A 230,686-nucleotide genomic window follows, 5' to 3' on the forward strand; every position below is an offset into this window, starting at 1 on the left:
CCTCGCCCGACTCCGCGATCCTGTCCGCGGTCATCTTCAACGCGCTGATCATCGTCGCGCTCGTGCCGCTGTCTCTGAGGGGCGTGCAGTACAAGCCGGTGAGCGCGGACCGGATGCTCCGCCGCAATCTCACGATCTACGGCATCGGCGGACTGATCGCCCCGTTCATCGGCATCAAGATCATCGACATGCTCATCTCCCTCATTCCCGGGATCGGCTGAACGCCATGAACAACTCCGTAAGCAACACCGCCCGGTTGCTTTGGGCGGGCCTGCGAGCCCTCCTCGTGCTCACCCTGGTGACGGGCGTCATCTACCCACTGGCCGTCACCGGCATCGCCCAGGGACTGTTCAACGACAAGGCGAACGGCTCCGAGATCAAGGCGGACGGCAAGGTCGTCGGCTCCTCGCTCATCGGCCAGGCCTACAACCTGCCGCTGAAGAAGGGCCAGGAGACCCCGGAACCGGACCTCAAGTGGTTCCAGGGCCGCCCGGCCAACGGCCTCGGCGCCAACAGCGTCAACACCCAGTACAAGCTGATCCTGTCCGGTGCCACCAACCTCTCGGCAGACAACAAGGACCTGATCAAGCAGGTCGAGGATGCCAAGGCCGCGGTCGTCAAGGACAACTCGGTGCCCGGCTACGCGGTCAAACCGTCCCAGGTCCCCGCCGACGCTGTCACCTCCTCCGGTTCCGGCCTGGACCCGGCCATCTCCCCGGCCTACGCCGAACTCCAGGTCCACCGGATCGCCGTGAAGAACGGCCTGTCCGTCTCCGCGGTGGAGAACCTGGTGAAGGACCACACAGAGGGCCGCACCCTGGGCTTCATGGGCGAACCCCGAGTGAACGTCCTCGAACTCAACATTGCGCTCAAGGCCCTTGTGGCGAAGCACTGATGGGATTACGCGACACGCGCGGGAGTTGGCGGCCGGGAGACAGCCTGGTTCCGTCAACTCCCGCAGTCGTGACCTCGGTTGCCTCGTGTCCGACGCCCCTGGCCCGACGTACGACAGGAAAGGCGCACACCCATGACCCGGGTGCTCGTGGTGGAGGACGACCCGCAGCTCGTACGGGCCCTCGTGATCAACCTGCAGGCCCGCCAGTACGGCGTCGACGCGGCCCCCGACGGTGCCACCGCGCTCCGCCTGGCGGCCGCGCGCCAGCCGGACGTGGTGATGCTGGACCTCGGGCTCCCCGACATGGACGGCGTCGACGTCATCCGGGCCCTGCGCGGCTGGTCCCGCGTACCGATCATGGTCCTGTCGGCCCGGCAGTCCTCCGACGAGAAGGTCGCGGCCCTCGATGCCGGTGCCGACGACTACATCACCAAGCCCTTCAGCATGGACGAGCTGCTCGCCCGGCTGCGGGCCGCCGTGCGCCGGACCGAGGACGTGCCCCTGGCCCCCGAGACGAAACTCGTGAAGACAGATGACTTCACCATCGACCTGCTCGCGAAGAAAGTCGTACGGGACGGGCGGGACGTCCGCCTCACCCCAACCGAATGGCACCTGCTGGAGATCCTGGTCACCAACCCCGGCCGCCTGATCACCCAGAAGCACCTGCTGCAGGAGGTGTGGGGGGTCTCGCAGAGCAACAAGACCAACTACCTGCGCGTCTACATGGCTCAACTACGGCGCAAACTGGAAACAGATCCCTCCCATCCCCGCTATCTCATTACCGAGCCCGGCATGGGCTACCGCTTCGAAGGGTGAACATGGCACGCGGCAAGCTCCGGATCTACCTCGGCGCGGCACCCGGCGTCGGCAAGACCTACGCCATGCTCTCCGAGGCCCACCGCCGGGTGGAGCGGGGCACCGACTGTGTCGTGGCCTTCGTCGAGCACCACAGCCGGCCGCGCACCGAGGTGATGCTGCACGGCCTGGAGCAGGTGCCACGCAGGGAGATCGAGTACCGGGACAGCATCTTCACCGAGATGGACGTCGATGCGGTCCTCGCCCGTCGCCCCCAGGTGGCTCTCGTCGACGAACTGGCCCATACCAACGTCCCCGGCTCCCGGAACACCAAGCGCTGGCAGGACGTCGAGGAACTGCTCGCGGCCGGCATCGACGTGATTTCCACCGTCAACATCCAGCACCTCGAATCGCTGGGGGACGTCGTGGAGTCGATCACGAGCGTACGGCAACGCGAAACCGTCCCCGACGAGGTCGTACGACGCGCCGACCAGATCGAGCTGGTCGACATGTCCCCGCAGGCCCTGCGCCGCCGCATGGCGCACGGCAACATCTACAAGCCGGACAAGGTCGACGCAGCGCTCTCCAACTACTTCCGCCCCGGCAACCTCACCGCCCTGCGCGAGCTGGCGCTGCTGTGGGTGGCCGATCGGGTCGACGCGTACCTGACCGAGTACCGCAGCGAGCACCGCGTCTCCACCATCTGGGGTTCGCGAGAGCGGATCGTGGTGGGCCTGACGGGCGGCCCGGAGGGGCGGACGTTGATACGGCGTGCCGCACGGCTGGCGGAGAAGGGCGCCGGCGGCGAGGTGCTTGCCGTCTACATCTCCCGCAGCGACGGCCTGACCGCCGCCTCCCCGAAGGAACTGGCCGTCCAGCGCACCCTGGTCGAGGACCTCGGTGGCACCTTCCACCAAGTCGTCGGCGACGACATATCCGCCGCCCTGCTCGACTTCGCCCGCGGCGTCAACGCCACCCAGATCGTCCTCGGCGTCTCCCGCCGCAAGGGCTGGCAGTACGTCTTCGGACCCGGCGTCGGCGCCACCGTCGCCCGGGAATCCGGGCCCGACCTCGACGTCCACCTCATCACCCACGACGAGGTGGGCAAGGGCCGCGGTCTGCCGGTCGCCGCCCGAGGCGCGCGGCTCGGCCGGGCCAGGCTCATCTGGGGCTGGCTGGTCGGCATCGGTGGACCGCTGCTGCTGACCTGGCTTCTGAGCAGCTTCGTCCCCGACGTGGGGCTCGCCAACGACATGCTGCTGTTCCTGACCATGACGGTGGCGGCGGCCCTGCTGGGCGGGCTGATGCCCGCCCTCGCCTCGGCGGTGGCCGGATCCCTTCTCCTGAACTGGTACTTCACCCCGCCGGTCCACACCTGGACGATCGCCGACCCGAAGAACATCGTCGCCATCGCGGTGTTCTTCGGGGTCGCGGTGTCCGTGGCGTCCGTGGTGGACCTGGCCGCCCGCCGCACCCACCAGGCGGCCCGGCTCCGCGCAGAGTCGGAGATCCTCTCCTTCCTGGCGGGCAACGTCCTGCGGGGCGAAACCACCCTGGAGGCGCTCCTGGACCGAGTCCGCGAGACCTTCGGCATGGAGTCGGCGGCCCTGCTGGAACGCGAGAACGACGTCGCCCCCTGGACCTGCGCCGGCAGCATCGGCCCCCGCCCCTGCGCCAGGCCCGACGACGCGGATGTCGACGTCCCGGTCGGCGACCACATGTCCCTTGCCCTCTCCGGCCGCGTGCTGCCGGCCGAGGACCGCCGCGTGCTGGCCGCCTTCGCCGCCCAGGCCGCCGTCGTCCTGGACCGCCAGCGCCTCCAACAGAAGGCGGACGAGGCGAAGGAACTGGCCGAGGGCAACCGCATCCGCACGGCGCTGCTGGCCGCCGTCAGCCACGACCTGCGCACCCCGCTGGCCGGGATCAAGGCGGCGGTCACGTCCCTGCGCTCGGACGACGTTGAATGGTCGCCGCAGGACCAGGCCGAACTCTTGGAGGCTATCGAGCAGGGCGCCGACCGCCTCGACCATCTCGTAGGCAACCTGCTCGACATGTCCCGCCTGCAGACCGGCACCGTCACGCCGATCATCCGCGAGACCGACCTGGACGAGGTGATCCCGATGGCGCTGGGCGGAGTCCCGGAGGACAGCGTCGAGCTGGACATCCCGGAAACCCTGCCGATGGTCGACGTCGACCGCGGCCTGTTGGAACGCTCGGTCGCCAACGTCGTGGAGAACGCCGTCAAGTACAGCTCGCCGGCAGAGCGGGTCCTGGTCTCGGCCAGCGCCATCGCCGACCGGGTCGAGGTCCGTGTCGTCGACCGCGGCCCCGGCGTACCGGACGAGGCCAAGTCCCGCATCTTCGAACCCTTCCAGCGCTACGGCGACTCACCGCGCGGCGCCGGAGTCGGCCTCGGCCTGGCGGTGGCCCGCGGCTTCGCGGAGGCGATCGGCGGCACGCTCAACGCCGAGGACACTCCCGGCGGCGGCTTGACCATGGTGCTCAGCCTTCCGACTGCACCCCAACGCCGCCCGGAGCAGCCCGATCGCGCGCCCGCGGTCACGACGTGAGCGGCCGAGCCCCGGGAGCCTCAGGCAACGGGCGGTACTGTCTCGAACTCCTTCCGTACCCGCCGCATGTCCAGCCGCAGTCCCAGGACGTTCCGACGGTGCACGGCCCTGAGCCCCGCCTCCAGCGGCGAGGGCGGCACTGCCAGGACCGGGCAGGTGGCGTGGGCGAGGCAGTACCGGCTCACCGAAGGCCGCAGCGCACGGCGCAGCCGCCCGCGTCGCCCGGCACCGATGACCAGGACGTCCCCCTCCCCATCGGCGATCTCCACCAGCGCCCATCCTGGAGCGCCACGAGCGACCAGGGCCCGCATGGGAAGGTCCGGCCCGTCGACACCGAACACCTCCCCGAGGGCGGTGACCAGCTTCTCCCGGGCCCGGCGCTGCAACTCGTCGACCATGAATGACGCGTACGGGGACCGGCGTGCGGGGAGGTCCCCCTCGGGCGGTTCCCAGGCCAGCACCGGCCACAGCTCGGCTCCCCGCCGACGGGCCTCCTCGACGGCCCGGCACAGGGCGGTCAGACTCCCCGGCGAACCGCTGACTCCCACCACGACACGAGGGGCTGAGATCGCGCCGGACTCGGACATCACTTCACCGTTCTGCACACACGGCCGACGGACGGTTCCGCCAGCGGCCCTTCAAGAGACTCCTTCCATCTCACTCCTGCTCAGAGGCGTTGAACAGCCCGCACGCCACTTCTTGGCACGCTTCTGACAGCGCATGTCCCAACTGCGCACCAGGCACGTCAACATCCCGTCAGGGCTGCCCCGTTCGGCGTCAGCATCCCGTCAGGAGCCGTCCCGGCCCCACGTTACGAGCCTAGCGTCGACGACGAGCCCCGGCCCGCCTCCCCGCCGTCCGGGGCCACTCTCCCTCTCCGACAGCTCCGCGAGTCAGTCACCGAAGAGGCTGTCCTGGACGTACTGGACGACATTCACCTTCGGATAGAACAGACCCAGGAGCATGAATGTCCTGGGGTGGGCCGCGATATTGCCGACGAAGAAGTGGACGGCACGGTCAGGCGTGAAGACCAGGTCGTACCACCGCTGGCGCAGCTTCTCCTGTACGAAGCCTTCGCCGTAATTGCGTAGGAACTTGCGGTACGACGCGCCGGCCTCCCAGTCCTTCAGCGCCATGTCGTGCGTGGGGCAGTCGTCATCCGCGCAGCGGAAGCGGTACCGAAAGTCCAGAGGCACCCACTGAAGCGGGGCCAGGTCTTGCTCGAAGAGGTCGAGTTGGTCTGCCAGCGCGGCTTTCGACTCGGACCAGGGCTCGGCCGCCGTCAGTCGGAAGCTGATCTCCATTGGGCGGAACACGCCGAGCGAGGTCCCGCGTTCCTCCTGGTCCCTCTTGATCGCACACAGGGATGGTGCGACGAGCGGCTCGACGTACTTGTACCGCTCCCTCCAGTCGCCACCCGGCGGTACGGCGCCCACGATCTTGAGGGTGTCGAGGTCCGGCCGCAGGCTCTCGGGCCGCGAGTCCCGATGCGGCTCGACGTCGACCTCTATGACGGAGTACTTGGAGAACTGAGCATCCTCGGCTAGGAGCCGAAAGGGCACCGGGAAGAGCCGTACGTGCTGAGGCGCTCCCTGGTCCAGGCGTACGCCAGCCACACAACTGGTCTCGCGGTACTTGTTGGACAGCTCGGGATATGTCTTGACCGTGATCATGATCCGAGCGCGCTGTCGATGTCCGGACGTCATGGTTGCCCCCTCCGCTGATCTCCCCGATCCGATTGGAGGAGGGGCATGCGCCACTGGCAAGGGCACGCGCAGCAGCGAGGGGCGAAGTCAGGCCAGCGGGATCACAGGCACAGCGGCCCGTTTGCGGACCGTCTCCAGGACGACCTGCCGGTGGCAGCGGCTCTCGTCCTTTTCGAAGCACAGCACCGCGACCCGGGACTGCCGGGCGTGTTCCGTCAGACGGTCGAGATCCGACTGGGCTTCCTCGGACCGCAGCACGGCACGGAACCGAGCCTTGCCCACATCGAGGCGGCCGTCCCAGAAGGGCGCGCGGTTGTCCTTGGGATTGCCCAGGCCACGCAGGTGGGTGTACGCGACGCCGGCGTCTGCCAGTGCCTGCCCGAGGCGGGTCTTGCTGAAGCCCTTCTTGCGACTGATCGGCGTGAGCCGGACATCCGCCACCACATCGATACGGCTGTCGACAAGCGAGGTGACGAATGAGTCGATGTCTCGGCCCTCGTATCCGGCGGACCACAGACCGGGCGTGGCCTTGGTCTCCCGGAACAGATCATCGAGGGAGACCTCAAGCGCCTCGGCGACCGCGCCGACGGTGAAGAAACCTGGCTGGATCGCTCCCTCGCTCTCCACACGGGCCAGGGTTCCGACGGCGACGCCTGCTTCCTTGGCAAGCCGTTCGCGCGTCCACCCGCGGGCCTCCCGCAACGCCCTCACCCTCCGGGCGAGGGCACGGGCGTGGTCGTGGGGACGCGCTGAGTGATGGCCTGCCATGTGTCGTGATCCTAATGGCCGTTGAAGCGGCTGGGACAGCGTTCCTGCGCCCTGTTACTCGTTCCGCTGGGCCTGAGCTGTCCAGAGACGAAGAACGTGCCGACGCCCTCTCCTCAACGGGCAACAGCCGGATGGCTCTCGATCCACGCAAGCCCACCCAGGTCGAGTCTGGGGCGGGCACGGGTGACGGCAACGTAAGCGAGGCGTGCGTCTGCTTCGCTCACAGGCTCAGGGATCGGGCGCCCGGCGCGCCCCTTGGCCTTGTGGAGGCGAAGAGAACCAGTTCGGGGTGAGAGGTGGGGCGGCCCTCCTTGAGCGCCTGGGCAGCGAGTGCCAGCGCGACGAGCGTTTCCTCGCCTCGTGTCAGGGCGACGCGGTGTCCGCTTGCGAGCAGCCCCATGACCTCGGTCACGGCGCCAATGTTGGTGCGGCACAACACGGCGTCCGGATGTGTGACCTCGCCGACTTCCGTCGGGATTGTGTCGGTGCCTGTCAGCCTGATGGGCGCACCGATGAGTCCGAGCCACAGGTTGGCTTGTTCAGCGAGGAGGGGACCGAAGCGGAACGAGCAGGTCAGGGTGAGGTGAGTGGCGTCGAAGCCTGTCATGACGTCCCGGGCTCCACGCCAGCCATAGATGGCCTGGGCGGAGTCACCGACCATAACCAGCTGGGCGTGGGCGCGCTGAGCGGTGAATACGCGCTCCAGGACTGGATTGGTGTCCTGCGCCTCGTCCAGGAGAAGGAAGTCACTGTCGATCTTCGGGTCAGTCAGGGCCCACATTTTCAGATAGTGATCGTGTTCGAAGCGGACTACCCCATGTTCGGGGTTCTGTAGATCCCCCCAGGCCTTTTCGGCGAAAGGCACTACGACTTCGGAAAGCCGGGCGTGCTCATCCGGCGTTTCCAGGCCGCGCACATGCGGCACGTGGCGGGACTCCACGAAGCGGTCGGCGGAGTGGCAGAAGCGGGTCACTGTGCGCAAGGCGGTGTGGGACAGGGTCCTTTGGCTCAGCTTGCGATCGCCGATACGGACAGGACAGCTGATGCCGAGCGCCTGGCCGATCCTCCATGCGGGCAAACGGGGGCTCTTGAGGCGGTGAGTGAAGCGGTGTCCGAGGGCTGCGTAGGCCATGGAGTGGGCGGTCTTGTACACCACGGATCGCGGGAACCGGGTGGAGGCGTCGTGTGCGACGTCCCTATTGAAGGCGAGGAAGCGGCCACGGCGTTGAGTACTCGCGGCGAGCAGGCCCAGCGTGCTGGTCTTTCCGGTGCCCGCGCCTACCTGAAGCACGAGGTGCTGTCCGTCGCGGAAGGCTTGGACGGCGTGGGCCTGTTCATCGGTAGGCGTGTGCAACAAGGGCTCCACAGAGGGTTGGGTGATTGGTGGGGAGGAGCTGCTGGGCCGGATGCGGCCTGTTGGATACGGATCCGGGCGACGGGCTGGAGCAGTGGAACCGGACACGGGCCGGACAGCCTGCCACCGCTTCGGCCCAGCGGCGGGCGATCACGCCCCGTGCTGTGTCAGCTCTCGGACATAGGCAGGCTCACTGATTGTGGCTGGCCTCCCGCCCCGGACTACCTCGACAGCGCGGCGAGCCATGACTGTGCCTCACCGAGCGTGATTGCCCGGCCCTGGACGCCGGACGTGGGTCGGCAGGCGGGGGTGGATGTGGGCATGGTGGACGAGGGGGTCGAAGGGCTCCCACTCGGCCATCGCCAGGTCGGCTGCCGAAGGGGCGGCCGCGTGGACGCGGCAGCGTTGCATGCGCCAACGCAGCTGCTCTCCGTAAGGCAAAGCGGTGAGGTCGTACAGGGCCATGACCGACGCCGGAAGGGCGAGTTGGCCCCGTTCGGCCGTCGCCGGCACCAGGGTCCACGCGCCCGCCGGACTGTCCTGGGCGAGTAGCCGCCGGGTGCACCGGTTGCGGTGCCTGTTCTGGGCGACGCATTGGATCTCGTCCACGGGGTGGGCGGCAAGGTACCGGACGTACAGAAGCTGCACGATGGGGCGTGCCGGTCGACACACATCCGAGGCTGGGGCGGGGCAGTTCGACGGGGCGGAGGGGGTGAACGTGCCGGAGTCGATCATGCGGCGCGTGTTGAGGGCCAGCGCCCGTCGCAGCCCGGAGAGCCCGGCAGCCGGGGGGACTCCGGCATCGCGGGCCGGGCAGATGACGGCATGGGCAAGACGGCACCAAGGGCTGCCGTCTCCGGCGGGATGCGCTATACCGGAGCTGACGTGCCAGCGGAGGTTGACGGGGACCCCGACTGTGGGGAGTTCCACCGGGTGCAGGCAAACAGATCTTGCGTTGCCACACCAATACCATTCAATCGGATTACCGCATTCGCGGCAGCGGTCACGCTGAGCGCAGCGGAGGAGCCGGGTGGGGCTGTCGGGAGCGACACGCAGCGAACGTCGCCTGTGATCGACCACGAAGCTGCCGTCCCAGCGGCGGCGGGGCCAGATGAGGGGCGCATGTGCGCGAACGTGCCAGGCAACACGCCGTAGATGCGATGGCCGAGCCGGAACCGTCCACCGGATGGCCGCACTTATGGCAACACACACTCGATCGACCGCTCGGAGTTTCGGATCGCGTCATCTGTTCGGGTAGAAGCCTCGGCGCACCCGAACGGGCTGTCAGTCGCCACTCGGCGCTGGCGGCTCGTGACCATGACACAAGGCACCGAAGAGCTCATCAAGCGGGGTACTCAACGCGTGAGCGAGGGCGTGCCACGTCTTGAGGGTCCCGACAGTGCGCCCCTGCTCGATCTCGATGAGAGTCCTTCTGGCCAGGCCACTGCGGGCCGCGAGCTCGTCATAGCTCCACCCCCGCGCTGCCCGCAGCCGAGCGAGCTCGAGGCGCAGCGCCTCGAAGTGCGGGTCGGGCGGGAAGATCGTCACCCGACCATCCGACGGTGCAGCCCCCTGCCCTGTCAGTGCAGACCTCTGCCCTATTTCTGATGGTCACGGCACCACGGGAGGGCAGACGTCTGCACTACCGTGTGCCGCCGATCCCAGCCCGACGGGGGCCGGCGCGGAAACGGCAGGAGGAACTCGCGCGCCATGAGGCTCTGCTTCGCACAGCCGGGTGTCCGGCGCACCTGGACGGTGGAACTGTGTCCACAGCCTGATGGGCCGGTCCTCGTCTGTCGGCAGTGCGCCCACCGCAGGCGACCGCTCCACGGCCCTTCCGCTCGAGCAGAAGTGCTGGCCCACTTGGCTTTGCACGCGCGCCGGGACGTCCTGCCGACGCATCTACGGACGTGCCAGTGCCATGAACGGGGCTGTGGCTGGCATCCCCGCCACCGCGGCTGTCACGGCCCCATCCGGCTCCTGCTCGCACGCGAGTGCGGCGGACGAATCTGGCGGCTCACCGACGCATGCACAGCATGCGCTGCAGCCACGGCCCAGGCCGCCGTAGTCCCAGAGACGATCCTGGCCCCAGGGGCCTCATCAACGCGGCAAGTGCGCCGTGGCCGCAGTCGTCGGCCCAGAGGACCGGGTAGCCGAACCCGCGTGCGCGAAATGCTCAACTACCTCGCAGCTTCGCTTCCCGCCGAGGCCTCAGCCGCTTCCCGGCTGATCTCCCTTCAGTGCGCGCTGCGCATGAACGACTGGGCTCAGGTGTGTTTTCCTCAGGGGCTGTTGCGCAGCCTTCGCTTGGGGACGGCGGCAGACCCATTGCGGGAGCTGAACGCTGCGCAATGGCTCCGCACGATCTCAGCCCGCCCGGGGTCCGGCAAGCACGTCGTGGTGGTCCAACTGCTCGACTCCGGTCTCCTGGGACAGTGTCCTGCCCGGCCCGACCGCCTACGTGCGGCCGACTGGGCTCTGCGCACCGCCAGCAGCATTCGCAACGACCCCGCTCCTCTGCCGCGCCTCGTCGCCCTCTGCCTCGCAGCTCACACTGCCCCAGGAGAGGAGCGAGGGACGGCGGAAGCCGAGCATCTGGCTCGAGAGTGCGGAGTGGCGGCAACCATGCTTCCCACGCTCTTTGACCACCTGAGCGCTGTCGGCGTCCTCAGCGGCTGGAGCACGGGCTCGGTGCCAGGGGATGTGCAGTGGGCTCTGGAGAAATGGGTCGTTGACCAATGAGAACTCAACACCGAAGCAGGACTGGTGATGGGGCCTCTACGCGAGGCATCCCGACGCAGCCTGCGACCGGAATCTGCCGCCGCAGCCGTACCCGGCGTGGTAGGGCTGGCGCAGTTCGCCTTTGCCGCCGTGGAACATATGCCGGGCCAGGTCGTGGCGACCTTCCTGCAGGGCACGCATCGCCTGGATGTCGCGCCGGTACGGTTCGACATCGACGTACGTCAGGACGTGCAGGGTTTTGAAGATCCGCTCGTATTTGGGCGATGGCGTCGCCCAGCGGGGTCGGGTGCCCAGGGTGTGAGTCGTTGCGGTACACAAAGTGCCGCTGAGATTGATCATGGTCGACTAGCACATCTACGGAGGGTGCCGCCGGGGTCCTCGGGAAGGTCGTTGGGTGGCTGTCGGTGCTGGCTACGGTCCGGTCGTGCCGGTGGAATTTATGACTGATGAGCAAGCCGAGGCGCGCGGGACGTTCGCTGAGGTGCCCACGCGCCCGGAGCTGGAGCGCTTCTTCTTCCTCGATGATGACGACCGTGATCTGATCGCGCTGCGCCGTACGGACGCGCACTGCCTGGGCATGGCGGTGCAGATCTGCACCGTCCGCCACGTCGGGCGCTTCCTGGGCGAGGACCCACTGCGGGTGCCGTGGGAGGCCGTGGAGTACCTGGCCGGGCAGCTAGGGATCGAGGATTCCCGCCACCGCCTGGCCCGCCGATCTGCCACGGCGTCGGGGTCAGATCCGCCAGGCGTACCGCGAGGGCCAGGAGGACCAGCTCGCCGCCCTCGGCCTGGTCCTCAACGCGGTGGCGCTGTGGAACACCCGCTACGTGGACGCCGCCGTCGCCCGGCTCCGTGCGGAGGGCCACGACATCAAGGACGAGGACGTCGCCCGGCTCTCTCCGCTCAAGGACCGGCACATCAACTTCTTGGGCCGCTAGCTGTTCAACATCAAGGCCAGCGGGCCCCGGCCAGGGCCTGCGCCCGCTATGCGACCCCGACGCGCCCGAGCTGGACGAGGGCGAGGAGGGCGAGGAGTGAGCACGAGGGTGCTGCTCGACGGCTGGGCGGTTCCCTCGATCTCGGCCCGCAGTTGGGCAGCGAGGGCGCGGGCCCCCTCAGCCTGGACTGCCTCCGGGGGCGTTGCCGGCGTTGGCGTGGCTGAGCCAGGTCTCGCCGGCCTGCTCGACTACCTCGGTGGACAGGATCTGCGGCAGCTTCTGATGGCCGGTCGGCCGACGCCTGTTCGCGCTGCGCCGAGGCGAACGAGCCGCGCGGGCGGGCTACGCCCCGCTGGCATGGGGCGGCGGGTGCTACGTCTCGGCCGTGCCGGGTTCCCCGCTAATGGATTCCTGGTAGACGTCCGCATAGGTGGGGGAGTCCTTGACCAGGTCGTCGCAGAACGCGGCGACGTCGTTGCCGATGAGTTCCAAGACCCCCTTGCCCGCGGCGACGCCCTCCTCGAAGAAGTCGACGATCCCGGGGAGCAGGGGCCCGTCAGGCAGGTCGACCGGTCCGACCTTGAACAGGTACTTCTGCATCTCCTTGTAGACGATCTGGTAGTCCGGCGGGAGCGCTTTGACCCGAGCCATGTGCGCCCGCCACTGCTTCTTGCCCTCAATGATGTCTTGGATGCTCACGTCAGCCTCCCAGCCGGCTCAATTTCCTTGCGACGTTCCTGTTCAACTGCTCGCGCCACCGGTCGCGATAGGTTCGAGCCCCTTCTCCACCGGCAAGCGCGGTGCAGAAGCCTCCGATGTCGTCCCCGAGCACCTCGTGGATGCTCTGCCCGTCCGCCGCTGCTACTTCGAGCAGCCCCAGGGCGGCGTCGAGGATTGGCATCAGGTTGCGGCCGGTGAAGTCCCCGTAGGGGAAGAGGTGGGCGATGATCTGTCCCCATGCCGCCCGGTAGTTGTCTGGCAGGGCCTCGGCCCGGGCTTCGAACGCCTTCCATTCCCTGGTGAGATCGCTGCCTGTGACCTTCTCCCAGAAGTTCATCTCCCGCCCTCCTTGAGCCTGTCGATGCGTGATGAGATGTACTGCCATTTCGCCCAGAACTTCGCGAGTTCCTCGCGTCCGGCGTCGTTGAGCGTGTAGAACTTGCGCGGCGGACCGACCCCGGATGGTCGTTTCGTCACCTGGACGAGTCCGTTCCTCTCCAGCCGCAGCAAGATGCTGTACACCGTCCCCTCGATGACGTCGACGAAGCCGAGCTCGTTCAGCTGGCGGGTGATGGCGTACCCGTAGGTTTCCTCGCTGCCGATGATTTCGAGCACGCACCCTTCGAGCGTGCCCTTCAGCATCTCCGTCAGGTCGTCCATCGCGATTCCTCCTCAGCCCTATCGGTACTACGTACTACCGAGTACCGCTATACGGTATCACCGAGTAGCGAAGGCGGCAGCATCTCCGGTGGGCGCAGACCCGGGACCGATCTGACCCAGGCTCCACAGCGGCGGCTACCTCATCGGCCCGGCTCCGTATTCGGCGGGGGCTCGTACGTCATCACCGCAGCGCCCCGATCCTCGACCTCCCAGGCGGCTTGCCGGCCAGCTCGCGCCTGTCGGCAAACGATGGCATCCTCAAGTGATCAACGCGACATCCACGGTGTGCAGGGCCCTGGGGGTGCCGGCCACCACGATGCCGCCCAGGCCAGCGGCCTGGCCGTTCATGTTGCGCGCCCCAGCGGCGCCCGTAGTACCGGGGATTGGGTCGGGCATGGATGGTGGGGAGCGGCATGACGAACCGGACTCCATCGATCGCCGCGATCAGGCCGCCGCCCCACGCCTGAGCGAGCTTGGCCTGGGCTACCAGCACGCCATGTTGCAGGCCTCTGCGGGCGGGAACCGGGTGCTGATGATCGCCCAGTTGGTGCAGGCCTAGGACACCGTCAGGGAAGTGATCTACCACTTCAACGAGATCGAGCAGGCAGTCATGGCCGTCGGTTGCCGCGTGGACGCTGGCCGTCAAGGAGCCTGAGCAACTGGGCGGCTTCGTCGAGCAGAGACTTCCCCTCGTGAGTGGGAGTGAGAGGGCTTACTCTTTTGATTACTTTAAATCCTGCTGCCAACTCGACCTGTCGGAGTTGGCTGGCGAGATTGCTGTCTGAGATTCCCAGGCTCTGAGCGGCAGACTTGAGATTGTGCTGGCCAGGGAGCCGCGCGATGCGGCGAAGACGCTGAAGACAATCCCGGGTAGTGCAGATGCGACGCATCGCTGGTGACAACGGGACGCCGAGATTCGCAAAGGGGTTTGACTGCCAACTGCCGCCGTGTCGGGGGATGTCCCACTGGGTGAGGAGTCTGTTGATGTTCGCGCTGTGAGTGCCGAGTTCACGTCCGATGTCCGCTGTACTGCGATGCTTCTTGCGGTACTCATGTTCCAGCCACTCGGCCGAGACCTCCCGGGAGAGGCCACCTGGCGGCCGCCGCTGGCGCAGGGGGATACCTGCTTCAAGCAGAGCGCGGCGGACGGTGTTGGGCTTGCAGCCAGCCGACTCTGCGATCTCTTTTTGGGACAGCTTGTGCTCTTCGTAGAGCATTCGAAGCGCGTCCGGGGCCAGCACCCCCCGTCGAGGGACGAGCCGACCAGGTCCAGGAGAACTAGGAGGTGGAGGCAGAGAGGTGGTGCCGGTGGCCTCAAGGAATAGGAGTAGATGAGCGTCTCCGGGACTCATCTTATGGTCAGCCTTTGCGGCCGGAGTTCTTTCGGCGCCGAGTGGGGCTTGGTTCGGCGCGTCCACGTCAACCACTGGCCAGTCGGCCCTCCTCATGCTGTGCAGGGGAGGCTGCCACTGGACAGGCTCGTCGATGCCTCTCGCGGCGAGGTTCTCTGCCGCTTGATTGTGGAGGAAGTTCCTCAGATCCGCTGACAGGTTGAGCTGGAATTCGCTGTGCCAGGTAGGAGCGCGTGACGAACTTCCAGGGTGAGCGCCGAGGAGGAGGCTGAGGAGATGCCAGCGCGCATGCTGGTATTGCCGCACGAAGAAGCGCCTGCCGTGGTGGCGGCAGAAGTCCCGGTAGATGCTCGGATCGAGCACTACGGTTCCTTCGTTGAAGATCGAGCGGCGGCGCGCGTAGTTGATCGGCGGCGGCTGAGTATCGAGGATCCGGGCCAAGGAAGTGAGTGCCGCGGCCAAGAGCTTCGGGTCGTGGTTGCGCAGAGCGGCGTCCAACGCCGTCCGGTTGCTCCTGGGGCTGGTGTTTCCGAGGAGTACGGCGGCCTGCCCATATTCAAGGGTCGAGCCCGCGAGCATCAGGAGCGTGGCGCAGGCGCGTCGAAAGCCGTCGAGGAGGACGGGGCTGACGGCATCGGTCGGCAGTAGCTGCATGGTCCAGGTCGGCCAGAGCATGGCCGGGGTTCTGGATGCGCGCGGCAGTAAGTCCTGGGCACCGAGCGTCGGCCAGCTCGGGTCGGGAGATGCCGTGCCATAGCGGATCCGGCTAAGCAGCATGATCTGGGAATCGGCCGATGCAAGGAGCCGGCCGGTCACGCTTGGACCCGTCGGGAGCCAGCGCTCGATTCCTTCGATGATTCGCTTCCCGTGTGTGTGGCCCTCCCGTAGCCAGGTGAGCAATTCGAAGTGCCCTGGCTCACAAGAGTCGTGGATGATTCGTGCCAGGGTGGTGCCGACGGCTGCATTATGTGCATCGTTGCCTTCATGCCGGACGGCGAGCGGCGGTAGATCCCCACCGCACTCGGCGAGAACAGCGCGAACGAGTGCAGGTGCCGAAGCCAGGCGACCGTGGAGTGAGCGAAGTACTCGTCTGGCGAGTGCGTAGAGTTCCTGAGCACGTTGAAGAGCGGTGGGAGCTGCCCCGGCCGGCTTGAGAACGGTCTGTTTGATGTCTTGCTGGGCTGAAAGAATCAGCCCATTGACGGGCAAGTTGACATGGGGTGCTTCGGTGAGGGGGAATCCGCAGTAATTCACCTCGCCGCGGCTGTTCATGCGAAGACACACCCCCGGCCGTGAGGGACCGGGACGCCTTGTGCTGTTCACGGAGGGCTCGAGCCCACACCTGGGGCAGTAGTCCTGTAGCAGCAGACTGTGTCGGGTGCATGAGAAGGACCACGGCAGTCGCCAGGCCAGCGGCCAGCGCCCGCGGCTTTCAGCCAGGCAAAGGGGGCAGTAGCGAGAGTGGTTGCCGTAGTGCCGCCAGGCGGGTGGTCGTCCCAATGACCGGTCAACGGGGTTGATGGACACTGCCAGCCCATCCCATGGATCGAGAGTGAGAGCTGTCAGCCCTTCCAGGGCGATGCCTGTTCTGCGGGCGAGGATGTTCTGCTCCGGTGCGGTCAGTCGACGGACCATGAGGGCAGCTCGTGAGTCCGTTAGCCCCAGGAAACGAACGAGTTCTGGTGTCGTGGTCGACAGGCGGCGAGCGTAGGCCTCCAGCCAGCTGTCGAGCGCTTCACCATCGACGGGTTGCACCCACAGTGGGATACGTTCGTTCGCCCACTGGGTCATAGCGACTCCCCCCGGGCCCTTGACGGGTGCTGTATCAGATCGATCTGAAATGGGGCAGCGTAAGCGGAGTGGGCACCCGGACTGGCCGTCGAACCCTTCACCGGAAGAAATGCAGTCCAGATAGGAATCCGCTGACCAGTCCAGGACGTCATGCCGACCTTCTCCGTCTTTTCCGTTGGGGTTTCGCGGTCAGAAGACCAGCCTCCAGCGCGGCAACGAATTCAACTCGCGCTTCCTCGGCTGCGGCATCGTTCTTGACTTTGCTCATGAGTTCGACATCCAGCCGCTCGTGACCGCTGCGGACAGCGCGGTAGCAACCGCGGTTGATGAGAGCCATGAGAGAGGCGAAGTGACCGCTGGAGCGGGCAAGGAGATGGTCCGCGAGGTCGTCGGCCAGCATTCCCGGATATTTGTCGGCCAGCACAAGCTGCTTCTCGATGGTCAGCAGCACCTTGCGGAACTCTGCACGCCCCGGCTCGTCCTCCACTTGGAACGGACGTAGGGTCAGTGCAGTGGTGCGACGCCCGAACTGCGCGTGCAAGGCCTCGTTCAAGGAGCGCCCCTCACTCAGGATGCCTCGCTCGCGGACGCCGACCCCAACGTAGACCAACGTCACGGGGAAGGTGTTGGAAAGAAACTTCAGTTGGTTGACAAGCCGCGCTGAGTTGGAGTTCGCCGATGCCAGGAAGTGGATGTCATCGATGATGAAGATGGAGGTTCTCAGGCTCAGCACAGCGTCGACCGCTCGCTCCGCCAACGTGTCGGCGTCGCCGCTGGTGGGCAGCCGGTAAAAGCGGCAGATCGCCGCATTAAGGCCGCGGATCTGGGTGTTACCCGTCAATGCGATGTAGACGACTGGGACTCGACGGTGGCCTTCGGGCGTCGTCTCGCCGCGCAGTGCAATCTGTTCGAGGTGGAAGTCGCGGCCGAACTCACGCACTGCGGTGCTCTTGCCGATTCCGGGATAGGCGTCGACCAATGCCGCGGGCTTTGCCTTGTCCCCGTCCTGGCGGTTGGAGCAGACGATTTCGTATAGATCCTCGTGGAGCTCAAGAAGCTGAGGCGTCTTGATAGGACCGATGTTGGCATGCCAGACGTGACGGCTGTCGTCGTAGCGCTTGAGCTCCAACGGCGACAGGTCGGCTCGCTGCTTACGCGTCAGCAACGGTGGCTGGACGCGGTCGGGCCCGTTGACCAACTCCAGCCAACCGTCAAGACGTGTGGGCGAGTACTGGCGGTCGTCACCCTCGAAGACGTCGCGACCGAGAGACGTAGTCAACGGCTCTCCAGGATGTCTGCGTAGAAGTCGTCCTCGTCGATCTCGACGCCGTCATCGGGTTCTTCCCCGGGAAAGAGTGCAGCGCACTCATCATCCGCGTCGTCGTCTCCACCGGGTACCTCCTCGGGGCCGACTACCGTGTCCGGCTTCGGCGGCGTACTTGGATCATCTGTGTGGGAGCCGTCCACGGGCGATTTGGTGGTCAACGCAGCGAGGCGCTCGACCGTCGGCAGAGCGGCGACCTCGGTACCCGTCTCGTCGTCCTCGCCGACGATGCGGAACCGCTGCTGGGACAGCCGGATGGCCATGCGTCGTTCCGTCCGGTCCGCGGTCAGCCCGACGCCCCAGCGGTCGAGTAGTTCGACCAGGGCACGCTTGGTGTCAGGGAAGCGATGGGTCTTCGCCGCGATCTTGCGGGCGTATTGCAACGCTTCCAGACTGGCCGGCCCGTTCAGCGATGGGGCGTGTTCCCAGTCCAACACATGCCATTCGTGCGTCTTGGGGGCCTGGAAATAGACCTTCCGGATGTCGTCACGGTCGACTGCGACCGGCCATGCTCCGGGATGCCGCCCTCGGTGGTGACTCGTCTGGTTGTGGAGCCCCTTCAACGCCCTACCGCTGTAACGCAGACCGTTCACCTCCACGCCATAGTGCTGCACGGTGCACCACTCCTCCTCGAGGAACTCGAAGGCGAGACCCGGTCGCGAAGGGATTCTCAGCGGACCCGCCCGCATGACCCCGTGCTCGTACATGTCCAACGGGCTGAGCTTCAGCCCCGGGACCTCGGGGACTTTGAGCCCTCGGTGGTGACGACGGTGATAGACCAGAGTGATCCACTCGCGGATGATGGCTTCGAGCTCATCCAGGAAGAAGTAGGCCTCATCCTCTACCTTTTCTCCGCGGCTGTAGACATCCGGTCCCTTGTAGCCCGGCAGAGCAGCGAGGAGTCCTTGGTTGAGCGTCCTGAACCAGCGTTCCACCGGTTTGTCGGTCGGTGTGTGAGGGCGAGCAGGCTGCAGGGAGATGTCGAGCTTGGCGCACACACTCTCGATGTGCTTCGACACGTAGATCTTGCCGTGGTCGTAGACGATCGCCTCCGCCGCCACGGAGGGCAGCAACGGCTGACCCTTGGCGTCCACGAGCTTCTTCGCGTCCAGGACTACCGTGGATGGCACTCCGCAGTACGGGAGCGGCTCGTCCTTGCCATCAGCCTTCTCGCGTGAGCGGACGGTCTCGAACAGGACCCCGGCCACGTCCACGGATTTTGTCGACACCGGAGTCAGCCGCAGGCCGCAAATGGCCCGGCTATACAAATCCATCGCCACGGTGAGTTCGCACCGCACCCACCTGCATGTCACTGGCTCCATGGCGTAGACGTCCAGGCTGTTGGTATCCAGGACCACGTACTCACCGGGGCGCGTGGCCCGCAGCTTGCCGTACACCCCCGCTGGGCGCTGCGCGATGGAGCGCTTGCCCTTGGTGCTGCCGTCGAAGGCATTCGTTCCGCGGCTGAGCTCTCTCAGTAGCTCATACGCGGTCGTCCGTTTGGGGATACGCACTACACCGCGACCAAATTCCTTGGCCAGGCGTTCCTCGATCTCGATAAGGGTTAAGTTCCGCACCGGACGGCTCGATCTCTCCTTTTCCTTGAGTACTAATCGGGCCATGTCAACCCATCGTGAATCCGCACGGTCGAGGATGTAGGTGGCTTGTCGCTTGCTCACCAGCCCGGCTGGTCCACATTCTTTGACTTTGGCCACCCATCTGCGGACAGTAGCCGGATCGACTCCGAGCTCCGCGGCCTTGGCCTTGTAGCGGTTCATCATGGGCACTCCGGGTGCGTAGTCCGGACGCGGCTCTCCTTCCAAGGCCAGCTCGGACGAGCCCAGCTTGTAGCTGAATCGGACTTCCTGAACGTGCTGGAATCGGGCGGTGAGTTCGTCTTCCTCGTCGTCTGTCAGGTCGCCGAGTTCCGTGGCAGCAGCCGGCCCTGGTGGAGGAGCTTCGACTAGAAACTCGGTTGACGAGTGGGTCATCAACAGCGAGAGATCCACCTGCCGCCACTGCGGGCGACCGTCGGGTCCGGTTTGCTGCAGAAGGACCCGCCGACCGTCGAGCTCCGCGATGGTGAACTGCTCGCCGTCAAACACCAACGGAAGACCCGTTCGAAGGGCTGTCGTCCACGCGTTCATTCAGACCTCCGCAGTACCCAGTCGCCGGACAGAGGCTTCGTCAGATCGGTGGTCAGGCGCCCCTCCCACAGGAGGGCCATAATGGAAGGGCGGACTTCGTGGGGGTCTCTTCCAACCGCAAGCCGACGCTCAGCGGCCGCTAGCTGATCTCCGTCCTGCACGCTCTTCCACGCCTGCTCAATCTCCGCCGCCGGGACGACACCGGGTCGGCGATAGGCTGCTAGGAACCGAACGTTCTCCAGAAGAATTGGATCCGCTCCGGGCCAGACCTCATAGTCCCAGCCGTGCTGTTCGATCAATTCTCCTGGCCACGCCAGCGCGTCTGTGATCTTTGGATCGTTCAGTAGGTCCGCTGGTTTGACGTTAACGACCTTGACTATTCCGGTCTGCGTGACCAGAAGGAAATCTGGTACGTGATGCCGCACCCGGCCATCGATCTGGGCAGCTATACGGCACGGCTGGGCGTAGATGGCCTGGACGGCCGGATCGAAGTCGGCGAGCAGCAGTCGAGCCAGCTCCAGGCGACTCTCGTACACCACATGCCCCTGCATCGTCGCCGACGCATATGAGCCAGAGTGATGAGTCATGCCGTGCACCGACCGGACCGTGCGCCACGGCCTGGATCCGGTGAAGTCCGCCAACCTGAGGTCGGCGAAGAGAGCTTCCCGCACCTTGCTGTTCTTGTAGCGAATCGACGCAGTGGGGGTCCTGCGTCCTCGGCGGACTTGAGTGGAACGCTGAGTCAGCATGCTCCGAGCGTATGGAGAGGCGGCGTTCATTCGTGGCCAAAGATCTGAAGAGAGCGACAATAAGCACTTACGGACCGGAATGAGTGGGCATCACGTTCCGGATTTGCGCACGTATTGCGGATCAGGCGTGCTCGGCCGCCGCATCCGATCACACGGAATGAGTGGATCCGCCGCAAGCGACACCTGCTGCAGCAGCGTCCCGCTCGGGACCGCGCCTGGCGAGTCCACCTTTCCCGAACCAACTGGTTTTCGGTTGGGGCCAGTTGATTTCCATCCCACTCGCTCGCTCGATTTCCTCTGCAGGGACGACTCCGGGCTGACGATAAGCTGCGGCAGAACAGGTCGTTCTCCGGTGGATTTATGCGGTTTTCGAAGCCTATGTTTCTGAAAGGTGACGTCCTTTGCCGAGCTGGGGCATCTTTGCGGCCTCCGCAGCCTGGAGGATCGGAATGGCCTCAAGGATCAAGGACCGCCCTCGCTTCGTAGGCGTGATCGGCGAGGTCGAACAGTCGATGATGGAAAATCCTGTGGCTTTCTCGATGTGGCGCAAGCGTTGACGCAAGGCCCGTAGGTTTCCGTCGTAAAGAGCGTCGGCTGCGGCACGGAGGCTGGTGTAGCCCGGGATTTTCGTAATCAGGAGGAGCCTTGTAACTGCCTGTGCGGTGTTGGTGACTGCACGCATGGCAGGGGACGCCTGCTGGACGAGGGGTAAGTGGCCCAGAGGGTTGTAGGAGCCGGGGCCGCGCAGCGGTATCTTCCAGGCCTCGGCGAGTTTTAGAAGGTGGTATGGAGTGACGTCGCCTTCTTTCGCCAAGGCCTTGAGATCTCGAAGATTCTCGACGTACTCGCGTTGTAGCCATTCACGAGTGAGGTCAGGCCGAGGGGGGAGCAGAATCGGGCGTCCGCGCAGGACCACCCCGTCGTGTTCAAGTAGTTGCTGGACAGTGCTCTTTCCGCATGATGCCAACTCGGCGATACGCGTGATCTCAAGTCGCTGAGTCTCGTAAAGATTACGAAGCTGCTCGGGAGCGAGAATTTCGTGACGCTCTTCTGATGTGCGGGTGCCATTCGCTGCGGCGAGGGGAATCCCGGTGTCTGAGAGCTCGCAGTACAGTCGAACATGTTCAGCAGTGAGGCTATGTGCGGCCGCAACATCGTGTACAGTACCGCCCGCTTCCAAGAGTTGGCAGAAGCGTTGGTGATCAATGTCGGTGAGGGTAATGCCAGGCCAGGACGCGCCAGTTACCCAATCATTGTGCGGCTCCCAGGTGACCGGTTCCTGGATTCCGTGACGTGTGAGGTGGATTTCGGCCTGTTCGTGAAGGAAACGGCGCAAGGCTCGCGGGGCCCGAAAGCGGAAATCGTTGCATTGCCAGGCGAATCGGTGCGTTGCATGGCTCGAATTTCCGTGGTGTTCGCCGGTGAGAAGCATCAACAGGTACCACTGCATGATCGCGATGCGCTGGGATTTGCCGGTACTCCAGCCATGCTGGATGCATAGTCGGGTGTAGGCGGAGAGGTCGAGGCTGACGGTGGTGTATGTGAACAGAGCCCTTCGCCGGGCGTAGTTGATCGGAGACCCGGATTCGTCAAGCATGTAGGCCAGTTGCGCTAGGACGGAAGCCAAGGGGGTTACATCTAGCCCCTCGTAGAGTCGCTCAAACGCTTCTTGGTCGATGCGGCGCTGGCCTCCCAGAAGGCGGGCGAAACGGCCGAAGTTCAGATGGGATGGGCTGCCCGGGAGCAGTAGGAAACTGGCGCAGAGGCGTCGGAAAACAGCGGTGTGAGGGTTGTTGGGGCCGGGGATGGGCCTTTGCTTGGCGGTTGGCAGCAGGCGCATGGTCCAACCTGGCCATAGCATTGCCGGAAGCATCTCCGCCCGGCGAGTGATTACCGTCTCGGGTAGATCCGGCCAACGAGGCTGAGGCGTCGCGCTACCGTAGCGCAGCCGTGTGGGAAGGCGGCCGTCCTTGTCGAGGTGAGCCAAGGCGCGGCTGACCAGTTCATCGCCGCCCCATCGCCAGCCGGCGGCGAGCACACCCATTCGAATTGGCTGGTGTCCTGCGGAAGGTGGACGGTCGGCGGTGAGGATCCAGTCGAAGACAACTTCGTAGTCCGGGTGGCTGGTGTCGAGTGCAACACAGGCCAGCGCGCTTCCCACAGCCATACTGCCGGCGTCCTGACTGGAACGCACCTCGCTGGCATGCGGCCAGTCTTTGTCGCACTCGGAACTGACGGCTCGAACAACCTGCGGTGCCAGGTCGGGGATCCTGTGCAGGCCGCGCAGCGCTCGCCATGCGAGCGAGTAGATCTGTCTGAGTTGGGATCGGGCAGGCAAACGGTCTGACCCCTGACTGGCCAGCAACAAGGAAATGCGCCTGTGTGCGCGGTGGATGTACCCATCGACGGGCACAGGCGTCGATGGAACCTGGGTCAAGTCCATGCCGCAGACAGCTGCGCGCCGAGATGCGCTGTCAACGATCGATTGGACATCGCGGGTGCAGGTGCCCTTGGCAATCCGCCGGTGTGCGCGCACGTTCCACGGCCGCGGAGGGCGGTCACATCTTGGGCAAACGTCCAGCAGCAGCAGGAGGTGGTGCGGACACATGAAAGACCAGGGCAGGCGCCACGCCACGAAACCTCGACCAGCATTCGCCCGCAGGCATGCCGGACAGTAACGGGTACGAGAGCTAGCACATGTCGCTGTAGGAGACAGCGCCAACCTCCGACGAGCAGGAAGGATCGACACCGCCAGGCCGTCATATGGGGCTAGTGTCATCGCAGTCAGCACCGCTTTGTCGATTCCGGTGCATCGTTCAAGCGCAGCGGCCTCGTGCTCGGTCAACTGCAGTGCCAGCTGCTGGGGTGTAACTCCTCGGAGGCCTGCGTACTCAACGAAAGCATTGCTCGCGATATGCAAACGCCGCGCGTAGCCGCTGATCCAGCTCTCCAGGGCTTCCCCGGGAAGGGGCGGCAGGGAGACCGGGATGCGGTTGGGCGTCCACAGCATCAGGCGTCCTGCTTCAGACAGGCGGAGCCGTCGTCGCGAGGCAGGCGCCACTGATGTTGCCGGCGTAGGACCGAGGTGCCCATGTGCTGGACCGGCCCGTTGAGACCCTGTCGTCTGCCGGATGCCTTATCTGCCCTCCACATTGCCATGCCGCCGAACATATGCGGCAACCAACTCGGCCTACTGCCGGAAGATCGCATCAGGCCCAAAGGTGACAGTTACAGAGTGAAGTCGTTGCGCACGAGATCCTGGATTTGGACATCGGGTGCGCATCGAGCACCTGCAATGCGCATCGAGTCGCGGACCCTACAACGGTCACATGTCTGTTCGCTCACCCGTGCCAGGACCGCCAAAGCGCCGCGTAGGCTCCGTCCGCCGCGACGAGCTGGTCGTGGCTGCCGAGCTCGCTGATGCGACCGTCCTCGACGACGGCGATGACGTCGGCGTCGTGGGCGGTGTGCAGGCGGTGGGCGATGGCGACCACGGTGCGGCCGTCGAGGACGCGGGCGAGGGAGCGCTCCAGGTGGCGGGCCGCGCGCGGGTCGAGGAGCGAGGTCGCCTCGTCCAGGACGAGCGTGTGCGGGTCGGCCAGGACCAGCCGGGCCAGCGCGATCTGCTGGGCCTGGGCCGGGGTGAGCGTCAGACCGCCCGAGCCGACCTCGGTGTCCAGGCCGTCGTACAGTGCCCGCGCCCAGGCGTCCGCGTCCACCGCGCCGAGGGCCGCCCACAGCTCGGCGTCGACGGCGTCGGTGCGGGCGAGCAGCAGGTTGTCGCGCAGGGAGCCCACGAACACGTGGTGCTCCTGATTGACGAGGGCGACGTGGGAGCGGACCCGTTCCGCGGGCATCCGGGACAGTTCGGCGCCGCCCAGGGTGATCCGGCCGTCCCGGGGTGCGTAGATGCCGGCGAGCAGCCTGCCCAGTGTGGACTTGCCCGCGCCGGACGGGCCGACCAGGGCGAGGCGGGTGCCGGGCGCGACCTCCAGCGACACCTTGCGCAGGACGTCGACGCCCTCGCGGTAGCCGAAGTGCACCCGGTCCGCGTGCACGTCGCGTCCGTCGGGGGCCAGCGAGGCGTCTCCGGCCTCCGGCTCGATGTCGCGGACACCGACCAGGCGGGCCAGCGACACCTGGGCGATCTGCACCTCGTCGTACCAGCGGAGGATCAGGTTCACCGGGTCGACGAGCATCTGCGCGATGAGCGCGCCGGTCGTCAGCTGGCCCACGTCGATCCAGCCGTTCAGGACGAAGACCCCGCCGGCCATCAGCACCGAGCCGAGCACCAGCACGTGCACGATGTTGATCACCGGGAAGAGCACGGACCTCAGCCACAGGGTGTACCGCTCCCAGGCCGTCCACTCCTTGATCCGCCGATCCGACAGGGCGACGCGGCGGTCGCCGAGGCGGTGGGCCTCGACGGTGTGTCCCGCGTCAACGGTCTCGGCGAGCGAGGCGGCCACGGCGGCGTATCCGGCGGCCTCCGAGCGGTAGCCGGACGGTGCCCGCCTGAAGTACCAGCGGCACCCCACGACCAGCACCGGCACGGCGAGCAGCACCGCGGCCGCCAGCGGCGGCGCCGTGACGACCAGCCCGCCGAGCAGCAGCACGACCCACACGAAGCCGATGGCCAGCTGCGGCACCGCCTCACGCATGGCGTTGCCGAGCCGGTCGATGTCCGTGGTGATCCGGGACAGCAGGTCGCCCGTGCCGGCCCGCTCCAGGACGCCCGGTGGCAGGCCGACCGAGCGCACGAGGAAGTCCTCGCGCAGGTCGGCCAGCATCCGTTCGCCGAGCATCGCGCCGCGCAGCCGCACTTCTCGTACGAACACGGCCTGCACGACCAGGGCGAGCACGAAAAGCCCGGAGGTCAGGCCGAGATGGAGCTCCCGCGCCCCGTCGGACACCCGCTCGACGAGTCCGCCCAGTAGGTAGGGGCCCGCCATGGAGGCCACTACGGCCACGGTGTTGACGGCGATGAGGAGCAGGAAGGCGCGGCGGTTCCGGCGGAACAGTTCGGCCACGTAGTCGCGGACGGTCGCGGCGGCACCGACCGGCAGGGTGGTGGCCGTCGTCGGGGCAGCCGGGTCGTACGCCGGTGGCGCGACGCCGATCATGCGCTCTCCTCGATCTCTTCGAACGCGCCTCGCCGGGCGGCTTCGTGGTGGTCCGAGACACCCCGCGGGGCGGCTGTCTCGTCTTCGGTCTCGCGGGTCACGACCGCCCGGTACCGGGGCTCGGCGTGCACCAGTTCGCGGTGCACGCCGACCGCCGCGACCTCGCCCTCGTGCACCAGGACGACCCGGTCCGCCCGGTCCAGCAGGAGGGGGGACGAGGTGAACACGACGGTCGTGCGGCCCGTCCGCAGTCGGCGCACCCCCTCCGCGATCCGGGCCTCGGTGTGCGAGTCCACGGCGGAGGTCGGTTCGTCCAGGACGAGCACCTCGGGATCGGTGATCAGGGACCGGGCCAGCGCGAGCCGCTGGCGCTGGCCGCCCGACAGCGAACGTCCGCGCTCGGTGATCCGTGCGTCCATCGGGTCGGCCGCGTCCAGCGACCCCTGTGCGAGCGCGTCCAGGACGTCCCCGCACTGCGCGGCCGCCAGCGCGTCCTCGGCCCGTACGACACCGGACGCGGGGACGTCGAGCAGCTCGCGCAGCGAACCGGACAAAAGCACCGGGTCCTTGTCCTGGACGAGGACGGCGGTACGGGCGGATTCCAGGGGCAGTTCGTCGAGCGGCACGCCTCCGAGCAGGACCGAGGGACCGGCCTCGGCGGGATGCCCGCCGAGCCGTTCCGCGAGCCGTCCCGCCGCGTCCGGGTCGCCGCACACCACGGCGGTGAACCGGCCGCTCGGCGCGAGCAGTCCGGTGGCCGGGTCGTACAGGTCGCCGTCCGGGAGCTGGGCCTCGCGCGCCCCCGCGGTGTCCGTGGCCCGTTCCAGGGACAGCACACGCGCGGCCCGCTTGGCCGACGGGCGCGAGAAGGAGTACGCCATGGCGATCTCCTCGAAGTGGCGCAGGGGGTAGGTGAGGACCATGACCGCGCTGTAGACGGTGACGAGTTCGCCGACGGTGATCCTGCCCTCGCGGGCCAGGTGGATGCCGTGCCAGACGACCGCGATCAGCAGCAGCCCCGGCAGCAGGACCTGGATCGCGGAGATCAGGGACCACATCCGGGCGCTGCGCACGGCCGCGTGCCGCACCTCCTGCGAGGCGCGGCGGTAGCGGTCGAGAAACAGGTCCTCGCCACCGATGCCGCGCAGTACGCGCAGACCGGCGACGGTGTCCGAGGCCAGCTCTGTGGCCCGGCCGGCCTTCTCGCGCTGGAAGTCGGCGCGTCGGGTCGCCCGGGGCAGCAGCGGCAGCACGGCGAGCGCCAGCACCGGGAGCCCGACCGCGACGATCACGCCGAGCGCCGGCTGGTAGACGACCAGGCCGACGCAGACCACGACGACCGTCAGCGCGGCCGCCGTGAAACGCGACACGGCCTCGACGAACCAGCCGATCTTCTCCACATCTCCGGTCGACACGGCCACCACTTCGCCGGCCGCGACTCGTCGGGTCAGCGCCGAGCCCAGCTGGGCGGCCTTGCGGGCGAGCAGTTGCTGAACGCGAGCGGCTGCGGTGATCCAGTTGGTGACGGCGGTCCGGTGCAGGAAGGTGTCGCCCACGGCAATGCCCGTACCGCACACCACCATCAGCAGTCCCGTCAGCGCCAGGCGGGTGCCGGAGCGGTCGACGACCGCCTGGACGGAGAGGCCCACGCAGAACGGCAGGGCGGAGACGGACACGAAGTGCAGCAGGCCCCAGGCCAGCGCCTTCAGCTGTCCGCCCAATTGGTTGCGCCCCAGCCACCACAGGAATCGAGGACCCGAACGAGCGTCCGGTAGGCCCGGGTCGGGATACGGAAGGTCTTGAATCTGCATGACGTCCCAGTGGCTCGTGTCAGGTGGGGGGGAGCGGCAACAAGCCGTGAAAGGTTCGCGTCGGAGCGTGGTCGAAATCAAACGGTTTTCCATGAACCCGGCCGGGAGCCAGGCCGCGCTGCTCGTTGTGCCGAAGGCCGCCCTGGCGACGGCCGGCACCGCCGCCGGGAGCCTGCTCGCGGGCGGTGTCCCCATGCGTGCAGGGGCAGACCCGTCACGGAAGGCAAACGGGCCTGCCCCTGCGCGTCGGCGCCTACTCGCCTCCCCCCGGAGTGGCAGGCGCCCGTGACCCCGCCCGGAGTCACTTGTTTCAGCGACCCGAGTGTCATGAGTGTCACGGGGGATTGCTGATGGTTTCCAGGTCAACACCGGTGTGATGGGACGCGCTTGCGAGCGTCACGAGACAGGCACGAAGTATGCACATGCCCTCGCCGTACCGCCCGGCACGGCCCCGTCCCACTTCCGCAGCCGGGCCCACCGCCACGGCTCAGGCGCAGCAGGCTGATCAGGTCGATGGCGGTCGCTGGGCGGACACGTCCAGGGGCTCCCGACCGCCGTACTCGCCACACCTGGCGCATCGCGTGCCGGTGCCACGGTGGAGCGCGCACGCGCCCACCGCCGTTGCGGCCACACCTCGGCATCACCCGATCTCGGGAGCCACGTCGTATCCCGACTCAAGCCCCCGATGGACAAGTGGGATGCTCGGTCACATCGAGCGAAGGTTGCGGCGATCGCCCGCCGTCGACGAGGGCGCATCAGTGGTGGTGGCCGTGCCGGCCGAGGGTCTCCACGGGGGTAGCGCCGGGGCGGGTCCACTGTGGCACGGGGCGGCTGGTCGGGCCCCAGGTGGCGTTCCCGTCCGCGTCCGAGCGCCAGGACCAGCACGGGCTGTGCCCCTCGGGCCGGCCCTCGGGGTTGTCCTCCCACGCCTCGCCACGGCCGTAGGGCGTCATGTCGAGCAGGCCCAGGGACCCGTTGACCCGCTCGTTGCCACGGCCCGTGGTGGAGTAGGTGAGGAACACGCGGTCGCCGTCGCGCAGGAAGCAGGTGAGGTAACCCATGTCGCCGCCGACCGGCGCGTCCACGTCGCGCACCGAGTACCAGGGCTGGGTGTAGCCCATGAACTCGACGTAGGAGGCCACCTCGTCCCACGGGCCCGTGGTCAGGACGGCGAACGAGACGCCGCGTGCGTTGAGGTAGACCGCGTCCTTCAGATGCCAGGCCGTGGTGGTACAGCCCTCGCACTGCCCCTGGTGCGGCGCGCCGTCGTACCACATGTGCTTGTAGACCACGAGCTCGTCGCGGCCCTGGAACAGGTCCAGGAACGGGACCGGGCCGTCGGGTCCGACGACCTCGACCGTCCCGTCGAGTTCCACCATCGGCAGTCGGCGGCGGGCCGCGGCGAGGGCGTCGCCCTCGCGGGTGTGTGCCTTCTCACGCACCAGAAGCTCGTCACGCGCGGTCTGCCAGGTGGCCAGGTCGACCACGGGCGGGCGGCCGGGCAGTGCGGTGGTCGGGTCGTTCGGCGTGGTCGTCATGGTGTCCTCCGTGGTGTCTCGTGCCGGGCAGCGTCGTACGGCGTCGTCCCAAAGACGGTCACCAGAACAGACTCGCGACCCGGCCGGAACTCATCGCAGCGCAGGCACCCTCGGCGCCTCCCGTTCGCTGTGGCGGGCGGGGCACTGCCCGTCCTCGTGCAATCGGCCCGTGCGCAGTGCCAGGATGACCCGGTGCGGATCAACGGTATGCGGCGTGTGGTGGTCGCGGTGGCGGCCCTCGGGACTCTTGTGACGGCTCTGTCCGCGTGCGGCACCGCGGCGCGCGACAAGGGTGACCCGGAGGGTGCCGGACATGCTGGGCCGTCCCGCCCCGCCGGAGGCGACCCCACCCGCATTCCGGACGTCGGCGACCGTCTGCAGCGGCGGATTCCGGCCGACTCCGGTCAGGTGGTGGCGGTCTACGGGGAGGGCAGGGACTCGGCGGAGTCCACGGTCGTGTTGTACACCCGGCACGGCACGGCCTGGCAGCGGACCCGCAGCTGGCCGGCGCACAACGGCAAGAAGGGCTGGACCACCGAGCACCACTCCGGCGACCGGCGCAGCCCCGTCGGGGTGTTCACACTGACCGACGCGGGGGGCGTGCTCGACGATCCCGGCGCCGGACTGCCGTACACGCAGGATGCGTCCTTCGCCGCCCCGCGCTGGTGGGCCGAGTCGCACTGGCACGACTTCGACTACGTCATCGCCATCGACTACAACCGGATCAAGGGAACCCCGCCGAACGACCCGCGGCGCCCCGAGGGCGAGGAGCGGGGCGGGAGCATCTGGCTGCACATGGACCACGGCAGTGGTACATCGGGATGCGTCAGCATGTCCAAGTCCGACATGGAGTACCTGCTGCGCACGCTGGATCCGGACCGGCACCCCGTGGTGGTGATGGGGGACAAGGGCGAGCTGGAGGCCTGATCGGGCGGTGCCTCATTGCGGCGGGCGCCTCGATCCCCGTAGAACACCGGCCATGAGAAGCCGGATAGTCATGTCCATGCTCGCCGGGGCGACCCTGCTGGCGAGCGCCCTCGTCGGAGCGAGACCCGCCCCCGCGCAGGCCGCTTCCGCGCAAGCCGCCCCCGCTCCCTCGGCCGCCGTCCGCTCCGCCGACGTCCCCGCCGAGTTCGGCACCGACTGGCACGACCCCGTCACCGCCTCCCCTCCCGTCGCCGAGCCGGGCGGCAAGTCCTGCCGGGTGACCCTCGCCGAGGCACAGTTCCGTGACTTCACCCCGTACAAGGGCAGATACGCACCGCCGGAGGGCTGCGGCGACCGCTGGAGCAAGGTGGTCCTGCGGCTCGACGGCAAGGTGAAGGGCCGTCAGTACGACCGGCTCGGCTATCTGCACGTCGGTGGTGTGGAGGTCCTCCGTACGTCGACACCCGAACCGTCCCCGGACGGCATCGAGTGGTCCGTCGAGAAGGACGTCACGCGCTACAGCGACACCTTCCGCAGCCCGCAGGACGTCGAGATGCTCATCGGCAACGTCGTCGACGACACCTTCACCGGGGTCATCGACGTCAAGGTCACGCTGACCTTCTACCAGGGCAGGGGCACGGGCAGGACCACCGCCCCCGACCGCGTCCTCACCCTCGCCGACACGGCCGGCGGCACGACCGTCACCACTCCGCGCAACAGCGAGCGCATCGTCGCCGAGGTGTACGCCACGGGATCGGGCGGCGGCTGCGAGGAGTTCTGGTACCTGACGGTGGCCGACCCGGCGCCGTACTCCTGCAAGGCCGATCACGGCCCCTATCGCGAGGTGCAGATCAAGGTCGACGGCCAACTGGCCGGAATCGCCGCACCGTTCCCCAACGTGTGGACCGGCGGCTGGTCCAACCCCTTCCTCTGGTACGTCATTCCGGGCCCGCGCGCCTTCGACGTCAAGCCGATCGAATACGACCTGACCCCCTTCGCCGGGCTGCTCAACGACGGCCGCCCGCACCGCGTCGAGGTCTCCGTCGTCGGGGTTCCCGAGGGGCAGACCGGCTGGAGTGCCCCCGTGAACGTGCTGGTGTGGCAGGACCCGCACCGCGCGCACGTCACCGGCCGACTCACCGTGGACAAGGCCGGCGACCTCGCAAACTCCTCGACGTACAGGCCCGGTACCACCGAGCACCGCGTGGACACCGAGGCCGGTCACCGGCTGACCGTCGCCGGATACGTCGACACCTCGCACGGCCGTGTGACGACCACCGTCCGCCGTACGCTGGCGAACACATCCGCGCACCGCTGGACCGACGGTGAGACGACCGACGGACTGGTCGCCACCTGGACGGACGACGAGACCGTCACGGTCGACGGACGCGGACCGGCCCGGGCGACGCACACGCACCGGACCTACACGATGGACGGCACCACGACCCTCGGCACGGGCGACCGGCTGCGCACCGTCCTGACGCTCGGCGACCGTGCGGCGGTCGTCGAGACGCGAGAGGGCAGGCGCACGGCGTGGTCGCGGCTCGACGACACCTACACCGGCGATGCCTCTTACACCGTGAACGTGCCCCGAGACCAGCGCCATGCGGTCGGCACGACGAGCGAGCGCTACCGGCTGTACGGCTCGGACGGCTGCTACGACCGCTCCCTGACCACCGTCCAGGGAGTGCTCACGCGGGACGACAGCGGCTGCTGAGCCGACCGGAGTGCCGTGTGGCGCCCGCGAGGCCGGCCACGGAATTCGGACGGGGCCGCGGCTCCCACTCAAGCGGTACGAGTGGGAGCCGCGGCCTTTTCTGCGCCGGCCGATCAGCAGCGCGTCACGGCCTCCCCGTCGATCAGCGTGTCCAGCAGCCCGCTCAGAATCACGCGCTGTTCGTCCGACAGCGGGGCCAGGATCTCCTCCGCCGCCGACCGGCGCGCACGGCGCAGCTCGCCGAGTGTCCTGTGCCCGTCGTCGGTCAGCTCGATCCGGGTGACCCGGCGGTTCGTCGGGTCGGGCACCCGGCGCACCCTGCCGCTCGCCTCGAGCCCGTCGACCAGTGTCGTCACCGCCCTCGGCACCACCTCCAGGCGCTCGGCGAGGTCGGCCATGCGCGGCGGAGAGCCGTAGTGCGCGAGGGTGCGCAGCAGGCGGGACTGCGCCGGGGTGATGCCCAGCTCGCGCTCCTGCAGATGGCGCTTCTGGATGCGGTGCACCCGGCGGGTGAGCCGCAGCAGCTGCTCGGCGAGCTGGCCCTCGGGATCGGGGGTGGTCATGCGGGAACAATATCAGGACACAGTTCATTGTGAGCATAGGTAACAGTGAGCTATGCTCCGTCAGTCATCGTCGGCCGACATCCGCGCCGACGCCCGCACACCTCCGTAGGAGCCCATGCATCCCGACCGTGAACCCTCCTGGACACCGTCCGACCCCGCCGGGGACCAGCCCCGGCAGGTACGCCGCATCCTGAAGCTCTTCCGCCCCTACCGCGGCCGGCTCGCGATCGTCGGCCTGCTGGTCGGTGCCTCGTCGCTGGTCTCGGTGGCCACACCGTTCCTCCTCAAGGAGACCCTCGACGTCGCGATCCCGCGGGGCCGCACCGGCCTGCTGAGCCTGCTCGCCCTGGGCATGATCATGAGCGCCGTCCTGACCAGCGTCTTCGGCGTGCTGCAGACCCTGATCTCCACGACCGTCGGCCAGCGCGTCATGCACGACCTGCGCACCGCCGTCTACGGCCGCCTGCAGCGCATGTCGCTCGCCTTCTTCACCCGCACACGCACCGGCGAAGTGCAGTCCCGGATAGCCAACGACATCGGCGGCATGCAGGCCACCGTCACCTCGACCGCCACCTCCCTGGTCTCCAACCTCACCAGCGTGGTCGCCACGATCGTCGCGATGATCGCCCTCGACTGGCGGCTGACCGTCGTCTCACTGCTCCTGCTGCCGGTGTTCGTCTGGATCAGCCGCCGCGTCGGCAACGAACGCAAGAAGATCACAACCCAGCGCCAGAAGCAGATGGCCGCGATGGCCGCCACCGTCACCGAGTCGCTCTCCGTCAGCGGCATCCTGCTCGGCCGCACCATGGGCCGTTCCGACTCGCTCACCGAGTCCTTCGCGGAGGAGTCCGAGCGGCTGGTCGATCTCGAGGTGAAGTCGAACATGGCCGGCCGATGGCGGATGGCCGTCATCACGATCGTCATGGCCGCCATGCCCGCCGTCATCTACTGGACCGCGGGCGTCGCCCTGCAGATGGGCGGACCCCAGGTCTCACTCGGCACCATCGTCGCCTTCGTCTCGCTCCAGCAGGGCCTGTTCCGCCCGGCCGTCAGCCTGCTGTCGACCGGTGTCCAGATCCAGACCTCGCTGGCGCTCTTCCAGCGCATCTTCGAGTACCTCGACCTGCCGATCGACATCACCGAGCGGGACCAGCCGGTCCACCTCGACCATGTCAAGGGCGAGGTCCGCTTCGAGGGCGTCGAGTTCCGGTACGACAGTGGCAATGACGCGGTCGGCCCGGTCATCGATGGCATCGACATCACCGTCCCGGCGGGCAACAGCCTCGCGGTCGTAGGCCCGACCGGCGCGGGCAAGTCCACACTCGGCTATCTCGTGCCCCGGTTGTACGACGTCACCGGCGGCCGTGTCACCCTGGACGGCGTCGACGTCCGCGATCTCGACTTCGACACCCTCGCCCGGGCGGTCGGCGTCGTCTCGCAGGAGACGTACCTCTTCCACGCCTCGGTCGCCGACAACCTCCGCTTCGCCAAGCCGGACGCCACCGACGAGGAACTGCACGCGGCGGCGAAGGCGGCCCAGATCCACGACCACATAGCCGCGCTGCCCGACGGCTACGACACGGTCGTCGGCGAGCGCGGCCACCGCTTCTCGGGAGGCGAGAAGCAGCGCCTCGCCATCGCCCGCACCATCCTGCGCGACCCGCCGGTTCTCATCCTCGACGAGGCGACCAGCGCCCTGGACACCCGCACCGAGTACGCCGTGCAGGAGGCCATTGACGCCCTGTCGGCCAACCGGACGACACTCACCATCGCGCATCGGCTGTCCACCATCCGCAGTGCCGACCAGATCGTGGTCCTCGACTCCGGCCGCGTCGCGGAACGCGGCACGCACGAGGAGCTTTTGGAGGCGGACGGCCGATATGCGGCGCTGGTCCGCCGGGACGCGCAACTGGAACCGACAAGCTGACGATATGCCGGGTTTGTGGAGATGTGCGGGTTAACGTGCCCGCATGCAGAAGAACACTCCGCCACGGAGCACGATTCGACTGACGCGCCGGGGCAAGCTCGTCCTCCTCGTGACCTGCGCCGTCGTGGCCGGCACCGCCGTGGCGGTGCCGCTGCTGCACCTGGACGGCGGGAACACCAGGTCCAGGACCCTGGTGATCCCTGAGGGCTGGCGCGCGAGCCAGGTCTACGACGCCGTCGACAAGGTCCTCGCCCTGCCCGCGGGCACCACCCGGAAGTCCGTCGGCAAGGCTGGACTGAAGCTGCCGAGCGACGCCCAGGGCAACCCGGAGGGCTACCTCTTCCCGGCCACGTATCCGGTCGGGGAGAAGGCCACGCCGCAGTCGCTGCTGCAGTTCATGGTCGACACGGCGAACCAGCGGTTCAACGGGGCGCCGCTCGCGGCCGGTGCGCAGCGCAACGCCATGAATCTCTACCAGGCGGTCACGATTGCGAGCATCGTCCAGGCCGAGGCCGCCACGAAGGAGGACATGGGGAAGGTGGCCCGGGTCGTCTTCAACCGGATGGAGCGCGGCATGCCGTTGCAGATGGACTCCACCCTCAACTACGCGCTGAACCGCAACACGCTCAGGACGAGCACGGACGACACCCGGATCGCGAGCCCCTACAACTCCTATCAGCGCATGGGCCTGCCGCCCACGCCGATCGACAACCCCGGCGAGCAGGCGCTGCGCGCCGCGCTCAACCCGCCGCAGGGCAACTGGCTGTACTTCGTCTCGGTCAAGCCCGGCGACACCCGCTTCACCGCCGACTACGCGGAGCACCAGCGCAACGTGGCCGAGTTCAACGCACACCTGAAGAGCAGCGCGCCGCGGCAGAGCCGGAGCCCGCAGCGGAGCGGAGGTCCCCAGCGGCACCAGAGTCCGGCGCAGGAGTCCCAGGCCCCGCCGTCCCAGACCTCCCAGTCCCCGCAGGCCCCGCAGTCTGCGAAATGACCCGGCCGACGACCCGGCGGGACATCACGCGGCGACCGGCTCCTCGGTCAGCAGTCGCCTGATGTCCCGTACCGCCGCGCGTCCCGCGCGGTTGGCGCCGATGGTGCTCGCCGAGGGACCGTAGCCGACCAGATGGATCCGCGGGTCAACGACCGTGCGGGTCCCCTCCACGCCGATCCCGCCGCCCGGCCGGCGCAGCCGCAGCGGGACCAGATGGTCGAGAGCGGCCCGGAAACCGGTTGCCCACAGGATGACGTCGGCCTCGACGTGCCGGCCGTCCTCCCATTCCACCCCGTCCGGAGTGATCCGGTCGAACATCGGCAGTCTGTCCAGGACCCCGTCCCGAAGTCCCTGCCGAATCGCGTCGTTGAGCGGTAGCCCCGTGACCGAGACCACACTCCTGGGCGGGAGCCCCTGCCGCACCCGCTCCTCCACGCGCGCGACCGCGGCCCGTCCCACGTTCTCGTCGAACGGCCCCTCGCGGAAGACCGGCGGCCGCCGGGTGACCCAGGCGGTGGCGGCCGCGTACGGGGCGATCTCCAGGAGATGCTGGGTGCCGGACGCGCCCCCGCCGACCACGACCACCCGCTGCCCGGCGAACTCCTCGGGCCCCGCGTACTGCGCGGTGTGCAACTGCCGCCCGAGGAACGTCTCCTGGCCGGGACAGCGCGGCCAGAACGGCCGGTCCCAGGTGCCGCTCGCATTGATCAGCGCCCGCGTCGACCAGGTGCCGTCCGAGGTCTCCACGAGCAGCCGGCCGTCCTCCCCGTCGCGCACGGCCCGCACGTCGACCGGGCGCCGCACCCGCAGATCGAAGGTGCGCTCGTAGGTGTCGAAGTACTCGGCGATGACCTCGGCCGACGGCCGCGCCGGATCGGCGTCCGTCAGTTCCATGCCCGGCAGCGAGTGCATCCCGTGGACCTTGCCGTACGTCAGCGACGGCCAGCGGAACTGCCAGGCACCGCCGGGACCGGGGGCGTGGTCCAGCACCACGAAGTCGCGGTCCGGCTCGAAGCCGGTGCGGCGCAGGTGATAGGCGCTGGAGAGACCGGCCTGACCAGCGCCTACGACGACTACCTCGACCTCGCGGGTGTTGTTCACGCCTCTACCAACAGGGCGCCGGTCGAGGATCTTCCCGACGCGACCGCGCGTGGCGAGCCGAGGCGACCGCACCACAGGCCGAAAGCAGCCAGGAGGCGAGCCGACGGTCAACGGCGGCTCGCCGAAGGGTGAGGATGGTGGCATGTCAGATGCCTTTACGACACGAGTGCTGAACGTCGCCACCGGTTCGCGGGAGCGGGTCGTCGACCTCACCGGCGACTGCGAGGCCTTCCTGCGCGAGACGGCGGGCGGCCGCGACGGCCTGCTGAACATCTTCGTCCCGCACGCCACCGCAGGTATCGCCGTCATCGAGACGGGTGCCGGCAGCGATGACGACCTCCTGGCCGCGCTGCACACCCTGCTGCCCGCCGACGACCGCTGGCAGCACCGCCACGGCAGCCCCGGCCACGGCCGCGACCACGTCCTGCCGGCGATCGTCCCCCCGCACGCCACCCTGCCGGTGCTGGGCGGGCGCCTGGTCCTGGGGACCTGGCAGTCGGTGTGCCTGGTGGACACCAACATCTCCAACGTCAACCGTCAGGTTCGACTGAGCTTCCTGGCCTGAGCATATTGACGGCCGCCGAGTCTGCCGGAGGCTCCATCATCGGTTGGGCCGACGGCTGGGAGGTGCCGGGCGCCACCGATCCGATGACCCGGCCGAAGCTGGGCCTGCACAGCAGTGCCGAACCCGCGCACTTCCCGCACCAGGCAGCCCAGGCCGGCCGGTTCCGCCCCGCCGTGCGCCGACGCTCCTGCGAAGTTCGCCCGCCTGGGCCCGGTAGCTCCGTCAGGACAACCCCAGACGGTCCATCTCTCCTGAGGGGCTACCCGCTGCGGCTTGCCGACGTCGGCCGCGGTTGGCGGACACCAACCAGGACAACCCCGACTGTCAGGTCCGGCTCGGCTTTCTCGGCGGTGCCTGACCCGGCGCGGGCCCGGACGCGGGGATCAGGCCGATCCGCTGGGCGCGGAGCACGGTGCTGACGCGGTCCCGGGTGCCGAGCTTGCGGTAGATGTTCTCGACGTGCTTGTGCACCGTGCGGTCCGAAATCCCGAGCCGGCGGCCGATCGCGACCGCGGTGAGGGCGTCCGCGAGCAGCAGCAGGACGGTGGTCTCCCGGGGCGTGAGCGCGCAGTCCACCGCCAACTCGTCCGCAGTGCCCGGTGCGTACCGTGCGTTGAGCTGCCGCTGCCACTGCTTTAGGAGCTGCCGCTGCTGCTCGACCGCGGCCAGCAGCGGCTGCGCGCGCCGGGCGATCCGTACCTGGTCGTCGGTGAAGTCCGTACCGGAGCGGTAGATGAGACACCCGGTGATCGGGGTGCCCGTCTGCGGCAGCGGGAGCCCCAGGACATGGTGTGCGTCCAGGGTCCTGCGCAGCAGTCGTGCGGTCGGGCTCGTCGGCCAGGCCGGACCGGCCACCTGGCGCGCGGTGACGGGGACTCGTTCGTGCCCGGTCGAGTAGAGGGGTGCGAAGGGGTATCCCGCGCGAAGAAGGCCCAGGTCCTCCTCGCCGAGCAGATCCAGCTCATCGGCCGCGACACCGGGTGACACGCGGACGGTGCCCTCGCTCTCGTTCCAGTCGTCCAGCTTGTAGATCAGCGCCTCCCCGCCGCACAGCTCGGGCAGCGCGGCGGCCAGCAGTGGCCACAGCCGCCCGGGATCACGTTCGTGGAGCGCTGCGACGGCCACCGACACCATGCGTTCGTAGGCTCCGTCCGGTGTGGGTGTCACCTGTTCCTCTCCGGTTTCCTCTCCGCTCCTTCGCGTACGCAGTTGTACCCATACCCAGCCGCGGGTCGGCGGGCCAGACTTCAACCGAGCAACATCACGTTCCCGGATGTGCTCCGTGGGTGCGGGCCGCCGGCACGGGGGAGCGGCGGCCCGCGTTCCACGCCTTGGCACACAGCGCCCTGTCCACCTCGTCGGTATAGACGGCTGCGGCGAGCCAGGCGCCGGCGAAGCGGCCGGTGTCGGCCGGGAGGAGACGGCCGAAGGGGTCACGCCCACGGGCCGGCGCGGCGGAGTGCAGCTCGTCCAGCAGATCGCCCGCGGTCGCCAGGCCGTGCCTGCGCAGACGTGCGGCGTCCGAGGCGCCGTTCCCGGGAAACGTGAGCACCTGCCGGCCGCCGGAGGCGGCCTGCTGCACACGGCGGCGCAGGAGGTGCAGCGGCGCCTCGTCGGGCGTGGGTACGACGGCTCCGGCGGCCGGTGCCGTTGCGGTGGGCAGGTCCGCGTGCTGGAGCCGGTCCAGGCCCAGGTCGAGACGAGTGTCCGGCTCCTTCGGGTGGTCGGCGGCCAGCAGCAGGGCCCGCGGGTGCGGGGCAGGGCTGAGGCGGGCGACCACCCGCAGCCGGCTGCCCCGGGCGGCGGCCAGCAGGCGGAGGTTGTCGCGGTAGGGGAGCGCGGGGTCGTCGTGCGCGACGATCAGACGGAGCGTCAGCCCGTCGCAGTCGGCCAGCAGACAGTCGCCCGCCGCCTCACGGACCGTCCCGGTGAGCGTCACCTCCAGGAACAGCAGGTCGTGGCCGTCGGCCAGGGCACGCGCGACCTGATCGGCGACCGGCACGGCCCAGAGGAGGCCGAGCGGTTCGTCGCGCCAGCCGGCTCCGGACGCCCGAACCGCCCGTACCCCCGCCCCCGCACCCAGCCGGCCCGTCGGCGAGACGGTGGCACCGGACACCGCGAGGCCCGCGCGCGACAACTCACGGTGGGTCAGGGCCGTGTCGCCGATGCGCACGGTCCGGTCTGCCGCCCCCACGGCCCGGCCGGGGCCGCCCGGGGCCACGTCGGAGACCGTGTGGAGACGGCCCTCGGCATCGGCGGTCCAGGTGACCGCGCCCGCATGGCCACTCGCCGTGAGCACGGGCTCGGAGAACAGGCCGTACAGCCGCAGTGAGCCGTCAGGCGTGTACGGCTGGCGTACAGAGCCGCGCAGTGCGGTCAGTTCCGGGCCGGTGGCGTACGGGACGCGGTGGGCGACGGCCAGGACCTCGCGCAGGGTGGAGACGAGGTCGGCGAGGCGGTACGCAGGATCCGCCGAACGGGCCGCGCGCACCGCGGTGACCACGGAGACCGCCGCGGCGGCCGCCCTGGGGAGTCCCGCCAGCCGCGCGGTGTGCGCCGCCCGTAGCACCTCGGCCTGAAGCACTGCCCCGGCGCCGTCGGTGCCGGCGTCGAGGACCGCGGCCGCCGCGCCGTACAGCGCCCGCGCGGCGGCGCGCTGGCCGGGGGTGGCCGCGTCGGGCTCCGCCGTGGACGGGGTCTTTACTTCCGACTGGGCCTTTGCCACCGACTGGGTCTTTGCCTCCGACTGGGCGTTTGCCTCCGGCGGGGTCTTTGCCTCATTGGGTGGCTCCGACTCGAGCCGCTCGGTGGCCGGTTCGGATTCCGCCTCCGCCTCCGGCCCGGCCGGTCGAGCCACTTCGGCGTCGGCGATCGGGGCCGCCGACGCCGCGGCTGCCCGGTGCAGGCAGTCCGGCGCCAGCAGACAGCCGCAGCGGACGCCGTCGACGTCGGTGACGGCGCCGCCGGGGGCGTGCAGTTCGAGGTCGGTGTCGTCGTCGACGGCGATGCGCACGGTGTCGCCGTCGCGCACCACCGGCCGGTCCGCCAGCTTCGCGATGCCCGCGTCCAGTCGCTTGCGAAGCCGCGGCGACAATGCCGCGACCAGCTCGGCGGTCACGGACGGGGCGACCGGAGGAAGGTCCTGGTTCATGCGATCTTCTCTCCTACCCAGCGGGCGAGTTCGAGCGGGCTGAGGGCGGCGACGGGCATCCCCGCGGCGACGAGCTGCCCCGCGACGCCGGTGGAGTACCGGGGACGGCCCGAGTCGTCGAGGCTCGCGCAGCCGAGGACATGGCAGCCGGCGCCGACGAGCGCGCGGACCTCGGCGAGCAGCCCTCCGAGCGGATAGCCCTCCTCGAAGTCGCTGATGACCACGACGAGGGTGCGGGACGGCACCGTCACCGACTCGCGGGCGTGCCGGAGCCCCGCCGCGATGTGGGTGCCGCCGCCCACGCTGACCTCCAGCAGCAGCGACAGGGGGTCCTCGACATGGTCGGTGAGGTCGATGACCTTCGTGGAGAAGGCCAGGAAGTGCGTGGACAGGGTCGGCACCCCGGCCAGCACCGAGGCGGTGAGGGCCGCCCAGATCGTGGACGCCTCCATGGACCCCGACACGTCGGTGACCAGGACGAGCCGCCAGTCGGAGGCACGCCGGGCGCGGGTACGGAACACGGGACGCTCGGGCACGACCTGGACCGTGCCGTCCGGGCCGCGCCGGGCGGTCGCCAGGTTGGCCCGCAGCGTACGGGGCAGGTCGAGGCCGCCGCCCGGCCGTCGGCTGGGCCGCGGCAGGGCCGTGCCGTGCAGCGCGGGGCGCAGCCGGGTGGCCAGCTGCCGGGTCAGCGCCTCGACCAGACGCCGTACGAGCGGACGCAGCGCGGCCAGCCGCGCCTCGGGCAGTCCTCCCGCGTGCCGGAGCACACTGCGCAGCAGGTCGACCGAGGGCCGGACGCTGTCCGGATCCAGCTCGGCGAGCACGTCCTGGCGGCCCGTCGCGGCGGCCGCCGCCAGGACCTCCTCCCGGATGCCCGGACCGAACAGGGCCGCCAGCTCCTCGGACCACTCACGCACCCCGGGGTACGGCGCCTCCCGGCCACCGCCCCGGCCCCGGCCGCCGAGATTCCCCCTGCTGCCCTCGCCGCGTCCGCTGCCGTACAGCTCGTCCAGTGCCGTGGCCAACGCCGAAGCGGACTGGGGAAGTTGGTCGGTGCGGCGGCCGAGGAGCAGCCGCCAGCGGTCGGCGGGGGCGAGCCGGTGTGCCTCGCCAGGGACCTCGGCCGTTGCCCCTTGGGTGGCGGCGGGTTCGGCGGCGGGCTCCGGTTGTGCGCGGTCCCGCGGTGCCGGGAGGAGTCCGAGTGCGCCGAGAGCCTCGCGTGCCGCGAGGTCCGCGCGGGTCCAGGTGGCGAGGGCGTCGGGGCCGATGCCGGACGTGTCGGCCAGGTGACTCGTGCCGAGACGTTCCTCGACGGCCGTCAGGAGGCGGTCGCGGGCGGCCGGGCTGAGCGTGTCGAAGCCTCCGCGGAGCGCGGGGAGCCGGTCGAGGAACTCCCGGTCGGGCAGCTCGGAGACACGGTTGAGCAGGGGCTCCAGCGCAGGGGCCGCGGACTCCAGGAGCCGGCCCGCCGCGGTCAGCAGCCCGGTCAGCCGGGCGGTGAGCGCCGACCTGGACTCGGCGTCGGCGGCCGAGTCGACCCAGGAGGCGACGCGGTCGCCGAGCACCCGGGGGTCCTCATGTCCGAGGAGCACGCGTACGGCCCCCGCGGCGCCGCGCATCAGCGGGGAACCCTCGGCCGCCAGGCGGCCGAGGGCGTCGGTGAGCCGTATACCGCCCAGCAGGTCGGCGCGGTGGGCGAGTTCGAGCAGGGCGTGCGCGTCGGCGGGATCCTCGGAGCCGGTGAGGCCGTCCACCTGGCGCACCGCGGCGGCCGTGAGCAGCTCGGCCCCTTCGGCCGCACGGGCCGAACGGTCCTCGTCGGCCTCGAGTCCGGGGATGTGACCGGCCCGCAGCCGGTCCAGCAGGGCCAGCCCGGAGAGCAGTTCGGGCAGGGTGGCGGCGTGCGGCAGCACGTCGGCCGTGTCCGTGAGCCGCTCGTCCGTCAGCCCCGGCAGACCGCACTCCGCCGCCCGCTCCAGACCGTCCAGGGCCTGTGCGGCCGTGGGCCCGCCCTCGGCGTGCTCCGCCCGCCGCCGCTCCCGCAGCACGCCCTCGGTGGCCTGGGCGGGGGTGACACCGCGGATCCCGGCCGAGGTCAGCATGGCCGCGGTGGCGGGTGTCCAGCGCACCTCCCAGCGCGAGGTGAGCGCCTCGGCCCCGCCCGCGCCGACGACCTCCTTGGGCTCGGCGTACGGCACCCCGCACACCGTCAGCCGGCGCAGCAGGAGTTCACGCCGGCGGTCGAGGTCGGAACGGAGTGGGTCCAGACGCAGGTCCCGGGCCGTACCGGGGCCGCTCTCCGCCGGTCCGGGCAGTCCCAGGGCCGCCAACTCGGCCTCGACGGCGGGGGCGAGACCGCTGCGGGGCGCTCCGGGGGCGGGGCGGCCGCTGCGCGTCCCGACCAGTACCCGCTCCATCGCCCGTGCGACGGCCCGTCCCCGGCCGTACGGCTCGCCCTGCGTGAGCACTGTCTGCACCGCCTCGACCAGCTCGCCCCGGCCGGCCGCGGGCAGCCCGCGCAACCGGGCGAGGTCTCCGGCCAGCCGGCTGATCTCGCGTGCGTCGGCCGGGCCCGACGGGTGGCCAAGTGCGCGGAGTTCCGCACACACGCGTACGGCCGCCCGGGTCAGCGCCTCCTCCAGCGCGTCCGGATCACCCGCCGCACCGAGCACCAGGTGCTGCCACTCCGGATCCCGGATACCGGCCGGATATCCGGAGCGCTCGTCCAGGAGTGCGTAGGTGTAGGGGATGAGCGAGGTCGTCCAGACGGGTCGGTCGCCGGGGGCGGGGGATCCCGGCTTCGCGGCGGGCGATGCCGACTCGGGCCCGTCGGATCCCGCCGCGGTGGCGGGGAGCGCCGACCGGACCGTGTGAGGCCCCGTCCCGGTGGCCGGGGACAACAACGCCGGGGCGTGGAAAGCGCCCACGAGCACCGCGGCGCGCTCGCCGTTCGCGGTGGCGGCGGCCAGACAGGAGCGCATCCGGCTCTCGCGCCGCAGGTCCAGTTCCGGAACACCCCCCGACGCGGCCGCGTCCGCACGCAGCGCCCACCCCGTCAGCAGGGCGGCCCGGCGCAGCGCCTCCGGTGCCGAGCCCGGAGCCGTTGCCTCGACGAGCCGGTCCCACAGGTCGTCGCCGGGGCGACCGGTGAGACGGGAGCGCAGGGCCGCGGTCAGCCGGGGGCCACCGGGAGCCTGCGCCCGCTCGGGGCGTTCCTCCCCCCACGCCCGGTCCGCCAGCGGCAGGTCGCAGGCGACGACCGGCACACCCTGCCGCGCGGCCCAGCGCACCGCGGCGAGTTCGGGGGAGAAGTCGGCGAAGGGATAGAAGGCCGGGCCACCGCCCCCGCCGGCCGGGGCGGCCGCGAGGGCGACCGGGGCCCTGGTCTCCTCGTGGGCCAGCCAGGGCAGCCACTCCTGCATTTCGGCGGGGAGCTCGACGAGCAGCACGTCCGGCTCGGCCGCGTCGAGGAGCGCGGGCACCGCCGCGGCCAGTGAGGGCGCGTGGTGCCGTACGCCGATGAGATAGGGCGCCCCCGGGTCGGTGAGGGCCGCGACGGCCTCGTCGGGGGAGGCGGTGGAGAGGGGCACGGCCGTCAGCCCTCCAGGACCGTGCGCAGGTCCCACAGGGTTCGCCAGGTGGCGGAACCCTGCTCGGCGCGTCGCCGTACCGGACCGTCCCAGTAGCCGCGCAGCCGGGCCGCGTCGGCCGGGTCGTCCTTGCGGACGACGCCGAGCAGATGCCCCGGCAGCAGCCCGAGCACGTCCCGGTCCCCGGGGAAGTAGGCCGCGGCCAGGCCGAGCGCGCCCGCGACGGAGACGGCCTCCGCCGTGCTCATCACCGTGGAGGGCCGCTCCACCTCCCAGCCCTCGGTCGACCGGCCTTCCCGCAGGTCGCGGAAGGCGGTCACGAGGGCCTCCAGCACGGCGTCGTCGACCTGGAAGGGTGCCCCGGCCCGCTCCACGGACGCCCGGGCCTGGCTGCGCACCAGCGCGGTCTCGGCGTCGAGGTCCGGGATGGGGCCCACGGTCTCGAAGTTGAACCGGCGCTTGAGCGCGGCGGACATCTCCGACACGCCCTTGTCCCGCAGGTTGGCGGTGGCGATGAGATTGAAGCCTGGCGCGGCGTGGGCCAGGGCCTCGTCCGTGCCCGCCAGTTCCGGGACCGCGATGCGCCGCTCGGAGAGCAACGACACCAGGGAGTCCTGCACTTCGGGCAGACAGCGGGTGACCTCCTCGACCCGGGCGATGGCGCCCCGGGTCATGGCGGTGAGGACGGGGGAGGGCACGAGGGCTTCCCGGCTGGGTCCCTTGGCGAGCAACAGGGCATAGTTCCAGCCGTACTTGAGCTGATCCTCGGTCGTGCCCGCCGTGCCCTGCACCACAAGCCCGCTGGTGCCGCACACGGCGGCGGACAACAGCTCGGAGAGCATCGACTTGGCGGTGCCGGGCTCGCCGACGAGCAGCAGACCCCGTTCACCGGCGAGGGTGACGACACACCGCTCGACCAGTGCCCGGTCGCCGACGAACTTGCCCTCCACCACGAGCCGGCGCGGCACCCCGTCGGGCACCTCGGCGCCGTCCGGCAGCTTCAGCGCCTGCCCGCCGCTGCCCATGACGAACGTGACGGCGGCACGCGGGGTGAGATGCCAGGCGGGCGGGCGCGGCCCGTCGTCGTACGCCGCCAGGAAGGCCAGTTCGACGGCGTGGCGGTCCTCGGGCGGGACGATCTGACGGGTCGCGTCGGGAGCGAGGGCGGTCGTCATGGGCGGTGGTCCTTCGGGGTGGTACGGGTGGTGGTCGTCGGCAGGGGACGGGGCGCAGTCGTCGGCAGGGGACGGGGCGCGGTCGTCGACAGGTGAAGGGGCGCGGTCATCGGCGGGTGAGGGAGCGCGGTCATCGGCGGCCACCCTTCCGGGCGGTCCGGGTGGTGAGTTCCTCGTAAGCCGGAGCGTCTCCCGCGCGGACGCGGTCCCAGGCGCGGGCGAACAGCTCCGGCACCGGAAGGAGCGGCACGGCGCGGCCGGTGACCGGGTAGAGGCCCTCCTTCCAGGTCTCCACCGGAACCGCCGGTGCCTTGAGGTCGTACCAGCCGCAGGGCAGGAACAGGCTGCGCCCGGCGCGCGGCCGCTTGGCCTCGACGACCAGGTCGGTCGCGGCCAGTTCGGCGCGGGCCTTCTTCATACGGGCGGGCTTCCAGCCGGTCCAGCGGGCGCAGTTGCGGTCCGTCGGATCGGGCAGCGCCAGTAGCTGGAGGTACAGCGCCGCCGCGTCCTCGCCCAGGCCGTGGGCCGCGGCGACCTCGGCGACGAGAGCGGGCACGCTCGCGCTCGCGTCCTGGGCATTGCCCGTGGGTCCCTCGGTGTCCGTGCCCGCCGCGAGGGCCCGGGCGAGGTCGTCGCCGAGGATCGTCCGCAGCGCCCGCACACCGCCCCGGCGCGCCGGGGCCACCAGGCCCTCGACGAGCCCGAAGACCGCGTCGTCCGGGCCGGTGAGCCCGGCCGGGCGGATCAGGACCGTCTCCATGTCGCCGTACCAGGGGCGCAGCACGAGTGCCTCGCCGAGCCGGGTGAAACCGTTCGCGTCGGCGCCTCCCGTGGCGGGCAGGCCGTACGCCTTGCGGAGCTCGACGGCGGTCGGCCCGCCCTTCTCCGTCCACTCGACGTCGAGGTCGACGAGCAGTTCCGGATCGGCGACGCGGCGGCGCAGGGCGGCCAGGCCGTCCGGCAGGGCGGCGCGGAGGGGATGCCCGTACGGCAGGGCGTAGGCGAGCTCGGCCAGGGCGTCGACGGCACGGGTGAGCTCGTACCGCCCGGGAAGCGCCGCGGGGTCCTCCGCGACCAGGTTGCCGTCCTTGTCGGGGCGTTGGACCGTGGTGCGGCTGAGCCAGGGAGTGCGCCCGGGGTTGAGCACGGCCTCGGCGGAGCCGGCGGACACTGCGGACAGACCGGCGGCGACCTCCTCGGGCAGCCGGACGAACGAGCCGAGCCGCTCGGTCCACATCCGTGCCGCGGCTGCCGTGTCCGGCCCGGCCGTCCACAGGTCGGCGGGGTCCTCGGGCAGCAGGGCCCCGATGAGCGCCGCCCGATCCCGCCGGTGCACGGAGCCCAGCATCCCGCTGCCGAAGTCCCTCTGCCGCGGCTTGAGTCCGATGGCGGCCAGGCCCTCGACGCCGGGTCCGTGCGGCTGCCCGGCGAGCAGCACGGTGGCCTGGACCGGGCCCAGTCCGCCGGCCGTCGCCGCGGCGAGCGCCTCGGGTGCCTCGGGCCGCCAGGGGGCCGCGCCCTTGTTTCGGACCACCCGGGTGAGGTCGGCGAGCCGCTCGGCGGTGATCGCCGAGGTGTGTCTGGTCTCGGTCTCCAGCATGAAGTGGGCGACCGCGCCGAACGCGCCGGACGGGTCGTGGTCCAGGGCCAGCCAGTTGACGCGATCCCGCCCGCCGTCGATGCTCTGGCAGCCGAGCAGCACGACGGTGCGGCCGTCACGCCGCAGCACCTGGCCGGCGCGCTGCTGCTTGTCGTGCGGTTCGCTGAGCACGATCTCGCGGAGCGTTCCTTCGGGGGTCGCCAGCGGCCCTTCTCCGATCGCCTCGAACAGCAGGAGCAGCGGCTCCCGTTGGTCGTCGGTCAGGGCGGGCGAGGCGGCCCGGTAGGCGAGCGGGCGCAGCGTGCTCAGCACGGACGGCCACACCATGCCGATGCCGGGGACGGTGTACTCGTCGCTGTGCCAGCCGTCGGTGAGGTCGCGGAGTCGCTCTCCGGGCAGCGGCTTGCCGTCGGCGGGCTTGCCGGAGAGCACCTGGTTCACCGCGCGGACCTGCTGGAGCACGCTCCAGCGTTCGCCGCCCCACCAGCCGTTCAGTTCGGCGATGCCCGTGGCCGCGTCGTGCAGCGTCCGGTCCTCGCCGTGCCGGGGCTTGTAGTCGGCGAACATGCCGTCGGTGCGACTGGAGGGCTGCAGCGGCCGCTCCTTGGGCGGAGTCACGAAGGAGGTGGCGGACTCGGTGATGCGCAGCGCCGAGCGGACCAGGGCGGCGACGCCCATGAGGAGCCGCTGGTCCCTGAGTTCCGGCAGGGCGTCGCGCACGGCGCGCAGGGCGACCTCGTCCGCGGTCGGCACGACCGGCTCGGCGTCGGCGGTCTGCCCGGCCGTGCGCCCGCCGGCTGTCGGTCCGTCGGCCGGCGCTGCGTCGGAGCCGCCCGTCCTGGCGATCCGCTCCTGCCGTTCGGCCAGGGCCTCGGCGGTGACCCGCAGCACCTCGGCCGCCCGTTCGTCGGTGAGGGCGCGCAGCACCGCCGACCCCTGCTCGTCGCGGACGCGCAGGGCGTGCCAGAAGGCGACGGGGGGCACGAACCGGGTGCCGGCGGCGAACTCCCCACCCCGCTCGTGCGGGGTCACACGGCCGAGCTCTCCGGTGGAGGAGGTGTCGTCGGCCGCGAAGAGGGAGATCTGCATATTGACGCGTGCGACGACCGGCTCGGCGCCGCCGGGCAGCCGCAGCGCGCCCAGTGGAACACTGCGCACCCGGCCCCGCTCCACCGGCAGCGCGACGGTCCGGCCGTCCGGGGTACCGGCGACCATGCGTGCCTCGGCGTCCTTCCCCTCCTTGCGCACCCAGCGGCCGAGGACCGTGCCGTCGGTGCCGAAGGGGCTGTGCTCCAGGCCCGGTTGCAGGGGCAGGACCTCACAGTCGTCGAGCTGCAGGGACGCGTCCTCGCGGATGCCGGTCCGCAGGACGGCGGGGAGCGAGGCACGTCCGTGCGTGCCCGTGTCGGGGTCGTACTCGAGCCACACCGTCTGCCGGCCCTGCCTGCCCTGGCGCCAGTACGTCGTGCCGTCGCCGATGACGGAACGGGTGGGCGGCAGGACGGTGTCCCCGGCGTGCAGTGTCCGGCCGCCGGTGGCGCGGCCGCCGCCGGGCAGCGGGATCGACGGGGTGCCGGTGTCGTTGCCGGACCACCAGGTGGGGATCTGCTCGCCGCCGAGGGTGAACACCTCGGTCGGCCGGGCGGACCAGTAGGCGGACTGCTTGCTGCCCTGCCGCCACATCACCAGCAGTTCGCCGTCGGTGTAGCGGAAGCGGGGGCGCTGCCAGCGGTCCAGGTCCGTGGGGAGGCGCAGGTCGTGCTCGAGCAGGATCCCGTCGGGGCCGACGACGACCGCCTTGTGCGGGCGCGCGAGGATCAGCGCGGGCCAGGCCTCTGTGACGGTCAGCGTGTTGTCCTCGCCGTTCCGAGGCTTCCTGTCGAGCAGCCGCAGGGCCTCCTCCAGAGCGGGCCAGCCCAGCTCGTCCAGGATGCCCGCGCGCAGCGTGCGGCCGAGCAGCGGCGCGACCCGGTGCTCCGCGACCGCGGCGACGGCGAGCGGGCCGACCTGGGCGGCCACACTGCGGAACGGGCGCAGCCGATCCAGTGCCGTGCGGGCGCCGGGCAGGCCCACCGCGCCGGCGAACTCCTTGGCCGAGGCCTCCAGCCATTCGCGCAGTACGCCGGAGAGTACGGGGTGCTCGGCGGCCTTGAGCAGGTCGGTCGCCGAACGGTGGTTGCCCAGGGTGCCCACCGCCTGGAACAGCAGGGCACGCAGCCGCGGATCCGCCGCGGTGGCGACCAGGTCGCGCCGCCCGTCCAGGGAGCCGCGCAGCCAGCCGTCGAGGCCCAGGTGCACGTCCACGTCGGCGTCCGGAAGGGTGAGCGGGACGCCTTCCGCCGCGCACAGGTCCAGCAGTTCCAGCTCGGCTCCGTCACGCCAGCGGCCGGTGAAGAGGTCGACCGCCTTGCCGTCGGCCCGCAGCCGGTGCGCCATCCGTGCGACCAGTGCGAGGGTGGCCGGGGAACGCTTGGAGACCGGCCCGCCGTGCTTGCGGTGCAGAGCCCAACGGCTCAGCCAGTCCGCGGCGTCGGCCTCGGACCCGTCCGTCAGCAGCCGCTCGGCCCCGCACTCCGCGAGCAGGGTCAGCCAGAACTCGTCGTCCGCGACCTCGCGGCCCAGCCCGGCCGGCATGATCTCCAGCAGCCGGGCCCGGACGGCCGGCCGGTGTTCGGCGAGGGCCGGCAGGACGGAGCGGTAGGCGGTCCAGAAGGAGGCGGGCGCCCGGACTGCGGCGGGGGAGGCGATCAGGTCGGCGACGAGGGCGCACTCCTCGGCGACCCGGTCCAGACCGGCCGCCTTGATCAGGCCCCGGGCGTCCTGCGGCAGCGAGGCGTACGGCGGCATGCCCGCCGCGCAGCGCTCCACCGTCAGCTGCCGGAACTGTTCCCATGCCGTCGCGGGGTCGAGGCGGCGGGCGAGGTCCTTCACATACTCCTTGAGCGCCTTGACCGTCAGCGCGCCGGCGAACGCGAACTCCAGGAACACGGCACGCTGCCGCTCCTCGTCGACGGCGAGGGCGTGCACCCGCTCGGCCTCGCGCGCCTTGCCGAAGAAGGCGGCGGCGTACGTGGTGTTCTCGTGCTGGAGGAAGACCCGGGCGGCCTGCTCGTAGAAGGTGGGCAGGAAGTGCGGCACGGTCCGGCCGAGCCGCGTGCCGAGCTCCTCGAAGCCGTCCTTGGCGTTGCCCGGGCGGGACTTGGCCTGGCGCGCGAGCCGCTCGACGTCCTTGACCAGGGCCAGCGCGTGGTGCCCGTTGGCCGGGTCGTTGACCAGTGCCCAGGCGGGAAAGCCCAGCGCCTCCCGGCGCACCTGGCCGACCTCGGGCGTCTGAGGCTCCCGGACCAGCCCGAGGAACTCCAGTGCCAGGTCCTCGGCCTCACCGAGGGTGCCGGGCACCAGCCGGACCACACTCCGGTCCTCCAGGGCCGGGTGGGTGTAGGTGCGCACGGTGAGGACGTCCGCGTCCTCCCGGGCGCTGCTGCCCGGCGGCAGGACGGCCCCGGCGTCGAGCAGTGCGGCCACGGTGGTCTCGTCGTGTGTCGTCGTGGTCGTCATGCCGCCCGCTCCTCGTCCTCGATGTCCCGCCCCGCGTACAGCGCCGCCGCCATGCGCATGCCCTCCGACCAGGCGACCGGCCCGACCTGACCGAGCTTCAGCGCCCGGCCCGCGGAGTCCGCCCACATGAGGGGACCGGTCTCGGTCTCCTCGTAGCCGTCGTAGTCGCCGATCCACACGCGGGCCTCGGCGCCGCGGCCGTCCTCCAGCACGGAGCAGACGGCGTGTCCCCCGCGCACGCGGTAGCCCAGCTGAGCCGCCCTGCCGTGCAGGAACCGCAGTTCCTTGAAGGCTCCGCCGGCGTAGTCCTCGACCTGTGTGCCCTCGGCGTCGAGCGCGGCCGGGCGGTGCCACACCTCGCGGAAGAGCTGCTGGGCGCGCTGCTCGACGCCGAGTTCGACGGCGAACTCCCGCAGCTCCTCCAGGTCGTCGAGGAGCACCGGGTGCGGGATGCGGACGAGTTCGGGGGCGATGCGCACGGTGTCGCCGTCGAGGTCGACCAGACCGAGTCCGCGCTCGGGGTCGGCGTCCCGGAGGAACCCGGCGACCTGTCCGCCGGCGCCCGTGACGACGACGTCGCGCAGGGCGGACTGCCAGGCGGGGTCCGGCCAGACCCCGGCGAGGACGGCGAGCGGCACCGGGAGCGAGCGCACCATCCACCGCTCGACGTCGCCCAGGCACTGGCGTTCGTGACGCTCCAGCCACTCGGCGAGCTGCCGCAGCCCCGTCACCGCGGCTTCGTCCGCGAGCTTGGCCGGGACGGACTTCAGCCGCCGTCCGGCGGCGTTGCGGCACACCACCTTTCCGCCGTCGAGGGCGACCTCGTAGTCGCCCGCCGGAACCCACCCCATACGTGCCTCCCCGCACCGCAGTGATCAAGTGACGGGAACTGTAGGGGAGACCACTGACAACGCCCCGGGCCGGTGGAGGTGACGGTCCGTGGAGCTGACCACGGCGGAACCGGCCACCGTGGATTGTGTACGACCGGAGAAGGCCTGGAGACGGTGTGTGGGCCCGTGCGACACCATCGGCACGGTGTCCTCCACGGTTGCCGGGAGAGCCGGGATCCGACCGTCTTCCTGCGCCGACGGCCTCTGTGCAGAAGCTGTGGACCGGCTGTCGAGGGCGCGCGGGCGCGGCGTGTGGATAAAGGGAGTTGACCTTCACGAAACCTTCTCCCGGGGTGGCCGGAAGCTGCCTTGTTCCGTCAACTCCGCGCGCATCAAGGTGGATTGAGCACTTGAGCATCAGGAGTCACAAGCGCACTGCTTGACCCGGACCACCGACCGGCCCGGGCACTGACGGGGGAAACTGATGCGGTGCGCTCGGCTGCCGCCGCCATGCGTGCGGGGCCGATTGCCGCGCCGAATCCGGAACGCATCCCTCCGCTAACTGTCTCTTGGTGTCTTCGTCCGGTGCCCGAGACAGGGATAGGAGGGGGAAAGCCGATGAGCGCGGTGAACGCCGCCAAGCCGACGTATCCCGGCGTCTACGTCGAAGAGCTTCCCAGCAGCACCCGCACGATCTCGACCCTGACCACGTCGGTGACGGCCTTCGTGGGCCACACCCGGCGAGGTCCGCTGAACGAGCCGGTACGCGTCACCAGCTTCGCGGAGTTCGAGCGCCGCTTCGGCGGACTGAGCGCACGCAGCGCCGTCGGCTACGCGGTGCACCAGTTCTTCGGCAACGGCGGCACCGTCGCCGTGATCGTCCGGGTCACCAAGGCCGGCAGCGGCAAGGCCGCCTGCGTCACCCTGGAGTCCACCGAGGGCCACAGCGAGAGCAGGGTCCTGGAGGTGCACGCCAAGGAGCCCGGAGTCTGGGGCAACGGCCTGCGCGTCGCCGTCGACCACGACACACCCTGCCCCGACGACACCTTCAACCTGCGTGTGTACGACGCCAGGGGCGACGCCCGGGAGAGCTTCACCGGCCTGTCCATGGACCCGTCCAACGGCCGCTGTGCGCAGACCGTGATCAACGCGGGCTCCCGGCTGATCCGCGCCGAGGTCGTCGGCGAGGGCCGCCCCGACCCGTCCGGCACGGTCTCCAAGCCGTTCGGGCAGGAACTGCCCGATCTCACTGTCGACCTGACCGTCAAGATCGGCGACGTGGAGCGCGAGTTCACGCTCTACGACCCCGACTGCGACGGCGAAGTCCCGTGCACCGTGGCCGAGTTGGCCCTGCTCCTGGAGCGCAAGCTGCGCGCGCTGCCGGACGCCCCGGGCAAGCACGCCTTCGCCGGCGCCGAGGTCACCGCCTTCGGTCGCCGTATCCAGGTCGTCGCGGGCTCCACCGACCCCGAGGACGTCGTCCGCTTCCTCGGTGAGTGCGCCAACGACCTCGGCCTCGAGGCCTCCGTCAACCCGCCGGTGTTCCCGCTGGAGGGCGGCGAGGACGGCGAGGCCCCCGGCCCGCGCGACCTCATCGGCTCCGAGGCCGACAAGACCGGCATCCAGGCGCTGCGCGGGGTCGCCGACGTCAACCTCCTCGTGCTGCCCGAGCTGGCGGCGTACGAGAAGACCGAGGACGCGGTCACGGTCGTGTCCGCCGCCCAGCGGCTGTGCCAGGAGCGGCGGATCTTCCTGCTGGTCGACGCCCCCGGCACCTGGGTCAGCGTGGACTCGGCACGCGCCGGGCTCGCCGCCTTCGACGCCGTACGCGGCAACCACGCGGGCCTGTACTTCCCGCACCTCCAGCTCACCGACCCGCTCACCGGGCGGCTGCGGTCCTTCCCGCCGTCGGGAGCCGTCGCGGGCGTCATCGCGCGCACCGACTCCGAGCGCGGCGTGTGGAAGGCACCGGCCGGCACCGAGGCCCGGCTCGCCGGCGTCCACTCGCTCACGGTCAACCTGACCGATCGCGAGACCGGACTGCTCAACCCGCTCGGAGTCAACTGCCTGCGCACCTTCCCGCTGACCGGCCCGCTGGTGTGGGGCGCCCGCACTCTGGAGGGGTCCGACGCGCTCGACAGCGAGTGGAAGTACGTCCCCGTGCGACGGCTGGCGCTGCACGTCGAGGAGAGCCTGCAACGGGGCCTGCAGTGGGTGGTGTTCGAACCCAACGACGAGAACCTGTGGCAGCAGATCCGGCTCAGCGCCTCCTCGTTCCTGCACACGCTGTTCCGGCAGGGCGCCTTCAAGGGCGGCACCCCGCGCGAGGCCTACTTCGTCAAGTGCGACAGCGACACGACGACCGACGAGGACATCGCAGGCGGCGTCGTCAACGTCCTCGTCGGCATCGCGCCGGTCCGCCCGGCGGAGTTCGTGATCGTCAAAATCCAGCAGACCTCCGCGCAGTTCGAGCTGTAGGCCCCGGGAATCTTGGAGAACTGAAGGAATCCGATGGCAGAGTTCACCGTCAACGCCCATCGTTTCGACCCCTACAAGAACTTCAAGTTCCTGGTCCTGTGGGACGGTCGTACGGTCGCCGGCATCAGCAAGGTCAGTCCACTGAAGCGGACCACCGAGGTCGTCAAGCACCGCCACGGCGGCGACCCGTCCTCCCCGCGCAAGTCGCCGGGCCGCTCCGAGTTCGAGGGCATCACCCTGGAGCGCGGCGTCACCCACGACCCCGAGTTCGACCGTTGGGCCAACAAGGTCTGGCAGGTCGGCGCCGGGCTCGGCTCCGAGGTGTCCCTCGCCGACTTCCGCAAGGACATCGTGATCCAGGTCCTCAACGAGGCCGGCCAGGTCGCCGTGTCGCACAAGCTGTACCGGACCTGGCCCAGCGAGTACCAGGTGCTCGGCGAACTGGACGCCAACGCCAACGCGGTGGCGATCCAGAGCCTGAAGCTCGAGTGCGAGGGCTGGGAGCGGGACTACGAGGTGCCCGAGCCCGAGGAGCCCTCCTTCCTCAACCCTGCCTGAACGAGGGGTAGTTGACGGAAACGGGGGAGTGGATGGCGATCACCGGGGCGGCCGGCCTGCTCGCCGCCTGGGAGACCGGGCTGGGGCAGCCACCGGCCGGACGTGCGCTGTTGCTGCACCGCGCGGCCCGTCCGGACCTGGACGGCGACTGCGAGGCGCTGCTCGGGCTGCCGGTCGGCGAGCGCGAGGCGGACCTGTTCGCGCTGCGCCGGACCCTGTTCGGCGAGCGGATGCAGGTGCGCATGGCGTGCGACGCCTGCGGGCAGGACATGGAATTCGACCTGGAGGCGGGGCAGTTCGCCCGCAACCCGGCCGCCCCCGGCGACCCACTGGTGCGCGTCGCCCAGGACGGGTGGGAGGTCGAGTTCCGGGTGCCCGGCATCGCCGACCTGACGGCGGCGGCCGCGGCGGCCGACCCCCGGCGCGCCCTGCTCGATCGGTGCGTCGTCTCCTCCGCGCGGGACGGAGCCCCCGTCCCCGCGGAGGAGCTGCCCGTCGCCGTGCAGCGCCGGATCGCCGAGGCCGCCGAGGCGGCCGACCCCGCCGCGGACCTGACACTCAACGTGGGCTGCCCCGAGTGCGGTACGGCCACCCGGGCCGAGCTCGACATCGCCTCCTACCTGTGGACCGAACTCGACGCCTGGGCACGGGAGCTGCTCCTCGACGTCCATCTGCTCGCCACCGCGTACGGCTGGAGCGAGCCGGAGATCCTGGCGCTCAGCCCGCTGCGCCGCCGCTACTACCTGGAGCTGTGTGCGGATGTCTGACTCCACTTCGGGGGTGCCGTCGGCGGAGCCCGACTTCCTCGACCGCTTGCTCGCCCGGCACACGCCGGCCGCCGGGCCGCGCCCCGGCGTGGTGCAGGTACGGCCGAGACTCGCCGGGCCGTTCGAACGGATCGAGGCCGTACGGTCCACCGCCGCCGACCCGGACGGCACCGAGCCCCTGTGGCCCACCGCCGCCCCGGCCGCCGTGCCCCGCCAGGAGCCTCCCTCCCCGGCCGCCCGGGAGGTCCGGCACCACACCGAACGGGAGCGGACGGTCGTACGGACCGAACAGGTCCCGCCACTCGAGCCCGCACTCCGTCCGGCCCCGCAGGCCGGGCCGGAGGCACCACTGTTGCGCCCTGCCTCGCCTGTCTCACCGGGACCGCGGCCGGTCCCCGACCCGTCCCGCAGCGCGACGGGACGGGTACGCACGGAGAACCCCTCACCGAGCGCGGCGTCCGTGCCCACCCCCCCGGGCATGGACGCCGCTTCCTCCGCCGCCGTGTCCGCCGCGTTGCTCCCCAGCGCCGCGGACACGGCGGCCGCACGGGACGCCGTACGCCAGGCGGCCGCCCGGCGGCCGCGACGCGGGGCCGAGCAGGTGGTGCAGGTGCAGATCGGGCGGCTCGAAGTGACGGCGGACGCGACGCCCCAGCGCGTCGCACGCCCGGGGCCGCGGACGGCGGTCCGGCCCGAGGCCGCGCTGAGCCTCGCCGATTACCTGACGAGGGACCGCCGGTGACGAGCGTGGCGACGAGCGGGACGACAGGGACGACAAGGACGACAAGAAGGACGACGAGAGGGCCCGAGGAACCGACGTCATGAGCAACGCACTGGTCATAGCCCACGTCACCCAGGCCCTCGCCCTGCTGATCGAGGCCAACCTGCGGCCCGACATCGACATGGCCGTCAAGGTCGAGCCGCGCAAGCCGCCGACCGATCCGCCGGCCGAACCCACCATCACCGTCTTCCTCTACCAGGTGACGCCCAACACCTCGCTGCGCAACGGCGATCTGCCGACCCGTGCCTCCGACGGCACGCTGATCCGGCGGCCCGCCGCGGCCCTCGACCTGCACTTCCTGATCAGCGCCTACGGCGACGAGAACGAGCTGGTCGGGCATCGGCTCATCGGCTCGGTCGTGCGCACCCTGCACGAGATTCCCGTGCTGCCGAAGGAGATCATCGAACTCGCGGGTGAGCGGCCCTACTTGGCTGGCAGCGATCTGGCCGGGGCGGCCCAGCGAGTGAGGATCACGCCGACGGTGATGGACGTCGACGAGACCTCGAAGCTGTGGGGGATGCTGAACCAGACGCCCTACTCGCTGTCGGTGGTCTACCAGGCAGCGCTCGTCCTCATCGACGGACGGGAGACGCCGGCCGCGGGGAAGCCCGTGGAGCGGGCACAGGTGCGGGTGCTGCCGTTCGGGGCGCCGGGCGCGCCGGTCCCTCCTGGGCCACAGCCGCGCACAGAGGGGCCAACTCATGAACCGTCAGAGGCCGACCCGGAGAAGCTGCCCGTGAAGGCCATCGCCAAGACCGCCGCCGAGACCGTGCCCAAGGCGCCGGCGCGCACCCGCAAGGCCACGGCCCGGACGCCCAGGCCCAAACAGTCCGCCCCCCGCAAGACGGACGGCGCGGGCGGCAGCGAAAGCACGGAGAACTGAGACGGCATGGGCGGATCGACGGGGGCGGGTGAGGACATGGGGACGAACAGGACCGGCATGACGGACGCGCGCGACGACGGACGTACGCTGACCGCCGGGATCCGGCGCGTCCTGGCCCGCGTCGACGCCCACGCGGCGCGCGCCGCCGGGCCGACGAGCCGCACCGGCGACGACTCCGCGGCCGTCGGCACGGCCGTCGTGGCCACCGGCCCCGGCACCGCCCCCCTCGACGCACTCGTCAACTGCTTCGGTCTCACCGCCTTCGAGCGGGACGTCGTCCTCCTCACCGCCGCCCAGGAACTGGACCCGACCACCGCCCCCCGCTGCGCCGCGGCGAGCGGTGATCCGCAACGGGCCCACCCCACCTTCTCGCTCGCCCTCGCCGCGCTGGACGAGCCGCACTGGAGCGCGCTCACGCCCGTCGCACCGCTGCGGCGCTGGCGGATCGTCGAGCTGGAGGACGAGTCACGGCTGACGACGTCCCGGCTCCGGCTCGACGAGCGGGTCCTGCACTTCCTGCTGGGTTCGGCCTACCTCGACACGCGGCTGCACGGCCAGTTGCGCCGAACGCCGGTGCCGGAGGGACTGCCGCCCTCGTACGACCTCGCCGCGAGCCAGGTGGCGGGCGGCTGGGCCGTCGGGGCAGGCGCCGACGCGCCCCTGCTCGTGGAGGTGACCGGCGGCGATCTGCGCAGCCGGGCCGACATTGCCGCCGCGGCCGCCGCGCGGTCCGGGCTCGGGCTGTACTCGATGAGCGCCGAGGACATCCCCGGCGACCCCGTGGAGCGCGACCGGCTGGCCCGGCTGTGGCAGCGGGAGGCGATCCTGCTGCCCGCCGCACTGCTCGTCGAGGTCGGCGAACCGGACCGCGACCAGCGGGCGGCGACCGAGGCGTTCCTCGCCGGGGCCGCCGTGCCCGTCGTCGTGTCCAGCGAGGACCCGATGCGCACGGACCGGCCGCACGGCGCACGCCTGTCCGTGCCGCGCCTGGACGACGAGGAGCAACTCCGCCTGTGGGCCGACGCGTTCGATGAGGTCGCCGACTTCGAGGACCGTGAACTGCGCGCCTTGGTCGCGCAGTTCCAGCTGCCGCCGCACGTCGTACGGTCCGCGGCCGCCACCGTACGCCGTGAACTCCCGCACGAGGACGAGCTGGACGCCCTCCAACTCGCCTGGCAGGCCGGTCTCGACGAGGCCCGCATCGCAATGGACGAACTCGGCCGGCGCATCGAGCCGCAGGCCGGCTGGGGCGACCTCGTCCTGCACGAGCGGCAGACGAGCGTGCTGCGGGAGATCGTCGCGCATGTCCGGCAGCGGGCCACCGTCCACCAGGAGTGGGGGTTCGCGGCGACACTGCGCCGGGGCCTGGGCGTGACCGCGCTGTTCGCGGGCGGCTCCGGCACGGGCAAGACGCTGGCGGCCGAGGTGATGGCGCGGGAACTCGGCCTCGACCTGTTCGTCATCGACCTGTCCCAGGTGGTCAGCAAGTACATCGGCGAGACCGAGAAGAACCTCCGCCGGGTCTTCGACGCCGCCGAACGCGGAGGCGCGCTGCTCCTCTTCGACGAGGCCGACGCCCTCTTCGGCAAGCGCAGCGAGGTCAAGGACAGCCACGACCGGTACGCCAACCTCGAAGTCAGCTACCTGCTCATGCGGATGGAGGCCTACCGGGGCCTGGCCATCCTCACCACGAACATGAAGAAGGCACTGGACACCGCCTTCCTGCGGCGCATCCGCTTCGTCGTCGACTTCCCCTTCCCGGCCGAGCCCGAGCGCGCCGAGATCTGGCGTCGCGTCCTGCCGCCGCAGGCACCGGTCAAGGACATCGCCCCGGAGCTGCTCGCCCAGCTGACCGTCGCGGGCGGCTCGATCCGCAACATCGCCCTCTCCGGGGCGTTCCTCGCTGCCGAGGAGGACGAGGCCCTGCAGATGCGGCACATGCTCGCGGCGGCCCGCACCGAGTACCTCAAACTGGAGCGCTCCCTGACGCCGACGGAGGTCCGCGGATGGGTGTGACCGGGCGGCCGAGCGCGATCCGCGTGGACATCGGCGAACTCGTCCTGGACGGCTTCCGGGCGGACCCCGAACGGGTCTCGGCCGCGTTCGAGCGTGAGCTCACCCGGCTGGTCCACGAGCACGGCGTACCGCTCGCCGCGGACGGAGCCGTACGCCTGGAGAACCTTTCCGGGCTGCCGCCGCTGCCCGGCGGGCTGTCCGCGCGACGCCTCGGCCAGGAGCTGGCGCGCGCGGTCCACCGGGGACTCAGCGGGCAGGGGGAGGTGACCAGGTGAACTCGCAGACACGGGACGCCCGTTCGGAACAGACCGCGGAGCAGCGCCGCCGCAGGCGCAAGGAGCGCGCCGCCAAGTCCCGTACCCCCGAACCGAAGAACATCGTCAGCGGAGCCGGACAACCCCTCGACCCCGGCGTGAGACGGGAGTTGGAGGAGCAGCTGGGGCACGACCTGAGCCGGGTACGGCTGCACACCGGGCGGGACGCCGGACAGCTGGCGGAGCTGCTCGGGGCGGACGCGGTCGCGGTCGGCCAGGACATCCTGTTCCGCGAGGGTGCCTTCAAGCCCGGCACCGTCGAGGGTCGCCGCCTGCTCGCCCACGAGCTGCTGCACACCGTGCAGAACCCGCACGGCCTCGGTGCGCTGCGGGCCGGCCGCGAACTCGGCGCGGTGAGCCTGCCGCAGCAGGCCATCGAGCGGGAGGCCGAGACGGCGGCCCAGGACCTCGTACGACCCCGCTCGGCACCGGTCGCCGAGCCCGCGCCGCAGGTGGAGCAGGGGCAGGCGACCCCCGGCTGGCTGCGGTACGCGACCGTCGACGCGGACCGTACTCGGGCCGAGCGCATCGACCCGGAGTCCCTGGTGGACCGGCTGGTCAACGACGTCCTGCGGTCCCTGCGCGGCGACCCCGAGGACGCCTCGGGGCGGGTACGACAGCACCTGGGGCGGATGTCGCCCGATCTGCAGGACCTGGTCCTCGACCGGCTGGAGATCCGGCTGCCCACCCCGGAGCACGACCGGCTGCTCGACCTGGTCGACGAGGTCGAGGAGGGCCCGCTGCCCCTGGAGGCGGCGACGGCCCCGCACGCACTGCCCGACGCCTCGGAGGAGCTGGAGAGGGAGCGGGAGAGCGAAGAGTCCGCCTGGCAGGCCCGGCTGGACAACGCGGAGCGGCTCGAGGACGAACGGATAGCGGAGGCACAGCGGCGGAAGGCCGAGGACCCGGGAGCGGCCGAACGGTCGGGGACCGGTGCGGGTACGGCCCCACGGTCGGGTGCTGGTGCCGGCGTCGGGGCTGCCCCGCCGCAGCCCGCTTCCTCCCTGCCGTCGTCCGCTGTCTCGGCCGAGCCCTCGCAGGCCAAGCCCCTTCAGGTCGAGGACGGTTCCCGCGACGAGGGCGGCGACACGGTGGGGAACCGTGCCGACAAGGCGGGGGACGGGGGCGACAAGGCTCCCGAGGGCCGGTCGGCCGCGTCCGGCGGTGCAGCCGGGGCCGGCTCGCAGAAGCCGGCGTCCGCCGGCACCGCCGCCGCCAAGGACTCCTCGGTCCGCAGGACCGGCGCCGTGCGCCCCGAACCGGTGGACAGGAGCGCGGTCGAACGCGACGACACCCGCACCCCGGCCCGGGAGGATACGGCGCCCGGCACCGACCAGGACCCCGACGACGAGCCGCTGGGCCTGGAGACGGGCGGCGCGGCCGAGGCCCTCGCAGAGCTGGAGGACCTCCTGGACGACGCCGACGCCGAGCCGGAGAGGGGACCCCGGCCCGAGGACGCCCCGCTGCCCTCCGCCGACACCGGGACGGTCACCGACAACGCCGTGGCCTCGGGCAGGACTTCGGCCGCGGACGCGGAGAGCAAGAAAAGCGGTCGTCCGCCCGAGCCCCGCGTGACCGCCGAGGAGGCCGAGGACCTCGCCTCGGCCCTGGAGGAGGACGCCCCGCAGGAGGACTCCGCCGACGACGACGGCGACGACGCACCCGACACGGAGGCCGACCCCGCCGACCAGCGGGTCGGCCCCGACCCGGAGAGCGAGGCCGCCGACCGTCCGGAGCCCGCGGCAGCCCCCGGCCCCGACGCGAAGGACGACCAGGCAGACCGGGCAGACCGGGCAGACCGGGCGGAGGAGCGTGACCTGGCCGCCGAGACGCGTCGCGCCAACGAGCGCGCGGCCGGCGGCAGCTCAGGCGACGGCGCTCCCCGGGGCGAGGAGACCGCGCCCGGGAAACTCGCCCGGGCGGACGAGGACGCGCGTGGCCAGGAGACCGGCAGTCCCGCCGCGGGCGGCGGTGGAGGCGGGAGCGGCTCCATGGCCCCCGCACCCGCCAGGGCGCCGGCGGCGGTGGCGGGTTCACCGGCCCCGGCGGCCGCCGCGAGCGCCCCGGGCCCCGCGGCCGGCGGTGATACCGGCGTCAGCGACCACGCCGTGGAGATGCAGTCGGCGACGCCCGGGACCGAGGCCCCGCCCCGGCACGAGCCCGCACGGCAGGACGACGACACGCCCGTCGTCGCCAGGTCGGCGGCGCCCCGCGCGCGCAGCGGCGGCGGTTCCACCGGCGGTGGCGGCCGTGCGGCCGCCACCCCGAAGAAGAAGGCGCCCGCACCGGACGTCGGCAACGCCACCCCCGAGGCCGGTCTCTCCGTCGCCGAGAGCCTCCAGCCGCACCAGGCGCTCACCGCCCTCAAGGGCGTCGACACCGCGGTCGGCCGGTCGGTGGACAAGGAACGCGGAGCCCTCGAGGACGCCCCGCCCAGCATGGACCGGCCCGTCGGCTCGCCCAGGACCGTGCACGGCGGACCGAAGCCCGGCGAGCCCGGCGCCTACACCTCCGAACAGGTCCGCGAGACCGAGGCGCCGCGGGGCAGCACTCCGGAGATCAAGGGCGAGAAGACTCCCGACGGTCAACTGCCCGGCGCGGACATGGAGGAGCCGGGCTGGTGGGACATCACCATCGCGATCGGTGGCGCGCTCGCCAGGAAGCTGCTGTCCAAGCTGCTCCCGCTCGACAAGCTCACCGACTCGATCAATGAACTGCCCACCGCCGACAAGGGACTTCAGGGCACCAAGGTCGGTGACGCGCCCAAGCTGCCGCTGAAGGACGACTCCGACCCGCAGCGCACGGACAAGCAGGCCCGGTTGCTCGACGACAAGAGCGCCGAACTGCACGAGTCCGGCCGTGACGACGCGGCCCGCCCCATGGGCGAGGACGAGATCTATCCGGACGTGCCCAGGGAGACCCTCACCGCGGACCTCGGCGGAGGCAAGCGGCAGGCGGGCGGCGAGGGCGGACCGGCGGGCAGCCCTTCCGCGGGCCTGCCCCCGGAGGCGGTCTCGGCCGTCGCCGAGCACGAGCAGGGCCCCCAGATCAAGCAGGCCTTCGGGCAGGCGCGGCAGAAGATGACCGCCGCGCGCAAGGACAAGGACGACAAGGCCCGGCAGGACCGCGGCCAGTACGAGCGGGACGTCCGGCAGCAGGTGGACGCCAACGCCAAGGAGCAGGCGGACGCCCGCGACGAGGGACGCACCGACATCGCCCGCTCCCGGGACGGCTGGCGCAAGGAGCAGGACGACAAGCTCGACGAGGTCGACGGCAAGAAGAGCAAGAAGTTCACCAAGGTCCGCCAGGACGTCAAGGAGAAGCAGGACAAGACCGACCAGGACGTCGATCAGCGCACCAAGGACGACCAGAAGAAGATCGACGACAAGCGTGACGGGTCCGAGCAGGAGGTCCAACAGAAGCGGGACGACGGGAAGAAGGACTCCGGGAACTGGTTCGAGAAGGGCCTGAACTGGATCAAGGACCAGTTCAACAAGCTCAAGCAGGCCATCAAGGACGTCTTCGAGAAGGCCCGCAACTACGTCTTGGGCGTCATCGACGACTTCAAGAAGCAGGTCTTCAAGTTCATCGACGACGCCCGCAAGTGGGTCATCGACCAGATCAACGCCTTCGCGGACGAGCTGATCCGGCTCGGCGACGACCTGCTCAAGGACTACCCGGCCATGCAGGCCAAGTGGCGCCGGACCATCAACGGTCTGCGCGACGCCGCCGTCCGGAAGGTCAACCAGGCCGCGGACAAGCTCAAGAAGATCGCCGGCACCCTGATCGACGCCTTCGGCGGCATGCTGCTGGCCGGCCTCGATCTCATGGAGCAGGGCCTGCTGGCTGCCGTCAACCTCGCGGAGACGGTCACGGTCAAGGCCATGGAGCTGGGCGCGGCGATCCTGAAGGGCCTCGGCGAATGGGCGGCCATCGCGACGGACATCCTGTCCGACCCCGGTGGCTGGCTGGGCAAGGCCAAGGACGCCGCGGTGACCGGCGCCAAGGCGCATCTGTTCACGGAGATCAAGTCCGCGGTCCGGGAGTGGTTCAACCAGAAGATCCAGCAGCTCATCGGCATCCCGATGGAGATGTTCAACTGGCTGATCAGCGGGGGCGTCTCCAAGGAGGAGATGGCCAGGATGGCCTGGGACGAGGTCGTCCCTCAACTCCCCATGATCATCGGCGAGCTGATCGTGACCAAGGTGGTCGCGAAGCTGATCCCGGGCGCCGGCTGGGTGATGGCGGTCATCGACGCGCTCAAGACGGCGTACGAGGCGCTCAGTTCCGTCCTGCGGGCGTTCGGCCTGTTCATGAACTTCTTGAAGTCCGTCAAGAGCGGCAACGGCGCACTGCCGTTCGCCAAGGCGGTTGCCTCCGGTGTCGTGGCCCTGCTGGAACTGATCTACCAGTGGCTGGTGGCCGGCATCGGCAAGTACCTCGGCAAGGTGGCGCGCAGTCTGCGGGAGCGAGCCGGGAAACTGTTCGGCAAGGGCCGACCGGGCGCGGACGCCCCGAAGAAGGACGTCCCGAAGAAGGACGAAGGGGCACCCCGCAGGGACGACCCGGCGTCCCGGCCGGCGGCTCCCAAGCCGCACCGCCCGGAACCGGAGCCCACACCCGGACGCAAGCCGGAGCCGACATCGCCGAAGGCCAGGCAGAAGCCGGACGAGGAGGACCGGCGCAGGGACGGCCGATACGCCAACGCGGCGGACCGGGGCGTGAAGGACGCGGCCCACGAGGCGAAGCACCCGACCGCGTCACGCCCCGACGAACGCGGGCCCCGCCGCCCGGGCGACCGTCGCCCCGACAGGACCCAGGACCGGCCCGGCACGAAGCGTCCGAACGACCGGCGCCCGGACGGAAAACGCCCCGACACCACCAAGCCGGGCGACAAGCGCCGCCCGGACCTGCGCAAGCCGGATCGGAAGGCACCGCACGAGGCGAAACGCGACCGCACCGGCAAGGGCCGGGACCGCAGGGAGCACAAGGACAACCCGCCCCGGCGCCGCCGCCCGCTCCAGCGCGTCCGTGACGCAGTCCGCAAGGCCCTCGCCAAGGTCCGCCGCGCGACCCGCGCCCTCCTGGGCAAGGCCCGTGACCTGCGCAACAGGCTGCGCAATCTGGCGAAGCGACTGCGGGACAAGTGGCAGCGGATGAAGGACCGGCTGCTCGGCAGGCAGCGGCATGAGCGGGACAGGAACCGCAAGGACCAGCGTGATCGCAACGCGACCCAGGACGTGGATCTGCCCAAGGTCCACTTCACCGACAGGGAGGACGGCGAACCGCACACGCTGATGTTCCACGGCCGGGGCCGGCGCGCGCCGCTGTTCATCCACAGCACCCCGGAGGAGGCGCCTGCCTTCCTCGCCGACTGGAAGGCCGATCTGAGGAAACCGGAGGCGGCAGCCGACAAGGCCAAGCAGGAGGGACATCTCACGGCCGCCGAACGAAGGTATGCGGAGGCCAAGGAGATCCAGAGGAAGATCCCGTCGCCGATCAAGAAGGAGGATCGGGAGAAATACAGGCCTCTGTTCACGGAACTCAGGCTGAAGATGGCGGAGTTCGGCGACTGGGCGGCGCTGCGGACGCATTACGACGTTCCCACACCGCCCGACTATCCCAAGTGGTTCGACGTCAAGTCGCCCCGTGGCAGCGCCGGGCACCACGCCGGATTCCTCAGCGACGCCGCGAAGACCGTGTTCGGCGGACCGGGGAAGGAGGCCGGCGAGGCCCGGACGGGGCAGCCGCCCGGCTGGTTGTGGCTCCGGAGCAAACGCATGACCACGGGTTCCGCATGGGTCCGCATGCACCTCCTGCCCGAGCGGCTCGGCGGTGACGCGAGCGGGAACAATCTGGTTCCCGCCCGGGGCCCGCAGACCAACATCGATTTCCTGAACAACATCGAGGACCGCGCCTACCGGGACATTCCGAAGCAGGAAAAGATCATCTGGTATCGGACCGAGGTTCAGTTCAACCATGCTGAATGGCCCGACTTCCCCAGCCGTATCCACGCGGAATACGGCGGCTACACGAAGGTGGGCGGCACCGGAAAGAACAGGAGCGACTGGTCGCCGAAGGGTGTGAAGTGGCAGCACACCCAGAATCCGCAGCCGCCGCGCGAGGACGAGGAGGGCATGCTCTTCATCAATTCCGCCGGTCGTACCACGCTGCAGAGCGTGTTGAAGATCGGGCCGCGGCTGGCGGACTACGTCGTCGAGATGCGAGACAAGCTCAAGAAGGGGGGGAGCAAGTTCGACAATCTCGGACAGTTCAAGCTCCTGATGCGGGCACGCAAGAGGGAACTCGGCGACCGCGCGATGCCCGACATCGAAGTCCTCTTCGTGAATCTCGCCAAGCTGGATACCGACGAAAACAAAGTCGACTGGAACTGAAAGACATGACGAACGAATCCGGTGGTGTTTTCCCGTACGAACGGCGTTGCGCCGAGGCTCTCCGGGAGATCGAGGCCTGTCGCGAGATCGAGGTGCACGAGGCCCGGCTGGGTGAGGTTTCCCCTCCTTTGGACCAGGCGCCCCTCGTTTTCGAGGAGCTGGCCCTGGACTACGGACTGTCCCTCGGGCAGCAGATCCAGGACCGCTTCTTCCGCTTCAACGAGGTACAGACGTACTGGCGCTCCACCCGACCGGACTCGCGCCTGGTCGGAGAAATCCATCTCACTCATATCTATCGCACCGTCGTGGAAAACGGCCTGCACGTCATCTGGGAGGGAATGGACGACGAGGAGCGCGAACTCCACCAGGAGCTCAAGTTCTTCGACGACACACCGGAGACCGGAAGCGGCCGCATGGCCCTGTTGCGCCTGCCGCGCGGTACCACGGATCCCGAGGTCTGGTACTTCGACCGGTACGAGGGCGCCATGCCCATGGACATTGACTACGCGTCCTATCTCGACACCCTACTGATCACCAAGGGGACGACCGGCTGGCAGTACCTGTACTGCGCCACCGGTTTCGGAGATCCAGGATTCACGTCCGCCGTGGCCGGGCTCAAGGAAATGGTCGAGGAATTCCCCCGGCTCTTCCCCGGCCACGACTACTCCGACCTCAGGGCACGCCTGGAGGCGCGCGCATGACCCGTTACGCCGACATCCCCAAACCCATACGCTCCGGCATCGTCGTCGTAGATCCCGACCGCGGCACCCCCCAGCGCATCATCGTCCTCCAGTTCAACCCGGACACCCTGGAGCGCAGCGTCGCGCCCCAGACGGCCGGGGACAGTGGTGACGCGGGCGGCGGGGGCGCCGGGAGCGGTGACCGGAACGAGGCGTTGCGGCTCAAGGGCCCCGCCCAGGAGACCTGGAAGTTCACCGCCGAGATCGACGCGACCGATCAGCTGGAGATCGCCGCGCCCGACGGGATCCACCCGCAGCTCGCAACCCTCGAAATGCTCGTGCAGCCGACCACCGCGCAACTGCGGGCCGCGAGCCGGCTCTCGCAGAAGGGGACCATCGAGATCAGCCCGATCGAGATGCCGCTGACGCTGTTCACCTGGGGGAGCAAGCGGGTGATGCCGGTGCGGCTGACCGAGGTGACGATCAATGAATCCGCCTTCGATGTGAACCTCAATCCGATACGGGCCTCGCTGAGCATCGGCATGAAGATCCTCACCGTCAGCGACCTGCCCGCCGGGCACCGCGGTGCCGATCTGTACATGGCCCACCTCGCGCAGAAGGAGCGGCTCGCCGCCGCCGCGCGGGGGAGCCTGGGGGCCCTCGGGCTCGGGGGAACCGATCTCGTGACCGGAAGGGGCTGACCGAAGCCATGGCCGACATCGAGCCGTACGAGAACGCCCTGGAGGCGATCCCGGGCGCCCATCCCTACCCGCGCACCAGCCGGTACCACGACGCCGAGATCGGCGTGCACCGGATGGCCGACGGCACCGAAGTCCGGTACACCAAGCGGCGGTTGCTGCCTGCGCTGGACGAGGACACCGAGCCGCACGTCGTCGGGGCAGGTGAGCGGCCCGACCTGCTCGGGCAGCGCTTCCTGGGCGACCCCGGGCAGTGGTGGCGGATCGCCGACGCCAATCCTGTGCTCGATCCCCGGGAGCTGACGGACGAGGCAGGGCGCGTCATCGGCATTCCGGCGGCCGGCGGCTTCCCGCGCGGAGAGCGGCATGTCTGAACAGCCCGTGGGGCAGGGCCCCGTCCACATCCAGCTCCTCATGGGGCCGACCCTGGCCCGACCGGTCCCGGTCGAGGTCGCCGAGGCGCTGCTGTCCGCCCAGATCACCGCCACCGCCGGTGAGCGCAGCGGCTTCCAGCTCGCCTTCGACCTCACCAAGAACGGGATGGTCAATCAGCGGTTGCTGCCCGAGGGGTTCTTCGACCCGAAGACCCGCGTCATCGTCACCGTCAGCGTCCGGGGCACGCCCGAGGTGCTCTTCGACGGGCTGATCGTGCGCCAGGAGGTCGGCGCCAGCAACCGTCCCGGCCACTCCACGCTCACCGTCACCGGCGAGGACCTCACGCTGCTGATGGACCTGGAGGAGCGCACCGCCCGCTACCCCAATCTGCCGCCCTCCGAGCGCGTCCTCGCCATCCTGCGCCGCTACTCCGACTACGGCGTCCGGCCCGACGTCTACACCGAGAAGGTGGCCCAGCCCCCGCACCAGGACCTGCGCGTCCATTACCAGACGGGGACCGACCTGCAGTACGTCACCGAGCTCGCCCGGGCCAACGGCTACACCTTCTATCTGGAGCCCGGCCCCGGCCCCGGCCAGTCCTCGGCCCGCTGGGGCCCGGAGGTCCGCCTCGGCATCCGCCAGCACGCCCTCAACGTCAACATGGACGCCGACTCCACCGTGGACCAGCTGACGTTCGCCTACGACGGCACCGCGCGGGAGGAGCCGCAGGCACGCTGGCAGGACCCGGGGACCCGGCAGGCCACCCTGCTGCCGCAGCCGCCCATCAGCCCCCTGCGCCCGCCTCTGGGCAGGCGCCCCACACCGGCGCTCAAGCGCAGGACGCTGTCCGGCACCGCCAAGCAGTCGCGCGAGCAGGCCGAGGCCGAACTCCTCGCCAGGGCCGCGGTCTCCGCCGACGTCGTCTCGGGCTCCGGCTCCCTCGACGTCAACCGGCACGGCTACATCCTCCAGCCGCGCCGGCTCGTCGGCGTGCGCGGCGCCGGACGGGCGTACGACGGCGACTACTACGTCAAGTCCGTCACCCACAACCTGCGCCCGGGCTCGTACCAGCAGAACTTCACCCTCTCGCGCGAGGGTCTGGAAGCGCGCAGCGACTACGTCCGGCCCTAAGAAGACCAACGACACACCCATCAGGAGCAGTTCAGCATGGCGGCACCCAGCAATCGCTACCTCGGCAAGTTCCGCGGCCGGGTGGTGGACAACAACGACCCGCTGCGCATCGGCCGGATCACGGCCGAGGTCCCGGACGTCCTCGGCGACGAGCCGTCCACCTGGGCGCTGCCCTGCCTGCCGTTCACCGGTCCCGAGGCGGGCCAGTTCGTGGTGCCGCCGCCCGGCGCGGGCGTATGGGTGGAGTTCGAACAGGGCGATCCCAGCTTCCCCGTGTGGACCGGGTGCTGGTACGGAGCCGCGGACGAGCTCCCGCCGGACGCGCGCCGCGAGCTCCAGGCGAACGCGGCCAACAAGCCTGTGGTCGTCCAGACACCGCAGGCGCACAAGCTCGTCATGAGCGACACCGCCGGAGCCGAGCAGGGGATCCTCCTCCAGGCCCAGGGCGGCGCCTACATCCGTATCACCAAGGAGGCCGTGGTCATCGCCAGCGGCGGGGGCGCCGAGGTCATCCTGCGCGGCGGCGAAGTGATCATCAACCAGGGTCAGTTGACCGTGCACTCCAAGCGATAGACAACGGGGGAAGAAGTTGTCCGGAAGTCTGCTGGACGCGGGCGCCGTGATCGGCTGCCCGCACGGCGGCCGCGTCACGCCCGCCACCACACCCACCGGCGGCACACGCGTCGCGGGCGCGGCCGTCGCCACGGCCGCCCACGCCTATGTCGTGACCGGCTGCCGGCACATCGTCGACAGGGTGCCCTCGCCGTGCGTCTCGGTCCGCTGGAGCGCCGGCGACATCGGCGTCACGGCCGACGGCGCGGCCGTGCTGCTCGACACCTCCGCGGCCCAGTGCTTCACCGCGGCCTTCGTGCCGCAGGGGCCGCCCGTCGTCCAGGCCGCGCAGCGAAAGGTCACCGTCCGATGAGGCCGATGAGTCAACGAACCCGCCCGCGTACCGACATCGCGTTCCCCTACCACGCCGACCGCCGGGGACGCACCGCGCACGCCGGCCCCGCCGAGCACGTCCACGACCTGATCGAGCAGCTGCTGTTCACCAGCCCCGGCGAGCGCGTGATGCGCCCCGACTTCGGCTGCGGACTGCTCGACCTGGTCTTCGCCCCCAACAGCCCCGAGCTGATCAGCACCCTCGAACTCTCCGTCCAGGCCTCGCTGCAGCGCTGGCTCGGCGACCTCGTCGAGGTCGTGGCCCTCGACATCGAGGGTGGCGACGACGTCGTACGCGTGCATCTGTCCTACGTCGTACGCGCCATCGGCGCCGTACGCGAGGACGTCTTCGAGGGGAGGACGGCGTGACCACCGGAACCACCCGCCGGGCCAAGGTGCGGGCCGCCCAGCTCAACGGAGTCGACGCCGTCGAGGTGAGCGACGACGGGCTGCTGCTCACCGTCACCTTCCTGGGCAAAGCTCCGCACGGCCTGGGTCCCGAGAACGTCCGCATCGACGGCGGCCGCCGGATCACCGGCATCGCCGCGGTCGACGTCAGCGTCGAGCGCGAGGAGGATCCGGAGCTCGACGACCGGCTCTACGTCACCCTCGACAAGGCCGGTGACACCTCCCGCTACCGGCTCTCGCTGGTGGAGCCCGACCCGTACGGGCGGCCCGGCACCGAGCCGTTCCGCGGCTTCGACCAGCGCTACCACAGCGCGGAGTTCGCCTTTGGGCCCGACTGCCCGACCCCCTTCGACTGCACGGACGGCCACGAGCCGGAACCCGCCTTCCCGGCCTCCCCGGTCGTCGACTACACGGCCCGCGACTACGACACCATCCGCAAGCTCCTGCTGGACCGGCTCGCGCTCACCACCCCGGACTGGATCGAGCGCAACCCCGCCGACCTGGGCGTGACGCTCGTGGAACTGCTCGCCCACACCGGCGACCAGATCAGCTACCAGCAGGACGCGGTCGCCACCGAGGCCTACCTCGACACCGCGCGCCGCCGGGTCTCCGTGCGCCGGCACGTCCGGCTCATCGACTACGCGATGCACGACGGCTGCAACGCCCGCGCGTACGTCACCGTGGAGACCGCCGCCGATCACACCCTGGCGCCCGGCACCTTCCGCTTCGCCTCCGTCGACGTGCGCCGCCTCGATCCGCACGACCGTCCCGAGCCCGGCACCGTCATCGACGAGAACGACCTCGGTGATCTCGACGAGCGCGGCTCGGTGGAGGTCTTCGAACCGGTCGTCGCGGCCGCCCCCCTGGAGCTCCGGGTCGCGCACAACGCCATCCGGCTGTGGACCTGGGGCGGCGAGGTGTGCGCCCTGCCGGAGGGAGCCACCGCGGCCACCCTGCGCGACGAGTGGGTGGATCCGGAGACCTGCCGGGACCGCCGACTGGACCTCGAGCCGGGCGACGTCCTGGTCCTGGAGGAGGTGAAGGGCCCGCGCACCGGCACCCCCGGCGACGCGGACCCCACCCACCGCCAGGCCGTGCGCCTGACCTCCGTCACCCCCGGACTGGACCGCATCGAGGACCAGCCCGTCCTGGAGGTCGCCTGGGCCGCCGAGGACGCCCTGCGCTTCCCGCTCTGCCTCGCCACCCGCGGCGGACGCGACTGCCTGCCCGTCGAGGACGTGACCCTGGCCCGCGGCAACGCCGTCCTCGTGGACCACGGCCGTTCCGGACTCCACGAGACGGTCACCGTGCCGCCGGTACCGGCCGTCGTGGCCCCCTGCGACCCGCCGGACTTCGGCTGCCAGGACCGTACGGAGGGCAACGCGCCCGCCCGGCTCATCAACTCCCTCACGGACAAGGCGGAGAGCGGCGTGGCCCTGGCCCCCGACGACGTCCGCGAGCTGTTCGAGGTCGTGGGGGAGAGCGCCACCGTACGCGCCGGAATCGGTCTGGAACGCGCCGGGCAGCGGCACGTCGGGGTCCCCCCGGCCGGAGGCTGGGGGAGGGTCGTGCCCGGTACGGCGTACGCGCAGGCCGCCGCCCTGCGGACCCTGCTCGCGCAGTCCGTGTACCCGGGCATCGCACCCCGCTTCCGCCCCGTCCTCGGCCGCGCGCCGGTCACCCAGGCCGTGCCGTTCCCCGATCCGGCCACGATCGCCGCGGGGCAGGCGGAGCGGATCGCCGCCGTCCCGGGCCGGGTCCGGCAGCGGCTCGTCGAGCTGTGGCGCAGCGCCCGCGACCGCGACGGACTCGGAGAGGAGGAGATCGACGAACTCGCCGTGATCTACGGGCTGAAGGTGCTCGAGCGGCTGGAGCTCCGCCGTCATCCGGTCCGCGCCCTTCGTGAACTCCTGTATCGCAGCGACCAGTTGCTCGGCGCCCAGCTGCGTCGCATCGAGATCCTCGCCGCGCGGGCCCGCGCGGGCACGGTCCTCGACCCGCACATCGCCTGGGAGATCGCCCACAGTTGGGGCCCGGCGTACGCGGCCGGACTCCACCCCGACGAGCCGGTGCTGCGTGGTTCCGCGAGTGTGGCTCTCGCCCAGGATCCGCGCCGCGCCCTGCCCGCCGTACGACTGCACGACACCGACGCGGTCTGGGAGCCGCGCCACGACCTGCTCGGCAGCGCAGCACGCGATCGCCACTTCGTCGGCGAGACGGAGGACGACGGCCGCCTCGCCCTGCGCTTCGGTGACGGGCGCCACGGCGCGAGGCCGACGCCCGGCGCCAGGCTGTCCGTGCACTACCGGCTCGGGGGCGGCGGCGCGGGCAATGTCGGCGCGGAGGCCATCAACCATCTGGTCGTCGAGGGCGACTGCGATGTGCTCGCCGTCACCGTCCGCAACCCGCTGCCCGCCACCGGCGGCACCGAGCCCGAACCCGTGGACCAGGTACGCCAGTCGGCCCCGCTCGACCTGCGCCGCACCCGGCTGCGCGCGGTCACCGCCGAGGACTACGCGGCCCTCGCCTCCGCCCTCCCCGGGGTGCAGCGGGCCGCCGCGGAGCTCCGCTGGACCGGCAGCGTCCAGGAGGCGCACGTCGCCGTGGACGCGCTCGGCGCCGGCGCCCCGACCGAACGGCTGCTCGCCTCGGTGGCCCAGGCCCTGGAGTCGTACCGGCGCATCGGCCACGACCTGGTGGTGGGCCCCGCCCGGCTGGTGCCGCTCGACATCGCGCTCACCGTGTGCGCCCGGCCCGGCCACCAGCACGGGCAGATCCTGGCCGAGTTGTACCGCGTGCTCGGCAGCGGCCGGCTGCCGGGCGGACGCCTTGGCTTCTTCCATCCGGACGCGCTGACCTTCGGCGAGCCGGTCCGGCTGAGCCGGCTGGTCGCCGTCGCGGCGTCCATCCCCGGGGTGGAGAGCGTACAGGTCACGCGGCTGCGGCGGCTGTTCGAGGAGGACCGAGGAGAAAGGGAGGACGGCGTGCTGCGGCTCGGCCCGCTGGAGATCGCCACCTGCGACAACGACCCGGACCGGCCGGAGAACGGACGGCTGGCGATTTCCCTGGGAGGTGACCGATGACCGCCGTGTGCTCCTGCGGTGGCGCGTGCGGCGGACACGACGAACGCCTCGTCCCCGCCCCGCTCCACAACCCGCCCGGCCGCACCGCGCTCGACTACCGTGTCGGCGAGTACGGTTCCTTCCTCGCCGCGCTCCTCGACCGGCTCGCCTCGCCCGCGTACCCGGCCCTGGACGGGCTGACCGTGCGCACTCCCGACGACCCGGCGATCGGCCTGCTCGACGCCGCCGCCGTCCTCGGCGACCTGCTCACCTTCCACTCCGAGCGGATCTCCGACGAGGCCTACGTCCGCACCGCCAACGAGCACCGCTCGCTGGTGCTCCTCGGCCGGCTCGTCGGCCACCGCCCGCGCCCCGGCGTGGCGGCCGGCACCCATCTCGCCTACACCCTCGAACGCGATCCGCGCGCCGAGGCCATGCCGGTGCTGATCCCGCGCGGGGCGCGCAGTCACAGCGTGCCCGCCTCCGCCGACGAGCAGTCGCTGACCTTCGAGACCGGCCGGGACCTCACCGCCCGCTGGGACTGGAACGAGCTGACGGTGAGGCGGCGCCGGCCCTCCCTGATCACCCCCGACGACCTCGACCGCCGCTCGGAACTGTTCGTCGAAGGCACGGCGAACTCCCTGCAGACCGGCGACCAGTTGCTCTTCGTCTTCGGTGAACAGGCGGGCGGGGAGCGAAAGTTGCTGCCCGTCGCGAAGGTCCGGATCGACCGCGAGGAAGAGATCACCGCGATCTCCCTGCCCAAGTCGGCCCCGCCCACGCTGAAGGAGCTGGTCGACGAGGTACGCCGCTGGACCGCCGGGCCGGTGGACCCGGGCGAGCCGGGCGACGAGCCCCCCACGCCCGAGGTCCCCGACCCCCGTCCGGTCAGTCGGCTGATCGAGGACTTCGACGACCAGGTCCTCGCCCCGCTGCGGGCCGACCTGGACGGCATCAAGACCCCGGGCAGCCTCGCGGCCCGCCTCGCGGACCCCGTCGCCCGCCTGCGCGAGGCCCAGGTGCTCACCGAGCCGTACGAGGACGTGGCGGCGTGGTTCGAGCAGCTGGAGGCGGTGCTGGCGGAACTCGCCGAACGGGCCGGGGAGTTGGCGCCCGCGCAGCCCGCCGATGCCGCCGCGGCCCCCGCGTCTTCCGCCTTCTCCGCTCCCTCCGCCTCGTCCGACTTCTCCGCTCCCTCCGCTCCCTTCGCCTCGTCCGCCTTCTCCGCTTCCTCCGGGACGGGCGGAGCCGACGCGCCACAGGGAACGGCCGGGGACCCCCGCCACGCCGCCCTGCAGACCCTGAGCAGAATTCTTCCCGCCCTGCGCTCCACCGTCCCGGCCCCCCGGCGAGGCGGCCGTCCCCACCGTCCGGGCACTGACACCGCCCGTCTGCTCGCCGCCCTCGACCCGGGGCTCGGCAGCCTGTACCCGGCCTGGCGTACGGCCGCCGCACCAGGCACCCCGCAACTGCTGCGCGAGCTGCTCGCGATGCGTGTCACCGCGGCCCCCTTCGGTGCCACGGCCCCGCTGAAGCCGGTCCAGGACGACCGCGGCCGGGTCATCCGCACCGCGGACTGGCCGCTGACGGGCGCGGTGCTGGCGAGCATGCGTGTGGTGTACGACCCCGCGGGCAAGGTGCCGGTCCGGGTGGAGTTCCAGTACGTCGAGGGCAGCAGCTCCGACCAGCGCGCCGAGAACCTGCCCGTCACCCAGCAGCTCACCTTCCCGCTCGGCCCCGGCCAGGTCGACCTGTCGACCCGTGCCGCCCAGGACCGCGAACTGAGCTGGCTCAACCGCCGCCCGGCCGCCGCCGAGGAACCCGGCGTCACCGCCCGCCTCCACTCCGGCCTGCCCGAACGCACCCTGTTCGTGTCCCGGCCGGACGACGACGGCACGGTCCATGTGGGGATCCACAACGGCACGCCCCAGGAGTTCACCCTGCGCCCCGGGGTCCCCGTGCAGGTGACCCACGGCGAGTACGAGGTGACCTTCAGGTACACCGTGGGCAGCACCGAGCCCAACGTCGAGATCGTCATCGCGAGCAAGCCGGAGCCGCTCAACCGGCGCGTCCTCCAGCTGGACAGCGTGCACGACGGCATCACGGTCGGCAGCTGGGTGGCCGTCCGGCGCCCGGCCAAGGGAGCTGCCCTACCCGGCGACGTCAAGCTGTCCTTCGTCACCACACAGGTCGTGGCGGCGCGTACCGCGGCGTACTCCAACTACGGCATCACCGGCCGCGGCACCGTACTCACCCTCGCCGACCCCTGGCTGGACGAGTTCGACGTCCTGCTCTCCCACATCCGCGACACCACGGTGCACGCGGCGGGCGAGCCGCTCCGCCCCGCCGACGAGCCGCTCGGCGAGGACGTGCACGGCAACGAGATCGAACTCGCCGAGCTGTACGACGGATTGCGCCCCGGCCGCACCCTCGTGGTGAGCGGCGAGCGCGCCGACATCCCGGGCGCTACCGGTGTCACGGCCAACGAGGTGGTCACGCTCGCCGCCGCCGACCCGGCCGTCGATCCGCAACTGCCCGGCGACCACGTCCACACCCGGCTGACCCTCGCCGCCGACCTCGTGCACCGCTATCGCCGCGCGAGTGTGCGGATCCTCGGCAACGTCGTCGAGGCCACCCACGGCGAGAGCCGTGAGGAGGCCATCGGCAGCGGGGACTCCGACCGCGTCAACCAGACGTTTGCGCTCTGGCAGTCCCCGCTGACCTGGCTCGCCGCCGACAGTCCTCCCCCAGCCGTCGGCCGGGGGTGCCCCCATCTCGCTTCGCTCGGCGCCACGCCCGTCCTGGAGGTGCGCGTCGACGGGGTGCTGTGGCACGAGGCCGACAGCCTTGCCGGGCGCGGTCCGACCGAGCGGGTGTACATCACGGGCAGCTCGTCCGACGGCCGGACCACCGTGACCTTCGGCGACGGTGTGCACGGCGCCCGGCTGCCCAGCGGGCACGAGAACGTCCGCGCCCGCTACCGCTTCGGCACCGGCCGGGCCGCCAACGTCCCGGCCGGCCGGATCACCCAGCCCCTCACCCGGCCGCTCGGTGTCACCGCGGTCACCAACCCCCGTCCGGCCACGGGCGGCGCGGACGCGGACGGGCCGGGCCTCACCCGCCGTACCGTCCCGCTCGCCGTCTCCGCCCTGGACCGGCTGGTCTCCCCGATGGACTACGAGGACTTCGCCCGCTCACGGGCGGGCATCGGACGGGCCGTGGCCCGCGAGCTGTTCGACGGACGCCGGCGGGTGCTGCACGTGACCGTCGCGGGCACCGACGACATCCCGATCGCCGACGACTCCGATGTACTGCGCGCCCTGCGCGGGGCGCTGACGGAGTACGGAGACCCGAACCTCCCGGTCCGCGTGGACGTGCGCGAACTCGTTCTGCTGCTGGTCGCCGCCAAGGTGAAGGTCGCCCCGGACCACTCCTGGGAGATCGTCGAACCGCGGCTGCGCCAGGCCCTGTTGCGGCGACTCGGCTACGAGGGCCGGGAGCTGGGGCAGCCGGCCCGGCTCTCCGAGGTGCTGGCCACGGCGCAGTCCGTGCCCGGCGTCGACTACGTGGACGTCGACGTCTTCACCGGAGTCCCCGCCTCGGCCGGCCCGGAGGAGCTCACCGCGCTGCTCGCCGGACCCGGCACGCCCGCGCCGTCCGTACCGGCGCACCCGGCGACGTACGAGGAGAGGACCCACACCGTCCGCGACGAGCACGGCGAGACCCTGTCGTCCGTCTGCGCCCGGTACGGCATTCCGCTCGCCGAACTCCTTCGCCTCAACCCCGACATCACCGACACCCGGCGCCTGGCGAAGGGCCGGACGGTGTTCGTCTTCCGCGGCATACGCCCTGCCCGGCTCGCTCTGCTGTCGGCACGGGCCGCGGACACCCTGATTCTCACGGAGGTCAAGTGATGGCCGCGCATTCGGCGGATGTCCAGTTGGAGACGCCGGCCCCGGTGACGCCCCGGGAACCCGACGGGCTCGCCGAGCTGCTGCCCCGCTGGCACCGGCTGCGCGACGCCGAGGAGGGCGAGCCGCTGCGCGCCCTGCTCGCCGTGATCGCCGAGCAGCTCGACCGGGTCCGCGACGGTGTCCAGCAGGGCTACGAGGATCTGTTCGTGGAGACCGCGGCCCCCTGGGTGCTGCCGTACCTCGGCGACCTCGTGGGCTATCGCACCCTGCCGGGTTACGAACGCGTCCTCACCACCGGTCTGCACGGCGGCGGCCGGGATGCCCTGGCCGAGGCCATCGCCCCGCGCCGGGACGTGGCCGCCACCGTCGCGCACCGCCGCCGCAAGGGCACCCTCCACCTGCTGGAGGAACTCGCCGAGCAGGTGGCCGAGTGGCCCGCCCGCGCGGTCGAGCTGTCCCGGCACGTGGCCCACACCCAGCCGGTGAAGCTGTACGGGACCGGTCGGCGAGGGGAGCGCGGACGCCTCCTCGACCTGCGGGACGGCGCGGGACTCGCCCTCGCGGGCGGTCCGTTCGACGAGGCGGCCAGGACGGTCGACATACGCCGTGCCGACTCCTCCCGGAGGCAGGGCGGCCGGACTCCCGCCGGGGTCGGGCTCTTCGTCTGGCGGCTGAAGTCCCACTCCCTCACCTCGTCCCCGGCCTACTGCATCGACCGCGCCCGCAACCTGTACACCTTCTCGATCCTCGGCAACGACACACCCCTGGTCACCAAGCCGGTCCCGGAGCCCTCGCCGGTCCTCCCCCACTCTCGGCTTCGCTCGAGCGGGGGGACCCCCACCGCCGCCGTCGACAACGTCCCGGCGTTCATCACCCGCCGCCTGCTGCACGACCGGCTCGCCGACTACTACGGCCCCGGCAAGAGCCTCGTCATCCGGCGCGACGGCGAGGACAGGCCGGTACCGCCCGCCGACATCGTGGTCGCAGACCTGTCGGACTGGCGCTACCGGCCCCGGCGCGGCCAGGTCGCCGTCGACCCGGAGCTCGGGCGGATCGCGTTCGGGTCGCGGTCGGCGCCCCGGCAGGGCGTGTGGGTGGACTACCACCACGCGTCCGTCGCCGACATGGGCGGTGGTGAATACGAGCGGGCGGACCGCGAGCCCAGGCCCGACGCCGACTTCTACCGCGTCGGCCCGGAACAGCCGTACCGCAGGATCATGGACGCCTACCGGGCCTGGCAGGACGAGGGCAGCCCGGACCGCACCGGCATCATCGAGATCACGCACAGCGGCGCCTACCAGGAGCAGCTGGACTTCGACCTCGATCCCGGCGACCGGCTGGAACTGCGCGCGGCCGAGGGCACCCGCCCGGTGATCCGGCTGCTCGACTGGTACAGCAACCGCCCCGACGCCCTCAACATCCGTGCGGTGGCCGACGACTGTGCCCCGCACGAGCGGCCCCGACTCGTCCTCGACGGGCTGCTGGTCGCCGGACGCGGCATCAACGTCACCGGTCCGATGGGCGCCGTCGTGGTCCGGCACTCCACGCTGGTGCCGGGTTGGTCGCTGGAGCCCGGGTGCGAGCCGCACTCGCCCGAGGAGCCCAGCATCGTCCTGGAACGCACCACCGCCTGCCTCCAGATCGAGCACAGCATCCTCGGCACCATCGAGGTCATCGGCGACGAGGTCTCGGAGGACCCCCTCGACATCCATCTGCGCGACAGCGTCCTGGACGCCACCGGCGAGGACCGCGAGGCCCTCTCCGCCCCGGACTGCCGTCACGCCCACGCCGTTCTCCATCTGCACCGGACGACCGTCATCGGCGAGGTCCACACGCACGCCGTACGGATCGCCGAGAACTCGGTCTTCACCGGCCGGCTGCACGTGGCCCGGCGCGGCATCGGCTGCCTGCGGTACTCGTACGTCCCGCCCGGCTCGCGCACCCCGCGCCGGTACCGCTGCCAGCCGGACCTCGCGGGGCCCGAACAGGCCGCGCGCATACGGCCGTTGTTCGCCGCCGAACGCTATGGGACGCCCTGGTACGGGCAGTTGGCGGACCGGTGCGCCGAGGAGATCCGGCGCGGCGCGGACGACGGCGCCGAGCTCGGCGCCTTCCACGACCTGTACCGGCCGCAGCGCGAGGACGGTCTGCGGGCCCGGCTCGCCGAGTACACGCCCGCGGGCACCGACGCCGGGATCTTCTTCGTGACGTGAGCCGAGCCGCACTTCCTACGCCTGATCTGAGACATCCCGAACCAGGGGGACCCCTTCCATGCACGCTGACCTCTCCCGCTCCACGTTCCGCCCGGAGCGGCACTACTCGGCGGTCGTCGCCCAGCAGGGCCGTGTCCAGCTCGACGCCGACCTCAACGAGCAGACCGCGATCCAGCTCCACCAGGCCCGCACCCTCACCGCGGACCTGATCGGCCGGCACGGCGGGCCGCGCGACGCGACCGGCTTCCGGATCGAGTACGTGGGCGGCAAGCACGACATCGACACCCTGTACATCCACGGCGGCCGCTACTACGTGGACGGCATCCTGTGCGACGCGGACCGCCCGGCACCCGGCACAGCCGTGCCCGACGACGACGCCGCGGAACCGGAGCCGGCACCGACCGCGGAGACGCACTGGGACTACTGGAACCAGCCCGACGGCTTCCGCGACCCGGAGAAGCCCGGCGACCGGCTTCCCTCGCCCGCCCGGACTCCGTTCCTGGTCTACCTCGAGGTGTGGGAGCGCGCCGTCTCCGCCGCCGAGGACCCGGCGCTGCGCGAGGTCGCGCTCGGCGCCGCCCTGCCCGACACCGCCGTCCGGGCCAAGGTCGTCTGGCAGGTCCTGCCGCTGTCCCTGGCCGAGCTGGAGATCGAGGACGCCGAACCGTCCAAGGAGGTGGTCCGCGCCGCCTTCGACCGCTGGGCACAGCGCCGGGCCGCTCCCTCGGCGCGGCTCGCCGCCCGCAGCGAGCGGCCCGAGCACGCCGACGAGGACCCGTGCCTGGTCCGGCCCGACGCCCGCTACCGCGGCCCCGAGAACCAGCTGTACCGGGTGGAGGTCCACGCGGGCGGAGAGGCGAAGGACGCCACCTTCAAGTGGTCCCGGGAGAACGGCTCCGTGGTCTTCCCGGTCGACGAACTCGACGGCACCTGGGTGCAGCTGGCGACCCTCGGTCTCGACGACAAGCTGGACCTGGACGTCGGCGACCTCGTCGAGTTCACCGACACCGCCTACGCCTCCCGCCTCGAAGCGCTGCCCCTGCTGCGGGTCGAGGAACTGGACCTGCCGGGCCGGCGCGTCCGCCTCTCCGGTGAGCCGGACCCGGGCGTGGGACGGCTGCCACTCCTGCATCCGTTCCTGCGCCGCTGGGACCATCACGAGGGGCCGCGGCGCAAGGGTCGTACCGCTGCGCTGAAGGGCGGCGCTGTCCCCGTCACCGAGGGGGAGTGGCTGCCCCTGGAGGACGGCGTGGAGGTGTACTTCGCCAAGGGCGGCGGCTATCGCACCGGTGACCACTGGCTGATCCCCGCCCGCACCGCCACCGGCAGCGTCGAGTGGCCGACCGACCCGGCCCGCCGCCCCCTGCTGACGGCGCCCGCCGGCATCGCCCGGCACTTCGCGCCGCTGGCCCTGGTCAGGGGCGAGGGCGGGACCGTCGACTTGCGCCTGGCCTTCGGACCGCTGGCCGTCGGCATCCCGGCGGCGGACGAGGCGACGCTCGCGGCCGAGGCACGGGCCGCGAACGAGGAACGGGCCGCGGAGGCCGATCCCTCCGGCGGCCGCTCACAGACCACGGCGGCCGCCGAGGCCGCCGTGGAAGGAGACCGGTGATGGCCCAGCCGATGAGCGCGTCCAAGCTGGTGGAGATCCTGCGTGCCGAGGGCGTCACCGTCCACGAGGTGCGCAACTGGCGTCACCACAACCGCAACAGCAAGGGCCCCTGGGGACCGGTGAACGGTGTCATGATCCATCACACCGTCACCTCCGGCACGGCCGGCTCCGTGGACATCTGCTACAACGGCTACTCCGGCCTGCCCGGCCCGCTGTGCCACGGTGTGATCGACAAGCAGGGCCATGTCCACCTCGTCGGCAACGGCCGCGCCAACCACGCGGGCCTCGGCGACAGCGACGTCCTGCGCGCCGTCGTCAACGAGACGAGACTGCCGCACGACAACGAGGCCGACGTCGACGGCAACCGGCACTTCTACGGCTTCGAGTGCATCAACCTCGGCGACGGCAGGGACCCGTGGCCGGAGGCGCAGAAGGAGGCCATCGAGAAGGTCTCGGCCGCCATCTGCCGCCACTACGGCTGGTCCGAGCGCTCCGTCATCGGGCACAAGGAATGGCAGCCGGGCAAGCAGGACCCGCGCGGCTTCACGATGGACGGCATGCGGCGGCGCATCGCCGAACGGCTGGCCGGAGGGGGCGGCGGGACGGACCCGGGCGAGCCGACCGACCCGAAGCCCGCGCCGAAGCCGGCGTACGCGCCCTTCCCGGGCAGCGGCTTCTTCCACATCGGGCAGAAGTCGCCGGTCATCACGGCCATGGGCCACCGGCTGGTCGCCGAGGGCTGCGGCCATTACGAGAGCGGGCCGAGCCCCGAGTGGACGGATGCCGACCGCAAGTCGTACGCCGCCTGGCAGCACAAGCTGGGCTTCAGGGGCAAGGACGCGGACGGCGTCCCCGGCAAGGTCAGCTGGGACCGGCTGAAGGTGCCGTCGGGCGGGTGAGGCTGCTGCGCCCGAGCGGGGCGGGACCTCAGTCCCGCTCGGCGCCCTGCTCCTTGTCCCGCTTCAGGTTCTTGACGCGCACCGATTCCTTGCGGACCTCGGCCTGGGTGGCGCGCTCCTTCTCCAGCCACTCGGGCCGTTCCTGCTTCAGCGCCTCGATCTGCTCGGTGGTGAGGGCCTCGGTGACCCCGGCGCGCGCCAGGCCCGAGATGGAGATCCCGAGCTTCGCCGCCACCACGGGGCGGGGGTGGGGGCCATTGGTGCGCAGTTCGCGCAGCCACTCGGGCGGATCGGCCTGGAGCTCGGTCAGCTCGGCGCGCGAGACGACACCCTCCTGGAACTCGGCGGGGGTGGCGGGGAGGTACACACCCAGCTTCTTCGCCGCCGTGGCGGGCTTCATCGTCTGGCCGGTCTGCTGCGAACTCATGAGGTCAAGGGTATCGGCCGGGTACGGGAGGTCCGACCACGGCCGGTAACCTGGCCTGGTGACAGGCTCGGAGGAAACACCGTCGTTCCGGCTCGCGTACGTCCCCGGCGTGACGCCCGCCAAGTGGGTACGGATCTGGAACGAGCGCCTGCCCGACATCCCCCTCACCCTTCTCCAGGTCACGGCCGCCGAGGCGCCCGACGCGCTGCGCGACGGTGCGGCCGACGCCGGGCTCGTACGGCTGCCGGTCGACCGTACGTTCTTCAGCGCGATCCCCCTCTACACCGAGGCGACGGTGGTCGTGGTTCCCAAGGACCACCTGATCACGGCGGCCGAGGAGGTCACCCTGGACGACCTCGCCGACGAGGTCCTCTTCCACCCCCTCGACGACGTCCTCGACTGGGACAGCCCGCCCGGGGAGCCCGCCTTCGAGCGCCCCGCCACCACGGCCGACGCCATCGAGCTGGTCGCGGCCGGTGTGGGCCTTCTGGTCGTCCCCCAGTCCCTGGCGCGTCTGCACCACCGCAGGGACCTCACCTACCGCACGGTCGTGGACGCCCCCCAGTCGAGCATCGCCCTGTCCTGGCCCCAGGAGGCGACCACCGACCTGGTCGAGGACTTCATCGGCATCGTCCGCGGCCGGACGGTCAACAGCACCCGTGGCCGCGCCCAGCCCCCTGTGGAGGAGAAGCGCAAGCGCCCCGAGAAGAAGCCCGCCGCGGGCAAGTCGGCGGCGCGGAACCCACGGGGACGTTCCGGCGGTTCACACGGCACCAAGCGGGGCAGGCCCCGGAAGCGGTCGTAGGCGCGGGGATCCGGCCCGGACGGGGGGCCTTTGGCGCCCGGCGGGCGCGCCGGGCGGCCCGGCGGCCCCGACCGGCGCCGCGGTCAGGGCTGTGTGGCCTGTCCGCCCAGGTCGGCGACGGCCAGGGCCAGCCCGGCCAGGACGAACAGGAGTGCCGTCAGCACGCCCAGCTGCAGTGCCCCGGACGCCCGGCCGTGGTTGGCGAGGTGGGCGAAGTACACCGCGCCCACGGCGGCGATACCGGCGGCCGAGCCGACCCGCTGCCCCATCTGCAGCACCCCTCCGGCCGCGCCGGCTCGCCGCACCGGGACGCGGGCCAGGGTGAGGGCGGTGTTGGGGGAGGTGGTCAGGCCCGAGCCGACCCCGGCGACGAGCAGGGGCAGCGCCGCGGCCCACCCCACGCCCGCACCCGGCACCAGCCGTACGGCCGCCACGGCCCCGAGCAGACCGAGCACCACGGCGCACAGCCCCCAGACCACCAGCCTGCGGCCGTACCGGACGACCAGCCGTCCCCCGGCCAGCGCGGCGAACGCCGATCCGACCGCGAACGGCATCGCGGCCAGTCCGGCCGCCAGCGCGCTGTAGTCCAGGGTGTTCTGCAGGAACAGCGTGTACACGAAGAAGACCGAGGTGAAGCCGGCGAAGTACACCAGGCTCAGCAGCGATCCGCAGGTGAACGAACGCCGGGTGAACAGCTGCAGGTCGACCAGCGGCCCCCGCCCCAGCCGCCCCTGTCGCCGCTCCCACACCCAGAACGCCGCCAGCAGCAGGACGGCCACGGGGACCAGCACCCACTTGCGCCGGCCGGGCCACGCCTGTTCCTGCACCAGCGGCAGCATCAGCGCCAGCGCACCGGCGCCGAGCAGCAGCACGCCCGGCACGTCGAACCCCTCCCGGGAGCCCTTCGGCGGGGACTCGGGCAGCAGGCGCAGCGCCGCGGCGAACACCGCCACGCCGATCGGCAGATTGACGAAGAACACCCAGCGCCAGCTGCCGGACGCCTCGATCAGCAGGCCTCCCGCCAGCGGGCCGACCGCGGTGGAGACGGCGACGACACTGCCGAACATGCCGAACGCCCGGGCGCGCTCGGCGCCCTGGAACATCTGCTGGATCAGCCCCGACCCCTGGGGCGCGATCATGCCTCCCGCCACGCCCTGGAGCAGCCGGAACATCACCAGCCACCCGGCGGTCGGCGCCAGCCCGCAGGCCGCCGAGGCCAGCGTGAACAGGGCGACCCCGATGATGAAGGTCTCCCTGCGGCCCCGCACGTCGCCCAGCCGGCCCGCGGGTACGAGGAACAGGCCGTAGGTCAGGGCGTAACCGGAGACCACCCACGACAGGTCGGCCTGCACCGCGTGCAGCCCCTGCTCCATCGAGGGCAGCGCCACGTTCACGATCGACGTGTCGAGCAGGGTCATGAAGCCCGCCGTCAGACAGACCGCGAGCGCCTTCCAGCGTCGCTCGTCGGTGGCCGGCTCCGTGGAGCTGGCCTGCACTGTGGTCATGGGGCCTCCGGCCGGAGCGGTCCACCGCGTCGTGGTGTCTTGCGATCACGGTAGAAACAGGCTCCGCACCGCGCTCGTCGGGCCACGACCCCCACATGCCGCCCTGGGCCGCCCGGTAGCCGCGCGGCTGATGCGGCTGCTGGCCGAGGGGCCCCTGACACATCCGGAGAACAGTTCCTACCCGGACTGCGCCGACCGGGCGACGCCCCCGGTCACGGACTAACGGCACGCCGTCTGTCAGGACGTGCCCGTGCCCAGGAGCCACGCGTATGCCGACTGCGCCGTGAACTCCGGCTGGCCGCCCCGCAGGAGCAGTCCCGCGGTGGCGAACTCCGGGGCGTCGGCCTGCGCGGCGACGTACGGGACCGCGATGCAGCGCATCCCCGCCGCGTGCGCGGCCGCCGCGCCCAGTGCCGCGTCCTCCAGGACCACGCAGTTCGCGGGGTCCGTTCCGAGGCGCCGCGCCGCCTCCAGGAAGATGTCGGGCGCGGGTTTGCCGCGGGGTACCTCGTCGGCCGGGACGACCGTGCGCAGATACGCGTCCAGGCCCGTGCCCGCCAGGACCGCCTCGATGGCCTCGGGGGAGGAGCCCGAGGCCACGGCCGTCGGGACGCCCTCGGCCGCCAGCAGCTCCACGAACTTGCGCATCTCCGGATACACGCGGGTGCGGGTGCGGGCGAGCTCCAGATAGCGGCGGTTCGTCGCGGCGAGCAGCGCGTCGACCGGGGCGGTCAGACGGTATCGCTCCTTCCAGATGATCACCGTCTCCAAGGTGCTGACCCCCACGTAGCTCTCGTGGTCCGCCCAGGTGTAGTGGTGCACGCCGTGCTCGGCGAGGGTCTCCCGGCTCGCTGCGTAGTAGTTGGGCTCGCTGTCCACGAGCGTTCCGTCGAGATCGAAGATGACCGAGACAGTGCCGAGTCCGCCGACCTTGCTCATGGCGTCCAGGATGCCAAGCGTCATGAGCGCGCGGCCGTCCGGCCGACCGACTCCACCAGGGGCAGCAGCCGGTGTGCGACGCGCTCGCGCAGCGCCACTTCCGTCCGGGTGCGCACCACGCCCGGCAGGCTGATCAGCTTCTGGATCACGTCCTCGAGATGGCCGTTGTCCCGCGCCACGACCCGGGTCAGCAGATCCCCGCCGCCCGTGATCGAGAAGGCCTCGACGATCTCCGGCACGGCGGCCAGCGCGTCCCCGACGTCGTCGAGGTGGCCCTGGGTGACCTCGATGTGCACGAAGGCGAGCACCGGGTGGCCGAGCGCCGCGGGGGAGAGCGAGGGACCCGTACCGGTGATCACACCGTCCCGCTCCAGGCGGTCCAGCCGGGCCTGCAGCGTGCCGCGGGCGATGCCGAGGATGCGGGCGTACTCGCGCACGCTGGTGCGCGGCTGCTCCAGCAGCAGCCGCAGGATGCGGGTGTCGAGCTCGTCCACGCCCATGGTGCGCCGGCCTCCTCGTCCCTTCGACGATCACCATCGACCGTACCAATGGCACAGCTCACAGCAGTGCGGGTGAGCCGTCCGGCCTGGTCCGTTGGTCCGTCACCGGACGCTCTCGATCGAGCTCGGGTGTGCCAATGGTTCAGTGATGCAGAGAAGACTTGAGCCAGTGACCCCGTTGATGCTGTCATGGAGGCGTCGATGGCGCTGCGGATCCCGCGGCGCCTTTTTCATGCCAGTGTCCACAGGGGGCGGGAAAGCAGTGCTGAAGAGAGTGTTCGTGGCTCCGGACCCGGGGCGGCTGCGGTTGCGTTTCGCCGCGCGGGCCGTGCTCGGCATCGGACTGGCGGTGGTCGTCTGTGGCCTGGCCGGACACTCCCTCGTGGGCGCCGTCACGGGCGGGCTCGCCGCGCTGCTCGCACTGTTCACGGTCACCGACACCACCGTCCGCGGGCAGGCCGTCACCACCGCGCTGCTGCCCGCCGTGGGCCTGCCGGTGCTCGCCGCGGCGGCCGAGCTGCACGACCACCCGGTGGCGCGGGACATCGCCTTCCTCGCCGTCGTCGGCGCGGGTGTGTACGCGCGCCGCTGGGGGCCGCGCGGGCACAGCCTCGGTGTGTTCGCCTTCATGACCTTCTTCGTCGCGCAGTTCCTGCACGCCACCGCCGGACAGCTGCCGGAGCTGTACGCCGCCGTCCTGCTGTCCGTCCTCGCCGCGGCGGCGGTGCGCTTCGGACTGTGGTGCTACGAGCGCCGCCTGCCCCCCGCGGCCGCACCCGCCCCGCCCGCCACCAGCGGCCTGGCCCGGGTGACCACCCGGCAGGCCGTCCAGGCGACCGCGGGCGCGGGCTTCGCGCTCGTCGTGGGCCAGCTGTTGTCCGGACAGCGCTGGTACTGGGCCGTGGGCGCCACCTGGTGGATCTTCGTGAACACCGCCTCGCGCGGCGAGACGCTGGTCCGCGGCTTCCGCCGGGTGCTCGGCACGGTCATCGGCATCGGCCCCGGCCTGTTGATCGCCGTCCCGGTGCACGGCGCGCCGGCCCCCACCGCGGTCCTCGTCGCCCTGGCCGTCTTCGGCATCTTCTACACGGCCGCCGTGTCCTACACCTGGATGATGCTCTGGGTGACGCTGCTCGCCGAACTGCTCTACGGCCTCCTCGGCGTCCTGAGCCCCGGCCTGCTCGCCCTGCGCCTCGCGGAGACCGGCGTCGGCGCGCTCGGTGCCGTACTCGCCGTGCTGTTCGTGCTGCCCGTCACCACCCACCGCACCACCGACGCCTGGATCCAGCGTGCCCTGCGCTGCGTCCACAACTGCACCGCCGAGGCCGCGGCCCGGCTCGCGGGCTCGCCCACCGCGGACCCGGCGCCACGGGTGGCCGAACTGGAGCAGCTGCTCGGCCGGGTACGGCTGTCGGTCGCGCCGCTCGTGCACCCGCTCAACCCGATGCTCGGCCGCAAGCGCCGCGCCCGCCGGGTGCTCGCCCTGCTGGACGACTGCGCCCGGGAGATCCGCGGCCTGGTCGCCGTCGCCGCCGACCCGGAGGCCTCCCACGACGCCCGACTGGCCGCCGCCTGCTGGCGCGTCGAAGCGGCCGTCGAGGCGCTCACCAGGCGTTCGGAGCACATCACCCGGCCCGCCGAACCGCCCGCGGAACCCGCCCTCGCCCACCTGCACGGCCTGGAACACGCCCTCGCTGAACTCGCCGAACCCCTGCGCGCCCCCGCGGGGTCACCCTTGATCGGCGCCTGAGACGCGCCGCCCCGCACGTCTTGGTCTAGACCGCAAACTGCTACCGTCGGCCCCGGACTGGCTCGTACCGAGAGGGGACAGCGGTGGCAGACGGCGGCAGGCGGCGGAGGGCGTTCATCGGGTCGTTCACGGCGGCGGGCGGGCCCGGGGTCGTCACGGCGGCGGTCCACCCGTACAGCGGCGCCCTGGTCCTCCTGGAGAGCGTCGGTGGTGTCCCCGACCCGTCGTATCTCGCGCTCGCGCCCGGCGGACGGACCCTGTACGCGGTCAGCGAGACCGCCGACGGCGCGGTGGCCGCCTACCACGTCCACGACGACAAACCCCGGCTCGCCGGGCCGCCGGTCCCGGTCGGCGGCAGTGGGCCCACCCACCTCAGCCGCTTCGACGGACACGTCCTGACCGCCAACTACGGCTCAGGCAGCGTCACCGCCGTCCCCGTCCGCCCCGACGGCACCCTCGGCCATGCCGCCTCCGCGGTGCTCCAGCACACCGGCTCGGGTCCGCACGAGCGACGCCAGCGCGGACCGCACGCCCACCAGGTGCAGCCCGACCCCAGCGGCCGCTGGGCGGTCAGCGTCGACCTCGGCACCGACTCGGTCCGGGTCTGCACCCTGCACGGCGGCACCTTGGCCGTGCACCGCGAGTTCGCCCTGCGCCCCGGCTCCGGCCCCCGCCACCTGGCCTTCCATCCGCACGGCAGCTACGCCTACGTCGTCAACGAACTCACCCCGACCGTCACCGTCTGCCGCTGGGACCCGGAACAGGGCTCCCTGAAGCCGCTGACCGAGACCCCGGTGCTGCCCGGTGCTCCGGCCGGTGACGCCTACCCGTCCGGCATCGTCGTCTCGCCCGACGGACGCTTCGTGTGGACCGCGACCCGCGGCGAGGACGTCCTGTCCGTGTTCGCGGTCGACGGGGAGACGCTGCGGCTGACCGGTACCGTCCCCTGCGGCGGCCACTGGCCCCGTGCCCTCGCCCGGTCCGGCGGTTTCCTCTACGCGGCCAACGAGCGCTCCGGCGAGGTGACCTGGTTCGCCATCGATCCGCTGACCGGCATGCCGCGCTACGACGGCTCGGTCGCGGTGCCCGCGGCCTCCTGTGTGGTCTTCGGCTGAGCCCGCCGCCGACCCCGCCGCACTAGGCGAAGGGCCCGCCCCGTCCCGGGAGCGGGCCCTGTGTCGTACAGGTACCGTGCGGCGTCAGCGGACCGGACTGCCCTGCGGCTGCTGCGGGGCGATGCCCAGCGCCGTCGTGTACTTGGCCAGGGCGAGCTTGCCGATCGCCGGGTACGCGCCCAGCGCCTCGGCGGTCGCGCAGCCGGCCTCGGCGGCGGCCGCCTCCAGCAGGCCCGGGTCTATCTCGGGGCCGATGAGGTACGGAGCCAGCGCCAGCTGCTGCGAGCCCGAGGACCGCAGCTGCTCGGCGACGGAGACGATCGCACCGTCCTGGTCCAGGGCCGCCGCCATCACCGGCACGGCGAGCCGCGCGGCGAGCAGCATGCCGGTGATCCCGGCCGCCTGCACGGCCTCGTCGCCGCCCACGGAGGCGAGGATGATGCCGTCCGCGGCGGTCGCCACCGTGAACAGACGGGCGCGGTCGGCGCGGGCGAGGCCCGCCTCGGACAGACGCACGTGCAGCGCCTCGGCGAGCAGCGGGTGCGGGCCGAGCACATCGGTCAGGTCGGCGGCGACCCGGCTGTCCATGACGGCCTGGCGCACCCGGCGCAGCAGTGCACTGTCCGGACCGGCCAGCAGCGGGACGACGACGGCCACCGGGCCGTCGGGCTCCTTGACCTCGACACCGGCGGCGACGGCCTGCTCGTAGCGGGCGGTGCGCTGCTCGGCGGCGTGCGTCAGGACGGACTGGAGGGTGGGGAACTCGGCATCGTCCCCGTCCAGGTAGCCGATCCGGGCATCCAGGCCGGGCAGCTCGGAGCGGGCGATGCTCACGACCTCCTCGGCAAGGCTGCGCGTGGCGGCGCTCGGCGTACCGGGCACCGCGAGGACGAGCGCGGGCGCGCCCTCGGGAGCCACCAGCGGTTCGGGGCGGCGGTGCCGTCCGGGCTGGCGGGGTCGCGGCATTCGTACTGGCAGGCCGGACGCGGGCCCAGTAGGGGAGCTCATGGAGCCGCATGTTAGTGGTTTCCTGGGCTCCTCTGTTCGGGGAGGGTGCAGGTGAGCGGTATCCGTCCGGTTTTGTCTGATGAGTTACGCGCGAATCAGAAGTGATCGGAGCACATCCCGGACAGTTGCCCCACCAAGAGGTCAATCACCATTTCTGGTCACGATGTACAACATCGTCTCTTCGTCCGGCAGAGTGAGCCGACCCGCCGCAAGACCGGTCGCGACCTGTACGGCGCCGTGCAAAGGGTCCCCCTCGGCCGGCACCCGCAGCGCGTGCGGCAGCCGTCTTGCCAACTCCTCTCCCAGGGGAGCGAGAAGCGGGTCACCCATCTTGAACAGGCCACCGGTGAGAGCGATCCGGGGCTCACCCCCGGGCGGGCACACCGCGGCGGCCGACTCGGCCATGTGCCGGGCCGCCGCGCGCAGGATGCAGGCCGCGACCTGGTCCTCGGCCGCGCAGTCCGCCACCCGGGGCGCGAAGGAGGCGAGGAAGGCGGGCCGGTCGGAACGCGGATAGAGCATGCCGGGCAGCCCCGTCACCGGGCCGAACTGCTCCTCGGCACTCCTCAGCAGCCGTACGGAGCCGCCGTCCCGCCCGTCGTGGGCGCGCAGCGCCGCCTCGAGGCCGGCCCGCCCGATCCAGGCGCCGCTCCCGCAGTCGCCCAGCAGATGGCCCCAGCCGTCCGCCCGCCGCCAGCACGCCAGGTCGGTGCCGATCGCCACCAGTCCCGTACCGGCGGCGACCACGGCACCCGGGCGCGGTCCCAGGGCGCCGACGTAGGCCGTGACGGCGTCGGCGGCGAGCGCGACGGTCCGCACGCCGAGCTCCCGGGCCAGCGCGCCGGGCAGTTCGGCGCGCAACGCCCCGCCCAGGCTGGCGAACCCCGCGGCGCCCACGACGGCCGTGTCCAGCCGGCTCACCCCGGTCTCGGCGGCCAGGCCACGGACCATGGGCAGAAGTTGCTCCAGCAGATGCCCTGGGTCGATCCCCCGCGCACCGGTACGCACCGGCTCCCCGGACTCCCGCTGGGCCGCGGGCCCCCGGCCGACGGTGCCGATCACGGCGCGGAGGCCGGAGCCTCCCGAGTCGACGGCCAGGAAGCCGGATCCGTCCCCCGTGCCGCCGGTCACGGCAGGCGCCAGTCCACCGGTTGTCCCCCCTGCTGGATCAGGAAGTCGTTGGCCCGGCTGAACGGGCGCGAGCCGAAGAAGCCGCGGTCGGCCGACATGGGGGAGGGATGAGAGGACTCCACCGACGGCAGATTGCCGAGGAGCGGCCGCAGATTGCGGGCGTCGCGGCCCCACAGGATGGACACCAGCGGTTTGCCCCGCCCGGCCAGCGCGCGGATGGCCTGCTCGGTGACCTCCTCCCAGCCCTTGCCGCGATGCGCCCCCGGGCTACGCGGGGCCGTGGTGAGCGCCCTGTTGAGCAGCAGCACACCCTGCTGGGTCCACGGCGTCAGATCACCGTTGGTCGGCTGCGGCAGGCTCAGATCGGTGTTGAGCTCCCGGAAGATGTTGATCAGGCTGGGCGGCAGCGGACGGACCTCGGGCGCGACCGAGAACGACAGTCCGACCGCGTGTCCCGGTGTGGGGTACGGGTCCTGGCCGACGATCAGGACGCGTACGTCGTCGAAGGGCTGCTGGAAGGCCCGCAGGACGTTCGCTCCGGCCGGCAGATAGGTGCGTCCGGCGGCGATCTCCGTGCGCAGGAAGTCGCCCATCTCGGCGATCCGTCCGGCGACGGGTTCCAGGGCCTTCGCCCAGCCCGCTTCGACGATCTCATGCAAAGGTCGTGGTGCCACGGGCGTCACCCTACTGCCGTGCACAGGGTGACGATCAAGCGGTGGCCACAGGCCGACCGAGGTTGACCGAACCGTCGGCCCGGATGACCGGAACCCCCTTTCCTTGCGGCAGTTGACCTCATCCGACGACCGCGGCCCGCACGCACAGAACGTCCGGCAGATGGGAGGCCAGCTGCTGCCAGCTGTCGCCGTCGTCCGCCGAGGCGTACACCTCGCCGTTGCGGTTGCCGAAGTACACGCCCGCCGGGTCCGCGTCGTCCGTCCGCAGGGCGTCGCGGAGCACCGTGCCGTAGTGGTCCTCCGCCGGCAGTCCGGCCGACAGCGGCTCCCAGCTCTTGCCCGCGTCAGCCGTGCGGAAGACCCGGCAGCGGTGGTCGGCGGGCACCCGGTCGGCATCGGCGTTGATCGGGAAGACGTACGCGGTGTCGGGGCGGTGCGGATGCGTGGCCACCGCGAAACCGAACGTCGACGGCAGCCCCTCCCCGATGTCGGTCCAGTGCGCACCCGCGTCGTCGCTGCGGTACACGCCCCAGTGGTTCTGCAGGTAGAGCCGGTCCGGGTTGCCCGCGTCCTTGGCGATCTTGTGCACACACTGGCCGAACTCCGGGTTCGGATCCGGCAGGAACACCGCGGAGACACCGGAGTTGGACGGCGACCAGCTCGCCCCGCCGTCCGCGGTGCGGAACACCCCGGCGGTGGAGACGGCCACCGTCACCGCCTTCGGGTCGCGCGCGTCGGTGAGCACCGTGTGCAGGCCCTCACCGCCGCCGCCCGGCACCCACTGGGAGCGGGTCGGGTGCTCCCACAGGGGTCGCACCAGCTCGAAGCTCTCCCCCCGGTCCTCCGAGCGGTACAGGGCGGCCGGTTCCGTGCCCGCGTAGACCACGTCCGGCTCGGCCGCGGCCGGGTGCAGCTGCCAGACCCGCTCCAGCGAGGCGCCGGTGTCCTGGGGGAACTTGACGGCCGGTCGGGACGGCTCGGTCCAGGTGCGGCCCAGGTCGTCGGAGTGGAACACCGACGGGCCCCAGTGCGCGCTGTCGCCACCGGCCAGCAGCCGCGGGGTGCCTCCGCGGGTGTCGATGGCCACCGAATAGACGGCCTGCGCGTTGAAGTAGGGACTTTCGTCGAACTCCCACCCGCCGCCTCGCCGCCGCCCGATGAACAGACCCTTCCGGGTGCCCACGGCGAGCAGTACCTCGGTCATGCCGACCACCTCCGGGACGTCTTTGTCACAGATAGCTTTCAGACATCGGCCAGTCTGCACCCCGGCACTGACAACCATCCATGGAAACCGCGTCACCGCAGGTCGGCGGGCTGGTGTCGGCCTGTCGCGGAATTCCGGGGCGCACGTTCCGGCAGAAGCCTGCGCGAGCGGCGATTCTCGTGCGACCGTCGGGACGGGGGCTCGCCCTGAGCAACGAGAGGACCTCTCCCGTATGGGAGGGCGGTCCGGCCTGTCCGTGCGCTCGTTGAGGAGGATGCCGTTGATGGCGTTCCGTGGTCCGAAGGTGTGGCTGTGGCGCTGGCGGCGCAACCCGCTCAGGCGTCGTGCCGACATGGTGGAGGCCTGGGTGCTGCTCGGCGCCTGGGGGCTCACCGTCCTCGCCGGGGTGCTCGCGGGTCTGGCGACGGCCCGCTCGGTCGAGCACGGGCTGGCCCGGGAACGCCTGGAGTGGCGGCCCGTCGTGGCGCGGGTCATGGGGAAGGCGCCGGGATCCGCCACGTCGGGCAGCGGCACCGCGGGCGGCGAGCGGGTGTGGGCGAGCGTGCGCTGGACCGTGGCCGACGGCTCCTCGCACACCGGCCAGGCGCGGGTCGCACCCGGCAGCAAGGCCGGCACACCGGTCACCGTCTGGACGGACCCGCAGGGCCGCCTCGTCACCAGACCCGCCACCACCTCCCAGGCCCACCTCCGCGCCGGCCTGATAGGCACCCTTGGCGGTGTGAGCGCGGCGGTCGTCCCCTTCGTCGCCGGCCGCGCCCTGCGCGGCCGGCTGGAACGACGCCGCATGGACCGATGGGACGCGGAGTGGGCCCGACTGGGCCCCCAGTGGGGCCGGATGACGGGCTGAGCCCGACCCGGCCACGGGCGCCCGGGTGCGGACAGGGACCGAACAACGGGCGGGCGGACGAATGACGACCGGCCGACGGTGTGCCGTGCGCCCGTGGCTGGATTCGGGCGAGGGTCGACGTCGGCGTGCGGCGCGTTCAGGGCCGCAAGCCTCTGCCCGTGGCTGCGTGCCGACGGTCCGCCCCGGGCGAGGGCGGGCGTCGGCGTGGCCGGCGCGTGAGCGAGCGGTACGACCCCAGCGCGCCCCTACCCGTCCCCCAACGCCTCCCGGCACCTCCTCAACAACCTTTCGTCCTTCAGTATGTCGTGGCTGCCGTAGCCGCCCGTTCGGGCCATATGGCGGCGAGGGGTGGCGAGTTCCTTGGTCACCAGGTCCCGCAGGGGGGCGCCTGCGGGGCCCATCTCGGTGAGGAGGGCGGCCGTCGTGCCGCGCGTGCGGGGGTTCTCCGACCAGGCGGCACGGAGGACCGGGAGCACGGGCTCGGGGTCACCGCCGATCCGCCAGAAGGCGCACGCGGCGGACGTCCGCTCCCACACCCGGTCCGACTCGGTCATGCGGCGCAGTGCGGGCAGCGCGGGGCGGGCCTCGGGACCGAGCCGGGCCAGCTCCGCGGCGGCGGCGCGCCGGTGGCCGGTCTGTTCGTGCGCCAACTCTTGCAGAAGGACGGGGAGCACGGTGGAGGCGTCCCCCTCCACCGACCACAGCGCCCCCGCCGCCACGGCCGCGCACCCGGTGTTCAGCAACCTCCGCAGGTCCGGCACCGCCGCCCGCGCGGCCGGCCCGAACGACCCCAGCGCGCGGACCGCGTTCGCGACCACGGCCTCCCGGGGGCCGACGCCGCCCGGCGCGCCGCGCAGGAGACGCAGCACTTGCGGGACGGCCTCCGTGTGGCCCAGGGCCCGGAGCGCCGACAGCAGTGCTACAGCACGGTCGGTGACGTCGGGGGAGTCGAGAGCGACCCGACCGAGCCCGCGGCGCAGTGCGGGAGCCAGGGGAGCCGCGGACCCGCCGAGGTGGACGATCACCTGTCCGAGGTCGTCGGGTACGACCGGCCCCGCGAGCACCTCGGCCAGTAGCGGCACCGCCCGCGGATCACCGCTCCTGGCGAGTGCCTTGAGCGGGCCGCCCAGCGTCGGCGCTCCGCGCTCCCACCGGTGGACCCGTAGCCCGGGCCGTTCGGTCAGCAGCGCGGCGAGGTCGTCGGCGGCGGGCGCGGCCAGCTCGAACAGCTCCGACAGGACGGAGACCGAGGCGTCCCGCAACTGGTCCTGCTCCGCCCACAGCTGGGCGCCGATCAGCGCGACCGGCTCGGAATGGTCGGCGCGCCACTCGCGGAACAGGGCCGCCGACATCCACACCGCGTTGCACCGGTCGATCGGGTCCGGGCTGGTCAACTGCCCGCTGAGCAGGGCGATCCGGTCGGCCACCCGGCCGCCCAGCGCGGTGTGGAGCGTCCGCAGCAGGTGCGAGCCCTCTTCGTCCGACGGGCGCAGTCGCCGTATCCGGCCGACGAGCGTGTCCGTCTCGGCACGGTCCGGCCCGCCGCAACGCTGTTCGGACCTGTCCCTGAGCAGCTGCACCACGGTGGGGACCAGATCGGCCGGTAGCCGGTCAGGCGCGCCGAGCGCGAGCTGGCCGAGCGCGGCGAGCCGCAGGCCGGGGTGGTACGGCGGAGCGCTCTGCGCGGTCAGGAGGTCCACCGCCGCGGCGGCGTGCCCGGGGTGGCGCCGTACGAACTGGCCGAGGCCCTCGGTCAGGGCGAGCAGGACCCGACCGTCCCGCTCGACCGTGAGCCGCTGCCGTAACAGGTCCAGCACGCGTGCCGGTTCGTCCAGGAACCGTACGAGCGCCCGGGGTGCCGCGCCCCGCACCAAGGCGTCCGGGTCGCTGGTCAGTGCGATGAAGGCCTCCGCGCCCGCGCGCACCGCGGCATGCGCCGGCGCGCAGCTGCCACTGGCGCACTCCCCGCCGATGCTCACCAGCAGCTCGACTATGCCGCCCCGGTCCGGCACCTCCGCGCGGGCCATGAGTCCGAACAGGAACGGCACACAGGCCAGCGTCGAGTCGTACACGTGCCCCTGGTAGTGCACCGAGCCGTACATCCCGTCGAGCGCGATCTCCCGCTCGGCCGGGTCCGCGGAGGCGAGTCCCCGCAGCAGTGCGGGCACGTCCTTGGCGCTGCCGTACGCGTGCCGCAGCGAAGCCCAGTCGACCTCGTCGATCCCCGTGAACACGTTGTCCTCCCCAGGCGATTGCCACCTGATCGCGAGTCTGCACCACGGCACTGACAACGAAGCGGAGTCGAGCGGCGACTGTGTGCGATCCGTCGGCTGTCACCGGCCACGGAGCACGCGCACGGCGGGAGGGATCAGTTTCCGCCGGGCAGGGCCCGCTCCAGGATCGCGCCGAGGTCGGCCGCGCCGGACAGCGTGCCGAAGGCGTGCCCCCAGTCGCCGCCGAGCCGGCTCGCGCAGAAGGCGTCGGCGACCGCGGGCGGAGCGTGCCGGACGAGAAGGGAGGCCTGGAGGGTCAGGGCCATCAGCTCCACCAGTCGGCGGGCGCCGGTCTGGTCGGTTTCGGCCAATCGGTCCTTCAGCCCGGCAACGGCCGCGTCCAGCCGCGCGTCCGCCCCCTGTGCCAGGGCGAGTTCGGCGAACAGGGCCTGCGCGGTGCCGGGCTCACGGCCGAGCGCCCGCAGCACGTCGAGCGCGTTGACGTTCCCCGACCCCTCCCAGATCGACAGCAGGGGAGCCTCCCGGTAGTGGCGGGGCATGCCCGAGTCCTCGACATAGCCGTTGCCGCCCAGGCACTCCAGGGTTTCCGCGGTGAAGGCCGGGCCCCGCTTGGTGACCCAGTACTTGCCGACGGCGGTCGCGATCCGCCGGAAGGCCTGCTCCCCGGCGTCCCCGCGCCCCGCCCGGTCGGCCGCCCCGGCCAGCCGCAGCGTGAGCGTGGTGGCGGCCTCCGACTCCAGCGCGAGATCGGCCAGGACGTTTCGCATCAGCGGCTGCTCGAGCAGCCGTGCGCCGAACGCGCTGCGGTGCCGCGCATGGTGACCCGCCTCGACGAGCGTCTTGCGCATCAGCGTCGCCGAGGACATCACACAGTCCAGCCGGGTGCAGTTGACCATCTCGATGATCGTCTTCACGCCCCGGCCCTCGGGGCCGACCAGCCAGGCCACGGTTCCGTCGAACTCCGGCTCGGAGGAGGCGTTCGACCGGTTGCCCAGCTTGTCCTTCAGCCGCTGGATCCGGAACGTGTTCCGGCTGCCGTCGGGCAGGATACGCGGCACCAGGAAGCACGTCAGTCCCTCCGGAGCCTGGGCCAGCACCAGGAACACATCGCACATGGGCGCCGATGTGAACCACTTGTGCCCGCGCAGCGTGTACACACCGGGTTCGGCGGTGGGCGTGGCCACGGTGGTGTTCGTACGGACGTCGGAGCCGCCCTGCTTCTCCGTCATGCCCATGCCCGCGAGCAGCCCTCGCTTCTCGGTGGGCACCCGTAGCCCCGGCTCGTACTCGCGGCTCGTCAGCAGCGGTTCGTAGACCTTGGCGAGCTCAGGCTGGGCGCGCAGCGCGGGGACGGCCGCGTACGTCATCGACGTCGGACAGCCGTGCCCGGCCTCGGTGTGACCCCACACCAGCCCGCCCGCGGTACGGGCGACGTGGACGCCCGGCCGGGCGTCCGCCCACGGCGCGCCGGCCAGCCCCTCGGCGACCGCGACCCGCATCAGGTGGTGCCAGCTGGGGTGGAATTCCACCTCGTCGATCCGGTTGCCGTACCGGTCATGGGTGAGCAGCTCGGGCTCGTGCCGATTGGCCTGTTCACCCCACTCCTGCGCCTGGGCGCTGCCGGCGCTCAGGCCGAGGCGCCGTACCCCCTCCTCGGCCCAGCCGGCCCCCTCGCGGCGCAGCCCCTCCAGGAGGGCCTGGTCCTCGGAGGCGTCGTAGGGAGCCAGGGGAGGGGCCTGGTTGGTGACGTCGTGGGTGGCGTACTGCGGCTGCGGCCGTGCGGGTGTCGAGACCATGCGGCCATGTTGCACTCTCCATGCGGCCGTAGCAATAATGCAACAAGAAAGCGCACGTACAGTACGTGCCCATGCGGATGAACGTGTCAGTGCAGCCCGGCGAGGCCGACCTGCGGCCGCTGTCCGCGCGATCGGTCGTGCTGAGCCTGCTGCTGGGCACACATCCGCCGGAGCTTCCGGTGAGGGACCTCGTGCGGCTGGTGGAGCCCTTCGGTGTCGGCGGCTCCACCCTGCGGGCCGCGCTCAGCCGGATGGTGGCCGTCGGCGACCTGCGGCGCACGGACGCCGTCTACGGGCTCAGCGACCGGCTGCTGGCCCGCCAGCACCGCCAGGACGACGCGGTGCACCCCCGCACGCGCGCGTGGGAGGGCGACTGGGAGATGGTGGTGATCACGGCGACCGGGCGCGGCCCCGCCGAACGCGTGGAGCTGCGCACCCGGTTGACGGCCCTGCGCCTGGCCGAACTGCGTGAGGGCGTGTGGCTGCGGCCCGCCAACCTGGTCCGCTCCCTGCCGGACGACCTCGAGCGGGTGGCCCAGTCCTACACCGCCCGCCCCGAGGGTTCCGCGCGGGAGCTGGCCACCCGCCTGTGGCCGCTCGACGCCTGGGCCGCCACCGCCCGCGCGCTGCTCGCCCATGTCGCCGAGTCCCACCGCCCGGCCGACCTGCTGACCGCCTTCGCCGCGGTCGTACGTCATCTGCTCACCGACCCCGTCCTGCCCTCCGGGCTCCTTCCCGCCGACTGGCCGGGGGAGGCCCTGCGCACCGCGTATGCGGACTATCAGCGGGAGCTGGCCCGGTCAGTCAGGTGATCTCTCCGCCCGGCGGCGCGGCATATGCCTCACGGGTGGTAAGGGACGGATGTGAGCGCTCAACCGCCGTCCGGCCCGCCGCCCGGTCCGCTGCACGGAGTGTCGAAGCCCGGCCCGCCGTCTCCTCGGCGCCCCTGGTGGCGTGGCGCGCCCGCACTCGTCGCCGCGGTGCTCGCGGTCGTCGGGATCGCGATGGTGTTCGTGATCGAGTCCAGGGGCGGCAAAGGCGGGACGAAACAGGACCTCGAGTCCGCCGCGTCGGCCCGCGACATCACGAGACGCGTGGCACTGGCACCCACGGATTGGGGATCCGGTTTCACCCGGAGCGAGCCCTACGAGAACGAGGAGAAGGCCGAGGGCGTGACCGATCCCGACTGCAATTACGTGACGCAGCCGATCGAGAACGCGCTGGCCGTCCTGCAGCGCAGCGTCAAGAAGAAGGACGGGACGGTCTATGCGAACTCGACGGTCGTGGTCCACCGGAACGCGAGTTTCGCTCGTGCGGACGTGGCTCGGTTGCGCTCGGACGTGCAGCGGTGCCCGACGGAGAAGGAAGCCGCGAGCAGGGCACGGTGGGAGAACGTCCACGAGGTCGACATCCCGGAGCTGAATGGCTTCGACGAGGTGGTGGCGGAGGAAGGCCACCTGGTCGCCGACGAGAACGGCCGGCCGGCGGACGCTTACTACACGTATCTCACCGGCCGCAAAGGGCGCTACATGGTGCAGACGTATGTCACTCGCAGCGGCACCTCGACACAGAACCGCAGCGACGCCGCGAATGCGCTCTCCCTCATGCTGAGCCGCCTTTAGTCCGATTGGAGGCCGTGCTGCACGCGCTCTCCGATCCGCTGCGGCTGCAGATCGTGCGCGATCTCGCCACCGACGGCGGCGAGCTCACGTGTTCGCACTTCGACCTGCCGGTCACCAAGTCCACGACCACGCACCACTTCCGGGTGCTGCGCGAGAGCGGAGTGATCCGGCAGGTCTACCGGGGCACGGCCAAGATGAACGGCCTGCGCAGGGATGATCTGGAGCAGCTCTTCCCGGGACTTCTCGAAAGCCTCCTCGCCGCCGCCGACAGGCAGGCGGTCCGCCTCGGGGTCGACGGCTGAAACCGGCCTTCACCGGAAGGCGGCCGAAGAGCGGTTTCAGGGCGATCGCACCGCGAGCCGTCGGCCGGCTCCGCTACGGGGACGCCGTCCGCGCCGCCGTCAGCAGCGAGTCCCAGTCGGCCAGTTTGACCACGCTCCGCCCCAGCGACGCCCCGAGCTCCGCCTCGGCCCGCTCGATGGCCTGCCAGCCCGGCCACGCGACCGGCTCGATCCCCGCCGCCCGCAGGGCCACGACGGGGTCCGCCGCCACGTCCCGGCGTACGAGCACGGGGGCGTCCTCCAGCAGCGACGTCGCCGTCTCCTTGGCGCATGGGCGATTGGTGCCGATGACGCCGGTCGGACCGCGCTTGATCCAGCCGGACACATACTCGCCCGGGGAGGTGAGACCGTCGCGCACCACGCGGCCCTCCTCGTTCGGCACGGTGCCGGTACGCGCGTTGAACGGCAGCCCTTCCAGCGGCACTCCGCGATACCCCACCGAGCGCAGCACCAACTGCGCCTCGATGTCCTCGAAGCGGCCCGTGCCGGTCACCCCGCCGTCCCCGTCCGGCGCGGTCCGCTCGAAGCGCACCGCACCCACCCGGCCTCCGTCGGCGAGGAGTTCGACGGGGCGCAGGAAGAAGCGCAGCCCGATGTGGCGTGCCGCGTCCCCGGGCGGCCGGTCCGCCCAGCCGCGCAGCACCTCCACGTTGCGGCGCTGCGGCGCGGGCAGTCCCGAGGGGTCGGTGTAGGCCGGGTCCAGTGCCAACTCGGCCGGATCGACGGCGACTTCGGTGTCGGGCAGGCCGCTCAGCTCGCGCAGCTCCTTCGTGGTGAAGCGGGCCTGCGAGGGGCCGCGCCGGCCCACCATGTGCACGTCGGTCACATGGCTCGCCGCCAGTGTCGTCAGCGCTTTCTGCGGCATGTCCGTGGGGCTCAGCTCCGCCGCGCCGCGGGCCAGCATCCGCGTGACGTCGACCGCGACATTGCCCACGCCGATGACCACGGCCGACCTGACCTCGTGGACGAAGTCCTCCGGCGGGGAGTCGGGATGCGCGCTGTACCAGGACACGAACTCGGTCGCCGACCAGCTGCCCGGCAGATCCTCGCCGGGAATGCCCAGGTGCCGGTCGGTCGCGGCGCCCACGCAGTAGACCACCGCGTGGTACAGCTCCCGCAGCCGGTCCACCGGCAGCCCGCGGGGACCGCCGATCTGCACGCCACCGAGGAATCTCACCCGGTCGTGCTCCAGGACCGTCCGCAGGTTTCCCTGCAGCGACTTGATCTTCTCGTGATCCGGTGCCACGCCGTAGCGCACCAGACCGTATGGGCACGGCAGCCGGTCCAGGACGTCGACTCGCACCTCGGAGTCCTGCTGGATCAGGCTCTGGGCGGTATAGCACCCGCTCGGCCCGGAGCCGACAACGGCGACACGCAGCACGGCGGAACCCCTTCCCCGGGAGGCCGGAGGAGATCGCTGGTGGCTCCAGCATTGCACCGCCAGGGCTCCGCTGACAGGGTGCAGGCGGGTGATGTGGACGCGTGTCCATTCGTATGGATTGTGATCATGCGGTTACGTTGCGTGTGTGCTAGACGCATCCTTTCTTAATCTTTCCGCCCGTTGTGCGGAGGACGGCGCGGTGACCGTCCAGCCCGCGTGGGCGGTGCGGGAGCGCGGGGAGCGCACGTCCTGGTTCCATGTCCTGCTGGCCTTCACCGACGGCGCCCGGGTCGACGCCCTGGCCGTGGTGACCGGGGGATGCGTCTCCATCGAGGACGTCAGGGCCCAGCCCGCCCTCTCCCTGGCCGATCTGACGGTCCTCGCCGACTGGATCGAGACACCGCTGTTCGAGGCGTGCGGCATGGAGACGAATATCGGGGCCGAGGCGAATGCCGCCGTGGACGCGGATGCCGCCGTGGAGACGGATGCCGGGACAGAGGCGCATGCCGGGCCCGACGCCGGGACGGGGACGGAATACGGCATCGACGACACCAGGCCGCTCGGCCCGAGCCGTGCCCGACCCACGTGGCCGCGCGGCATCGAGGGGCGTCGGCTCGTCGCGGCGGAGTACCGCGCAGCCCGGGACGAGGGATTCGACCCCGTCATCGCGGTGATGTCCGCGACCGGCCGCAGTCGCCGCAGGTCGCTCCGGCTCATCGCCCAGGCCCGCGACGCGGGACTGCTGGCACCCGGTCACGCACGGCGCTGACGGCCGGGACCGGTCACTCGGGCCGGTCGTCCGTCGCGAAGAAGCGCGACAGGTCCTTCTCGCAGGTGCCGCCGGGCGGCTCGGTCCCGGGCGGCATGCCCAGCTCCCAGTCGAGCCGGTAGCGCTTGAACAGCTCCGCCCGCAGGACCGGGATCGGCATCGGCACCCCCGGGACGAGCGCCGCATACACGGCGCCCATGAGCAGCGCGCGCAGCATCGGGTAGTCGGCCGTGACGTCCTGCGAGCCGTACCGGGCGACGGTGTCGCTCAGCAGTTCCGACAGGCGCCGCTGCTCCGGGCACTGCACGAACCCCTGGGCCTGCAGGAGTCCGGCCATGTGCTGCCGCATCAGCACGGGCCGGTCGCGGGCCAGCCCCAGGATCGCGTCGATGGTCCTGGCCAGCCGCTCCTGGCCGTCCTCGGTGCGCGGCTCGCGCTCCAGGGCCTCCTCCAGCGTCCGGTGCATCAGCCGGTGCACCGCGGACTGCACCAGTTGGCGTTTGCCGGGGAAGTAGTACGAGACCAGTCCGCGCGCCGAACCCGCCCGGTCCGCGATGTCACCCAAGGTCGTGGCCTCGAAGCCGTGTTCGCCGACCAGCTCGACCGCGGCCTGCAGGAGCCGCTCCCGGGAACGTCGGCGCAACTCTTCATTGACCGAGGCGCTGCGCGGGGACATGCTGTAACTCCTGCGTTGACTGGCTGCCAGCCAACTATACTCAACGCATCGGGCCCGGCTTCTGCGCGGGTCCGTTCAGGGCTGCCGTCCGTCTGGGGCGACGCGGGGGATCGTCTCAGGCGGGCGGCTTTTTCCTGTGTACGACGGTGAACGGGGGGCGGGTCGGCCCATCAGGTCCAGCACCGGCAGCAGCGCGTCCGGCCGCTCGGTCACCGGCAGGTGGTCCACGAAGTGCACCCGGCAGCCCAGCGCGGTCGCGCCGCCGTCCGCGGAGCGGCTGTCGCCGACCATCAGCACGTCCCGTGGATCGGCACCGAGTGCCTCGCAGGCGGCGGAGAACAGCCGCGGGTCCGGCTTCTGGACGCCGTGTTCGTACGACAGGACGTAAGCGTCCACGTACGTGTCGAGGCCGTGCTCGTGGAACACCGGGCGCAGGTCCCAGCCGATGTTGCTGACGATGCCGACCCCGATCCCGCGCTCGCGCAGGATGCGGAGCACTTCGGCGGCGTCTGGGTACGGCGACCATGCGGCGGGGGACATGTGCCGCTCGTACAGCGCGTCGTGCAGCGTGGGGTCGGGGAGAGGGACCCGGCGGGACAGGCCCGTGTACGCGGCCCGGTGCAGTTCGGCGCTCTCGTCGCGCACCGCCCACACCTCGGCGAGGTCCTCGGGCACCTCGACCGGGAACGCCCCGCCAGGCAGCGCGCCCGCTCTCTCCAACGCCCGTGCCGTTTCGGTCAGTTGCGGCTCCGAAAGAGTGAGGGCCGTCCCGGTCAGTACGGCACGCAGCCAGGACTCGGTGGACTCGATGCGAAAGAGGGTCCCGGAGAAATCGAAGAGGACGGCAGCCATGCGCTGGACCCTACCGGTGGTCCGTCCGGCGCATGGCCGCCGTCCGGTGCGCGTCGGGTCAGCGGAGCGGGCGGCGCAGTGCGGCAGAACTTGACGGCCGGTCACCCCACTGGCACTCGTACGCCACCACCGCCACGGCCACCACCAGCGCTCCCAGCAGCCACCCGCCCACCACGTCCGAGACCCAGTGCACCCCGAGCCACACCCGGGTCAGGCCGACCCCGACGACGGAGACCACCGCCACCGTGAGAGCCGTACGCCACAGGACGCGCCCGGCGCCGAAGCGGTGCAGCAGCCACAGCAGCAGGCCGCACACCACCGTGGCGGTCATCGCGTGACCCGAGGGGAAGGCCGCGTAAGGGGCGGAGTCGACGGGGTCCGGCCAGACCGGGCGCGGGCGGCCGACAGCCGCCTTCAGCGCCTGCTGCACCACCGTGCCCAGCGCGCAGACGACGGCCGGCCACAGCGCCGTCCGCCATGCCGAGCGGCGCCACACCAGCCAGAGCGCGGCCGCCGCGGCCGTCAGCCGCATGGTCAGCGGGTCCCGGACCCAGTCCGTGAGGATGCGGACGGAATGCGTGAGGTCGTGTTCGCCGACCGCCCAGCGGTGGGTGGTGCGGGCGATATGCCGGTCCAAGGCCATCAGGGGGCGCCACTCGACCACGACCAGGGTCAGCAGCGCTGCGGACAGCACGGTCAGGGCGGCGGTGGCGAGGACGGCCGGGCGGGGCGGGCGGTGCATGCCGCGATCTTCTCCGACGCGTGGGGCGGGAGGCCGACCCCGAAGTTCGTCGGCGGCTCAGCCGAGCGCGCGCAGCCCGGGGACGAGCGCCACCAGCACCGGGATCACCGGCACGAGCGCCGCTGCCGCCGTCAGCTTCAGGCGGCGCATCGCGGTCAGCCGGTCCGGGGGAGTGAGCAGCCGGTGCACCCGCTGCGGAACATGGGCCTGCGGGGTGGGGCAGGGGCCGAACACACCCCGGTCCTCGTTGAGTTCGACCAGCGCCAGCGCCGTGGTCAGCCGGCCGAAGCGACGGGAGGCCATGTCGTCGGCGGCCAGTTCGACCAGCCGGTGCATCTCGTCGCGGAACGCGGCGAACACCGGGACCTGCGGGAATCCGCCCGCCAGCGCGGCCGAGCAGTGCAGCAGCCAGTCGTGCCGGGCCCGCGCGTGACCCTCCTCATGGGCGAGTACGGCGTCCAGCTGCCGCCCCTTCAGGCGGCGCAACGCGGCCGTGGTGATGACGAGTTGGGGTGCGGCGCCGGGGAGCCACCAGGCATCCGGCCGCTCTCCCTCCAGCACGACGAGCGGTCCGCTCACCGGCTCCTCGCCCGGCAACAGCGGGGCCCGCACCAGGAGATCGGCCCGCCGACGACGCCGCCGCGCCCCGGCCCGTACGACCTCGCGGACCAGCATCGCCGCGCTCCACAGCCCACCGCAGGCGAGCGCCACCGCGGTCGCCGCCGCCCAGGGACCGGTCGAGCCGAGGGCGTACGCGTCCACGACAGCGCTCGGCGCCGACGCGAACACATGCCCGCGCACCGCCTGCCAGGCCGCTGCCGCGCTGAGGGTCATCGACAGCGCACAGCACAGCAGTACGGCCGCCACGGCGCACTGCCACACCCACAGCGCGACCACCGGTTCACGGTCCGGCCAGTCGGCCCGGGCGAGCAGCCGGGGGGCGACGACGGCGGTCAGGGCGCCGAGCAGCAGCAGTGCCGCGGGGACCATCATGGACAGCACCCTATGAGCGGCGGGCCGCCCGCGGGTACGGTCGGCCGCGGCAAAGTGACGCAGGCAACGCTTTCGCAGAACGCACCGCGCGGCGCCGGTCAGAGCGTGAGCAGCATCGCCAGCATGCCGATCCCCATCGACAGCCGGCACGCCCGGGCCAGCTCCGGCCGGTCCCCCCACCCGGCGACCGCCCCGGTGGACCCCGCCACCGTGGCGGGGATCAGCCGGACGCCGGAGAGCAGCACGTAGCCGGTGAAGTAGACGAGCAACAACCCCGTCACCACGGGCACTCCCGTGCCGCCGTGCGCGTGGTGACGAGGTTCGGGGGAGTCGGCCATCACGACCGCCATGTAGACCATCGCCGCGGTGCCCACCAAGTGGTGCAGATGGTGCGGGTGGTCACGTGCGGCCCACAGGGCGCGCAGCGCGGCCGCGCCGAACACCACCGCGTACAGCGGCCACGTCCACGACGGCGGGGTGAACACCGCTGCCGGCACCGCCATGGCGGCCATGCCGAATCCCATCAGCGCCTCGCCGCCCGCGGCGTGCCGCTGCTCCTCGACGCTGCTGCGCATCCGCAGCAGACAGTAGGCGCCGGTCGCCGCACACAGCGCGACCAGCAGCCAGCCGGGCGAAGCCGGTCCGTGCACGCGCACCTCCCCGCTTTGCGCTTCACGATCCGTCGATGAGGGCGATGCCCGCGACATGCGGCGCGCACGCAAGCGCAAAGATGTACACGGGGAGCACTCGGCGGAGCACAGCAGGTGACGAAGGGTGGTCGCCCCTCTCCGTCTTCCTCTCGGCGGTGTGCCGCGCCTCGCCCGGCCCTCCGGCATCTGGTTCAAGCCGGCGTGGCCGAACCGCGCGCCCCGGCCGACGCCGCGTCCGGCGAGTGGTGGCAACGTGCCCCGCCCAGGAGCGGGTCGTGCTCGTCGAGCAAGCCGGACACCGTACGCTCGCCGCGACGGTACGACGCACGGGGCTGCAGTCCCGGGCCGGTACGAAGGCTACGAAGACTGCGAAGTCGACAACGACAACGGAGGACGTACGGCCATGACGGCGACGAACGGACGACCGGCGGCCGGCAACGACGCGGCGAGGGGGGACACCGTCGCCGTGGTCGTTCAGCAGTGGCAGGCCGTCCACCCCGAGCTGGACACCGGGCCCATGGAGATCATCGGACGCATCAACCGCTGCGCCGCCCTCCTGCAGCAGGCCGAGGACGCCCCGCTGCGCCGCGCCGGTCTCAGCCGGCCCGAGTTCGACCTGCTCGGCGCGCTGCGCCGCACCGGCCACGAACTGACGCCCAGTGAGCTGGCCCGGGAGACCTTCTCCTCGGGCGCCGCCGTCACCAAGCGCATCAAGCACCTGACCGAGCGCGGCCTCGTCGAACGCCGTGGGGACACCCGCGACCGCCGCGTCGCCCACGTCCGCCTCACCGACAACGGCCGCGAACTCGTCGACGGCATCCTCCCCGAGCAACTGTCCTACGAGGCGGCCGTACTGTCGGTGCTCGCCCCCCAGGGACAGGGACAACTGGCAGGCCTGCTGGCCGAGTTGCTGAGCCGCCTCGAGGGCCGGATCGGCGCGTTGCGCGCCTGAGAACCGCCCCGAGGCACGGCACCATTCGGCAGACCGGAGGTGAGACCCACGGCCGGCGCTCGGCGTACGCCCCGGTCGTCGACCGGGTCACGGCGACACCGCCGGCCTGACGGGGTCAGCCCTGGTCGCCCTCCGCGTACACACCGAAGGCCGCCCCCTGCGGATCCCGCAGCACCCCGATGCGCCGGACGTTTCCCATCGACATCGGCTCCATCAGGACCGAACCGCCCGCCGCGACCGCCACCTGCGCCGTTCCGTCCACGTCCGCGACCGCGAAGTACGGCATCCAGTGCGGCGGCACCTCGGGCGGGAAACGGTCGCCCATGTCCGCCATCCCGCCGAAGTCCTCGCCGCCGATGCCCCACTGCGTGTACCACTGCGAGGCGTTGACGGTCCATCCGAAGACCGTGGTGTAGAAGTCCCGCGCCCGGTCGGTGTCGCGCGTCGCGAGCTCGACCCAGCCCAGCGAACCGGGCGCGTTGAACAGCCCGGCACCCGGGAACGCGCGAGCCTGCCACAGCTGGAAGGCCGCGCCCGTCGGATCCAGGGCCACGGCGAAGCGGCCGACGTCGAAGACGTCCATCGGGCCGAGGACCACGGTCCCGCCCGCCTCCTCGACCTGCCGCGCCGCAGTGTCCGCGTCCGCCACCGCGAACGACACGTTCCACGCGACCGGTTGGGACTCCTGGTACAGCGGGGTGAGGGCGGCTACCGCCGCGTCGCCCATGTGCGCGACCGTGTAACCCCCCGCCTCCTGGCGCGGATCCGTCTCCGGACGCCAGCCGAACAGGTCCGTGTAGAACCGCTTGGCGCCCTCCAGGTCGTTCGTCCCCAGCTCCGTCCAGCAGGGCCCGCCGGTCACCGGCTTGTCGAACTTCATGGCACTCCTCCCGGCACGGAACCATCCCCTCTCAGCACGCTAGTCCCGCCGTCCGACAGAGGCCATCGGGAAACCCCTCGCGCGGCACCCCGGCACGGACGTACGCTCGTCCCCGTACCGCATCGCATGGCGGCCTCCCACGACGGTTCCCGACCGGAGGTCACGCATGCCCGAGGTACGCCCCTTCCACCGCGACGACCGCGACCAGCTCACGGACCTGGTGAACGCCCATGTGGCCGCCGTGGTCCCCGGCGTCTCCGTCTCCGTGAACACCGTGCTCAGCAGCCTGGAGCGGCGGCCGGACGAGTTCCTCACCGACCCGTGGGTGAGCGAGCGCGTCACCCTGGTCGCCGAGCAGCGCCGCACCTCGTCGCCGCGGCGCACCTGCTGCGCTACCGCGCCGACGCCGAGGTGGGCCCGGACTACCGGGACGCGGGCGAGATCGGCTGGTTCCTGTGGCATCCGGCGGCCTCCTACCGGCCGGACACCGAGGCGGCCGCCGACCTGCTCATGAGCGCCTGTCTGGCCCGGCTCGCCCGCTGGAGCGTCCGCGCCCGCCACGCCTCCGGCGACCTGCCCGCCCCCGCCGTCCACGGGCTGCCCCGGAACTGGCCGCATGTCCGGGCCGTCTACGAACGCGCCGGATTCCGGCACACCGGCACGACGGAGATGATCCTGCTCGCCCGGCTCGCCGACCTGCCCCGGCCCGAACCGCGCCCAGGCGTCACGGTCGAGCGCACCCTGGGGGAGTGCGGCACGCGTTTCACCGCGCACGCGGCGGGATCCCCCGTCGGCTTCATCGAGGTGGACACCACCCCGGCCCGCCCCGAACGCCACACCCGCGCCGCGGGCCTGGCCGACATCGGCAACCTCCGCATCGGCCCCGGCCGCCACGGGGAGGACTGGGAGCACCGCCTCCTCGCCCATGCCGCCGACTGGCTCCGACTGTGCGGCGTGGACCGCCTCCTCGCCTACGAACTCGCCGACGACCGGGCCGGGATCGACACCCTGCTCAAGGCGGGGTTCCACGAACTGACGACAACGGACCGAGCCTGGACCCACGTCCCGCACTGAGCGGCTGCGCAGGACGAACCGCCGTCCGTGCGGACCCGGGCCCGGATGTCCGTCCGCCGGCCCGGGCCTAGATACCCGGGCGGTACCGCAGTGGATGGTCGCCCGGGACCTCCACCAGGACGATCGGGGTGCCGTCGGGGTCCGCGATCCACATTTCGATCAGGCCCCACGGCTCCTGCACCGGTGGGCGGACGATCTCCACGCCCTTGGTCAGCAGCTCCGCGTGCGCCGCCGGCACGTCCGGGACCTGGAGCCACAGGCGCACGGCCGGGGGCGGTGGAGTCCGTGAGCGCCCGGAGAGCTCCAGGAAGCCGCCGCCGAGGAAGTAGACGGTGCCGCGTTCGGGGCCCGTGCCGAACTCGCGGTAGACGGCCAGGCCCAGTTGCCCGCCGTAGAAGGCCCGGGACCGCTCGGGGTCGGTCGGGCGCAGGAGCGTCCGGCTGCTGAGTACGTGCACCATGCACCGGGAGCCTAGCGGCAGCGCTAGTCTCGTCCCTGCCGTGCCGCGCCACAGATTCGGAGACCCGCCCCATGGAAACCGCCGCCACCGCGCCCACCTTCCGCGACGCCACCGACGCCGACGTGGACGCACTGGTCGCGCTGATCGAATCGGCGTACCGGGGAGACGCCAGCCGGGTCGGGTGGACCACGGAGGCGGACATCCTCGAGGGGCAGCGGACCGACCCCGAGGGCGTGCTCCAGGTGATCAAGTCGCCCGACAGCAGGCTGCTGACGGTCGAGCAGGACGGCCGCGTCGTCGCCTGCTGCCAGCTCCAGCACCGCGGTGACCACGCCTACTTCGGCATGTTCGCGGTCAGCCCCACGCTGCAGGGCGCGGGCCTGGGCAAGCTGGTCATCGCGGAGGCGGAGCGGCTGGCCCGCGAGAGCTGGGGTGCCACCGAGATGCACATGACGGTGATCTCCGTACGCAACGATCTGATCGCCTGGTACGAGCGCCGCGGCTACCGCCGCACGGGCCGGATGACCCCGTTCCCGTACGGCGACGAGCGCTTCGGCATTCCGCAGCGCGCCGACCTGCAGTTCGAGCTGCTGGTCAAGGAGCTCGCATAGCCGTTACGCCGTGAAACGGCCGGTGCGCTTGATCTCCGGGTAGTCCGTGGTCGCGCCGTCCAGCTGCAGGGCCCGTACCAGTCGCAGGTGGTCCTGCGTGTTCACCACCCAGCCGATGATCCTGAGGTCCGCCTTGCGGGCGTGCTCCACGACCTCCAGGGTCAGGCGCCGGATGTTCAGGCAGACGGTCGCGGCGCCGGCCTCGGTGGCACGCGCCACCACGTCGGTGCCGTACCGGCCGGCGATGAGCGCGGTGCGCACGCCCGGCACCAGGCGGGCGATCTCGGCGATCGCCTCGTCGTGGAACGAGGACACCTCCACCCGGGAGACCAGGTCCCGCTTGTGCATCACCTCGGCGAGCGCCCGCGCCGCCGCCACGTCCTTGATCTCGGCCTGCAGCGGCGCCTTCACCGCGTCCAGGACCTCCTCGAAGACCGGGACGCGCTCGCCGCGGCCCGCGTCCAGGGCACGCAGCTCGGCGAGGGTCTTCTCGGCGATCGGGCCGGTGCCGTCGGTCGTGCGGTCCACCTCCGCGTCGTGCATGACGACCAGGGCGCCGTCCTTGCTCAGGTGCAGATCGAGTTCGATGAGGTCGAGGCCGGCCTGCTGGGCGGCGACGAAGGAACGGAGGGTGTTCTCGGGCTCGACGCCCATGACTCCGCGGTGACCGATGGTAAGGAAGTTCAAGGTTCAACTCGCTTCCGTCGACGGCGGCTCGGCGCACGCGCGGACGGGACGGGCATCGCGGACGTCGGTGTCCACACGGCAGAGTCGCAGCCTAATGGCCGGGTCTGCCGATGAACCCGCGCGTACACGCGGGGATTGGCGTGACGGGTGGGGCGTACCGGCCTGGCGCCTGGCCCGTGCCCGCGCCGACGGTCACCCGGGCGTGGGCGAGTCTCCCGTGCATTGACTGGCTGGATCCGAGCGGTGCCCTGCCGTCGGCCACCGGACCGCGAGCCACCGGTCGTTGATATCGAAAGTGAGCGTCGTCACGGTTTGCGACAGGAAAAAGAGCGGTGACCATGCGGGTCCGCAGAATATTTTCCCGCGACCTCTCTTGCTGAGAGAAACCTCGTACGCATACGGTGTCCCCCGTTAGGTTCTCGCGTGGAGGATGGGTCATGACGGAAATTCTTGTGCAGGTGGGTACGGAGGAGCAGGTTCCTCCCGCGACCAGGGTTGTTGAGCACCCTTCGTGGCCCGTGCTCAAGGATGCCGTGGAGCAGATCCGGCCATGGCAGTCCAAGGACGGATCGATCGATTTCGACGCCGAGGGCGCCCCGGACCTCGCGGACGCCGAGCAGGCCGTGCGCCGTGCCGTGGAGGCCGTCGAGGAGCTGTCCCCGCTGCTCCCGCACGACGCCGACTACCACGAGGCGCTCGTCAAGGACCTCCGGCGCTGGGCCGACGGCGGCTTCGAGGTGCCCGACTTCCTCGACTCGCTGCTGGCCTTCCACCCCGCCGCGGGCCGCGCGGACGGCCTCCAGCACCTGGTCGTCTTCCCCATGTACACGCAGAACGGCAACCCGGACCGCAACCTGGAGGCGGTCGTCCTGCGCATGGTCTGGCCCGAGTGGCTGGCCGAGCTGGAGCGGACCCGCTACGACAACCCGCTGTTCTGCGGCATCAAGTTCGAGGACTTCACGGCGGGCTACGACACCAACTCCGCCGTCCTCTTCCCCGAGACCATAGCCGTCCGTGAGGTGCCGGAACGTTTCACCTGGGGTGGCATCTTCTGCGACCGGGAGGCCGCCCGCTTCCGCCGTGTCACCGACGCCGCCGTGGACATCCTGGGCCTCGAGCTGCCCGAGGACATCGCCGCCATGGTCCACGACCAGAAGCGCTGCGAAGAGGCCTTCGTGCTGTGGGACATGGTCCACGACCGCACCCACAGCCGCGGCGACCTGCCGTTCGACCCGTTCATGATCAAGCAGCGCCAGCCGTTCTGGATGTACGGCCTGGAGGAGCTGCGCTGCGACCTCACCGCCTTCAAGGAGGCCGTGAAGCTGGACGCGGACGGCGTCCCGCAGGCCCGTGACGTGCAGTACGCGGTCCTCTTCGACCGCATGTTCCGCTTCCCGCTCACCGGCGACCGCAACCGCAACTACGACGGCCTCGGCGGTCAGCTGCTCTTCGCCTACCTGCACAGGCACGACGTCGTCCGGTGGACCGACAACAAGCTCACCATCGACTGGCAGCGCGCTCCGCAGGTCACCAACCAGCTGTGCGCCGAGATCGAGAAGCTGTACCGGGACGGCATCGACCGCCCGAAGCTGGTGCACTGGTTCGCCGGCTACGAGCTGGTCTCCACCTACCTCGCCCCGCACCCGGGCTCCAAGTGGGCCAAGGGCCCCGACGCCCTGGACCTGACCCTGCCGCCGCGCAAGCTCGTGGATGACGTGCTTCCCGACGAGTTTCCGCTGAGCATGTTCTTTGAGGCACTGTCGAAGAAGCTGAAGAACGTGATCGCCTCCACCAGGGGCATCACGGCGGACAGCGCCGAGCGGGTCGCCGCGTGAGCGACCGCGCCCAGAACACTGCTACGGAGGCGAGAAAAATGGGGAACGGGGCTCTCAGCGGTGCGGTGATCGCGGTGGCCGGCGCGGGCGGTCCCGCCGGCCGGGCGACTCTGCTGCGGCTGGCCGAGGCGGGCGCGACCGTCGTCGGTGCCGACAACGACGCCGAGCGGCTGTCGGAGGCCGTGGACGCGGCCCGCTACGCGTCCGGCGGCGCCACCGTCACCGGCGACACCGTGGACCTGCTCGACCTGCAGTCCACCCGTGACTGGGCCGCCCACATCGAGAAGGACTTCGGCCGTGTCGACGGCCTGGTCCACCTCGTCGGCGGCTGGCGCGGCAGCGAGACCTTCACCAAGACCAGCCTCGACGACTGGGACTTCCTGGAGCTGCTGCTCGTCAAGACCGTGCAGCACACCTCCCTCGCCTTCCACGAGGCGCTGCAGCGCAGCGAGCGGGGGCGGTACGTCCTGATCAGCGCGGCGGGTGCGAGCAAGCCGACCGCGGGCAACGCCGCGTACTCCGCGGCCAAGGCGGCGGCCGAGGCGTGGACGCTGGCCATGGCCGACTACTTCCGCAAGGCGGGTATCTCGGAGGGCGCCGAGGGTCCGACGTCGGCAGCTGCGATCCTGGTGGTGAAGGCGTTGGTGCACGACGCGATGCGCGCCGAGCGCCCCAACGCGAAGTTCGCGGGCTTCACGGACGTCAAGGACCTGGCCGAGGCCATCGAAGGCGTCTGGAGCAAGTCCGCCGCGGAATTGAACGGAAACCGTCTGTGGCTGACCGAGAAGCCGTGAACCCTCCCAAGACCGACGCGCGTCGCCATCACGACCCGGAGGTCCGCGGTTTCGCCAGTGACAACTACGCCGGGGCGCACCCGGAGGTGCTCGCCGCCCTGACGCTGGCCAACGGCGGCCATCAGGTCGCCTACGGTGAGGACGACTACACCGAGAACCTCCAGCGGATCGTCCGCAGCCACTTCGGCTCCACCGCGCAGGCCTTTCCGGTCTTCAACGGCACCGGCGCGAACGTCGTCGCGCTCCAGGCGGTCACCGACCGCTGGGGCGCGGTGATCTGCGCCGAGAGCGCGCACATCAACGTCGACGAGGGCGGCGCCCCCGAGCGCATGGGCGGCCTCAAGCTGCTCACCGTGCCCACACCGGACGGCAAGCTCACGCCCGAGCTGATCGACCGGCAGGCGTACGGCTGGGAGGACGAGCACCGGGCGATGCCGCAGGTCGTCTCGATCACCCAGAGCACGGAGCTCGGCACCCTCTACACGCCCGACGAGATCCGCGCGATCTGCGAGCACGCCCATGCGCACGGCATGAAGGTGCATCTGGACGGCTCCCGGATAGCCAACGCGGCCGCCTCCCTGAACGTCCCCATGCGGACCTTCACCAATGCGGTCGGCGTCGACATCCTGTCCCTGGGCGGGACGAAGAACGGTGCCGTGTTCGGCGAGGCGGTCGTGGTCATCAACCAGGACGCCGTCAGCCACATGAAGCATCTGCGCAAGCTGTCCATGCAGCTCGCCTCCAAGATGCGCTTCGTGTCGGTGCAGCTGGAGGCCCTGCTCGCCAAGGACCTGTGGCTGCGCAACGCCCGCCACGCCAATGAGATGGCCCAGCGCCTCGCGGAGGGCGTGCGCGCGGTGCACGGGGTGGAGATCCTCTACCCGGTGCAGGCCAACGGCGTCTTCGCCCAGCTCCCGCACGACGTGAGCGAGCGGCTGCAGAAGCGGTTCCGGTTCTACTTCTGGGACGAGGCCGCGGGAGTCGTGCGCTGGATGTGCTCCTTCGACACGACCGAGGACGACGTGGACACGTTCGTGGCGGCACTCAAGGAGGAGATGGCGCGCCAGTGAGTGCATAGATATGCGGTCACCTGAAAAGTCATTGACTGTCAGGTGATCGCATTCCTATGCTCTGCGGGCATGGAGCTGATCCAGAACACCCCCGACCTTTCCGCTTATCTGGCCGCCGATGAGGTCATCGACCATGACCATCCGGTGGTGCGCGCGACGGCCGCCCGGCTCGCCGAGGGCGTTCCCGACTCGTATGCCTATGCGCGGGCCGCTTACGAGTTCGTGCGCGACACGATCCCGCACTCACAGGACTCCGGCGACCTCCGGGTCACCTGGCGCGCCTCCGACGTCCTCGCGCGGCGCACCGGCATCTGTTACGCGAAGGCGCATGCGCTGGCCGCGCTGCTGCGGGCCGAGGACATTCCCGCCGCGCTCTGCTACCAACGGCTGGCGAACGACGGCGGTGCCGGTCATGCCGTGCACGGGCTGATCGCCGTACGGTTCCATGGCGCCTGGCACCGGCAGGATCCGCGCGGCAACAAGCCGGGGGTCGACGCGCGGTTCTCGCTCGACGGGGAGCGGCTGGCCTGGGTGCCCGACCCGGAGTCCAATGAGGTGGACTATCCGGTCTTGTACGCTGAACCTCATCCGGTTGTGCTCAGCGCCCTGAAGGCGGCGCCCGACCGGCCGTATCTGTGGAAGACGCTTCCCACCGCACTCTGAGGCGAGGCAGATGACTCTCACGCTCACCGTGTCCGACGAGGTGCGCGGCCTGGCGCCCGGCTTCACGCATGTCGCGATCGAGGCGCACGGCCTGGTCAACGGGCCCAGCACCGAGGCGAGTTCCGCGCTCCTCGACGACGCGGCCCGCCGCCTGGCCGCACGCCTCGACGGCCGCGCCCCGCACGAGGACCCGCACATGGTGGCCTGGCGCGAGGTGTACACGGCGTTCGGTTCGAAGCCCTCCCGCACCCGCAATTCGGCCGAGGCGCTGGCCAAGCGGGCGCTGTCGGACGCCGGGCTGCCGCGCGTCAATCTCCTGGTCGACCTCTACAACGCCATCAGCGTGGCCTATCTCATCCCGGTCGGCGGTGAGGACATCGACCACATCGAGGGCGCGATGCGTCTCGTGCGGGCCACGGGCGACGAGAACTTCGTGACCGTCGCCGGGGGTGAGGAGGTCCTCGAGCATCCCGACGCGGGCGAAGTGGTCTGGTGCGACGACACCGGCGTGACCTGCCGCCGCTGGAACTGGCGCCAGGGCCCGCGCACCCGGCTCACCGAGCCGACGACCTCCGGCATCTTCCTGCTGGAGGCCCTCGCGCCCCTGCCGGTCGGCGAGGCCGAGGCGGCCGCCGCCGAACTCGCCGAACTGCTCGAGAAGTTCAGCCCCGGCGCACGGATCACGCTGCACGCCCCCGCCTGACCAGCGCGCGGGCGCGATCGCTGACCTCCGTGCCATGAGGGACGAGGGAGCGGTGGACGACGGAGCGGTCAGCGGGAGCACCGGTGGGACAGGCGCCGGGCGTGAGGAGGCCGGCTCGGCGGACGACCCCCATGCCGTGGCCGGCCCCGCAGGAAGGTTCGCCGTCCTGAAGAGGCACCGGCCGCGCACTTCGGCCGTGGGCCTGGCCCTGGTCGCCACGGCCACGGCGGTGCCGCCGGCCCTCGTCCGGGACGGTGAGCGGCTTCGCATCGCGGCCGAGCCGGTCCGAGGCGGCGTTGACGAGGGCCACGGCCGTCTCGAAGGCGGCGGGTGTCGCCCGTGCCGTCTCGCGGCCGAGCTCGGTGCGGACCAGCAGCTTGCGCTGCCTGCCTGGGCGTCCCTGCCCCGCTCGGGTCAGGGCAGTAGGAAGGGGAGCGCGCCGAACTTTTCGATGAAACCGGGCAGCCTCTCCGGCATCGACCGCACGGGAGCGAACCCGGTCTCCGGGAAGGCGCTCAGGTTCTCGCTGTCCTGGTCGTCACGGCGGGTGTGGGCATCCATCTCCAGCACCAGGGTGGACTTGACGCTGTCGCCCTCGTAGCGGACCGTGCAGCCGTAGTCGCCGAGTCCCGCGTGGTACCTGGTCCTGGTTTGCGTGAAGTGGTAACCGGGCGAGGCCAGTTGACGTACCGCACCGGCGGGCGGTGCCCCGTCGCAGGCGGTGCGCACCAGCCACCAGTCCACGGGGCGGCGATCCACCCGCCCACCCGCGAGCACGGCCGCAGCCGCCACCGTCACCTTGATCCAGCACCGCATCGTCCGGCCCCCGTACCGCGGTCCGCACACGAGAGCCCGCCGGCTCGCCCGTCACGACCGCGCACCCTGCCGGCCGGGCCGCGGCGACACGGCCGGGGTGTCAGCGCGCCTCGGCGGCCTTCAGCTGCTCCTGCGTCGGGGCCGTACCGCCCAGGTGGGCCGGCAGCCACCAGGAGTCCTCCGTGCCCTTGGGGCGTGCGGGGTAGGCGCGCTGTGCGGCCTCCAGGAGCTCCTGGACCGCCTCGCGCAGCCGGCGGGTGATGGCGCCGGCGTACTGGTCGCGGGAGGCCTCGACCGCCTCGCCGACGCGGATGGTGACGGGGGTGTGGCTGCGCTTGAAGTTGCGCGGGTGGCCCTTGGTCCACAGCCGCTGCGTGCCCCACACCGCCATCGGGACGAGCGGGACGCCCGCCTCCTGGGCGAGGCGCGCGGCGCCCGACTTGAAGCTCTTCAGGGTGAAGGACTGCGAGATCGTGGCCTCCGGGAAGACGCCGATGATCTCGCCGGAGCGCAGCGAGTCCAGCGCGTGCGCGTATGCCGCCTCGCCCTGCTTGCGGTCCACCGGGATGTGCTTCATCCCGCGCATCAGCGGACCGGAGATCTTGTGGCGGAAGACCGACTCCTTCGCCATGAAGCGCACCAGACGCTTTTGCGGGAGGGCCGCCAGGCCGTTGAAGATGAAGTCCAGGTAGCTGATGTGATTGCTCACCAGCACGGCGCCGCCCGAGCGCGGGATGTTCTCCGAGCCCTTGCAGTCGATCTTGAGGTCCCAGGCCTTGAACATCGTCAGGGCGAGACCGACGACGGGACGGTAGACCAGCTCTGCCATGGGCGGGGTGGACCCTTTCTGCTCTGCCTGGGAAAGGGATCCCGGCGGGAAGTTACGCAGCCGTAGGTTTACGGCGTCTCGCAGATCGTGCCCGAAGAACGGGCGGGTAGCCAGTCCTGGTGCCGCGGTTCGGCGAGATCCTCGTCACGTCGGCCTACGATCCACCTCGGTTGTTTAAACCGCCATTGCCTCACGCGTACCGTGACCCGCCGATGAGCGGCACGGGGAACTCGTCGGGGAGGCGGGAATCATTGCAGGCTGATGAATGCTTGTGCGGGTGAGGACCGGACTTCGGCGGAGCGGGAGAGTGCGGGTGCGCGGGCGGGACGAGGGGAAGCGGTTCGGGGCCGCCGAGTTGGGCGGCGAGCTCGGGCAGCGGGCCACGCTCGTGCAGTTCTCAAGCGCCTTCTGCGCGCCCTGCCGGGCGACCCGGCGCATCCTCGCCGAGGTGGCCGGGATGGTGCCCGGCGTCACGCACGTCGAGATCGACGCCGAGGCCCATCTGGACCTCGTACGCGCATGGGAGATCCTCAGGACACCCACCGTGCTGGTGCTCGACGGCGACGGACGGGTGGTGCGGCGTGCCGTCGGACAGCCCCGCAAGGCCGATGTGATAGCGGCGCTGGGAGAGGCGGTCTGACGGCCGTGCGGATGACGGTGAGGCACCTCCCATATCCCGGAACGTACTTGACTGTGCGCGCCACCTATCGTCAGCCTGACCCCATGGCAACGGAAATCCTTCTCGTCGGGCGGGTCCACGTCGACCTCGCCCGTACCGCGAGCGCGCGCTGTCCGGGCTGTTGAGCAGCAACGGATCCGCTCGCCCCCTTTCGCAGAAGGACAACTCCATGACGGCAACGCCCGATCTCCGCTCTCCCCAGCTCGCCTCCCCCGATCTGCTGCGCTCCGCCTTCCGGCGGCATGCCGCCGGTGTCGCGGTGATCACAGCCCGCGGTGCCGGGGGACCGGTCGGCTTCACCGCCACTTCCCTCACCTCCGTCTCGGCCGACCCGCCGCTGCTCTCGTTCGGCATCGGCACCGGCGCCTCCAGTTGGCCCGCCATATCGACGGCCGACCACGTCGGCGTCCATGTACTCGGTGAGCACCAGAGCGAGCTGGCCGCCACCTTCGCCCGCAGCGGCGCCGACCGCTTTGGCGCGCCCACCGCCTGGCGTGAGGGACCCGAGGGCGTGCCCGTGCTCGACGACGTCCTGGTGTGGCTGGTCTGCCGGATCGTGGGCCGCGTGCCGGCCGGGGACCACCGCATCGTGCTCGCCGAGGTCGTCCTCGGCGACCCCGCGGGCACGGGCCGGCCGCTCCTGTACCACCAGGGCCGGTTCAACGGTCTGCGCGATTGATCACTGCCCGCCCGGCCTGCGGAGCAGTCGGATTCCGGTTACGCTGCGTTGCGAAGGTCACAGTTCAAAGCGCTTGCTTAGCGGGAATGAACTGGGTGTACTGGCGAGTAATATTTCGTTCGGAGCGCGCGGCCGCCCCGACCGGGATCGGCCGCTTCAGGCGCCTATGCTGCCTGCAAGAGGCAGCCCAGAAATGACGATGCAGTAGGAGAGCCGGCGTGAGCTTGAGGATCGTTGTCACTGTGAAGTACGTGCCCGACGCCACTGGCGACCGGCACTTCGCCGATGACCTGACCGTCGATCGTGACGACGTGGACGGTCTGCTCTCCGAGCTGGACGAGTATGCGGTCGAGCAGGCGCTGCAGATCGCCGAGAACTCCGACGACGACGTCGAGGTCACGGTCCTGACGGTCGGCCCGGAGGGCGCCAAGGACGCGCTGCGCAAGGCGCTTTCGATGGGCGCCGACAAGGCCGTCCACGTCGAGGACGACGACCTGCACGGCACGGACGCCATCGGCACCTCCCTGGTGCTGGCCAAGGCCATCGAGAAGGCCGGCTTCGACCTGGTGATCTCCGGCATGGCCTCCACCGACGGCACCGCCGGTGTGGTCCCCGCCCTGCTGGCCGAGCGTCTGGGCGTCCCGCAGGTCACCCTGCTGTCCGAGGTCTCCGTCGAGGACGGCACGGTCAAGGGCCGCCGTGACGGCGACGCCGCCTCCGAGCAGCTCGAGGCGCAGCTCCCGGCCGTCGTGTCCGTCACCGACCAGTCGGGTGAGGCGCGCTACCCCTCCTTCAAGGGCATCATGGCCGCCAAGAAGAAGCCGGTGGAGTCCTGGGACCTGTCCGACCTGGACATCGAGGCCGAGGAGGTCGGTCTCGACGGCGCCTGGACCAAGGTCGAGACCGCGGCCGCGCGTCCGGCCCGCACGGCCGGCACGATCGTCAAGGACGAGGGCGAGGGCGGCAAGCAGCTCGCTGAGTTCCTCGCGAGCCAGAAGTTCATCTAGGGCTCGCCCCCGCTGACCGCCCCTCAACTTTCGTACGCAGGAGAGCAATCCCATGGCTGAAGTCCTCGTCTACGTCGACCACCTGGACGGTGCCGTCCGCAAGCCCACCCTGGAGCTGCTGACCCTCGCCCGCCGCGTCGGCGAGCCCGTCGCCGTCGCGCTGGGCAACGGCGCCGCCGACACCGCCGCCACGCTCGCCGAGCACGGCGCCGTGAAGGTCCTCACCCACGAGGCGTCCGAGTACGCCGACTACCTGGTCGTCCCGAAGGTGGACGCCCTCCAGGCCGCCTACGAGGCCGTCTCCCCGGCCGCCGTGCTGGTCTCGTCCTCCGCGGAGGGCAAGGAGATCGCCGCCCGTCTGGCGCTGCGCATCGGTTCCGGCATCATCACCGACGCCGTCGACCTCGAGGCCGGCGACGAGGGCCCGGTGGCCACCCAGTCGGTGTTCGCCGCGTCCTTCACCACCAAGTCCCGTGTCATCAAGGGCACCCCGGTCATCACGGTCAAGCCGAACTCGGCCGCCGTCGAGGCCGCCCCGGCCGCCGGTGCGGTCGAGGCCCTGTCCGTCTCGTTCTCCGAGAAGGCGACCGGCACCAAGGTCACCGCCCGCACGCCGCGTGAGTCGACCGGCCGCCCGGAGCTGACCGAGGCCGCGATCGTGGTCTCCGGCGGCCGTGGCGTCAACGGTGCCGAGAACTTCTCGATCATCGAGGCCCTCGCCGACTCCCTCGGCGCGGCCGTCGGCGCCTCGCGTGCCGCGGTGGACGCCGGCTGGTACCCGTACACCAACCAGGTCGGCCAGACCGGCAAGTCGGTCTCGCCGCAGCTGTACATCGCCAACGGCATCTCCGGCGCGATCCAGCACCGTGCCGGTATGCAGACCTCCAAGACGATCGTGGCCGTCAACAAGGACCCCGAGGCCCCGATCTTCGACCTGGTCGACTACGGCGTCGTCGGCGACCTGTTCGACGTCGTCCCGCAGCTGACCGAGGAGATCAAGACCCGCAAGGGCTGATCACCTCCGGGCGTACGAGGCCCCCGTGACCGCGCGCCGGTCACGGGGGCCTCGGCTCATCCCAGGGTCAGCCACGCCTGCACGGGCAGGTGGTCGCTCGGGAACTGGCCGCTCCTGGAGAAGGTGTCGATGGAGGCCCTCTGGACCGTGGCGCCCGCAGGGGCCAGGATCCAGTCGATGCGGTCACCGTTCGGGGTGAGCGGTTTGTAGCCGTGGAAGGTGCCGTACAGCGCGCTGCGTTCGGCGGCGGTGTCCCAGCTGTCGACCAGACCGGCGCCCAGCATCGTGTCGTAGACCGGGTTCTTGTGTGCGGCGACGTTGAAGTCCCCGGTCACCATGATCGGCAGGCGGCGGTCGAGAGCGGTGATGCGCTGGGCCATGAGGGCGGCGCTGCGTTCGCGCGCGTACTGGCTCGCGTGGTCGAAGTGGGTGTTGAGGACGTAGAACTCCCGCCCGCCGTCGCGCAGGTCGCGGAACCGGATCCAGGTGACGATGCGGGGGAACGCGGCGCCCCAGGTGTTCGAGCGGATCACCTCCGGGGTGTCGGAGAGCCAGAAGGTGTAGTGCTCGGCCGGGGACAGGCGCCGGGTGTCGTAGAAGATCGCCGCGGACTCGTCGCGGCTGCCGCCCTCGCGGCCGGTCCCGATCCAGTCGTACTGCGGTCCGAGGTCGGCGTCGATGTCGCGCAGTTGCTGGTAGAGGCCTTCCTGGGTGCCGATGACGTGGGGCTGCTCGCGGCGCAGGAGTTCGCGCATCACCGGCCTGCGCACGGTCCAGCTGTTGGGTTCGGCGGTGCTCGCGAAGCGCAGGTTGAAGGACATGATCCCCAGGCGGTGGGCCCGGTGTTCCTCGGCCGAGGCGGACGAGGCGGACAGTGCTGTACTGGAGAGGGGGACGGTGACGGCTGCGGCCAGCGCGACCTTGAGGCCCAGGCGGCGCGTGACTCGGCTGTGGTTCGGCACACGGGCTCCTTCGGTGGAACGGCCGGGTGACTCGAGCGGACGAAAGTGTGACACCGCGGGATGAGTTGGGCGTGAACATGGCGAGATGGTGGAGTGGCACTCCCTGGACGTGGTGTTGACCATCCCGAACATCCCCGGATAACTTCATTCTACGGATTGTTGATTCCGTAGAGCGGAAATATGGAGGGTGTGGGATGGGCCAGGGCCAGCAGGAGAAGGTGGCGACAAGCCTCGCGGGCGCTGTCAGCGAGGAGATCAGTGCCTCCCTCGCGCCGGTCGACGCCGAGCTGGAGCGCCGCTATCCCGGAGACCCCGGCACCCGCCAGCCCGTCCACACCGTGTACGTCCCCGGTGACGTCTTCGCCGCCGACACCATCCGCTCCTGGGGCGGACAGGCGCTCGCCGCCCTGGACGAACACGCCCCGAACGCCGCTTCCTTCGCCGCCGTCCTCGGCCTCACCGACGAGCTCGCCGAGCCGGTGTACTCCCGCGTTCGCGCCAAGCTGGAGCGTGAACCGATCGAGGACCTGCGGGTCGACTTCGAGGACGGCTACGGCCCCCGCCCGGACGCGGAGGAGGACGAGGCGGCCGCCCGCGCGGCCCGGCTGATCGCGCAGGCGTACGAGAACGGCACGGCGGCCCCGTACATGGGCATCCGCATGAAGTGCATGGAGGCCGCGGTGCGCGACCGGGGCATCCGCACCCTCGACATCTTCCTCACCGGTCTGCTGGAGGCGGGCGGACTGCCCGGCGGACTGGCCCTCACCCTGCCGAAGGTGACCTACGCCGAGCAGGTCACCGCCATGGTCCGGCTTCTGGAGGCCTTCGAGAAGGCGCGCGGCCTCGAGCCCGGCAGGATCGGCTTCGAGATCCAGATCGAGACCAGCCAGTCCATCCTCGCCACCGACGGCACCGCCACCGTGGCCCGGATGATCCAGGCCGCCGAGGGCCGTGCCACCGGTCTGCACTACGGCACCTTCGACTACAGCGCCTGCCTCGGGGTCTCCGCCGCCTACCAGGCCGGCGACCACCCGGCCGCCGACCACGCCAAGGCGATCATGCAGGTCGCGGCGGCGGGCACGGGCGTACGGGTCTCGGACGGCTCGACCAATGTGCTGCCGGTCGGCCCGACCGAGAAGGTCCACGCCGCCTGGCGGCTGCACTACGGCCTCACCCGGCGAGCCCTGGCACGGGCGTACTACCAGGGCTGGGACATGCACCCCGGCCACATCCCCACCCGGTACGCGGCCGTCTTCGCCTTCTACCGCGAGGGCTTCGAGCAGGCGGCCGCCCGTCTCGCCCGCTACGCCAACCGGACCGGCGGCGACGTCATGGACGAGCCCGCCACGGCCAAGGCCCTCAGCGGCTATCTGCTGCGCGGTCTGGACTGCGGTGCGCTCGACATCGCCGAGGTGGCCAGGCTGACCGGTCTGACCCGGGCCGACCTGGAAGGCTTCGCGTCGCCGCGCCGGGGTGATCTGACGGCCTCCGCCAAGTAGCGGACCGCAGCCAGTCCGTGTGAGTCAGTCCTTTGCGGCGGGCCAGGGCCGCCGCAGGCTTCTGCTGTGCCCGGGCCGGACGTACCGTTCGAGCCCGGACGCCGTCACCCACTTGTGCTCGGCGAAGAGCCTCGTGCCCCGTAGGCACAGTGCGGCGTCGGCGCGTGCCCGGGCGCAGAAGTCCTCCGGCGTGCCCCCGAACAGCTCTCGCAACGGGGCCGACCCGGCCAGGAGTTCGGTGAGCAGCGGCCGCTGCCCCGGGTGGGCGCGGGGCGCGCCGGAGCCGTTGCGCAGGACGCCGCGCCGGTTGACGTACGCGTACGCGCCGGGGAGCGTTCCGCCGTCGGACAGCTCGATCCGTACGTCCGGCGAGGGCAGCCAGGCGCGGTCGTAGTTGCCGTCCCGCAGGGGTACGCCCTCGCTGGCGTCGATCACGGTCAGCTGCCGGGCGTCGAGCCAGATGACGAACAACTCGCGTGCACATTGCGGTGATGCGACGGGCGAGGCGGAGACATATCCCAGACGGCTGACGTGCGCGGAGACGCCGACGCCGAGTCCCGTGACCCGGGTCCGCACCATCGGGACGGGAGTGGTGATCCCGGACTCGGCCATCTTGTGGCGCAGTTGAGCGGCGCAGGCGTTGGAGCCGACCGAGAGAACCGGCACCCGGTCCTCGTGCACCAGGCGGTCGAGCGGCAGTATCCGGTCACCGTGCAGGAGCCCGGAGTCCTCCGGCCAGGCGCCCGGATACGTCAGCGGATGGTCGCGCGGCGCCCGCGCGAGGCCCAGTTCCTCCAGGGTGCGGCCCGTCATCCGCGGCTCAGTCCGCCGGCGGCAGCTCGCCCGAGCCGCGGGTGATCAGCCGCGTCGGCAGCTCGATGCGCTCCGGGGTGACGAGCGTCCCGTCCAGCTGGCGGAAGAGGCGCTCGGCGGCGGTGCGGCCGAGGGCGGCCGAGTCCTGGGCGATCACCGTGACGCCCGGCTGGAGCAGGTCGGCGAGCTCGATGTCGTCGAAGCCGACGAAGGCGACCCGGCGGGACTGCTCGGCGAGGACGCGGATGACGGTGACCGTCACCCGGTTGTTGCCCGCGAACACCGCGGTGACCGGAGCGGGGCCGCAGAGCATCTCCTCCGCGGCCCGGCGCACCCGCTCCGGGTTTGTGGCACCGAGGGACATCCAGGTGTCCTCGACAGGTATCCCCGCGTCCTCCATGGCCGCCCGGTAGCCGCGCAGACGCTCGGCCGCCGTGTGAATGCGGGGCATGTCGCCGATGAACCCGATCCGGCGGTGGCCGTGGGCGATCAGATGGGCGACACCGGCGCGGGCGCCGCCGTAGTTGTCGGACAGGACCACATCGGCGTCGATCTTCCCGGCCGGGCGGTCCACGAACACGGTCGCCACGCCCGCCTTGATCTCCGGCTCCAGATAGCGGTGGTCGTCCCCGGCAGGGATGATCACCAGTCCGTCCACCCGCCGAGCGCACAGCGCCAGCGCCAACTCCTGCTCGCGGTCGGGGTCCTCGGCGCTGGAACCGTTGATCAGCAGCGCCCCGTGGGCGCGGGCCACCTCCTCGACCGCGCGGCTGAGCGGGCCGTAGAAGGGGTCGGCGAGGTCCTCCAGCACCAGCCCGATGCTCGCGGTACGGCCCTTGCGCAGCACCCTCGCGCTGTCGTTGCGGCGGAAGCCGAGCGCTTCGATGGCCTCCTGGACCCGGCGCTCGGTGTCCGGGGTGACGCCGGGCTCACCGTTGACCACGCGCGACACCGTTTTCAGCCCGACTCCGGCTCGCGCGGCGACGTCCTTCATGGTCGGACGGTTGCCGTACCGGGTCCCGGAGTGGCGGTCGGGGAGGCCGGCGGCGCGGCGGGTGGTCTCGGGCACGATGCGGTGTCCTGTCCTGTCGTCCACGGGGATGCGTCGGTCCATGGGTTTGTATGAGGATGTGGCGTCGAGCATAGAGCCTGGACAACGTTGTCAGATGCGGGAGACACTGTCCATCGCAATCACCGGCCTGCGCCCCCATCGCTTGACCGGCCTGCCTTGCTCACGGTTGACGGGGAGATCTGACTCTGATGCACACCGACCTCGTGGCGGCGCTCGACATCGGCGGCACCAAGATTGCCGGCGCGCTGGTGGACGGCCACGGACGGATCCAGGTGCGCGCGCAGCGCGCGACGCCCGCCAAGGAGGACGGCGAAACCGTCATGCGGGCCGTGGAGGAGGTGTTCGCAGAGCTCACCGACTCGCCCCTATGGGGACGGGCGGGCTCCATCGGCATCGGCAGCGCGGGACCGGTGGACGCCTCGGCGGGCACCGTGAGTCCGGTGAACGTGCCCGGCTGGCGGGACTTCCCGCTCGTGCAGCGGGTGCGTGCGGCCACCGGCGGCCTGCCGGTCGAGCTGATCGGCGACGGCGTGGCGATCACGGCCGCCGAGCACTGGCAGGGCGCCGCCCGCGGTCACGACAACGCGCTGTGCATGGTGGTCTCGACCGGCGTCGGCGGCGGCCTGGTCCTGAACGGCCGGCTGCATCCCGGACCCACCGGCAACGCGGGCCACATCGGCCACATCAGTGTCGACCTCGACGGCGATCCGTGCCCGTGCGGCTCGCGGGGCTGCGTCGAGCGCATCGCCAGCGGCCCCAACATCGCCCGGCGCGCACGGGAGGACGGCTGGCGGCCCGGCGCGGACGGCGACACCTCCGCCGCGGCGGTGGCCGCCGCCGCCCGGGCCGGCGACCCGGTCGCCGTGGCTTCCTTCGAGCGTGCGGCGCAGGCGCTCGCCGCCGGAATCGCGGCCACCGCGACACTCGTCGAGATCGACATCGCGGTGATCGGCGGGGGCGTGGGCAAGGCGGGCGACGTCCTGTTCACACCGCTGCGCAAGGCCCTGGCCGACTACGCGACCCTGTCCTTCGTGCAGCGCCTGACGGTGACACCGGCTCAGATGGGCACGGACGCGGGCCTGGTGGGCGCGGCGGCCGCGGCGCTGGCCCGGCGGCCGGACGCGACGGCGGCCGGGGTCTGACGCCGGACACGGTGGCGGGAGACCGGGCACGCAGGAACGTTTGGCTTCCGCCGACAGACCGGGCTCTGCTCGGGTTCGTCGCGTTCCCGCCGGCCGCCGGCCCCGTGACTCGCCCACGGGGCCGAGGGCGCACCGGCCTGCTGCCGTGGCGCAACGGGGGCAGACTCGGTCAGGTGTCGGCCACGGGATTCGAGCAGCTGCACGGCGCGTTGTGGCCGGGCAAGCAGCACGAGCTCAAGGAGCGGCAGTCCGCACTGCTGCTCCGGGACGACGACGAGGACGGAGCACCCCCGCACAGGCCGACGATCGACCTGGAGAGCGGAACCGCGGTGATCCGCGTGACTCCCGACGGCCTGCGTAGTTGAACGGGGCATGAAGAAGCGCAGCATGCTCGCCATCGCCTCCCTCGCCACCGGGTTCGTCGTGGCCGCGATCACCCCCTCCCATGGTGAGGACACCCACGCCGTCAGTGACCTGAACGTGTCGGACACGGTCGACACGGTGGGCAACCTCGTCAGCCAGGAGAGTCTCGCCGTCGACGACAACGCCCTGGGACAGGAGTAGAAACACACACAGGCGCTGTGCGGTGCCGGGGCCCCGTCGCGGGGCGCCGGCGCCCCGTTCGCACGCCCTCAGCTGGGGCTGGTTTCCATGGCAGTGTGGAGCGGGCAAGCCACAGGGGGCCAACAGAAGAGGGGGAGTCCGTGACCGTCGTCTGGATCAACGGCGCGTTCGGTGCGGGGAAGACCACCACCGCACGGGAACTGATCGAACTGATCCCGAACAGCACGCTCTTCGACCCGGAGGTCATCGGCGGAGCGCTCACACACCTGCTCCCGCCCAAGCACCTCGCCGAGGTCGGCGACTTCCAGGACCTGCCGATCTGGCGGCGACTCGTGATCGACACCGCAGCAGCGATGCTCGCCGAGCTCGGCGGAACCCTGGTGGTCCCGATGACCTTGCTGCGCCAGGAGTACCGCGACGAGATCTTCGGCGGCCTCGCCGCGCGCCGCATCACCGTCCGGCACATCCTGCTCGCCCCGGCGGAAACGATCCTGCGGGAGCGAATAGCCGGACGGGAGGTCCCGCCGGACCTCCCCGACGGCGAGTTGCGGCAACGGCAGTGGGCGTACGACCACATCGAGCCGTACCGCGCCGCGCTCGCCTCCTGGCTCACCGCCGACGCCCACCCCGTCGACACCGGTGCCCTCACCCCGTACGAGACGGCCGTCCGCATCGCCGAGGCCGTCAGCAGCGGTGCCGTCGCCGCTTGCGACATCGTGCAGACCCCGGAGCCCACCGCCGAGACCCTCGCCGCGGGCGTGCTCCTCTTCGACGAACAGGACCGTGTGCTGCTCGTCGACCCCACCTACAAGCCCGGCTGGGAGTTCCCGGGCGGGGTGGTCGAGCGCGGCGAGGCCCCGGCGCGTGCCGGCATGCGCGAGGTTGCCGAGGAGACCGGGATTCGGCTGGAGGACGTGCCGCGGCTGCTCGTCGTGGACTGGGAGCAGCCGGTGCCCCCGGGCTTCGGCGGCCTGCGGCTGCTCTTCGACGGCGGCCGGCTCGACTCGGCCGAGACCGGCCGGCTGCTGCTGCCGGGTCCCGAACTGCGCGACTGGCGCTTCGTCACCGAGCAGGAGGCCGCCGACCTGCTGCCGCCAGTCCGCTACCAGCGGCTGTGCTGGGCGTTGCGGGCACGTGAGCGCGGGGCCGCGCTGTATCTGGAGGCGGGCGTTCCGGTCGGCTGAGACCGGATGGCTCCGGCGCGGTAGTGGCAGAGCCCAGGGTCAGTGCGGACTTGCGTAGGTGTCCGCCGCTTTGCGCAGCACCGCCGAAGCCCCACCGGTGACAGGATCGCCGTGGCCGAAACAGGCCAGGTCCGCGTCCAGGTCCGCCAACCGGTGGAAGGAGGCGACGGCCCGATCCCGGTCGAGGTTGAACATCCCCGGCATCACCGACCCGGTCACCGGTGCCGCGGCCACCGCGTCCCCCGTGAACAGCACCCCGTGCTCAGGTAGTTGGAGGGCGATGCTGCCGTCGGTGTGACCCGGGACGTGGACGACACGGGCTCCGTCGCCGAAGTCGAGGACATCGCCGTCGGACAGTTCGGTGACCCGCTCCGGGCGTTCCGGATCGCCCCTGGGCAGATGCTTCGCGGCCTCGGCGTGGATCGGCAGCTCCCAGTCCTCGAAGACCGGCGGTGGGCCGGGTGCCGCACCCCTGACGAACGGCGCGTCCAGCCTGTGAGCCAGCACCTCGGCGCCGGTCGGCGCGGCCAACTCGCCCGCCCCGCCCGCGTGATCCTCGTGAAAGTGGGTGAGCACGATCCGGCGTACGTCCGACGGGGCTCGCCCGAGGGCCCGGACCGCGTCGGCGATCAGCCGGCCGGAGCCGATCGGGCCGGCGTCGATCAGCGTCAACTCGTCGCCGTCGCGCCAGAGATAGGCCTGGCCGACCGGGAAGCGCAGGAGATGGAGACGGGGAAGGAGTTCGAGGACGTCCATGCGCCGACCGTAGGGAGGGCCCTCGCCCGCGGGCGAGGGCCCTCTGCTGTGGGCAGAGAGGTTCAGCCCGCCGCGTAGTTCCGCAGGAACAGGGCCTCGGCCACCGACAGCCGCTCCAGCTCCTCGGGGGAGACGCTCTCGTTGACCGCGTGGATCTGGGCCTCGGGCTCGCTCAGGCCGATGAGCAGGATCTCCGCCTCCGGGTAGAGGCCCGCGAGGGTGTTGCACAGCGGGATGGAGCCGCCCTGACCGGCGTACTGCATCGTCTCGCCCGGGTAGGCGACCCCCATCGCGTCCGCCATCGCCTGGTACGCCGGGCTGCCGGTGTCGGCGCGGAACGCCTGGCCCTGACCGACCTGCTCGGTGCGCACCCGGGCGCCCCACGGCGTGTGCGCCTCCACGTGCGCCTGGAGCAGCTTGGTGGCCTCGGCCGCGTCGACACCCGGCGGCACCCGCAGGCTGACCAGGGCGCGGGCGCTCGAGTGCACGGACGGGGTGGCGCCGACGACCGGTGGGCAGTCGATGCCGATGACCGTGACGGCCGGGCTGGCCCAGATGCGGTCGGCGACCGGGCCGTTGCCGATCAGCCCCACGCCGTCCAGCACCTTGGCGTCGGTGCGGAACTGCTGCTCGGTGTACTCCAACCCCTCCCACCGGGTCTCGGGGTCGAGCCCGTCGACCGTCGTCGAGCCGTCCTCGGCGCGCAGCGAGTCCAGGACGCGGACCAGCGCTGCCAGCGCGTCCGGGGCGGCACCGCCGAACTGGCCGGAGTGCAGATTGCCCTCGAGGGTGTCGATCTGCACGCGGAGCAGGGTCATACCGCGCAGCGTGGTGGTGACCGTCGGCAGGCCGACGCGGAAGTTGCCCGCGTCGCCGATCACGATCGTGTCGGCCCGCAGCAGCTCGGGGTGCTGCTCGGCGTACCGCTCCAGGCCGCCCGTGCCCATCTCCTCCGAGCCCTCGGCGATCACCTTGATGTGGACCGGGACGCCGCCGTTCGCCTTGAGGGCGCGCAGCGCGAGGAGGTGCATGAGCACGCCGCCCTTGCAGTCGGCGGCCCCGCGGCCGTACCAGCGGCCGTCGCGCTCGGTCAGCTCGAAGGGCGGGGTGGTCCAGGCGGACTCGTCCAGCGGCGGCTGCACGTCGTAGTGGGCGTAGAGCAGGACCGTCTTGGCACCCTCCGGGCCGGGGAGGTGGCCGTACACCGACTGCGTGCCGTCCGGGGTGTCGAGCAGGGCCACGTCCTCGAAGCCCTCGGCGCGCAGCGCGTCGGCGATCCAGTTCGCGGCGCCCTCGCTCTCGCTCCTCGGGAACTGGTCGAAGTCCGCCACCGACTTGAAGGCCACCAGCTCGGTGAGCTCCGCCTTCGCCCTGGGCAGCAGCGAGGCGACGGTCTCGGCGACCGGATTCGACGACATGGGCACGCTCCTTGTGGGTGCGACGTTGTACCTCTGGGTAGACCCGATCCTCCCACAGCGGCCTGCGGCGACCTCCGCCGTAGGATGCGGGGGACAGGGGCGGCAGACGGCGTGATCGGAGCAGCAGACCATCGTGAGCAGCGAAAACTCTTCGGCGGACGGCGTGCAGCGGGTGTGGGACGTCGTCGTGGTGGGCGCGGGCCCCGCGGGGGCCTCGGCGGCCTACGCGGCTGCGGTCACGGGACGGCGCGTGCTGTTGCTGGAGAAGGCCGAGCTGCCCCGCTACAAGACCTGCGGCGGGGGCATCATCGGCCCCTCGCGCGACGCGCTGCCGCCCGGCTTCGAGCTGCCCTTCCGGGACCGGGTGCACGCGGTCACCTTCTCGAACAACGGACGCTTCACCCGTACCCGACGCTCCAAGCAGATGCTTTTCGGGCTGATCAACCGGCCCGAGTTCGACCAGCAGCTGGTCGAGCACGCGCAGAAGGCGGGTGCCGAGCTGCGTACGGGCGTCACGGTGTCGCGGGTCGAGCAGCACGGCTCGGCGGTGCCGGACCGGCGCACGGTCGCCGTCGTGCTGCAGGGCGGCGAGACGCTGCTGGCCCGGGCGGTGGTGGGCGCCGACGGCAGCGCCGGCCGCATAGGAGCGCACGTCGGGGTGAAGCTGGAGCAGGTCGACCTCGGCCTGGAGTCGGAGATCCCGGTGCCCGAGACGGTCGCGGAGGACTGGAAGGGACGGGTCCTCATCGACTGGGGCCCGATGCCCGGCAGTTACGGCTGGGTCTTCCCCAAGGGGGACACGCTCACGGTAGGTGTGATCTCGGCGCGCGGCGAAGGCGCCGCCACCAAGCGGTACTTGGAGGACTTCGTCGCCCGGCTGGGCCTCGCCGGCTTCGAACCGAGCATCTCCTCCGGCCACTTGACCCGCTGCCGGGCCGACGACTCGCCGCTGTCCCGCGGCCGGGTGCTCGTCTGCGGTGACGCGGCGGGGCTGCTGGAGCCGTGGACCCGCGAGGGCATCTCCTTCGCGCTGCGGTCGGGGCGGCTCGCGGGGGAGTGGGCGGTCCGGATCGCCGAGGCCCACGACGCCGTGGACACCCGCCGCCAGGCCCTGAACTACGCGTTCGCGATCAAGGCGGGGCTGGGCGTCGAGATGAGCGTCGGCAGGCGGCTGCTGGCGGTGTTCGAGCGCCGTCCCGGCCTGTTCCATGCGGCGCTGACGAGCTTCCGCCCCGCATGGAACGCCTTCAAGGACATCACCCGGGGCTCGACGTCCCTGGGCGAGCTCGTCCGCACCCACCCCATGGCCCAGCGCGCCCTGACCGCGCTGGACCGGCGCCAAGCCATGGCCCCGGCCACGCCCTCGCCCTCGGGGGACACGGTCAGCTCGTGACCGTGATCCGGAAGACCGGGTGGTCGGGGGCGATACGGCGCATCTCCGCGTCGGGGGAGTCGGGGCCGACCCCGTCGAAGAAGATGCCGACCTCGGCCTTCCAGCGCTTCAGGTAGGCGCGCAGGAGCGGGACCTTGTCCTCGTCGGGAATCTCGGTCGCGGTGAACACGTCCACGTTCTTGCCCAGCCGCAGCTCACCGCCGCCGGCCGCGCGCATGTTGTGCGTCCACTGGACGTGGCCGCGCGGGGCGAGCAGGTACTGCTGCCCGTCCAGGGTCAGCAGGTTAACGGGGGTGGTCCGCCACTCGCCGCTCTTGCGGCCGCGCACCGCCAGGACCCGGGAGCCCCACACGCTGACGCCGCGACGGGTCAGCCATGCGACGAAGCGGTTGAAGACGTTGACGGTGAACCAGCCGGGCTTCTTGACGTGCGTGGACATGGCGACCCCCTGCGGATGGGAGAGCGGGCGCTCTCACTGTTTGCGAGAGCAGTGCTCTCGTTCGAGATGAGTGTGCACCCGCCGGGCGCTCCAGTGCAAGAGCGGTGCTCTCTTTTGTGTGCAGTGCTCTCGCTTCGTGGCAGACTGCTTCCCATGACCAAAGCAGGAGGCGCCCGCGCGCGGGCCAGGATCGAAGTGACCGCGGCCATCAAGGACGAGGCGCGCAGACAGCTGGCGGCTCAGGGTGCGGCCAAGCTGTCGCTGCGGGCCGTGGCGCGCGAGCTCGGCATGGTCTCCTCCGCGCTGTACCGCTACTTCCCCAGCCGCGACGACCTGCTGACCGCGCTCATCATCGACGCGTACGACTCCCTCGGCGAGGCCGCCGAGGCCGCCGCGGCCGAGGTCCGGGACGCCGCCCCCGCCGAGCGCTGGGTCGCCGTGTGCGAGGCGGTGCGCCGCTGGGCGCTCGCGCAGCCGCACGAGTACGCGCTCATCTACGGCTCGCCGGTGCCCGGCTATGCGGCACCCGAGGCGACCATCCCGCCCGCGTCCCGGGTGGGTGTCCTGCTCATCGGCGTCGTCCGCGAGACGTACGAGCGGCGCGGTGTGGCCCGTACGCCGCTGCCCGCCGAGCTGGAGCCCGAGGCCCGGCGCATGGCCGCCGACCTGGCCCCCGACCTGCCTCCGGAGGTGATCGTGGCCCTGGTCGCGGCCTGGGCGCAGCTGTACGGCCTGGTCGGGTTCGAGTTGTTCGGGCAGTTCAGCAGGGTGGTGGAGGACCGTGAGGCGTTCTTCCGGCACGCGGCGGCCCGGCTCGCCCACGGTGTGGGCCTGGTCCTCCCCCATGCTCCGCACGACTAGTCCCGTGGTCCCGGCCGGCGCCGACTAGTCCTGCTCCCGCGGGATCAGGACGACCTTGCCGGCCACCGTGCCGGACTCGGCCAGCCGCATGGCCTCCGCGACGTCCGTGAGCGGCAGCCGGGCGGCGATCCTGGCGGTGACCTCGCCGCGCTGGAGGGCGTGGAACACCTCGGTGAGGTCTGCGCCCAGGCGGGACCGGAAGCGGTCCTTGCTCAGGGCGCGGCCGGCCCAGACGTTGAAGAAGTACGCGTGGCGGCCGTTGGGCAGCGCGTTCCACAGCCACACCCGGCCGAGGATCTTCAGGACGGGCCACTGCTTGGAGCCCGTGTCGTCCCGGGTCGCGGCGCTGCCGTAGGAGACGAGCGTGCCGCCGGGTGCGAGCAGTTGCCAGGAGTCGATCACGCTGCGGCCTCCGACGTGGTCGAAGACGGCGTCGACCCCGCCGGGGGCGAGTTCGCGGACCCGGGCCGGGATGTCCTCGGTGCGGTAGTCGACGGGAGTCACGCCCAGTTGGCGCAGCGCGTCGTGATGGCGGGCCGACGCCGTACCGATCACCTTCAGGCCGGCCGCCAGTGCCAACTGGACCAGGACGGTGCCGACACCGCCGTTGGCCCCGTGGACCAGGATCGTCCCGCCGCTGCGCACACGGGCCTTGCGGTGGAGCATCTGCCAGGCGGTGATGCCGTTGACCACCAGGGTCTCCGCCTCCGCCGCGTCGATGCCGGCCGGTACCTCCACCGCGTCGGCGGCGTCGAGCACCACATGGCTGGCCCAGCCGCCCACCTTCACCAGGGCCGCCACCCGCTTGCCGACGAGGCCGGGAGCGACACCGGGACCGGCCGTCAGCACCGTGCCGACCAGGTCGTAGCCGGGCACGAACGGGAAGGGCGGCTGGTCGTAGTAACGGCCGCGGCGCATCTGCTGCTCCGCGAAGGAGACCCCGGTGGCCTCCACCCGGACCACGATCTGCCCGGTGCCCGCGGCCGGTACGTCCCGGCGCCGCAACTGGAGCTCCTCCGGTTCGACCGTTCCCGGCAGGACGACCTCGACGAGTTCCGTGCTTCCCATGACGACCTCCGTTTAGAGCCACTCGTTTGCGTTAGAAGCTATAACTAACATGACGGTCGATAGCGTGAGTGTCAAGCCCTCGCGAGAACGTCTGTTATTGGCTATCGCCACAGTGATAGCTTGAAACGAACCTGACGGAGAGGAGCGTGATGGCGATGGCAGGCGCGGCGAGCCCTCGCGAGCGGTACCGCAGCCAGGTGCGTGCGGAGATCAAGGCGCGGGCCTGGGAACAGATCGGCACGGCGGGAGCGACGGGGCTCTCCCTCAACGCCATCGCCAAGGAGCTGGGCATGAGCGGCCCGGCTCTCTACCGGTACTTCGGCGGCCGGGACGAACTGATCACCGAGCTGATCCGCGACGCCTACCGCAGCCTGGCGGACACCTTCCGCGCCGCCGCCGACTCGGACGGCGGCCTGCCCGGTCTCGCGCACGCGCTGCGCCGCTGGGCGCTCGCGGACCCGCAGCGATATTTCCTGGTCTACGGCACGCCGGTCCCCGGCTATCACGCCCCCGACGACATCACGGCGATCGCCCAGGAGATCATGGCCGCGCTGCTCGACGTGTGCGTGGCCGCGGGGGCCGAAGCCCACGGACCCGACGCCTTCGACGCCCACCGCCGCGACGCCTTCGACGCCCACCTCGCGGACCACCGGCAGTGGGCGGCGGGCCACCCGGCCCCGCCCGCGGCCCTGCACCGGGCGCTGGTGTGCTGGACCCGTCTGCACGGGCACCTCTCGCTGGAGCTCGCGGGCCATTTCACCGGCATGGGATTCGACCCCGAGCTGCTGTTCGCCGCCGAGGTGGACGAGCTGGCGGGCGGTCACTGATCACGCCGGCGGGCGTACTCCCCGGGGAGTACGTGTGATCACCTCGCCCGGCTGACGTCCTTGCGGACCGCGGACGTCTAGCGTGGCGGACATGGCAGAGCAGCGCGTGCGCGGGCACGGCCCGCCACAGTGGTGGCGATACGGGCCCCCGTGGTGGCACCACCCGGACGGCGACGTGGAGCACGGCCGCGCGCGCCTGCCGTGGCGCTCCACCCTGCCGCTCATGGTCTTCGTGGTGTTCGGTTCGAACTTCGCCGCGCACGAGCAGCACCATCGCGTGCCGCTCGACGGCTACGCGCGCGTGCTGCTGGTCGTGGCCTCGGGGCTGCTGCTCTGGCGGCAGCGGTACCCCGCGTTCGTGGCGTTCGGCACGGCCACGACCGCTCTGGTCTACCTGGGCGCCGGCTACCCGTACGGACCGATCTTCCTGACCGTCGCCGTCGGCTGCTTCAGCGCCGTCGTCGCGGGCCACCGTCTCGCGGCCTGGGCGTCGGTCGGGATGCTCTGGGCCGGACACGCCCTGATCACGCTCTGGCTCTACCGCTGGCTTCCGCCGCCGGGCGACGAGGGCGCGAGCCTCAACCAGGAGATCGTCATCGCGACCTGGGTGGTGGCCGTCGTCGCGGTCTCCGAACTGGCCCGGGTACGGCGGGAGCAGTGGGCCCGGGAGCGCGCCGACCGCGCTCAGGCGGCCCGTCGGCGTGCGGACGAGGAGCGGCTGCGGATCGCCCGTGAGCTGCACGACGTCCTGGCCCACAGCATCTCGGTCATCAATGTGCAGGCGGGTGTCGGTCTCGCCCTCCTCGACACCGATCCGGAGCAGGCACGCGAGGCGCTCACCACCATCAAGGCCGCCAGCAAGGAGGCGCTCGGGGAGGTGCGGCAGGTCCTGGACACCCTGCGTGCCCCGGGTGCCGCGCCGCGCGCCCCCGCGCCCGGCCTGGACCGGCTGCCGGAGCTGGTGGAACAGGCGGCGGGCGCGGGCCTCACGGTCGACGTCGAGGGCGAGCCGCCGCGCCTCCCGCCGGGCGCCGACCTCGCGGCGTTCCGCATCGTCCAGGAGGCGCTCACCAATGTCGTACGGCATTCCGGCTCGCGGCACGCGCGCGTGTGCTTCGAGGACGACGACGGCGTGCTGCGGCTGCGGATCGACGACGACGGGCCCGCGACCGGCGAGGACGCGGGCGGCAGCGGGAACGGGCTGGCGGGGATGAGGGAACGGGCCGCCGCGCTGGGTGGCACGATCGAGGCGGGCCCGCGTCCCGACGGGGGCTTCCGGGTGCTCGCCGTACTGCCGTTGAAGGTGAAGGTCAAGGAGGACGACCGGTGATCCGTGTACTGCTCGCCGACGACCAGTCACTGGTGCGGGCCGGCTTCAAGGCGTTGCTGGACGCCCAGCCGGACATCGAGGTGGCCGGTGAGGCGGCCGACGGCGAGGAGGCCGTGCGCGAGGTGCGCGAACTGCGCCCCGACGTCGTCCTGATGGACATCCGCATGCCGTTCCTGGACGGCCTGGCCGCCACCCGCCGCATCACCGGTGCGCCGGAGCTGAAGGACGTGAAGGTGGTCATGCTCACCACCTTCGAACTCGACGAGTACGTCTTCGAGGCGCTCCGCTTGGGCGCCTCCGGCTTCCTGGTGAAGGACACCGAGCCGGACGAACTCGTGCGCGCCGTAAGGGCGGTGGTCGAGGGCGACGCACTGCTCTCGCCGGGGGTGACCCGTCGGCTGATCGCCGAGTTCGCGGCCCGTTCCAAGGAGCCGGCGGCCGCCGACGCACTGGCCCAACTCACCGAGCGGGAAAGGGAGGTGATGGCCCTGGTCGGCATCGGACTGTCCAACGAGGAGATCGCCCGCCGCCTGGTCGTCAGCCCCCTCACCGCGAAGACCCATGTGAGTCGCACGATGGTGAAGCTGGGAGCGCGCGACCGGGCCCAACTCGTGGTGCTGGCCTATGAGTCGGGGCTGGTGCGGCCCGGCTGGCTGGGCTGAGGCCCCCGGCGGAAGCGGACCAGCACGGACACGACCCGCGCGACGCCGACGCCCGCCGCCAGCGCCAGACCCGAGCGAAGCAGCAATGCGGCCGGCAGGTCCGGCAGATCGAAGAGCAACGCCGGTCCGGCGACGGCCCCGAAGACCACCGCCGCGGCGAAAGTCGCGCTCACCACCGCGTACCCGACCTCGACCGTCGCCGCGTCCTGCTCGGCCTTGGTGCGCCGTCCCCCGTATCCGTCCATTGGGGCAGTTTCACAGCGGTGCGCCCGGCGGGGCAAGCGAAACCCCGCCGGGCGCACACTCGGAGGCGTCCCCCTAGTCGCGGACCGGTACCGGCTCCGCCTGAGCCTCCTCCACGGTGGACCTCGCGACCACGATCGAGGGCTGCGTGCGGCGGCCGCGCAGACCGGTGAGCGTGATGAGCAGCCCGGCCACGGCGATGCCCGTGACCACCATGAACCCGGGCCGGTAGCTGTCGAGCACGGCCTGCGGGGTCGCTCGGTCGGGGGCGCCCGCGGTGACCACGGCCGTGACGACCGCCAGGAAGATCGCGCCGCCGACCTGGACCGAGGTGTTGAGCAGACCGGAGACCATGCCCTGCTCATGGTCCTCGACGCCGTTGGTGGCCTGGATGTTGAGCGACGGGAAGACCAGCGCGCAGGCCGCGCCGATCAGCAGCATCGACGGCAGCACGACGGCCGCGTACACCGGGTCGAGATCGACGCGCAGGAACAGCGCGTACCCGACGACCATCAGCGCGAAGCCCACCGCGATCAGCCGCGGTGTGCCGAACCGGTCGACGACCGGGCCGACCTTCGTCGAGGACACCGCCACCAGCGCGCCCGCGGGCAGGAAGGCCAGCGCGGTGTGCAGCGCCGACCAGCCGAGCAGCGACTGCATGTACAGCGTGGTCAGGAACTGGAATCCGACGTACGACCCGAAGAAGGCCACCGCGCCGAGCTGGGCACGTACTTGGCTGCCGGAGCGCAGCACGCCGAGCCGGATCAGCGGGCTCGGCGCGCGCCGCTCGACCAGGACGAAGACAGTCAGCAGCACGGCCACCGCGAGGAACGACAGCAGGGTGCGGGCGGATGCCCAGCCGGCCTCTGGCGCCTGGACCACGGTGAAGACGAGCAGCAGCATCGACGCGGTGCCGATGACGGCGCCCGGGATGTCATAGCCGGCGTGGTCGCGCTCGCGCGTGGTGCGCGGCAGCAGCTTGAGCCCGGCGAGCAGGGCGAGCAGCGCGACGGGGGCCGGCAGCAGCATGGTGAGCCGCCAACTGGCCTCGGTCAGCAGGCCGGAGAGCACCAGGCCCATGGAGAAACCGGTGGCCGCACAGGTGGTGTAGATGGACAGGGCGCGGTTGCGCAGCGGGCCCTCGGGGAAGGTCGTGGTGATGATCGAGAGGCCCGCGGGAGCCGTGAACGCCGCGCTCAGGCCCTTGATGAAACGGCTGGCGATCAGCAGCGGACCCGAGTCCACGAGGCCGCCGAGCAGTGAGGCGAGCGCGAAGACGCCGAGGGCCACCAGGAACACCTGACGCCGGCCCAGCAGGTCGGCGGTGCGGCCGCCGAGGAGGAGCAGCCCGCCGTATCCCAGGATGTAGCCGCTGACGATCCATTGCAGCGTCGACGTGGAGAGTTGGAGGTCGGAACCGATGGACGGCAGGGCGACGCCGACCATCGACACATCGAGCGCGTCGAGGAACATCGCGGCGCAGAGCACCAGCAGGGTGCCCCACAGCCGGGGAGTCCAGCGAACCGCCGGCGACGGGGCCGCGGGGGTGGTGAGCGGAGTGGTCATGCCGAGGACACTACATGCATATGCATCGAATGCAAGTGCATTTAATGCCGATGCAATGAATTCATTTCTCTGCTACGGTGCGGCCATGGCGGCGAAGAATGCCGAGCAGGCGCTCGTGGACCAGTGGCGGGACATCCTGGCGCTGCACGCCCGCACCCAGTGCGAGCTCGACCGCGCACTGCACGGACACGGCCTGTGCGCCAGCGACTTCGAGGTGCTCGACCTGCTCGCCGAGGGCTGCGCGGCGGACGGCGGCTGCGCCTATCGCGTCCAGGAGATCTCGGAGCGGGTGCATCTCAGCCAGAGCGCCCTGTCCCGGCTGATCGCCCGACTGGAGAAGGACGGTCTGGTCGACCGGGCCATGTGTGCGGAGGACCGGCGGGGCGTGCGGGTGGCGCTCACGCAGAAGGGGCGCGCGCTGCACGGCGAGGTGCTGCCGGTGCAGCGCGCGGTACTGACCCGGATGCTGACGGGCTGACCGGCCGCCGTCAGATGGCGGACCTCTCCCGCCACAGCGCGGCGAGCGAAGCGTCACCGGTCACCTCGGGCAGCGGCACCCGGTTCCACAGGGCGAGGTACAACTGGTCGGCCGGGCCGGACAGTTCGGCCTCCGCCACGCCGGACTCGGCCCGCGTGGTCACGGGCGGCTCCGCGGACAGCCGTACGGTCCACACGTCCCCGGTGTCCGAGGCGCGCAGCCGCAGTACGCGTGGCCCGTCCGTGCGCAGCCGGCTTCTGGAGCGGGCGTGGAAGCCGCGCAGCAACTCGTCGATGCCGTCCACCGCGAAGCCCTGCGCCACCGGGGACGGAGCCCCGGCGCGCGCGGACTCCGCGTCATAGCGGTGCACGGTCGTCTCGTGGGCCTGCCGCCTGGTCCAGAAGGTCAGCGGCGAGGGGGAGGGGGCGGGGTGGAAGGTCCATCACTCCAGGTCGGACGGTGCCGCGGCCAGGGTGTCGACCAGGCGGCCATGGCTGTCCCGGTACCAGGCCACCAGCTCGGCGCCGTCGAGGTCCGGGAGGTCACCGAACGGGCGCGGCGCGGTGTGCCCGTCGGCGACGATCCCGGCGGCCCAGCGGTGCACCGCGCCGGTGTGCCGCAGCAGGTCGCGCACCTGCCACTCCGGGCAGGTCGGCACCTTGGCATCGGTCCCCGCCACCTCGGCGGCCGCGGCCAGCAGCCGGCCCTCCCGGTCCAGGGTCTGAAGGAAGTCGGCAGTATCCATGCAGGTGAGTGTGCCGTATGGAACGACCGGATCCAGCTGCGCCGGCGATGCCGGTCCTCGGCCCGCGGGCGCGGCGTCGGAACGCGACCGGGCCCCGCACGACCGGGCAGGTCGTGCAGGGTCCGCCACCCCGGCCCAGGCCCAGCTCGGCGCCCCCGATGGTGCTGACCTCGATACCGGCCTTGCGCAGCGGGGTGTTGGTGTGGGTGGTGCGGTCGTAGGTGAACACCACGCCCGGCTCCAGGGCCACCGCGTTGTTGCCGCTGTCCCAGTGCGGGCGCTCGGAGGCGTACACGTCGCCGCCGGTCTCCACGGTCCGCAGCCTCGGCAGTCCGAGTGCCTTGGCGACCACGTCGACGAAGGGGGTCGAGGCCTCGTCGGTGAGCTCGATGCCGGGCGCCCGGTCGCCGGGGCGCAGGGAGGAGGTGTGGACGGCCTCCATGATCGTCGGATGCAGGGTGACCAGGTCGCGGTCGGCGAAGGTGAACACCTGTCGAGGTGCATCGCGGAGCGCAGCCTGGGCATACCGGCGACGATGACATGCACGGCGGCACCCTGGTCGAACAGCGCCTCTGGTACTGGTCACGGGGCGCCTTGCGTACGTCCGGGAGGTCAGAGGCTGATCCAGCCGAGCGCCAGGGCGAGGATCCCGAGGACCGCTCCGGCGACCGAGACGGCGAGGATGACGCGCTCGCGCTCCGAGAAGAGCCGGCGGCCCTGTTCCCGGCGGGCCATTACGAACAGGACGGTCGCGGGGGCATAGACGATGAAGGACACCAGCAGGAACTTCGGCCCCGCCGCAATGAGGAGGAGGGCCGTGTAGAGCGTGGCGAGGGAGCCGACCACCAACTCCCCGGTGCGGCGTCGCCGGGTCTGTCGCAGCCCGGCGGTCTTCGCCGCGAAGGCCGCCGCCAGCAGGTACGGGATCAGGGGCAGCGTGCTCGTCAGATCGAGCGCGAAGGTGAAGGCGTCCTGCGAGAACAGCGTGATGATCAGCACGGCCTGGGACAGCAGCGTCGTCAGCAGCAGCGCGGGTACGGGCACGTCGTCCGCGGTCAACCGGCGCAGGAAGCGCGGCATGTCGTCGTCCTTGGCCGCGACGAACAGCACCTCGGCGGCCATCAGCGTCCAGGCGAGATACGCTCCGAGGACCGAGATGATCAGCCCGACGCCGACGAAGACCCCGCCCCAGGTGCCGACCGCGTGCTCCAGGACGCCCGCCATGGATGGCCGGCGCAGTTGGGCGATCTCGCTCATGGGCATGATCCCGTACGACACGATCGTCACCGAGGCGAAGACGCAGAAGACGCTCAGGAACCCGAGCAGGGTCGCGCGGCCGACGTCCTCGCGCCGATTGGCGTGCCGGGAGTAGACGCTGGCGCCCTCCACCCCGAGGAACACGAACACCGTCGCCTGCATGGTGCCGCGGACCTGGTCGAACAGTGAACCGGTGTAGGCGGCGCCGTGGAAGTTGGCGGCGAAGACGCCCGCGTCGAAGTAGAGGAGGGCCAGGACGATGAAGACCAGGATGGGGACGACCTTCGCCGCCGTGACGATCCTGTTGATCGACGCGGCCTCCATGACGCCTCGGCGGATCAGCAGGAAAAACCCCCACAGGCCGACCGTGGACAGGGCGCCGGCCACGATCGTGTCGCCCTCGCCCAGCGCCGGCCACACCGCGCCCACCGTCGACATGATCAGCACCCAGTACGTCACATTGCCGACGCAGGCGCTCGCCCAGTACCCGAACGCCGAGAAGAAGCCCAGGTACTCGCCGAAGCCCGCCTTGGCGTAGGCGTACACGCCCGCGTCGAGGTCGGGCCGCCGCAGCGCGAGGGTCCGCAAGACGAGGGCCAGCATCAGCATGCCGGCGCCCGCGACCACCCAGGCGATCACGGCACCGGCGACACCGGCCTCCTCGGCAAAGCGCCGGGGCAGCGAGAAGACGCCGGCGCCGACCATGGAGCCGACGACCATCGCGGTCAGTGTGGGCAGCGTCAGCTTGGCCGCGGGCGGTGCGGAGCCGGGCGCCTCGGTCGACTGAGCCTGGGCCATGATGACCACGCTGGGTCATGCACGGAGCCTCTGCACGTTTTGTTGGGCGAGATGTGTCCGCCGGGCTGACGTGGGGTCAGTCCGATGCCGCACGGCGAGTGGTGGCGCCGATCAGGGCCGCCACCGCCGCCAGTGCCGCGACGCTGGTGAGCGCGGTCGGCAGGGAGAACCGGTCGGCCATGAAACCGATCGCGGGCGGCCCGAGGAGCATGCCGCCGTAGCCCAGGGTGGAAGCGATCGCGACGCCGGAGGGGCCGGCCAGGGCACCTGCCCGTTCCACGGCGACCGGGAAGAGATTGGCGAGGCCGAGTCCGGTGACGGCGAACCCGATCAGTGCCGCCCACACGGACGGGGCGAGTGAGCCGAGCAGCATGCCGGCCGCCGCGGTGCCGCCTCCGGCGACGACGGTCCGGGTGCGGCCCAGGCGTTCGAGCAGCGCGGTGCCGGTCAGCCGTCCGACGGTCATGGCCAGCGCGAAGCACGAGTACCCGACGGCCGCGAGGCCGGCTGAGGCGTCGAGGTCCTGTTCGAGGTGGAGCGCACCCCAGTCGGCCATGGCGCCTTCGCCGTACGCCGTGCACAGTGCGATCAGGCCGAAGACGGGGACAAGCCCGCGCGTACGGCGATCCGCGCGCGGGGTGTCGTGCTGGGACTGGGGCCGGGGCGGGGTGTTGTCCGGGAGCCGGGGCCGGTCCGGCGGAACCGGGGCCCGCTCGCGCAGCAGAGTGCGTCCCGCTACGGCGGTGACCAGCAGGCCGACCAGGGTGAGGCCGAGCAGATGGCGGGTGGGGGAGAGGGACCCCGCGACCAGCCCGCCGACTCCCGCCCCGGTCATGCCGCCCAGGCTGAACGCGGCGTGGAAACTGGGCATGACCGGCCGCCCCAGCGCGGTCACCAGGTCGACGGCCGCGCTGTTGAAGGCGACGTTGATGCTGCCGTACGCCGCCCCGAACACCAGCAGCACGGCGCCGAGCGCGGGCGCCGAGTGGGTGAGCGGTGGCAGCGCGACGCTGAGGGAGAGGAGGACGGCACACGCAACGGTCACCGGGTGGCTTCCGTAACGGCGGCACAGCCGTCCCGTGAGCATCATCGTGATCACCGCGCCGGCCGAGACGCCGAGGAGCGCGAAGCCCAGCCCGGTGGCCGAGGCGTGGGTCTGCTCCTTGATGGCCGGGATGCGAACGACCCAGCCGGCGAAGACGAAGCCGTCCAGGGCGAAGAACATGGTGAGGGCGACACGCAGACGCGTGAGGTCGCTGCCCGGCACGACATTGTGCGATCGGGTTTTGTTTATTAGCGGCACAAAGTCACCCTAGGGGGGTGCCGAAGGCCGGGCAAGGGCACGGCCGGGCGCAGGCGCCGTCATCCATGTGTGCGGCAAGCAGCCCCATGGCGTGGCCCGCGCGGGCGACCCTCCGGCCCCGGCTGCCGGTGCCGCTCCCCTGCGCACCCTCATCGTGGTCCGGGCCCGTGTGCCGGTGCTCATGTCCTGTTCGAAGAGAGGTTTCCATGCCCCGTCTTCCACGCCTGGCCGGCGCCGCCATGGCAGCCGTCACCGTCAGCGTGCTCGCATCGGCCCCCGCGTCGGGCGGTGAGCCGGCGCGGTCGGACGCCCATGTCGTCGCCCGCTTCGACTTCGCCGCCGGGCAGACGCCGGAGAACATCGCGCTCGAACGCGACGGCTCCGCCGATCTGGCCTTCGCCTTCGCCCGGCAGGTCGCCAATGTCACCCCGGACGGCCGCACACGGATCCTCGCGACCCTGCCCGAGGTCAGGAACTCGAACACCCCCATCGTCCACAGCGCCGTGATCCTCGGCATCGCCCGGGCCCACGACGGCACGCTCTACGTCACCTATGCGACCGGGACCCGCAAGACCGGCATCTGGCGCATCACGCGCGACGGCGGCACAGCCAAGCAGATCGCGAAGCTCCCGGCCGACGGACTGCCCAACGGGCTCGCCCTCGACGAGCACCGAGGGGTGCTCTACGCCGCCGACTCGGTGCTGGGCACCGTCTGGCGCGTCCCGCAGGCGGGCGGGGCCGCCACGAAATGGGCCAAGGTCCCCGCGCTCGCCCCGTCCCGCGCCCCCTCGGGCGGCTTCGGCGCCAACGGCATCAAGGTCCACGGCCACGCCGTATGGGTGTCCAACAGCGACCGGGGGACGCTGCTGCGCATCCCGGTTCGGCCGGACGACTCGGCGGCCGCGATCGAGACCAGGGCGACCGGGCTGCGCGGGATCGACGACTTCGCCTTCACCGGCCGCGGGCACACGGTACTCGCGGCCCTGACCGCCACCGGCCAGGTCGCCCTGGTGCGACCGGACGGCACCCGGTCGATCGTGCTCGCGCGAAAGGACGGCCTGGCCGATCCGACCTCCGTGGCCGTACGTGACCGCACTGTCTATGTGCCCAGCGCGGCGTATGTCAGCATGCGGGACCCGAATCTGGTCCTGGCCCGTCTGCCGTGGCGGGCCGGCTGACGGTCGGCGGCCGGTGCGTGTCACGGGCCGCCGGTCGGCGCGTCGCCCGGATCGGGACGGTCACCAAGGCGCCGCCAGGTCGGCCGCGCCGTCTGGATCGTCCGCACACCGTGCGACGGGCAGCGGCCCGACCTCGTCCAGCCGTACATCCTCCTCCTCGTCCCAGCGGAGGGGGTGCGCCCCGGATCGACGGCGGACCAGGGGAGATTGCGCGGCTGGAGCGCGGGGTCGGTGGACGTGACGTACCTCCGTCGAAGTGGCTTGGGCACAGCCGATCGATGCTGTCCGAGCCGTACGGAGTTGTCATCCGGTCAACCGTGCGCGACCGCCGGGCCGTCGTCGGACTCGAACACCCGCCTCCCGGCGGCGATTGCCGTCGTCTTCCGGCCACCCGCTCGCCCCGCCGGGGCGGCCAAAACATGCCGAAGCGCCTGCTCCGGGAACACACGGGCCCGATTCTCCGGTGGTGCGTCTTCGGACAGACCACGGATACAGGTCGGTTAATGCTTGCTCACGTGCTGGTTGCGGAAGGGTGAGCGGGCCATGATGGGCCCATGACGTTGGCCTCGCGTGCCCTCACGCAACTGGCGACCTGGCCGGACCTGAGACAGGCCGTACCCAGCTGCGGCCTGGGACAGGCGCTCAGCTCGGACCGGGGCGAGATCGCCCACTTCCATTCGGACCGGGATGTCGACCTGCATCTGACGGACCGTGCCATCCGGCGCTTCGCCAGGGACCTCAGGGGTTCGGGGGCGATCCGGATCGTCCCGGGTTCGCAGTGGGTGACCATACGCCTCGACGCCGCGAGCGACGTCGATCTGCTGATGACCCTGGTCAGCGTCGCGCTCCAGGCCCAGCAGGTCTGGCCGGACCCCGTCGGCCGGTTCGAAACGGGCTGCAACGACCAGCGGGGCGCGGGGTTCGTCCGGGCGGATCCCGGCGGCATCTGACGCGGCGCGCCGGGGCGTCACACGGTGACGACCCGCATCCCCGCCTCCTCGAACCGGCGCACGGTCTCGGGCCCCACCGCCGTGTCCGTGACCAGTGTGTCCACCGTCTCGGCCGCGCAGATCCGGGCGAACGCCCGCCGGCCCAGCTTGCTCGAGTCGGCCGCGACGATCACTCGTTCGGCTTGTTCACACAGCAGCCGGTTGATCGCGGCCTCCGCCTCGTCGTGCGCCGCCGCGCCGTGGGTGACGTCGAAGGCCACCACCCCGAGCACCGCCACATCGAGTGTGATCTGGCCGAGCACACCGTCCGCCAGCGGGCCGATCAGCTCGTACGACTGCGGACGCGCGACCCCGCCCGTCACCACGATCTTGAACTGGGGCCGTACGGCGAGCTCGTTGGCGATGTTGAGCGCATTGGTGACGACGGTCAGCGCCGGTGAGCCCGAGGCGAGGTCGGCGCGCACGGCCAGCGCCCGGGCCACCTCGGTCGTGGTCGTACCACCGGTCAGGCCCACCGCCTCGCCCGGCGCGACCAGGTCCGCCACCGCCTTGGCGATGCGCTGCTTCTCGGAGGCGTGGCGGGCCGTCTTGTAGCGCAGCGGCAGTTCGTACGACACCCCGTGCACGACCGCACCGCCCCGGGTGCGCACCAGCATCTGCTGCTCGGCGAGCTGGTCGAAGTCGCGGCGGATGGTCGCGGCCGACACCGACAGTTCCGCCGCCGCCTCCTCGACCTCCAGGCGGCCGCGTTCCACGAGCAGTTCCAGCAGCGCCTTCCAGCGGGCGTCGCGCGACATCCGGGGCCTCCGTTCCTCGATCTTCCGCGACCTTAGCGCACCCCGTCCTGGGTCGAATGCTTGATTGTGATTGAAAGATGGCTATATCTTGCAAGAAAAATCAGCCAGGGGAGGGGCACGGCATGACCCATGTCGAGGACGAGCTGAACAGCCAGCCCGAGTGCTGGATACGGGCGGCCGAACAGGCGGCGCACAGCGGCCGGGCGCTGCCGGGACCGGGGGAGCGGGTCGCGATCGTCGGCTGCGGCACCTCGTACTTCATGGCGCAGGCGGCCGCGGCACTGCGTGAAGGGGCGGGGCAGGGCGAGACGGACGCCTTCGCCGCGTCCGAGTTCCCGTACCGGCGCCCGTACGACCGTGTCGTCGCCCTCACCCGCTCCGGCACCACCACCGAAGTGCTCGACCTGCTCGGACAGTTGAAGGGGGTCACCCGCACCACCGCGGTGACCGCGGACCCGGACACCCCCGTGATGACGGCCGCCGACGACGTCGTCGTGCTGGACTTCGCGGACGAACGCTCCGTCGTGCAGACCCGGTTCGCCACCAGCGCGCTCACCCTGCTCCGTGCCCACCTCGGCCTGCACGCCGGCACGGTCGCCGCCGACGCCCGCGCCGCGCTGGCCGGCCCGCTGCCCGAAGGGCTCGTCGACTGCACGCAGTTCACCTTCCTGGGGAGCGGCTGGACCGTCGGACTGGCGAGCGAGGCCGCGCTGAAGATGCGCGAGGCCTCGCTGTCCTGGACCGAGGCCTACCCGGCGATGGAGTACCGGCACGGCCCCATCAGCATCACCACCCGGGGGACGGCGACCTGGATGTTCGGCCAGGCGCCGGACGGACTGGCCGAACAGGTGCGTGCCACCGGCGGGTTGTGGGTCGACGGCTCGCTCGACCCGCTCGCCGAACTCGTCCGCGCCCAGCGCCTCGCGGTGGCCGTCGCCGCCCGCCGGGGCCTCGACCCCGACCGGCCCCGCCACCTCACCCGCTCGGTGATCCTCGCCCCCTGACCCACGACCCGGGAGGAGAAACCGTGCCCCTCGCACCCACCGGCGAGCTCGTCACCCGCGCCGCCGAGGCACGCTCGGCCGTCGCCGCCTTCAACATCATCACGCTCGAACACGTCGAGGCCGTCATCGCCGGAGCCGAAGCGGCCCGGGCGCCGGTCGTCCTGCAAGTCAGCGAGAACGCCGTCAAGTTCCGCTACGGACGGCTGCTCCCGCTGGCCCGTGCGGCCGCGGTCGCCGCCGAACGCGCCTGTGTGCCGGTCGCGTTGCACCTCGACCACGTCCAGAGCGACGACCTGCTGCGCCAGGCGCCCGACGCCGGTTTCAGCTCGGTGATGTACGACGCGGCCCGGCTTCCGTTCGCCGAGAACCTTGCCGCGACCCGCGCCGCCGTCGACTGGGCGCACGGACAAGGGCTGTGGATCGAAGCGGAGTTGGGCGAGATCGGCGGAAAGGGCCGGCCGCCGCTGGACGCCCACGCCCCCGGAGCCCGCACCGACCCCGCCCAGGCCGCCGCCTTCGTCGCGGACACCGGCGTCGACGCCCTGGCCGTCGCCATCGGCAGCGTCCACGCCATGACGACCCGCACGGCCGCCCTCGACCACGAACTCCTCAAACGGCTGTCCGCCACCGTGCCCGTTCCGCTCGTCCTGCACGGTTCCTCGGGCGTGCCGGACGAGGGACTCGTCGCGGCCATCGCGGGCGGCATCGCCAAGGTCAACGTCGGCACCGCCCTCAACATGGCGATGACCGGCGCGATCCGGGACTTCCTCGCCGCCCATCCCGAGGCGGTCGACTCGCGCACGTACCTCAGCGTGGGGCGGGAGGCGATGGCACGGGAGGTGGCACGGATCATCAGGGTGCTCGGCTAGCCGGCAGGCAGCGTCCGGCCGCTACCGCTTGACGGCCCTGAGCACCACGAACTTCGGGTCGGAGGCAACCAGTTGACTGTTGCCGAACAGGCGCCGCAGCTTCACGTGGTAGCCCAGGTGGCGGTTGCCGATCACCCACAGCTCGCCACCCGGCCGCAGCGCGCGCCGCGCCCCGGTGAACATCCGCCACGCCGTCGCGTCCGTCGTCGCCTGGTGGGAGTGGAACGGAGGATTGTTGAGGACGATGTCCACGCTGCCGGCCGCCACCCCCGCCAGCCCGTCCCCGACCCGGAACTCCGCGTGCCCCGGCACCCCGTTGGCCTTGTACGTGGCCTCCGCCGACGCCACGGCCTGGAACGACTCGTCCACGAACAGCACCTCGGCCGCCGGATCGGCCAGCGCCACCGCCGTACCGACGACTCCGTTGCCGCACCCCAGATCCACGACCCGGCGCGGGCCGTGGCCGCCCGGCAGATGCCGGAGGAAGAACCGCGTGCCGATGTCCAGCCGGTCGGCGCAGAACACGCCCGCGTGGTTGACGACGGTTCGCCCGGAGACCGCCCCGATGCCCTCGGGGAGGGCGTAGCTGTACGGCCACGGATTGGCGGAGCGCTCCAGCGCCGGGTCCGGGGTGCAGAGGATCAGCCGGGCCTTCTGCTCCGCGAGGGAGGTCCGGGTCGGCCCGAGAATCCGCTCGAACAGCTCCAGCGTCGAGGTGTGGATCTCCTTCACCATCCCGGTGCCCACGACGACCGTGCCCTCGTGCACGGCGGGCGCCAGCCGCTGCAGCTGGTCCTCCAGGAGCGCCAGGCTCTTCGGCACGCGTACCAGCAGGACGTCGACGCGGTCCGGCGGGGGATCCTGGGTGGTGAGGAGCCGTACGGCACCGGGCTCGACGCCGGCCCGCGCGAGGTTCGCCCGGGTCGCCTCCTGGCTGAGGAAGGAGTCGGTGATCTGCACCGGCCCGTGCTTCGCAAGCGCCGTGACCAGCGCACCCCAACGGTCGCCGAGGACCACGACCGTGCCGGACTGCGGGATCCGCTCCTGGGCCAGATGCCGCAGCAGATACGCGTCGGAGGCGTCCCAGGCACGCAGCCGGTCGCGTGGATCCTCGGGGAAGCGGGACAGCTCGAACTCGCCCCACGCAGTCGTCATGCGATCGCTCATTGTGTGTCCAAGGCTAGCGGAGCCGCAGCTCAGACCCGGTCGGGCGGGCCCTGGGGCAGGATGGAGCGTATGGACGTGGAGCTCTTCCCCAGGGAGCGCACCGAGGTCGCCCCCGGTGCCGTGCACATGCCGGACTGGCTCGACGCCCGCGCCCAGCGGGAGCTGCTGGCGGCCTGCCGGGAGTGGGCGCGTCCGCCGGCGGGCCTGCGCACGGTCCGCACCCCGGGCGGCGGCACCATGACCGCCCGCCAGGTCTGCCTGGGCTGGCACTGGTATCCGTACGCCTACGCCCGCACCGTCGTCGACGGCGACGGGGACCGGGTGAAACCGTTCCCCGCCTGGCTGGGCGAGCTGGGCCGCCGGGCGGTGGCCGACGCGCTCGGCCCGCAGGCGCTGGCAGCGGCGCCGTACGACATCGCACTGATCAACTTCTATGACGGCGACGCCCGCATGGGGATGCACCGGGACAGCGACGAGAAGTCCGACGCGCCCGTGGTGTCGCTGAGCCTGGGCGACACCTGTGTCTTCCGCTTCGGCAACACCGAGACCCGGGCCAGGCCCTACACGGACGTGGAGCTGCGCAGCGGGGACCTGTTCGTCTTCGGCGGCGTGTCGCGCCCGGCCTACCACGGGGTGCCGCGGGTGCACCCCGGCACGGCGCCGCCCGGGCTCGGGCTCACCGGGCGGTTGAACATCACCCTGAGAGTGAGTGGATTCTAGGTTGCGGCGCAGACCGGCCGGTCTGCGGATCATGGGAGACTCGCCCTCATGAGCGGCAAGGCGGACCCCCGGACGGCGGGGGATGGGAGCACCTCGAGGACGCGACTGGACCGGGGGCGCGGTGCGCTGGGGCCCGCGCTGGAGCTCGTGCACACCGGGCGCGCGCCGACCCGGGCCGTGCTCACCGCCGAGCTGGGGGTGACCCGGGCGACGGCCGGTGCGGTGGCCGCCGAGCTGGAGGCGCTCGGGCTGATCCGGGTCGACGCCCGGCCGGGCGCCGCGGCCGGTTCCCAGGGGCGCCCCTCGCACCGGCTGGAGGTGGCCGACGACGGGCCCGTGGCGCTCGCCGCGCAGGTGCACGCCGACGGTTACCGGGCCGCGCTGGTCGGCCTGGGCGGCCGGATCGTGGCGACCGCACCGGGCTGCGAGACCGTGGACGAGGACCCGGCGAAGGTTCTGGGCTCGGTGGTCGAGGCGGGCGCCGAACTCCTCCGTACTACGGGCCGCCGCTGCGTGGGCGCCGGGCTCGCCGTGCCGTCCGCCGTCGCCGAACCGGACGGCCTGGCCCTCAACCCCCTCCATCTGGCCTGGCCCGTGGGCGCGCCGGTGCGCCGCATCTTCGCCGAGTGCGTGGCCGCGGCCGGGATCGCCGGCCCGGCGTTCGCGGGCAACGACGTCAACCTTGCCGCGCTCGCCGAGCACCGGCACGGCGCGGGTCGCGGCGCCCGGGACCTGCTCTGCGTGGCCACCGGACACCGGGGAGTCGGCGGCGCACTGGTCCTCGACGGCCGCCTGCACACGGGCAGTTCGGGCCTGGCCCTGGAGGTCGGCCACCTCACGGTGAACCCCGAGGGCCGCCCGTGTCACTGCGGCAGCCGCGGCTGTCTGGACGTCGAGGCGGATCCACTGGCCCTGCTCATCGAGGCCGGCCGTGAACCGGGCCCCGAGGTGTCCCTGCTCCAGCAGGCCAATGACCTGCTCCGCAACCACTACCACGACCCCACCGTGCGCACCGCCGCCGAGGCCCTGATCGACCGCCTGGGCCTGGGCCTCGCCGGGCTGGTGAACATCCTCAACCCGGACCGCATCATCCTCGGCGGCCTGCACCGCACCCTGCTCGACGCGGACCCCGACCGGCTCCGTGCGGTCGTCGCCGACCGCAGCCTGTGGGGCCAGAGCGGCGGCGTCCCCATCCTCTCCTGCACCCTCGACCACAACAGCCTGGTCGGCGCGGCGGAGTTGGCCTGGCAGCCGGTACTGGACGACCCGCTGGGCGCGCTCCAGTGACACAGGGACGGCGTCCCGGTCCACGACCGCGACGCCGTCCTGCGCCGGGATGACGCCGTGCGGCCGGGCGCGACGCGTCCTCACCGCCAGTCCACGCCGAACGCCTCGGCCGGATTGTGCGTGAGGACGCGTCCCACCAGCTCCGCGCCGAGGGACACTTCGAGGCGTGGCCGCAGTCGGCGCAGCAGGTACGACATCCCGGGCCCGCCGTCGACCGAGCGGGCCCCGGCGACGACGGTGTCCCCGCCGAGCAGCAGCCGGTGGCCGAACCCGGCCTCGGCCAGGGCCAGTACGGCGTCCGGCGTGCGCCAGTCGGTGGCGTGATGGGCGCGGGACGGGCCGTCGAAGGCCAGCCAGCAGCCCGTCCCCGCGGCCTGCCGGTGGACGACCGGGTCGGGGGAGCGGTTGAGGTGACCGAGGATCACCCGGTGGGGCGGGACACCCAACTCGCCGCAGAGCAGGTCCAGTACGTCGAGTGCGCCGGTGCCCAGCTCCAGGTGCACGGCGATGGGCGCGCCCGTCGCGTGGTGGGCCTCGGCCGCGGCGGCCATCGTCCAGCGGGCGTGCGCATCGAGGGCGTGGTAGCCGCCGGCCACCTTGACCAGCCCGGCGGGGACGCCGGAGGTGCCGATGCCCTCGGTCAGTTCGGAGACGAACACCTCGGCGAGCTTCCCGCGCAGTCGCCCGAGCAACTCCGGGGCGTAGTGCGCCGCTTGGTGCAGTCCCGTCGCGCAGACCAGGTGAACTCCCGCCGAGCGGGACAGGTGTGGCAGGTCGGCGGCGCGGCGGCCCATCCCGTACGGCGTCCACTGGACGACGGCCGCCCCGCCGGCCGCGCGGAACGCCTCGAGTTCGGCCCGTGCGGCGGTGGCGTCGTTGAGTTCCTGACCGGGCAGTCGCGGGCTGCGCAGGAAGAGGTGGTCGTGCGCGTCGCACACGCCCAGGTCCCCGGGCCGTATGTCACCGAGGACCGTACGGACGGAGCTCACCCCTGCCGTCCGCGCGGCAGCCGGTCCCGGCCCGGTGCCGACATGCGCAGCACCTGGAACACATCCCCCTCGGCCTTGGGCACGTCGTGCTCCCAGAGCGAGAAGTGGACCAGCTCCCACTGACGCGTGTCCACGGCGGCCGCCGCCAGCACGGCTCCGTCCTCCGCGGCCAGCCGCCCGGTCTCGCGCACCGCGTCCTCCATCACCTCGGACAGCTCCACCCCGGCCGGCACCGGCTCCCGGCGACGTACGGCCCGGGCGGCAGGAGAGCTCGCGGCGCTTCCCTCCTCGTACACCAGGCCCGACCACTGCCGGGCCTCGGGCCGCCCGAAGTCGTCGACGAGCCCCTGGAAGGCGCCGCCCCACAGGAAGCGGTTCATGCCCTCCACGGTGTTCCAGAGGTAGAACGGCGCGTACTGGTTCACCGGCGAACCGTGCACTCCGCGCTCGCGCAGCAGATACGTCTTGAGGCCGAGGCCGTCCCAGTCGTCGAGCAGATGTCCGACACGGGCCACGCGGCCGCGGATGATGCCCATGTCGTAGTCGGCGGGGAGGGTCAACTCGTACTGCAGGGCGTGCATATGGGACGTCCTTCCTCGGGTGAGGCGGTCAGGCGGGATACTCGTCGGCGGACACGTGCGCGTCCCATTCGGTGGTCGTGCCGTCCGCCGCGGCCTCGACGACGGCGAGGTGCGTCATGAAGGTGCGCGGCCCGGCGCCGTGCCAGTGCCGTTCGCCCCGCTCCATCCACACCGTGTCGCCCGCCCGGATCGCCTCCACCTCGCCGCCGTTGCGCTGGACCGGGCCCTCGCCCCGAGGACGTGCAGCACCTGGCCGAGCGGGTGCCGGTGCCAGGCGGTGTGGGCGCCGGGCGCGAGGTGGACGCTGAACACGCGCAGCCGGGACGGCGCGCCGGGCGCGGCCGGCTCGCCGAGCCAGACCGTGCCGGTGAAGTGCTCCGCAGGCCCCCGCAGGGTGTCGGGTCGGCTTCGGGCGATGTGCATGTGCGGGTACTCCTAGCGGGGTGCCAGAAGGGAGAGCAGACCTCGGACGCCGGCGTCGAACGCGGCCGGTGAACCGGAGGCGCGGGCCAGGACATAACCGCCCTGCACGGTCGCGAGGACGGCCGCGGCGATCTCCTCGCCGTCGAGGCAGGGCGCGAACTGCCCCTGTTCCTTGCCCTCTTCGACGATCCCGGCGATCCGCCTGCGGATCCCGGCGATGGTCTCGTCGACCGGTGCGCGCAGCTCGTCGCTGGCGATCACGTCCGGGTCCATCGTCAGCCGGCCCACCGGGCAGCCGCGCAGCACGTCGCGCTCACGCAGCAGATACGCCTCGATGCGCTCGTACGGCGTTCCCGGCCCGCCGAGTACTCCCTCCGCGGTAGCCCGCAGCTCCTCGGCCGTACGCCGGATCGCCGCCAGGGCCAGGTCCGGCTTGCCCTTGAAGTGGTGGTACATGCTGCCCTGGCCGGCACCCGCGCGTTCCAGGATGGCCTTCGGGCTGGTGCCCACGTACCCGCGCTCCCACAGCAGCGCGCGGGTGGACTCGATCAGTCGCTCCGAGGTGCTCATGGACTCACTGTACATACTAGTAGTTACAGTCACCACCTGTTCGGACGCCGCCCGGGGGAGGAGCCGCCGCACACCCGCGTACTCCCGCGGAGGTATGCCCACTGCCGCTGGCCGTACGACGACCCGGACCCCTCCCCGGAGCCAGTCTCGATGCATCACCACCACACGCTTCGGCACAGGAGATGAACCGAGATGCAGACCCTGGCGCACTGGGACGGCGGCCCCGGCCCGTGGATCCTGTTCTTCCCGCTGATCTGGGCGGCCGTCGTGATCGGCGCCCTCACCGTCCTGCGCCGCACCGTCTGGCGCGGCCGCCGTGGACCGTGGCGCCCGATGGACGGATGGCGCCCGACGGGCGACTCGCCGATCGCGATCCTCGGCCGGCGCTTCGCCACCGGCGAGATCGACGAGGACGAGTACTGGCGCCGGCTGTCCGTCCTGGACGAGCAGTTCGGCCGCGTCGGCAAGGGCGGTGCGGCATGACCGCCACGACCACCACCATGACCTCCGCCCGTACGGCCGCCCGGGTCGTGGGAGCCGTGAAGGTGTACGGCCGCGGCGACACCGCCGTGCGGGCCCTGGACGGGATCGACGTGGACTTTCCCGCCGGACGCTTCACCGCGATCATGGGGCCCTCGGGCTCCGGCAAGTCCACTCTGATGCACTGCGCGGCCGGGCTCGACACGCTCACCTCGGGCACCGCCTACATCGGCGACACCGACCTCGGCTCACTCGACGACCGGCGCCTGACCCTGCTCCGCCGCGACCGGGTCGGCTTCGTCTTCCAGGCGTTCAATCTGGTCCCGACACTGACCGTCGCGGAGAACATCACCCTGCCGCTGGACCTGGCCGGAGACCGGGGCGACCCGGAGTGGATCGACGCGCTGATCGACGTCGTCGGCCTGCGCGACCGGCTGCACCACCGCCCCTCCGAGCTCTCCGGCGGACAGCAGCAACGCGTCGCCGTGGCACGGGCGTTCGCCGGACGGCCGGACGTCGTCTTCGCCGACGAGCCCACCGGCAACCTCGACTCCCGCTCCGGTGAGGAGGTCCTCGGGCTCCTCGGCTCGGCGGTACGCCGGACCGGCCGTACGGTCGTCATGGTCACCCATGACCCGGTCGCCGCCGCCCACGCCGACGAGGTCGTCTTCCTCGCGGACGGGCGCCTGGTGGACCGCATGGAGTCCCCGACCGCCGACAAGGTCCTGGACCGTATGAAGGCCTTCGAGGTGAGGGCATGAACGCCTCGGTACGGCTGAGCCTGTCCTCGCTGCGCGCCCACCGGCGCCGCTTCGCCGGCACGTTCCTCGCGGTGTTCCTCGGCGTCGCCTTCCTGGCCGGGACCCTGGTCATGGGCGACACACTGCGCGCGAGCTTCGGGTCCATGTTCGGCGAGGCGACCAGCGGCACGGACGCCGTCGTGCGCGGCGCCGACGCCATCACGACACCGGGCGAGGCGCAGGGGGTGCGCCGGCCGGTCGACACCTCGCTGGTGAAGACCGTCGAGAAGGTTCCCGGCGTCGCGGCCGCCGCCCCGGACATCCAGGGCGCGGGCCAGCTGGTCGGCGCCGACGGCAGGCCCGTAGGCGGCCAGGGTCCGCCCACCCTCGCCGGAAACTGGATCACCGACCCCGAACTCAATCCGTACCGGCTCGCCGAGGGCCGCGCCCCCCTGAAGACCGGCGAGGTCGTGGTCAATCGCGGCACCGCGAAGAAGGGGCACCTGAAGATCGGCGACACGACGACGCTGCGCACTCCCGATCCCGTCAAGGTGACGATCGTCGGCCTCGCGACCTTCGGCGGCGAGGACGGCATGGCACAGGTGACCTTCACCGGCATGACCCAGGCCGACGCCGAGAAGTACCTCACCGCCCGGCCCGGCCAGGCGGCGAGCATCGAGGTGCGGGCCGGACCGGGGGTGAGCCAGCAGGAACTCGTCGACCGGCTGACTCCCGTACTGCCCAAGGGAGTCGAGGCCATCACCGGCCAGGCGTCGGCGCAGGAGAACACCGACATGATCTCCAGCCAGTTCCTGACCATCTTCACGACTTTCCTGCTCGTGTTCTCCGGCGTCGCCCTGCTGGTCGCGACCTTCTCCATCCACAACACGTTCGCGATCGTCGTGGCCCAACGCACCCGTGAGAACGCCCTGTTGCGCGCCCTCGGCGCCTCCCGCCGTCAGGTGACGGCGACGACCCTGGTGGAGGCGAACGTCGTCGCGGTGACCGCGTCGGCCGCGGGGCTCGCCGGCGGCATCGGGATCGCCGCCGGGCTGCAGGCGCTGTTCCCGGCCATCGGATTCCCCTTCCCCGGGGGCGACTTGGTCGTCAAGACGCTGTCGATGGTGCTGCCGCTCGCGGTGGGCGTCGTGGTCTGCCTGGGCTCGGCGCTGATGCCCGCCGTACGGGCCGGACGCACCGCCCCGCTGGCCGCGCTGCGCGAGACGGCCGTCGACTCCTCAGGTGCCTCCCGCCTCCGCGCGGTCACCGGCACGGTCCTCGCCGCCCTGGCGGTCGCGGTGGCGCTCACCGGGGTCCTGGTGTCACCGTCCGTATGGTCGGCGGGACTCGGCGCCGTCCTGGCCCTGGTCGCCTTCGTGGTCCTCGGCCCGGTCGCCTCCTCCACGGCCGTACGGCTCCTCGGCAGCCCGCTCGACCGGCTGCGCGGTGTCACCGGCGCCCTCGCCCGGCGCAACGCCCTGCGCAGCCCCCGGCGGACGGCCGCCACCGCGAGCGCGCTGATGATCGGTGTAGCCGTCGTCTCCCTGTTCACGGTGTTCGGGGCCTCGCTGAAGGCGACGATGGACCAGACGGTGTCACGGTCCTTCGCGGGGGACGTGGCCGTCAGCACCCCGTCCTTCGGCGCGGGCGGCAGCGGGCTCAGCCCCGAACTGGCCCCGGCCGTCCAGCGGCTGCCCGAGGTGGACACCGCCGTCGGACTCGGCCGCGGTGTCGCGCAGGTCGACGGCGAGGGACGGGCACTGACCGTCACCGATCCGGCCGCGCTCGCCCGCTCCTTCGACCTCGGCACGGTCCGGGGCGACCTGCGCGGCCTCGGTGCCGACGGCATCGCCGTCACCCGGAAGGAGGCCGACCGGCAGGGGCTGCGCACCGGCGACTCGGCCCGGCTCACCTTCACCGACGGCACGACGGAGAACTTCACCGTCCGCGCGGTCTACGGGCAGTCCGAACTCGCCGGCGACTACGTCATCACGCGCGCGGCCTGGGCGCCGCACCGCACCCAGGACTCCGACCGGCTGGTCGCCGTCTCGTTCAAGGACGGCGTGAGCACGGCGGCGGGCAGGGCCGCGGTGGAGAAGGTGGCCGCCCGGTACGGCAATCCGCAGGTGCAGACCCGCGACGAGTACGCACAGTCGTCGGCCGGGGGCATCGACATGATGCTCACCCTCGTCTACGCGCTGCTCGCCCTCGCGGTGTTCATCGCCCTGCTCGGCATCGCCAACACGCTGACGCTGGCCGTGCACGAGCGCACCCGGGAGCTCGGCCTGCTCAGGGCCGTCGGCCAGACCCGGTCCCAGTTGCGGGCCATGGTCCGCTGGGAGTCGGTCCTGGTCGCCGCCTTCGGCACGGCGGGCGGGCTCGGCCTCGGCGCGTTCCTCGGCTGGGTGCTGGTGCGGGCCTCGGAGAGCGCGAGCGACAGCGCCTTCGCCTTCGCGCTCCCGCCCGTACGGCTGGCGGTGGTCGCCCTGGTGGGTCTTGCCGCCGGAGCCCTGGCGGGACTGCGCCCGGCACGGCGCGCGGCCCGGCTGGACGTACTGCGGGCCATCGCCACCGAGTGACGACCTACCGCCGTCGCCCCCGGGCGCCGCACGTCAGAGCGAAGAAGAGAAGGACGTCACCGCCCGGTCAGCCGGCAACGGCCGACCGGGCGGGAGCGTGCGCGGGTGACGGGCCGCAGGCCGCGGGCCCGGCCTCCACGAACGAATGCGCGGGCTGCTCCACGGCCGTACGGCGCCGCGGCCGGGCCGGCTTGGGCTTCGTCGCCGGGGGCGCGGGCAGCGTGAACCACACGACCTTGCCGTTGTCGCCGTCGGGGCGCACCCCCCAGCTCTCGCTCACCGCGGCCACCATCGCAAGCCCCCGGCCGCAGGTGGCCAGCGGAGCGATCTCGGCCGTCTCGGCGACCTCGGGGAGGCGGGGATCGTGGTCACGTACGGAGACCGTGAGCCGGTCGAGCAGCAGCTCCATCTCCACGGTGCACGACTTGTCGGGCTGGGCATGCCGGTGGACGTTGCTCAGCAGCTCCGTCACACCGAGCGCAGCCCGGTCTATCAATGGGTCCAGATGCCAGTAGCGCAACTGCGCAGATACGATTCTGCGGACCTGACCGATCCGCGACGGCAGGGCTTGAAGCTCCACCGCGCAGTGCCTGCTCGGATGACTGATCACGGCTGCGACTCCCCGACGTGAGGTCCGGAAGAACACGGAGAACGGATCCAGCAGGGTGCATGCGTCAAGCGGCCGCCTGCTGTCGTGGCCGGCGGGCTGGTTCGCAGCGTTATCGCCGGTAAACCCAGAGTGACGTGAGACCAGCGTGACGCAGTGGTCACGGTCCCGCAACTCGCCGCTCCTCGGCGCCGCTCAGCCGCCGCGCCCCGCCGCCCTGCGCACCGCCTCGATGAACCGGCGTGCGGCGGGCGGGCCCGGCTCGCCCGGTGCGGGGTCGTGATCGCCCAGCGTCAGCGAATAGCGCTTGCCGTTGAGGTCGGCCAACGCCCGGTCGTCCGGGGCGAACCAGGGCCTGGAGGCGCGCACCGCCTGTACCGGCGCGCTGTCGATCTCACTGCCGTAACTGGTGAGCAACTCCAGCCTGCCGTCGTTGATCCGGACCTGCCCGGCCCGGGTGAGCGAACGCAGTCGCTTGCCGATCCGCACGCCCGTGGCCGTGAACTCGGGCTCCGCCATCCTTCCCCGCCCCCTTGTGCGCGTCGGTCGCCGTGCCGGTTGCCTCGTGGGCCGTGGCCCGGCGCACTCCGGCTCGTGTCGTGATCCAGTGTGCGCCCCCGTTCGGGACGTTCGTCCCGTCCGGTGCAGTCTGCCCGCAGCCTGCGTAGAGCACCAGTACGCCGAGATGTGTGGGGCGAGAGGACGGAGCACTGGCCCCAATGCGCCCCGGGTGTCCGCACGGGTGTGCCCCAGGGGCTGCTTTGGGCTGTCCAAAGAGGTGTTTATGCAGGTGAGGAGTGGTGTGGAAGCTGCTTATGATCGGGGTGGCGGCTGCCTCGGGCGCCGTCGGCGCGAAGCGTAAGGAGCCCCGCCGTGAGCACCACCCCACAGACCCGGACCGGCGCCACTCTGGACGTCGACCACAGCAACGCCGACTACCGGAACTGGCTGAAAGAGGCTGTCCGGAAGGTCCAGGCGGATGCGAACCGCTCGGCGGACACACACCTGCTGCGGTTCCCGTTGCCCGAGAAATGGGGCATCGACCTCTATCTGAAGGACGAGTCGACCCACCCCACCGGAAGTCTCAAACACCGGCTCGCGCGTTCCCTGTTCCTCTACGGCCTGTGCAATGGCTGGATCCGGCCGGGCCGCCCGGTGATCGAGGCGTCCAGCGGCTCGACGGCCGTCTCCGAGGCCTACTTCGCCAAGCTCATCGGCGTGCCCTTCATCGCGGTCATGCCGCGCACGACGAGCGCCGAGAAGTGCCGCCTCATCGAATTCCACGGCGGGCAGTGCCACTTCGTGGACGACTCACGCAAGATGTACGAGGAGTCCGCCCGCCTCGCGGTGGAGACCGGCGGCCACTACATGGACCAGTTCACCTACGCCGAACGGGCCACGGACTGGCGCGGCAACAACAACATCGCCGAATCCGTCTTCCGGCAACTGGAGTTGGAGCGCTTCCCGGAGCCCACGTGGATCGTCGCCACGGCGGGCACCGGCGGCACCTCCGCGACCATCGCGCGCTACGTCCACTACATGCAGTACGACACCCGCATCTGCGTGGCCGACCCGGAGAACTCCTGTTTCTTCGAGGGCTGGACCACCGGCGATCCGGACGTCACCTGCGACTGCGGCTCGCGCATCGAGGGCATCGGCCGGCCGCGCATGGAGCCGAGCTTCGTGCCCGGCGCCATCGACCGGATGATGAAGGTCCCCGACGCGGCCAGCGTCGCCGCCGTCCGCGCCCTGGAGCGGGCCATCGGCCGCAAGGCGGGCGGCTCGACGGGCACGGGCCTGTGGAGCGCCCTGAAGATCATCTCCGAGATGGTCGCCGAGGGCTGCCGGGGGAGTGTGGTGACGCTGCTGTGCGACCCCGGGGACCGCTACCTCGACAAGTACTACTCGGACGCGTGGCTGGAGGAACAGGGCCTGGACATCGCACCGTACGCGGCAGCGATCGAGTCCCTGCTGGAGACGGGAGCGTGGCCGGACTGAGCACTCCTCCCTCCCGGGGGGTCGGCCTGCCGCGCACTGGCATCGGTGTGTGTTCGAACACCACGGGTGGATCACCGTCTTGGAGAGCGCCGACGATGACGACGACGCCCGGCTCCGGCAGATCGTCGACGACCTCCGGACACATGTGGCCGCGATGGACAGTCCCCGTCTGCTCGACCTGCGGTGGATGAACGGCGCGGCCTTCATCCGCCTGGGCGGCCACCCCAACCACCGCACGGGCCACGTCCTCTACCTGCTGACCCGCGTGGGGACGGCGGCCCCCGCGTCTTACGGTCTCCTCCACATCCGCGACGACGAGGACCCGGACCACGGGGACGAGATCCGCGTCCTCCGCCTGGTCCGGGGCAAGGTCACGGAACACACGGGGCCCCTGCTGTCGCCGTGCGTGCCCGTGCTGGAGGATCCCCTCGAGCCTTGGGCCCGTCCGACACTTCCCGCCTGCCGCGCGACGCCTGGGACGCGGACCCTAGCCGGCCAGGTGCCGGTCCAGTGCCCTGACCGCGTTCCGGAACGCTCGGCCCGTGCCCGGGCGGGCGAGGCCGAACAGGAAGCGGAACGGGGCGGTTCCGTCGACGGCGAAGGTCATCTGCACCCGTGTGCCGGTGCCGGCCGGGGAGAGCCGCCACTCCTCGACCCAGGCACGGGGACCCGGGACGTTCGTCAGGTCGACCCGGTACGCGTACACCTCGGGCGCCTTCGCGACGATCACCGTCTCCTCGAAGCGCGTGCCGCCCCTGAGCCGGACCTCGCGTCCGCCCTCGGTCGGCCGGGCGGACGCCACCGCCGTGAACCACTGCGGCCAGCCCGGTACGTCCTCGACCAGCGCACGGAAGACCGTGTCCGGGGCGGCCTTGATCTCCCGTGCGAACACGAGACGTACGGGGGCGGTCTCGACGAAGTCGATCCCCACCGGGCGCAGACGGTGAGCCATGGACGAGATCCCCCTCGTGAAGTCACGGGAGCGAACGGGCCGTTGGCCGGCAACCCTAGCTGACGGACCGTCAGAAGTCTGTATCCTCGTCGTCGGTCTCGCCCGCCACCACCAGCCGCCGCAGATGCTCGGAGATCTCCGCCCGCGCCTCGGCCGGCAGGCCCGCGTCCGTGACCAGGATGTCGACCTGCTCCAGCGCCGCGAAAGAACTCAGGCCCACCGTGCCCCACTTGGTGTGGTCGGCGACCACCACGACCCGCCGCGCCGACTGCACCAGCCGCCGGTTGGTCTCCGCCTCCGCGAGGTTGGGCGTCGAAAGGCCTGCCTCCACCGATATCCCGTGCACACCGAGGAACAGCAGATCGAAGTGGAGCGCCGCGATCGCCTGGTCGGCCACCGGCCCCACGAGCGAGTCCGACGGGGTGCGCACCCCACCGGTCAGCACGACCGTGGCCGCGCCCTGCCGCGGCCCCGAGGTGCGCTGCGCCGCGTGGAAGACGTCCGCGACCCGCACCGAGTTCGTCACCACGGTCAGATCGGGCACCTCGACGAGGTGATGCGCGAGCGCATAGGTCGTCGTACCGCCCGACAGGGCGATCGCAGTGCCCGGGGTGACCAGCTGGGCCGCGGTCCGCGCGATGTCCTCCTTGGCGCTGAGCTCCAGACCCGACTTGGCCTCGAAGCCCGGCTCGTGGGTGCTCGCCTCGACCACCGGCACGGCACCGCCGTGCACCTTCTCCAGCACCCCCTGGCGGGCCAGCGCGTCGAGGTCGCGGCGCACCGTCATGTCCGACACGCCGAGCTTGCGGGTCAGTTCGTTCACCCGCACGCCACCGCGGCGCCGGACCTCGTCCAGGATCAGGGCGCGCCGCTGCTCCGCGAGGAGGTTCTGATTCTCGCTCACGTACGCTCCGGTCCTCTCGTCTCGACAAGCCGTCCGACACGCCCTGCGCACCTACCCCTACCAGGACATTCCGCCCTTCTCCGGTGCGCGGGCGTCCCATCCTTTCACGGGAGGGCACAGGTTGCGCCACTATCCGTACCGACGTGCGCATGTCATTCGGTCACCACCCGTCCCGGCGGATGTCACTCGGACCGGGGAGATTCCATGACGAGAGGTGTACATCGCACCTGAAACGGAGATCCTGAAGGCCGCACGGACACAGCCGACGGCGGGTCACGGGGGAAGTGCGAGAACAGTGGAACGTGCGCAGGAACGAGCAGCGACGGACGGGCCGGGCGGCCTCGCCCTACGGCCCGGGAGACCGCGGACCGACCTGGAACTCCTCGTCCATGGAGTCGGGGGCACCACACCCGAGGAGATACTCGGTGATCCGCGCACGGTGCGGGTCACCGGCGACGACACCGCCGCGGTCTTCCGGCGCGCCGACGACGCCGACGCGGAGGCCGGACCGGGCGATCACCGGGACGGCCCGGTGCCCGAGGCGTACGTCTGGTGCAACCTCACCTCCGGCGACGGAGCCCGCGCCCTCTGGTTGCTGCTGCTGCCCTTCATGGTCGTCAACCTCGCCCACTGGATGCGCCCCGCCGCACGCGGCCGGAAACGGGCGGTGCAGCTGTACGGGCTGCTGGTACGGCTCGCGGGACTCACCCTGACGGTGCTGCTGGTGGCGGCCGCCTGCGAGGTGTCACTCGACCTCGCCGCCTGGCAGTGCGCGGGCGCCGGTGCCTGCGCCCGGCACCACTCCTGGCTGGGCTTCCTCTCGCCCGCCGGGTCCGGCGACGGCTGGTGGAGCCGCCCCGGGCGGCGGCTCGCCGTGGCGGCGCTGGTCCCGACCGCGCTCACCGGCCTGCTCTGGTACCTCTCGCACCGCACCTGGAGCGCGTACGAGTCCGAGAAACCGATGACCCGCGATCCCGGACCCGACGACCACGACGACCGCACCTCGCTGGGCCGCCCCGGCTTCTGGTACGGCCGCCGCCCGGTGGCCCGGCTGCGCGCCGCCCACACCGCCGCGGGACTGCTGACGGTCGCCGCCGCGGTCATGACACCGGCGCTCGGCTTCGACCGCCGGGCGGGCGGACCCGCGGCACCGGGGACACTGGGCCCGCTGCTGGCCGCGGCGACGGCCGGCTGCGCGGCCGTCGTGGTGTGGGTGGTCTGCCGCCGGGGCCGCAGCGAGAACCGCCTCGACCAGGAGCTCGACGAGCACCTGGTACGGCGCCTGCCGCTCGGTGCCCTGGCCCTGCTCGCCCTCACCCTGCTGTACGCGGGCTGGCCGCGGCCGGGGTGGCACTCGACCGGGCGGCTGCCCGGCGACACTGCCTTCGGCGGCATCGCGCTGGCACAGGGTGTGCTGGTCATCGCCCTCGGCGTGGTCGCCCACGACCTGCACCGCCGGCACCCCGACCCGCGCGCCGCCCTGCGCGGCCTGGGCGGACCGGCGGTCGCACTGCTCGCCTGCGCGCTGGGCGGGGTGATGTCGGCAGGTGTCGCACAGCGCGTGGCCGACTGGCTGGACGGCACCGGCGGCTCGATCACCGGACCGCCCGTGCTGCTCACCTGGCAGGCCTCGGTGATCCCACCCCTCCTGCTGGCCGTGCTCGCCCTGGCCTCAGTGCTGACCTGGCGCACCTGGCAGCGCAGCCGCGCCGAGCGGCGCACGGTGGAACGGGGCCACCGGGGAGAGCCCGAGGACACGGCACGTACCCGCCGTATCGCACGCACCCGGGCCGTGGCCGCCCTCACCGACCGGGTGCCCCTCGTGGTCGCCGTCGTCTCCGCCGCCACGTTCCTGCTGGGTGCCGGAGCGCTGGTGGGTGCCCAGGTCAGCGAGCGGACCCCGGGCGAGGCGACCCGTCGCGCCCACACCGTCGTCCAGGGCGTGGCCGAGACCTCGCAGGCGCTGGGTTCCTGGCTGGTCGGACTCGGCTTCATACTGTTCGTCACCTGGGGCCGCCGCGCCTACAAGGACGCCTCGGCCCGGCGCACCATCGGCATCCTCTGGGACGTCGGCACCTTCTGGCCGCGCGCCGCCCACCCCTTCGCCCCGCCCTGCTACGCCGAGCGCGCGGTACCGGACCTGACCTGGCGGATGGCGACCTGGACCCGGCGCACAGGCGGCCGTGTGGTCATCTCCGGACACTCCCAGGGCAGCGTGCTCGCGGCCGCAGCGGCCTGGCAGCTCGAGCCGTCCGTACGCAAGAAGGTCGCGCTGCTGACATACGGCTCCCCACTGGAGCGCCTGTACGGCCGCTGGTTCCCGGCCCACTTCGGGCCGCCCGCGCTGAGCTCCCTGCACCGCGAGGTCGCCTGCTGGCGCAATCTCTACCGCCTCACCGACCCCATCGGCGGCCCCGTCCGCCTGCCCGGCGACTGCGGGCCCGAGGTGGACCGCGAGCCGCTGCACGACCCGCTCGCCTACGGCCGCACCCCCCTGCACCCCCTGCCCGCCCCCATCCTCGGCCACTGCGACTACCAGGCGGACCCGGCCTTCGCCGAGGAACGGGCACGACTGCTGGCGCGGCTGCGGCCGGATGTGCCGGGCCCGCGGCATCGGGACGAGCCGCCCGCCGGGCCGGACCCGGACGGGGAGGCCGGTTCTCAGGGCAGCTCGGGCAGGTCCTCGGCGTAGAGCAGGGTCAGATCGTCGGTGGTCGGCTCGGCGAGTTGGGCGACCCGGCTCGCGTGCCGTTCCACCATCGCCTCGAACGTCTGGCGAGCCGTGCGTCCGTTGCCGAAGGCCGGGCCCTTGGGAATCTCCGTGAAGTACTTCACCAAGGCCTCCGGCGAGCCCGGCGCCAGTCGGTACTCGTGCTCCTCGGCCTGCTGCTCCACGATGCGCAGCAGTTCCCGGGGGCCGTAGTCGGTGAAGGTGATGGTCCGGGAGAAGCGGGACGCCACACCGGGGTTGACGGAGAGGAACCGCTCCATTTCTGCCGTGTAGCCCGCGACGATGACCACCACCGACTCCCGGTGGTCCTCCATCAGCTTCACGAGCGTGTCGATGGCTTCCTTGCCGAAGTCACGGCCGGCGTCCTCGGGCGACAGCGCATACGCCTCGTCGATGAACAGCACGCCGCCGCGTGCCCGTTCGAAGGCCTCCTGGGTGCGGATCGCGGTGGAGCCGATGTGCTCGCCGACCAGGTCGACGCGGGAGACCTCGACGAGATGGCCCTTGTCGAGGACGCCGAGGGAGGCGAGGATCTCGCCGTAGAGCCGGGCCACTGTGGTCTTTCCGGTGCCGGGGGAACCGGTGAAGACCAGATGGCGCTTGACCGAAGCGGCCTTGAGGCCCGCCTGCTGACGGCGCCGGCCGACCTCGATCATGTCGGTGAGGGCGCGGACCTCGCGCTTGACGCTCTCCAGGCCGACCAGCGCGTCGAGTTCACCGAGCACGGCCTGCGAGGTCCGCGACGGCCTCTCCGGTTCCGTGGCGCCGACGAGCGGCTCCTGTTCGGTCGTGCGCTGCCCGGGGATCGCGCCCAGCAGACCGGAGGACTGGTTCGCCGTCTGCACCGCAGTCTCCGCCGCCGGGCGCCCGATCCCGGCCCCGCTCTCGTCGCTGGTGCAGTCCTCCACGACAGGGCCCGTGCCCGATGCCGCGTCCGGGCTCGCGTCGGCGAACTCGTAGCCGCCGCGCGCGCACCGTTCCGTGCGGCACTTCTTCAGCGTCGTACGGCATCCGTCTATGACGTGGAAGCCGTACCCGGCGCTCCCGGTCACCCGGCAGCCCAGGAAGCTGCCCCGGCCGCCGGCCGACACATAGAAGCCCGCCTCCGCCGGGGAGTCGACCGTGCAGCGCTCGATGGTGGGGTCGGCGCCCTTGGTGACGATGACACCGGTCTGGGTGCCGTCCAGCGTGCAGTTGTTGAGGGTGCCGCCGCTGCCGTGGTCCCGGAACCACGCGCCGGTGGCCGCGTCCCGGATCCGGCAGTCGTCCAGCTGCGCGGTGGCGCCGTCGCTCACCGACACCGCCGTGTTGCGCACCTGGGACAGATCGCTGTCGACGACGTCCGCGCGGGAGCCACGGTCCAGGACGAACAGCGCGTCCGGCACGTCGTGCACGCGGCAGGAGTCGAGCACCGCGGTGGCGCCGTCGCTCACCCACACCGCGGGATAGTCGCCCGTGCTGTCGAAGATCTCGCACTGGTTGGCGTCCACGCGTGTGCCCGGGTCCCACACCGACAGGCCGTTGCGACCGAACTGACGCACCGTCGTCCGAGTCAGTGTCAGCACGGAGCGGGACCGCAGGTCGACGGCGTTCTCCGGGATGTCGTGGATACGGCAGTCGGCGAGGGTGAGCGCGGCTTCCGTGTCGAGCGTGACGCCGTCGGCGGTGGTGCGGTGCACATCGCAGTCGGTCAGGTGTGCGGTGGCCCGCGAGGTCACCTGGGCTCCGGAGCCCCGGATCTCGTAGACCTCGCAACCGACCGCTTCCAGCGCGGAGTTCTCGCCCGTGACCATCAGGCCCGCGCCGGAGGCGTGGTGCACCCGGCAGCGATCCAGCCGGGGGTGCGCACCGCCGCGTACCGCGACGCCGGACTGGCCGGCCGCGACCACCTCGCAGTCCTCGAACACCCCGCCGCCACCGTCGAGCACGGCGATGCCGATACCGGCGGGGTTGTCGACGGTGCAGCGGCGCACGGTGGGCCGGGCGCCGCCGCGGACCTCGATTCCCGCGGCGGACCGGGTGACGACCCGGACGTCCAGCAGCTCCGGCGTACCCTCCTCGACCAGCAGCGCGGGCGCGGCCGCGTCCTGCCCCTCCACGTGCAGGTCCTGTACCACGGCCGAGGCGCGCAGGGTCAGCGGCACCCCTTCCGTGGGCGCGATGCGGACCGAGCCGGGCGAGCCCTCGGGGCCGCGCAGCGTCACCGCCCGCTCGACGACGAGATTCTCCCGGTAGGTACCAGGGGCGACGGTGAGGACGTCCCCGTCGGCCGCGGCCTCCAGGGCGGCGGCGAGCGAAGAGTACTCACCCGTGCGGCGCCGCCACCGCGATGTGCCGGTGTGCGTCACCTGGACGGTGCCCTGTGCCATGGCGTTGCTGTGCCCCCACCTCGTCGTGCTGATGGCTCGTTCGCCTTCGGGGCATGCGGCCCCTACGACTCCCTCGCGCGCGGGTCGATGCCGAATGGTTCGGCCGGTCCACCGTAGCGTGCGCGCAGGCAGTGGGTTGACCAGAGACGGAAGGCGGTCAGCTGCCGGTGCCGGTCCTGCCCCAGTCCGGACCCGCGCGGTCCCAGGCCTGGTCCCAACGCGCGTACCTCCGGCGAACCATGCGCCACACGATCAGCCGTCTGCCGCTCTCGACCGCCCCCGCGGTCAGGAGCGCCGCGCCGAACCCGGCGAGCACGGCGTGCGTCGTCGCCGTCGCGGAGTCCAGCGGGCGGGCGACGATGCGGCCGCGCGGGTCCGTCCAGAGTCTGAAGTGGTCGCCCTTGTGCGGGGACTTGAGGTTCGACATCACCGGGCCGTGGTGCCGGGTGCCGTCGGGGGCGGTCCAGTCGGCGAGGACACGACTGCGGCTGTCGTGCGCCGTGGTCGTGTCGGGGTCGGGCTCGAGCCGGGCGCTGTCCAGCTTGCGCACCACGGTGGCCGTGACGGGATGGCGGGAGCGGTGCTGGTCGACGACGGACCGCTGCAGGGCGTCCTGTGCCACCGCCCCGACGAGCGAACCGATCACGGGTGCGGCCACCACGATGAGCAGCAGGGACGCGAAGGCCACCCAGGCCTCGACCAGGTCGGTCGTGCGGCGCAGCGGATTGTGCCGCCAGCGCCAGAGACCGCTGATTGCTCGCACAGTCCCGCACCCCCCTTCCCGCTCCGTGATAACCCCCGGCGGAGCCGCTCACCCGCGGGCCCGGTCGAAGAGAGAGCGAAATCACCTCTGACCCTCTGACCGGAACCTCTTGTGCACTTCTCACCCCACCCCAACGACCGGGCCCCGGTGTACGGTTCCCCGTGCGTCGACCCGATCGTGGGACCGTCCGTGGAAGACCGCCCTCCTCCAGAAGACAGCGCCCTCCTGGAGTGCCGGTCGAGTGCCTCGAGTCCTAGTCGAGGATCCGCACCGGGTCACCGACCCGTATCGTGCCGGGCGAGGTGGGCACCAGGTTCTGGCCGAAGACCAGACTGGTGCCGAAGCGGCGGTGCCGCGCCAGGGTGCGCAGGGGCTCCCGGCCGCGTACCGCGGTGTCCTGGTCGGTCGTGGTCACGACGCATCGCCCGCACATTTTGGCCACGCGGAACACCGCTTCGCCGATGGCGAGGCGCGACCAGCCGTCCTCGGCCCAGGCCTCGGTGCCCGCCACGACCACGTTCGGCCGGAAGCGGTTCATCGGCAGCGGGCCCTCGTGGGCGTGGTCGCCCTGTGCCATCAGGGAGTTCAGGGCGTCGAGGGAGGCGACGGTGGTGACCAGCAGCGGGTAGCCGTCCGCGAAGCTCACGGTCTCGCCCGGCAGCGCGTAGTCCGGGTCGACCGGGCGGCGGGTGGCCGGATCGTCGAGATGGACGAGACGGACGTCGGCCTCCAGATAATCGGCGCACCAGGCGCCGGCCGCATCCTCCGCCAGGACCGCTTCCACCTTGGTGCCGAAGATGTTCACCGGTACCGTGCCCGCCGGTTCCGGAACCGGCACCGTCACGGGCTCCCGCCCCGGCGCGGACAAGCGAATGCCGCCGCCGGGCACGAGCTCGGCGGCGGCCAGCGCGAGACGCGGCTGCTCGCGCTGTGTGACGACCTTTCCCCCGTCGTCGATCAGAGCCCAGCGCCGGTCCCCGGACAGCCCCCAGGGCTCCACCACGGCCTGCCGCAGTGAGACGCCCCGGAACGCCTTGACCGGGTGGATGTGAATCGACTGCAGAACGGCGTTCCCCATACAGCCATGGTGCCAGGCAGCACCGACAGCCGGGGAGGCCGGTCAGTAGCCGCGGTACTGCTGCTGGTTGTACGGGTCCTGGTACGGAGCGGGCGCGGGCCGCGGAGCCGCGGGACGCATCGCCTCGTAGCCGGTGCCCGCCGCCATGGGCCGGGGCGGCTGCTGCATCTGCGGGCCGGGATAGCCGCGGGGCGCGGTGGCCTGCTGTGGGATGTAGGCCGCGGGTGCCTGCTGCAGCGGAGCGGGCTGCGGCGCCTGCGGGTAGCCATAGGCGGGAACGTGGTGCGACGGACCCGCAGGGAGCGCGGGCAGTGCCGAGGGCAGCGCGGGCAGGTGGCTGCCCATCGCCGGCAGGTTGCCGCCCATGTCATAGGCGGCGGGGACCCGGATCGGGGCGATCTGCGGGGTGCCCCGCTCGGCCACGAGCGAGTCGTAGATCGGGGTGTCCGGGAAGGAGGCGGAGTAGTAGCCGCCACCATAAGTGGAGCGGGGGGAGGTCATGGCACATAAGTTAAGCCCACGATGTGCTGGTTGGGGAGACCGATAAGAGGGTTGTTTTCCGTGTCGGCAGTGACGCGGGATCCCTAATCCGAGCGAACTTGGCAAAAAAGGGCGGCGGCCAGCGTTCTGATCGTGTAAAGGCCGAGTTCCCGGCGGGTTACCGGGGGTTGGCCGGCGATCTTCCCGTGCCGCCCGTGGGAGTTCGCCGGCCCTCGGGAATAGGTTGGGCGGGTAGGGATGGAAACCGGCGGCCGGGGTGCGGTCCGGCGGGGTGACACATGAGATGGGGGCGTACATGTCAATGCCGAAAGGGTCGAATGCGCCGGTGCCGACGAAGGCCCTGCGTGTCGAATTGGGCTGGCGCTCCGGACCCGGCGTCCCGGACGCGGATGCCTCGGCGCTGCTCCTCGCGGCGGGAAAGGTGCGCTCCGACGGCGACTTCGTCTTCTACAACCAGCCGGCGCACACCTCGGGCGCGGTCCGGCACGAGGGCAAGCGGAACACGGGCGGACGGGTCACCGACACCCTTTTCGTCGACCTCGCGCGCGTGGAGGGCGCCGTCGAGCGGGTCGTCCTCGCGGCCTCCGCGGACGGCGGCACCTTCGGACAGGTGCCCGACCTGTACATCGAGGTCCAGGACGCCGACCGGGGCGATGTGGTCACCCGCTTCGACAGCCCCGGTGCCACGGCGGAAACGGCCTTCGTGCTGGGCGAGTTCTACCGCCGCCAGGGCGGCTGGAAGTTCCGGGCGGTGGGCCAGGGCTACAGCAGCGGACTCGAGGGCCTGGCCACGGACTTCGGGATCACCGTGGACGAGCCGCAGCACGCGGCCCCTCCCACCGTCCCGCCCGTCGCACCCCCGGTGACCGTGCCGCCCCCGCCGGCGCCGCCCGCCCCGATGCCACCGCCCCCGGCTTCCACCGCCCACCTGCCTCCGCCGTCGGGACCGGCCGCCCCCCTGCCCCCGCCGTCCGGGCCTCCGGTCCACCTGCCCCCGCCGGCGCCGCCCGCCCAGCCGGTCCGCCTCAGCAAGGTCACGCTCACCAAGGCGGCCCCCTCGGTGTCGCTGGCCAAGCAGGGCGGCACCTCCGGCACCTTGCGCGTCAACCTCAACTGGCAGATGCGCAAGCAGTCCCCCGGCTGGGGCGACCGGTGGGGCGCGGCGCGGGGAGACCTCGACCTCGACCTGTGCGCCCTCTACGAACTCGCCGACGGCCGCAAGGGAGTCGTACAGGCCCTCGGCAACGCCTTCGGATCGCTGCACCGGCCCCCGTACATCCACCTCGACGGCGACGACCGCACCGGCGCCGTGGCGAGCGGTGAGAACCTCACCGTCAACCTCGACCACACCCGGGACTTCCGGCGCGTCCTCGTCTTCGTGACCATCTACGAAGGCGCCTCCTCCTTCGCGGACCTGCACGCGACGGTCACGCTCCAGCCGCAGCACGGCGCCCCGGTCGACTTCTCCCTCGACGAGTGCACCGTCCCCTCAACCGTGTGCGCGCTCGCCCTGATCACCAACACCGGCGCCGACCTCGTCGTCCAGCGCGAGGCGCGGTACCTGGTGCCGGACCGCGGAGTGAGCCCGCAGCGGACCGTCGACCGCGCCTATGGATGGGGGATGAACTGGACCCCCGGCCGTAAGTGAGCGGACCCCGGCCGTAACCAATAAGCGGACCCCGGCCGTAACCAATAAGGGGAACGGGGTCAGCCCTCGTCGGGCACGGTGTCCGGACGCGCGTATGTGCGGCCCTTCCAGGCCGCCCCGCGCCCTCTGTAGTGCTGCACCGCGGAATCGACCGTCATGAGGAGGTAGAGGAACGCGGTGAAGGGCAGCAGGGGAGCGAGCCACAGCGGCTGGCGGTAGTAGCGGAGCATCGGGACGTACGTCGCCGTCATCACCAGCCACGCGCAGGCGCCGGTGAGCGCGGCCGCCGTACTTCCCGCGACGGCACCGGCCACCACGGCCGCGGGCGGCACGAGGTACACCAGCGCCAGGCCGGCGACCGTACCGAGGAGCAGCAGCGGGCTGTGCCGCAGCTGTGCGTACGCGCTGCGCGAGACCATGCGCCACAGATCGTGCAGCCGTGGGTAGGGGCGCACGCTGTCCACCCGCTCGGCCAGCCCGAGCCAGATGTGGCCCCCGCCGCCCTTCACGGCGCGGGCAAGGGCCACGTCGTCGATGACGGCCTGCCGGATGGCATCGGGGATCCGCGCCCGCCCTGCCGTGTCCGCGCGCAGGAGCACACAGCCGCCCGCCGCGGCCGCCGTCCGTGCCCCCCTCCGGCCGATCCGGCGGAACGGGTACAGCTGAGCGAAGAAATAGACGAAGGCGGGCACCACGAGGCGCTCCCACAGGCTCTCCACCCGCAACCGGGCCATCTGCGACACGGCGTCGAAGTTCCCGGTGCGTGCCGCCGCCACCAGTTGGCGCAGGCTGTCGGGCGCGTGGGCGATGTCCGCGTCCGTCAGCAGCAGGTACTCGGGACCACGCGCGCGTGCCAGGGCGATGCCGTGCCGAACGGCCCAGAGCTTGCCCGTCCAGCCCGCAGGCGGTTCGCCGGGGGAGCCCACCGTCAGCGGCAGTCCGCCATGGCGCGCGGCCAGTTCGCGGGCCAGCTCCCCGGTGCCGTCCGAACTGCCGTCGTCGACCAGGAAGATCTCCGCCCGCCCCGGATAGTCCTGTGCCAGCAGCGACGGCAGGCTCGCCGGCAGCACGGCGGCCTCGTCCCTGGCCGGTACGACGACACACACGGACGGCCAGTCGTCCGGATCCCTGCGCGGCGGCAGCCGTACGTCCGTACGCCAGAAGAAGCCCTGGCAGAGCAGCAGCCACAGCCAGGCGGCGAGGGACAGGGCGGAGATCCACACGATCGCGCTCACCCGCGCAGTCTGCCCCACCCGGCCGGTCCACAGGGGCCCATCGTCTATCGTGGCCGGGTGAAGATCGCGCTCATGGACTCCGGAATCGGCCTGCTGGCGGCCACCGCCGCGGTACGGCGCCTGCGCCCCGACGCGGATCTCGTCCTCTCCCTGGACCCCGACGGCATGCCCTGGGGGCCGCGTACCCCGGAGGACCTCACCGCTCGTGCCCTGGCCGTCGCCGAGGCCGCCGCGGCCCACCGGCCCGATGCGCTCATCGTCGGCTGCAACACGGCGACCGTGCACGCCCTGCCCACGCTGCGCGCCCGGCTGGAGCCCGCCGTCCCGGTGATCGGCACGGTCCCGGCGATCAAGCCCGCCGCGGCCGGCGGCGGCCCCTTCGCGATCTGGGCGACGCCCGCCACCACGGGCAGCCCGTACCAGCGCGGTCTCATCGAGCAGTTCGCCGACGGCGTCCCGGTCACCGAGGTGCCTTGCTGGGGCCTCGCCGAGGCCGTGGAGCACGCCGACGAGGCGGCCATCGACGCCGCCGTCGCCGCGGCCGCCGCACTGACTCCGGACGAGGTGACGACCGTCGTCCTGGGCTGCACCCACTACGAACTCGTGGCGGAACGTATCCGCGCCGCAGTGCAGCGGCCGGACGCGCCGCCGCTGGTCCTGCACGGCTCCGCCGGGGCGGTGGCCGCGCAGGCGCTGCGCCGCATCGGCGAGGAGCCCGCCCCCGGGGCTCCGGCCGACGGCACCCTGACGGTGCTGCTGAGCGGACACGAGGGCGAGCTGCCCGTGCCCGCGCTGAACTACGCCGAGGGCAGGCTCCTGCCCGCCGTCACCCCCGCCCGCTGACCCCGGGTGCCCTCGTCCGCGGGAGTCACCCTCCGCGACGCGGTACCCGCGCAGCGAAACCTGAGTAACCTCGTAGTTATGAGGGACCACCCCCACGACGCGGACATCGTGCAGCCAGAGGTGTGGACCGGACGTGCGACGAACCGGGTCCAGTGGCTGCTGGCTCTCGCCGGCGCGGCCTGCATGGCGCTCGGTATCGAACTGGCGGTGGACTCCGCCTGGACCTCGGGCGTCGCCCCGCTGGTCATGTCCGTCGTGGGCTGCATCGCGGCCGGACTGCTGGTCCTCTTCGGCACTCTCGCGTTCGTGCACGTCGACCTGAAGCTCGACAGGGAGTGCGTCGAGGTGCGCTGCGGCCATATGGGTGTGCCCCGCCGCCGGATCCCGCTCGACCAGGTCGCCGGAGCCGAGTTCGCCCCGATAGTGACTCCGCGGAACTGGGGCGGCTGGGGCTACCGCTGGCGTCCCGAGAAGGGTACGGCGGTGGTGGTACGCCGGGGCGAGGGTGTGGTCCTGCGCCTGTGGGACGGGCACACGTTCACGATCACCGTGGACAACGCCGAGTCCGCGGTGGTGGCCATCCGGGACCGCCTGCGGTCGATCGCCACGGGGACCGCTCGCTGAGGTCGCGGGAGCTGTGAGGGGGCGCATCGATACGCCTCGGTGAGGCCCGCGCACCGACTCCGGCCGGCCGGAGTCAGTGTTCCGGGGTGTCGTGCCAAGTCACTGTTCCGGGGTTTCGTGCGCGACGAGCGGTCGGGCCGTGGCCAGGCCGGCCAGCAGTCCCGCGCCGACCGACACCGTGGTGAAACTCAGCGCGTTGCCGACCGCGGCGACCGCGCCCAGCGCCGTGAGAGCGGCGCCCGCGGTGAGCGCGACCGGTGTGCTGCGGGGGCTGCGCCACAGGGCGTACAGCACCCAGCAGAACGCCGCCGCAAGCAGCAGCACCCCGACGAGCCCCTGTTCGGCCGCCTGTTGCAGGGGCGCGGAGTGCGGCTTGCCGTCGGGCAGCAGTGCCTGCTGTGCGGTGGTGCTCAGTTCGCCGAAGCGGCCGGGGCCGATGCCCAGGGCGGTGTTCCTGCGGGCCAGCCGCAGCGCGTCCTGCCACAGCCCGACGCGGTGCTGGGTGAGCCGGCCCTCCAGGGACGCGGTGAGCCCCTCCGGAAGGGCGTTCTCGGCGAGTGCACAGGTCACTCCGGTCATCAGGGCCGCCGCCAGGGCCAGGCCCGTGAGGCCGAGGCCGCGTCGGCTCGTCCGGCCCGCCGCGAGCGAGCACAGCAGGACGGCGGCGGCCAGGGCACATCCGACGGCCGAGCCCAGCGCGGCCGCGGTCAGCGTGATCCCGAGGGCCAGCAGGCGCAGGGCGAGCCGGAGGGCCGGCACGGGCGTGGCCCACGCGGCACAGCAGGCGGCTCCGGTGGCCAGGGTCAGCAGCGCCGCGGTGGCGCCGGTGGGCCCGAGCGGGGTGGTGAACTGGGGGCCTGGCGCGAGGTGGGGCATGGCCACCGCCAGTCCGAGTCCGGCCAGCGCCCCGGCGCAGGGCGCGGCGACCGGCAACAAGGCTCCGGAGATCCGGCCCGAGGCATAGCCGGCGGCCACGGCCAGCACCGCGAGCAGGACGCCCTCGGGCCGCCCGCCGTGCGCCGCCGCGGTGATCAGCGCCCACGCGGCGCAGGCTCCGAGCACCACGACGCCCGTGGCGTCAGAAACGTTTCGTCTGTCGCTTTCCGCGTCCGCCCCCGCCGCCATCCCCGTTGAACCCACCCAGTCGCCCCTCGTAACCCGGTCCCCCGACCTGTGGCCGACCCGTCCGCGCGGCCGGGACGACCGCACGACACAGGCTCCGGCACACCGTAACGGCTGATGACCGTTTTGTGGACGAGTCGAGCAGGAAGGATGTGGCTTCGGACCGCGGGCGCTGTGCTCCCCGCCACCTGGACCGTCCTGTCGGCAGCAAGGTCACCCGCCGTACACTCCCCGAGTGACCGTCACCGCAACCTCCGTGGACCAGTCGGACCAGCTCCAGTCGCAGCCCGCGCCCACCGCGCGCGGCCTCCGGCTGCTCCGGCGCCTGGTCCCGGCCGCAGCCGCCGCGCTCTGCGGCGTGCTCCTGTACGTCAGCTTCCCGCCCCGCACCCTGTGGTGGCTCGCGGTGCCCGCCTTCGCCGGCTTCGCCTGGGTGCTGCGCGGCCGCGGCTGGAAGGCGGCCCTCGGTCTCGGCTACCTCTTCGGCCTCGGCTTCCTGCTGCCGCTGCTGGTGTGGACGGGCGTGGAGGTCGGTCCAGGGCCGTGGCTGGCGCTGGTGGCCATCGAGGCGGTCTTCGTCGCCCTGGTCGGTGCGGGCGTCGCCGCGGTGTCCAAGCTGCCCGCCTGGCCGCTGTGGGGGGCAGCCGTATGGATCGCGGGCGAGGCGGCACGCGCGCGTGTTCCCTTCCGTGGCTTCCCCTGGGGCAAGATCGCGTTCGGTCAGGCGGACGGCGTCTTCCTGCCGCTCGCCGCGGTGGGCGGGACGCCGGTGCTCGGCTTCGCGGTCGTCCTGTGCGGCTTCGGTCTGTACGAGGCCGGGCGGCTGGTCGCCGAGGGGCGCCGCACCCGGACCCTCCGCAAGGCGGCCGCGGCCACGGCCCTGCTGAGCGTGGCCGTCCCGGTGGCGGGAGCGGTGGCCGCCCGAGGCCTGGTCAGCGACGCGGCGGAGAACGGCACCGCGACGGTCGCGGTCATCCAGGGCAACGTGCCGCGCGCCGGTCTGGAGTTCAGCGCCCAGCGGCGCGCGGTGCTCGACTACCACGCGCGAGAGACCCGGAAGCTCGCCGCAGACGTCAAGGCGGGCAAGGTCGCCAAGCCCGACTTCGTCCTGTGGCCGGAGAACTCCTCCGACATCGACCCCTTCACCAACGCCGACGCGGCCCAGATCCTCGACGACGCGGCCAAGGCCGTCGGCGCGCCCATCTCGGTGGGCGGTGTCGTCGAGCGCGACGGGAAGCTGCTCAACGAGCAGATCCTGTGGGACCCGGTCAAGGGCCCCACGCAGACGTACGACAAGCGGCAGATCCAGCCGTTCGGCGAGTACCTCCCGCTGCGGTCGCTGGTCGGGGCGATCAACAAGAACTGGACCAGCATGGTCCGCCAGGACTTCAGCCGGGGCACGAAGCCGGGCGTGTTCGACTTCGACGGCGCCAAGGTCGGCCTGGTCACCTGCTACGAGGCCGCCTTCGACTGGGCCGTGCGGTCCGAGGTCACCGACGGCGCTCAGATGATCTCCGTGCCGAGCAACAACGCGACCTTCGACCGCAGCGAGATGACCTACCAGCAGCTCGCCATGTCCCGCGTCCGCGCCGTCGAGCACAGCCGTACCGTGACCGTGCCGGTGACCAGCGGTGTCAGCGCCGTCATCATGCCGGACGGGAGGATCACCAAGAAGACCGGCATGTTCGTGGCCGACTACCTGGTCCAGAAGGTGCCGCTGCGCTCCTCGAAGACGCCCGCCACCGAGCTGGGCATCCTGCCCGAGATCGCCCTGGTGCTGGTCGCCGCGGGCGGGCTCGGCTGGGCGATCGGCGCCGGTGTGCGCGGCCGGCGCGCCGACGAGGCGTAGCGGCACGCCCGTCGTGCGCCCGAGGCGTTGCGCTGAAGGAGGGGAACCGGCCGGTTAGGGTCGGTTCCATGGCTACTCCTGACTTCATCCGTACGCTCCGCGGCTCCGCCGGACACCAGTTGCTGTGGCTCCCCGGAGTCAGCGCCGTGGTCTTCGACGACCAGGGCAGAGTCCTGCTGGGGCAGCGTGCGGACAACCACAAGTGGGCGGTGCTCTCCGGCATCCCGGATCCCGGTGAGCAGCCCGCCGCCTGCGCCGTGCGCGAGGTGTACGAGGAGACCGCCGTGCGGTGTGTGGCGGAACGGATCGTGATGGTGAAATCGGGAGAGCCGGTCACCTTCGGCAACGGCGACATCTGCCAGTTCATGGACATCACCTTCCGCTGCCGGGCCGTCGGCGGCGAGGCGCGGGTCAACGACGACGAGTCCCTGCAGGTCGGGTGGTTCGAGGTGGACGCGCTGCCGGAGATGGACGAACGCCACCTCATTCGGATCAAGCAGGCCATGTCCGATGAACCCACATGGTTCGAGCCTATGAGTTTCGAGTGAACTATGGGGTCTGACCATATGTGGCCGGGCGGGAAGGCTGCCTAGGTTCGGCACATGACCTCGCACAGCGCCCTGCCCGGCCGACACGCCCCCACGCTCGACCTCGGCGGCCGCACCGCCCTCGTCACCGGCGCCGCCGGCGGCATCGGCCGTGCCTGCGCGCTGCGTCTCGCGGCCGCCGGGGCCAAAGTGAGCGCCGTCGACCGGGACGCTACGGGCCTGGAAGCGCTGGCCGAGGCGGCCCGCGGTCTGGCGGGCGGCGTCGAACCGCACGTCCTGGACCTCACGGACCTGGACGCCGCCGAACTCGCCGCCGCCGGCACCGACGTCCTGGTCAACAACGCCGGACTGCAGCTGGTGCGCCCCATCGAGGAGTTCCCGCCCGAGGTCTTCCACACCGTGCTGACCGTGATGCTGGAGGCGCCGTTCCGGCTCATCCGCGGTGCCCTGCCGCACATGTACGGGCAGGGCTGGGGCCGCATCATCAATGTGTCCTCCGTCCATGGTCTGCGCGCCTCGGCCTTCAAGTCCGCCTATGTGGCCGCCAAACACGGTCTCGAGGGCCTGTCCAAGACGGCCGCCCTCGAAGGCGCGCCGCATGGAGTCACCTCGAACTGTGTGAACCCCGCCTATGTGCGCACCCCACTGGTCGAGGAGCAGCTCACGGACCAGGCACGGGCGCACGGCATCCCCGAGGAGCGCGTGCTGTCCGAGGTGCTCCTGCAGGACAGCGCCGTCAAGCGGCTCATCGAACCCGAGGAGGTCGCCGAGGCCGTGGCATACCTGTGCAGCCCCCGGGCGTCCTTCGTCACCGGCACCTCGCTGGTCCTCGACGGCGGCTGGACGGCGCACTGAGCGGCCCGCCACCCACGCGACCGGAGGTTTTCCACAGGCCCCGACGGACCGACGGACGATGCGGAATCCTGTGACCATGTCCCGCGATCACCTGCACTCCGCCGGACGCCCCGCCACCGGTGCCGGGGCGCCGTCCGGCGCCGCCGTCACACCCGACCCCGGCGCCGAGACGCCGTTCCTCGAACTGCTGGCGCGCGGCGCGCCGGCGGAGGCGTACGAGCAGCCGGTGCTGCTCGCCCGCGCCGAGGGCCGCCCGGCCGACCGGATCGCCGCGCTGGAGCGGGCCAGGCTCCTCGCCCTGCGGGTCCGCTCGGACCTGGAAGGACGCCGCCGTCGCGAGGCGGAGCTGTCCGCCCTCTTCGAAACCGCGCACGACCTGGCGGGCCTCAGAGACCTGGACGCGGTCCTGCAGGCGATCGTGCAGCGCGCCCGCTCGCTGCTCGGCACGGACGTCGCCTACCTCAGCCTCAACGACCCCGACCGGGGCGACACCTATATGCGGGTCACCGAGGGCTCGGTCGCGGCCCGCTTCCAGCAGCTGCGCCTGGGCATGGGGGAGGGGCTCGGCGGACTCGTCGCCCAGACGGCCCGGCCGTATGTCACCGACGACTACTTCAAGGACGCCCGCTTCCAGCACACACGCGCCATCGACGCGGGCGTGCGGGACGAGGGCCTGGTCGCCATTCTCGGCGTTCCTCTGATGCTCGGGCCCCATGTCATCGGTGTGCTGTTCGCCGCGGACCGGCGGGCCCGGGTCTTCGAACGGGAGCAGATCGCACTGCTCGGCTCCTTCGCCGCCCTCGCCGCGACCGCCATCGACACCGCGAACCTGCTCACCGAGACCCGCTCGGCGCTCGCCGGGCTGGAGCGCGCCAACGAGATCATCCGGGACCGCAGCGAGGTCATCGAACGCGCCTCGGACGTACACGACCGGCTCGCCGAACTCGTGCTGCGCGGCGGCGGAGTCCACGACGTCGCCGCCGCGGTGTCCCAAGTCCTCGCCGGAACCGTCGAGTTCGCCGAGGCGGACGCCACACCGCCGCAGGCGCTCGAGGCGTCCCGGGCCGAGGGCCACGCGGTGCGGCACGGGGACGACTGGATCGCCGCGGTGGCCGCGGGCGGTGAACTCCTCGGCTCCCTCGTGCTGCGCGGCCACCCGGGCCTGGACCCCGTCGACCAGCTCACCCTGGAACGCGCCGCGATGGTCACCTCGCTGCTCCTGCTCGCCCGCCGCTCCGCCGCCGAGGCCGAGCAGCGCGTCCGCGGTGAACTCCTCGACGACCTGCTCGACGCCCACGACCGCGACCCCCGCCTGCTGCGCGCCCGCGCAGCCCGGCTGCACGCCGACCTCGACGCCACCCATGTCGTCCTGGCCGCCCGGCTCGACGGCCCGGCGGCCGACGCCGAACAGGAGGCCGCCGCCCGCCGCAGGCTGTGGGCCGCGGCCTCCCACCTGGCCGCCACCCGGCACGGCCTGGCCGCGGCCCGCGACGGCGGCACCGTCCTGCTGCTGCCCCTCGGCCCCGGTGACACCGCCACCGAGGTGGCCCGGCGCACCGCGAGCCACCTCGGCACGGCCGTCCACGAACCGGTCACCGTGGGCGCCTCCGCCCCCGTCGCCGACCTCCTCGCACACCCCGACACCCTGGCCACCGCCTACGCCGAGGGTCGCCGCTGCCTCGACGCACTGCGCCTTCTGGGCCGCTCCGGAGACGGCGCCGCCGCCGAGGACTTCGGCTTCCTCGGCCTGCTCCTCGCGGGCGAGCGGGACGTCACCGGTTTCGTCGACCGCACCATCGGCCCGGTCGTGGCGTACGACGAACGGCGCGGTACGGACCTGCTGCGCACCCTCGACGCCTACTTCGCCTGCGGTATGAGCCCGGCCCGCACCAAGGACGAACTCCACGTCCACGTCAACACGGTCGCCCAGCGGCTGGAGCGTGTCTCCCGCCTCCTCGGCGAAGACTGGCAGGGCCCCGCCCGCGCCCTGGAGATCCAACTAGCCCTGCGTCTGCACCGGTTGGCGGCACCGGCACGGCACTGACCCCCGTACGGACGACCGTACGGGGGCCGGTGCGGGCGCAACCGGTCACCCGGTGGACGCACCCGACGCCGAGGCGCCGGCCGTCTCGGAACCGCCCATGGCCCCGGCCCCGGCTCCGTGCCCGGCCTCGATGTCGGCGAGGTCCCGGTGCCGGGTCTCCTGCGCCGCCCCCACGGCGATCAGCGTCAGCACGGCCGCTGCGATCACATACAGGGCGATCGGGGTCGAGCTGTCGTATTCGGAGAGCAGCGCGGTGGCGATGAGCGGCGCGGGGGCACCGGCCGCCACGGACGCGAACTGGGCGCCGATGGAAGCGCCGGAGTACCGCATCCGGGTCGCGAACATCTCGGAGAAGAAGGCGGCCTGCGGGGCGTACATCGCGCCGTGCAGCACGAGCCCCACGGTCACGGCGAGGACGAGGTTCGCGAACGTGGCCGTGTCGATGAGGGAGAAGAAGGGGAACATCCACAGGCCCACCCCGGCCGCGCCCAGCAGATAGACGGGACGGCGCCCGATCCGGTCGGACAGCGCGCCCCAGGCCGGAATGACCGCGAAGTGCACGGCCGAGCCGATGAGCACGGCGTTCAGCGCCGTCTGCTTGGAGACGCCGGCCGACGTGGTGGCGTAGACGAGTATGAACGCGGTGATGACGTAGTAGCTGATGTTCTCCGCCATGCGCGCGCCCATCGCCACGAGAACATCACGCCAGTGGTGCCGCAGGACGGAAACGATCGGCAGCTTCTCGGCACTCTGCGCGCGGTCCGCCCTGCGGGCCTCGGCCCGCTCCAACGCCTCCCGGAACACAGGTGATTCATCGACAGAGAGCCGAATCCACAAACCGACGACGACCAGCACACCGGAGAGCAGGAACGGGATCCGCCAGCCCCAGCTGCCGAAGGCGTCGTCCGACAGCACGGCGGTGAGCAGTGACAGCACGCCGGTCGCCAGGAGTTGCCCCGCCGGCGCCCCGGTCTGCGGCCACGAGGCCCAGAACCCCCGCCGCCGCGCGTCCCCGTGCTCGGACACCAGCAGCACCGCCCCGCCCCACTCACCGCCGAGCGCGAAGCCCTGGACGAGCCGGAGCGCGGTGAGCAGGACGGGGGCGGCGGCGCCGACGGTGGCGTGCGTGGGCAGCAGCCCGATCGCGAAGGTCGCGCCGCCCATCAGCAACAGGCTCAGTACCAGCAGCCTCTTGCGCCCCAGCCGGTCGCCGTAGTGCCCGAAGACTAGCGCGCCCAGCGGCCGCGCCGCGAAGCCGACCGCATACGTCAGGAACGACAGCAGCGTGCCGACGAGCGGGTCCGAGTCCGGGAAGAACAACTTGTTGAAGACCAGGGCGGCGGCCGAGCCGTAGAGGAAGAAGTCGTACCACTCGATGGTGGTGCCGATGAGGCTCGCGGCCACGATGCGCTTCAGATTGACGGGTGTCGGGGGAGCGGATGCTGCGGAGGCCATGTGCGCCACTTCCTCGTGTGCGGTGGGGACGGGTACGTGTCGGCACACCGTAGAAACATGCAGGTCAGGCGCACATGTGGCGGGACAACATAGTTCGAGGGTTGGCTATGCGTGCGGCCACCATGCCGGTTCACGGAGGGGCGGTTCAGGGCTCGAAGGCGGTCGAAACGAGTGCCGCCCGGGACGCGTAGTTCGGGGTGATTTGACGGTGCGGTGCTGACTCCCGTGCTGGTTTGGTGCTGACTATGATCTGGGTGCCGTACAGGGGGAAGACGAGACGGAGTTGAAGACGGCGTGACCACCGAGACCAAGGACCTCTACGTCGAAGACCATGGTCTACTCATCGACCCGATGCTCCAGGGCGTCATGGAGTTTCCCGAGCACTCCAGCATCACCAACAGCCTCATCGGCTTCCACAAGGACTTCGGCACCATCCTGACCGGCTTCGAACGCGGCTATCTCCGCATCACCGTCGAGATCCACGCCGAACAGGCCGCACTGGACACGGACGGCTGGGACGACGTCCTCGACATCTCCGCCGACTTCACCCGCGGCCAGGCCTTCGTCGCCAGTTACGACAAAGCATTCACCACCAACCTCGCATTCGACGGCGCCGGAACCTACCGGATCCGCACCCACGCACGGGGCCGCGCCGACGCCAAGAACGCCGCCCTGCCCCGCCAGCCCCGGCCCTCCAAGGCCAGCCCTCCCTCCGAGACATACCTCGTCCAGGTATGGAAGGCCCCCACCGCACCCGAGCAGATCCACAAGAGCAGCAACCACACCACCCTCCCAGCAGCCGACCACACCGGCCCCAGCACCTCGCCCTACCAGCCGGCCATCGACGCCCCCACAATCCATTCCGAGGGCGGCGCGATCGTCCTCGTCCGCACCTGCTCCACCGCTCCCCAGGCGTGGCACCGCCTGCAGGACTTCATCGACAACGGGTCCGAGGACGGCGGCGCCATCGACGTCACACCCATCGACAACACCGCCTACGACGGCCTGACCGAAGACCAGTTGCGCACCCTGATCGGCCGTGACGAGGACGACTGGCCCCACCACACCGTCCTTCTCATCGCCGACCAACAAGCCCTCGTTTCCCCCGACCTGCCGCTGCTCGCCGTCGACAACGCACCCGGTGAACCCGCACCGTCCTTCCGTATCCCGCGGCAGTACCTGGAGAGCTTCGTGGTCAACATGGACCTGGGAAACACCGACTTCGGTGAGTGGTCCCGGGACGCAGGTGACGACGGCATCTACCGAGAACCCGCCGAAGGCGCATAAGCGGGAAGCGACGCCGGCCCCACCTGATCGACGGCTGTCTGCCGCCCACCGGCTGGGGGGCGCGGTCCTCGCAGATGTCGACGTACGGAACTCCGGCGCGAACCGCTGCCACGCAGCGGACCGAGCGGGTGCGTGCCGGCGCCGTCGAGGGCCTGGAACGGGCCCGCGCGGTGTACGACCGCGACCGCGTCATCCAGGAGGTCGCCCAGCCGCTCCGGAGCGTCGCGGACCTCGACGCGCGGGATGGCCGTGACGTGGATGACATGGGCGGCGGTCATTCCGTGTCTGTGACGTCTCCGACCCCGACGTCAAGCGTGCGCACCCATGCGGCGCTGCCGGTGCTGCGGGGCCGCGGTGGAGGGGAGATTGCGGCGACCGCGTCCCTGGCGTCCCTGGCGGAAGGGCCAAGGCGGCCGACGGGGCGAACTGGACGGCCCTCTTGGGATGAGCGAGGCCCACATGGAGCGGCTCGCAGCGAAGGGGCCGCTGGAGTTGCTGCGCCCGCCGCACCTCCACCATGCGCCCGTCCCCGAGACCGGAGACGGGCGCTACGCCAAAGGGGCGTCCGTTCAGCCGGACACCGAGGGGGAAGTCACCTCAGCACCTTCTGCCGGACGACGATGTGGCCGGCGTCGGGGTTGAGGCTTCCGCCGAGGCGGCGGAAGGCTCCGTCGGTCAGGTCCAGGCACAGAGGTACCTCCTTCGTGCGCTTGAAGGTGCCCCGGTCGTTGATGCGCACGACCAAGGACTTGCCGTTCGCCACGTTCGTGACCTTCACCTTCGTGCCGAACGGCAGCTGTGGCCTGCGGGTCAGCGAAGTCGCCGCGGTATTCTTGCTGTTGTCGAAGATGTCGCCGTTGGACGTCTGGCTGCCGGCGGGTATCGGGCCGTAGTGCGTCGCCCAGCACGTCTTCCTGTGAGCCTGCGCCGATTTGGGTGCGGCCGAACTCGCCGGAGCGAGCGCCACCGTCGCGGTCAGCGCGGCGACGCCGGCCGCGAGTGAGACGTGCAGGATCCGCTTGCTCATGTATGTGCCTCATTTCCCTTGTCGTTGAATCGGGGCGGGGAGCGAATGGCTGTGTTTCCGTTCAGCCCGCAGCGCGGTAGGCGGCGCCCACCCGGTTCGCCTTCGCTCCGTGGTAAAGACCGGTTTCGTCACCGCGGTTCGTAGAGAGGGTGAACCACGCATACCGTTTGACGTACGGCAGTTGCTGCAGCATGGCCGTCGACTTCTTCACGAACGCGGCCTGCTGCGCCTTTGTCGGATACCGCGGGGTGCCGGAAGAGAAGTCGGTCAGCGCGTACTCGGTGAGCCAGATCGGTTTCTTGTAGCGCTGGTGCACGGCCTGGAGATAACTGCGCAACTGACCCGTCGCACGGCGGGCGTTGAAGTCCGCGCCGTACCAGTGCAGGGGGATGAAATCGACCCTGTAGTGGCGGGCGGCGGCGCCCTTCATGAACCGGTCCAGCCAGCCACCGGTGACATCGCCACCGGTGGCCACCGCGGGGGCGCCGAGCCGCATATTCGTCGACTGCAGCCGGGGCCACAGTTCCAGCGCCCGATGCACGGTCATGTGTGCCTGATCCGGCCTGTCGGGCTCATTGAAGCCGAGCAAGGTGCTGCCCTGCTTCTTGGCCCGGTCGAGCTCTGCCCCGGTCACCGAGTCCGCGTCATGGATCATGGGCACGAACTCGACGCCGCGCGGAGGCTTGATCCGGCCCTTGCCCGAGGACCAGGTGTAGAACCAGCCGGCCTTCACATCGGCCAGCGCCTTGTTGACACCCTGGAACTCCCAGGCACTGATGCCCTTCTTCTTCGCAGTGGCCGTGGACACGCCGCTGTGGCGGCCGACCGCGAGCGCGGTGGACCCGCCCTGACCGCCGACCACAAGCACGGCCGACAGCACGAGCAGCAGGGCGAGGGCGCGTGTTTTTCGCATGACGTCTCCAAGCGGCTTACCGGCGCTACGAGGCGCCGACATATGACGGCGAAACAGGAGGCCACGGTGGGCCAGGAAGGCACGGGGCATCGGGAGGGCACGGAGCATGTCGTCGCGCCGCCGAGGAATCGCGGACGTCAGCAGCTGAGGTGCCGACCCGGGCTGACGTGGAGCATCTTGGTGAACTTCTGGTACTTCGCGATCCGGTCCTGCACCTCGGCCGGATTGCCGCCGTTGCATTCGATGCCGCCGTTGATGCTGCGGATCGTCTCGCCGAAACCGCCGCTCCTGACCATCGCGTGGTGCGACGTCATGGTGCCCGGGCCGGACTGGGTCATCCAGTACCAGAGCGCCAGCTTCCACGTGACGGCGGAGTTCTTCGCCGCGAGGTTCGGGTGGTGCAGCAGGTCGACGTGGAACGCGTCGCCGGCGGCCTTGTAGTTGTAGTTCCAGCTGATCTGGAGCGGGCCGCGGCCGTGGTACGCGGACTGGCCGGCCGGGCAGCCGTACGGCTCGTCGGCGCAGTAGGTCGGCCATGCGGCCTTGTTCTGCTCGTTGATGTAGATCAGCCCGCTGGTCTCGTGGCTGACGTTCGCGAGGAATGCGGCAGCCTCACGCTTCCTGGTCTTGGCATCGCCCGTGTGCGCGAAGGCAGGGAACGCCTTCATTGCCTTGACCAGGCCCTGGTAGCTGTAGAGCTTCTTGTGCTTCGGGAACATCTTGTTGTACTGCGCCTTGCTGACGACGAAGCCGCCCCGGTGTTCTGCGGCCGAGGCCGTGGTGGCGGTCAGATTGATCGCTGTGATCGCTATCAGAACGGCGGTGAGCACGGCCTGGACAGCGCGAAGTTTTCGCATACGGGAAACTCCTCGGAGTAAAGGTGGGCCCCTCAATGGGCATCCGGCGATGAAGCTACCTGCGGACGCCCGGCGGAAATGGTCAAAAATTGCTGAGGGACCGGCAGTTGTTGCTCGACGTCCGAGAGCAACAGTCGCCATGGCGATGCCCGCGGCGGGTTGCGGCATCCGCTGCAGCGCGGAGCACCTCACGTCGGAAACCACCTCTGCATTCCGGCGGTGTCACGTGGATTCTGCGTCACCGGCAGGGGAACGCTCCGCGATTTCAGTGCCATCGACATGGAATCCGCCGACCGCGCCGGCAACCTCAAGCCGCCGCACGGCAAGCTCATGAAGGCGCGCATCGCCTACAACGCGGGGGGACCGCTCGGTACGCACCAAGTGAAGATCCACGAGCTCACCGACGCCCGGATCCGCGCCTCGGACCGGGTCGGAGACGAATGGCCGGCGTCGCCGACGCATACCGGAGAAGGTCGCCTTCTGCCCGGACCCGGGCAACCCGCCATACCGCCTCGCTCGGTGCGGGCCACCGCGCCGAGTTGATCGCGGCTCTCAGTCCAGCGACTCCCGTGGGGCGGTACTGCTTCGCCGGTCGTATGTGCCCCTTGCCGCCAGGACCTCGTCCATGTGCTGAATCGACCAGTTCTTCAACGCTTTCAACGGCTCACGCAGCGTCGCCCCGAGCTCGGTGATCTCGTACTCGACCCGGGGTGGAATCTCCGGATGGACGGTCCGCCGGACCAGACCGTCGCGCTCCAGCGTGCGAAGAGTCTGGGTGAGCATCTTCTCGCTCACGCCGTCCAGTTTCCGGCGCAGTTCGGTGTAACGCCTGGTGCCCGACTCCGCGAGCTCCCCGAGGACGAGCACGGTCCATTTGTCGCCGATGCGATCGAGGACCTCACGTGACGGACAGCCACTGGCGTACGGATCCCAGTCACTTCGCGGCGCTTTCGCCATGCCCGCGTTCTCCCTCGGCAGCGGAGGTCGCTCTCCAGCAGAGAGCTACCCGACCAAAAGGTGCCTACTTCCAAGAAGATAGCCGGTCATGTCTACTGCGGTGAAGGGGCCGACCAGGCCCTTCGGTTCGCAACGCATCAGAGGTACACAAAGCATGAGTGACAGACCGTCCTTCGACGTCGTCGTGGCCGGTGGAGGCGCCGCGGGCATCGCCGCCGTGCCGCGAGGAGGTGACGATCGACGAGGTGCTGAGCGGCCGTAAGCGGCCCGCCGACTCGATCGCACGCTGCGGCTGGCCGATCGAGGACCACGCGGCTCCCGGGGTGACCCGCTACCGCTCGATCGCGGGCAACGGCCGGTACGACATCCCCTACGGTGCCATCGCTTCCGCCGACACGGACAACCTGTGGGTAGCGGACGGCTGACGGCCGCGGACAACGGTGCCTACGCCTCCCTGCGTGTCACGGGCACGGCGTTCGCGACCGGGCACGCCGCCGGCGTCGCCGCCGCGCACTACGCCGACGGTCGACGACACGACATCGGCGCCGTACGTGCGGAACTTCGCCGCCAAGGCGCCTTGATCTGACCGCTTGTCAAGCGTCTGAACTGCACACTCTCCAATGGAGAGCTACCTAACTGAAAAGTGGTCACTTCCCAGAAGGGAGCTCCTCGGATCTACTTCTGGCGAGGCGTTCAAGCCCTCTCGTAACTACGTGAACTACTTGACCAGGAGAAGGACATGTCGATTGCCGTCACCGGAGCGACAGGCCGGCTCGGCCGGCTCGTCGTCGAGGACCTGCTGCGCCGCGGAGTGGCGCCGCACGACATCATCGCCACCGGGCGGGACGTGAACCGGATGACCGGGTTGGCCGAACAGGGCGTCCAGGTACGGCGGGCCGACTTCGCCGACCCCGGCAGCCTCACGGAGGCGTTCAAGGGGGCACGGAAGGTTCTGCTCGTCTCGACGAGTACCGTCGGCGAGCGGCTCGGCAACCACACCCGCGCCATCGACGCGGCCAGGGAAGCCGGCGCCGAACTGATCGTCTACACCAGCACGCTCAACGCGCGCACCGCCGACATGCTGCTCGCCGAGGCCCATGCGAAGACGGAGCAGTACCTACGCGACAGCGGCGTGCCCTTCGTCGTCCTCCGTAACGGCTGGTACTTGGAGAACTACACGTCACAGTTCCCGCTGTACCTGGAGACCGGAGTCGTGCCCGGCAGTGCCGGCAGCGGCCGGGTCAGCGCCGCCGCGCGGCGCGACTACGCCGAAGCCGCGGCCGCTGTCCTGACCTCCGAGGGACATGCGGGCCGTGTGTACGAGCTCGGCGGGGACACCGCCTTCACGCTCGCGGAGCTGGCCGCCGCGCTGTCCGGCGCCACGGGCCAGGAGGTCGTCTACAGCGACCTTCCCGCCGAGCAGTACCGGGGCGCTCTGCTCGACGCCGGACTGCCCGCCGAACTGGCCGCGGTCCTGGCCGACTCGGACCTCGGCCTCAGCCGCGGCGAGCTCTTCACCGATGCCCCGGACCTGCGCCGCCTGATCGGCCGGCCCACGACCAGCCTCACCGAGGCACTTGCGGGCGCCCTCGGCTCCTGACGTGGCGCAGCCGGCCGACCCGGTGTCCGCACGCCAGCGGCACCGGGTCGGCCGGAACTCCCGACTCGCCACAGGATTTCCCCAAAGTCGGTTCCTACGGTGCGGGCGCACCCGCCAAGGCCCGTTGAGAAGTCACCCGGAAGGACCGACCAGATGCCAGACCGCTCTGCACACCACCGAGAACAGCTGGCCGGGCGCCTCGCCGAGTGCCGTGCGTCCATGTTCGTCGGGCGGGACGACGTCCTGGCGGTCTTCCGGTCCGCTGTCGCCGCTGCCGGTCCCGATCAGGAGGCCGTGATCTTCGTGCACGGGCCCGGCGGCACGGGCAAGTCCACGCTTCTGCAACGCTTCGCCGACGAGGCGCGCGGCGCGGGTCGCCGCGTGTTACAGGTGAACGCCCGGGACATGGAGCCCTCCCGCCAGGCCTTCGAGACCCGCGCCGGAGATGTGCTCGATCTCCCGGAAGCAGTGCTGATCGTCGACAACTTCGAGCACTGCCAGGGCCTGGAGCCCTGGCTCGCCCACGAGTTCCTGCCGCGTCTTCCGGTCGGCGCCCTGGTGGTACTGGCGAGCAGGAACGCGCCCTGTACGCACTGGCGCAAGGACCTCGGCTGGTCCACCGCCCTTCATGTGGCCCGGCTGTCCGACCTACGGGACGCTGAGGCCCGCGAGCTGCTACGCAGGATGCGGGTACGCCCGTCCGTGCACGACACGTTGATCGAACTCACCCATGGCCACCCCCTCGCACTGCGCCTGGCAGCGCAGATCGCGCAGCGCGCCGACGTCGGGACCATGACGTGGGAGTGGAACCACTCCGTCCTGCGGCAGCTCGTCGAATGCCTCGTAGGTGATGCCCCGTCTCCGGCACACCGGCACGCGCTCGAGGTGTGCGCACACGGTCTGACGACGACCGAGGGCCTGCTGCGGGCCACGCTCGGCGAGGAGGCACCAGCCCTGTTCGCCTGGTTGCGACGTCAGCCCTACGTGGAGTCCGGCCGGCTCGGCCTGTCCCCGCACAGCCTGGTCCGGGAGATCCTCGACGCCGATCTGCGCTGGCGCGATCCAGCCGGATACCAGCGGATGCACGAGAGGATGAGCCGGCATCTCCTCGACGAGGCCGAGGCGGCCACCGGTTCCGACGTACTTCCCGCGGTCCTGGCCGCGACCTATCTGCACCGTCACAACGGCTTTGTCTCGCGTTTCCTGACCTGGGAGACAGAGAGCGGGATCTACGAGGACGCCTGCCGTCTCTCCGACCGTGCGGAGGTCCTGCGCCTGATCGAGGCGGCCGAGGGACCCGCGTCCGCCCGTGTCGCCGAGCTGTGGCTGGACACCCAGCCGAGTGCCTTCCGCGTGTACCGCTCGGCCGATTCCTCCGCGCCCGTGGCCGTGATGGCCTGGCTGCGGCTGACACCGGACCTGGCCGACACCGTCGCCCGGGACCCTGTTACGGCCGCCGCGTGGGAGCATCTGAGGTCACGACGGCCGCTGCGGGACCATGAGCATTTCGCCGTCGCCCGGTTCATGGTGGCCTCCGGCACCTACCAGCACCCCTCGGCGAGCATGGACCTGATGATCCACCGATGCGTGGCGCAGTTCCTCCACTCCGAGCATCTCGCCTGGTCCTTCATCTCGCTGGCGAGCGGCCCCTTCTGGGCCGAGTTCATGGAGTACCTCGACCAACGGATGGTGCGGGACGTGATATCGGTGGGCGCGCGGCGCTTCACGCTGTACGCGCACGACTGGAGAGTCGTCACCCGCAAGCGGTGGACGCAGGTCGGTGCCTCCATCGAACTGGCCGGTCCCGGGGCCAAGCCGAAACCCCGTCCTCATGAGGGCGCCGGGGTCATGACCGTCCTGAGCCGCGAGGAGTTCGACAAGGCGGTCCTCGACGCGCTCGACTCGCGGCACCGGCAGGGCGGCCTCGCGGCCAGTCCGCTGACCCGGACCAGGATGGTGGCCGACCGGGGCGACGACGACCCGGTGGTCTCGCTGCGGGCCCTGCTCACGGAGGCTGTCGCCGCGCTGCGCGCGGATCCTCGGGCGGAGAAGTACCACCGAGCCGTGGACATGCGGTTCCTGCGGGGCGCTCCGACGCGGGAAGCGGCTGCCGAGAGGCTGGGACTGTCCGTGAGTACCTACCAACGTCACCTGAAGCGCGGGCTGGAGCGTGTGCTCGAGCATCTGTGGGATCGGGAACTGCTGGGCAGGGATGCCGAGACGCAGGCCTGCTGACGGGAAGCCGCAGGGGCACGGGAAGCCGCCGCCGGTCGGCGGTGCGGCCCTTTCCCTCCGGTGATCCCAGTCGTGGAACGCCCTCGGTGTCCGGCTGCAGCAGTGCCACGGCGCCCAGGGCGGCGCTCATCCTGCCGAGTTTCGCCGCGCGCAGCCTCGGCGGCACCCGCGCGCCCGGCATGGGCCCGAGGCCCAGTTCCCGCTCGATCGGCTCCATCACGGCCCGGCCCACTTCGGCGAGTTCACCGCCGACCACGATGACGCGCGGATCGATGGTGCTGGACAGCGTGGCGAGTGCCCTGCCGATCCGCGCACCGGCTCCTGCGAGAACCGCGCGGGCCGTGCGGTCACCCGCATCCAGCGCGGTCACCAGTTCCGGCAGATTCCTCGCGGCCCCGCCTGCGGCGCGAAAGGCGTCGAGTACGGCTCCGACCGCGGCCACCGTCTCCAGGCATCCAGCACCGCCACAGCCGCAGGCCGGCCCTTCCGGATCCACTTTTATGTGACCGAAATCCCCCGCCAGTCCGTAGGCGCCGCGGTGCAACGTGCCGTCCACGAGGAGGCCACCGCCGACGCCGTGCGAGAGCTGCAGGTACAGCACGTCGCGTTCTCCCGCGGCCGCGCCCCACTTCGACTCGGCCAACGCCGCAAGACGGGTGTTGCTGTCCAACTGCACCGGAGCGCCGAAGCGCTCCCGCACCAGCGCCGCCACCGTGCCGTGCTCCCCGGCGTCCGGCAGGCCGGCACCCGGCGCGGCCACGGGCCCGCTCACCCCGATGGCGATCGCGCTCGGCCCGCCCGGTCGTGGTGTCCCTCCCGCCAGCGTCCCCACCAGGCGGTACGCCATGTCGACGCGGTCCTTCCACGGCGCTCCGGGCTCGTGCTGCTCACCCGCCGTCCCGATGACCTCGTGAGTGATGCTCGCGGTCGCCACGCGCACCGCCTGCTGCGCGAAGTCGATGCCGACGACCTGACCGGCCGCCGGATTCAGAGCCAGCTTCTCCACGGGACGCCCTCGCTTGCGCTGGGCCACTTCCGGGACCGAGACCGTGACGGTGCCCTCCTCCACCAGGGCGACCACGATGTCGTAGAGCGTGGTTCGGGACAGTCCGATCAAGGCGATCAGTTCGTGCCGGGACAGCGGACCATGGAGGCGCAGGAGGCGCAGGACAAGTTCCTCGTGTTTCTTGCGAATAGGCAGCACTGGATCTTCCTGTTTTGTACCAACGACCTTGCTCAGGACGGGAATTGACGTCATGGCATGCGTAAGAGGTACACAGGTGTGCGGGTCACCCTCCAGATCAGGACCGGGTCACTTTCGGGTCAGCACAGCCGGCCCGGCGAATTTCGGCCCCGACGGATTTCCGCGGAGGGCCATGGACCATGAATGGAGTGAAGTCTTGTCAGTTTCCCGATAGCTGGCGACTGCGCCGGCGTCCGCGGTTCCTGTCGCCGCATCGATGCAGAAGACCGTCGTCAAGCTGACCAACGCCGAACGCAGGAAGGCCGGTTGCCCGGCACTCGAGGTCAGGCCCGCACTGCACGAGGCCGGGCAACGCCACACGGCGGACATGGCGAGGAACGACTACGTCGGCCACACCGGTTCGAACGGCAGCACCCTGGGGGACAGGGTCGAGACGGCGGGCTACACGGCTGGAGCTCGCTCGCGGAGAACGTCGCCGCCGGCCGCGCCACCGCCGCCGACGTGGTCAGGTCATGGATGAAGTCGCCGGGTCACCGGGCGAACATCCTCAACTGCTCGCTCAGGCACATAGGCGTCGGCTACGTGAAGAAGGCCGACTCCGCCAACCGCCCCAACTGGACCCAGGACTTCGGCGCGAAGTTCTGAGCCGTCACGTCAGGCCCGGCACGACCACCATGGCCGTGCCGGGCCTGCTCGTTGCGCTGACTCGGCGCGCAACTGCCCCGTACCGTCCCGCCCTTCTTCGGCCTGGCCGCCCCGCGGGAGGGGGTCCGCGGGGCGGCCGGCTCGGGGAGCAGGGGCAGGGGGTCAGCCCCTGCTCGCCTTTCGGTAGAGATTCTTGGCCTCGTTGCCGAGGCGGGGATGGAATTCCGTGGTGCCGTTGCCGACGCTGATGTTGCCGACGAGGTAGCCGGAGCCGGTGGCCTCCTTGAAGCCGGCGAGGAAACCTCCGCCGCTGGCACCGAAGGACTGCACGCAGTCGATGCCCCACATCGTGGACCCGGGACGCGTGGTGTCGGCGTGCTCCTTGCCCCGGCAGTGGTTGAGCCGCTCGCCGTTGCCCTCGGCAGGGGTGCCCCCGTAGCCGAAGGAATGGACATGGCGCCCGGTCGCGGAGTTGAACCTGATGCCCTGCGCGCCCACGGTGCCGGCCAGTGTCCGGCCGTCGATCTTGCGCATACGGGCGAAGGCGAAGTCCCAGTTGTCCCTGCTGTTCGAGGTGACGTACCGCTTGAGGTGGAAGAGCCTCTGCGCGGTGAAGGTGCCGAAGGGGCGCCTGCCATGGGAATAGCCGGGAATGAACACCCACTTGCGGTAGCCCTGGCCGGTCGCGGGGTCGACCACGCAGTGCGCCGCGGTGAGGACGAGGGACCTGTTCCTGCTGCCTGCGACGGTGGCGGAGCAGGCGAACGTGGCGCCGGCGGCGTTCTGGAAGAACGCCTTGCCCGATGTCTTCCGGATCAGTCCGCCGCGCTTCCAGGGGGTGGGCGAGGAGGCGAGGGCGGAGACCTGGTCGGGGCCTGCGGCGCGGCCGTCGTCGGATGCCGAAGCGGGAGCCGGGATCGGGGGGACGGTCAGCTCGGGGCCGTCGTCGGCCGGAGCGGATGACGGGGCGACGGCCCCTCCGGTGGCGGCCGCGACCGTGACGTCCTCGGCGGCGCGCAGACGTGCGGTGGTCCAGAACTCCAGGGCTGCGTCCTGTTCCTGGCCCGAGAAGGAGGTGATCTGGGTGTCGTCCTGGTGGGGTGCGGGCTCGGCGTGCGCGGGGCTGAGCGCCCAGCCCATGGCGCAGAGCGTGAGTGCGCTCACGAGCACGGCGGTGCGTGTCATGTGTGTGGGATTCCTCATCTGTTCGGATCGGCCGGCCGGAGCGACTACCAGAAAGTGACGACGAAGCCATTGCACTTGTGGCACTGACGCATCGTCCTGTTGCCGGTCTCCGTGTCCTGCTTGGACCAGGCGTACGCCTTCGGGCAGCGCTCCTTGACGGCATTGCTGTAGGCGCTGGGAGTGTCACGACTGGGGTTCACGCACAGCACCACCTTCCCGGCCGAGTTGTGCACCCGATCGGCCTTCGGGCAGTAAGGCAGCAGGTTCTTCTTGCAGCCCTGCTTCGAGCACGGCCCGTTCTCGGTGACTTTCTCGGCGCGCTTGGGCGCGATGGTGACGGGCAGTGAGAAGGCGTTGACGTAACTGACGTCGTACCAGGGCGCGTCGCGGTCCTTCTTGTCGAAGTTGAATTCCGCCAGGCTGACTGGTTGTTCGCCCGTCACACAGCGCCGGGCGAATTTCCCGCAGTCGCCGACGGCACAATGGAACGTACTCCCCGACTTGCCCGAACACCCCTGGCGGGCGAAGAACTTGCCGCGCCAGTGATGGGGCGCGGTGTTCTCCGGGATCGTCACGATCGCCGACTGCCCGGGTCTGAGCATGGGCAGCGTCTTCAGGTTCTTCGAATTGCCGTCAGGCTCGCCCTTGTTGACGGTGCTGCCGATCCACAGCTTCTTTCCGGACCGGTTGACGAACGTCACCGTGTGGGGATCCGCTGCCGCACCGGCCTCGGACGAGGTGACGGCGGTGGGCGCGGCGCGGGATTCGTCGGCCACAGCGGTGTGCGCGACGCCCGCAGCCGCGACGACCGGCGTGAGACACAGCACGGCCGCGAGGAACAACTCACGGAACCTCTTCACCTGGTGCTCCCTCGATGGTCGTTCATCTGGTACTCCCTTGGGGTGGCGCGGTTCAGAACGACGTCAGCGTCAGGTGCAGGTGCTGGGGCCTGGTGTCCTGGATGTAGGAGGCCCAGTCGGCGACGTCGTCGAAGGCGAAGCCGTAGGCCTTGCCGTTGGTGGTCGCGGCGTGGATGGCCTTGGCGTAGTGGTTGGTGACGGCGGTGTCGTAGAAGGCGGCCGCGCGGGTGGTGGGCTGCTTGCGGTGACTCACCAGCGTCGAGCGGTTGAACCCGGCGCCCAGGACGGCGGCCACGGGACCGGTGATCCCGTCGTTGGGGGCGGCGAGCGCACCGTCGCAGAAGAGCACGTCACGGGTGGAGGGCTTGGCGAAGGACACCGATGCCGGGCCGGTGAACGTGAGCCTGTGGTCCTTCACCCGGCCGGTGAAGGTGCCGGCATTCGTCCTGACGACGAGGTGCTTGCTCCGGTAGGTGTCCCAGACCCTGTCGATGTAGGGGTCGAAGTAGTGCTGGGGAAACCGGTCGATGTCGAGGCCGTGGCTCGGGGCGATGACGCGCCGGTCCCCCACGACGAGGCGCGAGAAGTCCGGGTTGTTCTTCAGGGCCCGGAAGACCCGGGCGCGGCTGCCGTCGCGCAGCCTGCCGGTGCTGTGATCCTTCGCTCCGCTCAGCCGGATCATCATCGGCACGCTGAACATGTCGACCATAGTGGTGTTGCAGAACATGCCGGACGCGTTGTGGGTGAACTCCACGAAGTCGTGCAGCACGGGGTAGTTGGGGTCGGACTCCACCCAGCCCGCAGGGTGCTGCAAGGCGGCCTTGCCGTCCCCGCCCATGACGGCCTTGAACTTCAGCTTGCGGCCCAGTGCCACGTAGATGCGACCGGACATGAACGGCAGCCGCAGCGTGGTCTTCCCTCGGGCGGCCAGGGGGATGGCGTAGTCGGTGAAGCCGTTGTCGTGGTTGTCGGAAAGCCTGACGGGCTCCACGGTGCCGCGCCGGGTGACCCGCACCTGCCGGTCTCCCTTGGTGCCCACGATGTACAGATGGACGGAGTGGTTGGCGAACTCGCCGCTGTGGTTGACGACCGTCAGCGGCAGCCCGCGAGCGGCCTCGGCGGCCAGGTCACCGTCGGCGTCGGCGAAGGCGCGCGGGGCGGCGCAGACAATCGCTGATCCGGCCACGGCGGCACCGGCCATCGAGGCGAGCAGCCGGCGGCGTGTGACCAGGTGGGAGTCGAGCGAGGTCATGCAGGGTTCCTCTCCATACGGCGTGCGTGACGGAAAGCCGGTGGCGAACGGGCGCGCGTACCACGTCTCTTGGGACCCGGCGGGTACGGACACCGGCGGGGAAGGACGTTACGCAGCGTGAATTTTTCCGCCAAGGGGTGACAGAAATGACATGCCGAGAAACGGTGAGGGTCGCGTCACGCCCGCTCGGCCGTCGCACCGGAAGCTCACAGAATTCCCACAAAAAGGCCCTCTAGCTTCCTCGCGCCACAAGACGACGGAGTCACCTCCGTCCCAGCGCCACAGCTGTTGTCAAAGAGGGGACACACCTTCCGAATGTTGACCGAGATGACGCGGTCCTCCGCCTCGACCGGCATGCCGCGACCCCACACCCCGCCGTCCCGGTCGCGCACCGGACACGAGGCCCTGTTGCTGCGCCTGTTGCGCGAGCACGGTCCGCTGACACGAGGAGAGTTAGGGACCCTGAGCGGCCTGTCCCGCACCACGCTCTACGACGTCGTCGGAGCGCTCACGGACAACGGCACCGTCCTCGCCTCGGTACCCGGGGCGGTCCGGCGCAAGAGGGGCCGCCCGGCGGAGGTGCTGGCCCTGAATCCCGAGGCCGGCCAGATGCTCGGCATCGAATTCGCACCGCGGGCGGTGCGGGTGGCCGCGATGGACGCGGCGCACGAGGTCGTCGGCACCGCGGGTGAGCCGCACGGCCCGGACACCCCGTGGCAGGCCCGTGTCGACGTCGCGTGGCGGCTGGCGGACCGGCTGACGGGCGGGGCGCTGCGATCGGGCGCCCTGAGCGGCATCGGCGTGGGGGTGGTCGGACCGGTCGCCTTGCCGGAGCGCGGCTTGCTGGGGGCGCCTGGGTACAACACCGTTTCGGCGCTGGTGCGCGAGCGCTTCGGGGCACAGACGCTGATCGACAACAACACCCGGCTGGCGGCGTTGGCCGAGACGATCTGGGGCGCGGCCGCGGGTGAACAGAACGTGCTGTACCTGCGGTTGTCGCACGGCGTCGGCGGCGGTCTCGTGGTGGCCGGCACACTGCACCGCGGCGCTCACGGGGTCTCCGGGGAGTTCGGCCACATCTCCGTGGACCCGGAAGGTGCGCCCTGCGCGTGTGGAGGGACCGGGTGCCTGGAGACGGTGGCCTCAGTGGGGGCCGTGCTGGAGGCCTACCGTATCGCGGGGGGAGCGGCAGCGGATGTGCCGGAGCTGATGGCCGCCCTGGAGTCGGGCGACCGGGCCGCGCATACGGTTCTCGCGCGGACCGGCGCGCACGTCGGCAGGGTGCTGGCCGATGTGTGCCATGCCGTGGGACCGGACGTGATCGTCCTGGGCGGTGAGCTGGTCGATGCCGGTCCGGCCCTCATGGAGCCGATCGAACGCAAGCTGGACACGACTGTGGTGCGCGGCGCGTGCCGTCCGCTGCGGGTGCGTCCGGCCGGACTGGGTGATTCCGGCAGTGCCCTCGGCGCCGTCGCCCTGCTCCGGGCACATGAACCACAGGGTGCCCGGGCTGCAGGGGACAGCCCGGGCACCCTTGGTGTGACGCGGTGACGTCAGTTGTTCGTGCAGCGGATGGCCGGGGAGCGGACGGGTTACGGGTGTCCGGCGCTCCAGCAGCCGTCGCCACGGCAGTCCTGCAGACGGATCAGCGCATCATGCAGCTCCGCGAGGCGGGTCCTGCCCAACCGGCCCGCGATGTTGTGCAACTCGTCGGGGTCGGTGCGGAGGTCGTAGTACTCCTTCGCGCCACTGGCGTACTCGACGTAGGTGTAGGAATTGGTGCGCATGGCGTGGTAATTCGGTGGGCTGATGCTCTCCCCGCCGTGGTTGTCGGGGTCGCCCGGGGACTGGTCGGCGTGGCGGTGCTCGATCAGGTTGGCCGTGCGCCAGCCCGCGTCCGGTCCGCCGTCCAGGAGCGGGAGCAGGCTGTGTCCGTCCGCCCGGGACGACGCCGCGGCGCCGCCGATCCTCTGGAAGGTGGGTGCGAAGTCGATGTTCGACACCTGGGCACTGCTTGTGCTTCCGGCCGCGACACGGGGACCGGCGATGACCAGCGGTACCCGGACGTCGGTGTCGAAGGCCGTCTGCTTCCCCGCCTTGAGCCGGTACTCACCCAGGTGGAAGCCGTTGTCGGAGCTGAAGACGACGTAGGTGTTGTCGGCGACGCCGGCCCTGGTCAGGGTGGAGCGCAGTTCGCCGACCATCTTGTCGACCGCCTGGAGCGACCGCGCGCGCTTGCGGAACTTCTTGTCGATCGTGTTCTTCTCACGCTGGGTCAGCCGGTGCTGCCTGGCCAGCCACGGCGGCGCGTTGGTCGGCAGCTTGTCGAAGGCGGGGCCGGTCGGCGCCTTCAGGCCGGGGAAGTCGTGCTTGTCCCGACGGGCCGGAGTGGACGGCCCGTGCGGCGTGAAGAGGGCGACCTCCAGCAGGAACGGCTTGTTCGCCGCCGCGGACTTCTTGATGAACGACTGGCCCTTCTTGCTGAGCACGTCGGTCAGATAGTCCTTGGTCCTGTTGCCGTGCGGTTCGATCCTGTGGTTGTGGGCGAGCTTGTAGTTGTACCCCTTGTAGCCGCCGCCGACGACGTCCCACTGGCTCCAGCCCGGCGGCACGTACGGCTGCTGGCCGTCGACCGTGGCTTTGGGGTCGTACCCGTTGAGGTACTTGCCCATCATCGCGGTCCGGTAGCCCTTGGCCCGCAGGGCCGTGGCGAAGGTGTCCCGCTCCAGTCCGTTGTTGTGGAAGGCGTCGAAACCACCGTTCGGTCCGTCGTTGCCGAGGACTCCGGTGTTGTGCGGGTAGCGACCGGTGAAGATGGACGAACGGGATGGGCAGCAGAGCGAGTTGCTGACTACGTAGTCGCTGAACGTCATGCCCTGCGACTGCAGTTTGCGCACCTGCGGCATGTACGGCAGGAGGTTCGAGGACATGTCGTCGGTGAGCACGAAGACGATGTTCGGCCGTTTCGCCGCGGTCGCGGCCGGCTGCGTGATGGGGGGCGAGACGGGAGTCGTGGTGGCGGCGCCGGTCGTCGCCGCGCTCACTCCGCTCTGGGCGGCGAATACAAGCGCCACCACGCCGACTATCCGTGTCAGCAATTGACGAGTGCGAATCATGGAGCCAGCGTGTCAGCGTGATTCTACGTCGGTCAATATCCGATTGCGCCCGGACGAATTATTCCGGCGCCGAGGTGAATTAATCCGGCACGAGCCGCCTTGCGACCGCTTCCGCTGCGCGTGCATTGTCGATGCAGTACCTGCGTCAAGAGTTGTAGGGAACCGATGAGAGGAAACCGGGCGTTGGAGGTGACCAACGGGGTGGGCGGCGGAACGTGGCACTGTCTTCACGTGTGGAAGCGTACGTTTCAGAGGGGTGTCCACACTGTCCATCTGCCGTCGTCGCAAGGAATCACGCTGAACGCTCACGTGAGCGGTCTTCTGGGAATTCGCGGAAACCTCGGCAGAGTTGCCCGCAAAGAGACGTTCCCGCTGCCTGACGACGTGTGCATCATTCCTCCGGGGACGAGCCGGACACTGATCGTCGCACCGAAGGGGGACGAGCCCGCGACGATCGCCTCCCTGACCGTCGGGGTCGAGACACTGCACCGTTTCATCGGCGAGGAGGACCTGCAGTCACGCGTTTCCCAACTGCGGGACAGATATCCGGCAGTGCGGTTCGACCCGGTCCTCGCGGCGATGGTGAAGGCGGTCGCGGCCGCGAGCGAGATCGGTGCGGACGACCTGTACGCGCAGTCGGCGGCACAGTTCATCGCCGCCCATGTACTTTCGCCGCACACTGCCGGTTCGGCGAAGTCGGCCGGTGCGCTGAGTCCCCGGCAACTGGAGACGATTCTCACCTACATGCGGGAGAACCTCGGGCAACCCGTCTCGGTCGACGACCTGGCGTCCCTGGTCTCCTTCAGCCGTTTCCACTTCGTACGCTGTTTCAAGGCCACGACCGGATCCACCCCGTATCGCTACCTCACCGAACTGCGGATCGATCTGGCGCGCAAGTATCTGGAGAGCGGCAGCGACACGATCGCCCGCATAGGTCAGCGCTGCGGTTTCTCCGGTTCGGAGCACTTCTCGCGGAGCTTCCACCGCATCATGGGCTGCACGCCGTCGCAGTATCGGGCGATGCGCGCCTGAGGCCGCTCGCGGCTCACATCCGATGACGAGAGGTTGCGTGTTCAAGAGTGCAAAGGACCTGCCATGAGTGCTGAATTGCGGGACGCTCCCGCGGCCGCCCGCGATGAGGAACTCGCGGACTTTCTCGTCGCGGCGCGGCGAGCCGGGCTGTTTGCGATGACCGTCCCGCGCCGCGCCGGGGGTGTCGGAGCCGGTCTGCGGGCCCAGGTGCGGGTGATCGCCGAACTCGGGCAGGAATGCCCCTCCACGGCATGGATCGCCGCGCTGTCCGCCGCCTTGAAGAGCGTGTGCTCGCCGCTGTTCCCCGAGGAGGCCCGAGAGGTTCTGTTCGCCGACCCCGACGCGATCGTCTGCGGTTCCACCACGCCCTTGGGGGCCAGGAGCGAGCAGACCGGTTACGGCTTCAGCATCTCAGGTCGGTGGCAGGCCGCCGCCGGTTGCGAGCACTCTGCGTGGGCGGTCCTGGCGGCCCCCGTGCACGTGAAGGGTCAACTCCTCGTGCCATGCCCGGTGTTGGTCTCCACCAGAGACCTCACCGTGGAGCGAACCGGGCCCACCACCGGCATGGCCGGGACCGGCACGCACACTCTCGTGGCCCAGGACGTGGTGGTGCCCACCGCGCACGTGGTGCTCCCCAGAACCGAAGCAGACGGCGAACCCGACGCCCCCGTCGCTTCGACAGCGCTGCTCGGCATGGTCGTCGTCATGCTCGCCCCGCTGCTCGGGGCGGCACGCGGCGCGCGGCGCGCGATGGAGGCGGGGCCGGCCGGCGGCAAGTCCTCGTCGGCAGCCGCCGGTCGGCGACCGGCCGGTTCCCCGCTCCCCCGCGAGCGGCTCACCGCTGCCGACCGTCTCGTCGACTCGGCGACACGACGAACCCTGCGCGTGGCGGGCGTTCTTGATGCCCTGGGCACGTCCGCCTCCCTCCCGTCGCAGGAACAGACCCTGTTGCGGGCGGAGTTGCTGGCCGTGGCACAGGAGTGCCGGGAAGCCGTGGAGCCGCTGCTGGATCTGCACAGCGCGGGCGGCTTTGCTCCGGACCTCTCGCTGCGGCGCTTCCGGAGCGACGTGGCGGTCGTCACGCGCCACCCGCAGTTCGATCCCCACACCGTCGCGGAGGACTACGGTCGGGTTCTGTTCGGTCCGGGGCCAGGGGCCGTACCGATGCTGTGATCGGTCTCCTCCCGACAGACTCGTTCGACGTGGCGAAACCGAGGTGTGCATGGCAGGCAAGGCCGGGCGGGTGCTGGTGGTCGACGACGACGCGGCCATCCGGCGCTCGCTGGAGCGGGGGCTCCGGCTGAACGGATTCTCGGTGGCACTCGCCGACGGCGGTCACGCCGGCTTGGCAGAGGCACGCACCGACCGCCCCGACATCATCGTTCTGGACGTCTGCATGCCCGATCTCAACGGCATCGACGTGTGCCAGGCGCTGCGCGACGACGGCGACGACGTGCCCGTGCTGATGCTCTCCGCGCTGGACGAGGCGGCCGACCGGCTGGCGGGCCTGCGGGTGGGCGGGGACGACTACCTCGTCAAGCCCTTCGCACTCCAGGAGTTGGTCCTGCGGCTGCGTGCCCTGGTGCATCGCCGCCCGCCCTCCGCCACCGGCCCGCTCCGCGTCGGCGGCCTCGTCCTCGACCCGGTCGCCCACCAGGCGTCCTTGGACGACCGGCCCCTGCAGCTGACACCGCGCGAGTTCGCACTGATGGAGGTCCTGGCCCGTAACGCAGGCATCGAGCTCACCCGCGAGCAGTTGCTGGACCGGGTGTGGGGCTACGACTTCCAGGTCCGCAGCGACGCCGTGGACACTTTCGTCAGCCATCTGCGGCGCAAGCTGGAGGCGGGCAACCGGCCCCGGATCCTGCACACCGTGCGCGGTGTCGGCTTCGTCCTGCGCACGGACGGCGAGGACCGGAACACCGGGGGCGCGCCGTGAGACTGTCCACCCGCATCGCGCTCGCGGTCGGCGCGAGCGTCCCCCTGCTCGTCCTTGCCTCCGGCTGGCTGCTGCTGCACCTGGTCACCGGCGACCTGCGCGCACACCGGGACGACCAACTGCGTGCCCGCGCAACGGTCGTCGCCAAGAACGCCAAGGCATACCTGGACGTCGCCGGCACCGACCACCCGATCCTGGAGCAGGTCCGACGACGGCGACTGGTCAACTCCGCGCGGGACGTGGGAGTCCGGCTGACCGGTCCCGCCGACACGATCTCGGCAGGCCCGCAGCCCGACCCGTCCCCCACACTGCCTCGCAGTGCCCCGAGCCCGGTCACCGTGGCCTCCGGCGGCAAGGACTGGCTGGTGATGTCGCTGCGCGTCGGCGCGGCGAAGGAGGGCACCACTCCGAATCTCTGGCTGCTGTCGCCGGACACCGCCGAGGACGAACTGGCGCTGGTTCGCCGACGCGTGCTGACCGGGGCGCTGGTGGCCGCGCCACTGTCCGGAGCCACGGCCTGGGCCATCGTGGCCCGGGCGGTTCTTCCGCTACGGCGGCTGCAGCGGCGCACCAGCGGCCTCGACCCCAGGACCAGCACCGCGCGCCTGGAGCACACCCCGAGCCGGGTCGTCGAGGTCGACGACCTGGCGTACACGCTGCAGACCGTGCTCGCCCGCTACGACGAGCAGGTCGCCCGCACCGGGGAGGCGCTGGCCACCGCCCGCGCATTCGCCGCAACCGCGTCCCACGAGCTGCGCACCCCGCTGATGAGCATGCGCACCAACCTCGACGTCCTCACCGACCACCCCGACCTCGGCCCCGAGGACCGGGAGGAGGTGCTGGAGGACCTCGGGCGCGAGCACGCCCGTCTGCTCGGGCTGTTGGTGATGCTGAAGGCACTCGCACAGGGCGACCTGATCGAGGCGGACGCGTTCACGTCCCTGGACTTCGCGGAGGTGGTGGACGCGTCGGTCTCCGACCTGCGGCGCGCGCACCCCGATGCCGACGTGTCCGTGCGCGCCGCCACAGGGGTGCAGGTCCACGGCTGGGAGCAGGGGCTGCGCTCTGCGGTGGACAACCTGCTGACCAACGCCTGGACCCACGGCCGCGCCGACGACGGCGTCGCCCGTATCGAGGTGACGCTGCGCCCGTCGGGCGATGCGCATCAGCCGACTGCGGTGCTCGTCGTGGACGACCACGGTCCCGGCATTCCTCCCGAACGCCGCGAGGAGGTCTTCCAGCGCTTCCGCCGGGGCCCGGACAGCCCGGGCTCCGGCCTCGGCCTGACACTGGTCGCCCAGCAGGTCGCCCTGCACCGAGGCCGGATCACCGTGCAGGACCGTTCCGACCGCCGCCCAGGCACACGCTTCGAGATAAGGCTGCCGGCCACCACCGTCCGGGACGTGGAGCACACCCTGCCGATCCTGCACCGGGACTGGCTGACCAGCACCGCCGGCGAACCACCCGATCCCGTTCGGAGTGCCCCTGACAGGACTTCGCCCGGCCAGTCGGCATCAGGCCGTTGACCTGACGGTTCTTCCACGCCCGCCACAGGGTTCAGGGAGTGCGGAGCCTGCTGGGGATGGGCAGCGGTCGGGACGGCCTGACGCGTTTGGCCTGGTCGATTCCGGACCCGCCGCGAGGTCGGCGCCGGCGCGGCTGGTCGAGGTACGGTGAGTGGTGATCCTTGGTGTTTGTCACCGGGCTCCAGCCAGCCAGATCGGGCACGTCCGCGTTTCCTGACCACAGCACGAGATTTTCCGATGCTGGGTCGGTGCTGGCTTCGGCGGGTCAATGGCGCGGAGACAGCAGGTCCCAGCTCTGATCGGATGAGTGTCGTACCACTCGATGGTGGTGCCGATGAGGCTCGGGGCCACGATGCGCTTCAGATTGACGGGTGTCGGGGGAGCGGATGCTGCGGAGGCCATGTGCGCCACTTCCTCGTGTGCGGTGGGGACGGGTACGTGTCGGCACACCGTAGAAACATGCAGGTCAGGCGCACATGTGGCGGGACAACATAGTTCCGGGCGTGGCTATGCGTGTGGCCACCATGCCCGCTCACAGCGGCGCCCGTCGAGCCCGGTTCAGTTCGGGCATTCGGCGGCCGCGTACTCTTCCGCCGCCCGCACGAAGACGTCATTGTCCTCCCGCGCTCCGACCGTGACCCGCACTCCCTCGTCCTCGAAGCGCCGGACCACCACTGCGCGGTCCGCGCAGAACCCGGCGAAGTCCGCCGATCGGTCGCCCAGCGGAAGCCAGAGGAAGTTCGCCTGGGAGGCGGGGACGGACAGTCCGGCCGCCATCAGCCGGTGCCGTACCCGCTCCCGCTCCGCCGTGACGGCCCGGCAGCGCTCGCTCACCTCGGCGGTGTGCGCCAGCGCGGCCGTCGCCGCCGCCTGCGCCGGGCCGCTGACCGCGAAGGGCACCGCCACCTTGTTGACCGCCGAGACGACGGCGGGCGCCGCGACGCAGTAGCCGACCCGGACACCGGCGAGCCCATAGGCCTTGGAGAAGGTGCGCAGGACCGCCACGTTCTCGTGCTCACGGGCGAGTCGCAGGCCGTCGGGAACGTCCGGGTCCGTCACGAACTCCCGGTACGCCTCGTCCAGCACCACGAGCACATCACCCGGGATCCGGGCCACGAAGTCGCGCAGTTCCCGGCTGCCCACGGCCGTGCCGGTCGGGTTGTTGGGGTTGCAGACGAAGACGACGCGGGTCGACGGGGAGACGGCGTCCGCCATGGCGGCCAGGTCGTGCCGGTGCCCGGCGTCCAGCGCAACGGTACGGGCGCGCACGCCGGCAACCCGCGCGAAGACGGGGTACGCCTCGAACGAGCGCCAGGCGCACAGCACTTCGTCACCCGGTGCGCAGTAGGCCTGGATCAGCTGCTGGCACAGGCTCACCGAGCCGCAGCCGATCGCGACCCAGGACTCTGGGACCTCCAGCGCGCAGGCCAGCCGTGCCACCAGGTCCTCGGAGAACCACTGCGGGTACCGGTTTCCCCCGGCGGCGGCCCTGGCGACCGCCTCGACGATCGCGGGCAGCGGAGGCAGCGAGCCCTCGTTCGAGTTGAGCAGGATCGCGCCGGGCGGCCGGCCCGGAATGATGTAGTCGGGGATGCCGGCCAGATCGGCCCGGGTGGGCACACCCATGGGGCAGCCCTCCTTTCGGATGTGCGTGAAGGGAGCGGTGGCCGCGTCAGCGCGCGGTCCCGCAGGGCGCGGCGAGCCGGAAGACGCCGTCCTGCAGGCCCTGGATCCGCCGGTGGTCGGCGAGCAGGTCCTCGTAGCTGTCCCCGACCAGGAAGACCCGCAGCGGGCTGGAGAGCAGATCGGTGGTCGGGCGCATCCGGTCGCCGGGACGGAGCCTGGGCACGGCCAGCCGGACCGTGCGGAGGGCGGCGATGCGGGCGAGGACGTCCTCGTCGATCTCCTCGACGGTCCCCTCCCGCCCGGTCCGCCCGTGCATGACGAGGGCTTCGCGGTGCTTGCGGTACATCGTGCGCCCCGTGCAGCGGCGCTCGAACTCCTCGGGCCGTACACAGGCCAGGGCGAGCAGGTCCGCCTGGTTGCCGTCCATGCAGGTGTCGTGGACGGCGGGCACCATGTTTCCGTTGAGCCGGGCCCCGACCTCGACCAGCGCGGGCCCCTCGGGCGTCAGCACGACCTCGGCGTGGGCGGCGCCGAAGCGGATGTCGAGGGCGTCGAGGACGCGGTCCACATAGTCGACGAGAACGGGCACCTCGGGGCTGTCCGGGGCGAGCAGGATGTCCTTGTCGTAGATCCGTTTGGGGCCGGTCTCCGTCTTCTCGTACCGCCACACCCCGCACACATGGCGCCCGCCCCCGGGACCCCGGACGACGTCCACGATGTACTCGGGGCCTTGCAGGAAGGACTGCGCGAGGACCTGGGTGTTGCGGCGCTCGAAGATGTCGTACGTGCCGAGGACGGAGGCCACGGCCGTGCGGATCTCCTCGGCGCTGCGGCAGATGGAGACGCCGTCGGTGGAGGCGGAGCTGAGCGGCTTGACCACCACGGGGTAGCCGGCCTCGCGCTCGGCCCAGGCGACGACCTCGGCGGCGTCCGCCGAGGTCAGCTGGCGGGCGCAGCGGAGCCCGGCCGCTCGCAGCGCCTCGATCATCCGGTACTTGTCACGGCGTAGGGCGGATGTCGCGGCCGGGTTGCCGGGCAGGCCCAGCCGCTCGGCGACGGCGTCGGCCGGGGGGACGCCGGTCTCCTGCCCGGGCACGACGCCGACGGGGGAGTAGGCGGCGAGTTCCTTGACGGTGCGGTCCCAGTCGCCGGTGCCGTGCACCACGTTGGCGGCGTAGGGCCCGAGGTCCGGGGGCGGTACCGAGGCGAGGAACTCCGGGGTGGACTGCAGATGGACGACGTCGGCGCCGAGCCGCCGGAACGCGGCGGGCAGGTACTTGCCGATCGAGTACCCGTCGACGATCACGCCGACGGGACGGCCCGGGGCGGGGTGGTTCATGGGGGGTCGGTTCCTTCCGCGCGCGGCCGGTCAGGCGGCGGCGACGCTGATGCGGTGCACGGTCCGGCCGACGCCCTCGGGGAGGTCGGTCGCCCGGTGGTAGGTGGTCGCGGTCTTCCAGATCAGCAGGTCGTCCCGCGTCCAGCGGTGCTCGTAGATGTGCGCGGGGTCCTGCAACAGGGCGTCGACCAGGTCGAAGAACGCCTCGTTGCCGTTGGCGTCGAGACCGACGACCGAGTCCATGTACTCGCGGGCGGCGTACAGGAAGCGCCGGCCGGTGAACGTGTCGCGGCGGACGACGGGGTGCTCGACCGCCGGGTACTCGTGGGCGACCAGGGCCCGCATCTCGGCGATGGACAGGCCCACATGGCGGGGCTCGATGCGCTGCTGTCTGGTCAGGGTGTGCAGGCCGGTACGGCCCTCCAGACGGGTCTTCCACTCCTCGGGCAGGCGGTCGTGGACGTCGGCGGCGGAGGCGAAGAGGGTGTGGCCGTGGTCCTCGGGCACGTTCACCCCGTGCAGCACCGTGTATTCGGCCGGCCGCGCGTTGTACGACGAGTCCTGGTGCCAGAAGTTTCCCACGCGGGGGACGCCGATCGGCCTGTTCTTCCGGCGCTCGTTGGAGGAGACGAGAATCTCGGCGAACTCCGGGTGGCGCCAGTCGCTCAGCAGGAAGGGGACGGGGGTGCCGAGGCGGCCGGCGAGCCCGATGTGCTGCTCGGGCGTCAGCCGGATGCCGCGCAGCACCACCAGGTCCCGCCGGTGGACCGAGTCGACGACGTCCGCGAAGAGTTCCTCGTTTCGCAGGTCGTCGTGGGTGACTCCGGTGTACTCGACGCCGATGAACGGGGTCAGATCGCGTCGGTGCATGAGGGATCCTCCGTGTGCCAGGTGTAGGGGCTGCTGCGGGCCGCTGTCAGCAGGAGCCAGGCGACGCACAGGGCGCCGCCGGCGACGGCCCACGGGATGCCGGGGGCGGTGGGCCGGGAGAGCAGCAGGGCGAGGTGGGGTGCCAGGATGAAGGCGATGTTGACGCCGGTGGAGTAGAGACTGAGATTGCGGTCGGCCGAGTCCTCGCCGGACAGGTCGCTGACGTAGCCGAGAAGCCCCGGGAAGACGACGATCTCCCCGGCGGTCCACACGAGCGTGGACAGGACGAGCGACGGACCCGACCCGGACAGCGCCATCAGCAGGAAGCCGGTGCCCGCGAGGCCGTAGCCCAGGAGCAGGGTGGGCAGATGTCCGGTCCGGGCCATGAGCACGTTGAGCGGGACCTCGAACAGCACGATGCCCACCGCGTTGACGGCGAAGACGACGCCCGCCCAGTACCCGGGCAGCCCCAGTGCGACGATGACGTAGGTGGAGACGAAGACGGAGGGCAGGGAGTAGGCGAGCTGGACGGGCAGCGAGAGGCCGAAGATCGTCCAGAACCGGGCCCGTTCGTACGGGGTGCGGCGGACGGTGCCCCGCTTCAGGACGCTCTGCCGCGGCGGGGCGGTGGCAGGTGTTCCGCGGGTGCGTGCCGAGAGGTGTCCGGCCGCGGCCAGTGCGCAGCCGGCGTTCGTCCAGAACACCAGTCGCGCGTCCACGGTGAAGAGCAGCCCGCCGACGACAGGTCCTGCCGCCATGCCGAGGTTGACGGCGAGCCGGTAGCAGGAGAAGGCGATCTTCCGCTCCTCGGGACCGGCAGCGGCGACGGTCGCCGAGTACGCGGCCGGGGTGACGATCTCGTACGCGAAACCCCACACCACGACGGAGGCGACGACCGGCGCCGGACCATGCAGGAAGGGGAACATGATCAGGACCGCCGCGTTGAGGACCAGGCCGCCCAGCATCAGCGCACGGGCGGACACCCTGCCGAGCAGCACGCTCGCCGCCAGGTCGGCGGCGAGGGCGCCCACGCCGAAGCAGGCGAGGATGGTCCCGGCCGTGCCCTTGCTCAGCTCCTCGTGCACCAGCAGGTGGGCGGCGAGGAACGGGTAGGCCATGGTGCCCGTGCGGAAGATCAAGGTGGTGAAGAACAGGGCGCGCAGCGGGGCGGGGAGCCCCGCGACGGTGCGGACCGTACGGCTGATCACGGGGTGCGCCCGCCCGCCGCGCGCCGGGCGAACAGGGCGCCCGGGTTGAACAGGCCGGCAGGGTCGAGGGCGTTCTTCAGCTGCCGGTGGACCCGCATCGCGACGGGACCCAGCTCGCGTTCCAGCCACTCGGTCTTGAGCTTGCCGATCCCGTGCTCGCCGGTGACGGTGCCGCCGAGGGACAGGGCGAGGGCGAGGATGGCGTCGAAGGCGTGGCGGGCATGGGCGTACTGCGCCGCCGACGCCCCGTCGTACAGGACGGTGGGGTGCATGTTGCCGTCGCCCGCGTGACCGACGACGGCCACGGTCAGGCCCGCTTCTGCCCCGATCTTCTCGCAGCCGGCCATGAGTTCGGCGATCCGGGTGCGGGGCACGGCCACGTCCTCGGTCATGCAGGCTCCCCGCGCCTCCAGGGCCGGGAGGGACACCCGGCGGGCCCTGAGCAGCAGACCCCCCTCGGCCGGATCCCGGGTCGCGTGCGTCCAGTCGGCGCCCGTCTTCCTGAACAGCCTTTCCATGGCGTCCAGTTCCGCGGCGGCCGGCTCGCCGCCGGCGTCCGACTGGCACAGCAGCAGGGCGCGGCCGTCGCCCGCGCCGAGGTCGGTCCGCAGGTACTCGGCGGAGGCCCGCAAGGAGGTCGCGTCCATGATCTCCATCAGGGACGGCACCAGGCCGGCCCGGACCACGCGGTTGACGGCGTCCCCGGCCCGCTCCACGGAGTCGAAGGCGGCCACGATCGTGCCCGGCGCGGCGGGCAGCGGACGAAGCTTCAGCGTCGCCCCGGTGATGACCCCGAGGGTGCCCTCGCTCCCGACGAACAGCCGGGTCAGGTCGTAACCGGCCACGCCCTTGACGGTCCTGCGGCCGGTGGTGAGCAACGAGCCGTCGGCCAGGACGACTTCGAGGCCGAGGACGGCGTCGCTGGTCACGCCGTACTTTCCGCAGCACAGGCCGCCGGCGTCCGTGGCGAGGTTGCCGCCGAGCGTGCACCACTCGAGACTGGACGGGTCGGGCGGGTAGAAGAGGCCGTGCTCGGCAGCGGCGTCCCGGAGCGTCCGGTTGATCACTCCGGGCTGGACGACGGCCAGCCGGTTGTCCGCGTCGAGTTCGAGGATCCGGTCCATCCGGGTGGTGACCAGGACGACGCAGCCGTCCACCGCGTTGGCGCCGCCGGTCAGGCCGCTGCCCGCACCGCGGGGCACGACGGACACACCTGCCTCGGCGCAGGCACGGACGCAGGCCTGCACCGCCGCGGTGGCGGCGGGCAGCACCACGGCGCGGGGCCGGCCCGCCGGGGCCAGGGGCATCATGTCGCGGGCGTAGCCCTCGGTCGCGTCCGGGTCGGTGAGCACGGCAGCGCCGCCCACCGCCTCCCGCAGTCGGTCGATCAGGCTCACGCGGCGCCGTCCTCGCCGTCGACGAGGATCGCGCGGGCCGGGCAGAGGTCCGCCGCCTCGTGGACGGCGTCGGCGAGCGCGGTGCTCGGCGCGGTGTCGAGCAGCACGACGATGCCGTCGGTCTCGTCCTGGTCGAAGACCTCGGGTGCCGACAGGACACAGTGCCCGGCTCCGACGCATAGCTCGGGTTCGAGGGTGATCTTCAAAGTGGTTGGCTCCTTGGCGGCCAAGAGGGCGGACGGGTGGCCCGGGGGCGAAGTGCTCACCAGGTCACGGGCAGTTCGTGGACGCCGTAGACGGCCATGTCCGACTTGAAGCGGATCTCCTCGACGGGCACGGCGATCCGCAGCCCGGGCAGGCGGTGGGCGACGGCGTGGTAGGTCTCCTGGAGTTCGACCTTCGCCAGGGACTGGCCCATGCACTGGTGGGGGCCGTAGCCGAAGGCGAGGTGGCCGTGGGCGCGTGTGCCGGGGTCGAAGTCCTCGCCGGAGGGGAAGCGCGAGGGGTCGCGGTTGGCCACGTTGATCGCCGCGATCACTCCTTCCCCGGCCCGCACGAGGCGGCCGTTGACGTCGACGTCCTCGGTGGCGATCCGGCGGATGCCGCGCTGGACGACGGTGAGGTGGCGCAGCAGTTCCGCCACGGTGTCCGCGAGCTGCCGGGGGTCCTCGTGGGTGCGCAGGACGGCGAAGTGGCCGGGGTGGCGCAGCAGGGTGAGGATGCCGAGGGAGATCATGTTGGCCGTGGTGTCGTGCCCCGCGGTGAGCAGCAGCAGGGCCATCGCGCTCAGGGTGCGGCGGCTCATCGCCCCGGTGCGCACATGACGGACCACCGTGCGCCCGATGAAGTCGTCCCCCGGGTCCTTCTCCCGGACGGCCACGAGGGATTCGAGGTAGTCCTGGAGTTCCTGGCGGGCCGCGGCAGCGGTCCCGGTGCTGCCCGCGACGGCGTTCATGGTGTGGGTGAGCGAACGGAACAGCTCCCGGTCCTCGACGGGCACACCGAGGAACTCGCAGATCACCGAGAGCGCGACGGGCAGCGCGAGATCGGCCACGAGGTCGGCGCGGCGCGGTCCGTCGAGCATGCGGTCGAGGCAGTCCGCGACGACGGCGCGTACGGCCGGGCGCCAGGACTCGGCCTGCCGGACGGTGAACTCGCCGAGCACCAGGCGGCGCAGCGCGTCGTGCTCGGGGTTGTCCATGATGAGCAGCGTCGGTTCGACGGCCGTCTCCGCGGCCGCGACGGCGCTGGACAGCGGATAGCCGGGGCGGCTCTTGTCGGCGCTGAACCGGGGGTCGCCCAGCACCAGCCGGGCATCCTCGTAGCGGGTGAACAGCCAGGGGCGCACGCCGTTCCAGATCGGGACGCGGGGCACCTCCGGCTCGTCGCGCAGCCGGGTGACCTCCTCGGGCGGGGCGAACGGGCACTGGCGGGCCATGGGATAGAGCACTTGCGTCATTCGCTCGTCTCTTCGGTCGGTGCGAGGTACTGCCAAAAGCGGTCGATCACGGCGTCGTCCCAGTCGGGCGGGGTGATGCCGTGGGTGCGCAGGGCGGCGAGGGTGGCTTCGTTGCGGTACCGGGCGGGCTCTGCCGGGCCGGGTGTGTCGCACAGCTCGCGCAGGTGCTCCCGGTAGGCCAGGGCAGGCAGTTCGGTGCCTTGGGCCACCGCCTCGTCCAGCCGGCCGAGCCAGTTGCGCAGGCCGACCGGGTGGGTGCGGGAGCCGGTGCGCCGGTCGTGGCCGGCGAGGAAGACGCCGAGCCCGGTACGGCGGGGGTGGTGCAGGTGGTGGACCGTGCCCGGCGGGGCGTCGGCGAGGGCCAGCGCCACCAGCGCGCCGGCCATGACGTCGACGGGCAGGGCGTCGGAGGCGAGGGCCGGGTGGTCGGGGTAGCAGCCGAGGGCGGCCGAACTCACCAGCAGCCGGGTGAGCATGTCGTCGTGGCTGAGCGCGCCGGTCGTCGCGCTGGCGCCGGCGCGGCCAAGCCGGTACGTCCGGGCGTCGGCTCCGCGGGCGACGGCCTGCCGGACGAGGTGCTCGGCCGCCCACTTCGCCGCGGCGTAGCCGTGTCCGCGCGGGTGGCGTTCGTGCTCGGCCGGCGTGGACTCGCTGAGGTTGCGCGGGCGGCCGTCCGGGGTGTGCTCGCGCAGCACGGCGAGCGTGGAGACATGGTGGAAGCGGGCGGGGCGACCCTCGGCGGCGATCCTCAGCAGCTCCTGGGTCCCGCCGACGTTGGCTGCGGCGAGGTGCTGGTAGCCGGAGAGGTGGTGCACCTCCGCGCCCAGGTGCAGGACGGTGGCCGCCGCACGGGCCGTGTCGTGTCCGGGGGTTCCGGTCAGGCCGAGGCCGGGCAGGGTGAGGTCGCCGGGCAGTGGCACGATCCGGGGATCGGCGGCGTCCAGGGCGAGCGCGTGCCGGCGGGCCGCCTGCGCCAGCCGGGAGCGCGCCGTTTCGGGCGTCGTGGCGCGTACGAGGCACAGCACCGGTCCCTCGGTACGGTCCAGAAGTTCGCGCAGGACGTGGATGCCGACGAATCCGGTGGCGCCGGTGAGCAGGACGGAGCCGGTGCGGCGCGGGGCGGCGACGGGCCCGGCGAAGGTGATGCCGGGGTCGAGCACGACGTCCTCGGGCGACACCGTCGCCGTCCCGGTGCCGGTGCCGGTGCTGGTGCTGGTGCCGGTGTCGGTGCGGGCGAGCCTGTGCGCGGTGGCCCGGACGGTCGGCTCGGCGAGGAAGTCCCGGACCGGTATCCGCATGTCGTACTCTCGCTCGATCTCGCCGAGCAGCCGTATGACGCGCAGCGAGTGCCCACCGAGGGCGAAGAAGTCGTCCGACAGCCCGACGGAGGGGCCGGTACCGAGGACCTTCCGCCACAGGGCCAGCAGCCCTTGCTCCAGCGGGCTCGCGGCGGGGCCGGTGTCCTCGGCCGGACCGCGGTCCCGCGCATGGGCGGCGAGCCGGGCGGCGAGCGCGGTGCGGTCGGCCTTGCCGTGGCTGCTGGTCGGGATGTGCGCGACCGGCATGATGAGCCGGGGCACCATGTGGCCGGGCAGATGGCGGACGAGATGGGCGCGCGCCTCCTGCCCGTCGGCGGTGCCCACGTAGGCGACGCCGAGGTCGGCATCGGGTCCCTCGCCGACCAGCACCGCGACGGCCTCACCGATTCGCTGATGGCGCGTCAGGGTCGCCTCAATCTCACCGAGTTCGATCCGGAAGCCGCGCAGCTTGATCTGCCCGTCGAGCCGGCCCAGGTAGTCCAGGGCGCCGTCCGGCAGCCGGCGTACGCGGTCCCCGGTGCGGTACAGGCGCCGCCCGCCGAGGACGGGGACCGTGGTGAACAGGTCGCGGGTGCGTTCGGGGTTGTTCCAGTAGCCGAGGGCGACTCCCGCGCCGCCGAGCCACAACTCCCCGGGGACGCCGGTGGCGGCGAGCCGGCCGTGGCGGTCGATCACATGGGCGGTGGTTCCCGGCAGCGCCCGGCCGATCGGGATCCTGCCGCGGTCCTCGTCCGGTCCGGCCTCGTGGGTCGTGGCGAGGATCGCCGCCTCGGTGGGGCCGTAGCCGTTGATGACGACGAGGTCTCGCGCGTAGTGGCGGGTGTCGTGCGGGTCGGCGGGCTCGCCGGCCACGACCAGGACCCGTACCGGGGCCAGGTCGGGGCTGCCCAGCGCGCGCAGCAGTGAGGGGACGATGACCATCACGGTCACGCCGTTGTCCCGCAGGGCGCGGCCGAGTGCGGCGGCGTCCCCGCGGGTGGCGTCCGCGCAGTACACCAGGGTGCCGCCGGAGACGAGGGGCATGAACTGCTCGTAGGCGGCCACGTCGAAGCCCGGCGAGGTGAGCTGCAGCCAGACGTCGTCCGGCGTGAAGGGGTGGCGGGCCAGGTTGGCGCGCAGGGTGTTGGCGACCGAGCGATGTGAGACGACGACACCGCGCGGCCGCCCGGTGCTGCCCGAGGTGTAGATGATGTAGGCGGGGTCGGTGGCGCGGGCCGCCTCTCGCGCGGGCGGCGTCTCGTCCGAGGGGCCGACGAGCCGGTCGATGTCCAGGACAGGGGGCAGGACGTCGGCGTCGGTGCCGGGGCGGAACAGCCGTTCGGAGATGTCCTTCGTGGTCACCAGCGCCCGGGGCCGGGCGTCGGTGAGGACGTACCGCAGCCGCTCGGCCGGGTACGCCGGATCGAGCGGGACGTACGCCGCGCCGGTCTTGAGCACGCCCAGGACGGCCCCGATCAGCAGGGGCGTGCGCTCCAGGCAGAGGGCGACCCGCTCCCCGGGCCGCGCCCCTTGGGCGAGGAGCCGGGCGGCCACGTCGTCGGAGAGCCGGTCGAGTTCGCGGTAGGTGAGGGCAGTGTCCTCGCCCAGCACGGCGGTCTTGCCGGGGTGGTCGGCGGCCGCGCGGGCGAACAGCGAGGTGAGGGTGGCGTCCGGGTGGGCCGGTGCCCGCTCCGACTCCGGTGCGGCCAGGAGCCGTCCCCGCTCGCCGGGTTCCAGCAGTTCGATGTCGCGCAGGACGGTGCCGGAACCGGCGTCGGCGAGCCGGCCGAGCACGGCGACGAGCTGGCCCGCGAGTCGCTCGACGGTGTCCCGGCGGTAGAGGTCGGTGCTGAACTCCACCTCGAGCCCGAGTCCCTGCGGCGACTCCTGGAAGGTGAAGGTCAGCTCGAACTTCGCGGTGTCGTCCTCGGCCGCAGGCCAGGGCTCGACCGCAGCCGGGCCCAACCGGGGCGGTCGGGGCGGGTGCTGCTGGTGGTTGACGACCACGCGGAAGGGGCTGGTCGCGCGGGAGACACCCGCGGCGCCCAGTTCCCGGCACACCGTCTGGAAGGGCACGTCGTGGTGGCCGTGGGCGGCGGCCGAGGCCTCGCGGACCCGCCGGAACAGAGTGGTGACCGGTGTGTCGGCGGTGGCCTCGACCCGGATCGGCAGCAGGTTGACGAAGTAGCCGACGAGCTCCTCGGTGCCGGGCCGTCCGCGGCCCGTCGCCAGGCTGCCGAGACACAGGGAGTCGCGTTCGGTGTGCGCCGCGAGGACGGTGTGCACGCCGGCCAGGCAGAACATGAAGCGGCTGATGCCGTGGCGGCGGGCGGCCTCGGCGTACCGGGCGCTCTCGGCGGCGTCGATCCGCAGCCGCACCCGGTCCCCGGCCCCGCTGAGCACGGCCGGGCGGGGATGGTCGGTGACCAGGTCGGGGGCGGCCGCGCCGCCCTCGAGGGCACCGCGCCAGAACTCCAGCGCGGCGGCCTCGCGTTCCGGGAGGCGGCCGAGGGTCTCGCGCACATGGTCGGCGAACGTCAGCCGGAGCGGCGGAAGCTGAGCGGTGTGGTCGTCGTAGAGGGCCGACAGCTCGGTGAAGAAGAGCTCGAGGGACCAGTCGTCGGCGATGAGGTGGTGGATGGCGAAGTGGACGACGGCCGCGGACCCGTCGAGGGTGACCACCAGGGTGCGGACGAGCGGGGACGCGTCGTCGGCGGTCGCCCGGGCGGTGACGAGCGCGCGGATCCGGTGCCGCTGCTCCGCGGGCGGGACCCGGGTCATGTCGTGGTGGTCCACGGCGGCGCCGGGATCCGCCTCCGGTGTCTGCCACCAGCCGTCCGCGTCCTGCCGGACGACGGTGCGCAGTGCCGTCTGCCGCTGCCCGAGCCGGGTGAGCGCGCGCCGCAGCCGGTCCACGTCGACCCGCCCCCGCACCAGGAAGGTGCGGGAGATGACGTACCGCTTCCCGGGCGCGGCCTGCTGCTCGAACCAGATGCCCTCCTGCCCGGGCAGCAGCGGAACCCGGCCGGGCGTGTCCGGTATCTGCGGCCCGCCGGCCGGTGCCGTACCGGTCCCGTCGGGCTGCCGCTCCACGGCAGGTGACGTGCCGGTCCCGGCGTCGACAAGCGCGGCGAGCCCGCGCACCGTGGCCGCCCGGAACAGGTCCCCGACCGACAGGGCCACACCGGTCGCGCGCTCCAGGCGGGCCAGTACGACCATGGCGGTGAGCGAGTCGCCACCCGCGGCGAGGAAGTCGACGTCGGTGCCGACCGGGGCGCCGAGCGCGTCCTGCCACAGGCCCGCCACGACACGCTCCGTGGGCGTGTCCGGGAGACCGGGCTCGGCCGAGCCGTCCGCCCGTCCGGCCAGTCCGGCGAGGGCGGGGCGGTCGGTCTTGCCGTTCGGGGTGAGCGGCAGCTCCGTGAGCGGTGTCACGGTCACGGGGACCTGCGGCGACGGCAGGAGTGCCGCCACGTGGGCGATGAGGTCCGGTTCGGCGGCAGGCTCCCGGAGGACGACGAACGCCGCGAGCCTGCGCCGTTCGCCGGTGCCCTGGGCCACCACGGCGGCCTCGCGGACCGCGGGGTGGACGAGCAGGGCCCGTTCCGTCCCGACCGGTTCGACCCGGTGGCCGCGTATCTTCACCTGGTCGTCGGTGCGGCCGAGGAAGGCGAGATTGCCGTCCGGCAGCAGCCGGACCCGGTCGCCGGTGAGGTAGGCGGTGCGGCCGCCGCGGCCGGGCTCGGGGACGAAACGGTCGGCGGTGAGCTCGGGACGGCCCAGGTAGCCGCGGGCCACGCCGGGCCCGCCGACACAGAGTTCGCCTTCCTCGCCCGGCGCGACGGGGCGCCGGTCGCGGTCCACGACATGGACGGTGGCGTCGGCGAAGGGACGGCCGATCGGCACGTCCGGCCAGTCGTCGGCGTAGGGGCGGTCCGCGTCGAGCACCAGCCAGCAGGCGTAGACGGTGGTCTCCGTGGGGCCGTAGCCGTTGACGATCCGGCAGCCGGGCAGCTCGCGCAGTGCCGTGCGCACGGCCTCGGCCGAGGCCCGGTCGCCGCCCGACACGCAGAGCCGCAGTCCGCGCAGCGCGTCGGTGATGTGCTCCATGGCGAGCCGGAACAGCGGCGCGGCGAGCCGCAGCACGCTCACCCGGTGCCGCCGCACCTCCCGCCCGATGTCGTGCACGCCGGGCCGGGCGGCTTCGGGCAGGACGAGCGTGGCCCCGTTCAGCAGGGCGCCCCAGATCTCGAAGACGGACGGGTCGACATGGAGGGGGGCGAGCTGGAGCACCACGTCGTCGGGCCGGAAGCCCGCCTCCGGGGCGCGGGCGAGCGTGAGGACGGCCCGGTGTTCCACCTGCACGCCCTTGGGCCGGCCGGTCGTGCCCGAGGTGGCGATGACGTAGGCGAGCGGGTCCGGGCCGCTCGGCGCGACGGCAATCGGTGCGGGGTCCGGCATCTCCTCGTCGACGGTCAGGATCCGCACCCCGGGCAGCAGCGTGCGCAGCCGGTCGGCCTCGGCGTGCGCCACGCACAGGGTGCGCAGGCCGAAGTCCTCCACCAGGGCACGCAGCCGTGCGTCGGGCGCGTCCGGGTCGAGGGGTACGTAGGCGCAGCCGGCGAGGATCGCGCCGAGGACGGTGGCGACGGTGCCCGCGGACCGGGGAGCGCGGATGCCGACCGGTGCGCCGGCCGACCCCGCACGGCCCAGCCGGTCCGCGACGGACGCGGCCCAGCCGCCCAGGTGGCGGTAGGTCAGGCGCCGGTCGCCGTGGACCAGCGCGGTGTGCTCGGGGCGGGTGCGTACGACATCGGCGAAGGCGTCGCCGAGGCTGTGGGCTCTGGATGCGTTCATGTGCTTGGCTCAGTGCTCCCCGCCGAGGGCCTCGACCACGCTGGCGGTGTCGTAGAGGTCCAGGTAGCGGCAGATCAGACCGTCGCGCACGGTGAAGACGTTCATCCACTCGGCTTCGTAGCGGCGGTCGTTGGCCAGCACCCGGGTGCGGCTGACACCGAGGACGACGACTCGGTCGCCCGCGTCCAGGTAGTCGTACGGCACGCACTCCTGCACCTGGATCAGGTCGCGCACGATGGAGAAGAACTGCCGGAATCCCTCGACGCCCCAGTAGACGCCCGCCCAGGGCAGGGACTTCGGGCCGTGGTAGATCCACTCGAAGTCGTCGGTGAGGAGATCCTCGATGTCCGTCAGCCGTCCCTCGTCGAAGAGCTGGAAGAAACGGCGGACGACGTCGACGTTCTGCCGGCTCATGCGGTGCTCCTCGCTGTGGTCAGGGCGCGCACGAAGGCGCGTGCCCGCTCCCCGAGGTGGAAGAGGCCCACCTGGGCGAGAAGGCGGTGGGGGGAGGTGCGGGAGAGTTCCCGGGCCGCACGCATCACCTGACGGATCTCGTCCTCGGTGGCGACCAGCGGCAGCAGGAAGACGTCGTAGACGACGAAGGCCCTGGCCCGGGTGATCCACCAGATGATCAGAGCGAAGGTCATCCACTCGCCCCCGGGATCGACGATGCGGCGCAGCGGTCCGGGCACGCGGGGTTCGAAGCGGCCCAGCAGGCCTTCGGCGAAGCGGCGCCCGACGACGCCGGCCGGTCCGGTGTCCATCGCGGCGATCCCCTCGTCCACCACGGCGGACAGGGCCGCCACCCGTCGCTCCAGCTGCAGCGCGTCGACCTGGGCGACGGCCTGCAGGGAGAAGTGGGCGCCGAGTTGGTGGGCGTGCTCGGTGCGCAGCTCCTGGACGAGCAGGGGGTCGGTGCGGCGGGCGGCCTCGTGGACGGCGTCGGACACCAGGGCGGCCCCGGTGGGGAAGCAGCCGTAGCTGAGCGCCTTCGACAGGCTCATCAGGTCGATCCCGGGCAGCCTGCCCCGGTGCGCGAACCGGGTGCCGCAGCGGTAGTACGAGGTGAGGACCTCGTCGACGCCGACCAGGTACCCGTGCCGCTCACGGCCCTCGGAGACGGCGTCGAGGAGCGGGGACGGGATGGGGGCGTAGGAGTCGGAGCTGCCGTGGACGAGTTCGATCCAGACCAGCCCGACCTCTCCGGTCGCCGCCTCCTTGCGGAACTCCTCGGCGGCGTGCGGGGTGTACGGGTCGATGTAGCGGATGTTTTCGTACAGCGGCCCGAACGGGGCCCGGGTACGCTCGGCGGCGGTGGCCAGCAGGGACACCAGGGTCTTACCGCCGTAGTTGTGCTTGAAGACCACGATGCGGCGCCGCGTGGGGCGGGCCAGCCGGGCCAGGACGAGCGCGCTCTCCACCGCGGAGGCGCCGCTGACGGCGGGAAAGGCGTGCGGCAGCCCGGTGTCCCGGGCGAGGACGCGCTGGAGTTCGGCGACGTAGTCGCGTTCCGGGTCGTGCCTGCGGACGACGTCGGTGAGCGCGTCGGCGGGATTGTGGCCGCCCACGCCGAGGCCCGCGCCGCACAGCCCGTCGACGAGGTCGAGGCGGCGGCCCGAGTCCAGCTCCACGGTGAGCCGCGAACCCTTGGCCCGTACGACGTGCAGGGCTCCGCGCAGTTTGCGGTGCATCCGGACGGTCATCGGGTTGACGTGCATGGCGTAGAGGTCGAGGGTGCGCTGCCAGTCGTCGGCGGTGGCCGCCAGGACGCGGTGCACGGGGTGCCGTTCGTCCCAGCGGCTCAGCAGCCGGGCTTTGACCACGCGCATGGCGACGGTGTTGCCGCCGTAGGTGTTGGAGTGCAGGAAGCCGGTCGAGGGGGTGGACCAGGGCGCGAACAGGTCGGGGCTGCCCGCGAAGGCGCCGAAGGGCACCTCGTGGCCGGTGAGCGACTCCCCGAGGACGAACAGGTCGGGCCGCAGGGCCCGGACGGTGTCGCAGGACGGGGTGAGCGGGTCGATGTCGGACAGGTCCAGGGCGATGCGGGTGCCGCGGCCCCGGATGTCGTGGACGAGCGCGGCCAGGTCGGCCAGCTCGTCCGCGTCGAGTCGCTCCGTGCCGCGCAGCACCAGGCCGCAGTGGTCGGCGCCGGCCGCCGCCGTGCGCAGGGCGGCGATGTCGCCGTGGCTGTGGAGTCCGGGGGCGAGCGCCCGGTCGGGGCCGTCGCCGAGTGGGTCGGCGCGGCGGGTGAGGGTGCCGTCGGGGTCGAGAACGAGGACGCGTCCGCGGTGCCGGGCCGCGGAGCCGGCCGCGCGGTGGCGCAGCAGCTTGACCGCTCCATGGAGGGCTTCGTACCGCGAGTTGGCGAAGAAGCAGCGGTAGGCGGCCGGGGTCCCGGGCCCGCCGAGTTCGCGCAGGAACTCGCTGATGAGGTGGCCCGCGTGGGCGGAGTCGGCGGTCACGAACCAGGAGGGCATCGCGAAGATCGGATGCTCCTGCTCGACGATGTCGGAGAGGATGGCGAGGGTGTCGCGGCCCGCAGGGCGGAACAGGGTGGTGGCCGTGGCGGATGCGACGTCGTGGTTCTGGAACAAGGCGGCACCTGGGCTCGAATCGGGTTCGGGCGGGTTCGTCGGTCCGCGGCCCCGTCGTCGAACTCCCTTCTGCCCCGCGAGGAGTTGGACGACAGGGCCGCGGGAGCGGGCGACGGGAGAGCGTTGTCAGGCGCGTTCTCCCGCCGCCCGCGTTCTCAGGAGGCCGTCACGCGTGCGCGTCGGCCTGCTCGCCGCCCCAGGTCAGGGTGACGGCGGCGGTGGAAGGTGCGGTGGGCGTCGCCAGCCAGCCCAGGAGCGTGTCTCCCCAGCAGACGGCGAGCGCCGCGGTCCCCGCGGGCAGATCTACGGCCCAGTCGCCGTCGGCGCCGGTGATCCGGTCGTCCGCGCCGGTGGGGTTGAAGACGCCGATCACGCGCGTCCCGTCGGAGCCCGTCCTGGTGAGGGCGACGGCGCGGCGGTGGGCGGACGTCCAGCGCGGGGCGTCCGTGCCCAGCCCGGCGATGAAGCCGGCCACGGCACCGTAGGCGGGGACGCCCGCGGCGACGGTGAGTTCGCCGGGTGCGCTGCTCGCGCCGGGGTGGCCCGCGCGCAGCACACCGAGGGGCCCGGTGGCGTCCTGGGCGGTGCGGTGCGGCGCCTCGTCGAGCCAGCGCAGGCCGACCAGCCGGTGGGTGTCCCGCAGCTGCTCGTGGACGGCCTCGGTGAGTTCCCGCAGTACGGTCTTCCCCTCCCGCTGCCAGGCGCCGGCCTCGGCCAGGGCGCGGTCGACGAGCAGGTCCGCGTCGCGGTCGAGCCGGCTGTCGGCCAGGGCCGCGCCGTGGCGGTCGAGGAAGCGGGTGAGCAGCCGCAGGCTCTCCGCGGTGGGGTTGTGCTCGCCGGTCTCCGTGAGGGGCGCACCGGGGCAGTACGGCGGAGCGTGGAGGGCGGGGTCGACGCCTTCGGCACGCAGCCCCTGCGGGTCCATGTCGATCAGCTCGCCCCAGGTGCCCGCCGCGCAGGCGGTGTAGACGCTGACCGTGGTGGACCCCAGCATCAGCGCCAGCAGGGCGTTGAACAGGGGCGTGCGCGGGCCGGCGAATGTCTCGTCGTCCCAGGTGAAGCCCCAGTTGGCCTCGAGCACATCGGTGTCGCCCAGCAGGATCTCGCCGAGGTGCGTGGCAAAGGCCTCGGGGCTCTGCGCCGGGTTGCCCACCCACTCGGTGTGCCCGATCAGATGCCGGGAGCCCTTGAGGGCGCGGTGGCGGGCGCCCCAGGCGTCGATGGCCGCGTCCGGTCCCGTGGCGCGGGCCAGGGGCACGTTGGCCACCCGGGCCGGGCCCACCGGGAACAGGTCGGAGATCCAGTCCCACAGGCCGGCGACGGCCTCGCCGGACCAACGCGACCACAGCAGGCGCAGTCCGCTGGGCCAGTCGGCGAGGTCGTCGCCGGTGCGCGCCGCCTCGTCGGCCAGTCCACGGGCGGACAGCCACCGCGCGAACTCCTCGCGGGCCGCCGGGGAGGCGTCCTGGGCGTCGATGGCGATGTGCACGTCGCCGGACATGCCCTCGTTGCCGAGCTGGAGCGCGACGACCGGGCCCCGGGGGGCGGCCGTGGGGGACACGACCTCGTCGGCCACGGACCGCAGCCAGGTGGCGACCTCTTCCTTGACGGCCGGGTCGAGAAGGCTGGGCAACGGCTTGGCCTGGGAGGTGAGCAGGTCGCCGTTCAGCCCCTGGTAGGGCGTGTGGCCCGCGCCGCACAGCCGGTCGGGGAGCCCGCCGAGCTGTACTTCCGCGTGGATGAAGGGGCCGGGTTTGACCAGGACGGCCAGGCCGGCCTCGGCGGCGAGGCCGATCAGTCCGACGACGTCGCGCTGCGGGTCGGTCTTGCCCCGAAAGTCGAACGCGCGCTGCTCGCCCTCGCCGGTCTCGTGGAACCGCCAGGGCAGGTAGAACGAGACGACGTCGACACCCAGGGAGCGCAACTCCCTCAGGTTGCCGGCCCAGTTGGCCGGGTCGGCCCGGTAGTAGGGGTACTCGCCGATGACGACGGGGCGGTCCGTGCCGGGGATCAGGGCCCTGTTCAGCCGGGCGCTCATACGGTGCCCCCGTCCTGGTCCGGTATGAGGACGACCTTGAGCGCGGAGTAGTCGGCGCCCGGCACGGCGGCGAGGGCCTTGAAGGCCTCCGTGTGGCCCTCCAGCGGGAAGCGGTGGGTGATCAGCCGCTCCAGCGGGATCGACCGGGCCAGCTCGACGGCCTTGGGGAAGATCATGCTGTTGTAGTCGCCGGCGCCGATGATCTGCAGGCCGCGCTGGAGGATCTCCAGCGGGCGCACGGTCGCGGTGGCGTTGCTGTTGAAGCCCATGACGACGACCCGGCCCCGCTGGGCGGCGTAACCGAGGCTCTGCTCGAGGAGATTGCCGACGGAGTCGACGACCAGGTGCGCGCGGTGGGTGAGTTCCGCGTCGTCCGGGGCGTGGACGGTGATCCGGCCCTCGAACTCGGGCGCGGCGAAGATCTCCCGGTCGAGCGACTGGCGGACCGGGTCGGGCTCGACGACCAGGACCCGGGCGCCGTAGCGGGCGGCGGCCATGGCGGTGACGGCGCCCATCGGTCCGCCACCGACGATCACCGCGGTCTCGCCCGGCTGCAGCCGGCCGGCCTCGACGTTGTTGAGGGCGCAGGCGAGCGGTTCGACCACGACGGCCCGGTCGAAGCTCATCCCGTCGGGTATCGCGTGACAGAACAGCTCGGGCAGGCGCATGAACTCGGCGAAGGAACCGTCGTAGTCGAGCCCGACCTCGGTGCCGGCCTTGTTGCCGCAGAAGTTCCAGTGCCCTTCCAGGCACGTGGCGCAACTGCCGCAGTACAGGGTGGGGTTGACGATGACACGGTCACCGGGCGCGAAGCGGGTCACGCCGGGGCCCGCGGTCTCGACGACGCCTACGGCCTCGTGTCCCATCACGACCCCGGCCTCGGCCGGGAACTTGCCGACGAGCACGCTGCGGTCGGTGCCGCAGATACCGCTCTGGACGATGCGGATGACGACGTCCGTCGCCTCGCGTGGTTCCGGCTTGGGCCGGTCGACCAGCTCCAGAGAGCGGTCTTCGGTCAGCGTGAGCGCCTTCATGCGTCCCCCTTGGCGGCCGCGGCGGTGCCACGGCCCGGTTCCCAGCGGATGGAGTCGAGGAGTTGCCTGTGCAGTTCGGGCGTCGCCGCGGCGATGCACGACTTCTGGTTCAGCGGGCCGAGGTCGACCAGCGAGGTCGCGCCCAGGTCGTCGCCGTAGGCGTCGGTGATCACGACACCGGCCTGCTTGGCGAGGTAGACCGCGGCGGCGATGTCGTACGGGAACAGGTGCAGGATCGAGCCGCGTCCGACACGCAGGAACTCGGCCTCGGTGTCGGGGTGGTCACGCAGGATCCGGTTGCCGATGTCGACGTAGGCGTCGAGCTGTCCGGTGATGATGCGGGAGATCGAGAAGCTGGCGCTGTTGAAGACGAACACGCCGCCGGTGTTGGAAGACCGGTCCACGAGGTGGGAGTAGGCCGCGTCCATCAGGTGCATGGGGTGGCCGTTGAACTCGATGGACCAGAACATCTTCGCCAGGTCGGTGGTCAGGCTCAGCCGCGGTACGGCGGTGGGGTGGCCGCCGCTGGAGAGGCCCTCCGTGTCGTCGCCGTAGATCCAGGCGCCGCTCTTGATCTCCAGCAGGCAGGCGGCCGTGACGTCGGCCAGCGTCGGCTTGCCGTCGCCGTAGGGGGCGGCCGCGATGGAGACCACGCCCATCTCGAGGCCGGCCGAGGTGGGGCGGGTGCCGTCGATGGGGTCGACGACAAGCAGATACTGCGGGTCGGGAGCGAGTTCGACGAAGGCGCCGTCCTCGGTGTAGACGGCGACGGGCACCTCGGCGTGGGCGCGCAGGTAGTCCAGGACGGCCTTCTCGGCCACCTCGTCGACGTCGAACTGGGCGTCGCCGCCCGGGGAGTCGCCGTGCACCTGGCGGGCCAGGCCCAGCTGGCCGTAGGTCAGCAGCTCGGCGCGGACGTGTTCGCCGAGACCCTTGAGCAGATTCTTCACTGGGCCAGCTCCGACATGAACAGGTTCTCCAGCTTGTCGCAGATCTCCTCGGCCTGAGCCATCGTCAGGATGAGCGGAGGACGGATCTTGAGGACGTTTCCGTAGCCGTAGCGCGAGGTGCGCAGGATGAGGCCGTGCTCCATGGCCGCGCTCGCCAGGTGGTTGGTGAGCTTCACGGCCGGCTTGCCGTCGGGCTCGCACATCTCGAAGCCGATCATCAGACCGACACCACGGACGTCGCCGATGGCCGGATAGCGCAGCTGCATGTCGCGAAGCCGCTCGAGAATATAGTCTCCGGTATTCCTGACATTCGCGAGGAATTCCGGCTGCCGCACAATGTCGAGGGTGACGTTCGCGGCCGCGGCGGCAAGGAGATTCGAGCCGTAGGTGAAGGAGTGGTGATGCGCGGGAAGCCCGGAAAGGCGGTCATTGGTGATAATGGCCGCGACCTGCGCGCCGGAACCGCCGAGGCCCTTCGCCGTGGTGATGGCGTCCGGCTCGACATCGAAATGCTGGGCCGCGAACATATGCCCCGTGCGGCCGATGCCCGTCTGGATCTCGTCGAAGATGAGGGCGATGTCGTGTTCGTCGCAGAAGGCCCGCAGTTTCTGCATGTACCCGTCCGGCGGCATGATGTTCCCGCCGTTTCCGGAAATCGGCTCGATCAGTACGGCCGCGACCCGGCCGCTGCTCGCGTACTCGATGAAGTCGTCGATGCGGTCGACGCACATCAGGCCGCAGGTCTCCTTCTTCTGCCCGTAGAAGCAGCGGAAGCAGTACGGGTCGGGAACCTGCAGGCTGCCCGGGTACAGCAGCGGGAACGGCTCGCGTCGGAAAGCGTTTCCTGACATCGATGCCATCATCATCGTCTGTCCCACGTGACTGCGGAATAACGTGATGACCTCGGACTTTCCGGTGGCGTGCTGGGCCATCTTGATGGCGCCCTCGTTGGCGGACGACCCGCCGGAGACCTTGGGGTGGACCCGGGTCAGATTGGCCGGGGAGGTCTCCACGAGCCGCTGCACGAGCCCGTTGATCGGATCGCTCTGGTACGAGGAGGTGAGATGGACCACCTTGTCGAGCTGGTCCTTCATCGCCGCGATCACGGCGGGGTGGGAGTAACCGAGGCTGAGGTTGAACGTCGCCGACGCGCAGTCCAGGTAGCGGTTACCGTCGGCATCGTACAGATAGACGCCTTCACCCCGCTCCATCTTTTGTGCGCTGACGGGATAATAGAGGTGGTCGGTCACGGTCTTGGTATCCATCATTTCCCCCTGGGGCAGACGCGAAAGCACATGCCTGTTCACGTTTCTGTATGGTCGAAGAATGGTGCCGGTGAAATCCGGTCGCTGAAACACACCCGCACCATGTGGTGTGCGATGCAGAGGAGACGGGACGGAGTGGAATTGCGATGAGCTCGGAACTCACTCAACATCCCCGCAGCAAGAAGATCATATCGGATCCCTCGCTGGCAAGGAGGGGCGGGAATTCGTTTGCGATGGCTATCCGGGGAACGTCAGAGCGGCGGCGGAAACGGTGATCGAGCGGCGCACCGCGGCCGAGGCACGGCGCAGCGCCCGGCCGGAATGCGGTGCGCCGCGTTCGAGCAGGGCGAGCGCCCGCGCCGCGTGGCGCGCCCGGTCCGGGGGCAGGGCTGCCGGCTGCGCCAGGTGTCCCTGGCGGGCGGCGACCAGCAGCACGACGACCGCCAGGGCCGAGGCGTCCGAGAGGTCGGGCCGTTCGGCGGCGCGCCGCACCCGCGCCCTCGCCTCGCTGATGCGCTCGCCGAGCGTGCCGAGCGCGGCGGCGCCGGCGCACTCCTCCTCGACGTGCCGCAGCGCACCGGGGCCGAGCGACTCCACCCATTCCCAGGGCGGCCGCGCCCGGCCGGCCGCGCCGACGCTGCGGAGCACCTCGCCCTGGACCACGTCATCCGTCGTGCCGCCGCCGTACGGCACGACTCTGTCGTCCAGCAGCTCCAGCCGCCGCGCGAGCGCGAGTTCGTACAGTGCCGCTCCGGCGACCGCGCGTCCGGCTTCGGTGCGGGTGGGCCAAGGCCAGGATCCGCCTTCTCCGGCGCCGCACAGGGCCAGGAGGAGAGGCGTCGGTGTCACCCGGTGTACTCCTCCTCCAGCGCCGCGGCGAGGGTGCCGACGTCCGTGAACACATGGCCGCGCATGCCGACTTCGCGGGCCGCGAGAACGTTGTCAGGACGGTCGTCCACGAAGAGGATCTCCTCGGCAGGCAGCCCCAGTTCGCCCCTGCACCACTCGTAGGCGGCCGCCTCCGGCTTGGCGCTGCCGATCCGGCAGGACAGTCCGACCACGCCGAAGTGTCCGAGCCATTCCTGGGTGGCCTCGTAGTGGACGGCGAGCTCCTCCGGGATGTTGGAGAGAAGTCCCAGGCGTACGCCCCGGCCGGCCAGCTCGGCCAGGAAGTTCACACTCTCCTGGTCGACCTCGCTCCAGCTGGCGAGGTCGGCGGCGATCAGTTCGTCGACCTGCCGGCCCGTGAACGGCGTGCCGAGCCGGTCGCCCACGTTCTTCCAGTAGGCGGGGCCCATGACGTCGCCGCGGTCGTACGGCGCGCGCAGCGACCAGTATGCGTCCCAGAACCGCTTTCCGCTCACGCGGGCTGTTCGTTCGATCACCGCCTGAGACTCTGCGGACTGGACACGGGCCAGGACTCCGAACATGTCGAAGAGGACGGCCTTCACGCCTGCACCTCCGAGGGCTTGGCGGCCCCGGCGGAGCCGGGGCTCGATGCGGGGAGTCCGTTCGGGTCGGGGGCGTTGCTGCGCAGCCAGAAACTGAGCAGCAGGCAGACCCCGGCCAGAGCGAACAGGACGACCGGGAGCGCCTTGACGTCCAGCCCGTCGATGACCACGCCGAGCAGCGGCGGGAAGGCGACACCTCCGATCATCGAGGCTGCCATCACATAGGCACCGGCCGCGGCGACGCTCGGCACCGCCCGGTTCAGCCAGGGCAGACACGTGGGGAAGATCGGCGCGATGGCGAGGCCGACCCCGAAGTAGGCGTACGGCGCTGCCGAGGGGAGGGTCGCGAGCAGCAGGAATCCCGCCATGCCCGCGCAGCAGACGGTGAGGATCGCCGGCGCCGAGAAGCGCAGGCAGAGCGGGACCACGACGAAGCGGCCGATGGTCATGGCGGCCCAGTACGCCGACGTGGCGGTGGCGGCGGTCGCGGCGGCGTAGCCGACGGTCTCCAGATGGGTGGGCTCCCATCCGCCGACCCCGGTCTCGATGGCCACGTGCAGCACGTAGACGCCGATGAACGCGGCGATGATCGGTGCGACGCGCGCACCTGGGCCGGACGCGCCCTCGGCGACGGGCTCGGGCTCCCGTGAGGCCACGCCACCGAGGGTGAACAGGATGAGTACACAGACGGCGGCGACGCCGACGAAGATGCCCCCGTAGTGCTCGGCGCCGAGCCATCCCACCAGGGCGGGCCCCGCGATCGCACCCACACCGAAGTGGCCGTTGAGCAGATTGAGCATCGCGGTGCTGCGGCGGCCGAAGGCGACGGCGAACAGCTGGTTGAGGCCGTAGTCGACGCCACCGAAGCCGAGGCCGATGACGAACGTGCCGACCAGAGCCAGGGGCCAGTTGGGCGCGGTGGCGAAGACGACCGCGCCCAGCGCCATGAGCAGGTACGAGGCGCCGAGCAGGATGCGGTGGCCCAGTCGTGCGCACAGCAGGTGGTAGACGAGCACACCGACCACCGCTGCGGCGAAGTGTCCGCTCAGGCTGAGTCCGGCGACGGCGGGGCTGATGCCGTAGTCCTTGCGCAACGCCGGGATCGCGGGACCGTACAGGGCCTGGAGGGCTCCGATCACCACGAACGCCACGCAGGAGGCGACGATCGCCACGGTCGAGAGTAACGGCTGCGGGGCCCCGGACGGATCGGGTCTGCGGGCTGTGGACATCGAACTCCTCAAGGGACGGTAGTTGAACGCACATCAAACACACATGGGAAGACGCAGGTCAGATGAGCATCACCTCAGAACTCTCTCATGGATCATGTCATCTTGAACAGACGGGGTGTTCATTAGTCGTCGTCCCGCAGGAATGGCCGATACCCTCGCCGACATGAATGTGATGGAGAGACACAACTTCGTGATCGAGATGCTCATGCGCGAGAACCGCGCGACCGTCGCGGACCTCGCCCGCGCGACGGGGGCATCGGAGATGACGGTCCGCCGGGACCTGGAGCTCCTGGAATCGCGCGGTGCCCTGCGCAGAGTGCGCGGCGGCGCGGTGAGCAATCTGCCGGGCGGGGTCGAGCCGCCGTACGCGATCCGCGCGATGTCGGGCATGGAGACGAAGGAGCGGCTCGCGCGCGCCGTGCTGTCGTTGCTGACGGACGGCGAGACGGTCGCCCTGGACACCGGTACGACCCTGGTGGCCGTCGCGAAGGCCATGGAGGACCGGCAGTTCACCGTCACTCCGCTGTCGTTGCACGCGGCCTTCGCCCTGTCCTCGTACCCCGGCATCCAGTTGCTGCTGCCCGGTGGCCAGGTCCGTTCGGGAGAGCTGTCCTTCTACGGCCACACGCCCGCCGAGACCTTCAAGGACCTGTGCTTCGACACGTTCGTGCTGGGCTGCTGCGGGGTGGACCCGGCCCGCGGAGCCACCGCATACAACCTCGACGACGTCCGGGTGAAGCGGGCGGCTCTCGACGCGGCCCAGCGGGTCATCCTGGTGGCCACGGCCGAGAAGCTCGGCCGTACGGCGCTCGGGCGCGTCTGCTCACTGGAGGAGATCGCCCTGGTCGTCACGGACGCGGCACCCGACAACCCGGTGGTCGAGGCGATGCAGGCGCGGGGCGTTCAGGTGGTCCATCCGCAGCCCTGAGCGCAACTCCCCGAAGACCCGCGCGTCGTCCTCCCGTGATGTGACGTCCTCCACTCCCCTCCCTGTGCCCCTGCGGTGAAGCTCTCGTGGAATATGTGTCCGAAGAACTGTTATCCGAGGCTCACCGAGCGATCTCCCATGCATCGGACAGCATCGTTCGGCGTCGAGGACAGGGAAGTTTTTTGATGAGCGCACAGAACACGGCGGAGACCGCGGCACTGGTGACCGCTGCCCGGGAGGGCGACCCCGAGGCTCAGGACGCCCTGGTCAGTGCCTACCTCCCGTTGGTCTACAACATCGTGGGGCGGGCTCTGAACGGCTCGGTCGATGTCGACGACGTGGTGCAGGAGACCATGCTCCGCGCTCTTGACGGGCTGGGCGCACTGCGCACTCCCGAGAGCTTCCGCTCCTGGCTCGTGGCGATCGCGATGAATCAGGTCCGGGCGCACTGGCAGGACCGGCAGGTCGCGCCGGGCGCCGTGGAGGACGCCCAGGACTTCGCGGACCCGGGCGCCGACTTCGTCGACCTGACCATGGTGCAGCTGCAACTGTCCGGCCAGCGCCAGGAGACCGCGCGGGCGACACGCTGGCTGGAGCCGGACGACCGGGGACTGTTGTCGCTGTGGTGGCTGGAGTGCGCCGGTGAACTGACCCGGACCGAGGTCGCAGCGGCCCTGGAACTCTCGCCGCAGCACACGGCGGTCCGGGTGCAACGGATGAAGGCGCAACTGGAAGCCGCCCGCGTCGTGGTCCGGGCGCTCGACGCGCAGCCGCCGTGCGTGGAGCTGCGCGGCATGCTGGGCACTTGGGACGGCCGGGCCTCGGCGCTGTGGCGCAAACGAATAGCCCGGCACGCCCGTGGCTGCGCGCGCTGCTCCGGCCTGTGGAGCGGATTGATGCCGGCCGAGGGACTGCTGGCCGGTCTGGCGCTGGTCGCGGCCGCGCCCGCACTGCTGGAGAAGGTGCTCTCCGCCGCCGGCTCCATGGCACCGGTCGGGTCGGCGTCCCTGCTCGGAGCCTCCGGAAGTCACGCCGTGGCGGGCACGGGAGCCGGACGGCGTGCCACGCGCGGCCGGTCGAACACCCGTGGCGAGGCACGGCGACTCCGGCGCGTCCGGCGCCGGGCCGTCGGCGGTGCTGTGGTGGCGGCCTGTGTGGCGGGTGGCGGCCTGTGGTACTTCGGCACGGACTCCGGGTCCGACGGTTCGACCACCGCGCGGACGGCCGATGCCCCCGTGGTGGACCTCTCGGCCCCGAGCGCCGCCGAGACCTCCCCGTCGGCCTCCGCGTCCCCGTCGCCCTCCGCCTCGAAATCGAAGAAGGCGAGCGCCTCCAAGAGCCCGAAACCCACCAAGAAGAGCGTGCCGCCGACCCGGCAGTCCGCCCGGCCGACCCCGACTCCGGCCAGTACCCCGCAGACCCAGTCGGCGCCGGCGGGCACCGTCGCGCAGGTGGTCGCGCTGGTGAACAAGGAGCGGGCGAACGCAGGCTGCGGTCCCCTCACGGAGAACGCCCAACTGGAGAAGGCCGCGCAGGCCCACTCCGACGACATGGCCGCCCGCAACTTCTTCGACCACACCAACCCGGACGGCGCCGACCCCGGGCAGCGCATCACCGCCGCGGGCTACCGCTGGTCCACCTACGGGGAGAACATCGCCCAGGGCCAGCAGACCCCCCAGTCGGTGATGGACTCCTGGATGAACAGCCCCGGCCACCGCGCCAACATCCTCAACTGCTCGTTCAAGGAGATCGGCGTGGGCGTCCACAAGGGTTCCGGCGGCCCGTGGTGGACCCAGGACTTCGGCGCCAAGCTCTGAGGTGAGGGGCTGCCCGTCGCCCGTCAGAGCATGACGTGCTTGACCTGTGTGTAGTCGAGCAGGCCGGTGAGGGAGAGGTCGCTGCCGTAGCCGGAGTGGCGAACGCCGCCGTGCGGCATCTCCGACACCGTCGTGCCATGGGTGTTGACCCAGACGATGCCGGTGCGCAGCGCGCGGCTCGCGCGCATGGCGCGGTCGTGGTCGCGGGTCCAGACGCTCGCGGCGAGCCCCTGGGGCACGTCGTTCGCCAGGCGGAAGGCCTCCGACTCGTCGGTGAAGGGCTGGACGGTGACGACCGGGCCGAACACCTCGGCCCGTACGATCTCGTCCTCCTGCCGGGCTCCGGCGATCACCGTGGCCTGGTGGAAGTAGCCGGGCCGGTCCAGGCCGGCGCCACCGGTGACCACCTCGGCGTGATCCGGGAGGCGTTCCAACAAGCCCCGCACCGAGGCGAGTTGGGCCGCACTGGCGAGTGGGCCGAAGTCGGCGTGGACGTCGTCCGGGGCGCCGGGGAGCCGCCGGGCCGCCCGGTCGGCGAAGAGGCTCAGGAAGGTGTCGTGGATCCGGTGGTCGACCAGGATCCTGGTCGCGGCCGTGCAGTCCTGGCCCGCGTTGTAGAACGCCAGCGACGACAACTGCTCCACGGTGTCGTCGAGATCGGCGTCCTCGTGGATCAACACCGGTGCGTTGCCGCCGAGTTCGAGGTGCAGCCGCTTGAGGTCGGCGGCCGCCGTCGCGGCGATCTCCTGACCGGCACGCACACTTCCGGTGAGGGCCACCAGCCGTACGTACGGGTGGGCGACCAGCAAGCGCCCGGTGTCGCGGTCGCCGCACACCACATTGAGCACCCCCGGAGGCACATGCTCGGCGGCCAGCCGGGCCAGCAGCGTGGCCGACGACGGTGTGGTGTCGGACGGTTTCAGGACGACGGTGTTGCCGGCGGCGAGCGCGGGTGCGATCTTCCACACGGCCATCATCAGCGGGTAGTTCCACGGGGTGATCTGGGCACAGACACCGACCGGCTCGCGCCGCAGGACGGAGGTGCGGCCCGGTGTGTACTCGGCCGCCGCGGCGCCCGGCAGGTTCCGGGCGGCGCCGGCGAAGTACCGCAACACATCCACGATCGCCGGCAGTTCGTCCGCCAGGAACAGGGCACGCGGCTTGCCCGTGTCGGTCACCTCGGCGCTCGCCAGCGCGTCGGCCTGCCGCTCCAGGGCGTCGGCGATGCGCAACAGCGCGGACTGCCGCTCCGCCGGAGTCGTCGCCGACCAGCCGTGAAAGGCCTCCTCGGCCGCCCGGCAG

General features: G+C 71.5%; 186 protein-coding genes and 16 pseudogenes (1 of these 202 cut by a window edge). 94 read left to right on the forward strand and 108 right to left on the reverse strand.

Annotation, left to right across the window (positions count from 1 at the left end; translation table 11 throughout):
• The 4 genes and pseudogenes from Q8A52_RS12285 to Q8A52_RS12300 form a co-directional block, all read left to right on the forward strand.
• Positions 1-221, forward strand: a pseudogene (locus tag Q8A52_RS12285) (potassium-transporting ATPase subunit B); the annotation flags it as partial.
• Between the two features lie 5 nt (positions 222-226).
• The gene (locus Q8A52_RS12290) at positions 227-895 is read left to right on the forward strand and encodes a potassium-transporting ATPase subunit C (RefSeq protein WP_316751057.1); all 669 of its coding nucleotides are present in this window, start codon (positions 227-229) and stop codon (positions 893-895) included.
• 132 nt (positions 896-1,027) lie between these two features.
• Positions 1,028-1,711, forward strand: coding sequence for a response regulator (locus tag Q8A52_RS12295; RefSeq protein ID WP_316751059.1), 684 nt, complete (start codon positions 1,028-1,030; stop codon positions 1,709-1,711).
• Positions 1,712-1,713: 2 nt separating this feature from the next.
• Positions 1,714-4,260, forward strand: a complete 2,547-nt coding sequence (locus Q8A52_RS12300; protein WP_316751061.1) for a sensor histidine kinase KdpD — start codon at positions 1,714-1,716, stop codon at positions 4,258-4,260.
• A gap of 20 nt (positions 4,261-4,280) precedes the next feature.
• On the opposite strand, the gene Q8A52_RS12305 is transcribed toward Q8A52_RS12300, so the two are convergent.
• The 8 genes and pseudogenes from Q8A52_RS12305 to Q8A52_RS12340 all read right to left on the reverse strand — a co-directional run bounded on the left by Q8A52_RS12305 (position 4,281) and on the right by Q8A52_RS12340 (position 11,169).
• Positions 4,281-4,847 carry a universal stress protein gene (locus Q8A52_RS12305; RefSeq protein ID WP_316751063.1) on the reverse strand — a complete coding sequence of 189 codons (567 nt, stop codon included), beginning with the start codon at positions 4,845-4,847 and terminating at the stop codon, positions 4,281-4,283.
• A 306-nt stretch (positions 4,848-5,153) separates the two neighbouring features.
• Positions 5,154-5,933 (reverse strand): hypothetical protein, encoded by a 780-nt coding sequence (locus tag Q8A52_RS12310; protein WP_316751851.1) that lies wholly within the window; start codon positions 5,931-5,933, stop codon positions 5,154-5,156.
• A 120-nt stretch (positions 5,934-6,053) separates the two neighbouring features.
• A complete protein-coding gene (locus Q8A52_RS12315; RefSeq protein ID WP_316751064.1) occupies positions 6,054-6,734 on the reverse strand; it encodes a DUF488 family protein, N3 subclade in 681 nt (226 codons plus the stop codon).
• A gap of 113 nt (positions 6,735-6,847) precedes the next feature.
• A pseudogene (locus Q8A52_RS12320) lies at positions 6,848-8,088 on the reverse strand (UvrD-helicase domain-containing protein).
• Positions 8,089-8,343: 255 nt separating this feature from the next.
• Positions 8,344-8,697, reverse strand: a complete 354-nt coding sequence (locus tag Q8A52_RS12325) for a hypothetical protein (protein ID WP_316751878.1) — start codon at positions 8,695-8,697, stop codon at positions 8,344-8,346.
• Between the two features lie 177 nt (positions 8,698-8,874).
• Positions 8,875-9,300, reverse strand: a pseudogene (locus Q8A52_RS12330) (DUF6083 domain-containing protein); the annotation flags it as partial.
• Positions 9,301-9,372: 72 nt separating this feature from the next.
• Positions 9,373-9,636: a helix-turn-helix transcriptional regulator gene (locus tag Q8A52_RS12335; protein WP_316751066.1), complete on the reverse strand. Its 264-nt coding sequence runs from the start codon at positions 9,634-9,636 to the stop codon at positions 9,373-9,375.
• Positions 9,637-10,866: 1,230 nt separating this feature from the next.
• Positions 10,867-11,169, reverse strand: a complete 303-nt coding sequence (locus tag Q8A52_RS12340) for a Tn3 family transposase (protein WP_316751067.1) — start codon at positions 11,167-11,169, stop codon at positions 10,867-10,869.
• A 100-nt stretch (positions 11,170-11,269) separates the two neighbouring features.
• On the opposite strand from Q8A52_RS12340, the pseudogene Q8A52_RS12345 reads away from it, so the two are divergent.
• Both Q8A52_RS12345 and Q8A52_RS12350 read left to right on the forward strand, forming a co-directional pair.
• Positions 11,270-11,494: pseudogene (locus Q8A52_RS12345) on the forward strand (DUF4158 domain-containing protein); the annotation flags it as partial.
• Positions 11,495-11,503: 9 nt separating this feature from the next.
• Positions 11,504-11,868, forward strand: a pseudogene (locus Q8A52_RS12350) (Tn3 family transposase); the annotation flags it as partial.
• A gap of 272 nt (positions 11,869-12,140) precedes the next feature.
• Here Q8A52_RS12350 and Q8A52_RS12355 read toward each other — a convergent pair.
• The 14 genes and pseudogenes from Q8A52_RS12355 to Q8A52_RS12415 form a co-directional block, all read right to left on the reverse strand.
• Positions 12,141-12,467 carry a DUF1048 domain-containing protein gene (locus Q8A52_RS12355; RefSeq protein WP_316751068.1) on the reverse strand — a complete coding sequence of 109 codons (327 nt, stop codon included), beginning with the start codon at positions 12,465-12,467 and terminating at the stop codon, positions 12,141-12,143.
• Between the two features lies 1 nt (position 12,468).
• Complete coding sequence (locus Q8A52_RS12360) at positions 12,469-12,825, reverse strand: DUF1048 domain-containing protein (RefSeq protein WP_316751070.1); 357 nt, start codon at positions 12,823-12,825, stop codon at positions 12,469-12,471.
• On the reverse strand, positions 12,822-13,148 hold the full coding sequence (locus tag Q8A52_RS12365) for a PadR family transcriptional regulator (protein ID WP_316751072.1): 327 nt from the start codon (positions 13,146-13,148) through the stop codon (positions 12,822-12,824). The genes Q8A52_RS12360 and Q8A52_RS12365 overlap by 4 nt, the downstream gene beginning before the upstream one ends.
• 273 nt (positions 13,149-13,421) lie before the next feature.
• A pseudogene (locus Q8A52_RS12370) lies at positions 13,422-13,632 on the reverse strand (Tn3 family transposase); the annotation flags it as partial.
• A gap of 124 nt (positions 13,633-13,756) precedes the next feature.
• Entirely contained in the window at positions 13,757-15,772 is a 2,016-nt protein-coding gene (locus tag Q8A52_RS12380; RefSeq protein ID WP_316751074.1) for a hypothetical protein, read from the reverse strand.
• 99 nt (positions 15,773-15,871) lie between these two features.
• Positions 15,872-16,291, reverse strand: a pseudogene (locus Q8A52_RS49020) (TniQ family protein); the annotation flags it as partial.
• Between the two features lie 148 nt (positions 16,292-16,439).
• Entirely contained in the window at positions 16,440-17,570 is a 1,131-nt protein-coding gene (locus tag Q8A52_RS12385; RefSeq protein WP_316751075.1) for an AAA family ATPase, read from the reverse strand.
• A complete protein-coding gene (locus tag Q8A52_RS12390) occupies positions 17,567-19,762 on the reverse strand; it encodes an integrase (protein ID WP_316751076.1) in 2,196 nt (731 codons plus the stop codon). Before Q8A52_RS12390 ends, Q8A52_RS12385 begins: the two co-directional genes overlap by 4 nt.
• Positions 19,759-20,511: a TnsA-like heteromeric transposase endonuclease subunit gene (locus Q8A52_RS12395; RefSeq protein WP_316751077.1), complete on the reverse strand. Its 753-nt coding sequence runs from the start codon at positions 20,509-20,511 to the stop codon at positions 19,759-19,761. Before Q8A52_RS12395 ends, Q8A52_RS12390 begins: the two co-directional genes overlap by 4 nt.
• 376 nt (positions 20,512-20,887) lie before the next feature.
• Positions 20,888-22,954 carry a hypothetical protein gene (locus Q8A52_RS12400; protein WP_316751079.1) on the reverse strand — a complete coding sequence of 689 codons (2,067 nt, stop codon included), beginning with the start codon at positions 22,952-22,954 and terminating at the stop codon, positions 20,888-20,890.
• A 150-nt stretch (positions 22,955-23,104) separates the two neighbouring features.
• Positions 23,105-23,521: pseudogene (locus tag Q8A52_RS49025) on the reverse strand (TniQ family protein); the annotation flags it as partial.
• A 331-nt stretch (positions 23,522-23,852) separates the two neighbouring features.
• On the reverse strand, positions 23,853-25,634 hold the full coding sequence (locus tag Q8A52_RS12405; RefSeq protein WP_316751080.1) for an ABC transporter ATP-binding protein: 1,782 nt from the start codon (positions 25,632-25,634) through the stop codon (positions 23,853-23,855).
• Complete coding sequence (locus Q8A52_RS12410; RefSeq protein WP_316751081.1) at positions 25,631-27,445, reverse strand: ABC transporter ATP-binding protein; 1,815 nt, start codon at positions 27,443-27,445, stop codon at positions 25,631-25,633. Before Q8A52_RS12410 ends, Q8A52_RS12405 begins: the two co-directional genes overlap by 4 nt.
• Positions 27,446-28,200: 755 nt before the next feature.
• A complete protein-coding gene (locus Q8A52_RS12415) occupies positions 28,201-28,983 on the reverse strand; it encodes a DUF899 domain-containing protein (RefSeq protein WP_316751083.1) in 783 nt (260 codons plus the stop codon).
• Between the two features lie 192 nt (positions 28,984-29,175).
• Here Q8A52_RS12415 and Q8A52_RS12420 point away from each other — a divergent pair, with 192 nt between their 5' ends.
• Positions 29,176-29,910, forward strand: coding sequence for a L,D-transpeptidase family protein (locus Q8A52_RS12420; protein WP_316751085.1), 735 nt, complete (start codon positions 29,176-29,178; stop codon positions 29,908-29,910).
• A 52-nt stretch (positions 29,911-29,962) separates the two neighbouring features.
• Positions 29,963-31,627 (forward strand): peptide-N4-asparagine amidase, encoded by a 1,665-nt coding sequence (locus Q8A52_RS12425; RefSeq protein ID WP_316751086.1) that lies wholly within the window; start codon positions 29,963-29,965, stop codon positions 31,625-31,627.
• A 113-nt stretch (positions 31,628-31,740) separates the two neighbouring features.
• Here the strand turns inward: Q8A52_RS12425 and Q8A52_RS12430 are convergent, their stop codons facing one another.
• A complete protein-coding gene (locus tag Q8A52_RS12430) occupies positions 31,741-32,190 on the reverse strand; it encodes a MarR family winged helix-turn-helix transcriptional regulator (protein ID WP_316751088.1) in 450 nt (149 codons plus the stop codon).
• A gap of 115 nt (positions 32,191-32,305) precedes the next feature.
• Here Q8A52_RS12430 and Q8A52_RS12435 point away from each other — a divergent pair, with 115 nt between their 5' ends.
• Positions 32,306-34,117, forward strand: a complete 1,812-nt coding sequence (locus Q8A52_RS12435; RefSeq protein WP_316751090.1) for an ABC transporter ATP-binding protein — start codon at positions 32,306-32,308, stop codon at positions 34,115-34,117.
• A 43-nt stretch (positions 34,118-34,160) separates the two neighbouring features.
• Positions 34,161-35,111, forward strand: coding sequence for an endolytic transglycosylase MltG (mltG, locus tag Q8A52_RS12440; protein ID WP_316751092.1), 951 nt, complete (start codon positions 34,161-34,163; stop codon positions 35,109-35,111).
• A 24-nt stretch (positions 35,112-35,135) separates the two neighbouring features.
• Here mltG and Q8A52_RS12445 read toward each other — a convergent pair whose 3' ends face one another.
• Entirely contained in the window at positions 35,136-36,212 is a 1,077-nt protein-coding gene (locus Q8A52_RS12445; RefSeq protein WP_316751094.1) for an NAD(P)-binding domain-containing protein, read from the reverse strand.
• A gap of 142 nt (positions 36,213-36,354) precedes the next feature.
• On the opposite strand from Q8A52_RS12445, the gene Q8A52_RS12450 reads away from it, so the two are divergent.
• The gene (locus Q8A52_RS12450) at positions 36,355-36,777 is read left to right on the forward strand and encodes a YjbQ family protein (protein ID WP_316751096.1); all 423 of its coding nucleotides are present in this window, start codon (positions 36,355-36,357) and stop codon (positions 36,775-36,777) included.
• A 324-nt stretch (positions 36,778-37,101) separates the two neighbouring features.
• Here Q8A52_RS12450 and Q8A52_RS12455 read toward each other — a convergent pair whose 3' ends face one another.
• The 6 genes from Q8A52_RS12455 to Q8A52_RS12480 all read right to left on the reverse strand — a co-directional run bounded on the left by Q8A52_RS12455 (position 37,102) and on the right by Q8A52_RS12480 (position 50,705).
• The gene (locus Q8A52_RS12455; protein ID WP_316751854.1) at positions 37,102-37,911 is read right to left on the reverse strand and encodes a helix-turn-helix transcriptional regulator; all 810 of its coding nucleotides are present in this window, start codon (positions 37,909-37,911) and stop codon (positions 37,102-37,104) included.
• 127 nt (positions 37,912-38,038) lie between these two features.
• Positions 38,039-39,928: a hypothetical protein gene (locus tag Q8A52_RS12460; protein WP_316751098.1), complete on the reverse strand. Its 1,890-nt coding sequence runs from the start codon at positions 39,926-39,928 to the stop codon at positions 38,039-38,041.
• Positions 39,925-43,521, reverse strand: coding sequence for a vWA domain-containing protein (locus Q8A52_RS12465; RefSeq protein WP_316751100.1), 3,597 nt, complete (start codon positions 43,519-43,521; stop codon positions 39,925-39,927). The genes Q8A52_RS12460 and Q8A52_RS12465 overlap by 4 nt, the downstream gene beginning before the upstream one ends.
• Positions 43,522-43,526: 5 nt before the next feature.
• Positions 43,527-44,696 carry an ATP-binding protein gene (locus Q8A52_RS12470; protein ID WP_316751102.1) on the reverse strand — a complete coding sequence of 390 codons (1,170 nt, stop codon included), beginning with the start codon at positions 44,694-44,696 and terminating at the stop codon, positions 43,527-43,529.
• A gap of 130 nt (positions 44,697-44,826) precedes the next feature.
• Positions 44,827-49,854, reverse strand: a complete 5,028-nt coding sequence (locus tag Q8A52_RS12475) for a hypothetical protein (protein ID WP_316751104.1) — start codon at positions 49,852-49,854, stop codon at positions 44,827-44,829.
• The gene (locus Q8A52_RS12480) at positions 49,851-50,705 is read right to left on the reverse strand and encodes a DUF4132 domain-containing protein (protein WP_316751107.1); all 855 of its coding nucleotides are present in this window, start codon (positions 50,703-50,705) and stop codon (positions 49,851-49,853) included. Before Q8A52_RS12480 ends, Q8A52_RS12475 begins: the two co-directional genes overlap by 4 nt.
• A 597-nt stretch (positions 50,706-51,302) precedes the next feature.
• Here Q8A52_RS12480 and Q8A52_RS12485 point away from each other — a divergent pair.
• The 20 genes from Q8A52_RS12485 to Q8A52_RS12580 all read left to right on the forward strand — a co-directional run bounded on the left by Q8A52_RS12485 (position 51,303) and on the right by Q8A52_RS12580 (position 80,813).
• The gene (locus Q8A52_RS12485; RefSeq protein ID WP_316751110.1) at positions 51,303-53,162 is read left to right on the forward strand and encodes a phage tail sheath subtilisin-like domain-containing protein; all 1,860 of its coding nucleotides are present in this window, start codon (positions 51,303-51,305) and stop codon (positions 53,160-53,162) included.
• Between the two features lie 33 nt (positions 53,163-53,195).
• Complete coding sequence (locus tag Q8A52_RS12490; RefSeq protein WP_067023001.1) at positions 53,196-53,720, forward strand: phage tail protein; 525 nt, start codon at positions 53,196-53,198, stop codon at positions 53,718-53,720.
• 32 nt (positions 53,721-53,752) lie between these two features.
• A complete protein-coding gene (locus Q8A52_RS12495; RefSeq protein WP_316751116.1) occupies positions 53,753-54,487 on the forward strand; it encodes a T4 family baseplate hub assembly chaperone in 735 nt (244 codons plus the stop codon).
• Positions 54,480-55,229, forward strand: coding sequence for a hypothetical protein (locus Q8A52_RS12500; RefSeq protein ID WP_316751118.1), 750 nt, complete (start codon positions 54,480-54,482; stop codon positions 55,227-55,229). Before Q8A52_RS12495 ends, Q8A52_RS12500 begins: the two co-directional genes overlap by 8 nt.
• Before the next feature lie 79 nt (positions 55,230-55,308).
• A complete protein-coding gene (locus tag Q8A52_RS12505) occupies positions 55,309-56,151 on the forward strand; it encodes a DUF4255 domain-containing protein (protein ID WP_316751120.1) in 843 nt (280 codons plus the stop codon).
• Between the two features lie 36 nt (positions 56,152-56,187).
• Complete coding sequence (locus Q8A52_RS12510) at positions 56,188-58,167, forward strand: ATP-binding protein (protein WP_316751123.1); 1,980 nt, start codon at positions 56,188-56,190, stop codon at positions 58,165-58,167.
• A complete protein-coding gene (locus Q8A52_RS12515; RefSeq protein ID WP_316751125.1) occupies positions 58,158-58,442 on the forward strand; it encodes a hypothetical protein in 285 nt (94 codons plus the stop codon). Before Q8A52_RS12510 ends, Q8A52_RS12515 begins: the two co-directional genes overlap by 10 nt.
• The gene (locus tag Q8A52_RS12520) at positions 58,439-64,876 is read left to right on the forward strand and encodes an eCIS core domain-containing protein (RefSeq protein WP_316751127.1); all 6,438 of its coding nucleotides are present in this window, start codon (positions 58,439-58,441) and stop codon (positions 64,874-64,876) included. Before Q8A52_RS12515 ends, Q8A52_RS12520 begins: the two co-directional genes overlap by 4 nt.
• Positions 64,877-64,881: 5 nt before the next feature.
• Entirely contained in the window at positions 64,882-65,577 is a 696-nt protein-coding gene (locus Q8A52_RS12525) for a hypothetical protein (RefSeq protein WP_316751129.1), read from the forward strand.
• The gene (locus Q8A52_RS12530; RefSeq protein ID WP_316751132.1) at positions 65,574-66,257 is read left to right on the forward strand and encodes a hypothetical protein; all 684 of its coding nucleotides are present in this window, start codon (positions 65,574-65,576) and stop codon (positions 66,255-66,257) included. The genes Q8A52_RS12525 and Q8A52_RS12530 overlap by 4 nt, the downstream gene beginning before the upstream one ends.
• Positions 66,258-66,265: 8 nt before the next feature.
• Positions 66,266-66,628, forward strand: a complete 363-nt coding sequence (locus Q8A52_RS12535) for a hypothetical protein (RefSeq protein ID WP_316751134.1) — start codon at positions 66,266-66,268, stop codon at positions 66,626-66,628.
• The gene (locus Q8A52_RS12540) at positions 66,621-67,760 is read left to right on the forward strand and encodes a hypothetical protein (RefSeq protein WP_316751136.1); all 1,140 of its coding nucleotides are present in this window, start codon (positions 66,621-66,623) and stop codon (positions 67,758-67,760) included. Before Q8A52_RS12535 ends, Q8A52_RS12540 begins: the two co-directional genes overlap by 8 nt.
• A 36-nt stretch (positions 67,761-67,796) precedes the next feature.
• Positions 67,797-68,333 carry a phage baseplate assembly protein V gene (locus Q8A52_RS12545; RefSeq protein WP_316751138.1) on the forward strand — a complete coding sequence of 179 codons (537 nt, stop codon included), beginning with the start codon at positions 67,797-67,799 and terminating at the stop codon, positions 68,331-68,333.
• A 16-nt stretch (positions 68,334-68,349) separates the two neighbouring features.
• The gene (locus Q8A52_RS12550) at positions 68,350-68,685 is read left to right on the forward strand and encodes a hypothetical protein (protein WP_316751140.1); all 336 of its coding nucleotides are present in this window, start codon (positions 68,350-68,352) and stop codon (positions 68,683-68,685) included.
• 5 nt (positions 68,686-68,690) lie between these two features.
• Positions 68,691-69,074 (forward strand): GPW/gp25 family protein, encoded by a 384-nt coding sequence (locus Q8A52_RS12555; RefSeq protein WP_316751142.1) that lies wholly within the window; start codon positions 68,691-68,693, stop codon positions 69,072-69,074.
• Positions 69,071-72,196: a putative baseplate assembly protein gene (locus Q8A52_RS12560; RefSeq protein ID WP_316751145.1), complete on the forward strand. Its 3,126-nt coding sequence runs from the start codon at positions 69,071-69,073 to the stop codon at positions 72,194-72,196. Before Q8A52_RS12555 ends, Q8A52_RS12560 begins: the two co-directional genes overlap by 4 nt.
• Positions 72,193-76,089 carry a putative baseplate assembly protein gene (locus tag Q8A52_RS12565; RefSeq protein WP_316751148.1) on the forward strand — a complete coding sequence of 1,299 codons (3,897 nt, stop codon included), beginning with the start codon at positions 72,193-72,195 and terminating at the stop codon, positions 76,087-76,089. The genes Q8A52_RS12560 and Q8A52_RS12565 overlap by 4 nt, the downstream gene beginning before the upstream one ends.
• Entirely contained in the window at positions 76,089-78,302 is a 2,214-nt protein-coding gene (locus tag Q8A52_RS12570; RefSeq protein WP_316751150.1) for a hypothetical protein, read from the forward strand. Before Q8A52_RS12565 ends, Q8A52_RS12570 begins: the two co-directional genes overlap by 1 nt.
• 58 nt (positions 78,303-78,360) lie before the next feature.
• Positions 78,361-79,914 carry a DUF6519 domain-containing protein gene (locus Q8A52_RS12575; RefSeq protein WP_316751153.1) on the forward strand — a complete coding sequence of 518 codons (1,554 nt, stop codon included), beginning with the start codon at positions 78,361-78,363 and terminating at the stop codon, positions 79,912-79,914.
• Positions 79,914-80,813 carry a peptidoglycan-binding protein gene (locus Q8A52_RS12580; RefSeq protein WP_316751155.1) on the forward strand — a complete coding sequence of 300 codons (900 nt, stop codon included), beginning with the start codon at positions 79,914-79,916 and terminating at the stop codon, positions 80,811-80,813. Before Q8A52_RS12575 ends, Q8A52_RS12580 begins: the two co-directional genes overlap by 1 nt.
• A 28-nt stretch (positions 80,814-80,841) precedes the next feature.
• Here Q8A52_RS12580 and Q8A52_RS12585 read toward each other — a convergent pair whose 3' ends face one another.
• The gene (locus tag Q8A52_RS12585) at positions 80,842-81,240 is read right to left on the reverse strand and encodes a DUF5997 family protein (RefSeq protein ID WP_316751158.1); all 399 of its coding nucleotides are present in this window, start codon (positions 81,238-81,240) and stop codon (positions 80,842-80,844) included.
• Positions 81,241-81,298: 58 nt separating this feature from the next.
• Here Q8A52_RS12585 and Q8A52_RS12590 point away from each other — a divergent pair, with 58 nt between their 5' ends.
• Positions 81,299-82,045: a LysR family substrate-binding domain-containing protein gene (locus tag Q8A52_RS12590; RefSeq protein WP_316751160.1), complete on the forward strand. Its 747-nt coding sequence runs from the start codon at positions 81,299-81,301 to the stop codon at positions 82,043-82,045.
• A gap of 83 nt (positions 82,046-82,128) precedes the next feature.
• On the opposite strand, the gene Q8A52_RS12595 is transcribed toward Q8A52_RS12590, so the two are convergent.
• The 3 genes from Q8A52_RS12595 to Q8A52_RS12605 all read right to left on the reverse strand — a co-directional run bounded on the left by Q8A52_RS12595 (position 82,129) and on the right by Q8A52_RS12605 (position 84,989).
• Positions 82,129-83,550 carry an MFS transporter gene (locus Q8A52_RS12595; RefSeq protein ID WP_316751162.1) on the reverse strand — a complete coding sequence of 474 codons (1,422 nt, stop codon included), beginning with the start codon at positions 83,548-83,550 and terminating at the stop codon, positions 82,129-82,131.
• 237 nt (positions 83,551-83,787) lie between these two features.
• Positions 83,788-84,489, reverse strand: a complete 702-nt coding sequence (locus tag Q8A52_RS12600) for an HAD family hydrolase (RefSeq protein WP_316751165.1) — start codon at positions 84,487-84,489, stop codon at positions 83,788-83,790.
• Positions 84,490-84,509: 20 nt separating this feature from the next.
• Positions 84,510-84,989, reverse strand: coding sequence for an Lrp/AsnC family transcriptional regulator (locus tag Q8A52_RS12605; RefSeq protein WP_316751167.1), 480 nt, complete (start codon positions 84,987-84,989; stop codon positions 84,510-84,512).
• A gap of 262 nt (positions 84,990-85,251) precedes the next feature.
• Between Q8A52_RS12605 and Q8A52_RS12610 the strand changes: the two genes are divergently transcribed.
• Together Q8A52_RS12610 and Q8A52_RS12615 are read left to right on the forward strand one after the other, a co-directional pair.
• On the forward strand, positions 85,252-86,739 hold the full coding sequence (locus tag Q8A52_RS12610; RefSeq protein WP_316751169.1) for an FUSC family protein: 1,488 nt from the start codon (positions 85,252-85,254) through the stop codon (positions 86,737-86,739).
• A gap of 83 nt (positions 86,740-86,822) precedes the next feature.
• On the forward strand, positions 86,823-87,854 hold the full coding sequence (locus tag Q8A52_RS12615; RefSeq protein ID WP_316751171.1) for a lactonase family protein: 1,032 nt from the start codon (positions 86,823-86,825) through the stop codon (positions 87,852-87,854).
• An 84-nt stretch (positions 87,855-87,938) separates the two neighbouring features.
• Here Q8A52_RS12615 and Q8A52_RS12620 read toward each other — a convergent pair whose 3' ends face one another.
• From Q8A52_RS12620 to Q8A52_RS12635, 4 genes are all read right to left on the reverse strand, one after another.
• On the reverse strand, positions 87,939-88,862 hold the full coding sequence (locus tag Q8A52_RS12620; RefSeq protein ID WP_316751173.1) for a sirohydrochlorin chelatase: 924 nt from the start codon (positions 88,860-88,862) through the stop codon (positions 87,939-87,941).
• A 141-nt stretch (positions 88,863-89,003) separates the two neighbouring features.
• The gene (locus Q8A52_RS12625; protein WP_316751176.1) at positions 89,004-89,993 is read right to left on the reverse strand and encodes an N-acetylglucosamine kinase; all 990 of its coding nucleotides are present in this window, start codon (positions 89,991-89,993) and stop codon (positions 89,004-89,006) included.
• A complete protein-coding gene (locus Q8A52_RS12630; RefSeq protein WP_316751178.1) occupies positions 89,990-90,667 on the reverse strand; it encodes a uracil-DNA glycosylase in 678 nt (225 codons plus the stop codon). Before Q8A52_RS12630 ends, Q8A52_RS12625 begins: the two co-directional genes overlap by 4 nt.
• A gap of 118 nt (positions 90,668-90,785) precedes the next feature.
• Positions 90,786-91,871 carry a WD40/YVTN/BNR-like repeat-containing protein gene (locus Q8A52_RS12635; protein ID WP_316751180.1) on the reverse strand — a complete coding sequence of 362 codons (1,086 nt, stop codon included), beginning with the start codon at positions 91,869-91,871 and terminating at the stop codon, positions 90,786-90,788.
• A 283-nt stretch (positions 91,872-92,154) separates the two neighbouring features.
• On the opposite strand from Q8A52_RS12635, the gene Q8A52_RS12640 reads away from it, so the two are divergent.
• Positions 92,155-92,739, forward strand: coding sequence for an Rv1733c family protein (locus Q8A52_RS12640; protein WP_316751182.1), 585 nt, complete (start codon positions 92,155-92,157; stop codon positions 92,737-92,739).
• Positions 92,740-92,984: 245 nt separating this feature from the next.
• Here Q8A52_RS12640 and Q8A52_RS12645 read toward each other — a convergent pair whose 3' ends face one another.
• A complete protein-coding gene (locus tag Q8A52_RS12645) occupies positions 92,985-94,973 on the reverse strand; it encodes a HEAT repeat domain-containing protein (protein ID WP_316751185.1) in 1,989 nt (662 codons plus the stop codon).
• A 134-nt stretch (positions 94,974-95,107) separates the two neighbouring features.
• Positions 95,108-96,769 (reverse strand): acyl-CoA dehydrogenase family protein, encoded by a 1,662-nt coding sequence (locus Q8A52_RS12650; RefSeq protein WP_316751187.1) that lies wholly within the window; start codon positions 96,767-96,769, stop codon positions 95,108-95,110.
• 71 nt (positions 96,770-96,840) lie between these two features.
• On the opposite strand from Q8A52_RS12650, the gene Q8A52_RS12655 reads away from it, so the two are divergent.
• Genes Q8A52_RS12655 through Q8A52_RS12665 form a run of 3 tightly spaced genes read left to right on the forward strand, consistent with a single transcriptional unit; the run spans position 96,841 to position 98,693 of the window.
• Positions 96,841-97,581 (forward strand): PaaX family transcriptional regulator C-terminal domain-containing protein, encoded by a 741-nt coding sequence (locus Q8A52_RS12655; RefSeq protein ID WP_316751188.1) that lies wholly within the window; start codon positions 96,841-96,843, stop codon positions 97,579-97,581.
• Between the two features lie 51 nt (positions 97,582-97,632).
• Entirely contained in the window at positions 97,633-98,391 is a 759-nt protein-coding gene (locus tag Q8A52_RS12660; protein ID WP_316751191.1) for a hypothetical protein, read from the forward strand.
• Between the two features lie 5 nt (positions 98,392-98,396).
• The gene (locus tag Q8A52_RS12665; protein ID WP_316751193.1) at positions 98,397-98,693 is read left to right on the forward strand and encodes an ArsR/SmtB family transcription factor; all 297 of its coding nucleotides are present in this window, start codon (positions 98,397-98,399) and stop codon (positions 98,691-98,693) included.
• Between the two features lie 73 nt (positions 98,694-98,766).
• On the opposite strand, the gene Q8A52_RS12670 is transcribed toward Q8A52_RS12665, so the two are convergent.
• A complete protein-coding gene (locus Q8A52_RS12670) occupies positions 98,767-100,113 on the reverse strand; it encodes an FAD-dependent oxidoreductase (RefSeq protein ID WP_316751195.1) in 1,347 nt (448 codons plus the stop codon).
• Between the two features lie 199 nt (positions 100,114-100,312).
• Between Q8A52_RS12670 and Q8A52_RS12675 the strand changes: the two genes are divergently transcribed.
• On the forward strand, positions 100,313-100,882 hold the full coding sequence (locus Q8A52_RS12675; RefSeq protein WP_316751197.1) for a DUF6214 family protein: 570 nt from the start codon (positions 100,313-100,315) through the stop codon (positions 100,880-100,882).
• Between the two features lie 13 nt (positions 100,883-100,895).
• On the opposite strand, the gene Q8A52_RS12680 is transcribed toward Q8A52_RS12675, so the two are convergent.
• The 5 genes from Q8A52_RS12680 to Q8A52_RS12700 all read right to left on the reverse strand — a co-directional run bounded on the left by Q8A52_RS12680 (position 100,896) and on the right by Q8A52_RS12700 (position 104,795).
• The gene (locus Q8A52_RS12680; protein ID WP_316751199.1) at positions 100,896-101,558 is read right to left on the reverse strand and encodes a TetR/AcrR family transcriptional regulator; all 663 of its coding nucleotides are present in this window, start codon (positions 101,556-101,558) and stop codon (positions 100,896-100,898) included.
• Between the two features lie 75 nt (positions 101,559-101,633).
• On the reverse strand, positions 101,634-102,410 hold the full coding sequence (locus Q8A52_RS12685; RefSeq protein ID WP_316751200.1) for an HAD family hydrolase: 777 nt from the start codon (positions 102,408-102,410) through the stop codon (positions 101,634-101,636).
• A gap of 58 nt (positions 102,411-102,468) precedes the next feature.
• Positions 102,469-103,152, reverse strand: coding sequence for a phosphatase PAP2 family protein (locus Q8A52_RS12690; RefSeq protein WP_316751202.1), 684 nt, complete (start codon positions 103,150-103,152; stop codon positions 102,469-102,471).
• Positions 103,153-103,209: 57 nt separating this feature from the next.
• Entirely contained in the window at positions 103,210-104,145 is a 936-nt protein-coding gene (locus tag Q8A52_RS12695; RefSeq protein WP_316751204.1) for a M56 family metallopeptidase, read from the reverse strand.
• Positions 104,146-104,243: 98 nt separating this feature from the next.
• Positions 104,244-104,795 carry a DUF5134 domain-containing protein gene (locus Q8A52_RS12700; protein ID WP_316751206.1) on the reverse strand — a complete coding sequence of 184 codons (552 nt, stop codon included), beginning with the start codon at positions 104,793-104,795 and terminating at the stop codon, positions 104,244-104,246.
• Positions 104,796-105,198: 403 nt separating this feature from the next.
• Between Q8A52_RS12700 and Q8A52_RS12710 the strand changes: the two genes are divergently transcribed.
• Entirely contained in the window at positions 105,199-105,747 is a 549-nt protein-coding gene (locus Q8A52_RS12710; RefSeq protein ID WP_316751208.1) for a MarR family winged helix-turn-helix transcriptional regulator, read from the forward strand.
• Between the two features lie 115 nt (positions 105,748-105,862).
• On the opposite strand, the gene Q8A52_RS12715 is transcribed toward Q8A52_RS12710, so the two are convergent.
• A complete protein-coding gene (locus Q8A52_RS12715; RefSeq protein WP_316751209.1) occupies positions 105,863-106,627 on the reverse strand; it encodes a VOC family protein in 765 nt (254 codons plus the stop codon).
• Between the two features lie 166 nt (positions 106,628-106,793).
• Between Q8A52_RS12715 and Q8A52_RS12720 the strand changes: the two are divergent.
• A pseudogene (locus tag Q8A52_RS12720) lies at positions 106,794-107,701 on the forward strand (N-acetyltransferase).
• Positions 107,702-107,768: 67 nt separating this feature from the next.
• Here the strand turns inward: Q8A52_RS12720 and Q8A52_RS12725 are convergent.
• Positions 107,769-108,161, reverse strand: coding sequence for a VOC family protein (locus tag Q8A52_RS12725; RefSeq protein ID WP_316751210.1), 393 nt, complete (start codon positions 108,159-108,161; stop codon positions 107,769-107,771).
• Positions 108,162-108,232: 71 nt separating this feature from the next.
• Here Q8A52_RS12725 and Q8A52_RS12730 point away from each other — a divergent pair, with 71 nt between their 5' ends.
• Positions 108,233-108,772 carry a GNAT family N-acetyltransferase gene (locus tag Q8A52_RS12730; protein ID WP_316751212.1) on the forward strand — a complete coding sequence of 180 codons (540 nt, stop codon included), beginning with the start codon at positions 108,233-108,235 and terminating at the stop codon, positions 108,770-108,772.
• 3 nt (positions 108,773-108,775) lie between these two features.
• On the opposite strand, the gene Q8A52_RS12735 is transcribed toward Q8A52_RS12730, so the two are convergent.
• Entirely contained in the window at positions 108,776-109,459 is a 684-nt protein-coding gene (locus Q8A52_RS12735; RefSeq protein WP_316751214.1) for a glycerophosphodiester phosphodiesterase, read from the reverse strand.
• Positions 109,460-109,896: 437 nt separating this feature from the next.
• Between Q8A52_RS12735 and Q8A52_RS12740 the strand changes: the two genes are divergently transcribed.
• The 5 genes from Q8A52_RS12740 (at position 109,897) to Q8A52_RS12760 (ending at position 114,524) form a co-directional block, all read left to right on the forward strand.
• A complete protein-coding gene (locus Q8A52_RS12740) occupies positions 109,897-111,294 on the forward strand; it encodes a DUF6421 family protein (RefSeq protein WP_316751216.1) in 1,398 nt (465 codons plus the stop codon).
• Between the two features lie 38 nt (positions 111,295-111,332).
• Positions 111,333-112,088, forward strand: a complete 756-nt coding sequence (locus Q8A52_RS12745; protein WP_316751218.1) for an SDR family NAD(P)-dependent oxidoreductase — start codon at positions 111,333-111,335, stop codon at positions 112,086-112,088.
• Positions 112,085-113,158 carry a threonine aldolase family protein gene (locus Q8A52_RS12750; protein WP_316751220.1) on the forward strand — a complete coding sequence of 358 codons (1,074 nt, stop codon included), beginning with the start codon at positions 112,085-112,087 and terminating at the stop codon, positions 113,156-113,158. Before Q8A52_RS12745 ends, Q8A52_RS12750 begins: the two co-directional genes overlap by 4 nt.
• Before the next feature lie 69 nt (positions 113,159-113,227).
• Positions 113,228-113,821, forward strand: coding sequence for a transglutaminase family protein (locus Q8A52_RS12755; protein ID WP_316751221.1), 594 nt, complete (start codon positions 113,228-113,230; stop codon positions 113,819-113,821).
• A 10-nt stretch (positions 113,822-113,831) separates the two neighbouring features.
• The gene (locus tag Q8A52_RS12760; RefSeq protein ID WP_316751224.1) at positions 113,832-114,524 is read left to right on the forward strand and encodes a B3/B4 domain-containing protein; all 693 of its coding nucleotides are present in this window, start codon (positions 113,832-113,834) and stop codon (positions 114,522-114,524) included.
• Positions 114,525-114,938: 414 nt separating this feature from the next.
• Here the strand turns inward: Q8A52_RS12760 and Q8A52_RS12765 are convergent, their stop codons facing one another.
• Together Q8A52_RS12765 and Q8A52_RS12770 are read right to left on the reverse strand one after the other, a co-directional pair.
• The gene (locus tag Q8A52_RS12765; protein WP_316751226.1) at positions 114,939-115,340 is read right to left on the reverse strand and encodes a hypothetical protein; all 402 of its coding nucleotides are present in this window, start codon (positions 115,338-115,340) and stop codon (positions 114,939-114,941) included.
• Positions 115,341-115,440: 100 nt separating this feature from the next.
• Positions 115,441-116,169, reverse strand: a complete 729-nt coding sequence (locus tag Q8A52_RS12770; RefSeq protein WP_316751228.1) for a lysophospholipid acyltransferase family protein — start codon at positions 116,167-116,169, stop codon at positions 115,441-115,443.
• A gap of 265 nt (positions 116,170-116,434) precedes the next feature.
• On the opposite strand from Q8A52_RS12770, the gene Q8A52_RS12775 reads away from it, so the two are divergent.
• From Q8A52_RS12775 to Q8A52_RS12790, 4 genes are all read left to right on the forward strand, one after another.
• Positions 116,435-116,809 (forward strand): thioredoxin family protein, encoded by a 375-nt coding sequence (locus Q8A52_RS12775; protein WP_316751230.1) that lies wholly within the window; start codon positions 116,435-116,437, stop codon positions 116,807-116,809.
• A gap of 208 nt (positions 116,810-117,017) precedes the next feature.
• Positions 117,018-117,527 (forward strand): flavin reductase family protein, encoded by a 510-nt coding sequence (locus Q8A52_RS12780; protein WP_316751232.1) that lies wholly within the window; start codon positions 117,018-117,020, stop codon positions 117,525-117,527.
• Positions 117,528-117,745: 218 nt separating this feature from the next.
• Complete coding sequence (locus tag Q8A52_RS12785) at positions 117,746-118,534, forward strand: electron transfer flavoprotein subunit beta/FixA family protein (protein ID WP_316751234.1); 789 nt, start codon at positions 117,746-117,748, stop codon at positions 118,532-118,534.
• A gap of 52 nt (positions 118,535-118,586) precedes the next feature.
• Positions 118,587-119,549 carry an electron transfer flavoprotein subunit alpha/FixB family protein gene (locus Q8A52_RS12790; RefSeq protein ID WP_316751235.1) on the forward strand — a complete coding sequence of 321 codons (963 nt, stop codon included), beginning with the start codon at positions 118,587-118,589 and terminating at the stop codon, positions 119,547-119,549.
• A gap of 56 nt (positions 119,550-119,605) precedes the next feature.
• On the opposite strand, the gene Q8A52_RS12795 is transcribed toward Q8A52_RS12790, so the two are convergent.
• Entirely contained in the window at positions 119,606-120,511 is a 906-nt protein-coding gene (locus Q8A52_RS12795; RefSeq protein ID WP_316751237.1) for an endonuclease/exonuclease/phosphatase family protein, read from the reverse strand.
• A gap of 194 nt (positions 120,512-120,705) precedes the next feature.
• On the opposite strand from Q8A52_RS12795, the gene Q8A52_RS12800 reads away from it, so the two are divergent.
• Positions 120,706-122,010: a DUF6986 family protein gene (locus Q8A52_RS12800; protein ID WP_316751239.1), complete on the forward strand. Its 1,305-nt coding sequence runs from the start codon at positions 120,706-120,708 to the stop codon at positions 122,008-122,010.
• A 24-nt stretch (positions 122,011-122,034) separates the two neighbouring features.
• On the opposite strand, the gene Q8A52_RS12805 is transcribed toward Q8A52_RS12800, so the two are convergent.
• Together Q8A52_RS12805 and Q8A52_RS12810 are read right to left on the reverse strand one after the other, a co-directional pair.
• On the reverse strand, positions 122,035-122,823 hold the full coding sequence (locus Q8A52_RS12805; protein WP_316751241.1) for a hypothetical protein: 789 nt from the start codon (positions 122,821-122,823) through the stop codon (positions 122,035-122,037).
• A gap of 7 nt (positions 122,824-122,830) precedes the next feature.
• Positions 122,831-123,937: a LacI family DNA-binding transcriptional regulator gene (locus Q8A52_RS12810; RefSeq protein WP_316751243.1), complete on the reverse strand. Its 1,107-nt coding sequence runs from the start codon at positions 123,935-123,937 to the stop codon at positions 122,831-122,833.
• Between the two features lie 146 nt (positions 123,938-124,083).
• Between Q8A52_RS12810 and Q8A52_RS12815 the strand changes: the two genes are divergently transcribed.
• The 4 genes from Q8A52_RS12815 (at position 124,084) to Q8A52_RS12830 (ending at position 126,785) form a co-directional block, all read left to right on the forward strand.
• Positions 124,084-125,037 (forward strand): ROK family protein, encoded by a 954-nt coding sequence (locus Q8A52_RS12815; RefSeq protein ID WP_316751245.1) that lies wholly within the window; start codon positions 124,084-124,086, stop codon positions 125,035-125,037.
• 104 nt (positions 125,038-125,141) lie between these two features.
• On the forward strand, positions 125,142-125,402 hold the full coding sequence (locus Q8A52_RS12820) for a DUF6191 domain-containing protein (RefSeq protein ID WP_316751247.1): 261 nt from the start codon (positions 125,142-125,144) through the stop codon (positions 125,400-125,402).
• Between the two features lie 7 nt (positions 125,403-125,409).
• On the forward strand, positions 125,410-125,601 hold the full coding sequence (locus tag Q8A52_RS12825) for a hypothetical protein (protein ID WP_316751249.1): 192 nt from the start codon (positions 125,410-125,412) through the stop codon (positions 125,599-125,601).
• A 140-nt stretch (positions 125,602-125,741) separates the two neighbouring features.
• Positions 125,742-126,785, forward strand: a complete 1,044-nt coding sequence (locus Q8A52_RS12830) for an NUDIX hydrolase (protein ID WP_316751251.1) — start codon at positions 125,742-125,744, stop codon at positions 126,783-126,785.
• A gap of 39 nt (positions 126,786-126,824) precedes the next feature.
• Here the strand turns inward: Q8A52_RS12830 and Q8A52_RS12835 are convergent, their stop codons facing one another.
• Positions 126,825-127,541: an MBL fold metallo-hydrolase gene (locus Q8A52_RS12835; RefSeq protein ID WP_316751253.1), complete on the reverse strand. Its 717-nt coding sequence runs from the start codon at positions 127,539-127,541 to the stop codon at positions 126,825-126,827.
• A gap of 62 nt (positions 127,542-127,603) precedes the next feature.
• Complete coding sequence (locus tag Q8A52_RS12840; protein ID WP_316751255.1) at positions 127,604-128,959, reverse strand: dipeptidase; 1,356 nt, start codon at positions 128,957-128,959, stop codon at positions 127,604-127,606.
• A 133-nt stretch (positions 128,960-129,092) separates the two neighbouring features.
• Between Q8A52_RS12840 and Q8A52_RS12845 the strand changes: the two genes are divergently transcribed.
• Positions 129,093-130,352, forward strand: a complete 1,260-nt coding sequence (locus Q8A52_RS12845; RefSeq protein WP_316751256.1) for a geranylgeranyl reductase family protein — start codon at positions 129,093-129,095, stop codon at positions 130,350-130,352.
• Here Q8A52_RS12845 and Q8A52_RS12850 read toward each other — a convergent pair.
• Positions 130,342-130,791 carry a nitroreductase family deazaflavin-dependent oxidoreductase gene (locus Q8A52_RS12850; protein WP_316751258.1) on the reverse strand — a complete coding sequence of 150 codons (450 nt, stop codon included), beginning with the start codon at positions 130,789-130,791 and terminating at the stop codon, positions 130,342-130,344. The two genes, Q8A52_RS12845 and Q8A52_RS12850, sit on opposite strands and share 11 nt — an antisense overlap.
• Before the next feature lie 153 nt (positions 130,792-130,944).
• Here Q8A52_RS12850 and Q8A52_RS12855 point away from each other — a divergent pair, with 153 nt between their 5' ends.
• Positions 130,945-131,652: a TetR/AcrR family transcriptional regulator gene (locus Q8A52_RS12855; protein ID WP_316751260.1), complete on the forward strand. Its 708-nt coding sequence runs from the start codon at positions 130,945-130,947 to the stop codon at positions 131,650-131,652.
• 24 nt (positions 131,653-131,676) lie between these two features.
• On the opposite strand, the gene Q8A52_RS12860 is transcribed toward Q8A52_RS12855, so the two are convergent.
• A complete protein-coding gene (locus Q8A52_RS12860) occupies positions 131,677-132,720 on the reverse strand; it encodes a medium chain dehydrogenase/reductase family protein (protein WP_316751262.1) in 1,044 nt (347 codons plus the stop codon).
• 149 nt (positions 132,721-132,869) lie between these two features.
• On the opposite strand from Q8A52_RS12860, the gene Q8A52_RS12865 reads away from it, so the two are divergent.
• The 3 genes from Q8A52_RS12865 (at position 132,870) to Q8A52_RS12875 (ending at position 135,539) form a co-directional block, all read left to right on the forward strand.
• Positions 132,870-133,547: a TetR/AcrR family transcriptional regulator gene (locus Q8A52_RS12865; protein WP_316751264.1), complete on the forward strand. Its 678-nt coding sequence runs from the start codon at positions 132,870-132,872 to the stop codon at positions 133,545-133,547.
• A 91-nt stretch (positions 133,548-133,638) separates the two neighbouring features.
• Positions 133,639-134,877, forward strand: coding sequence for a sensor histidine kinase (locus Q8A52_RS12870; protein WP_316751266.1), 1,239 nt, complete (start codon positions 133,639-133,641; stop codon positions 134,875-134,877).
• Positions 134,874-135,539, forward strand: coding sequence for a response regulator transcription factor (locus Q8A52_RS12875; RefSeq protein WP_316751269.1), 666 nt, complete (start codon positions 134,874-134,876; stop codon positions 135,537-135,539). Before Q8A52_RS12870 ends, Q8A52_RS12875 begins: the two co-directional genes overlap by 4 nt.
• Here the strand turns inward: Q8A52_RS12875 and Q8A52_RS12880 are convergent.
• Both Q8A52_RS12880 and Q8A52_RS12885 read right to left on the reverse strand, forming a co-directional pair.
• A complete protein-coding gene (locus tag Q8A52_RS12880; protein WP_316751270.1) occupies positions 135,500-135,784 on the reverse strand; it encodes a DUF6332 family protein in 285 nt (94 codons plus the stop codon). The two genes, Q8A52_RS12875 and Q8A52_RS12880, sit on opposite strands and share 40 nt — an antisense overlap.
• 73 nt (positions 135,785-135,857) lie before the next feature.
• On the reverse strand, positions 135,858-137,348 hold the full coding sequence (locus tag Q8A52_RS12885) for an MFS transporter (protein ID WP_316751271.1): 1,491 nt from the start codon (positions 137,346-137,348) through the stop codon (positions 135,858-135,860).
• An 85-nt stretch (positions 137,349-137,433) separates the two neighbouring features.
• Between Q8A52_RS12885 and Q8A52_RS12890 the strand changes: the two genes are divergently transcribed.
• Positions 137,434-137,826, forward strand: a complete 393-nt coding sequence (locus Q8A52_RS12890) for a MarR family winged helix-turn-helix transcriptional regulator (RefSeq protein ID WP_316751272.1) — start codon at positions 137,434-137,436, stop codon at positions 137,824-137,826.
• Positions 137,827-137,836: 10 nt separating this feature from the next.
• Here Q8A52_RS12890 and Q8A52_RS12895 read toward each other — a convergent pair.
• The 4 genes and pseudogenes from Q8A52_RS12895 to Q8A52_RS12910 form a co-directional block, all read right to left on the reverse strand.
• Positions 137,837-138,571: pseudogene (locus Q8A52_RS12895) on the reverse strand (maleylpyruvate isomerase family mycothiol-dependent enzyme).
• A gap of 79 nt (positions 138,572-138,650) precedes the next feature.
• Positions 138,651-139,150: pseudogene (locus Q8A52_RS12900) on the reverse strand (arginine deiminase family protein); the annotation flags it as partial.
• Positions 139,151-139,183: 33 nt separating this feature from the next.
• On the reverse strand, positions 139,184-140,626 hold the full coding sequence (locus Q8A52_RS12905) for a basic amino acid/polyamine antiporter (protein ID WP_316751274.1): 1,443 nt from the start codon (positions 140,624-140,626) through the stop codon (positions 139,184-139,186).
• A gap of 76 nt (positions 140,627-140,702) precedes the next feature.
• Positions 140,703-141,893, reverse strand: a complete 1,191-nt coding sequence (locus Q8A52_RS12910; RefSeq protein WP_316751277.1) for an MFS transporter — start codon at positions 141,891-141,893, stop codon at positions 140,703-140,705.
• Between the two features lie 242 nt (positions 141,894-142,135).
• Here Q8A52_RS12910 and Q8A52_RS12915 point away from each other — a divergent pair, with 242 nt between their 5' ends.
• Both Q8A52_RS12915 and Q8A52_RS12920 read left to right on the forward strand, forming a co-directional pair.
• Positions 142,136-143,107 carry an NHL repeat-containing protein gene (locus Q8A52_RS12915; protein WP_316751278.1) on the forward strand — a complete coding sequence of 324 codons (972 nt, stop codon included), beginning with the start codon at positions 142,136-142,138 and terminating at the stop codon, positions 143,105-143,107.
• A gap of 554 nt (positions 143,108-143,661) precedes the next feature.
• Entirely contained in the window at positions 143,662-144,057 is a 396-nt protein-coding gene (locus Q8A52_RS12920) for a luciferase domain-containing protein (RefSeq protein WP_316751282.1), read from the forward strand.
• 17 nt (positions 144,058-144,074) lie between these two features.
• Here Q8A52_RS12920 and Q8A52_RS12925 read toward each other — a convergent pair whose 3' ends face one another.
• Positions 144,075-144,854 carry a DeoR/GlpR family DNA-binding transcription regulator gene (locus Q8A52_RS12925; protein ID WP_316751284.1) on the reverse strand — a complete coding sequence of 260 codons (780 nt, stop codon included), beginning with the start codon at positions 144,852-144,854 and terminating at the stop codon, positions 144,075-144,077.
• Between the two features lie 122 nt (positions 144,855-144,976).
• On the opposite strand from Q8A52_RS12925, the gene Q8A52_RS12930 reads away from it, so the two are divergent.
• Together Q8A52_RS12930 and Q8A52_RS12935 are read left to right on the forward strand one after the other, a co-directional pair.
• On the forward strand, positions 144,977-145,858 hold the full coding sequence (locus tag Q8A52_RS12930; protein ID WP_316751286.1) for an SIS domain-containing protein: 882 nt from the start codon (positions 144,977-144,979) through the stop codon (positions 145,856-145,858).
• 23 nt (positions 145,859-145,881) lie between these two features.
• Positions 145,882-146,727 (forward strand): class II fructose-bisphosphate aldolase, encoded by an 846-nt coding sequence (locus Q8A52_RS12935; RefSeq protein WP_316751288.1) that lies wholly within the window; start codon positions 145,882-145,884, stop codon positions 146,725-146,727.
• A 21-nt stretch (positions 146,728-146,748) separates the two neighbouring features.
• Here Q8A52_RS12935 and Q8A52_RS12940 read toward each other — a convergent pair whose 3' ends face one another.
• A complete protein-coding gene (locus Q8A52_RS12940; protein ID WP_316751290.1) occupies positions 146,749-147,882 on the reverse strand; it encodes a methyltransferase in 1,134 nt (377 codons plus the stop codon).
• Between the two features lie 81 nt (positions 147,883-147,963).
• Here Q8A52_RS12940 and Q8A52_RS12945 point away from each other — a divergent pair, with 81 nt between their 5' ends.
• A complete protein-coding gene (locus tag Q8A52_RS12945) occupies positions 147,964-148,614 on the forward strand; it encodes an alpha-ketoglutarate-dependent dioxygenase AlkB family protein (RefSeq protein WP_316751292.1) in 651 nt (216 codons plus the stop codon).
• Between the two features lie 48 nt (positions 148,615-148,662).
• Positions 148,663-149,901, forward strand: a complete 1,239-nt coding sequence (locus Q8A52_RS12950) for an ROK family protein (protein ID WP_316751294.1) — start codon at positions 148,663-148,665, stop codon at positions 149,899-149,901.
• Positions 149,902-149,981: 80 nt separating this feature from the next.
• On the opposite strand, the gene Q8A52_RS12955 is transcribed toward Q8A52_RS12950, so the two are convergent.
• The 4 genes and pseudogenes from Q8A52_RS12955 to Q8A52_RS12970 all read right to left on the reverse strand — a co-directional run bounded on the left by Q8A52_RS12955 (position 149,982) and on the right by Q8A52_RS12970 (position 152,479).
• Complete coding sequence (locus Q8A52_RS12955; protein WP_316751296.1) at positions 149,982-150,890, reverse strand: phosphotriesterase family protein; 909 nt, start codon at positions 150,888-150,890, stop codon at positions 149,982-149,984.
• The gene (locus Q8A52_RS12960) at positions 150,887-151,471 is read right to left on the reverse strand and encodes a DUF4865 family protein (protein WP_316751298.1); all 585 of its coding nucleotides are present in this window, start codon (positions 151,469-151,471) and stop codon (positions 150,887-150,889) included. Before Q8A52_RS12960 ends, Q8A52_RS12955 begins: the two co-directional genes overlap by 4 nt.
• 28 nt (positions 151,472-151,499) lie before the next feature.
• Positions 151,500-151,894, reverse strand: a pseudogene (locus tag Q8A52_RS12965) ((R)-mandelonitrile lyase).
• Between the two features lie 12 nt (positions 151,895-151,906).
• Positions 151,907-152,479 (reverse strand): TetR/AcrR family transcriptional regulator, encoded by a 573-nt coding sequence (locus Q8A52_RS12970; protein WP_316751300.1) that lies wholly within the window; start codon positions 152,477-152,479, stop codon positions 151,907-151,909.
• A 177-nt stretch (positions 152,480-152,656) separates the two neighbouring features.
• Between Q8A52_RS12970 and Q8A52_RS12975 the strand changes: the two genes are divergently transcribed.
• Genes Q8A52_RS12975 through Q8A52_RS12985 form a run of 3 tightly spaced genes read left to right on the forward strand, consistent with a single transcriptional unit; the run spans position 152,657 to position 156,263 of the window.
• Positions 152,657-152,947 carry an SHOCT domain-containing protein gene (locus Q8A52_RS12975; protein WP_316751302.1) on the forward strand — a complete coding sequence of 97 codons (291 nt, stop codon included), beginning with the start codon at positions 152,657-152,659 and terminating at the stop codon, positions 152,945-152,947.
• Positions 152,944-153,705 (forward strand): ABC transporter ATP-binding protein, encoded by a 762-nt coding sequence (locus tag Q8A52_RS12980; protein WP_316751303.1) that lies wholly within the window; start codon positions 152,944-152,946, stop codon positions 153,703-153,705. Before Q8A52_RS12975 ends, Q8A52_RS12980 begins: the two co-directional genes overlap by 4 nt.
• Positions 153,702-156,263, forward strand: coding sequence for an ABC transporter permease (locus Q8A52_RS12985; RefSeq protein ID WP_316751305.1), 2,562 nt, complete (start codon positions 153,702-153,704; stop codon positions 156,261-156,263). Before Q8A52_RS12980 ends, Q8A52_RS12985 begins: the two co-directional genes overlap by 4 nt.
• 67 nt (positions 156,264-156,330) lie before the next feature.
• On the opposite strand, the gene Q8A52_RS12990 is transcribed toward Q8A52_RS12985, so the two are convergent.
• On the reverse strand, positions 156,331-156,873 hold the full coding sequence (locus Q8A52_RS12990; RefSeq protein ID WP_316751306.1) for an ATP-binding protein: 543 nt from the start codon (positions 156,871-156,873) through the stop codon (positions 156,331-156,333).
• Positions 156,874-157,065: 192 nt separating this feature from the next.
• Positions 157,066-157,389 (reverse strand): hypothetical protein, encoded by a 324-nt coding sequence (locus Q8A52_RS12995; RefSeq protein ID WP_316751308.1) that lies wholly within the window; start codon positions 157,387-157,389, stop codon positions 157,066-157,068.
• 354 nt (positions 157,390-157,743) lie between these two features.
• Between Q8A52_RS12995 and cds1 the strand changes: the two genes are divergently transcribed.
• Positions 157,744-158,868 carry an L-cysteine desulfhydrase Cds1 gene (gene cds1, locus Q8A52_RS13000; RefSeq protein WP_316751310.1) on the forward strand — a complete coding sequence of 375 codons (1,125 nt, stop codon included), beginning with the start codon at positions 157,744-157,746 and terminating at the stop codon, positions 158,866-158,868.
• Between the two features lie 49 nt (positions 158,869-158,917).
• Positions 158,918-159,280 (forward strand): annotated as a pseudogene (locus tag Q8A52_RS13005) (Imm7 family immunity protein); the annotation flags it as partial.
• 75 nt (positions 159,281-159,355) lie between these two features.
• On the opposite strand, the gene Q8A52_RS13010 reads toward Q8A52_RS13005, so the two are convergent.
• Both Q8A52_RS13010 and Q8A52_RS13015 read right to left on the reverse strand, forming a co-directional pair.
• Positions 159,356-159,820 (reverse strand): SRPBCC family protein, encoded by a 465-nt coding sequence (locus Q8A52_RS13010; protein WP_316751312.1) that lies wholly within the window; start codon positions 159,818-159,820, stop codon positions 159,356-159,358.
• Between the two features lie 70 nt (positions 159,821-159,890).
• Positions 159,891-160,724: a DeoR/GlpR family DNA-binding transcription regulator gene (locus Q8A52_RS13015; RefSeq protein ID WP_316751314.1), complete on the reverse strand. Its 834-nt coding sequence runs from the start codon at positions 160,722-160,724 to the stop codon at positions 159,891-159,893.
• Positions 160,725-161,019: 295 nt separating this feature from the next.
• On the opposite strand from Q8A52_RS13015, the gene Q8A52_RS13020 reads away from it, so the two are divergent.
• Positions 161,020-163,416 (forward strand): hypothetical protein, encoded by a 2,397-nt coding sequence (locus tag Q8A52_RS13020; RefSeq protein WP_316751316.1) that lies wholly within the window; start codon positions 161,020-161,022, stop codon positions 163,414-163,416.
• On the opposite strand, the gene Q8A52_RS13025 is transcribed toward Q8A52_RS13020, so the two are convergent.
• From Q8A52_RS13025 to Q8A52_RS13040, 4 genes are all read right to left on the reverse strand, one after another.
• Positions 163,386-165,824: a right-handed parallel beta-helix repeat-containing protein gene (locus Q8A52_RS13025; RefSeq protein ID WP_316751318.1), complete on the reverse strand. Its 2,439-nt coding sequence runs from the start codon at positions 165,822-165,824 to the stop codon at positions 163,386-163,388. The genes Q8A52_RS13020 and Q8A52_RS13025 overlap by 31 nt on opposite strands.
• A 157-nt stretch (positions 165,825-165,981) precedes the next feature.
• Positions 165,982-166,587 carry an Rv1733c family protein gene (locus tag Q8A52_RS13030; protein ID WP_316751320.1) on the reverse strand — a complete coding sequence of 202 codons (606 nt, stop codon included), beginning with the start codon at positions 166,585-166,587 and terminating at the stop codon, positions 165,982-165,984.
• 253 nt (positions 166,588-166,840) lie between these two features.
• A complete protein-coding gene (locus Q8A52_RS13035; RefSeq protein WP_316751321.1) occupies positions 166,841-167,665 on the reverse strand; it encodes an MOSC domain-containing protein in 825 nt (274 codons plus the stop codon).
• Between the two features lie 42 nt (positions 167,666-167,707).
• Positions 167,708-168,166, reverse strand: coding sequence for a DUF6643 family protein (locus Q8A52_RS13040; protein ID WP_316751323.1), 459 nt, complete (start codon positions 168,164-168,166; stop codon positions 167,708-167,710).
• Between the two features lie 301 nt (positions 168,167-168,467).
• Here Q8A52_RS13040 and Q8A52_RS13045 point away from each other — a divergent pair, with 301 nt between their 5' ends.
• Positions 168,468-169,814, forward strand: a complete 1,347-nt coding sequence (locus Q8A52_RS13045; RefSeq protein ID WP_316751856.1) for a TerD family protein — start codon at positions 168,468-168,470, stop codon at positions 169,812-169,814.
• 59 nt (positions 169,815-169,873) lie between these two features.
• On the opposite strand, the gene Q8A52_RS13050 is transcribed toward Q8A52_RS13045, so the two are convergent.
• The gene (locus Q8A52_RS13050) at positions 169,874-171,067 is read right to left on the reverse strand and encodes a glycosyltransferase (RefSeq protein ID WP_408649195.1); all 1,194 of its coding nucleotides are present in this window, start codon (positions 171,065-171,067) and stop codon (positions 169,874-169,876) included.
• Between the two features lie 39 nt (positions 171,068-171,106).
• Here Q8A52_RS13050 and Q8A52_RS13055 point away from each other — a divergent pair, with 39 nt between their 5' ends.
• Together Q8A52_RS13055 and Q8A52_RS13060 are read left to right on the forward strand one after the other, a co-directional pair.
• Positions 171,107-171,892: a glutamate racemase gene (locus Q8A52_RS13055; protein ID WP_316751328.1), complete on the forward strand. Its 786-nt coding sequence runs from the start codon at positions 171,107-171,109 to the stop codon at positions 171,890-171,892.
• 78 nt (positions 171,893-171,970) lie between these two features.
• Positions 171,971-172,516, forward strand: coding sequence for a hypothetical protein (locus tag Q8A52_RS13060; protein ID WP_316751330.1), 546 nt, complete (start codon positions 171,971-171,973; stop codon positions 172,514-172,516).
• Between the two features lie 99 nt (positions 172,517-172,615).
• On the opposite strand, the gene Q8A52_RS13065 is transcribed toward Q8A52_RS13060, so the two are convergent.
• A complete protein-coding gene (locus Q8A52_RS13065; RefSeq protein ID WP_316751858.1) occupies positions 172,616-173,641 on the reverse strand; it encodes an O-antigen ligase family protein in 1,026 nt (341 codons plus the stop codon).
• 232 nt (positions 173,642-173,873) lie between these two features.
• Between Q8A52_RS13065 and lnt the strand changes: the two genes are divergently transcribed.
• The 4 genes from lnt (at position 173,874) to Q8A52_RS13085 (ending at position 178,934) form a co-directional block, all read left to right on the forward strand.
• Entirely contained in the window at positions 173,874-175,487 is a 1,614-nt protein-coding gene (gene lnt, locus Q8A52_RS13070; protein WP_316751332.1) for an apolipoprotein N-acyltransferase, read from the forward strand.
• Positions 175,488-175,555: 68 nt separating this feature from the next.
• Positions 175,556-176,035 (forward strand): NUDIX hydrolase, encoded by a 480-nt coding sequence (locus Q8A52_RS13075; RefSeq protein WP_316751333.1) that lies wholly within the window; start codon positions 175,556-175,558, stop codon positions 176,033-176,035.
• A 54-nt stretch (positions 176,036-176,089) separates the two neighbouring features.
• On the forward strand, positions 176,090-176,890 hold the full coding sequence (locus Q8A52_RS13080; protein WP_316751335.1) for a 3-hydroxybutyrate dehydrogenase: 801 nt from the start codon (positions 176,090-176,092) through the stop codon (positions 176,888-176,890).
• Between the two features lie 76 nt (positions 176,891-176,966).
• On the forward strand, positions 176,967-178,934 hold the full coding sequence (locus tag Q8A52_RS13085; protein WP_316751336.1) for a helix-turn-helix domain-containing protein: 1,968 nt from the start codon (positions 176,967-176,969) through the stop codon (positions 178,932-178,934).
• 45 nt (positions 178,935-178,979) lie between these two features.
• Here the strand turns inward: Q8A52_RS13085 and Q8A52_RS13090 are convergent, their stop codons facing one another.
• Entirely contained in the window at positions 178,980-180,389 is a 1,410-nt protein-coding gene (locus Q8A52_RS13090; RefSeq protein WP_316751338.1) for an MFS transporter, read from the reverse strand.
• Between the two features lie 294 nt (positions 180,390-180,683).
• Here Q8A52_RS13090 and Q8A52_RS13095 point away from each other — a divergent pair, with 294 nt between their 5' ends.
• Complete coding sequence (locus tag Q8A52_RS13095) at positions 180,684-181,676, forward strand: DUF6924 domain-containing protein (protein ID WP_316751340.1); 993 nt, start codon at positions 180,684-180,686, stop codon at positions 181,674-181,676.
• A 592-nt stretch (positions 181,677-182,268) separates the two neighbouring features.
• Here Q8A52_RS13095 and Q8A52_RS13100 read toward each other — a convergent pair.
• The 3 genes from Q8A52_RS13100 to Q8A52_RS13110 form a co-directional block, all read right to left on the reverse strand.
• Positions 182,269-182,703 (reverse strand): septal ring lytic transglycosylase RlpA family protein, encoded by a 435-nt coding sequence (locus Q8A52_RS13100; protein ID WP_316751342.1) that lies wholly within the window; start codon positions 182,701-182,703, stop codon positions 182,269-182,271.
• 61 nt (positions 182,704-182,764) lie between these two features.
• Positions 182,765-183,706: a glycoside hydrolase family protein gene (locus tag Q8A52_RS13105; protein ID WP_316751344.1), complete on the reverse strand. Its 942-nt coding sequence runs from the start codon at positions 183,704-183,706 to the stop codon at positions 182,765-182,767.
• 47 nt (positions 183,707-183,753) lie between these two features.
• Positions 183,754-184,473, reverse strand: coding sequence for a chitinase (locus Q8A52_RS13110; protein WP_316751346.1), 720 nt, complete (start codon positions 184,471-184,473; stop codon positions 183,754-183,756).
• 279 nt (positions 184,474-184,752) lie between these two features.
• Between Q8A52_RS13110 and Q8A52_RS13115 the strand changes: the two genes are divergently transcribed.
• Complete coding sequence (locus Q8A52_RS13115; protein WP_316751348.1) at positions 184,753-185,016, forward strand: hypothetical protein; 264 nt, start codon at positions 184,753-184,755, stop codon at positions 185,014-185,016.
• Positions 185,017-185,025: 9 nt separating this feature from the next.
• Here the strand turns inward: Q8A52_RS13115 and Q8A52_RS13120 are convergent, their stop codons facing one another.
• Positions 185,026-185,430, reverse strand: coding sequence for a winged helix-turn-helix transcriptional regulator (locus tag Q8A52_RS13120; RefSeq protein ID WP_316751350.1), 405 nt, complete (start codon positions 185,428-185,430; stop codon positions 185,026-185,028).
• A gap of 245 nt (positions 185,431-185,675) precedes the next feature.
• Between Q8A52_RS13120 and Q8A52_RS48920 the strand changes: the two are divergent.
• From Q8A52_RS48920 to Q8A52_RS13140, 3 genes and pseudogenes are all read left to right on the forward strand, one after another.
• A pseudogene (locus tag Q8A52_RS48920) lies at positions 185,676-186,016 on the forward strand (FAD-dependent oxidoreductase).
• Between the two features lie 153 nt (positions 186,017-186,169).
• A complete protein-coding gene (locus tag Q8A52_RS13135) occupies positions 186,170-187,030 on the forward strand; it encodes an SDR family oxidoreductase (RefSeq protein WP_316751355.1) in 861 nt (286 codons plus the stop codon).
• 153 nt (positions 187,031-187,183) lie between these two features.
• Positions 187,184-189,265: an AAA family ATPase gene (locus Q8A52_RS13140; protein ID WP_316751357.1), complete on the forward strand. Its 2,082-nt coding sequence runs from the start codon at positions 187,184-187,186 to the stop codon at positions 189,263-189,265.
• Positions 189,266-189,419: 154 nt separating this feature from the next.
• Here the strand turns inward: Q8A52_RS13140 and Q8A52_RS13145 are convergent.
• Positions 189,420-190,523, reverse strand: a pseudogene (locus tag Q8A52_RS13145) (ROK family protein); the annotation flags it as partial.
• Between the two features lie 202 nt (positions 190,524-190,725).
• Here Q8A52_RS13145 and Q8A52_RS13150 point away from each other — a divergent pair.
• A pseudogene (locus tag Q8A52_RS13150) lies at positions 190,726-191,114 on the forward strand (CAP domain-containing protein).
• A 162-nt stretch (positions 191,115-191,276) separates the two neighbouring features.
• Here the strand turns inward: Q8A52_RS13150 and Q8A52_RS13155 are convergent.
• Genes Q8A52_RS13155 through Q8A52_RS13165 form a run of 3 tightly spaced genes read right to left on the reverse strand, consistent with a single transcriptional unit; the run spans position 191,277 to position 194,411 of the window.
• On the reverse strand, positions 191,277-192,299 hold the full coding sequence (locus tag Q8A52_RS13155) for a trypsin-like serine peptidase (RefSeq protein WP_316751361.1): 1,023 nt from the start codon (positions 192,297-192,299) through the stop codon (positions 191,277-191,279).
• 44 nt (positions 192,300-192,343) lie between these two features.
• Positions 192,344-193,159 (reverse strand): thaumatin family protein, encoded by an 816-nt coding sequence (locus Q8A52_RS13160; protein WP_316751364.1) that lies wholly within the window; start codon positions 193,157-193,159, stop codon positions 192,344-192,346.
• A gap of 52 nt (positions 193,160-193,211) precedes the next feature.
• Entirely contained in the window at positions 193,212-194,411 is a 1,200-nt protein-coding gene (locus Q8A52_RS13165) for a beta-1,3-glucanase family protein (protein ID WP_316751367.1), read from the reverse strand.
• Positions 194,412-194,738: 327 nt separating this feature from the next.
• Between Q8A52_RS13165 and Q8A52_RS13170 the strand changes: the two genes are divergently transcribed.
• Entirely contained in the window at positions 194,739-195,962 is a 1,224-nt protein-coding gene (locus Q8A52_RS13170) for an ROK family transcriptional regulator (protein ID WP_316751368.1), read from the forward strand.
• Positions 195,963-196,003: 41 nt separating this feature from the next.
• Here the strand turns inward: Q8A52_RS13170 and Q8A52_RS13175 are convergent, their stop codons facing one another.
• Positions 196,004-197,527: a sulfatase family protein gene (locus Q8A52_RS13175; protein ID WP_316751370.1), complete on the reverse strand. Its 1,524-nt coding sequence runs from the start codon at positions 197,525-197,527 to the stop codon at positions 196,004-196,006.
• Between the two features lie 384 nt (positions 197,528-197,911).
• Between Q8A52_RS13175 and Q8A52_RS13180 the strand changes: the two genes are divergently transcribed.
• The 4 genes from Q8A52_RS13180 to Q8A52_RS13195 all read left to right on the forward strand — a co-directional run bounded on the left by Q8A52_RS13180 (position 197,912) and on the right by Q8A52_RS13195 (position 202,024).
• Positions 197,912-198,559, forward strand: a complete 648-nt coding sequence (locus Q8A52_RS13180; RefSeq protein ID WP_316751372.1) for an AraC family transcriptional regulator — start codon at positions 197,912-197,914, stop codon at positions 198,557-198,559.
• Positions 198,560-198,622: 63 nt separating this feature from the next.
• Positions 198,623-199,732: an acyl-CoA dehydrogenase family protein gene (locus Q8A52_RS13185; protein WP_316751374.1), complete on the forward strand. Its 1,110-nt coding sequence runs from the start codon at positions 198,623-198,625 to the stop codon at positions 199,730-199,732.
• Positions 199,733-199,781: 49 nt separating this feature from the next.
• Positions 199,782-200,498 carry a response regulator transcription factor gene (locus tag Q8A52_RS13190; protein WP_316751377.1) on the forward strand — a complete coding sequence of 239 codons (717 nt, stop codon included), beginning with the start codon at positions 199,782-199,784 and terminating at the stop codon, positions 200,496-200,498.
• Positions 200,495-202,024, forward strand: coding sequence for a sensor histidine kinase (locus tag Q8A52_RS13195; protein WP_316751379.1), 1,530 nt, complete (start codon positions 200,495-200,497; stop codon positions 202,022-202,024). Before Q8A52_RS13190 ends, Q8A52_RS13195 begins: the two co-directional genes overlap by 4 nt.
• A gap of 558 nt (positions 202,025-202,582) precedes the next feature.
• Here Q8A52_RS13195 and Q8A52_RS13200 read toward each other — a convergent pair.
• The 17 genes from Q8A52_RS13200 to Q8A52_RS13280 form a co-directional block, all read right to left on the reverse strand.
• The gene (locus Q8A52_RS13200) at positions 202,583-203,650 is read right to left on the reverse strand and encodes a histidinol-phosphate transaminase (protein ID WP_316751380.1); all 1,068 of its coding nucleotides are present in this window, start codon (positions 203,648-203,650) and stop codon (positions 202,583-202,585) included.
• A 46-nt stretch (positions 203,651-203,696) separates the two neighbouring features.
• Positions 203,697-204,989 carry an ATP-grasp domain-containing protein gene (locus tag Q8A52_RS13205; protein ID WP_316751382.1) on the reverse strand — a complete coding sequence of 431 codons (1,293 nt, stop codon included), beginning with the start codon at positions 204,987-204,989 and terminating at the stop codon, positions 203,697-203,699.
• Positions 204,990-205,019: 30 nt separating this feature from the next.
• Positions 205,020-205,859, reverse strand: a complete 840-nt coding sequence (locus Q8A52_RS13210; protein WP_316751384.1) for a TauD/TfdA dioxygenase family protein — start codon at positions 205,857-205,859, stop codon at positions 205,020-205,022.
• Positions 205,841-207,067 (reverse strand): MFS transporter, encoded by a 1,227-nt coding sequence (locus Q8A52_RS13215; protein ID WP_316751386.1) that lies wholly within the window; start codon positions 207,065-207,067, stop codon positions 205,841-205,843. The genes Q8A52_RS13210 and Q8A52_RS13215 overlap by 19 nt, the downstream gene beginning before the upstream one ends.
• A complete protein-coding gene (locus Q8A52_RS13220; RefSeq protein WP_316751388.1) occupies positions 207,064-208,464 on the reverse strand; it encodes an FAD-binding oxidoreductase in 1,401 nt (466 codons plus the stop codon). Before Q8A52_RS13220 ends, Q8A52_RS13215 begins: the two co-directional genes overlap by 4 nt.
• Positions 208,461-208,670, reverse strand: a complete 210-nt coding sequence (locus Q8A52_RS13225; RefSeq protein ID WP_316751389.1) for a ferredoxin — start codon at positions 208,668-208,670, stop codon at positions 208,461-208,463. Before Q8A52_RS13225 ends, Q8A52_RS13220 begins: the two co-directional genes overlap by 4 nt.
• A 56-nt stretch (positions 208,671-208,726) precedes the next feature.
• Entirely contained in the window at positions 208,727-209,923 is a 1,197-nt protein-coding gene (locus Q8A52_RS13230; RefSeq protein ID WP_316751391.1) for a cytochrome P450, read from the reverse strand.
• Positions 209,920-216,078 carry a non-ribosomal peptide synthetase gene (locus tag Q8A52_RS13235; RefSeq protein WP_316751394.1) on the reverse strand — a complete coding sequence of 2,053 codons (6,159 nt, stop codon included), beginning with the start codon at positions 216,076-216,078 and terminating at the stop codon, positions 209,920-209,922. The genes Q8A52_RS13230 and Q8A52_RS13235 overlap by 4 nt, the downstream gene beginning before the upstream one ends.
• Before the next feature lie 9 nt (positions 216,079-216,087).
• Positions 216,088-216,492 carry a nuclear transport factor 2 family protein gene (locus tag Q8A52_RS13240; protein WP_316751397.1) on the reverse strand — a complete coding sequence of 135 codons (405 nt, stop codon included), beginning with the start codon at positions 216,490-216,492 and terminating at the stop codon, positions 216,088-216,090.
• Positions 216,489-218,672, reverse strand: coding sequence for an aminotransferase class III-fold pyridoxal phosphate-dependent enzyme (locus Q8A52_RS13245; RefSeq protein WP_316751399.1), 2,184 nt, complete (start codon positions 218,670-218,672; stop codon positions 216,489-216,491). Before Q8A52_RS13245 ends, Q8A52_RS13240 begins: the two co-directional genes overlap by 4 nt.
• Before the next feature lie 166 nt (positions 218,673-218,838).
• On the reverse strand, positions 218,839-220,710 hold the full coding sequence (locus tag Q8A52_RS13250; protein WP_316751401.1) for a beta-galactosidase: 1,872 nt from the start codon (positions 220,708-220,710) through the stop codon (positions 218,839-218,841).
• Positions 220,707-221,744: a zinc-dependent alcohol dehydrogenase gene (locus Q8A52_RS13255; protein WP_316751403.1), complete on the reverse strand. Its 1,038-nt coding sequence runs from the start codon at positions 221,742-221,744 to the stop codon at positions 220,707-220,709. Before Q8A52_RS13255 ends, Q8A52_RS13250 begins: the two co-directional genes overlap by 4 nt.
• Entirely contained in the window at positions 221,741-222,694 is a 954-nt protein-coding gene (locus Q8A52_RS13260; RefSeq protein WP_316751405.1) for an inositol monophosphatase family protein, read from the reverse strand. Before Q8A52_RS13260 ends, Q8A52_RS13255 begins: the two co-directional genes overlap by 4 nt.
• Positions 222,691-224,001: an aspartate aminotransferase family protein gene (locus tag Q8A52_RS13265; protein WP_316751407.1), complete on the reverse strand. Its 1,311-nt coding sequence runs from the start codon at positions 223,999-224,001 to the stop codon at positions 222,691-222,693. The genes Q8A52_RS13260 and Q8A52_RS13265 overlap by 4 nt, the downstream gene beginning before the upstream one ends.
• 195 nt (positions 224,002-224,196) lie before the next feature.
• The gene (locus Q8A52_RS13270) at positions 224,197-224,808 is read right to left on the reverse strand and encodes a GPP34 family phosphoprotein (protein WP_316751409.1); all 612 of its coding nucleotides are present in this window, start codon (positions 224,806-224,808) and stop codon (positions 224,197-224,199) included.
• The gene (locus tag Q8A52_RS13275) at positions 224,805-225,410 is read right to left on the reverse strand and encodes an HAD family hydrolase (protein ID WP_316751410.1); all 606 of its coding nucleotides are present in this window, start codon (positions 225,408-225,410) and stop codon (positions 224,805-224,807) included. Before Q8A52_RS13275 ends, Q8A52_RS13270 begins: the two co-directional genes overlap by 4 nt.
• Positions 225,407-226,639: an MFS transporter gene (locus tag Q8A52_RS13280; RefSeq protein ID WP_316751412.1), complete on the reverse strand. Its 1,233-nt coding sequence runs from the start codon at positions 226,637-226,639 to the stop codon at positions 225,407-225,409. The genes Q8A52_RS13275 and Q8A52_RS13280 overlap by 4 nt, the downstream gene beginning before the upstream one ends.
• Positions 226,640-226,802: 163 nt before the next feature.
• Here Q8A52_RS13280 and Q8A52_RS13285 point away from each other — a divergent pair, with 163 nt between their 5' ends.
• Both Q8A52_RS13285 and Q8A52_RS13290 read left to right on the forward strand, forming a co-directional pair.
• Complete coding sequence (locus Q8A52_RS13285) at positions 226,803-227,567, forward strand: DeoR/GlpR family DNA-binding transcription regulator (protein ID WP_316751414.1); 765 nt, start codon at positions 226,803-226,805, stop codon at positions 227,565-227,567.
• Positions 227,568-227,752: 185 nt separating this feature from the next.
• On the forward strand, positions 227,753-229,384 hold the full coding sequence (locus tag Q8A52_RS13290) for a sigma-70 family RNA polymerase sigma factor (RefSeq protein WP_316751416.1): 1,632 nt from the start codon (positions 227,753-227,755) through the stop codon (positions 229,382-229,384).
• 23 nt (positions 229,385-229,407) lie between these two features.
• Here Q8A52_RS13290 and Q8A52_RS13295 read toward each other — a convergent pair whose 3' ends face one another.
• Positions 229,408-230,686: the 3' portion of an aminobutyraldehyde dehydrogenase gene (locus tag Q8A52_RS13295; RefSeq protein ID WP_316751418.1), read on the reverse strand. Its footprint extends 155 nt past the window's final position; the window shows 1,279 of its 1,434 coding nt (coding positions 156-1,434); its start codon lies beyond the right edge, outside the window; its stop codon occupies positions 229,408-229,410.

The organism is Streptomyces herbicida, assembly GCF_032656585.1.
In the GTDB taxonomy this organism is placed as follows: domain Bacteria; phylum Actinomycetota; class Actinomycetes; order Streptomycetales; family Streptomycetaceae; genus Streptomyces; species Streptomyces herbicida.

Excerpts from the sequence above, each read along its gene's own strand:
- Q8A52_RS12290 (WP_316751057.1), top strand. The coding sequence starts at position 227 with ATGAACAACTCCGTAAGCAACACCGCCCGGTTGCTTTGGGCGGGCCTG.
- Q8A52_RS12295 (WP_316751059.1), top strand. The coding sequence starts at position 1,028 with ATGACCCGGGTGCTCGTGGTGGAGGACGACCCGCAGCTCGTACGGGCC.
- Q8A52_RS12300 (WP_316751061.1), top strand. The coding sequence starts at position 1,714 with ATGGCACGCGGCAAGCTCCGGATCTACCTCGGCGCGGCACCCGGCGTC.
- Q8A52_RS12305 (WP_316751063.1), bottom strand. The coding sequence starts at position 4,847 with ATGTCCGAGTCCGGCGCGATCTCAGCCCCTCGTGTCGTGGTGGGAGTC.
- Q8A52_RS12310 (WP_316751851.1), bottom strand. The coding sequence starts at position 5,933 with ATGATCACGGTCAAGACATATCCCGAGCTGTCCAACAAGTACCGCGAG.
- Q8A52_RS12315 (WP_316751064.1), bottom strand. The coding sequence starts at position 6,734 with ATGGCAGGCCATCACTCAGCGCGTCCCCACGACCACGCCCGTGCCCTC.
- Q8A52_RS12340 (WP_316751067.1), bottom strand. The coding sequence starts at position 11,169 with ATGATCAATCTCAGCGGCACTTTGTGTACCGCAACGACTCACACCCTG.
- Q8A52_RS12360 (WP_316751070.1), bottom strand. The coding sequence starts at position 12,825 with ATGAACTTCTGGGAGAAGGTCACAGGCAGCGATCTCACCAGGGAATGG.
- Q8A52_RS12365 (WP_316751072.1), bottom strand. The coding sequence starts at position 13,148 with ATGGACGACCTGACGGAGATGCTGAAGGGCACGCTCGAAGGGTGCGTG.
- Q8A52_RS12380 (WP_316751074.1), bottom strand. The coding sequence starts at position 15,772 with ATGAACAGCCGCGGCGAGGTGAATTACTGCGGATTCCCCCTCACCGAA.
- Q8A52_RS12390 (WP_316751076.1), bottom strand. The coding sequence starts at position 19,762 with ATGAACGCGTGGACGACAGCCCTTCGAACGGGTCTTCCGTTGGTGTTT.
- Q8A52_RS12395 (WP_316751077.1), bottom strand. The coding sequence starts at position 20,511 with ATGCTGACTCAGCGTTCCACTCAAGTCCGCCGAGGACGCAGGACCCCC.
- Q8A52_RS12400 (WP_316751079.1), bottom strand. The coding sequence starts at position 22,954 with ATGGACTTGACCCAGGTTCCATCGACGCCTGTGCCCGTCGATGGGTAC.
- Q8A52_RS12405 (WP_316751080.1), bottom strand. The coding sequence starts at position 25,634 with ATGATCGGCGTCGCGCCACCGGCGTACGACCCGGCTGCCCCGACGACG.
- Q8A52_RS12410 (WP_316751081.1), bottom strand. The coding sequence starts at position 27,445 with ATGCAGATTCAAGACCTTCCGTATCCCGACCCGGGCCTACCGGACGCT.
- Q8A52_RS12415 (WP_316751083.1), bottom strand. The coding sequence starts at position 28,983 with ATGACGACCACGCCGAACGACCCGACCACCGCACTGCCCGGCCGCCCG.
- Q8A52_RS12425 (WP_316751086.1), top strand. The coding sequence starts at position 29,963 with ATGAGAAGCCGGATAGTCATGTCCATGCTCGCCGGGGCGACCCTGCTG.
- Q8A52_RS12430 (WP_316751088.1), bottom strand. The coding sequence starts at position 32,190 with ATGACCACCCCCGATCCCGAGGGCCAGCTCGCCGAGCAGCTGCTGCGG.
- Q8A52_RS12435 (WP_316751090.1), top strand. The coding sequence starts at position 32,306 with ATGCATCCCGACCGTGAACCCTCCTGGACACCGTCCGACCCCGCCGGG.
- mltG (WP_316751092.1), top strand. The coding sequence starts at position 34,161 with ATGCAGAAGAACACTCCGCCACGGAGCACGATTCGACTGACGCGCCGG.
- Q8A52_RS12450 (WP_316751096.1), top strand. The coding sequence starts at position 36,355 with ATGTCAGATGCCTTTACGACACGAGTGCTGAACGTCGCCACCGGTTCG.
- Q8A52_RS12455 (WP_316751854.1), bottom strand. The coding sequence starts at position 37,911 with ATGGTGTCGGTGGCCGTCGCAGCGCTCCACGAACGTGATCCCGGGCGG.
- Q8A52_RS12460 (WP_316751098.1), bottom strand. The coding sequence starts at position 39,928 with ATGAACCAGGACCTTCCTCCGGTCGCCCCGTCCGTGACCGCCGAGCTG.
- Q8A52_RS12470 (WP_316751102.1), bottom strand. The coding sequence starts at position 44,696 with ATGACGACCGCCCTCGCTCCCGACGCGACCCGTCAGATCGTCCCGCCC.
- Q8A52_RS12475 (WP_316751104.1), bottom strand. The coding sequence starts at position 49,854 with ATGACGACCACGACGACACACGACGAGACCACCGTGGCCGCACTGCTC.
- Q8A52_RS12480 (WP_316751107.1), bottom strand. The coding sequence starts at position 50,705 with ATGGGGTGGGTTCCGGCGGGCGACTACGAGGTCGCCCTCGACGGCGGA.
- Q8A52_RS12485 (WP_316751110.1), top strand. The coding sequence starts at position 51,303 with ATGAGCGCGGTGAACGCCGCCAAGCCGACGTATCCCGGCGTCTACGTC.
- Q8A52_RS12490 (WP_067023001.1), top strand. The coding sequence starts at position 53,196 with ATGGCAGAGTTCACCGTCAACGCCCATCGTTTCGACCCCTACAAGAAC.
- Q8A52_RS12495 (WP_316751116.1), top strand. The coding sequence starts at position 53,753 with ATGGCGATCACCGGGGCGGCCGGCCTGCTCGCCGCCTGGGAGACCGGG.
- Q8A52_RS12500 (WP_316751118.1), top strand. The coding sequence starts at position 54,480 with ATGTCTGACTCCACTTCGGGGGTGCCGTCGGCGGAGCCCGACTTCCTC.
- Q8A52_RS12505 (WP_316751120.1), top strand. The coding sequence starts at position 55,309 with ATGAGCAACGCACTGGTCATAGCCCACGTCACCCAGGCCCTCGCCCTG.
- Q8A52_RS12510 (WP_316751123.1), top strand. The coding sequence starts at position 56,188 with ATGGGGACGAACAGGACCGGCATGACGGACGCGCGCGACGACGGACGT.
- Q8A52_RS12515 (WP_316751125.1), top strand. The coding sequence starts at position 58,158 with ATGGGTGTGACCGGGCGGCCGAGCGCGATCCGCGTGGACATCGGCGAA.
- Q8A52_RS12525 (WP_316751129.1), top strand. The coding sequence starts at position 64,882 with ATGACGAACGAATCCGGTGGTGTTTTCCCGTACGAACGGCGTTGCGCC.
- Q8A52_RS12530 (WP_316751132.1), top strand. The coding sequence starts at position 65,574 with ATGACCCGTTACGCCGACATCCCCAAACCCATACGCTCCGGCATCGTC.
- Q8A52_RS12535 (WP_316751134.1), top strand. The coding sequence starts at position 66,266 with ATGGCCGACATCGAGCCGTACGAGAACGCCCTGGAGGCGATCCCGGGC.
- Q8A52_RS12540 (WP_316751136.1), top strand. The coding sequence starts at position 66,621 with ATGTCTGAACAGCCCGTGGGGCAGGGCCCCGTCCACATCCAGCTCCTC.
- Q8A52_RS12545 (WP_316751138.1), top strand. The coding sequence starts at position 67,797 with ATGGCGGCACCCAGCAATCGCTACCTCGGCAAGTTCCGCGGCCGGGTG.
- Q8A52_RS12555 (WP_316751142.1), top strand. The coding sequence starts at position 68,691 with ATGAGTCAACGAACCCGCCCGCGTACCGACATCGCGTTCCCCTACCAC.
- Q8A52_RS12565 (WP_316751148.1), top strand. The coding sequence starts at position 72,193 with ATGACCGCCGTGTGCTCCTGCGGTGGCGCGTGCGGCGGACACGACGAA.
- Q8A52_RS12570 (WP_316751150.1), top strand. The coding sequence starts at position 76,089 with ATGGCCGCGCATTCGGCGGATGTCCAGTTGGAGACGCCGGCCCCGGTG.
- Q8A52_RS12575 (WP_316751153.1), top strand. The coding sequence starts at position 78,361 with ATGCACGCTGACCTCTCCCGCTCCACGTTCCGCCCGGAGCGGCACTAC.
- Q8A52_RS12580 (WP_316751155.1), top strand. The coding sequence starts at position 79,914 with ATGGCCCAGCCGATGAGCGCGTCCAAGCTGGTGGAGATCCTGCGTGCC.
- Q8A52_RS12585 (WP_316751158.1), bottom strand. The coding sequence starts at position 81,240 with ATGAGTTCGCAGCAGACCGGCCAGACGATGAAGCCCGCCACGGCGGCG.
- Q8A52_RS12595 (WP_316751162.1), bottom strand. The coding sequence starts at position 83,550 with ATGACCACAGTGCAGGCCAGCTCCACGGAGCCGGCCACCGACGAGCGA.
- Q8A52_RS12600 (WP_316751165.1), bottom strand. The coding sequence starts at position 84,489 with ATGAGCAAGGTCGGCGGACTCGGCACTGTCTCGGTCATCTTCGATCTC.
- Q8A52_RS12605 (WP_316751167.1), bottom strand. The coding sequence starts at position 84,989 with ATGGGCGTGGACGAGCTCGACACCCGCATCCTGCGGCTGCTGCTGGAG.
- Q8A52_RS12620 (WP_316751173.1), bottom strand. The coding sequence starts at position 88,862 with ATGAGCTCCCCTACTGGGCCCGCGTCCGGCCTGCCAGTACGAATGCCG.
- Q8A52_RS12635 (WP_316751180.1), bottom strand. The coding sequence starts at position 91,871 with ATGACCGAGGTACTGCTCGCCGTGGGCACCCGGAAGGGTCTGTTCATC.
- Q8A52_RS12640 (WP_316751182.1), top strand. The coding sequence starts at position 92,155 with ATGGCGTTCCGTGGTCCGAAGGTGTGGCTGTGGCGCTGGCGGCGCAAC.
- Q8A52_RS12650 (WP_316751187.1), bottom strand. The coding sequence starts at position 96,769 with ATGGTCTCGACACCCGCACGGCCGCAGCCGCAGTACGCCACCCACGAC.
- Q8A52_RS12655 (WP_316751188.1), top strand. The coding sequence starts at position 96,841 with ATGCGGATGAACGTGTCAGTGCAGCCCGGCGAGGCCGACCTGCGGCCG.
- Q8A52_RS12680 (WP_316751199.1), bottom strand. The coding sequence starts at position 101,558 with ATGTCCCCGCGCAGCGCCTCGGTCAATGAAGAGTTGCGCCGACGTTCC.
- Q8A52_RS12685 (WP_316751200.1), bottom strand. The coding sequence starts at position 102,410 with ATGGCTGCCGTCCTCTTCGATTTCTCCGGGACCCTCTTTCGCATCGAG.
- Q8A52_RS12690 (WP_316751202.1), bottom strand. The coding sequence starts at position 103,152 with ATGCACCGCCCGCCCCGCCCGGCCGTCCTCGCCACCGCCGCCCTGACC.
- Q8A52_RS12695 (WP_316751204.1), bottom strand. The coding sequence starts at position 104,145 with ATGATGGTCCCCGCGGCACTGCTGCTGCTCGGCGCCCTGACCGCCGTC.
- Q8A52_RS12710 (WP_316751208.1), top strand. The coding sequence starts at position 105,199 with ATGACGGCGACGAACGGACGACCGGCGGCCGGCAACGACGCGGCGAGG.
- Q8A52_RS12715 (WP_316751209.1), bottom strand. The coding sequence starts at position 106,627 with ATGAAGTTCGACAAGCCGGTGACCGGCGGGCCCTGCTGGACGGAGCTG.
- Q8A52_RS12725 (WP_316751210.1), bottom strand. The coding sequence starts at position 108,161 with ATGGTGCACGTACTCAGCAGCCGGACGCTCCTGCGCCCGACCGACCCC.
- Q8A52_RS12730 (WP_316751212.1), top strand. The coding sequence starts at position 108,233 with ATGGAAACCGCCGCCACCGCGCCCACCTTCCGCGACGCCACCGACGCC.
- Q8A52_RS12740 (WP_316751216.1), top strand. The coding sequence starts at position 109,897 with ATGACGGAAATTCTTGTGCAGGTGGGTACGGAGGAGCAGGTTCCTCCC.
- Q8A52_RS12745 (WP_316751218.1), top strand. The coding sequence starts at position 111,333 with ATGGGGAACGGGGCTCTCAGCGGTGCGGTGATCGCGGTGGCCGGCGCG.
- Q8A52_RS12755 (WP_316751221.1), top strand. The coding sequence starts at position 113,228 with ATGGAGCTGATCCAGAACACCCCCGACCTTTCCGCTTATCTGGCCGCC.
- Q8A52_RS12760 (WP_316751224.1), top strand. The coding sequence starts at position 113,832 with ATGACTCTCACGCTCACCGTGTCCGACGAGGTGCGCGGCCTGGCGCCC.
- Q8A52_RS12765 (WP_316751226.1), bottom strand. The coding sequence starts at position 115,340 with ATGCGGTGCTGGATCAAGGTGACGGTGGCGGCTGCGGCCGTGCTCGCG.
- Q8A52_RS12770 (WP_316751228.1), bottom strand. The coding sequence starts at position 116,169 with ATGGCAGAGCTGGTCTACCGTCCCGTCGTCGGTCTCGCCCTGACGATG.
- Q8A52_RS12775 (WP_316751230.1), top strand. The coding sequence starts at position 116,435 with ATGCTTGTGCGGGTGAGGACCGGACTTCGGCGGAGCGGGAGAGTGCGG.
- Q8A52_RS12780 (WP_316751232.1), top strand. The coding sequence starts at position 117,018 with ATGACGGCAACGCCCGATCTCCGCTCTCCCCAGCTCGCCTCCCCCGAT.
- Q8A52_RS12790 (WP_316751235.1), top strand. The coding sequence starts at position 118,587 with ATGGCTGAAGTCCTCGTCTACGTCGACCACCTGGACGGTGCCGTCCGC.
- Q8A52_RS12800 (WP_316751239.1), top strand. The coding sequence starts at position 120,706 with ATGGGCCAGGGCCAGCAGGAGAAGGTGGCGACAAGCCTCGCGGGCGCT.
- Q8A52_RS12805 (WP_316751241.1), bottom strand. The coding sequence starts at position 122,823 with ATGACGGGCCGCACCCTGGAGGAACTGGGCCTCGCGCGGGCGCCGCGC.
- Q8A52_RS12810 (WP_316751243.1), bottom strand. The coding sequence starts at position 123,937 with ATGGACCGACGCATCCCCGTGGACGACAGGACAGGACACCGCATCGTG.
- Q8A52_RS12815 (WP_316751245.1), top strand. The coding sequence starts at position 124,084 with ATGCACACCGACCTCGTGGCGGCGCTCGACATCGGCGGCACCAAGATT.
- Q8A52_RS12825 (WP_316751249.1), top strand. The coding sequence starts at position 125,410 with ATGAAGAAGCGCAGCATGCTCGCCATCGCCTCCCTCGCCACCGGGTTC.
- Q8A52_RS12835 (WP_316751253.1), bottom strand. The coding sequence starts at position 127,541 with ATGGACGTCCTCGAACTCCTTCCCCGTCTCCATCTCCTGCGCTTCCCG.
- Q8A52_RS12840 (WP_316751255.1), bottom strand. The coding sequence starts at position 128,959 with ATGTCGTCGAATCCGGTCGCCGAGACCGTCGCCTCGCTGCTGCCCAGG.
- Q8A52_RS12850 (WP_316751258.1), bottom strand. The coding sequence starts at position 130,791 with ATGTCCACGCACGTCAAGAAGCCCGGCTGGTTCACCGTCAACGTCTTC.
- Q8A52_RS12855 (WP_316751260.1), top strand. The coding sequence starts at position 130,945 with ATGACCAAAGCAGGAGGCGCCCGCGCGCGGGCCAGGATCGAAGTGACC.
- Q8A52_RS12860 (WP_316751262.1), bottom strand. The coding sequence starts at position 132,720 with ATGGGAAGCACGGAACTCGTCGAGGTCGTCCTGCCGGGAACGGTCGAA.
- Q8A52_RS12865 (WP_316751264.1), top strand. The coding sequence starts at position 132,870 with ATGGCGATGGCAGGCGCGGCGAGCCCTCGCGAGCGGTACCGCAGCCAG.
- Q8A52_RS12870 (WP_316751266.1), top strand. The coding sequence starts at position 133,639 with ATGGCAGAGCAGCGCGTGCGCGGGCACGGCCCGCCACAGTGGTGGCGA.
- Q8A52_RS12880 (WP_316751270.1), bottom strand. The coding sequence starts at position 135,784 with ATGGACGGATACGGGGGACGGCGCACCAAGGCCGAGCAGGACGCGGCG.
- Q8A52_RS12885 (WP_316751271.1), bottom strand. The coding sequence starts at position 137,348 with ATGACCACTCCGCTCACCACCCCCGCGGCCCCGTCGCCGGCGGTTCGC.
- Q8A52_RS12890 (WP_316751272.1), top strand. The coding sequence starts at position 137,434 with ATGGCGGCGAAGAATGCCGAGCAGGCGCTCGTGGACCAGTGGCGGGAC.
- Q8A52_RS12905 (WP_316751274.1), bottom strand. The coding sequence starts at position 140,626 with ATGGCCCAGGCTCAGTCGACCGAGGCGCCCGGCTCCGCACCGCCCGCG.
- Q8A52_RS12915 (WP_316751278.1), top strand. The coding sequence starts at position 142,136 with ATGCCCCGTCTTCCACGCCTGGCCGGCGCCGCCATGGCAGCCGTCACC.
- Q8A52_RS12920 (WP_316751282.1), top strand. The coding sequence starts at position 143,662 with ATGACGTTGGCCTCGCGTGCCCTCACGCAACTGGCGACCTGGCCGGAC.
- Q8A52_RS12925 (WP_316751284.1), bottom strand. The coding sequence starts at position 144,854 with ATGTCGCGCGACGCCCGCTGGAAGGCGCTGCTGGAACTGCTCGTGGAA.
- Q8A52_RS12930 (WP_316751286.1), top strand. The coding sequence starts at position 144,977 with ATGACCCATGTCGAGGACGAGCTGAACAGCCAGCCCGAGTGCTGGATA.
- Q8A52_RS12940 (WP_316751290.1), bottom strand. The coding sequence starts at position 147,882 with ATGACGACTGCGTGGGGCGAGTTCGAGCTGTCCCGCTTCCCCGAGGAT.
- Q8A52_RS12945 (WP_316751292.1), top strand. The coding sequence starts at position 147,964 with ATGGACGTGGAGCTCTTCCCCAGGGAGCGCACCGAGGTCGCCCCCGGT.
- Q8A52_RS12950 (WP_316751294.1), top strand. The coding sequence starts at position 148,663 with ATGAGCGGCAAGGCGGACCCCCGGACGGCGGGGGATGGGAGCACCTCG.
- Q8A52_RS12960 (WP_316751298.1), bottom strand. The coding sequence starts at position 151,471 with ATGCACGCCCTGCAGTACGAGTTGACCCTCCCCGCCGACTACGACATG.
- Q8A52_RS12970 (WP_316751300.1), bottom strand. The coding sequence starts at position 152,479 with ATGTACAGTGAGTCCATGAGCACCTCGGAGCGACTGATCGAGTCCACC.
- Q8A52_RS12975 (WP_316751302.1), top strand. The coding sequence starts at position 152,657 with ATGCAGACCCTGGCGCACTGGGACGGCGGCCCCGGCCCGTGGATCCTG.
- Q8A52_RS12980 (WP_316751303.1), top strand. The coding sequence starts at position 152,944 with ATGACCGCCACGACCACCACCATGACCTCCGCCCGTACGGCCGCCCGG.
- Q8A52_RS12985 (WP_316751305.1), top strand. The coding sequence starts at position 153,702 with ATGAACGCCTCGGTACGGCTGAGCCTGTCCTCGCTGCGCGCCCACCGG.
- Q8A52_RS12995 (WP_316751308.1), bottom strand. The coding sequence starts at position 157,389 with ATGGCGGAGCCCGAGTTCACGGCCACGGGCGTGCGGATCGGCAAGCGA.
- Q8A52_RS13010 (WP_316751312.1), bottom strand. The coding sequence starts at position 159,820 with ATGGCTCACCGTCTGCGCCCGGTGGGGATCGACTTCGTCGAGACCGCC.
- Q8A52_RS13025 (WP_316751318.1), bottom strand. The coding sequence starts at position 165,824 with ATGGCACAGGGCACCGTCCAGGTGACGCACACCGGCACATCGCGGTGG.
- Q8A52_RS13035 (WP_316751321.1), bottom strand. The coding sequence starts at position 167,665 with ATGGGGAACGCCGTTCTGCAGTCGATTCACATCCACCCGGTCAAGGCG.
- Q8A52_RS13040 (WP_316751323.1), bottom strand. The coding sequence starts at position 168,166 with ATGACCTCCCCCCGCTCCACTTATGGTGGCGGCTACTACTCCGCCTCC.
- Q8A52_RS13045 (WP_316751856.1), top strand. The coding sequence starts at position 168,468 with ATGCCGAAAGGGTCGAATGCGCCGGTGCCGACGAAGGCCCTGCGTGTC.
- Q8A52_RS13060 (WP_316751330.1), top strand. The coding sequence starts at position 171,971 with ATGAGGGACCACCCCCACGACGCGGACATCGTGCAGCCAGAGGTGTGG.
- Q8A52_RS13065 (WP_316751858.1), bottom strand. The coding sequence starts at position 173,641 with ATGGCGGCGGGGGCGGACGCGGAAAGCGACAGACGAAACGTTTCTGAC.
- Q8A52_RS13075 (WP_316751333.1), top strand. The coding sequence starts at position 175,556 with ATGGCTACTCCTGACTTCATCCGTACGCTCCGCGGCTCCGCCGGACAC.
- Q8A52_RS13080 (WP_316751335.1), top strand. The coding sequence starts at position 176,090 with ATGACCTCGCACAGCGCCCTGCCCGGCCGACACGCCCCCACGCTCGAC.
- Q8A52_RS13085 (WP_316751336.1), top strand. The coding sequence starts at position 176,967 with ATGTCCCGCGATCACCTGCACTCCGCCGGACGCCCCGCCACCGGTGCC.
- Q8A52_RS13090 (WP_316751338.1), bottom strand. The coding sequence starts at position 180,389 with ATGGCCTCCGCAGCATCCGCTCCCCCGACACCCGTCAATCTGAAGCGC.
- Q8A52_RS13100 (WP_316751342.1), bottom strand. The coding sequence starts at position 182,703 with ATGAGCAAGCGGATCCTGCACGTCTCACTCGCGGCCGGCGTCGCCGCG.
- Q8A52_RS13105 (WP_316751344.1), bottom strand. The coding sequence starts at position 183,706 with ATGCCCCGTGCCTTCCTGGCCCACCGTGGCCTCCTGTTTCGCCGTCAT.
- Q8A52_RS13110 (WP_316751346.1), bottom strand. The coding sequence starts at position 184,473 with ATGCGAAAACTTCGCGCTGTCCAGGCCGTGCTCACCGCCGTTCTGATA.
- Q8A52_RS13115 (WP_316751348.1), top strand. The coding sequence starts at position 184,753 with ATGGAATCCGCCGACCGCGCCGGCAACCTCAAGCCGCCGCACGGCAAG.
- Q8A52_RS13120 (WP_316751350.1), bottom strand. The coding sequence starts at position 185,430 with ATGGCGAAAGCGCCGCGAAGTGACTGGGATCCGTACGCCAGTGGCTGT.
- Q8A52_RS13135 (WP_316751355.1), top strand. The coding sequence starts at position 186,170 with ATGTCGATTGCCGTCACCGGAGCGACAGGCCGGCTCGGCCGGCTCGTC.
- Q8A52_RS13140 (WP_316751357.1), top strand. The coding sequence starts at position 187,184 with ATGCCAGACCGCTCTGCACACCACCGAGAACAGCTGGCCGGGCGCCTC.
- Q8A52_RS13155 (WP_316751361.1), bottom strand. The coding sequence starts at position 192,299 with ATGACACGCACCGCCGTGCTCGTGAGCGCACTCACGCTCTGCGCCATG.
- Q8A52_RS13165 (WP_316751367.1), bottom strand. The coding sequence starts at position 194,411 with ATGACCTCGCTCGACTCCCACCTGGTCACACGCCGCCGGCTGCTCGCC.
- Q8A52_RS13170 (WP_316751368.1), top strand. The coding sequence starts at position 194,739 with ATGACGCGGTCCTCCGCCTCGACCGGCATGCCGCGACCCCACACCCCG.
- Q8A52_RS13175 (WP_316751370.1), bottom strand. The coding sequence starts at position 197,527 with ATGATTCGCACTCGTCAATTGCTGACACGGATAGTCGGCGTGGTGGCG.
- Q8A52_RS13185 (WP_316751374.1), top strand. The coding sequence starts at position 198,623 with ATGAGTGCTGAATTGCGGGACGCTCCCGCGGCCGCCCGCGATGAGGAA.
- Q8A52_RS13190 (WP_316751377.1), top strand. The coding sequence starts at position 199,782 with ATGGCAGGCAAGGCCGGGCGGGTGCTGGTGGTCGACGACGACGCGGCC.
- Q8A52_RS13200 (WP_316751380.1), bottom strand. The coding sequence starts at position 203,650 with ATGGGTGTGCCCACCCGGGCCGATCTGGCCGGCATCCCCGACTACATC.
- Q8A52_RS13205 (WP_316751382.1), bottom strand. The coding sequence starts at position 204,989 with ATGAACCACCCCGCCCCGGGCCGTCCCGTCGGCGTGATCGTCGACGGG.
- Q8A52_RS13210 (WP_316751384.1), bottom strand. The coding sequence starts at position 205,859 with ATGCACCGACGCGATCTGACCCCGTTCATCGGCGTCGAGTACACCGGA.
- Q8A52_RS13230 (WP_316751391.1), bottom strand. The coding sequence starts at position 209,923 with ATGACGCAAGTGCTCTATCCCATGGCCCGCCAGTGCCCGTTCGCCCCG.
- Q8A52_RS13235 (WP_316751394.1), bottom strand. The coding sequence starts at position 216,078 with ATGAACGCATCCAGAGCCCACAGCCTCGGCGACGCCTTCGCCGATGTC.
- Q8A52_RS13240 (WP_316751397.1), bottom strand. The coding sequence starts at position 216,492 with ATGAGCCGGCAGAACGTCGACGTCGTCCGCCGTTTCTTCCAGCTCTTC.
- Q8A52_RS13250 (WP_316751401.1), bottom strand. The coding sequence starts at position 220,710 with ATGAGCGCCCGGCTGAACAGGGCCCTGATCCCCGGCACGGACCGCCCC.
- Q8A52_RS13255 (WP_316751403.1), bottom strand. The coding sequence starts at position 221,744 with ATGAAGGCGCTCACGCTGACCGAAGACCGCTCTCTGGAGCTGGTCGAC.
- Q8A52_RS13280 (WP_316751412.1), bottom strand. The coding sequence starts at position 226,639 with ATGTCCACAGCCCGCAGACCCGATCCGTCCGGGGCCCCGCAGCCGTTA.
- Q8A52_RS13285 (WP_316751414.1), top strand. The coding sequence starts at position 226,803 with ATGAATGTGATGGAGAGACACAACTTCGTGATCGAGATGCTCATGCGC.
- Q8A52_RS13290 (WP_316751416.1), top strand. The coding sequence starts at position 227,753 with ATGAGCGCACAGAACACGGCGGAGACCGCGGCACTGGTGACCGCTGCC.